Origin of the sequence: Blastococcus aurantiacus, from assembly GCF_900102425.1 — a bacterium.
Taxonomy (GTDB): Bacteria; Actinomycetota; Actinomycetes; order Mycobacteriales; family Geodermatophilaceae; genus Blastococcus; species Blastococcus aurantiacus.
The window spans coordinates 57,215-279,254 of record NZ_FNBT01000006.1; the positions used below are offsets into that span (position 1 = coordinate 57,215).

Sequence of the window (222,040 nt, forward strand, 5' to 3'; positions counted from 1 at the left end):
GGGGCGACCTGGCCGCTGAACGTCGGACAGGTCTACACGACGCTCGACCGCCTCGAGCGCGACGGCCTCGTCGCCCAGGACGGCGAGCCGGACGCCGACGGGCGCATCGCCTACCGGCTCACCGACGCCGGCCACGCCGAGGTCAGCGGCTGGTTCGCCTCACCGGTCAGCGCGAAGTCGGCGCCGCGCGACGAGCTGGCCATCAAGCTCGCGCTGGCCGTGACGACGCCGGGGGTCGACGTCCTCTCGGTCGTCCAGACCCAGCGCACCGGCACCATGGCCACCCTCCAGGAGTTCACCCGGCTGAAGATGCGCGCCGGCGACGGCGACGACCTCGCCTGGTCGCTCGTCCTGGACTCCCTGGTCTTCCGGGCCGAGGCGGAGATCCGCTGGCTGGACCACTGCGAGGCGCGCGTGGCGCGCGCGTCGGCAGGCCGGCCGCAGAACACCGTGGCCCACGCCCCCGCGAGCGACCGGGCGGCCCGGCGATGAGCGACCCGATGCTGCTGCTGTCCGGTGTCACCCGCGAGCACCGTCAGGGCGACTCCGTGGTGCACGCGCTGCGCGGCGTGGACCTCGCCGTCCACGCCGGCGAACTGGTCGCGGTCATGGGCCCCTCGGGCTCGGGCAAGTCGACGCTGCTGCACGTGGCCGGTGGGCTGGACACGCCCACCGCGGGCGCGGTGCTCGTCGAGGGACGGGACCTCGCCCAGCTCTCGGCCGCCCAGGTCGCCGCCGTGCGCCGGCGAAGCATCGGCTACGTCTTCCAGGACCTCAACCTGCTGCCCTCCCTGACCGCGCTGGAGAACGTCTCCCTCCCGCTGGAGCTCGACGGCAGCCGGGGCGGGCTGGCCCGCCGTGCCGCACGGGACGCCCTCGAGGAGGTCGGTGTCGGGCACCTGGCCGGTCGCTTCCCCGACGACATGTCCGGGGGGCAGCAGCAGCGGGTGGCGATCGCCCGAGCGCTGGTCGGCCCGCGGCGCCTGCTCCTGGCCGACGAGCCGACCGGCGCGCTGGACTCCGCCACGGGCGAGGAGGTGCTCCGCGTCCTGCGTGCCCGGTGCGAGGCCGGCGCCGCCGGCGTCCTGGTCACGCACGAGGCGCGGCACGCCGCCTGGGCCGACCGGGTGGTCTTCCTGCGCGACGGCGTCGTCGTGGACCAGAGCGGTCCGGTCGCCGGGGCGGACTCGCTGCTCGCCACGGGCGGTGGGGTGTGAGCGGCTGGCTCGCGCGCTGGCGCCTGGCGCTGCGCATCGCCCGGCGCGACGCGCGCCGGCACAAGGGCCGCACGGCGCTGGTCGTGCTCATGGTCGGGCTGCCGGTGCTGGTCATCACCGCCGGGGACACGCTGTTCCGGACCGAGGACGTGGACGCGACCGAGGAGCTCTCCGTGCGTCTCGGCGAGGCCGACGTGGCGGTCAGCGGCGAGTCGCGCGAGGAGATCTCCGTCGATCCGGCCACCGGCATCGTCTGGGCCAAGGCCGCGGCCGCCGACCCGGCGTGGTCCCGGGACGAGGTGGCCGGGGTCCTCCCGGAGGGGTCGCGGGTGGTCGAGAGCCGGAACGCGTGGCTCTACGTCGGCACCGACGGCGGCTACGCCCGGGTCGACGCCTACGCCGAGGACACCGCGGACCCGATGATCGAGGGCCGGTACGAGCTGCTCGAGGGGCGGCTGCCCGAGCGGACCGGCGAGGTCGCCGTCAGCCCGCAGGTGGCCGAGGGGGCAGCGGGGCCGGGCGAGGAGATCGCGCTGACCCGGGACGACGTGCCGGCCGAGGTCGTCGGCGTGGTCCGGCGGCCGTTCCAGTCCGGGGACCTCGTCGTCGTCCCCCTGGCGGACGCCGCCCTGCTGTCGGACCCGCTGAGCCGGTTCTACGCGGACGTGCCCGGCGGGCTCGACTGGCCCGCCGTGCGGGCGCTGAACGAGCAGGGGCTGGCCGTGCTCTCCCGCGAGGTGGCCCAGGACCCGCCACCGGAGTCGGCGTGGATGACGACCGACCCGGGCTTCTCCCAGGACAGCGGCGACGCGGCCGAGACGGCGGTGATGGCGCTGGTCGTCGCCTCGCTCGTGCTGGAGGTCGTCCTGCTGGCGGGCCCGGCGTTCGCCGTCGGCGTCCGGAGGCAGCGGCGGGACCTCGCGCTGATCGGCGCGACCGGCGGCTCGGCCGGGGACCTGCGCCGGATCGTGCTCGCCAACGGCGTCGTGCTGGGTGCCGGTGCCGCGCTGGGCGGAGCGGCCGCGGGCATCGGTTTGGCGGCGGCGGCCATCCCGGTGATCGAGGCCCGCACCGACCAGGTCTTCGGCCCGTTCGACGTCCCCGTGCTCGACGTGGCGCTCGTCGTGGCGGTCGGTCTGGTCGCCGGCCTGGCCGCGGCCTGGTTCCCCGCGCGGCAGGCGGCGCGCACCGACGTCGTGGACGCCCTCGCCGGACGGCGGGGACAGATGCGCACGTCGTGGCGCTCCCCGGTGGCCGGGCTGGTCCTGAGCGGGGCCGGGCTCGCGCTCGTCGTCCTCGGGGCGCGCGGCACGGAGCTCGCGGTCGCCGGGGGCGCCGCGCTGCTGGTCATCGGCATCGTGACCGCGACGCCGTGGCTGATCGGCCTCCTCGCGCCGCTGGCCTCCCGCCTGCCGGTCGCCGGTCGCCTGGCCGTGCGCGACGCCACCCGCAACCGGAGCCGCACCGCGCCGGCGGTCGCCGCGGTCATGGCGACCGTGGCCGGGGTGACGGCCCTGGCCATCGGCAGCGCCAGCGACAGCGCCCAGGGGCAGCGCGACTACGTGGCGTCGGCACCCCTGGGCGCCGCCCGGGTGAACGGCATGACGGACATGACCGAGGCGGACTGGGATGCCGTGGCCGCGGTGTTCGAGCGCGAGAGGCCCGGCCGGCCGGTGCACCGGCTGCAGGGCAACAGCTGGACCAACACGGACGTCCAGGACGAGATCGCCGTCGTCGCCGACCGGTGCGCGGGCGACCTCATGACCTGCCGGTGGGTCCCCGGGACGCCGGGGGTCGTGATGACCTCCTACGGCGAGCTGGTGGTCACCGACGCGGCGGGACTCCGGGCCATCAGCACGCGAGGGGCGCCGGACCAGGCGTACGCGGCCCTGGACGCCGGCCGGGCCGTCGTCTTCGGCGGCGGGGCCGTGGACGCCGCCGGGAACATCGCGGTCGCCGGCGTCGAGTACGACGGCACGGGCGGCAGCACGCTGCTCGGCACGGCGGAGCTCCCCGCCGTCGAGGTGCCCCTCCCCCCGGCCGGCCGGCAGGAGGTCGACGACCTGCCGGGGTACGTCGTGGTCCCACCGGTCCTCACCGAGCGCCTGCCGCTGCCGGTGAGGACGACGACGCTGGTCACCGGCGGTCCGGACGACCCGGTCACCGAGGCGCAGGAGGAGCGGATCTCCGAGGCGCTGGCGGCGCTGCCCGCCGAGGCGGCGATCACCGTCGAGCGCGGCTGGCAGGACGACCTCGCGCTCGCCCGGCTGATCCTCATCGGCGTCGGGGGTGCCCTCGTGCTCATCGCCACGCTCACCGCCACGGGTCTGGCCCTGACCGACGCGCGGCCGGACTTCGCCACGCTCGCCGCGGTGGGAGCCGCCCCGCGCACCCGCCGGTCGATGGCGATGGCCTCGGCCGCGGTGGTCGGCGGTGGGGGAGCGCTGCTCGGCGTGCTCGTCGGGCTGGCACCGGGCATCGCCGTCGCCTATCCGCTCACCAGCACGAACTACGGCACCGGCGTGGACCCGGTCCTCGACATCCCGTGGGTGGTGCTGGGCGCCGTGGGCATCGCGGTCCCGCTGGTCGCCGTCGCCGTCACCGGGGTGTTCGTGCGGTCCCGGCTGCCGATGGCTCGCCGGATGACCTGACCAGGGCATGATCTGCCACCGGACCCCGCGGCCGGACCGCTGGGCCGGGAGAGCGGGGGATCGTCCTGCGAGCCGTGCGTACCGCCCGCGGAAACCGCGTCCCGCGGCTGCTGACGGCACTGGTCGTGGTGCTTCTGCTGGCCGCCGGGGCCGTGGCCGCGAGCGAGCTGCTGCACCCGCGGAGCTTCGCGGGCGTGCTCGAGGAGTCCGGGACCGGTGCGCCGGCGGTCGTGTCGTCGGCTCCCCCGGCGCTCGTTCCTCCCGCCCCGGCGGCGCCCGTGCCGAGCCCGCCGCCGGCCTTCGACCGCGGCCTGCGCTCGCTCGAGGACCCGGACAGCACCTGGGTGGTGGTGAACAAGCTGCGGCCGCTGCAGCCCCTCGGGTACGCACCGGCCGACCTGGTCGACATCGGCGGCGGGCTGCAACTGCGGGCGGAGGCGGCCCGGGCGGTCGGGGCGCTGCGGGCGGAGGCGGCGGCGGCCGGCCTGGACGTCGGGGTGCAGAGCGCCTATCGCTCCTTCGAGCGCCAGCAGGGCCTGTTCGGCAACGCGACGGCGCGGTTCGGCGTCGCCGGCGCGGAGCTGCGCAGCGCGCGGCCGGGGTTCAGCGAGCACCAGACCGGTCTGGCCGTCGACGTGGGCGGCGGAGGCTGCGACATCGAGCGCTGTTTCGGCGACACCCCGGAAGGGCGCTGGGTGGTGGCCAACGCCCACCGGACTGGCTTCCTCGTCCGCTACCCGGCGGGCTCCGAGCTGATCACCGGGTACCAGTACGAGCCCTGGCACCTCCGCTACGTCGGGCCGGAGCTGGCGACCGAGATGCACGAGACCGGGGTGGCCACCCTGGAGGAGTTCTTCGGCCTCCCGCCCGCCCCGGAGTACGCCACCGGCTGAAGCGCTACCCGACCTTGCTGTCCAGGACGACGCCGGCGGCGTCGTAGGCGGTCACGGTGAACGGCGCGCCACTGGTCGGCGGCGGGAACAGGGGGATGTAGGTGCCCCACACCCGTTCGCCGGGGCGCGGCCCGTCGTCGGCGAGCACCGCGTCCCGCGTGACCCCGCCGGCGTCGGTGACGGTGACCCGCGCCGTCCCCGGCGGGGCGACGCCGCCCACGACGCCCGAGCCGAACCCGCTGAGCGCCAGCTCGCCCAGCGGCGGAGGGAGGACGCTGCCGCCGCCTCCGCTGTTCGGGATGTCGAAGTAGCAGGCGCTCCACTCGCCCGTGCTGGAGACGGTGTTCGGCTGCAGGCTGAACACCCAGCGTGAGGCTCCCTCCACGCCGCTCACGAATCCACCGTCCGCGGGGCAGGGCGACTCGATGGCGGTCGGCGGGCGCTCACGCACCTGCCGGTCCAGCTCCTCCGCCTCCGCCGGCGTCCCCGCGCGCAGGTTCGCGACCACCTGGTCGAGCACCTCGTCGGCGTCCTCGGGCCCGTCCATCACGACCGAGAAGACGGTGCCGTCCTCGGCCCAGACCCGTCCCCGGGCCTCCGAGCCGCCCACGTTCGCGTCCTGGAGGTTTCCCGCGGAGCCGACCGAGCCGCGCAGCTCGGTGCCCGTGGCGTCCTCCACCCAGAATCCCCACAGCGCAGCGAGGCGCGGGTCGGCGCGCACCGCGGAGACGGAGATCCAGGTCTGGTCACCCTGGAGGGACATGGACAGGCCGACCCCGGACGAGTACGGCCCGTCCTGCGGTGAGCCGGCGACCAGGGGCTCCAGCCCGGCTGGGACGGCGTCCTCGGCGAGGGTCGCGGTGGGCGACGCGAAGTCGGCGCCGCGCGCCGCCGTGATCAGCTCGTCCTCGCCGATCCCCCGCCCGACGACGAACTCGCGGTAGTCGTTGCCGTCGATCAGGACCCACGTGCGGTCGCTGTCCCGGACCACCCGCCCGGTGCGTCCGCCCAGGTCGACCTCTCGCTCGCCGGCGCTGCCCTCCTGCGGACCGGCGAGGCTGGCCGAGCCCGAGGTCGTGCCGACGAGCAGGACCGGCCCGTCCAGCGTGTCGGCCAGTTCCGGGTCGCCGTAGAGAGTTGCGCGCGCCGGCTCGAAGCCGTCTCCTCCGGGCGGCGGCCCGGACGAGAGGCCGGTGAGCAGCAACCCCTCGGGGACCGGGTCGAGGACGACAGGCGCCTCGAGGGGGAGGGCGTCGACGACGAGGTCCTCGCCCCCGGCGGCCGGACGGGTGGGGCCTTCCCCTGCCACGGATCCGGGTGCACCGGCTTCGGCCTCCGCGTCCGCGCAGCCGGCCGCACTCATCGCCACCACGGCGGCCAGCAGCGCTGCCGGCAGCCTGTTCACCGAGGTCATGGGCGCAGAGTGCCCGTGTCCGGTCTCGTTCGGGTCTCGATCGTCGCGACGACGGAGATCAGCGACCGGCGGGCTACACGGCCGTGCTGTCCAGGACCACGCCGGCCGCGTCGTAGGCGGTCGCGGTGAGGAGCGGCGGGCTGCCCGGGGGCGGCTCCACGGGCGGGACGAACGCACCCCAGACCCGTTCCCCGGGCCGCGGGCCGTCGGCGGAGAGCTGCGCCTCCAACGTGCGCCCGTCGAACGTGGTGACCGTGACCCGGGTCGTCCCCGGCGGGGCGACGCCGCCCACGACGCCGTCGCCGCTGCCGTCGGGCCGGCTGCTCGCCCCACCGGTCGAGCTGACCAGCTCACCGAGCGGCGCAGCGAGGAAGTTCCCGCCGCTGCTGCCGGAGGCGAGTTCCGTGGCGCAGAAGAACCATCCATCCCCGCCTGACGACCCGGGCTGCACGCTGAAGGCCCACCGGACGTCGCCTTCCACGCCGCTAACGAACGAGCGGTCCTCCCCACAGCCCACCTCCTCAGGGGTCGGCGGGCGCGTCCGGATCTCCCCGTCCAGCGCCTCGAACTCCTCCCAGGTGCCCACGCGCAGGTTGTCGACCACCTCGTCGAGCAGTTCGTCCCGGCTTCGGCTCGGCCGCACGTCCGCGTCTTCGTACTGCGTCACGACGACCGACAGGACCATGCCGTCCTCGGCCCAGATCCGCCCCCGGGCGTCCCGGTCACCGACGTTCGCGTCCTGCAGGGCGCCGGCGGAGCCCGGGTGGCCGCGCACCGACGTGCCTGACGCGTCCTCGGCCCAGAAGCCCCACAGCGCCGCGAGGCGGGGGTCGGCGCGCACGACGTCCACGGCGACCCAGCTCGAGTCCCCCTCGAGGAACATGTGCTCGCCCGAGCTCCCGCCGGGTCTGTCCTGCGGGCTGCCGGCGATCAACGGCTCCAGCCGGGCTGGGACGGCGTCCGGCGCAACCGTGGCCGTGGCCGACTCGAAGTCGGCGCCGCGCGCCGCCGCGACGAGCTCGTCCTCGTCGACCCCCCGCCCGACGACGAACTCGGTGTAGTCGCTGCTCTCGAACACGACCCAGGTGCGGTCGCTGTCGGGAACGACCCGGGCGGTCCGCCCGCCCAGCTCGACCTCCCGCTCCCCCGGCACGTCGTACGGCGGGCCCGCGATGCTCGCCGAGCCCGAACTCGTCCCGACGAGCAGGACGGGACCGTCGAGGGTGTCGGCCAGGTCCGGGTCGCCGTACAGCGTGGCGCGGGACGGCTCGTAGTCCCCGGAGGCCTGGTTGTGGACGAGGTCGCTTCCCGGCGGGTCGTACGACAGGCCCATGAGCCGCATCCCCTCGGGGAGCGGGTCGAGCAGGACGGGCGCCTCGAGGGGGAGGGCCTCCACGACGAGTTCGTCCCCTCCTGCCGGCGGACGTCCGGGGCCCCGCTCGGCGTCCGAGCAGCCGGTCAGGCCCACCGCCACCAGGGTCGCCACCAGCACCGGCCGTGCCCTGCTCCGCGAGGTCATGGGCGCAGAGTGCCGGTGGCCGGTCTCGAACGGGTCTCAGTCGGTCGTGACGAAGTCGATCAGTTCCTCGACCCGGCCGATGAGCTGCGGCTCCAGGTCGGTCCAGGTGCGGACGCGGGCGAGGATGCGCTGCGCCCAGACGTAGCCGGTGTCGTCCTCCCAGCCCAGCCGTCGGCAGACGCCGGTCTTCCAGTCCTCGCCCTTGGGCACGGTCGGCCACGCCTTGATGCCGACGACCGACGGCTTGACCGCCTGCCAGATGTCGATGAACGGGTGCCCGACGACGAGCGCGTGGTCGCCGGTGATCTGACCGGCGATGCGGGACTCCTTGGAGCCGGTCACCAGGTGGTCGACGAGCACGCCCAGCCGCCGTCCGGACGAGGGCCGGAACTCCTTGACGATGCCCGGCAGGTCGTCGACGCCGTGCAGGGGCTCGACGACGACGCCCTCGATGCGCAGGTCGTGGCCCCAGACCTTCTCGACGAGCTCGGCGTCGTGCTTGCCCTCGACGTAGATCCGGCCCTCGCGAGCCACCCGGGCGCGGGCGCCGGCCACGTACGTGGAGCCCGAGGCGCTGCGCGTCGGAACCACCGGTGCCGCGGCCTTCGGCCTGACCAGGACGACGGGGCGGCCCTCGACCCAGAAGCCCGGGCCGAGCGGGTAGCCGCGCACGCGACCGTGCCGGTCCTCCAGGTGGACGACGTCCTTCTCGCACCGCACGACGGCGCCCACGAAGCCCGAGCTCGGGTCCTCGACGACGAGGTCCTTCTCCGCCTCGACGGTCGGGACCGGCTTCTTCTGCGTGCGCGGGTGGACGAGGTTGTCGTACGGCGAACGGGGAGGCACCCGACGACGCTAGGCAGACCCGGGCCGGTCGCCGCGGACGACGCGCCGGGGAAGGAAGCACCGGACACGCCCACGAATCATGGAACTACGCAACGTGAACCGCCACGCAGGACGGTTGCGCTCTGCATGCCGCACAACCCGACGGTCCTCGACACTTCGCTGACCAGCACCGACGAAGCGTTCGTGGCGGTTGCAGTGTCGAATCGTCACGGCTAGCCGTCAGGACGCTCCCACGCACCCGGGCGTGGCACCGATGGCGCGATCGTTTCACCCCGCCGCTCACGGTCACCCATCCCAGTGATCCGCAACACCCTGAGCAGAGACGGGAGCGCATCCACGATGATCGGAACCGAGACCCTCGACCGCGTGATCGGCAAGGACGTCTACGACGAGGCAGGCCAGAAGATCGGATCGGCCGGCGAGGTGTACCTCGACGACGAGACGGGCCAGCCCGAGTGGGTCACCGTCCGCACCGGCATGTTCGGCACGAAGGAGTCCTTCGTCCCGATCCGGGATGCGGACCTGACCGACGACGGCCTCCGGGTACCCGTGAGCAAGGACCGGGTGAAGGACGCGCCGAAGATCGACACCGACGGTCACCTCTCCCCGCAGGAGGAGCAGGAGCTCTACCGCTACTACGGCATGGGCTCCGGCGGTACCGGCACGCAGACCACCGGCCAGCAGACCACCGGCCGCGAGCACCTCGCCGGTACGGAGTCCACCACCGGTATGGCGCTCGAGGACACGTCGGGCCAGCACATGGCAGGCGCCGGGAACGTCAGCACCGGGACGGCCGGCATGACCGACACGGACACCAACCGGCACGGGACGGTCGGCCACGACACCTCCGGCCCGACCACCGACGACGCCATGACCCGCTCCGAGGAGCGCATGACGGTCGGCACGACCACGCAGGAGGCCGGCCGGGCCCGGCTGCGCAAGTACGTCGTCAGCGAGAACGTGACGCAGACGGTGCCGGTGACGCACGAGGAGGTCAGCGTCGAGCGCGAGCCCATCACCGACGCCAACGTCGGCAACGCGATGGACGGCCCCGCGATCTCCGAGGAGGAGCACGAGGTCACCCTGCACGCCGAGCGTGCGGTCGTGGACAAGGAGGCCGTGCCGGTGGAGCGCGTGCGCCTGGACAAGACGACGGTCACCGAGCAGGAGCAGGTCTCGGCGGACCTCCGCAAGGAGGAGATCGAGGTCGACGGCGCCACGGACGACCGGCGCATGTGATCACCGCTCCGGCTGACGCCGGGGAACGAGACGGCGGCGGCCGGCCGGGCGACCTACGATGCCCCGGCCGGTCGTCGTTCGTCCGCGTCAGTCGGAGAAGCAGGCGGCCAGCGCGTCGACCATCAGCGGGACGTCGAGCGCCGAGGCCAGCTCGCGGCAGGAGTGCATCGCCAGCTGCGCGATGCCGACGTCGACGGTGGCGATGCCCAGCCGGGTCGCCGTGAGCGGGCCGATCGTGCTGCCGCAGGGCAGGTCGGCCCGCATGACGAAGGACTGCACCGGCACCCCGGCCTCGGCGCACCGCTCGCGGAACCAGCCGCCGGTCGTCGCATCGGTCGCGTAGGCCTGGTTGGCGTTCAGCTTCACCACGGGGCCGCCGCCGAGCCGGGGCTGGTGCGCGGGCTCGTGCCGCTCGCCCCGGGTCGGGTGGACGCCGTGCGCCATGTCGGCGGAGACGAGCCGGGAGCGCGCGATGGCCCGGTGCACCGCCTCGCCGTCTCCCGGATCGGTGGCCGTGGCCAGCCGGCGGACGACGTCCTCGAGGAAGCTGCCCCGCGCGCCGGCCATCGAGCCGCTGCCCACCTCCTCGTGGTCGTTGCAGACCAGGACCTGCGTGCGCTCCCCGGCCGGCGCCGCCAGGAGCGCCAGCAGTCCGGCGTGGCAGGAGGTCAGGTTGTCCAGCCGCGGCGCGGCGATCCAGCTGCCGTCCGCGCCCGCCCGCGCGGCGGGCTGGGTGTCGGCGAGCACCAGGTCGTGCGCGATGACGTCGTCGGCTCCGGCCCCGACGGCGGCCGCGACGGCTTCGACGAGCCCCGGCTCCTCGCCCAGGTCGCCGTCCCAGACCGGGACGAGGTGCCGCTGCGGGTCCAGGGTCAGGCCCTCGCGGACCGAGCGGTCGAGGTGGATGGCCAGCGAGGGGAAGCGCAGCGGAGCGCCGGGCAGCCGGACCAGCGCCGTGTCCGGGCGGTCGGGGGAGGAACGGAGCACGACCCGCCCGGCCACCGTCAGTTCCCGGTCCAGCCAGGTGTGCCACAACCCGCCGCCGTAGGGCTCGACGCCGACGAGCCGGTAGCCGGCCGACCGGACGTCGGCGTGCGGGCGGACCTTGAAGGTCGGGGAGTCGGTGTGCGCGCCGACCAGCCGCATGCCGGTGTCGCCGAGCGGCCCGCTGCCCAGCCGGAAGGCGATGAGGCTGCCGTGGCGGACGACGAAGTGGCGCCCGCCCGCCGACAGCGGCCACCGGTCGGTCTCGGCCAGCTCGGTGAAGCCGGCCGCGGTCAGCCGCCGTGCCAGCTCCGCCACCGCGTGCCCGGGGGACGGCGAGGCGTCCACGAAGGCCCGCAGGTCGTCCCCGAGGGCGAGGTCGTCGGCAGGGGCGGCGTCCGGCGTCGGCATGCCGCCATCGTGCCCGACACTGCGGACATGGCCGTCTCCGACCTCCCGCACTCCTCCGACGTCGAGATCGTGGGGCTGGTGGCCTCGCCCGGGCACCGGTACGACGGCCGGCCGGGGGGCGTCCTCCCGGAGCAGGACGGGGACCGCCGCGCGGAGATCGAGGTGCGCGCCGGGTACGGCGTCGTCGGCGACCGCTACGCCGGCCGCCCCGCGCACCGTGACGCCCAGCTCACCGTGCTCGCCGTCGAGGCGGTCGAGGCCCTGGCCGCCGAGCTGGGCGCCGGGCCGATGGACCCGCTGCTGGCGCGCCGGACCGTCGTCCTGCGCGGGGCGGAGGTCGAGGCACTGCGCGGCGCGGAGTTCTCGCTGGACAGCGGAGCGGGGGAGGTGCGGCTGCGCGGCGGACGCCCGGCGAACCCGTGCGCCTGGCTGGACTCCGCGCTCGCGCCGGGGGCGCACCGCGGGCTGCGCGGCCGGGCGGGCATCCGCTGCGCGGCCCTCTCGGGCGGGGTGCTGCGCCTCGGTCCCGCCGTCCTGCGCTCCGCCGTGCCCCTGGACCCGGCCGCCGCCGGGCTCGCGGTCCGTCCCGTCGCTCGCCGTCGCTGAGCGGACCGCGGCGGCTCCCCTTCTGCCACACTCCCGCCCGTGCAGCTGGTCGGCGCGGGACGCGACGCCGATGTCTTCGCTCTCGACGGGAACCGCGTCCTGCGCCGCTACCGCGACGCCGGGCGCTCGGCCGAGCGCGAGGCGGCGGTCATGGCCCACGCCCGCTCCGCCGGCCTCCCTGTGCCGGAGGTGTTCGACGTCGACGGCGCGGACCTCGTCCTGGAGCGAGTCGTGGGACCGACCATGACGTCCGCCCTGGCACGCCGGCCGTGGAGCCTCGCCGCGGCGGCGCGGGTGCTCGCCGGGCTGCACCGGGCGGTGCACGAGGTGCCGGCGCCGGACTGGCTCCCGGGTCAGGGCGACGGGGGCGGGGCGGCGCTGCTGCACCTGGACCTCCACCCGGAGAACGTGCTCCTCGGTCCGGAGGGCCCGGTCGTCATCGACTGGACCAACGCCGCGCGCGGGCGGGCCGAGCTGGACGTCGCCGATGCCTGGCTGGTGATGTCGACGGGCAGCGTTCCGGGGGGTCGTCTGCAGACGGTGGTCGTGGGAGCCGCCCAGGGAACCTTCGCCCGGCTGTTCCGCCGGGCGGCGGGTCTGGACCTGACCGAGGCCCTGCCGGCGGCCGCGACCCGTCGGCTGGCCGACCGGAACCTGAGCGCCCGGGAACGGCAGCGTGTCCGCCGTCTGGCCGGAGTGCCCGACGGGTGAGCGTCGTCACCCGATGGGTGTCGTGACCGAGCGGGTCTCCGCGCCGACCTGGCAGGATCAGCGGCGCTCCCGGGCAGACCGGGCCGTCCGTCCGAGGAGTCCCATGCGCATCCGTACGTTCACCGCTCCCACCGCCCTGGTCGCCGGCGCCCTCCTGCTGTCTGCCTGCGGCGGCAGCCCGCTCGAGGGCAAGAACGGCACCGAGGTCGCCGAGCTCGCCGCCGATGCGCTGGAGGAGGCCGGGTCGGTCCGCCTGGCCGGCAGCATGACGCAGGACGGTGAGGAGGCCGAGATCGACATGCAGCTGCAGGGCGACGACGCCGCCGGCACCATCACCGTCCAGGGCACCGAGATCGAGCTCATCAGCGTCGACGGCGACGTCTACCTGAAGGCCACCGAGGAGCTGCTCGCCTCGTTCGGCGCCCCGGCCGAGGAGACCGCGGAGTTCGAGGGCCGCTGGATCATGATGCCCGCCGAGGACGCCGCCGACTTCGAGGACTTCACCCTCGACAGCTTCATCGAGCAGCTGCGCGACCCCGACGACAAGATCAAGGACGAGACCAGCAGCGACGAGCTGGACGGCGACTCGGTCATCGTCGTCGAGCAGGAGGACGGCAGCACCCTCACCGTCGCCGACGACGACCCGCCCTACCCGCTGCAGCTGTCCGGCGGCGAGGACGAGGAGGGCACCGTCACGTTCAGCGACCACGGCGAGGAGTTCGACATCTCCGCGCCGGACGACGTGATCAGCGAGGAAGAGCTCCAGGGCAGCTGACCCTGCTTCTCCGGCGCGACCGGCCGGGGCCCCGCTCGGGGTCCCGGCCGGTCGTCCGTCCGGGCGCTCCCGTCCGGTGCCGTCGGACCGCTGGGTACGGTGCGGGCGCCGCCGACATCCCAGGAAGGCCCCCATGCCTGTCGCTCCCCCGGTGACCCCGGATCCCGCGGTGCCCGGCCCGGTCGTGGGGCTGGAACGCGAGCGCGAGGTCCTCACCGTCGCCCTCGCGACGCACCGGCACCTGGTCCTGGAAGGCCCCCCGGGCACCGGCAAGTCCACGCTGCTGCGCTCGGTGGCGGCCGAGACGGGCCAGGACGTCGTCTTCGTGGAGGGCAACGCCGAGCTGACACCGGCCCGGCTGATCGGGCAGTACGACCCGTCGGCGGTGCTGGCCGGGGGCTACCTGCCGGAGAACTTCACCGACGGCCCGCTGCTCACCGCGATGCGCGGCTCGGGCCTGCTGTACCTCGAGGAGCTCAACCGCATCCCGGAGGAGACGCTCAACGTCCTCATCACGGTGCTCACCGAGGGCGAGATCGCCGTCCCGCGGCTGGGCACCGTGCACGCGACGTCGGGCTTCCGGCTGATCGCGGCGATGAACCCCTTCGACGCCATCGGCACCGCGCGCGTGGGCCAGGCGATCGCCGACCGGATGTGCCGCGTCGTCCTGGGCTACCAGCCGGAGGACGCCGAGCGGGCCATCGTCGCGGGCGTCACCGGGGCCGACGCGGCGCAGATCGTGCTGGCCGTCCGACTCGTGCGGGCCACCCGTGAGCACCGCGACCTGCGCACGGGGTCCTCGGTGCGCGGCGCCATCGACCTGGTGCTGCTGCTCGACGGCCTCCTGCGCATGCGCGGCCAGGCGCTCGCCGGTGGCCGGGAGACCGCCCGCGACGCCGCCCACGCCGCGCTGTCGGGGCGGATCCGCGTCACCGAGGGCGTCGAGCGCACGCCCGAGTCCGTCCTGGACGAGATACTGGACGAGGTCTGGCCGGAGTCCGCGGCGCCACCGGACGCGGAGCGCAACGACGCGGACGACGCCGGACAGCTCGGTGGTGGTTCGGGAAAAGCGCCGGGCCCGTCGGCTGAGGCGGGCAAGGAGCAGGGGGCGGCCCCGCGCAGCGACCGGGCCGCCCGGCGCGGCCCCCGCACGACCGGGCGGCGCGAGATGCAGCTGCGGCACGAGGCGTTCGCCGAGGTCAGCCCCGAGGTCGGGGAGCTCGACGAGTACGCGTTCGCGGGCCTGATGGGCGCCGACCCCGACGCGGCGGCGGCCCTGCTGGCCGACCTGGCCACCGCGACCGACCGGGAGCTGCGGTCGGCGGCGCGCCGGCTGGCCGCTCGGGTGTTCGTGCAGGTCGGCCGGGTCGGGGCCACCCGCGCCCGCGGCACCCGGCGGCTGGTGGCGACCCGCCGTCCCGAGGGGGATCTGGACCTGGACCGGACGCTGGACCGCTGGTCGGGCGCCTGGCCGCCGGCGGCCGAGGACCTGGTCACGCGCAACTGGACCGGCTCGCGCCGCGCCGTCTGCCTGCTGGTCGACCGGTCGGGGTCCATGCAGGGGCTCGGGGTGGCGATCGCGGCGGTCGCTGCGGCCGGCGTCGTCCTGGCGGCCGACGAGCGGCTGCAGACCAGCGTGCTGACCTTCGCCGACGAGGTGGCCGTCCTGCAGCCGCTGGGTCGGCACCGGGCGGCCGAGGACGTCGTCCTGGACCTGGTGGGCCTGCGCGGCCACGGGAAGACCGACATCGCCGCCGCCCTCCGCGGTGCGCGGCGCGAGCTGGTGCCGGCGACGGCCGACGAGCGGGTCGTGGTGCTGCTGTCCGACGGACTGTCGACGGCGGGGGAACCGGCCGAGTCGGCGCTGGCGGGCATCGACCGGCTGCACGTGCTCTGCCCGCTGCCGAGCGACGAGGCCCTGGACGCCGCGCGGCTGCTCGCCGCGCGCGGGGGCGGGCGGATGGAGCCGGTGCGGTCCCTGAACGACCTCGGGCCCGCCCTCACCCGCCTGCTGGGATGAGGACGGGCCCGGATCGGCCCCGTCCCGGGCCCCGCCCCGAGCTTGCGAGGGGTGGGGAGGACGGGGTCCTTCAGCGGTCGGCGTCGGTGTAGACGATCATGCCGCGGATGTTCTTGCCGTCCTTCATGTCCTGGTAGCCCTGGTTCACGTCCTCGAGCTTGTACTTGGTCGTGACGAGCTCCTCGAGCTTGAGCTGGCCCTCCTGGTAGAGCGAGAGCAGCTCGGGGATGGCGTTGCGCGGGGCCAGGCCGCCGAAGATGGCGCCCTGCAGGTCCTTCTGCATGAGCGTGAGGTCGAACAGGCTCAGCTTCACGTCCACGTTGGCGAAGTTGCCCATGCCCGTGACGACCGCGCGCCCGCCCTTGCCGGTGACGCTCATGGCGGCGGCGACGTCCTCGCCCTGGATGTCGCCGACGGTGATGATCGTCTTCTCCGCCATCCGGCCCCAGGTCAGCTCGTTGATGGCCGGGGTGGCCTCCTCCATGCTGGCGAAGGTGTGGGTGGCGCCCATGTTCATCGCCCACTCGCGCTTCTGCGCCACGGGATCGATGACGATGACGCGCTTCGCGCCTGCCGCGGCCGCGCCCTGGACGGCGTTCATGCCCACACCGCCGGCGCCCATGATCACGACGTTCTCGCCGGGGCGGACGTCGGCCACCTTGGTCGCCGAGCCCCAGCCGGTGGTGACGCCGCAGCCCACCAGGGCGGCGATCTCGAGCGGGATGTCGGGCTCGATGCGCACGACCGAGGCCTGGTTCACGGTGATGTAGGGGGAGAAGGTGCCGAGCAGGCACATGGGCGAGACGCCCTGGCCCTTGGCGGTGACCCGGTGGGTGCCGTCGGAGATCGCCTTGCCGCCGAGCAGGTGCGCGCCCAGGTCGCAGAGGTTCTGCTGACCGCGCGAACACGGCGGGCACACGCCGCAGGCGGGGATGAAGGCAGTGACGACGTGGTCGCCCTCCTTGAGGCCGGTCACGCCCGGGCCGACCTTGGTGACGACGCCGGCGCCCTCGTGCCCGCCCAGGGACGGGAAGCCGACCGGGGTGGCGCCGGTGACGAGGTGCTCGTCGGAGTGGCACAGGCCCGAGGCGGCGAGCTCGACGGTGACCTCACCGGCGACCGGATCCCCGACCTCGATCTCCTCGACCGACCACTGCTCGCCCACGCCCCACAGAATTGCGCCCTTGGTCTTCACGTATTTCCTTTCAGACGTCCCGCCCTCGTCGGCGGGGGAACGGCCACGCGGCCGTGCTCCGGGTCACAGCCTGTGCAGGACTGACCTGCCCGTCAAGGTGGGGGCACCTCCGTGTGGTCCGGATGCGTGGCCGCGTGGCCCCGGACGACACTGTGCGGCGTGTCCGGCGAGCCCGTGGTCGTGGTCGGCGCCGGGCCGGTGGGGCTGACGGCGGCGCTGCTGCTCGCCCGCCGCGGTCTGTCCGTTCTGGTACTGGAGCGCCACCGCACGCCCTACGACCTCCCGCGGGCGGTGCACCTGGACGACGAGGTGTTCCGCGTCCTGCAGCACGCCGGCGTCGCCGACGACCTGGCCCCGCTGACCCGCCCGCTGGCGGGGCTGCGCCTCGTCGACGCCGGGCGGTCGGTGCTGGCGGAGTTCCGCCGGGACCCGGCCGCCGGTCTCAACGGCTGGCCGCAGGGGTCGCTGGTGCACCAGCCCGACCTCGAGGCGGTGTTGGCGGCCGCCGTCGACCGCGCGCCGGGGATCGAGCTGCGCCGGGGCGCGGAGGTGACCGGCCTCGCTGCGGACGGCGACGGCGACGGCGTGACGCTCACCGTGCGCGGCCGCGACGACGGTGCGGACCGGTCCGTCCGGGCGGCCGCGGTGCTCGGGTGCGACGGCGCCAACAGCACCGTGCGCGACCTGATCGGGGCGCGGATGCGCGACCTGGGGCCGGCCGACCGCTGGCTGGTGCTCGACGTCCGGTCGCCCGTCCCGCTGCCGATCTGGCCCGGCGTCTCCCAGGTCTGCGACCCGGCCCGCGCCGCGACCTTCATGCCGGTCACCGGCGACCGCTACCGCTGGGAGTTCCGGCTCGCGCCGAGGGAGACCGTCGCGGACCTGACGACACCGGCCGCGCTGCGGTCCCTGCTCGCGCCGGTCGACCCGTCGGCGGTGGAGGTGGTGCGGGCCGTCGAGTACACGTTCCGCGCCCAGGCGGCCGACCGCTGGCGGGCCGGGCGGGTGCTGCTCGCCGGGGACGCCGCCCACCTGACCCCGCCCTTCGTCGGCCAGGGGCTGGGGCTCGGGCTGCGGGACGTGCACCAGCTGACCTGGAAGCTTGCAGCCGTCCTGGCCGGGCAGGGCGACGACGCGCTGCTGGACAGCCACCAGGCGGAGCGGGAGCCGCACGCCCGCGCGTTGATCCGGCTCGCGCTGCTGCTGGGCCGGCTGATGACCGGCGGCGGGCGGGGGGCGGCGGGGATGCGCCGGGTCGTGCTGGCCATCGTCCGCAGGATCCCCGCGGTGGCGCGGCTGGCCACCGACAGCCGGACGCCGCCGTTGAGGGGTCCGCTGGTCGACCGCCGCGGCCGGGCCGGGCGGCGGCTGGCGGGGTCGCTCGTGCCCCAGCCGTGGGTGACGGTGGAGGGACGCCGGTGCCGGCTGGACGACGTCCTGGGCGACGGTGCGTCCGTGCTGGCCGCCGGCCTGGAGGTGCGCCGGGCCGACGGGACGCACGCGCGCGTCGAGGACCCGACGGGGACGCTGCGCCGCTGGCTGGGAGCTGCCGGCGCGGTGCGGATCCGGCCCGACCGGATCGTCGCGTCCGCCCGCTGAACCCGACCAGGCACCATCAGGGCATGCGCGAAGGGCTGATGGGTTCCCGTGTGGTGCGGGCGGGCGCGCTCTACGCCGCCTCGTTCTTCGCGGTGACCGTCCTGTGGGGCGTGTTCGTGCGCGACGAGAGCTGGGCCGAGCTGTTCGTGCGAGCCGCCGTGTGCGGGGCCGCCCTCGGGGCGGTCATGGCGCTGTGGGAGGTCCGTCGACGGCGCGTCGACGATCCGGACGACCAGTCCCCCCGCGCGGTCGGCCGGCGCGTGCGCAGGGCGTCGTCGCGGGGGCCGGTGCCCGAGGACCCCGACGAGCGCCACGCGGCACACGAGATGGCCCTCGACCACTTGCGCGAGCTCGACCGGCAGCGCTACTGGGCGCCGGTCCTCTTCGTGGCCATGGCCGCGCTGTGGGCGGGGGTGGCGCTCACCGGGCCCTCGTGGGTGTGGGTGCTGGTCCCCGTGCTGCTGGCCGCCGCGGTCGGGCACCCTTGGCTGCGCGGCCGGATGCGCGACCGCGCGGAGCTGCTCGCTCCCGAGGAACCGCTGCGGGACTGACGACCGGGCTGCGCTCCCAGGGGGATCACGACGAGGCCCAGCAGGCCGACTCCGAGCTGCCCGATCAGGTGGACACGGACAAGGACGCCGGGCTGCTCTCGAAGTTCGGCATCGACCCGATGGAGCTGATCTAGCAGTTCGGGGGCGGCGGCGGCATCGGCGGCAAGCTCGGCGGCCCGCTGGGCTGGGCGCCGGCGCCGCGGATCTGCTCCGGCGGCGTCTGCATCAGCTGCCGGGACGACGCGAACCCGAGCCGTTCGTAGACAGGCACCGCCCTCGTGCTGGAGTGGACCGTCACGCGCGCCGCCCCCAGGCGGACGGCGTGATCCGTCGCAGCTCGGACGAGAGCCGTGCCGATCCCCGCCCCGCGCTGCCTCGGCAGCACGAAGACGCTCTGGATGTCCGCCGAGAGGCGAGCCGTGGCGCCCGGCCTGGGCACCCTCGGGAGGAGTGCCAGCCACGCCATCCCGACGGCGTCGGACCGGGCGGGCCGCGCGAGGAAGGCGACGTGCGAGCCGACGTGGTCGGCCCACCACGCTGCGAGATCGGTCGTGAACGATGCGGCGTCCTGCTGGGCCTGCTGATCCGGTGTCCCGTTCAGCCAGAGCAGATGGGCCAGGTGTGCCACGTCCTGCGGTCCGGCGCGGCCGACGTCCATCCGTCCAGTGTGTCGGTCATGGCCTGACCGGGACCAGCCGGACAACTGCGGGGAACCCGGCCCTCCGGAACGGTGTCCGGGGGCCACGTTCCCCGCAGTCGGTGTGCGGCGGAGGGGTCAGCCCTTGCCGGACGAGTGCGGCGCGAAGGGGGCGTCCACGCCGTCGACGCCCAGGTGCCGCTCGAAGGACGGCGGGATCACCAGGTCGCTCGGGCTGAACTGGTCGATCGAGGTGTGGCCGAGTCCGATCATGGCCGAGCCGAGACCGTCGCGGAGCAGGTCGAGAACGTTGCCGACGCCGGCCTCGCCGTTGGCACCGAGGCCCCAGAGGTAGGCGCGGCCGATCATGACGGCCTTCGCGCCCAGGGCCAGGGACTTCGCGACGTCGCCGCCGCGGCGGATGCCGCCGTCGAGCAGCACCTCGACCTGATCACCGACGGCCTCGGCGACGGCGGGCAGCGCGCGGATCGCAGCAGGCGTGCCGTCGAGGTTGTTGCCGCCGTGGTTGGAGACCGAGATCGCGCTGACGCCGGCGTCGACGGCGCGCTTGGCGTCGTCCACCCGCATGACGCCCTTGAGCATGAAGGGCTTGTCCCCCCACAGCTCGCGCAGCCAGGCGACGTCCTCCCACGTGGGCATGGGGGACTGCATCCACTGGCCGTAGGCCTCGAAGAAGGTGGGGGCCTTGTCCCCGGGGGTGGCGACCATGTTGGGCACGGTCAGGTCCGGGATCTTCATGGTCTTCGCGAAGCCCCACAGCCAGCGCGGCCGGGTCAGCACCTGGGGGGCGTACCGGCGGGCGGCCTCGAAGTTGATCCGCTCCGGGATGAAGGGGCTGCCCCAGTCGCGGCCGTAGGAGAACGACCAGTCGAGGGTGGCGATGAGCCCGGCGGCGCCGGCCCGGCGGGCGCGCTCGACCTTGGCGGCCATCACGTCGCGGTCGCCGACCCAGTACAACTGGAAGAACGTCTTGGGGTTGGCCGCGATGACCTCCTCCATGGGCTTGCTGGCCATCGAGGACAGCCCCATGGCGGTGCCGCGGGAGGCGGCGGCCCGGGCGACGTCGACCTCGCCGTCGGGGGTGACGGCCTGGACGCCGGTCGGGCTGATGATCACGGGCAGGGAGATCTCCTGGCCCATGACGGTGGTCGCCATGTTCTTCTCGTTGGCCAGCCCGGCGGTGTGCGGGGCGAACCCGAGCTCGGCGAAGGCGGCGATGTTGTCCTCGGCGGTGAGCCCGCGCTCGGACCCGGCCACCAGCGCGCCGTAGACGCCCTTGGGCAGCCGCTTCTTCGCCCGCCGCTGGGCCTCGGCCACCGACTCGAACCAGGGGTTCGCCATGCGCTGCTCTCCTGTCGCTGATCTGCTGCCCCCGCCCGGAACGGTCGGTGGCACTGAGTGCCACCCTACCGGCACGGCGGGAGACCTGCGCCACACCTGGGGGTGAGGTGCTCAGCGGAGCAGTGCGGGGAACCCTGCGGTGAGCTCGGCGAACGCCTGGCGCAGATGGGTCCCGAGTGCGGAGCGCTCGTCGGCCAGCCACGCCTGGAACGCCGTCGTCGCCGCCGCGCGGGTCGTCGCGGCCACCAGCCGCGGGACAAGGTCCGTGGCGTCGGCCGCGGAGCGGGCGGCGACGTACCGGGCGACCACCCGGTCCACCTCCGCGTACCGCAGCTGCGAGTGGGCGAGGAGGGCCGGCTCGGTCAGGATCAGCAGCATCCGCTCGCGGAGGAGCGGCAGCTCGGCCGCCGCGTAGTCGTTGACCTCGACGTAGGCCGCGCACACCGACGCCAGCACCGGCTGCGCCGGGTCGGCGCCGGCGAGCAGCTCCTCGAGCCGCGCGACGTGGGCGGCGAAGTCGCCCCAGACGGCATCGGCCTTGGTGGCGAAGTAGCGGAAGAACGTGCGCCGGCTGATGCCCGCCGCGTCGGCGACCTCGTCGGTCGTGACCTGCTCGAAGCCGCGCAGCGTGAAGAGGTCCAGCGCCGCCCGCTCCACCCGGGCCCGGGTGCCCTCGGCCGGGACGCCGGTCGCGGCGGTCTCGATGGCGGTCACGCAGGCATCATGCCCGTTCCCGGCCCGTGATCCAGTGGACCGGCCACCCCCGGTTGCCCCCTGGCACCGGGTGTCATTAGCCTCCCTGCATCCGTCCGTGACCGCGATCACCAGGAGTCCGCCATGCCCGAGACCCACACCGACGTCGACGTCGCCCCGGCCCCCGTCGCCGAGGAGGCCCTGGTCGAGGAGTCGCTCGTGGAAGAGGTCTCGATCGACGGCATGTGCGGCGTCTACTGAGCGCCCCGGCCATCGATCCGCACGGCACCCCTGTGACCACGGCGGTGTTCCCTGCCGAGGTCGCGTTCGACCCGGCCGGGCCCTGGCAGCGCGCCCGCTCGGTCGCGCTGCGGCCCGAGCCCTTCGGCGCGCTGGTCTACCACTTCGGCAACCGGAAGCTCTCCTTCCTGAAGTCGAAGACCCTGGTCGCCGTCGTCGAGGCGCTGGCCGACCACCCGAGCGCGAGCGCCACGCTCGTCGCCTGCGGTGTGTCCGAGGCCCAGCGCCCGGCGTACGAGAAGGCCCTGGCCGACCTGGCCCGCTCGCAGATGATCGAACCGAGGGAGACCCCGTGACCGCCCTCCTGCCGCCCCGTCCCGCCGCGGCTGCGCCGGCCGCCCGCCCCACCACCCCGGACCGTCCCGTCGGCGGGCGCCTGATCGACCAGTTCGAGTACGGCCTGGACGCCCCCATCTGCCTGACGTGGGAGCTGACCTACGCCTGCAACCTGGCGTGCGCGCACTGCCTGTCCTCCTCGGGACGGCGCGACCCCAACGAGCTGTCCACCGCCGAGGCCGAGGCGGTCATCGACGAGCTGCAGCGCATGCAGGTCTTCTACGTCAACGTCGGCGGCGGCGAGCCCACCGTCCGGCCGGACTTCTGGCACCTGCTCGACTACGCGATCGGCCACGACGTCGGCGTCAAGTTCTCGACCAACGGCATCAAGCTGGACAAGACCCGCGCCGCCCAGCTGGCCCGCACCGACTACGTCGACGTGCAGATCTCCCTGGACGGCGCCACGGCCGAGGTCAACGACCGGGTGCGCGGCACCGGCTCCTACGCCACCGCCATCCGGGCGCTGGAGAACCTGGCCGAGGCCGGGATGAAGGACTTCAAGGTCTCCGTCGTCGTGACGCGGGAGAACGCCGGGCAGCTCGACCAGTTCAAGGCGCTGACCGACTCCTTCGGCGCCCAGCTGCGCATCACCCGGCTGCGGCCCTCGGGCCGGGGCGCTGACGTGTGGGACGAGCTGCACCCGACGCAGGCCCAGCAGCGCGAGCTGTACAACTGGCTGCTGGCCAACGGCGACGGCGTCCTCACCGGCGACTCGTTCTTCCACCTGTCCGCGTTCGGGGAGGCCTTGCCCGGGCTGAACCTCTGTGGCGCGGGACGCGTGGTCTGCCTGATCGACCCGGTCGGCGACGTCTACGCCTGCCCGTTCGCCATCCACGAGAACTTCCTCGCCGGCAACGTGCGCGACGAGGGCGGCTTCCAGCGGGTCTGGCAGTCCTCCGAGCTCTTCGCCGACCTGCGCAACCCGCAGACCGGCGGCGCCTGCACCAAGTGCGCACACTTCGACGCCTGCCGGGGCGGGTGCATGGCCGCCAAGTTCTTCACCGGCCTGCCGCTGGACGGCCCGGACCCCGAGTGCGTGCAGGGGTACGGCGAGACCGCCCTCGCCGCGCGCGACCTCGAGCTGGTCACCCCGCGCAGCCACATCGACCACTCGCACAGCGGCCCGGTGCGCGGTCAGCCGACCCTGCTGGGCATCCCGTCCATCCCGGCCAAGATCTGCGACGAGTCGCCGCTCGCCGGGGTCGACCTGCGCTGAACGCGCCGCGCGGCTGACCTCACCCCTCCGGGGGAGAGGTGGGCCGTGGGCTGCGGAGGGGTGGCGTTCGCGCCGATCACGTCTGCGTGATCGCCGAACTCCGCCTGCGAACGGCGCAGCTGCTGCCCTCGGGTCGCCGGCTGCCGGAGGACGTGTGGCAGCGCCGCCATCGGGCCATCGTGCGCCTGTCGGCTGTTTGCGCCGTCGGGCTGGTCCTGCTCGCCTGGGTGTGGGGGTACGGGCAGCCGGCCGCCGTGGCGGTGCTCGCCGCCGTCGGCGGGCCGCTCGTCGTCGCGGTCGTCCCCGGGCTGAGCCGCGCGGTGCACGCCGCCGCCACCACCTGCAGCCTCATGGCCGCCTCGGTCGCCCTCGTGCACCTGTGGGGCGGGGTCACCGAGGCGCACTTCGTCTTCTTCGTGATGATCGGCGTCGTCTCGCTGTACCAGGACTGGGTGCCCTTCGGCATCGCCGTCGTCGTCGTCGCCCTGCACCACGGGGTGTTCGGCACGCTGCAGCCGCACGCCGTCTTCGGGCACGAGGGGCAGGGCAACCCCTGGGCGTGGGCCGGCATCCACGCCGCCTTCGTGCTAGCCGCGAGCCTGGCCCACCTGTCCTCGTGGCGGCTCAACGAGGCCCAGGTCCTCAGCGATCCACTCACCGGGCTGGCCAATCGGACCCTCCTCGAGGAGGTCACCCACCGCCTGCTGTCCCGCGGCGACGAGGTGAGCCTGCTGTTCATCGACCTCGACGACTTCAAGGCCGTCAACGACAGCCGCGGCCACGCCTCCGGCGACGAGCTGCTGCTCGTGCTCGCCGAGCGCCTGCGGGGGTGTGTCCGGCCGGGCGACGTCGTGGCGCGGATCGGCGGTGACGAGTTCGCCGTCGTGGTGAACGGCGGGGCCGACGTGGCCCGCGTCGTCGGGGAGCGGGCGCTCGTCGCGCTGTCGGTCCCCGTGCCGCTGGCCGACGGGACGCTGACCGTGCACGGCAGCGTCGGCGTCGCCGCCTCCACCGACATGACCGACGCATCGGCCGACGCACTGCTGCGCAACGCCGACCTGGCGATGTACCTGGCCAAGGCGCAGGGCAAGAACCGGCTCGTCGTGTACGCCGACGGGATGGCCGAGGCTGCCCGCCGACGGGCGGCGCTCGCCCAGGACCTGGCCGGCGCCGCCGCTTCCGACCAGCTCGAGGTGTACTACCAGCCCACGGTGCGCCTGGCCGACGGCCGCACGACCGGCTTCGAGGCCCTGGTCCGCTGGAACCACCCCGAGCGGGGTCTCATCCCGCCGGTGGAGTTCATCCCGCTCGCGGAGGAGACCGGCGACATCGTCGGCATCGGGACGTGGGTGCTGCGCGAGGCGCTGCGCCAGGGCGCGGTGTGGACGGCGGAGACCGGGATGCCGCTGCGCATGGCCGTGAACCTCTCCCCGCGGCAGTTCCACGACGGCAGCGACGTCACCGCGCTCGTCGTGGAGGCGCTGGCGGAGTCGGGCTTCCCGGCCGAGCAGCTCACGCTGGAGGTCACCGAGGGCGTGCTGGTCCGGGACGGCGACGCTGTCGTGGCCCAGCTGGAGTCGCTGCGCGAGCTCGGCGTCCGCATCGCCATCGACGACTTCGGCACCGGCTTCTCGGGGCTGTCCTACCTGCGGCACCTGCCGGCGGACATCATCAAGATCGACCGCAGCTTCGTCATGGACCTGCCGCTGGGGCGCTCGGCGGTCACGCTCATCACCTCGATCGTGGAGCTGGCCCGCACATTGGGGCTGGACATCGTCGCCGAGGGCGTGGAGACCGAGGGTCAGCGGCGCGCGCTCGCGGAGCTGGACTGCGGATCGGCCCAGGGCTATCTGTTCGCCCGTCCGGAGCCTGCCGACCGCGCGGGGGCTGCCCTCGCGGCCGGCGTGCCGGTCCGGGCCTAGCTCAGAGGTCAGAGCTCAGAGGTCAGAGGTCAGAGGTCGACCTTCTCGTTCTCGCCGGCGTCGATGCGCCGGCCGGTGGTCTTGGCCTTGACGAAGCTGAAGGCCGTCGCCAGCCGGCCACCGGGGCTGTCCCAGTACTCGGCCGAATCGCCCTCGACCCGGAGCAGCACCACCGACGGGTCCTCGGGGCCCTGCGGGAACCAGGCTTCGACGCCGCCGTTCCACAGCTCCTTCTTCTTCGCGACGTCCTCGACGACGGAGGCATGGCCGGTCAGCGAGACCCAGGTGCCGCCGGAGCCGACGCCCACGTTGACCTGCGGTGCGGCCTGGATGTGCTGCACCGGGTGCGAGCCCCGCTCGGCGAAGAACCACAGGTCCCCGTCGAACTCGACCTCCTGAAGGGTCATCGGGCGGCTGGTCAGCTTCCCCTCGGGCGTGGTCGTGGTGAGGAAACCGAACCGCTGCCCCTTGATGAGCTCGGCGACCTTGCGGGTGTCCTCTGCGCTCATGACTGCGTCCTCTCGTCGTGCACGGCCCGTTACCCGGATCCGGTGCCCCGGTCCTGCGGGGACCACACGCGCCGCACCCCGCGTCAGCCCAGGCCGGCGGTGAGCGCGACGAGCAGGCGCTCGTAGGAGGTGTCCGGATCGGCCGTCTTCGTGATGCCGGCCAGCTCCAGGGCAACGGCGCCGTGCACCGCCGCCCAGAAGACCGAGGCGATCTCCCTGGGGTCGTCCCGACGCAGGACGCCGGCGTCCATGGCCCGGGACACCTCGGTCACCAGTACGTCGAAGGCCGCGCTCGCGTGCGCCGTCAGGTCGTCGGTGGAGGCGGCCGCACGGTCCGCGGGGCTCACACCGCTCCCGAACATGGCCTCGTAGTGCTGCGGGTGCGCGAGGGCGAAGCGGCGGTAGCTGCGGCCTGACGAGCGCAGCCGCTCGGTGGCGTCGGTGCCGTCGTCGGCGCGGGTGCTCGCGGCCAGGCCGTCGAACCCGCGGACGAGGACCGCCGCGACCAGCCCGTGCTTGCTGCCGAAGCGGTTGTAGACGCCCTGCGGAGCCACGCCCGCCTCGGTGGCGACCGCCCGGACGGTCAGCCCGCGCAGGCCCTCGCGCACGAGGACGCGCTCCGCGGCGTCGATCAGGGCCCCCTCGAGGTCCCGGCTGGGGGTGCGCTGGGTCGGTTCTGCCATGCGGTCATCCTCCCTCTTGCCCAACTGTAGAACGTCGTCCTACAGTTGTGGCACAACGTTCTACTACGGAGGCTCCCATGGATCAGCCGCTCCCCGACCGTCCCCGCCCGTGGCGGGTGCTCGCCGTCCTCTGCCTGTCGGTGCTGCTGGTCAGCGTGGACAACACGATCGTCAACGTCGCGCTCCCGACGCTGGCCGCGGAGCTCTCCGCCGACACCAGCGGGCTCCAGTGGGTGGTCGACGGTTACACGCTGGTCTTCGCCGCGCTGCTGCTGGTGGGCGGCTACCTGGGGGACCGCTACGGCCGGCTGCGCATGCTGCAGCTCGGGCTGGTGCTGTACGGACTCACGTCACTGCTGGCCGCGACGGCCGACACCACGGCCGAGCTCGTGACGGCGCGGGCCCTCATGGGCGCCGGAGCCGCGCTGATCTTCCCGGCGACGCTCGCCCTGCTGATCACGGCCTTCCCCGGGAGCCGCGAGCGGGCCACGGCGATCGGCATCTGGTCGGCGGTCACCGGGCTCTCCGTGGCGATCGGGCCGGTGACCGGTGGCCTGCTGCTCGAGCACTACGCCTGGGGCTCGGTGTTCCTGGTCAAGCTGCCGCTCGTGGTGCTCGCGCTGGTCGCAGGCCGGGCGGTCCTCCGCGAGTCGCGCGAGCGGGTGCCGTCCCGGTTCGACCCGGTCGGCGTGCTGGCCTCCGTGGCCGGGATCGGGCTGCTCGTCTGGACGACCATCGAGGCGCCCAACCACGGCTGGACGTCGGCGACCACCGTGGCCGGCTACGCGGGAGCGGTGCTCGCCCTGGCCGGGTTCGTCGTCTGGGAGCTCCGCCGCCCCGACCCGCTACTGGACGTCCGGCTGTTCACCGACGCACGGGTCTCGGCCGGGAGCGGCGCGATCGCGCTGGCGTTCTTCGCGCTCTTCGGCTTCATCTTCCTGATCACGCAGTACTTCCAGGCGGTGCTGGGTTACGGCCCGCTCGCCGCCGGCCTGAGGACCCTGCCCTTCGCGCTGGTCATCGGCGCCACCGCGCCGCTGGCGATCATGGCGATGCGCGTGTTCGGCACCAAGCTCGTCGTTGCCACCGGACTGCTGGTGATGGCCCTCGGCTTCGTCACGGCGGCCGGCTCGGCCGTGGACTCGGCGTACTGGGGCCGCATCGTCCTCTCCATGGTCCTCATGGCCGCCGGCCTGGGCCTGGTGACGAGCCCGGCCACCGAGGCCGTGATGGGTGCGCTGCGTTCCGACCAGGCGGGAGCCGGATCGGCGGTCAACGACACCGTGCGCGAGGTCGGGGGCACCCTGGGCGTCGCCGTGGTGGGCTCGGTGATGAGCACGGTCTACGCCGGCGCCGTCCAGGACGCACTGGCCGGTGCGCCCGCCGGAGCCCGCGACCTCGCGGCGGACTCGGTCGTCGCCGGACTGGCGGTCGCCACGCAGTCTCCCGATCCGGCCGCGGCGGACGCCGTGCGTCAGGCGTTCGTCGACGGGCTGTCGGCCGGCTCCTGGGTGTGCGCCGGCGCCTGCGTCGTCGGGGCTCTCGCGGTGGCCGCCTGGCTGCCGGCCCGGGCGCGGGCCGAGACCCCCGCGCCGGCCGCCGTCGTCGCCGTCGGGTGAGGCGGGGTCAGCCGGCGTCCAGGTAGCGCCAGGCGCCGTCCTCGCGGACGAACCGGCTGACCTCGTGCTGCTCGCCCCGCTGCCCGCCCGCGATCCGGTGCGCGGTGAACTCGACCGTCCCCTCGGCGGCGAGCAGGCCGCCGCCCTCGGTCCGCAGCACATCGAGCCCCAGCCAGCGGACGTCCGGATCGAGCTCCAGGTCCGGTGGCCGGGTGGTCGGGTGCCACGTGGCCAGGAGGTAGCCGGGGTCGCCGACGACGAAGGCGCTGTACCGCGAGCGCATCAGCTGCTCGGCGGTGGCGGCCGGGGCGTCACCGGCGTGCAGGGGACCGCAGCACCCGTCGTAGGGCAGTCCCGTTCCGCAGGGGCAGCGCCGGGGAGCCATGTCCCGAGTCTGCCCGCCCGGACATGCGCTGTAGTCGGGCGGCCGACCTGCCGATGACATCAGGAGTACGTCGGGTCCGCCGGAGCAGGGAGTTGCAGCGTGGTGAAGGTGCTCGTGGTCGAGGACGAGGACGCGACCCGCCTCATGCTGGAGCGGCGGCTGTCCTGGGCGGGCTACCGGATCCGCGCGGTGTCCTCGGCGGACGAGGCGACGACTCTGCTGGACGGCGCCTTCGAGCCCGATGTCGTCGTCACGGACATGTTCATGCCCGGCGGCAGCGGTCTGGGCCTGGTGAACGCGCTGCGCGAGCTCCCGAGTTCCGCGGAACTACCGGTGATCTTCCTGAGCGGACGGGCACTGCCCGGTGACGTCCTGGCCGGGCGCTCGCTCGGCGCCACCTACCTCGCCAAGCCCTGCACCCTGGCCGATCTCGCCCGGGCGATCGACCAGGCCGCGGGAACGACCACCGACGAGCTGGCGGACGTCGTCCGCCGTCGGCTCGCCGACGTCGCCGGAGTGGAGGAGGAGGCGGAGCGGGCGCTCACCGCCCGTCTCCTGCGCACCTTCGTCGCGAGCGCCCCGATCGGGATGGCCGCCGTCGAACGGGCGCTCGCGGCGGCGGACGCCGTCGCGCTGGAGATGGCCGCGCACCGACTCGCCGGAGGCGCGGCGACGCTCGGCGCGGACGCCCTGGCCGGGGCCTTCCGGTCGCTCGAGGAACGTGCGCGCGACGGGGAGCCCACCGACGTGGACGCCGTCCGGCGGGCCGCCGAGCAGGTGGAGCGGACCTGCCAGGTCTTCACCGAGCTGGCCGAGGAGCTGGAGGAGGACGTCCTCGTCCTCGACGAGCCGCTTCCGGCGGTCTGAGGCCGGTCCACCTCGCATCGGTGCCCGGAGCGCTGCGCCCGGACGCCTAGGCTGCGCGGGTGGCCGAGCTCGCCGGCGCGGTGTGGCCGCGCATCCCCGAGGCTGCGCAGCTGGTCGTCCCGCTCGGTTCCGTGGAGCAGCACGGGCACCACCTGCCGCTGGCCACCGACACCGCCGTCGCGTCCGCGGTGGCGCGGGCCGCCCTGCCGGATCTGGACGGCGCGCTGCTCGCGCCCGCCCTGCCCTACGGGGCCAGCGGGGAGCACGAGGGCTTCCCCGGCACGGTGTCGATCGGCACGGAGGCGCTGACCGCCGTGCTGGTCGAGCTGGGACGCTCGGCGTGCCGGTGGGCGCCGCGCCTGCTGGTGGTCAACGGCCACGGAGGCAACCTGGAGGCGCTGCGGGCGGCGGTGCCGCTGCTGCGCACCGAGGGGCGCGACGTGGCCTGGTTCGCCTGCGGTGTGCCGGGCGGCGACGCGCACGCCGGCCGCACGGAGACGTCACTGATGTTGCACGTGGAACCGGATGAGGTGCGCGAGGCGGACGCGGTGGCGGGGGAGACCGCGCCGGTGCGGGCGCTCCTGCCCCGGCTGCGCGCCGAGGGGGTGCGGGCGGTCAGCCCCACCGGCGTGCTCGGCGATCCCGCGGGCGCCTCAGGGGCCGAGGGGGCGGAGCTGCTGGCTGCGCTGGCGAGGCGGCTGGTCGCGGCGGCGGCGGAGTGGCGGGTGGACCCCACCGGGCGGCTCGGCTGACGAGCCGCCCGGCGGCGTCCTGCTGGTAGGTCAGGTCAGGGCGTCGGCGAACAGCGGGACGGCGTTCTCCAGCGCGTACCGGATGCTCGGCGCCGTGCCGATCGAGAAGGCGTTGGCCAGCGCCTCGTCCTCCAGGACCACCACGCGTCCGTCCTGCACCGACGGCAGGGCCTGCCACAGCGGGTCGGACGTGTACTCGGCGGCGTCGACGTAGATCGGGAAGGCGACGGTGAGCTCGGAGTCCAGCAGCGAGACCTGCTCCTCGCTCACCGGGATGTAGAAGCTGTCGGTCGCCTGGTCCTGGATGGCCGGCTTGTTGACGAAGCCGAGCTCCTCCATGAAGTCGACCCGGGTGTCGCCCTGCACGTAGGCGGTGTAGCCCTCGGCCGTGAAGGCCGCCACGGCCACCTCGGTGCCCTCGAACTCGGGGTGCTCCGCAGCGGCGGCCTCGAAGGCCTCGGTCACCTCGGCGGCGAGCTCGTCGGCCTCGTCGGTCCGGCCTAGCGCCTGGCCGACCAGTTCCAGCTGCTGCTCGTAGGTGGTCTGGAAGGCCCCGACCCCCTCGGGGGCCCCGACCGTCGGGGCGATCTGGCTGAGCAGGTCGTAGCGCTCCTGGGTGCCGTCGGACTTCGTGTCGAGGATGAGGTCCGGCTCCAGCGCGGCGATCGCCTCGAAGCTGGGCTCGCTCGTGTCGATGAGCTCGGGAGCCTCGTCGTAGAGCCCCTCGGACCACGGGCCCACGCCCTCGCCGCCGAAGGCCAGCCAGTCGCTCGCGCCGACGGGCTGCACGCCCAGGGCCAGCGCCGTCTCCGCGTCTCCCCAGCCGAGGGCCACCACGCGGGTGGGCTCCTCCTCGATTACCACGTCGCCGAAGGCGGTGGACACGGTGACGGGGAAGGCGCCCGAGGAGCTGCCGCCGCCGTCGCCACCCGCGTTCGAGGTGGTGTCGTCGTCGGAACCGCAGCCGGTGACGACCAGGGCGGCGGCGGCCAGCAGGGCGGCGCCACGGAGAAGGGGACGGGGGGACATGCGGAGCTCCTTCGGGCGGTCAGGTAAGGCTGACCTAACCACAACGGGCGTCCGCCGAGGCCACCGCCCCGTCCCGGCGGCACCGCCGTCGCGCTCCAGGGGAGACTCCTCCGGTGCACGCATCGGCCCCCGCGGCGCTCCCCACCGCGCCGGCGGACCGGCTCCCCGACGGGTTCGCGGTCCGGCTGGACCCGCGCGTCCGGCGCCGGGACGGCGGGGCGACGCTGCTCGGCGGCTCGCCGTTGCGGCTGCTGCGCCTGGTCCCGCGTGCCCGGGCGCTCCTGACCGGCGACCGGCTCGTCGTCCGGGACGCGACGACGGCCTCGCTCGCCGCGAGCCTGCTCGACGCGGGGCTGGCGCACCCGGATCGCCCGCCCGCCGCCGGTGCGGCCGACGTCACCGTGGTGGTTCCCGTCAAGGACCGGCCGGCCGAGCTCGCCCGGCTGCTCGCGGCCCTGCGCGCCGATCCGGGCACCGAGGGCCTGCCGGTCGTGGTGGTGGACGACGGCTCGTCGTCCCCGGTACGCGCGGCCGACGCCGTCGTCGTCCGCCAGGGGACGTCCCTCGGCCCGGCGGCGGCGCGCAACGCGGGCCTCCGGGAGGCGCGCACCCCGTTCGTCGCCTTCCTGGACTCCGACTGCGTGCCGCGGCCGGGGTGGCTGGCCGTCCTCCGCCCGCACCTGGACGACCCGCGGCTGGCGGTCGTCGCCCCCCGGATCGTCGGCCTGCCCGGCGCGGGCTGGCTGCACGACCACGAGGCGGTCGCGGGCGCACTCGACATGGGCGTGCACCCCGCGCCGGTCCGGCCGCTGTCGGCCGTCTCCTACGTGCCCAGCGCCGCGCTGCTGTGCCGCCGGTCCGCGCTGGGGACGGACGGCTTCGACGAGGCGCTGCGCGTGGCCGAGGACGTCGACCTCGTGTGGCGGCTGTCGGCGGCGGGCTGGCGGGTGCGCCTCGACCCGGCCGCCGAGGTGGCCCACGAGAACCCGACGCGGACGGCGGAGTGGGTCCGCCGGCGCGCCTTCTACGGCACCGGCGCGGCGCTGCTGGCGGAACGGCACGGCTCGCTGGTCTCGCCGCTGGTCGTCGCCCCGGAGCTGGCGGCCGCCGCGGCGCTGGCGGTGGCCGGGGGACGGGCCGGCCGGGCCGTGGCCCTGGGGGTGCTCGCCACCAAGGCCGCCCGGCTGGCCCGTCGGCTGGCCCGGCCGGGGGAGCGGCCGCCGGTGGCGCTGGCCGTCGTCCTGACCGCCCGCAGCAGCGGTGCGGCGGCGCGGGCGCTGGCCCGCGCGACCACGCGCCACCACTGGCCGCTGGCCCTGGCCGCGACCCTGGTCTCCGACCGGGCCCGGCGCTGGCTGCCGGCGCTCGCCCTCGCCGAGGGGCTGCTCGCCTGGCTGCCGCACCGGCACCGGGTCGGACCGGTCCGTCACGTCGCGACGCGACGCCTGGACGACCTCGCCTACGGGGCCGGCCTGTGGGCCGGGGCCGTCCGGGCGCGCTCCGCCCGGGCGCTGCTGCCCACCCGGCCACCCCGCGCGTGACACCGGTGTGAACTCCCGGCGATCTTCCGCCGATCCGGAATGACCGGCGCCCGACCGCGCTTGTCGCCGTTCGTACTGCGGTCCGGCCAGCGTGGGTCCCCGCTCCATCGCGCTTCCCGAAGGACCCCTCCGTGACCACCCTGCACGAACGACCCGCAGCCGTTCCCGCGCCCACGGTGCAGCCGCCCGGCCCGGCCCGCACCGCGCTGGTCCTGGGCGCCTTCGTCGCCATCGGCCCGCTGACCATCGACATGTACCTGCCGGCCCTGCCGACCATCGAGCGGGAGCTCGAGACGACGTCGGCCGCGGTGCAGCTCACGCTCACCGGCACCCTGATCGGCCTGGCGCTGGGGCAGCTCGTCCTGGGCCCGCTGTCGGACGCGCTCGGCCGCAAGCGGCCCCTGCTGGCGGGCACCGCGCTGCACGTGCTGGCGTCCCTGCTGGTGATCGTCGCCCCGAACCTCGCCGTCCTCGGTGCGCTGCGCGTGCTGCAGGGCGTCGGGACCGCGGCCGGCGCGGTCATCGCCATCGCCATCGTGCGGGACCTCTACGACGGGCGGGCCGCCGCGACCATGCTGTCGCGGCTGTTCCTCGTGCTCGGCGCGGCGCCGGTGCTGGCGCCCACGATCGGCGGCGAGATGCTGCGCTACACCTCGTGGCGGGGCATCTTCGCCGTGCTGGCGGTGTACGGCGTCGTGATGATCGCGGTGGGCGCGCGCCTGCTCCCCGAGACCCTGCCCCCGGAGCGCCGCCGGTCGAGCGGGATCGCGGGCACGCTGCGCGGCTACCGGGGGCTGCTGCACGACCGCGCCTACGTGGGGCTGGTGCTCGTCGCCGGGCTGACCATGGCGGGCCTGTTCAGCTACGTGTCGGGGTCGGCCTTCGTCTACCAGGGCGAGTTCGGCCTCGACGAGCAGCAGTTCGGCCTGCTCTTCGGTGCCGGCGCCTTCTGGCTCATCGCCGCGACGCAGCTCAACCCGGTCCTGCTCCGCCGCTGGTCGCCGGCGCAGGTCCTCGTGACCGGCACGGTGGCCGGTGCGGCGGCGGGCGCCGCGCTCGTGGCGCTGGCGCTGACCACCACCGGCGGCCTGTGGGGCGTCGCGCTCAGCCTGTGGGCGGTGCTCTTCGCCTGCGGGCTGGCGCTGCCCAACGCCCCCGCCCTGGCGCTGTCCCGGCACGGCGACGCCGCGGGCACTGCCGCCGCGCTGCTCGGCGCCGTCCAGTTCGGCGTCGGCGCCCTGGTCTCCCCGGTGGTCGGCCTGCTCGGCAACGACGCCGCCGCGATCGGCACGGTCGTGGTGACCGCACTGGGGCTCGCCATCGCCATCCTCGTCCTCGTCGTCCGCCCCTGGCAGCTGGTCGTCGACGACGAGGCCGTGGTGCCGGCCGCATGAGCGCACACCCGGAGCTCTCCCGGAGGCGCACGGCCGCCGCGGTCGTCGCCCTCGCGCTGGGCGGCTTCGCGATCGGCACGACGGAGTTCGTGACCATGGGGCTGCTGCCCGACGTGGCCGAGGGCGTCGACATCGACATCCCCACCGCGGGGCACGTCATCTCCCTCTACGCGCTGGGCGTCGTCGTCGGCGCGCCGGTGATCGCCGCCCTCGGGACGAAGCTCCCGCGGCGCGGCCTGCTGATGGGGCTCATGGTCGCGTTCATCGTCGGCAACGCCCTGACCGCGCTCGCGCCGGGCTACGGGTCGCTGCTGGCCGCCCGATTCGTCGCCGGGCTGCCGCACGGGGCCTACTTCGGCGTCGCGTCGCTGGTGGCCGCCTCCCTCGTGGCGCCGCACCTGCGCGGGCGGGCGGTCAGCTCGGTGATGCTCGGCCTGGCGGTGGCGAACGTGGCCGGTGTGCCGGCGGCGACCTGGCTGGGCCAGCAGCTCGGCTGGCGCAGCGCCTACTGGGCCGTGGTGGTGATCGGCGCCCTGACGATCGCCGCCGTCGCCGCGGTCGTGCCGGCGTCCCCGGGCAACCGCGAGGCGACCGTGCGCACCGAGCTCGGTGCCCTGCGGCGTCCGCAGGTCCTGCTCACCCTCCTGGTGGGCGTCGTCGGGTTCGGCGGCATGTTCGCCGTCTACAGCTACGTCGCGCCGCTGGTCACCGACGTGACCGGCATGTCGCGCGCGTCCATCCCGCTCGTGCTGCTCGCCTTCGGCGCCGGTGGAGTGGCGGGGACGGCGCTCGGCGGGCGGCTGGCCGACCTGGCGCTGTTCCGGTCGCTGGTGGGCGCCAACGTCGCCACCGGCCTGCTGCTCGCCCTGATCCCGCTGGCCGCCCGCACCCCGGTCACGATCGTGGCGGCGATGTTCCTGCTCGGCGCGGGCGCCTCCACGCTGGTGATCTGCCTCCAGATGCGGCTCATGGAGGTCGCCGGCGAGGCGCAGATGCTGGGGGCGGCACTCAACCACTCGGCGCTCAACGCCGCCAACGCCCTGGGCGCGTGGTCCGGGGGCCTGGTCATCGCGGCGGGGCTCGGGTACACCGCGCCGGGCTTGCTGGGGGCGGCGTTCGCCGCGGCCGGGCTGCTCGCCCTGGCCGCCTCGGCCGTCCTGCGCCGGCGCGAGCTGCGCCTTCCGGAGACGCGCCCGGAACACCCGTCCCACCCGGCTCAGGACGCCCGCGGCGCACAGGTGAGGGAGCACGCCGGGCGGTAGCGTCGTGACGCCGCCGGTCCGTACTCGTCCGTCCCACCCGGGGCTCGTGCGGGGCCGGCGGGACGCAGCCCAGGAGGGTCCAGCCGTGCAACTGGAGAACTCGTTCCACGTGCCCCTGCCCGTCGACGAGGCGTGGCGGGTGCTGCTCGACATCGAGCGCACGGCGCCGTGCATGCCGGGAGCGCAGCTCGACTCCGCCGGCGACGACGAGTGCACCGGCTCGATCAAGGTCAAGCTGGGGCCGATCAACCTGACCTACCAGGGCAAGGCCTCGATCAAGCAGAAGGACGACGCCACGCACCGCGCGGTCATCGACGCCCGCGGCAAGGACCAGCGCGGCAACGGGACGGCGGCGGCGGTCATCACCGCGACCCTCGCGGCCGACGGTGACACGACGCGCGTCGACGTGGTCACCGACCTGACCATCACCGGCCGGCCGGCGCAGTTCGGCCGCGGCGTGATGACCGACGTCGGCGACAAGATGCTGGCCCAGTTCGCCGAGAAGCTCGCCGCCCAGCTCGGCGCGCCCGCTGCGTCTCCCGCCCCGACTCCCGCCCCGTCTCCCGCTCCCGTCGCGGCGCCGGGCCCGGCCGCCAAGGCGGCGGCCACGGCCACCGGCGCGGTCGAGGAGATCGCGGCCTCGGTCGAGCAGGTGCCCGGTGACGGCCCCGCCGCGAAGGTCGTGAAGAAGGCGGCCGCCGCCACGAAGAAGGCTGCCGCGAGCGCCACCGAGAAGGTGAGCGAACCCGCCGCCTCGCCCACGAAGAAGTCCGCGCCCGCGAAGAAGACGGCCGCGGCCAAGGCGCCGGAGAAGGCTGCCCCCGCGAAGAAGGCGGCAGCCCCGAAGAGTGCGCCGGCCAAGGCAGCCGGGAAGCCTGCGGCCGCCGAGAAGCCCGCAGCGACCGATAAGCCCGCAGCGACCGAGAAGCCCGCAGCGACCGCAAAGCCTGCGGCGGCGAAGGCTGCTCCCGCGACGATGGCCGCGCCGCCCGGGGCTCCCCTGCCCGCCGAGACCGCCGTCCCCGCGGATGTCGCTCCCGCGTCCGGCGGTGCCCGGCGGCCCAGCGGCCCGCCGAAGGGACCCTCGGCGCCCCCGGCCCGGCCCGCGACGGGAGCCCCGGTCCGCAGCGTCCCGTCGTCCGGCCCCCGCGCCGCGCCCTCCACGCCGTCCGGGGCGCCCACCCCGGTGGGCACGCCTGCGCGCCCGGAGCCGATCGACCTGCTCGAGGTGTCCGCCGGTGGGCCCGGCCGGTACGCGCCCGCCGTCGGCGCCGCGGCCGCGGTCGTCGCGGTGGTCCTGTTCGTCCGCCGCCGCCGGCGTCGCCGCTGAACCCAGCCGACAAGGTGCGCGGACGACCCGCTCCGGAGCCCGGGACGGCGCATCTGCGCACCCTGTCGGGGGCGCAGCGGCTCAGGCGGGCAGGACCTCGGTGAGCCAGGACAGCGCTGCCGCCGCGGCCAGCCCGGGGTTCTTCCTGAGCGAGTGGTCGCCCGGCACGGCGTAGACCGAGGCAAGGCCGTGCCCGGACAGCACCGCGGCGACGTCCTCGGGGCGCCCGAACGCGTCGGTCTCGCCCTGCACGACGACGATCGGCACGCCCACGCCGATCAGCTCCGGTGCGCGGGTCTTCTCGGGCCGCCCCGGCGGGTGCAGCGGGAAGGCCAGGGCCAGGACCCCGGCGGCGCCCTCGACCGCCGACGTCCGGCAGGCCACGCGTGCCCCTGCGCTCCGGCCCCCGAGCACCAGCCGGCCGGGCAGCCGGTCGGTCAGCCGGAGCCGGTCGAGCACCGCGCCCCACGCCTCGTCCAGCCGCGGCGGCGCAGGGGCGATCCGCTTGCCCGCCACGCGCCACGGCTGGTCCACCCGGTGCACCAGCCAGCCGGCGCCGGCCGCCTCCGCGGTCAGCGCCGCCAGGTCCGGCGCCTCGGCGCCGCCACCGGCGCCGTGCCCCAGCACGAGCGTGCCCGCGCTCCCGTCGCCGGTGCTGAGCACGCGGGCGGGCCCGTGCGGGGTCTCGATCAGCTCGCTCATGCGGGCAGCGCCAGCAGCCCCTCGACGGCGCCGGCGAGGTCGCCGGCCTGCACGTGCGGCGCCTCGTAGACCGACGGGTACACCCGCTCGCTGCGCGGGAACCAGGCGCCGGTGAGCCCGGCCCGCTGGGCGCCGAGGACGTCCCATCCGTGCGCGGCCACGAGCGCAAGGCGATCCGGGGCCACGCCGCAGCGGCCCGCCGCCCACAGGTAGACCTCGCGCGCGGGCTTCCAGGCGCGGATCGCCTCGCTGGTCATCGTCGCCTCGACCAGTGGCGTGATCCCGCCGCGCTGGAGGCCGGCCTCGGCCACGCCCGGCGAGCCGTGCGACAGCGTCACCACCCGCACGCCGGCTTCGGTCAGCCGCCGCAGCGCCGGCGCGACGTCCGGGTGCGGCGCGAGCTCCGCGAAGCCGTCGAGCACGTCGGCGCGCTCCTCCGCCGACAGCGGGCTCTCCTGGGCGAGCGCTGCCTCGAAGGCGTCCCGGAAGGAGCACCAGCTGCCCACGACGGTGGCGGCGAAGCCGGTGAGCAGGGTCCGGGCGAAGACGGTGCGGAGCAGCGACTCCGGCTGCCCGTTCGCCACCAGCGCGGCGCGCACCGGCGCCAGGTCCAGCAGCGTCTCGTTGACGTCGAACGCGACGACCGCGGGGCGCCGGCGGGTCATGCCTCGTCGCGCTCGTCGGCCGGCAGGTAGGCACCCGCCGACGGCGGGCGCCTCAGCTGCCCGGTCACCTTCTTGTAGACGAACCAGGCCACCGCGGCCACGACCGCGACGACCAGCGCGTAGTCCAGGTAGTGCAGGTTGTCCCGCACGAAGTCGCCGGCAGCCACCCCGAGCCCGATCAGCACGCTGTTCCAGATGAGGCTGCCCGCGGTCGTGAACAGGAGGAACTGCCCGATCGGCATCCGGACGACGCCGGCGGGCACGGAGATGAAGCTGCGCACGATCGGCACCATGCGGCCGAAGAACACCGCCGACCGCCCGTGCCGCTCGAACCAGGCGAAGGTCTTGTCGACGTCCTCGGTCTCCACGAGGGGGAGCCGGTCGAGGAAGGCGTGCGAGCGGCGCGGGCCCAGCGCGCGGCCCACGTAGTAGAAGAAGATCGCGCCCAGGACCGAGCCCAGGGTGGCGAACAGGACGACCGGGACGACGTTCATCTCGCCGTCGTTGATGAGCACGCCGGCCAGCCCGAGCACCGCCTCGCTCGGGATCGGCGGGATCACCGTCTCGGCCAGGATGGCCAGCCCCACACCCACCGGCCCCAGCGAGTTCACCAGGTCCAGCAGGAATCCGGTGATCCCGCCCTCGTCGGAGGCGGCGGCGGCGAGGAGGTCCATGACTCCACGGTATCGGCCGCTCCCGGTGCGCTGCCGCGACGCGGACGGTCGGCGCGGCTAGCGTCGCCAGGTATGCGCCAGCGCTTCACCGCCCGGGCGGCCGTGGTCGGGGACCGCGCCGGCACCGTCGTCCCCGATGCCGTCGTCGACGTCCTGGACGGGTCGATCGAGTGGATCGGCCCGGCCGCCGACGCTCCGGCGCAGCCCGGTGCCGAGGTGGTCGCGCTGCCCGGCGTCCTCACCCCCGGGCTGGTCAACGCCCACTCGCACGCGCCGATGGTGCTGTTCCGCGGGCAGGGGGAGGGGCTGCCGCTGGACCGCTGGCTGCAGGAGGTCATGTGGCCGCGCGAGGCCCGCCTCACCGCCGAGGACGTCGAGGTCGCGATGACCGCTGCGTCGGCGGAGATGCTGGGCAACGGCATCACCACCAGCGTCGAGATGTACTTCCAGCCGGAGCGGATCGCCGCAGCCGTGGGCGTCACCGGTGCCCGCGCGGTCATCGCCACCCCGCTGCTCCCGCTGCCGGGCATGCCGCCCATGGAGGAGCAGCTGCGCGCCGCCGTGGCGCTGGCCGCCGGAACTCCGGACGACGGCACGGTCGAGTACGGCCTCGGCCCGCACGCCGCCTACACCGTGCCGCTCCCAGTACTGCGCGACGCGTCCGCCGCGGCGCGTGAGCACGGCCTGCTGCTGCACCTGCACGTCGCCGAGACCGCGACCGAGGGAGACGACCTGCTCGCCACCCACGGCCTCTCCGTGCCCTCGCTGCTCGCCGCCCACGACGTCCTGGGCGGGCGCGTGCTGGCCGCGCACTGCGTGCACATGGACGACGGCGACCTCGACCTGTGGCGCGAGTACGACGTCGCCGTGGCGCACTGCCCGGCGAGCAACGCCAAGCTGGCCAGCGGCGTCGCGCGCGTGCGCGACATGCTCGACCGCGGCATCCGGGTGGGCCTGGGCACCGACGGCCCCGCGTCCAACGACTCCCTCGACCTGCTCGCGGACCTGCGCCTGGCCGCCGGCATGGCCCGGCTGCGCGAGCGCTCGGCCACCGCGCTGACCGCGGCCGAGGCCTTCTGGCTGGCCACCGGCGCGGCCGCGGATGCCATCGGCCGCCCCGACCTGGGCGTCCTGGAGGCCGGCCGCCGCGCGGACCTGGTGCACGTGGACACCCGCGACCTCGTGTTCGAGCCCGTCGGGGACGCCGCCGATCTGCTGGCGCACCTGGTCTGGTCGGCCGACGGCCGGCACGTGCGCGACGTCTGGGTGGGCGGCAGCCAGGTGGTGGCGGAGGGCCGGTCCACGCGGGTCGACGCCGACGCCCTGCGTCGGGACGTGGCGCGGCGGGCGGCCCGGCTGGCCGGGCGGTGACCTCGGACCGCGCCCCGCGCGCGGTCGTGGTCGGCGGGGGGATCGGCGGCCTGGCCGCGGCCCGCGGTCTGCAGCTGGCCGGTTGGTCGGTGCTCGTGCTCGAGCGGGCAGCCGCCCTGGAGCCGCTGGGCGCCGGGATCAGCCTGTGGCCCAACGCGGTGCGCGCCCTCCAGGACCTCGGCGTGCACCTCCCGGTCCGAACGGACGACACCGCCACGGGCGGTGGCATGCGCACCCGGCACGGCCGGTGGATGGCGCGGACGCATGCGGAGCGCTTCCCCGACCGCTACGGCGCACCCCTGCTGGCGGTGCACCGGGCCGACCTCCAGGAGGCCCTGCTGGGCGCCCTGGCGCCGGGGACGGTCGTGACCGGCACCCCGGTGCTCGGGATCGACGGCGGCCCGGACTCCGCGCGCGTGCGGCACGGGGCCGGGGAGGAGCGCGCCGAACTGGTCGTGATCGCCGACGGCGTCCGCAGCGCCGCCCGCGCGCTGGTTGCCGGCCCGGGCCCGCGCCCCCGCTACGCCGGCTACACCGCATGGCGTGCCGTCGTGCCCGCCGGCGCGGTGCGCGCCCGGCTCGACGGCGCGACGGAGAGCTGGGGGCGCGGGGAACGGTTCGGGATCGTGCCCCTCGCCGACGGGCGGGTCTACTGGTTCGCGACGGCGAACGCTCCGGAGGGCGAGCATGCCGTGGGCGGTGAGCACGCCGAGGTGCGGCGCCGCTTCTCCGACTGGCATGCGCCCATCCCGGAGGTCGTCCGCGCCACCTGCGCCGGCGACGTGCTGCGCCACGACGTGTACGAGCTGCGTCCGCACCCGCGTTCCTACGTCGGGGGGCGGCTGGTCCTGCTGGGCGACGCGGCCCATGCCATGTCGCCCGACCTGGGGCAGGGCGCCTGCCAGGCGATCGAGGACGCCGCCGCGCTGCGGGTGCTGGTGCCGGTCGGAGGGGATGTCGACGCCGGCCTGGCTGCGTATGACCGCCTCCGCCGTCCCCGCGCCCGGGGGATCGCGCGCCGCTCGGCCCAGGTGGGGCGGCTCGGCCAGCTCGAGGGTCGGGTGACCAGCGGTGCACGGGATCTGGCGGTGCGATGGCTGCCCGACGTCGTCGGTGAGAGGCAGCTCGACGGCGTTCTGCGGTGGCGCCCGCCGCCGGCCGTCGTCCCCGGCGGCGCGGGCTCGCGGGGCTGAGCCCCGCCCGGGCCTCGCCCAGGGAACGAGGCGGAGCAGCGGCACGCTTGTTCAACCGTCGGGTTGACAACATCCGACGACGGTCCTACGGTCTTCCTCAACCGAGAGGTTGAATAGGAGGAACGTGGTGGCGGATCCGCTCTCCCGGGTGTTCTCGGCGCTGGCCGATCCCACCCGGCGGGACATCGTGGCGCGGCTCGCGGTCGGCGACGCCACGGTCAACGAGCTCGCCGCGCCCTACGACGTGACCGTCCAGGCCGTCTCCAAGCACCTCCGGGTGCTGGAGGACGCCGGCCTGGTGAGCCGCAGCCGGGAGGCACAGCGCCGCCCGGTGCACCTCGAGGCCGAGGTGTTCGACCTGATGACGAAATGGATCGAGCGCTACCGGCGCCAGGCCGAGGAGCGCTACCGCCGTCTCGACGACGTCCTGCGTGCGATGCCGGACGCCGACCCCCCGTCCCCGGAAGGACCCACGCCATGACCAGCACCACGCACCACGAGACCCGGATCGTCTCCGACCCCGACGTCCCGCTCGTCCGGATCACCCGCGAGTTCGACGCACCCGCCGAGAAGGTGTTCCGGGCGCACGTCGACCCCGAGCTGTTCGCGCAGTGGACCGGCCCGAAGGGCATGGAGATCCGGATCGACCGGCACGACTGCCGCACCGGCGGCTCCTACCGCTACGTGATGGCGCAGGACGGGGAGGAGTACGCCTTCAACGGTGCCTTCCACGAGGTCCGCGAGAACGAGCTCATCGTGCAGACCTTCGCCTTCGAGGGCATGCCGGACGACGTCGCGCTGGAGCGTCTCGTCCTCGAGGACCTCGGCGACGGGCGCTGCCGGCTCACCTCGACCTCGCTGGTCGACTCGTTCGAGGGCCGCGACGGCTTCGTGGCCAGTGGCATGGAGGTCGGCGTGAACGAGGGCTACGAGAAGCTCGACGAGCTCCTGGCCCGCGCCTGAGCCCCCGCCCACGGCCGAGATCTGCGCACTCGGGGTTCTCGCGGCCCTGCATGCCCCGAGTGGGCAGATCTCGAGGATCAGGCGCGCAGGCTGACCGTCTCGCCGCGCTGCACCGTGCGGAGGCTGCCGGGCAGCCCCCGGCGGCCGACCTCGGCGACGAAGTCCCCGAGCGGGGACTTGAAGCGGTCGTAGTCGTCGAAGTGCACCGGCACGGTGACCGGCGGCTTCAGCAGCTCGACGAGGTCGGCGCCCTGGCGGGCGTCCATCGTCACGGTCAGCCCGAGCGCCTTGGTCCCGCCCAGGTGCGGGATGAGCACGTCGAGCGGGCCGCAGCGCTCCAGCACGTCGCCGAGGAACGGCCGGTAGAGCGTGTCGCCGGAGATGTAGCCGCGCCACGCCACCTCACCGCCCCGGACGAGCTCCAGCACGCTGCCCATCACCGGTGGGAGCACCTTGGCCAGCGGTCCCGGGCCGTGGACACCGGGTACCGACGTGATCCGCAGCTCGTCGTCCCCGGCGGACAGCAGGTGCTGCTGCCAGGGGCGCAGGTCCGACGTCGCCGTGAAGCCCTTGCGCCCGAGCGCCCGCGCGGCAGCCTGGGTGGTCACCACCGGCGTGGCCTTGTCCAGGCTGCGGGTGGCGATGTCGTCCCAGTGGTCGCCGTGCATGTGCGAGAGGAGGACGGCGTCCAGCGACGGCAGCTCGTGGGGCTCGAGTGCGGGGTCGGTCAGCCGCTTCGTCCACAGGCCCTTGCCCAGGTACGCCCGCTGCCCGCGGTGCAGGAAGCTCGGATCGGTGAGGAGGGTGAACCCGCCGATCCGCAGCAGCATCGTCGCGTTGCCGACGAAGGTCATCGTCACGTCGTCCACGGGCTGGGTCATGGAGCGGCCCCTACCCGACCGGCACCCCGCTGACGCAGACTGCTCGCGGACACCCGAACCAGGAGGAGCGCCCGTGGACCAGGTCGACCCGACTGCCCCGCCGAGCGGCACCGGCTGCGCCGACTGCGAGGCCACCGGCGCGTGGTGGCTGCACCTGCGCCGGTGCGCGGCCTGCGGCCACGTGGGCTGCTGCGACTCCTCGCCGAACCAGCACGCCACGGCCCACGCCCGGGGTTCGGGCCACCGGATCGTGCAGAGCTTCGAGCCGGGGGAGGACTGGTTCTGGGACTACGGCGCGGAGGAGTTCGCCGAGGGCCCCGAGCTGGCGGCGCCGCATGCGCACCCGGCGGGGCAGCCCGTGCCCGGACCGGCCGGACGGGTGCCGGCCGACTGGATGAGGCACCTGCACTGAGAGAATCGTCGTCCATGGGGGCGTCGACGTGGAGGTAGTCGCCGAGCTCGTCGCCCTGGTGGTCGTGGTGGGCCTGGTCGCCGCGCTCTGTGACCGGTTCGGGTATCCGACGCCGCTGGTCCTGCTGGTCGTCGGCGCGGCGGCGTCGTTCCTGCCGCACGCGCCGGAGATCCGCCTGGACCCCGACCTCGTCCTGCACGCGCTGCTGCCGCCGCTGCTCTACGCGACCGCGGTGCGTACGTCGTTGTTCGACTTCCGGCACAACAAGACCAGCATCGTGTCGCTGTCGGTCGTCCTCATCGTGTTCACCACCGGCGTCGTCGGCTGGGTCACCTGGCTGGTGCTGCCGGGAGTGGCCGTCGCCGCGGCGCTGGCGCTGGGCGCCGTCGTCGCGCCGCCGGACGCGGTGGCCGCGGCCGCCCTCGGGCGCCGGCTCGGCCTGCCGCGCAAGGTGGCGACGCTGCTGGAGCAGGAGAGCCTCGTCAACGACGCCGCGGCGCTCATCGCGCTGACGGTCGCCGTCTCGGCGCTCACGTCCTCCCCCTCGGCGCCGGAGGTGGCCGGGGACTTCCTCTGGGCCGTCGTGGGCGCGGTGCTGATCGGCGGGGCCGTCGCGGCGCTGCTGGCGATGGTGCGGGCCCGGCTGCGCGACCCGGTGCTCGACACCCTGATCTCCTTCGTCGCCCCCTACCTGGCCTTCCTCCCGGCCGAGGAGGTGCACGCCTCCGGCGTCCTGGCCACCGTCGTCACCGGCCTGGCGCTGGCCCACCTCTCGCCGCGGGTGCAGACGGCGTCGGCGCGGGTCACCGAGGCGATCACCTGGCGCACGGTCGCCTTCGTGCTGGAGAACGCCGTCTTCCTGGTGATCGGCCTGCAGCTGCCCGGCCTGCTCTCCGACGCCGGCGACAGCGACCTGGGCGCCGGCCGCATCGTCGCCGTCTGCGCGGCCGTGTTCGCGGCCACCGTCGTGGCCCGCTTCGTGTTCATCTTCGGGCTAGCCGGGATCCTGTCGGCGGGGACGCCCCGGATGCGGCGCCAGGCGTGGAGCCCCGGGATCGCCGGCCTCGTCTCCTGGGCGGGCATGCGCGGGGTGGTGACCCTGGCGGCGGCCCAGCTGCTGCCCGAGGACCTGCCCGACCGGGAGGTGCTGCTCCTCGCCGCCTTCACCGTGGTGGTCGGCAGCCTGCTGGTGCAGGGCTCGACGCTGCCCTGGCTGGTGCGGCGCGTGGGCCTGCCCGGGCCCGACCCGGCCGAGGACGCGCTGCGCGCCGCCGAGCTGGGGGACGCCGCCAGCGCCGCCGGGCTGCGCCGCCTGGACGAGCTGACCACCGGACACGAACCCGTGGACGTGATCAAGCGGCTGCGGGACCGGTCCGTGGCCCGCTCGCACGCAGCGTGGGAGCGCCTCGGCCGGCCGCTCGAGGACAAGGAGACGCCGTCGAACACCTACGCCCGGCTGCGGATGGACATGCTCGCCGCCGAGCGCGAGGTCGTCATCCGGGCCCGGGACGACGGCACGGCGCCGGGGGAGGTCCTGACGGCGGCCCTCGCGGCGATCGACGTCGAGGAGTCCCTGCTGGACCGGCAGGAGGAGCTGGAGTCCCTGGCCCGGGACCGTGCGCTCGCGCCGGCACCGCGCGGATCCCGCTGCGAGCACCTGGAGACCGCGCCGGTGAGCGAGCCGCACCCCGCGTCGGCGTGCGAGGACTGCCTGGTCGAGGGGACGACGTGGGTGCACCTGCGCACCTGCCTCAGCTGCGGGCACGTCGGGTGCTGCGACTCCTCGCCGCGGCGGCACTCCCGCGCCCACTTCGGCGCCGAGGGCCACCCGGTGGTGGTCAGCGCGGAGCCCGGCGAGGCGTGGCGCTGGTGCTGGGTGGACGAGGAACTCGGCTGAGCGGCTTGCCGCCGGCTGGTAGACACGGCACCGTGCCTCAGACCCGATCGGTCGACGAGTCCTTCCTCGCGCTCCCCCTGTCGGCGCTCACCGACGCCGCCCTCACCCGGGCACTGGACCTCGGCTGCTCGCACGCCGACATCCGCGTCGAGCGCATCCGCACGCAGACGATCAGCCTGCGCGACGCCCGGCCGGAGGCGGTGACCGACGGCGAGGACCTCGGGCTGGCCGTCCGGGTCGTGCACGAGGGCACCTGGGGGTTCGCCGCCGGCGTCGTCCTCACCGCCGCGGAGGCCGTCCGGCTGGCCGAGGAGGCCGTCGCCGTGGCAACCGTGTCCGCGGCCATCAACAGCGACCGCGTGGAGCTGGCCCCCGAGCCGGTGTACCGCGACGCCACGTGGGTCTCCGAGTACGAGATCGACCCGTTCGCGCTGCCCGACGCCGAGAAGACGGCGCTGCTCACCGAGTTCTCCGAGCGTCTCCTGGCCGCCGACGGCGTCGAGCACGTGCAGAGCAGCTGCATGCACGTGAAGGAGCAGAAGTACTACGCCGACACGGCCGGCACCCGCACCCGCCAGCAGCGCGTGCGCATCCACCCCGAGTTCACCGCGCTCACGGTCGACCGCGCCACCGGGTCGTTCGAGAGCATGCGCACGCTGGGCCCGCCGGCCGGACGCGGCTGGGAGTACCTCACCGGGAGCAGCTGGAACTGGGGCCAGGAGCTGGCCGAGATCCCGGAGCTGCTGCGCGAGAAGACCAAGGCGCCGTCGGTCGAGGCGGGCCGCTACGACCTGGTCATCGACCCCTCGAACCTCTGGCTGACCATCCACGAGTCCATCGGGCACGCCACCGAGCTGGACCGGGCGCTGGGCTACGAGGCCGCCTACGCCGGGACGTCGTTCGCCACCGTCGACAAGCTCGGCACGCTGCAGTACGGCTCGCCGCTGCTCCAGGTCACCGGTGACCGCACCACGCCCCACGGCCTGTCCACGGTCGGCTGGGACGACGAGGGCGTGGCCGGGCAGGAGTGGGACATCGTGAAGGACGGCGTGCTCGTCGGCTACCAGGTCGACCGGAACATGGCCCGGCTGCGCGATTTGCCCCGCTCCAACGGCTGCGCCTTCGCCGACTCCCCGGGCCACGTGCCGGTGCAGCGGATGGCCAACGTGTCGCTGCGCCCCGCACCCGACGGGCCGTCGACCGACGAGATCATCGGCGGGGTCGAACGCGGCATCTACGTCGTCGGCGACAAGAGCTGGTCGATCGACATGCAGCGCTACAACTTCCAGTTCACCGGGCAGCGGTTCTACCGGATCGAGGACGGCCGGCTGGCGGGCCAGCTCCGCGACGTCGCCTACCAGGCCACGACCACCGACTTCTGGGGCTCGATGTCGGTCGTCGGGGGTCCGCAGACCTACGTCCTGGGCGGCGCCTTCAACTGCGGCAAGGCCCAACCCGGGCAGGCGGCGCCGGTGAGCCACGGCTGCCCGACCGCCCGCTTCGACCAGGTGTCGGTGCTCAACACGGTGCAGGAGGCCGGCCGATGACGAGAACGACGGTCGAGCGAGCATCGCAGGGAGCGCCAGCGACCGAGGAGCGGAACGAGACCGGAGTCGAGCAGTGAAGCAGACCCACCTCCCCGCCCAGCAGCTCGTCGAGCAGGCCCTCGCGGCCTCGACCGCCGACGCGCAGATCACCTACGTCACCGAGCACTCGGAGGCCAACCTGCGGTGGGCGGGCAACAGCCTGACCACCAACGGCGCCATGCGCTCGCGCTCCGTCGTCGTCATCTCCTTCGTCGACGGCGGGGCCGGCATGGCCTCGGGCACGGTCTCCCGCACCGGGACGCCGGACGTCGCCGAACTGGTCGCCGCGAGCGAGCGGGCCGCCCGCGACGCCGGTCCGGCCGAGGACGCCGTCCCGCTGGTGTCCGAGGCGCCGCCGGGCGCCGGCGACTGGTCGGCCGACCCCGCGGAGACCTCGATCGGGGTGTTCGGGGAGTTCGCCCCGGCCCTCGGTCAGGCGTTCGGCGAGGCCCGTGACCGCGGTGAGCTGCTGTTCGGCTTCGCCGAGCACTCGATGAGCACCACCTACCTGGGCACGTCCACCGGCCTGCGGCTCCGCACCGACCAGCCCACCGGCCGGGTCGAGCTCAACGGCAAGAGCCCCGACTTCGCCCGCTCGGTGTGGTCGGGCACCAGCACGCGCGACTTCCGTGACGTGTCGGTGGCCGCGCTGGCCGCCGAGGTGGAGCAGAAGATGCGCTGGTCGCAGCGCCGCGTCGACCTCCCGGCCGGACGCTACGAGACGCTGCTGCCGCCCTCGGCGGTCAGCGACCTGATGATCTACCTCTACTGGACGATGGAGGCCCGGGACGCCGACGAGGGCCGCAACGTCTTCGCCCGGAAGGGCGGGGGCAACCGCATCGGCGACCGGCTGGCCGAGCTCCCGCTCACGCTCCGCAGCGACCCCGCGGCCCCCGGGCTGGAGACCGCGCCCTTCCAGGTGGTGCCGGCCTCGTCCGGCGCGGCCTCGGTGTTCGACAACGGCCTTGCGGCCCCGGCGATCGACTGGATCACCGACGGCGTGCTGACCAACCTGGTGCGGCCCCGGGCCTGGGCGCTGAAGCAGACCGCGCCGGCGACCGTCGCCGTCGACAACCTGATCCTCGAGGACCGGTCCGCGACGGTGCAGCCGGCCGACATGATGGCTGCCACCGAGCGCGGGCTGCTGCTCACCACGCTCTGGTACATCCGCGAGGTGGACCCGCAGACGCTGCTGCTGACGGGGCTCACCCGGGACGGCGTCTTCCTCGTGGAGGACGGCGAGGTCACCGGCGCGGTGAACAACTTCCGGTTCAACGAGTCGCCGGTCGACCTGCTCGGGCGGGCGGTGCAGGCCAGCCGCACCGAGCGGACGCTGCCGCGGGAGTGGAACGACTGGTTCACCCGCGCCGCCATGCCGATGCTGCGGGTGCCGGACTTCAACATGAGCTCGGTCTCGCCCGCGAGCTGACCCCTCGGCGCACACCGGCGGACCCGTCCGTCACACCCGTCACGGCATCGGCGTCGAGCGGTGCATTTCCGCCAATCGAGCGGCGTGACCCCTGGGGACTAATGACGGCGACGCTTCGTGGTGGCCGGCTTACCGTGGGTGCTGAAAGTCGGAGCAACTCAGGGCTTTACCGCAGCGACGAAGCTGCCGAAACCTCCAGTAGCTCATTTTCTTCAACCGAGCACGGGCCCCGGTCTCCGGAACGGGCTGTCGAGGGGAGGACTCCCATGAGCAGGAGTCACAAGCCGTCCGTCTTCCAGGTCGGCAAGGTCCGGGACGACGGGCACACCGTCGTCATCTCCGGCTGGGGGCTGGGCCTCTGCGCGGCGGCGTGCTCGTGCCACCGGCACCCGTCCGCCGGCAACCTCGCCATCGAGGAGGACCAGGCCGGTGGCCGCCTCGGCCTCGTCAGCTTCGCCGACGGTGGCTGCGACTGCTGCGAGGCGTGGACCGCCGACGAGCTGTCCGCGATCCTCCGCGACTTCCAGACCGTCGCCGGGCTCCAGGTCCAGGAGCCGCTCGCCGGCTGATCGAAGGACCCCCTCGCCCCCCAGCCCTCGCTCCGCTCGGGCCGGGACCCTGCGAGAGGGCCGTTCCAGTACCTCACCGTCGGGGTAGTGGCCGTCCCATGCTGGGACGAGCCGCGCTGCGCGGAGCCTGCGCCGGTCTGGCCGGCGTCGCCGTGATGACCCTGTTCGAGAAGGTCGAGCAGTCGGTCACGTCGCGGCCGGACTCCTACGTGCCCGCCCGCACGCTGACCGCGCTCACGACCGGGCGGCGGCTGCCGGGCTCCGCCCGGCCCCCGCTGCGCAACCACCTCATGCACTGGGGAACCGGCGCGGCGGTCGGCGCCCTGCGCGGGATCTGGTCCGCCGCCGGCCTGCGCGGCTGGCGCGCGTCGGCCTGGCACACCTCCGTACGGCTGGCCACCGACCAGACCCTCGAGAACGCGACCGGCGTCGGGGCGCCGCCGTGGACCTGGTCCCGCCGGGACCAGGTCGTCGACGTCGGGCACAAGGCCGTCTACTCGTTCGTCACCGGCGCGGTCTCCGACCTCCTGGTGCCGCTCGCCCCCGACCGGGGCCCCGACGGGACCGCCCGGGGAGCCCGCCGGGGCAGGTGAGGCTCGTGTGACGAACGGGGTGGGTCGACGGCTTCCCATCCCGCGCGCCGTCAGCTACGTGTCGACACCGCGTCCCTACGGTGCGTATCGACGCGCAACGAACAGTGCCCTTCCCCGGCACCGGCGCAGCTGATCGGAGGCCGACGGTGCAGTCCGCGCGCACGACCCAGCGTCGCCGTTCCCGTGCCGTACTCGCCCTCGGAGCCGCGCTGGTCGCGGTCACCGCGAGCGTGCTGGCGCCGACGCCGGCCGGAGCCGCACCCGGCACCGCGGCCGAGGCGGGCGAGCTCATGCGCAAGGCGGCCCAGGAGCTGACCGTCGTCGACGAGCACCTGCACGAGGCCGAGCTGGTCGTGGCCGAGCAGCGGAAGGCCGCCGCGGCCGCCGCGGAGAAGGCCGCCGCCGCGCACGAGGCCATGGCCGTCTACGAGCCGCAGCTGCGCGCCATCGCCCAGACCGCCCACACGGGCCGGAGCCAGTCGCGGATGGCCGCCTTCCTCACCAGCGAGTCCGCCGACGAGCTGGTCCAGCAGATCACCACGCTGGACCTCATCGCCGCCCGGACCAACGCCGTCGTGTCCGAGGCCGCCACTGCCCAGCGGGCGGCCCGGCAGGCGCAGGCGGCCGCCGACGAGGCCACCGCCCTCGCGGAGGCCGGCGCCCAGCAGCTGCGGGAGCAGAAGGCCGAGGTCGAGAAGCGCGCGGCCGAGTACCAGAGCGACTTCGCCCGGCTGTCGGCCGCCGAGCAGGAGCGCGTCACCACGGCCGTCGCCGGGCGCTCGCTGCGGGCGCCCGACGTGGACGAGCTTCCCGTGGCGCCGGGCTCGGCGGCTGCCGTGGCCATCGCGGCCGCGCTGCAGCAGGTGGGCGACAGCTACGCGGCCGGTGGCACCGGCCCCAACGCCTTCGACTGCTCCGGTCTCACCCAGTACGCGTACTCGACCGCCGGTGTGGCGTTGCCGCACTCCAGCCGCGCGCAGTCGACGCTCGGCCGGCAGGTGTCCCGGAACGAGCTCCAGCCCGGCGACCTGGTCTTCTACTACTCGCCGATCAGCCACGTGGCGCTCTACATCGGCAACGGGATGGTCGTGCACGCCCGCACCTACGGGAAGCCGGTCGCCGTGACCAGCGTCGACCAGAGCGGCTACCGGTTCGGCGTCCGCCTCACCGGCTGATCCGGAGGGGACCCGGTACGGGACGCCGCGCCGCCGACGGCACAATCGACCGGTGACCGCTCTGATCTCCCACTGCGGGTGACCACCACCGCGACCGACCCGCAGGCGCCCACGCTGCGCCCCGACGCCGTCGGCTTCCTCGACACCCTCGTCATCGGCCTCGCGGCCACCTCGCCGGCCTACTCGCTGGCCGCCGTCCTCGGTCCGATCGTCGCCCTCGTCGGGGTGCACGCCCCGGGCGTGCTGCTGGCCTCGTTCCTGCCGATGCTGCTCATCGCCGGCGCGTTCGCCGCGCTCAACCGCGTCGACCCCGACTGCGGCACCACCTTCTCCTGGGTCACCCGCGCGCTCGGCCCGTGGACGGGATGGATGGGCGGGTGGGCCATCGCGATGACCGGCGTCCTGGTGCTGGGCTCCCTCGCCGAGGTCGGCGTGCGGTTCACCCTGCTGGCCGCCGGTCTGGACGGCTGGGCGGGGTCGACGCCGGTGGTCATGGGCCTGTCGGTGCTGCTGGTGGTCGTCATGGCGGCGATCTGCGTGCGCGGCACCGAGCTCTCCGCGCGGCTGCAGAACGGGCTCATCGTGGCCCAGACCGTGGCGCTGGCGGTCTTCGCCGTCGTGGCCCTGGTGCGCGGCCTCCGGGGGACGAGCCCCCTGGGCGGCCTGACCCCGGAGTGGAGCTGGTTGGACCCGTTCGGCTCCGGTGGCGCGGCCCTGACCAGCGGCCTGCTGCTCGGCGTCTTCGCCTACTGGGGCTGGGAGTCCGCGGTCAACCTCACCGAGGAGACCCGCGACCCGCTGCGGGCACCGGGCCGGGCCGGCATCTGGTCGACGGTGGCCCTCCTGGTCACCTACCTGGGCGTGGCGACGGCGGTCCTCGCCTTCGCGGGCACCGGCTGGCTGGCCGGCAACGCCGACGAGGAGGAGGCGGTCTTCGCCCTGCTGTCCACCCGGGTGCTCGGTGGCTGGGACTGGGTGGTGCTGGTGGCCGTGGCCACCTCCGCCATCGCGTCGACGCAGACGACGATCATCCCGGCGTCGCGGACCGGCCTGTCGATGGCCCGCCGCGCCGCGCTGCCGCGCCGCTTCGCCTCCATCTCGCCGAGCCACCGCACGCCCGACGTCTCCACCTGGTGGGTCGCCGGCATCGGGGTGGTCTGGTACGTCGGCGTGGGGCTGATCAGCGAGAACGCCTTGTACGACTCGATCACCGGGCTCTCGCTGCTGATCGCGCTCTACTACGCGCTCACCGGCCTGGCCTGCGCCGTCTACTTCCGGCGGCAGCTGTTCTCGAGCGTGCGCAACCTGCTCCTGCTCGGGGTGGGCCCGCTGGCCGGCGCGGCCATGCTCGCCTGGCTGCTGGTGCTCTCGGTGCGGGACCTGGCCGACGCGGAGAACAGCTACACCGGCCAGGCATGGCTGGGCGTCGGCCCGCCGCTGGTCATCGGCATCGGCGTCATGGCCGCCGGAGCGGTGCTCGTGCTGTGGTGGCGTCGACGGGACGCGCGCTTCTGGCAGGAGCGGCCGAGCACCTACGCGGGCTGACCCGCGCGGTCAGTGCGGGGTGCCGCCGGTGGCCAGCAGCTCCACGAGTGCGGCGATCCGCTTGGCGCGGGTCTTCTCCGTGGTCGCGGTGTGCACCCGGTGGAGGACGGCGTAGCGGTTCTGCCCGTTCAGGGCGTCGAACGCCGCCCGGGCGGCCGGGACGGCGTCGAGGGCGGCGGTGAGGTCGTCGGGCACGGTGATGGTGGCCGGGCCGGCGTAGGCCCGCTCCCACCGGCCGTCGGCCTTCGCCGCCTCGACGGCGGCCAGCCCGGCGGGGCGCATCCGGCCCTCGGCGATCAGCCGCTCCACCGTCGCGACGTTCTTCAGCGACCAGACGCTCCTCGGCCGCCGTGGAGTGATCCGCTGCAGGTAGAACGAGTCGTCGAGCCGGTTGGCGCGGCCGTCGATCCAGCCGAAGCAGAGCAGCACCTCGACCATCTGCTCCCAGTTCACCGACGGGACGCCGGAGCCCTTCTTCGCGATCTTCACGTAGAGGCCGGGTGCGGACTCGTGCTCGGCCTCCAGCCAGGCCTCGAGGGCGGCCTGGTCGGCGAAGGCGAGCACCGGCAGGTCCGTCGGCAGCGTCACGGCGCCATCCTGCCCGGCGGGGGTGACGGTTTCGGGATCGTCGCGCGCGGCTACCGGCGAGCGGACGGCCGCAGGGTGCGGCCCGGGCGGGGGTACGGGTGGCGAGCAGGGAACCGGGGCCGTCGGTGCTCTGGCTGGTGCGGCACGGCGAGAGCCTGGGGAACGTCGCCGATGCGCACGCCCAGCGGGCCGGGGCCGGCCGGCTGGACCTCGACGTCCGCGATCCCGACGTCGCGCTGTCCGACACCGGGCGCTCCCAGGCCGAGGCGCTGGGCACGTGGCTGGCCGGGCTGCCGGAGGACGAGCGCCCGACGGCGGTGCTCAGCTCGCCGTTCGAGCGCGCACTCACCACCGCGCAGCTGGCCACCGCCGGGCTGGGCCTCGGGGTGCGCACGGACGAGCGGCTGCGGGAGCGGGACTTCGGCGCCTTCGACAGGATGACCGGTGCGGGGATCCGCGAGCAGTTCCCGGACGAGGCCGCCCGCCGGGACCTGCTGGGCAAGTTCTACTACCGGCCGCCGGGCGGCGAGAGCTGGGCCGACGTCGCCCTGCGCATCCGCAGCCTGCTGGCCACCGAGGCGCTCCGGCACGACGGCGAGCGGCTGGTGCTGGTGGCGCACCAGGCGGTGATCATGGTCTTCCGCTACGTGCTGGAGGAGCTGACGGAGCACGAGCTGCTCGCCGTCGACCGCGAGGAGCAGGTCGCCAACGCGTCGCTCACCCGCTACGAGCGCGACGGGTCCGGCACCTTCCGGCTCGTCACGTTCAACGAGGTGGCCCACCTGACCGCCGAGGACGAGCAGATCACGAAGGAGCCCGATGTCGCCCAGCAGGCCTGACCCCGTTCTCGTCACCCCCGAGGTGCTCCGGAACTGGCCGCTGCCGGAGCCGTCGGGGGGCAAGAACGCCCGCGGGTCGATCCTGGTGATCGGCGGCAGCACCGAGACCCTCGGCGCGGTGCTGCTGGCCGCCGTCGCCGCGATGCGGGCGGGTGCGGGCAAGCTGCAGGTGGCCACGGTCGCCTCGATGGCCCCGCACGTCGCCACCGCGCTGCCCGAGGCGCTGGTCCGGGCGCTGCCGCAGACCGACGGCGGCGCGATCGCGCCCGAGGCGGCCGACACCGTCCGCGACCTGGCGGAGGCGGCCGACGCCGTCCTCATCGGGCCCGGCATGGCGGACAAGGAGGCCACGCAGGCCTTCGGCGAGCGGCTGCTGCCGCACCTGCACGGCCCGCTCACCCTCGATGCCCTCGGCCTGGCCACGGTGACCGCGGAGGAGAGCTGCGTGCACCACCTGGAGGGCCGCGTGGTGCTCACCCCCAACCCCACCGAGGCCGCCTACGCGCTGCACGTGGACGAGGACCGGATCGACGAGGACCCGGCCGGTTCCGCCGCGGACCTCGCCGCCCGCACCCGCGCCGTCGTCGGCCTGGGCGGGGCGACCTCCTGGATCGCCGCGCCGGACGGCCGGCTGTGGCGGGACGACAGCGGCAACGCCGGGCTCGGCGTCTCCGGCTCCGGCGACGTGCGCGCCGGGATCACCGGGGGACTGCTGGCCCGCGGCGCCGAGCCGGCCCAGGCCGCGCTGTGGGCCGCCTGGCTGCACGGCCGCGCCGGCGAGCGGCTGGCCTCGTCGGTGGGCCGGCTGGGCTTCCTCGCGCGGGAGCTGCCCGGCGAGGTGCCGGCCGCGCTGGCCGAGGTGGCGCCCTGACCCGCGCGCGCCGCGCGTAGGTTGGACGCCCAGGGTCGGCCCGGCAGTACGGAGGATCGCGTGCACGTGGACGTGCCTGCGAAGGTGCAGGAGATCTACGCCGAGGTGTTGCGGCGCAACCCGGGTGAGGCCGAGTTCCACCAGGCCGTCCACGAGGTGCTCGAGTCGCTCGCCGTCGTCCTCGGCCGGCACAGCGAGTACGCCGAGATGAAGACGATCGAGCGCATCTGCGAGCCGGAGCGCCAGATCATCTTCCGCGTGCCGTGGCAGGACGACGCGGGCGAGGTGCAGATCAACCGCGGCTTCCGGGTGGAGTTCAACTCCGCGCTGGGCCCGTACAAGGGCGGGCTGCGCTTCCACCCGTCGGTGAACTTGGGCATCGTCAAGTTCCTCGGCTTCGAGCAGGTCTTCAAGAACGCGCTCACGGGCATGCCGATCGGCGGCGGCAAGGGCGGCTCCGACTTCGACCCCAAGGGCCGCTCGGACGCCGAGGTGATGCGGTTCTGCCAGTCGTTCATGACCGAGCTCTACCGGCACCTCGGGGAGTACACCGACGTCCCGGCCGGTGACATCGGCGTCGGCGCGCGCGAGATCGGCTACCTGTTCGGCCAGTACAAGCGGATCACCAACCGCTACGAGTCCGGCGTCATCACCGGCAAGGGACTGGGCTGGGGCGGCGCCCTGGTCCGCACCGAGGCGACCGGCTACGGCGCCGCCTTCTTCGCCGACGCGATGATGCGCGCCCGCGGAGAGTCCTTCGACGGCCGGCGGGTGGTCATCAGCGGGTCGGGAAACGTCGCGGTCTACGGCATCGAGAAGGTGCACCAGCTCGGGGGCACCGTCGTGGCGTGTTCGGACTCCAGCGGCTATGTCGTCGACGAGTCCGGCATCGACCTCGAGGTGCTCAAGCAGGTCAAGGAGGTCGAGCGCGCCCGCATCGCCGAGTACGCCGACCGGGTCGACGGCGCCCACTTCGTCTCGCGCGGCAGCATCTGGGACGTCCCGTGCGAGGTCGCGATGCCCAGTGCCACGCAGAACGAGCTCGACGGCGGCGCGGCGCGCACGCTGGCGCAGAACGGCTGCCAGTACGTCGTCGAGGGGGCCAACATGCCGGCCACCCCGGACGCCGTCGCGCTCTTCCGCGCCGCGGGGATCGGCTTCGCCCCCGGCAAGGCGGCCAACGCCGGCGGCGTGGCCACCTCCGCGCTGGAGATGCAGCAGAACGCCTCCCGCGACCGCTGGACCTTCGAGCACAGCGAGGCCCGGCTCGAGGAGATCATGCGCGGCATCCACGCCCGCTGCCACGAGACGGCCGAGGAGTACGGCGCCCCCGGCGACCTGGTGCTCGGCGCCAACGTGGCGGGCTTCCTGGAGGTCGCCGAGGCCGTCCACGCCCACGGACTGATCTGATGGCCCATCCACAGCCCCGGGCGGCCGACGTGTTCGTCGCCGACTTCGAGCGCCGGCGCGGCGGACGGGTGCTGTACGGCGTCCGCGTCCTCGGCGCGTTCGTGGGATCGCTGTTCCAGGGTCTGGTGCCCCTGCCGGCGGTGCACGACGTCGTCGTCCGCCGTCGTGACGACGGCACCGAGGTGGCCCGGATCCCGGTGGAGAACCCCGACCTGCCCGGCGACAGCCTGCGGTTCGTGCAGGCCGACCTCGCCTCCCACAGCCCCGACGAGTTCGTCGCGGAGTGGAGCACGCGCTCCTGACCGCTGACCCGGACGCGCCGACGTGGGCCGGCTGTGCTGGGGTGCAGGGGTGACGGACAACTTCATCGGCGCCCTGGACTTCGGCACCCCCGCGATCGACGACGAGGCGTTCGTCGCGCCCACGGCGGTCGTGGTGGGGGCGGTGACGATGGGCCCGCGGTCCAGCATCTGGTACGGCGCGGTGGCCCGGGCCGACGCCGAGGTCATCGAGATCGGCGCCGACTCCAACATCCAGGACGGCTGCACGCTGCACTCGGACCCCGGCTTCCCGCTGGTCGTGGGGGAGCGCGTGTCGGTGGGGCACCGGGTCGTGCTGCACGGCGCCCGCATCGACGACGACGTGCTCGTCGGCATGGGCAGCGTGGTCATGAACGGCGCGCACATCGGCTCGGGCTCGATCGTGGCGGCCGGCGCCGTCGTCACCCAGGGCAAGGTCTTCCCGCCCCGCTCGCTCATCGCCGGCGTCCCGGCGAAGGTGATGCGCGAGGCGACCGAGGACGACCAGCTGCACATCCGCTACAACGCGAAGGCCTACAGCGACCGCCTCGACGGCGCCCGGCGCGTGCGCCGCATCGACGGCTGATCGGCGGGCGGCTCGCTAGCGTGACGGCGTGGCCGGGACCGGGGCATCGCCGTTCGAGCTCCACCCGATGCACCACGTGCAGCTGGCCATCCCGGCCGGCGGCGAGGACGGGTGCCGGGCCTTCTGGCGCGATGTGCTCGGCATGCGGGAGCTGGAGAAGCCGCCGGTCCTCGCTGCGCGGGGCGGCTGCTGGTTCCGTGGCGGCGGGCTCGAGGTCCACCTCGGCGTCGAGGAGCCGTTCACGCCGGCGCGCAAGGCGCATCCCGGCCTGCTCGTCACCGGTCTGCGCGCCGTCGCCGCGGCGCTGGAGCGCGCCGGCCACCCCGTCACCTGGGACGACGACTTCCCCGGGCACGAGCGGTTCTACAGCGCCGACCCGTTCGGGAACCGGTTGGAGTTCTTGGAGCCGGTCAGCCCGCCAGCAGCTCGCTGACCAGGGCGCCGACCTCGTCGACCTCCACGAGGAAGCCGTCGTGCCCGTACGGGGACGAGATGAGTCGCAGCGGCACCCCGAGCGCGTCGGCGACGCGCTGCTGCAGCGCCGGCGGGTAGAGCCGGTCGCTGTCGATGCCGGCGACGACGGCGCGCGCGGTCACCCGGGCCAGCGCGGCCTCGACCCCGCCCCGCCCCCGACCGACGTCCCAGGAGTTCATCGCCTCGGTGAGCACGACGTAGCTGCCGGCGTCGAACCGCCCGGCCAGCTTGTCGGCGTGGTGGTCCAGGTAGCTGGCGACGGCGTAGCGCCCGTCCTCCTGCACGCGGGTGCCGAACCGGGCGTCCAGCTCCAGCGCGCTGCGGTACGTCAGGTGGGCGATCCGGCGGGCGATGCCCAGGCCGTCGACGGGCGGGTCGGGCGGGTCGTAGTCGCCGCCGCGCCAGCGGGGGTCCACGCGGATGGCGGCCTGCTGCGTGGTCTGGGTGCCGATCTGGTCACCGGTGGCAGCCGCGCCCGAGGCCAGGAAGAACAGCGAGCCGACCCGCGCCGGCAGCTCCACCGCCCACTCGAGCGCCCGCATGCCGCCCATCGAGCCGCCCACCACGCACGCCCAGCGGCCGATGCCCAGGGCGTCGGCAACCGCCACCTCGGCCCGTACCTGGTCGCCGACCGTCACCTCGGGGAAGCGGGAGCCCCACCGGGCGCCGTCAGGGGCGAGCGAGGCAGGCCCCGTCGTCCCCTGGCAGCCGCCCAGCACGTTGGCGCACACGACGAACCAGCGGTCGGTGTCCAGCGGGCGGCCGGGGCCGACCAGGCCCTCCCACCAGCCCGCCGTCGGGTGGCCGGGCCCAGCCGGGCCGACGACGTGGCTGTCGCCGGTCAGCGCGTGCTCGACGAGTACTGCGTTGCCGCCGTCAGCGGCGAGCGTCCCCCACGTCTCGTAGGCGATCCGGACGTCCGGCAGCTCGCCGCCGCGGTCGAGCGGGAGGGCGGGCAGGTCGAGGAAGAGCCGGTCACCGACCGGGTCTCCCTCGACCCACCCACCCATGCCCGTTCGTCCCGGCTCAGGCGGACTTGGCGGCCCGGAACCCGGCCTCGAGGTCGGCGAGGATGTCCTCGATGCCCTCCAGGCCCACGGCCAGGCGCACCAGGCCCGGGGTGACGCCCGTGGTGAGCTGCTCCTCGGGGGTCAGCTGCGAGTGCGTGGTCGACGCCGGGTGGATGACCAGCGAGCGCACGTCACCGATGTTGGCCACGTGGCTGTGCAGCTCGAGCGCCTCGACGAAGCGCTGACCGGCCTCCTTGCCGCCGTGCAGCTCGAAGGTGAGAACGGCGCCCGCCCCCTTGGGGGCGTACTTCTGCTGCGCGGCGTGCCACTGGTTGGTGGGCAGGCCCGCGTAGTTGACGCGGTCGACGGAGTCGTGCGCCTCGAGGAACTCCGCGACCCGCTGGGCGTTCGCGACGTGCCGGTCCATGCGCAGCGACAGCGTCTCGATGCCCTGCACGATGAGGAAGGCGTTGAAGGGGGAGACGGCCGGGCCGAGGTCGCGCAGCAGCTGCACGCGGGCCTTGAGCGCGAAGGCCGGCGCACCGAGGTCGGCGTAGACGACGCCGTGGTACGTCGGGTCGGCGGTGGTGAACATGGGGTGCCGGCCGCCGCGCCAGTCGAACGAGCCGCCGTCGACGATGACGCCGGCGATCGCGGTGCCGTGCCCGCCCAGGTACTTGGTCGCCGAGTGCACGACGATGTCGGCACCGAACTCGAAGGGCCGGATCAGGTACGGGGTGGCGACGGTGTTGTCCACGATCAGCGGCACGCCGTTGCGGTGCGCGACGCCGGCGACGGTCTCGATGTCGAGGACGTCGCCCTTCGGGTTGCCGATGCTCTCGGCGTAGAAGGCCCGGGTGTTCTCCTGCACGAGGGACTGCCAGTTCTCCGGGTCGTCGGGGTTCTCGACGAAGGAGACGGTGATGCCCATCTTGGGCAGCGAGTGGTGCAGCAGGTTGTACGTGCCGCCGTACAGGGACGCGGACGCGACGATGTGGTCGCCGGCCTCGGCGAGGTTCAGGATGGCCAGCGTCTCCGCGGCCTGCCCGGACGACACCGCGAGCGCGGCGACACCGCCCTCCAGCGAAGCGACGCGCTGCTCGAGCGCGTCCTGCGTCGGGTTCATGATCCGGGTGTAGATGTTGCCCATCTCGGCCAGCGCGAACAGGTCCGCGGCGTGCTGGCTGTCGCGGAACTGGTAGCTGGTGGTCGCGTAGATGGGCAGGGCGCGGGCCCCGGTGGTCGGGTCGGGGCTGGTGCCGGCGTGGATCTGCCGGGTCTCGAAGCTCCAGCTCTGCGGGTCGCTCATGCGCCGTCTCCTCTCGCTCAGGAGATCCCGCGGCGCACGGGAGCCCCGTCCTTGCCCCCGCAGCGGGCGCCGCGACGGCCGGCTCTTCCCCTGGAGCACCTCAGACGGAGTAGGAGGTTGCCGGGCAGTCAGCCAGGTGCTTCGCACTGCCTCTCGTGAGCCGCCCCGATCCTATGCAGGCGCGTGTCCCACGTGAAACACAGGCCCCAGCTCAGAGCACCTTGGAGAGGAAGGCGCGGGTGCGCTCGTGCTGCGGGTCGGTGAGCACCTGCCGGGGATCGCCGGCCTCGACGACCGCGCCGTCGTCCATGAACACCAGGGTGTCGCCGACCTCGCGGGCGAACCCCATCTCGTGGGTGACGACGACCATCGTCATGCCGTCGGCGGCCAGGCCGCGCATGACGTCGAGCACCTCGCCGACCAGCTCGGGGTCGAGAGCGGAGGTGGGCTCGTCGAAGAGCATGAGCATGGGCTCCATGGCCAGCGCCCGGGCGATCGCCACCCGCTGCTGCTGCCCGCCGGAGAGCTGGTTCGGGTAGTTGTGCATCCGGTCGGCCAGGCCGACCCGCTCCAGGAGCGCGGCGCCGCGCTCGCGCGCCTCGGCCTTGCCCACGCCCTTGACCTGGATGGGCGCCTCGACGACGTTCTCCAGCGCGGTCATGTGCGGGAAGAGGTTGAAGCGCTGGAAGACCATGCCGATCTCGCGGCGCTGCGCGGCGACCTCGGAGTCGCGCAGCTCGTGCAGCCGGCCGCCCTTCTCGCGGTAGCCGACCAGGTGGCCGTTCACCGAGAGCCGGCCGGCGTCGACCCGCTCCAGGTGGTTGATGCAGCGCAGGAACGTGGACTTGCCCGAGCCCGACGGCCCGACGATGCACATGACCTCGCGCGGGGCGACGGTCAGGTCGATGCCCTTGAGCACCTCGACGTGCCCGAAGGACTTGCGCACACCCCGCGCCTCCACCATCGGTGGGGTGGCGGATCCCTGCGGGCCCGTGCCGACGGCGGTGCTCAATGCGTGCTCCCCACGTCGCGGGCCCGGCGGGCGGCACGCTGTTGGCGCGTCTCCCGGTTGCCGAAGCCGCGGCTGAACCGCCGCTCCAGGAAGTACTGCCCGACCATGAGCAGGCTGGCCAGCGCCAGGTACCAGAGGATTGAGGCGACGGCCATCGGGATGACCTGGAAGGTGCGGCTGCCGATGGCGCGCAGCTGGAAGTTGAGCTCGGTGGTCACCGGCACCGCGATGAGCAGGGCGGTGTCCTTGAGCATCGCGATGGTCTCGTTGCCGGTCGGCGGGATGATCACGCGCATCGCCTGGGGCAGCACGATCCGCCGCATGGTCTTGCCCCGGCTCATGCCCAGCGCGTGCGCCGCCTCGGCCTGCCCGGGGTCGACCGACTGGATGCCGGCCCGCACGATCTCGGCCATGTAGGCGCCCTCGGACAGCGCCAGGCCGATGAGGCCGGCGGTGAAGCCGACGAAGATCTCGTTGCCGTCGAAGCCGAACAGCCGCCAGTCGGCCTCGAAGCCGAACAGGTCCATCAGCTGCTGGTCGAACGGGAAGCCGAACTCGTAGCGGGCGTAGAGCGCGCCGAGGTTCGCGACGAAGAACAGCAGCACGATGCGCGGGATGGCGCGGAAGAACCAGATGTACACCCAGGCCGCGCCGGAGACGATTGGGTTGGCCGACAGCCGCATGACCGCCAGCAGGATGCCGAGCAGGACACCGATGACCATCGCCAGCACGGTCATGATCAGGGTCGTCCGCGCGCCCCGGAGGACGGCGTCGCTGAACATGTTGTCGACCATGAAGTCCCACTGGAACACCGGGTTGGTGACCAGCATGTGGACGAACATGGCCGCCAGCACCGCGATGACGGCGGCGGCGATCCAGCGGCCGGGATGACGGACCGGCACCGCCCGGATCTGCTCGGGCGGTGCCGGTGTCGTGCTGCTGTCGGGGGACATCGGGAGGGGTGGAGGCGTCAGCCGGCCGGGTTGACTTCGGGGCTGTCGATGGCGCCGGCCTCGACGCCCCACTTCTCGAGGATCTCCGCGTAGGTGCCGTCCTCGATGAGCGCGGTCAGCGCGTCGGCGAGGACCTGCCCGAACTCGGTCTCCTCCAGCGGGACGACCCAGCCGTAGGGCGCGGAGTCGTAGATGTCGCCCAGCAGCTCGAGCTGCTCGTTGGTCTGCTGCACGGCGTAGGCCATGACCGGCGAGTCGGCCAGCCCGGCGTCCACGCGGCCCGAGACGATCGCGGCGGTGGCCTCGTCCTGGCCCTCGAACTGCTGGATGTCGATCGGCTCCTCACCGGCGGCCTCGCACGCGGCCGACCGGGCGGTGATGTCGTCTACCTGGACTGTGTCCGCCTGCACGGCGACCGACAACCCGCAGGCGTCTCCTGGGTCGACGTTCTCGGGGTTGCCCGCTTTGGTGGCCCACTGGGTGCCGGCAGAGAAGTAGCTGATCATTGTGGCCTCGGCCAGGCGGTCGGGGTTGATCGTGAACGAGGAGACACCGACCTCGTACCGGCCCGAGCCGACGCCGGTAATGATCGTCCCGAAGTCCGCTGACTCGAACTCCGCCTCGAAGCCGATCTTCTCGGCGACGGCGGAGAAGAGGTCGATGTCGAAGCCGACGATCGTCTCGCCGTCCTCGTCGAGGAACTCGCTGGGCGCGTAGCTGGAGTCGGTACCGACGGTGATCTTCCCGTCCTCGCCGATCTCGTCGGGCACCCGGGCGGCCAGCTCGTCGTCGACCTCGACGGTGGGGCGGCTCTCGTCGGCGGCGTTGCCGGAGCCCGAGTCGTCGGGGTCGTCACCGCAGCCGGTGAGGATCAGCGCGGCGCTGGTGGCGGCGACGGCGACGGCCGAGGCGCGGCGGGTCAGGGAACGTGGGCGCACGGGTGGGCTCTCCTTCGGGCGGGACAGAGGCTTGATCTTGCCCTGCCGGGTGTTGCCCCGTCGTGTGAGGTCGGTACCGCTTCGGTCACGGTCACTCGGACGTGGAGGGTGCCGACGTGCTCGGCTCGCTCGTGTCGCCCGTCGTCTCCGAGGGTTCCGAGGTCTCCGTGGGGTCGGTCGGCTCGGTCGTGGGATCCGTCGTCCCGGGGGCAGACGTGCTCGGCGTGCTGCTCGTCGTAGGGGTGTCGGTCTCCTCGGACGGGGTCTCCGTCTCCTCGGGCTCCGTCGTCGGCGTCGGCTCCTCGGTGGGCTCCGGCGTCGTCGTCGGCTCCGTGGGCACCACCGGGTTCAGCGGGGCCTCGACGCCGCTGCCTCCCCCGGCCGGCGAGGTGCGCCCGGGGTCGGCGGGAGCGTCGGGGCGGACGTTGAGGTACAGCGTGAAGATCGCCAGGAACAGCACCGACAGGATCACCGTCGAGGTCCGGGCGCGACCGAGGTGGTGGGGCAGCGCGTCCCAGTGCCACCACGACGTGCGCGGGGGCTCCGCGGTGCCGCTGGTGGGTGCGGTGCTGACCGTCGGTGTGGCGACCTGCTCGGGCGCCTTGTCCTCGGAAGGCGTCGTCATGCGTCCTCTCCCTCCCGCACGAGCCGGGCCGTCCGTGCGTCTCCCGCGGCCGGAGGTGGGGTGACCTGCATGCCCTGGTCGCGGAACGCCAGCACGATCCGGACGCGCAGGTCGCGGCCGACCTCGAACTGCTTGCCCGGCAGCGTGCGGGCGACCACCCGGACGTTCACCTCGTCCAGGCCCAGGCTCTCCACGCCCATGACCGTGGGCGGGTCGAGCAGCAGCGGGCGCATGGCCGGGTCGCGGAAGGCGTCCCGCCCGACCTCGCGCAGGATCTCGTTGACCCGGTTGACGTCGGCGTCGGAGGGCACCGGCACGTCGATCACGGCCCGGGCCCAGTCGCGGCTGAGGTTGACCACCTTGACGATCTGCCCGTTGGGCACCGTCACCACCTCCCCGTTGGCCGAGCGGACGCGGGTCACCCGCAGGGTCACGTCCTCCACGGTGCCGGTGGCCGGGTCGCCGCCGCCCACCACCTGGATGGAGACGACGTCGCCGAAGCCGTACTGCCGCTCGGTGATGATGAAGAAGCCGGCCAGGACGTCGCCGACGATCCGCTGGGCGCCGAAGCCGAGGCCCACGCCCAGCACGGTGGCCGGCGCGACGAGCCCGGTGACGGGCACGCCCAGCCGGTCGAGCACGAAGAACACCGCGACGGCGTAGATGAGGACGACCGCGGTCCAGGTGATCACCTGGGTGAGCGAGTGCCGGTGCTTGGCGGCCTCGGAGCGCACGAGTGCGTCGTCGCCGGTGGAGCGCTCGTCGATCCGGTCGGTCACGCGGTTGCCGGCCCAGCCCACGAACCGGGCCAGGAGCACCGACCCGATGATGATCAGCACCACCTCGAGCCCGCGTCCGGACAGCCAGTCCAGGACGTCCCTCAGCGCGTCACCCACGAACGGTCCTCCTCGTCGATGTCGTCGTCGTCCACCCTGCGGTGCCGGTCGGACGGTGGCCAGCGCGGCTCGCCGGGACCCTCACCGGGGCTCCACGAACAGCGACTGCGTCGAGCGGCCGATCGCCCCTTCGGTGTCGAAGAGGACGGCGGAGCACTGCGCCGCGCCGGAGTCGCCCAGCACGGTGGCCGCGTCCATGCCCAGCCACTCCCCGCGGGGCGGGCGGTGCAGGGCCACGCTCAGGTCGACGTTGGCGAACGTGGCGGTCGTCCAGTCCAGCACCGCGGAGATGCCGCTGGCCGCGTCGGTCATGACCAGCAGGTGCTGCAGCGGGGTCATCGGCTCGCCCTCGACCAGTGTGCACTCCGGCCGCGTCCAGGCGGCCGCGGGCCCCGGGGAGTTGAAGCTGCCGGAGGCGAACCGCCACTGCAGCGCCTTGTGGTAGGCCACCTCGCTGCTGAAGAAGGCCGCCTCGCCGGGGGTGCTCCCGTGCACGTCCGCCGGCGCGGGGTGGGGTGTGGCCGACGTCGAACCCTCGACGGCGGACGGGAGCCCCTCGGTGCGGGTCCGCATCCGCCAGGCCGACAGCCGCATGAGCGGGCGGCCGTCGCCGGCGTCCAGGACCGCCTCGACGAGCTCCACCCGGCGCCCGGGGCGCACGACGGTGGTGCTGATCCGCACCGGTCCGACCGGCACCGGGCCGAGGATGTCGAAGTTCAGCCGCACCGTCTGGCCGCCGGGGATGCCGCTGGCCCGCTCCACCTCCCGGGCGAGCAGCGCGGCCGGCGGGCCGGCGTGCTGCAGGCCGGGATCCCACGGGCCGATGGTCAGGGCGGTGGCCGTGAACCCCTCGGCGGTGGGCAGGTACAGGGCGCTGGGCAGCTCCATGCCGTCAGTCTTCCGTGCGCGTCCGACGCCGAGGGGACCACCCGGTCGGGGGAGAAGGGTCTCGGAGCGGTCACGACCCGTTTGCTTCGGAGCAGGTAAATGCGGAGCGTGGGGGTCGACGCGCTGGTCAATGCAGATCGGTGCGCCGTCGAACCGAAGAGGAGGGGCGCCGCCCGCGGCGCCGGACACGCCTGTGACCCAGAACCCCACCACCTCCCGCCCCGCGGAGGAACCGACGCACGACGCGCCGCCCTCGGCCGGCGCCTCGCTCCACCCCGCCCTCGCCGAGCCACCCACCGGCGCCGCCGAGCGGGGAGGGCGCCTGGACACCACCGTCTTCGGCGTCGCCGCCGTGGTCGCCCTGGCCTTCGTCGCGTGGGGATTTCTGACCCCGTCCGGCCTGGGCAGCGCCAGCGGCAGCGCGCTCACCTGGATCGAGCAGAACCTCGGCTGGCTGTTCGTGCTGCTGGCCTCGGGCTTCGTCGTCTTCGTGCTCTGGCTGGCGGCCAGCCGGTACGGGCGCATCCCGCTGGGCCGGGACGGCGAGGCGCCGGAGTTCCGCACGGTCTCCTGGATCGCCATGATGTTCAGCGCCGGCATGGGGATCGGGCTCATGTTCTTCGGCGTCAGCGAGCCGCTCACGCACTACGTCTCGCCCCCACCGCGCACCGTCGACGCCGAGACACCCGAGGCGATCTCGACGGCGATGGCCACCACGCTGTTCCACTGGAGCCTGCACCCGTGGGCCATCTACGCCGTCGTCGGTCTGGCGATCGCCTACGGCACGTTCCGCCGCGGCCGCCCGCAGCTGATCAGCTCCGCGTTCGCGCCGCTGTTCGGCCGGCGCCGCACCGAGGGGCCGATCGGCAAGTTCATCGACGTCCTGGCGATCTTCGCCACGCTGTTCGGCTCCGCCGCGTCCCTCGGCCTCGGCACGCTGCAGATCGGCAGCGGCCTGGAGATCCTCGGCTGGGCCGGCGACGTCGGCAACGGGCTTCTGGTCCTCATCATCGCGGTCCTGACCTGCGCCTTCGTCGCATCGGCGGTCTCGGGCGTGGCCCGGGGCATCCAGTGGCTGTCCAACATCAACATGGTGCTGGCCGGCGTCCTGGCGCTGTTCGTGTTCGTCGTCGGCCCGACGGTGCTGATCCTCAACCTGCTGCCAGGGACGATCGGGGCCTACTTCGCCGATCTCGCCGAGATGGCCGGACGCACGGAGGCCAGCGGCGGCGACGCCATGGCCGAGTGGCTGCGCGGCTGGACGGTCTTCTACTGGGCGTGGTGGATCAGCTGGACGCCGTTCGTGGGCCTCTTCATCGCCCGGATCAGCCGGGGCCGCACGATCCGCCAGTTCGTCAGCGGCGTGCTGCTGGTGCCCAGCGTGGTCAGCCTGGTCTGGTTCGCGGTCTTCGGCGGAGCGGGCATCGCGGCCCAGCGGGACGGTGTCGACGTCGCCGGGCAGTCGACGTCCGAGGGGCAGCTGTTCGGCGTCCTCGACACCTATCCGCTGGCCACGTTGATGACGGTGCTGGTGATGGTGCTGGTCGCCATCTTCTTCGTCTCCGGTGCGGATGCCGCCTCGATCGTCATGGGCTCGCTGTCGGAGCGCGGGACGCTGGAGCCCAGCCGGCGCACCGTCGTCTTCTGGGGCGTGGTGATGGGCGCCGTCGCGGCGATCATGCTGCTCGTCGGCGGGGACGAGGCGCTGAGCGGCCTGCAGAACCTCACGATCATCGCGGCGCTGCCGTTCGCGCTGGTCATGGTGGGGCTGGCCGTGTCGCTGGCCAAGGACGTGCGCTCGGACCCGATGGTGCTCCGTCGGACCGCCGCCGCGGACGCCATGGAGCAGGCGGTCGTGCACGGGATCCGGCACCACGGGGACGACTTCGTCCTCTCGGTGAAGCCCGCTCCCGACGACCGGCAGCGGCCCTCCTGACGCACGGAACCGCCGAGATCGCGCGATCTCGGCGGTTCCGGGGGCCCGCTGTGCCGGGATCAGCCGATCCCGGCGCGAGGGGTCAGGGCGTGACGTCCCGGGACCCGGCCAGCCAGCCGGCGAGCTCCGCCATGTAGGCGGCCTGGGCGGCGTAGTCCATCCCGATGTACTTCCACGGGTGCACCTGGTCGGCCTGGGCGGCGGGCAGCAGCTCGTACGTGGGCTGCTCGGCCATCTGCTCCGGCGTCAGCGCCCCGCGCAGCGAGTACAGGATGATGTCGCTCGGGTACTGCGGCACGTCCTCCCAGCCGGCGGTCTGCCAGTAGTACTCCTCACCGCCCGGGTCGACGAACTGCACGCCGAGCTCGCCGTACATGCGCAGCGAGGGCTCGTCCTCCGACTTGGCCATGTAGAAGCCCTCGTCGGCGTACGCGGCGACGGGCAGCACGGTCAGCCCGCCGGCGGCGGCCTCGGTCAGCGCCGTGGAGGCGGCCTCGAAGTCCGCACGGGCCGCGCGGACCTCCTCGCTCTCCATGTCCGCGCCCAGGGCCTCGGCCAGCTCCGCGGTGCGCTCGATGACGTCGGCGGCCGAGCCGCGCCAGGCGATGGCGATGATCGGTGCGATCCGAGCGATCTGCTCCTGCTGCTCGAGCGACTCGAAGCCGTACAGCGGTGCGGACTCTTCCAGCGTCCCCTCGGAGTCCGTCGGGTAGACCGTCGTGACGATGACGTCGGGGGCGGCGGCGGCGAGCTGCTCGAGGTCGATGTCGCCGTAGCTCTCGCCGAGGATCTCCACGTCGGAGAGGTCCCGGCCCTCGAACGCGACGTCGTCGGCGGTGGAGGTCTGGCCGAAGGTGGCGACGGGCTCGACGCCGTAGTTCCACAGCGAGGACATGACGTCGTTGATCCCGGCGACGCGCTCGGGGGCGGCGTCGAGCTCGACGGTGTTGCCCAGGTCGTCGGTGAAGGACCAGCCCTCGTCAGCTGCCGCGGCGTCGTCGCCGCCGTCGTCACTGGAGCAGGCGCTCACGCCGACCACGGCGAGCGCGAGCAGGCCGCCGAGCAGGCGGCGGGATGTGCGGTGCAACGGAACTCCCTCGGGTCAGGGGACGATGATCATCCCCAGGCGCCGCGAAGGTTAGCCTTTCCTAAGTTGCGTTCGCCAGGGGTCCGGTGCGGGGCGGGCGCGACCACCGCCCCGCACCGGACGTCTCAGGCGTCGGCAGACGCCGGCTGCCGCTCGTCCACCGGGATGAGCAGCGCGATGAGTGCGGCCAGCAGGGCCGCTCCGCCGCAGATGGCGAACAGCGTCCGGTAGGCGCTCAGGGACGGCAGCTCGGCCGACCCCAGCGCGATCGTCTGCGCCGCGAGGAGGGTGCCGCCGATCGCGCTGGCCAGCGAGCTGCCCACGCTGCGGGCCAGTGTGTTCAGGCCGTTGGCCGCGGCCAGCTCGTCGCTGGGTGCCGCCCGCAGGATGAGGCTGGGCATGGCGGCGTAGGCGATGCCGGTGCCCGCCCCGACGATCGTCGTCCCGATCACGATCTGGGTGAACGAGTCGACGAACACGATCCGCGACAGGAAGCCGAGCGCGACGACCGAGCCGCCGATCGCCAGGGTGATCTTCGGGCCGAAGCGGGCGGAGAGGATCGCCGAGACCGGCGAGAGCGCCAGCATGGCCAGGCCGCTGGGCAGCATCGCCATGCCGCTGGCCAGCACCGACGAGCCGAAGCCGTAGCCACTGGCCGCGGGGGCCTGCACGTAGGTCGCGGTACCGATCAGCATGGCGAACAGCGCGAAGCCGACGCACAGCGAGGCGATGTTGGTGAGCAGCAGCGACGGGCGGGCGTTGACCACCAGGTCGACCAGCGGCGAGGCGACGCGGCGCTCGACCAGCACGAACGCCGCCAACAGGGCGGCGGCCAGCACCAGGAGGCCGATGGTCCGCGGGTCGCCCCAGCCCCACGTCGTGGCCTCGGCCAGCGGCAGCAGCAGGGAGACCAGGGCGGCGGCGAGCAGGACGGCGCCGGGAAGGTCCATCCGGCCGTGGCCGGTCAGCGGTGCCTCGGTCAGGGCGACCCAGATGCCGAGGAAGGTGGCGGCACCGCCGGCCACGCAGATCCAGAAGAGAACGTGGTAGTCGGAGTGCTCGGCCACGAGGGCGGCCAGCGGCAGGCCCAGGGCGCCGCCGATGCCCAGCGTGGCGCTGACCAGCGCGATCCCCGATCCGGCCCGCTTCGCCGGCAGCACCTGGCCGATCAGGCTGATGCCGAGCGGGATGGCGGCGGCCGAGGCCCCGGTGATGGCCCGGCCGACGATCATGACGCCGATCGAGTCGGCCAGCGCGCAGACCATGGAGCCGACGACGAGGGCCAGCGTGGCCACGAGGAGCATCCGACGCTTGCCGTAGAGGTCGCCCAGGCGCCCGAACACCGGAACGGCCACCGCGGCGACCAGCAGGGTGGAGGTGAGCAGCCACTCGGTGCCGGTCGTGCTGCTGCCGAGGTCGGCCTGGATGGCCCCGAGGACCGGGATCAGGATCGACTGGGTCAGCGCGACGAGCACGCCGCACACGGCGACGACGGCCAGCGCCGTCACCTGCTGGGGGTGCCAGTGGTCGTCGTCGGTGCCTGCGTCCGCGCCGGGCGCGGAGGTGGTGGAGGCGGAGGTCATGCGTGCTCCCAGCGGAAACGGTCTACAGTAATGGCACAAACTGCCCCGCGGCACTCTATGCCACTTGGCGTGGGATGCCGCCGTCGGAACCTGTGCCGTGCGCCACGCGTGGAGTTCTCGGAAGCGGGACGAGCGGAGGTGCGGCCGGTGGAGGGCCTGCGGGAACGCAAGCGCGCGGCCAGCCGCGCGCAGGCCGTCGACGCGGCGATGCGGCTGTTCGCCGAGCGCGGCTTCGACGGCGTCACCGTCGCCGACATCTGCGCGGCCGCCGACATCGCGCCGCGCACCTTCTTCCGCTACTTCCCCACGAAGGACGACCTCCTGCTCGAGCCGAGCCGGGTCATGGCCGACCGGGTCGCCGGTGACATCGCCGCGGCCCCCGACGGCATGGACGACGACGCCGTCCTGCGCTGGGCGCTGCGCAGGCTCGGCGAGTACGTCGTCGACGAGGGTGACCGCCTCGCCGGCGTCCTCCGGGTGCTCGCCGAGCTCTCGCGCGAGCGGGGGGCCTCGCCCGTCGCGCGGCTGTCCGACCAGGAGCGGCGGCTCAGCGAGCAGCTGGCGGCCCGCCGGGGCGGAGAGGTGGACTGGCGGACGCGTCTGCTGGTCGGGCGCGCGGTGGCGGCGTTCCGCGTGTGGCTGGACGACGTCCGCGCCGGGCTCGGCGGGGATCCGCTGGAGCACCTCGACGAGGTGCTCGCCGCGCGGTGAGCCCTGCGGTGCGCCGGGCGGTGGGCCGGGCGGTCAGCGCAGCCGGCGCACCGGCACGACCATCGGCGTCCCCGTGACAGGGTCGGGCACGATCCGCGCCTCGAGGTCGAAGACGTCGGCCAGCAGCTCCTCGGTGAGCACCTGGGCCGGCGTGCCCGAGGCCACCAGCACGCCGTCCTTCATCGCGACGAGCCGCTGCGCGTAGCGGGCGGCCAGGTTCAGGTCGTGGAGGACGACGGCGACGGTGCGCCCCCGCTCGGCGTGCAGCCGTCCCACGAGCTCGAGCACGTCGATCTGGTGGGCGAGGTCGAGGTAGGTGGTGGGCTCGTCCAGGAGCAGCAGGTCGGTGCCCTGGGCCAGCGCCATCGAGATCCAGGCGCGCTGGCGCTGCCCGCCGGAGAGCTCGTCGACCGGGCGTTCGGCGAGCTCGGCCATGTCGGTCCACTCCAGCGCCTCGGCGACCACGGACTCGTCGTCGCGGGACCACTGCCGCACCCAGCTCTGGTGCGGGTGTCGGCCGCGGGCGACGAGATCGGCCACCGTCAGGCCCTCCGGGGCGATCGGCGACTGGGGGAGCAGCCCCAGCACCTTGGCGACCTCGCGGGTCGGTGTCCGTGCGATCGCCCGGCCGTCCAGCAGCACCTGGCCGCCGGCCGGCCGCAGGAGCCGGCCCAGCGCGCGCAGGAGGGTGGACTTGCCGCAGCCGTTGGGCCCGACGATGGCGGTGAAGGAGCCGTCGGTCAGCTCGAGGTCCACGTCCTGGACGACGACGTGCTCGTCGTAGGCCAGGCGCAGCTGCTCCGCGGCCAGGCGGACCGTGCCGGCTGCCGGAGCGCTGGTGGCCGCGGGGTCGGGCAGCACGTCGGTGGTCATAGCTGCGTCGTCCTCACGTGAACTGCCGCCTTCCGCGGACCAGGAGCCAGAGCAGGTAGGGCGCGCCGATGACGGCGGTGATGATGCCGACCGGCAGCGCCTCGGGGAGCGCGGTGCGGGTGACCAGGTCGGCGCTGACCACCAGCACGGCGCCGAGCAGGCCCGAGGCCAGCAACGGCGGCCGGGAGCCGCCGGTGAGGCGCACGGCGACCTGCGGGACGACGAGCGCCACGAAGGTGATCGGCCCGGCTGCGGAGACGGCGGCGGCGGTGAGGGCGACGGCGAGCAGCACGACCGCCGTCTGGGCCCCCGCCAGTCGCAGCCCCAGGCCGCGTGCGGTGTCGTCGCCGAACTGGAGGACGTTCAGCGCGCGGCCGGCCGCCAGGGACAGCGGGACCAGCACCGCCAGCGCGATGGCCAGCGGCACGGCCTGGTCCCAGGTGCGGGCGTTGAGCGAGCCGGTGATCCAGACGTAGGCCGCGGCGGCGTCGTAGACCTGCGCGTTGGTCAGCAGCCAGTCGACCAGGGCGCTGCCGACCGACCACAAGGCGATGCCGACGAGCACCAGCCGGTAGCCGTCGACCCCGGCCCGCCACGCCAGCAGGAACAGGAGCAGACCGGTGACCAGGGCGCCGGACAACGCGGCGAGGGGGACGCCGAAGCCGCCCAGCAGCGCGCCCACCGAACTGCCGCCGGTGAGCACGAGCGCTGCGACGGCCCCGACGGAGGCCCCGACGGTGATGCCGAGGGTGTCGGGGGAGGCCAGCGGATTGCGGGCGAAGGTCTGGAACAGCGCGCCGGCCACACCCAGGGCCAGCCCGACGAGCAGGCCGACGATGACCCGCGGTGCCCGCAGCTGCAGCACGATGAAGTTCTGCGGCCCCTCGCCCAGACCGGCCAGGGTGCGCAGGACGTCGGGGATGGCGACGGGGTAGTCGCCGCGGCCGATGCTCACCGCGGAGACCAGAACCAGGACGACGAGGGCGATCAGCGGGACGAGCAGCTGCCGCCAGCGGAGCAGCACCGACACCGGGCCGACGCGAACTGTCGTCCGGCCACGCGGGCCGCTGACCGGCCGCTCCAGGGTCGCCGTCACAGGGCCATCGTCTTCCGGCGGCGGACCAGTGCGATGAAGAACGGGGCGCCGATGACGGCGAGCACGATGCCGACCTGCAGCTCGCCGGGTCGGGCCAGCACCCGGCCCAGCACGTCGGCGGAGAGCAGGAGGGCCGCGCCGAGCAGCGCCGAGCAGGGGACCAGCCAGCGGTGGTCGGGGCCGGTGAGGCCGCGCACCACGTGCGGCACGACCAGCCCGACGAAGGCGATCGGCCCGCAGGCGGCGGTGGCCGCGCCGCACAGCAGCGTGATGGCGGCCAGCCCGACGGCGCGGGCGAGCCAGATGCGCTGCCCCAGCCCGCGGGCGACGTCCTCCCCGAGGCCGAGGAGGTTCAGCGCCGGCGCGTTGACCAGGGCGAGCACGACGCCGACGGCGACGAACGGCGCGACCTGCCAGGCGACGTCGGCACCCCGCCCGGCCAGCGCGCCCACCTGCCAGAAGCGGAAGGAGTCGAGGGTCTGGGTGTCGCTGACCACGATGGCGCGGACCATCGCGTAGAGCAGCGCCGAGAGCGCCGCCCCGGCCAGCGCGAGGGTGATCGGGGTCGCCCCGCCGCGGCCGGCCGAGCCGATCGCGTAGACGAGGACGGTGCCGGCCAGCGCGCCGGCGAAGGCGAACCAGACGTAGCCCGAGACCGAGCCGACGTCGAAGAAGGCGATCGCGCAGACGACGGCCAGCGAGGCGCCGGCGGTGACACCGAGCAGGCCGGGGTCGCCGAGCGGGTTGCGGGTGTGGCCCTGCATGAGGGCGCCGGACATGCCCAGCGCCGTGCCGACGATCAGCCCCAGCACCGTCCGCGGCACGCGCAGCTGCTGCACGATGACGGCGGCCTCGTTCGTCGGGTCGTCGTCGAAGAGAGCGCGCCACACCTCGCCGGGCGCCAGGGAACGGGTGCCGACGGCGATGCTCGCCAGGGCGGCCGCGGCCACGAGCCCGAGCAGGACCAGCAGGACCACCAGCCGCCGGGTGCGCATCGAGCCACCGCGGGAGCGTGGTGGGGCGCCGCTCCGCACGGGAGCGTCGGCCGTGGTGGTCACACGTGCTCCCGGGGACGGACGGCGGTGGGTGTTGTAAGGCTTACCTTACTGCCCGCCGTGCCGGGCAGGAACCGGTGCTGGCTGCCCGGGGCGCTACCGCTTCTGCCGGCGGCTGCCGCCGTGCCAGTCCTCCGTGCGCCCGGCCTCGTCGGTGCGCACGCCGAACGAGGGGAGCTGGGGGCGCTCCCGCAGGCTGCGCTTGAGCTCCGCGAAGCCCGGGAACGAGGCCAGCTCCACGACGTGGTCCCACAGCGCGACGGCGTCCTCGTCGGCGGGCAGCCGGCTGATCACCGGGCCGAAGAAGGCGACCCCCTCCGGTGGCCGGAAGTGCAGGATCGGCGTCCCGACGTCCTTGCCGGTCAGGGCCAGGGCCTCGTCGGTCTCGCCCTGGATCTGCGCGTCCCAGGACGCGTCGTCCAGGGCGGCCGCGAGCTCCGCCGGGAGCCCCGCCTCGGCCAGCACCGGCTCGACGAACCCGGGGGTGCCCCGGCGCGCGGCGTCACCGGGGGCGGCCGGCACCTCGAAGACGTGCGCGCCGAGCGCGGCGTACAGCCGGTCGACCGCCTCGGGGCCGTGCTCCGCGCGGGCAAGGGCGGCCACGCGCAGCAGGCGCAGGCCGGAGGTGTGCCCGGCCTCGTACTCGGGCGGGAAGTGCGTCGCGTAGTCGATGTGCGCGTTGAGCAGCCGCAGCGAGATGAACCGCCACTCGACGTCGTACTGCCGCTGCGCGCTCACCTGGCGGACCCACTTGCTCGTCATCCAGGCGAACGGGCACACGGGGTCGAACCAGAAGCGGAGGTCGGCCATGGCCACGAATCTATTCGCGGCCAGCTGTCACCGCCGGTTCGCTCAGCCGGGGAGGACGGACTCGATCGCCGCGCGGACCTCGGGGGCGTCGGGGGTGGTCATCGGACGGAACCGCGCGACGACGTCACCCTGGCCGCTCACGACCCACTTCTCGAAGTTCCAGGACACGTCGCCGCTCTTCCCGTCCATGTCGGGCGCGGCGGTCAGCTGCTGGAAGAGCGGGTGCGCGCCCTCGCCGTTGACGTCGACCTTCTCCGTCATGGGGAAGGTGACGCCGTAGGTGGCCGAGCAGAACTCCTCGATCTCCTCGGCGGTGCCCGGCTCCTGGCCCATGAACTGGTTGCAGGGCACGCCGACGACGGTGAAGCCGCGGGGCCCGAACTCCTCGTGCAGCGCCTCCAGCGCGGCGTACTGCGGGGTGAGACCGCACTTGCTGGCCACGTTGACCACGAGCGCCGGCTTGCCACCGGTCAGCTCGCGCAGCGTCGTCGTGGCGCCCTGGAGGGTGGTCACCGGCACATCGAGGAGATCGCTCATCCCCGCACCAGCAGCGTGGGGGCGCCGTGCATTCCGGCCGGGGCCCTACCGTGGCGATCGACCCGGGAGGTCCTGTGGAGTGGTTCCCCATCGTGCTCGCCGTGGCGGTGGTCGTCGCGACCGCGCTGTACCTGCGCCGGCGACGGCCGTCCCAGAGCTGGCCGGACGAGCTGCCCGACGGTCGGCTCGACCGGGGGCGCATCGACGGGCCCGACGCCCGGGGCGCGATCAGCAAGCACAGCTGGATGCTCGGTGGCGGGGGCAGCGGAGGCTGATCGGCCGGCGGTCATTCCAGCGCGCTGAGGTCGTCGGGGACGTCGACCGCGTGCTGACGCAGCGCCTCGATCGGCACGATCTCCAGCGCACGCTCGTTCGTGGCGGCCAGGACGACGCCCGCCGCGGCCCCCGCCTGGTAGGCCTGCAGCCAGCGGACGGCGACGACGCACCAGCGGTCACCGGGGCGCAGGCCGGGGAAGCCGTACTCGGGCCGGGGCGTGGACAGGTCGTTGCCGAGCTCGCGCTGCATGGCGAGGAACTCGGTCGAGACCACGGCGCAGACGGTGTGCGAGCCCAGGTCCTCCGGACCGGTGGCGCAGTGACCGTCCCGGTAGAAGCCGGTGACCGGGTCGACGCCGCACGGTTCCAGCGGTCCGCCCAGCACGTTCCGCTCGCTCGGGGGCATGCGCGCTCCTGTGTCCGCCGGGGCACGCCGTGGCCGGCGCCCTCACAGGATGGCAGGGTGCTGCCGTGAGTGACGTCCTCTGGCAGCCCTCCCCCGAGAGGGTGCGCAGCACGCGGATCGCCGCGTTCGCGGAGTGGGTGGCGCAGCGGCGGGAGCTCTCCTTCGGGGACCCGGTCGACTACGACGCCCTCTGGCGCTGGTCGGTGGAACACCTGGACCAGTTCTGGGGCGACCTGGCGCGCTGGACCGGGGTGCTCGACGTCCCCGACGACCGCGTGCTGACCCGGCGGGAGATGCCCGGCGCCGAGTGGTTCCCCGGGACGACGGTCAACTACGTCGAGCAGGTCTTCCGGCAGAGCACCCCCGACCACCCGGCGATCATCGCCACGGCGGAGGACACCGAGCCGGTCGAGATCTCCTGGGACGGGCTGCGCGGGCAGGTGGGGGCCTTCGCCGCCACGCTCCGCCGGCTGGGTGTGGGCCCCGGCGACCGGGTGGGCGGCTACCTGCCGAACGTGCCCGAGGCGGTGGTCGCCTTCCTGGGCGCGGCCTCGGTGGGGGCGGTGTGGTCGGCCTGCGCGCCGGACTTCGGCACCCGCGCCGTCCTCGACCGCTTCGCCCAGATCGAGCCCACCGTGCTGGTCGCCGTCGACGGGTACCGGTTCAACGGCCGCGAGTTCGACCGGCGCGACGTCGTCGCCTCCCTGCGGGAGGCCCTGCCCAGCGTGCGGACGACGATTTCGGTGCCGCGGCTCTTCCCCGGCGAACTCCCCGACGGGGCGCTGGCCTGGGCCGACGCCGTCGCCGACGTGCAGGAGCCCGAGTTCGAGCCGACGGCCTTCGACCACCCGCTGTGGATCGTCTACTCCTCGGGCACCACCGGGCTGCCCAAGGGCATCGAGCACGGCCACGGCGGCGTGGTGCTCGAGCAGCGCAAGTCCGCCGAGCTGCACATGGACGTCGGCGCCGGTGACCGGTTCTTCTGGTACGCCTCCACCGCCTGGATCATGTGGAACATCGCGACGTCGACGCTGCTCTCGGGCTGCACGCTCGTGGTGCACGACGGCGCACCGGCGTACCCCGCGCCCGACGCGCAGTTCGCGCTGGCGGCCCGCACCGCCATGACCTACCTGGGCACGAGCGCGGGCTACCTGTCCGCCTGCGAGAAGGCGGGGCTGCGGCCGGGGGAGCAGCACGACCTCTCCGCGCTGCGCGGCATCGGCTCCACGGGCTCACCGCTGCCCGCCGCGGCGTTCCGCTGGGTGTACGACGCGGTGGCCGACGACGTGCTGCTCGGCTCGCTGTCCGGCGGCACCGACGTCGCCACCGGGTTCATCGGCAGCTCGCCGCTGCTGCCGGTGACGGCGGGGGAGCTGCAGCGCCCGATGCTCGGCGTCGCCGCCGCCGCGTGGTCCCCCGACGGCGAGCCGGTGACCGGTGAGCTGGGCGAGCTGGTGATCACCGAGCCGATGCCCTCGATGCCGCTGCGGTTCTGGAACGACCCCGACGGTGAGCGGTACCGCGCCGCCTACTTCGAGCCGTGGCCCGGGGTGTGGCGGCACGGCGACTGGATGGAGATCACCGAGCGCGGCACCTGCGTGATCACCGGTCGCTCCGACTCGACGTTGAACCGCGGCGGCGTGCGCATGGGGACGGCGGACATCTACGCCGCGGTCGAGTCGGTGCCCGAGGTGCTCGACTGCGTCGTCCTCGGGGTGGAACAGCCCGACGGCGGCTACTGGATGCCGTTGTTCGTCCAGCTGGCGCCCGGCGTGGAGCTGACCGACGAGCTGGTCACGCGGCTACGGGCGGTGATCCGCGAGCAGGCCTCGCCCCGGCACGTGCCCGACGAGATCCTCGCCGTCCCGGCGGTGCCGCACACCCGCACCGGCAAGCGCCTGGAGGTGCCGCTCAAGCGGCTGTTCCAGGGCGTGGACCCGGCGAAGGCCGTGAACGTGGGCACCGTCGACGACCCCGCCGCGGTCCAGCACTACGTCGCGCTGGCGCGCGAGCGCGCTAGCTCCTGAACGGGCCGCGCAGGGCCGCCCACTGCAGCAGCATGATCGTCTTCGCATCGGTGATGCGGCTGTCGTCGATCATCGCGAGCGCCTCGTCGAAGGGCAGCTCGACGACCTCGATGTCCTCGCCCTCGTCCTCCAGCCCGCCCCCGGCGGATGTGCGGTCGGCGGGGGAGTAGGGCGCCGCGTAGAAGTGCAGCCGCTCGGTGACCGAGCCCGGGCTCATGAACACGTCGAACACGTGCTGCACCTCCCCGAGCGTGATGCCGAGCTCTTCCTCCGCCTCGCGCCGGATCGCGACCTCGGGGGCGTCGTCGTCGAGCAGCCCGGCGGCCGCTTCGAGGAGCAGGCCGTCGGGATGGCCGTTGACGTAGACGGGATAGCGGAACTGCCGGCTGAGCAGCACCGTCCGCCGCTCGACGTCGTAGGGCAGCAGCGTCGCGCCGTTGCCGCGGTCGTAGGTCTCCCGCTGCTCGGTCACCCATTCGCCGTTGCTGCGCCGGCGTTCCAGGGTCGTCCGGCGCAGCACGTGCCAGGCAGCGGCCAGCAGCTCGACGTCCTTCACGACGACGTCGGGGTTGCCGGTCAGGTCGCGGCCCATCTGGTCCAGCCCGGTGCGGCCGCGGAAGTCGGGGACGTCGATGCCGGGAGTGCTCACGCGGTCGATCATGCCGGGTGAGGCTGGTCACCTGCGCGGATGACCGCGCCCTGCGGGGGCACGGTGCAGCCACCAAGGTGAACGGAACATCCGCCGTCCAGGAGGGCCGACCGACGATGACGTCGAGCGCCAGCACCGAAGAGACCGAGACCCTGCTGCCCCCGCCCCCGGTGCTGCTGCCCCCGTGGCACACGCCCGAGCGCGAGGAGCTCCAGCTGCAGGCGCGCCGGTTCGCGATGGACGAGGTGCTGCCGGTCGCCAACGAGATCGACCCGCAGAAGGGCACGATCCCGGCGTCGCTGCTGGGCCGGCTGGCAGACCTCGGCTATTTCGGCATCACCGTGCCCGCCGAGCAGGGCGGCATGGGGCTCGGCGTCTTCGAGTACTGCATGGTCAGCGAGGAGCTGGCGCGCGCCTGGATGTCGACGGCCAGCATCCTGGCCCGTTCCCAGGGGCTGGGGACGGCGGTGCCCGACGCCGACCGGCGCGAGGAGCTCAACCGTCGCAGCGCCCGCGGCGAGTGGATCGGGGCGATCGCGCTGTCCGAACCCGACGCCGGGTCCGACCTGGCCGGCGTCTCCACCCGCGCCGTCCTGGAGGGCGACGAGTGGGTCGTCACCGGCCACAAGCGCTGGTGCGGCAACGCCGAGGCGGCCGACTTCATCCAGGTGCTCGTGCGCGAGCGCGATCCGGAGGAGGGGGAGTCCCGCTCCGCGGGGCTGATCAACCTGCTGCTGGAGAAGGAGCGGGGCGAGTTCCCGGAGGGTCTGTCCGGGCACCCGATCGACAAGATCGGCTACCACGGCTTCCTGACCTGGGACCTCACGTTCGACGGCGTCCGCATCCCGAAGGACAACATCATCGACGAGGCCAAGGCGGCCCGCGAGGACAGCGGCGAGGAGGGCGAGGCGGCCAAGCAGGCCGGGTTCGCCGAGGCGCAGAAGTTCCTGAACACCGCCCGGGTGCACACCGCCGCCCGGGCCGTCGGCCTGGCCCGCGCCGCGCTGGAGGACTCGATCCTCTACCTGCAGGAGCGCGAGCAGTTCGGCCACCCGATCGGCGACTTCCAGGCGCTGCGGTTCGCCGTCGCGGAGATGGCCGCGCAGATCGAGCAGGCCCGGGCGTTCTATCGCCAGGTCGCCCACCTCATCGACCTGGGCATGCCGGTGGCCAAGGAGGCCTCGATGGTGAAGCTGGAGGCGACCGAGATGTCGGTGCGGGTGACCAACCAGGCCATGCAGCTGCACGGCGGCAACGGTTACACCACCGAGCGGCAGGTGGAGCGGCACTGGCGCGACGCGCGGCTGACCACGATCTTCGAGGGCACGAGCGAGATCCAGAAGCGGATCATCAGCGACCGCCTCCTGCCCCGTTCGCCTCTGAGCTGACGTCGCCTGCGCCGCCCTTCGTGCACGAACCGTCGTCTCCGGACGTCGGGGACGACGGTTCGTGCACAAAACGTCGCTCAGGTCAGGCGGATGGGCATCAGCAGGGTGACGTCGCCGGGGCGGGCAGGGTCGCGCAGCGCCAGCGGGGCGAGCGGGCCGTCGAGGTCGAGGACCAGCTGCCCGGCGCCCTCGGCGTCCAGGGCCTGCAGCAGGAACTCCCGGTTCACGCCCAGCTCGACGTCGCCCAGGGTGAGCACGGTGGCGGTCTCCTCGGCGCCGTCCGGTCCGGTGGGCACCGTGCGCGTGGGCGCGGCGTCCAGCTCCTGGCGGAACCGGGCGACGTCGACGTCCACCTGGTGGCTGCCGCTCTCGCGCACGAGCGGCCGGTAGTCGGGAAAGTCGGCGTCCACCCGCCGCCCGCCCAGCACTCGGCCGCCGGCCTCGACAGTGAGATCCGGACCCTCCACGCGCACGGTGGCCGGGCCGGACGCGGTCAGCGCGAGCAGGTCGTCGACGAGCGCGACCGGGAGGATCGCGCTCACCGCCGGGCCGTCCAGTTCGGCGGTCAGCGTGCGCACCGCCAGCCGGTAGCGGTCGCTGGCCACGACGCGGACGCCGTCCTCGCCGGCGTCCAGCAGCACACCGGAGAGCATGGGCAGTTCCGGATCAGTGCCGACGGCGGAGCGCACGGCGCGCAGGCCGTCGATCAGGGCGGTGGACGTGGTGCGGACGACGGTCATGGCGCTCTCCTGGGCCAGTAGGGATCGGGCGTGGAGGAGCTCACGGCGGGCGTCTGCCAGGCCGTCCTCCAGGCGCCTGAGGTGCGCCTCGAGGACCGCGTCGACGACGGCCGGGTCGTCCCGGTGCTCGATCACCCGGCGGATGTCGGCGAGGGGCATGCCCACCCTCCGCAGCCGGGCCACGAGCCGGGCGACGAGCACCTGGTCGTCGCTGTACCAGCGGTAGGAGCTGTGCGGGTCCACGTGCGCGGGCACCAGCACGCCCGCGCCGTCGTAGAACCGCAGCGCGCTCACCGTCAGGCCCGACTCCCGGGCCAGCCGGCCGATCCCCCGCATGCGTTCCTCCACGTCCGTCACCGTCGGGCCTCGACCGGGTCGAGGGTCAAGGGTCCACGAACGGGTGAGGAACCCGGGGCGTGAGGGGTGAATCCTCCGGCCCACCGCCGAACCGACGTGTCGTCGTCCGCGGCCGTGCACCGCCCGGACACCTGGGTTCCCCACCCTGCCGCATGTCCGGGCCCGTCCAGGGCCCTCCGGCACGCGAGGTGTCGTCGTGACCACTGCCCTGTCACTCTCCCCGCTCCTCCCCCGCTACCGCACCGCCCTCGCCACCACCGGCGCCGAGGTCGAGGCCGCGCAGCGGCTGCGCTACGACGTCTTCGTCCGGGAGTGCGGCGCCCGGCTGCTGGACCCGCGCGCCGCCGCCGGGCTGGATGCCGACGAGTGGGACGAGCACTGCGACCACGTGCTCGTCCACGACGACACCACCGGGGCCGTCGTCGGCACCTACCGCCTGCTCCCGCCGGAACGCGCCGCAGGTCTGGGGCGCGGCTACTCCGACGGCGAGTTCGACCTGTCCGCGCATGCCGCACTGCGGCCCGACCTCGTGGAGGCCGGCCGCAGCTGCGTGCACCCCGACCACCGCACCGGCGCCGTCGTCTCGCTGTTGTGGGCGGGCGTGACCCGTTACGTGCTGGGAGGCGGCTACCGCTACCTGGGGGGCTGCGCCTCCATCCCCCTGGCCGACGGCGGCGCGACCGCGGCGGGCGTCTGGGACGAGGTCCGCGAACGCCACCTCGTGCCCGAGGCGCTGCGGGTGGTGCCGCACGTGCCCTTCGACACGGCGACGCCGGCGCGCCCCGCCCGGCTCGAGATGCCCCCACTGCTGCGTGCCTACCTCCGCATCGGGGCGCACGTGTGCGGCCCGCCGGCGCTCGATGCGGACTTCGGCACCGCGGACCTCTACGTGCTGCTACGGATGGCCGACGTCGCCCCGCGGCTGCTGCGCCGCCTGGCGGCACAGTCGTGAACGCCCCGGTGCACGCCTGGTTCCCCACGTCGGACTGCACCTCCGGGTGCGTGGACGCGCCGCCTCAGCAGGCCGGGCGGGCAGCCCGCGCGCGGCGGTGGACCGGGCTGGCGACGGCGCTGACCGGTGCCGCCGCAGGTTCCCCCGACGCCGCCGCCCGAGCGCTGGCCGCGCTGGGTGTCCAGGTGAGGGTGCTGCCGCCGTCGGTGCCGTGGCGGGCGGCGGGCGAGGGGCCGGCGCCGCTGGTCGTGGCCAACCACGTCTCCTGGCTCGACGACGTGGCGCTGATGGCGGTCTTCCCGGCCCTGCGTCCGGTCGCGAAGGCGGAGGTGGGCACCTGGCCCGTGATCGGCGGGGCGGCCCGGCGGTCGGAGGCGGTGTTCCTCGACCGCGGCAGCCTGCGCCGGCTGCCGGGCACGGTGGCCCAGGTCGCCGACCTGCTCCGCAGCGGCATCCCCGTGCTGGTGCACCCCGAGGGGACGACGAGCTGCGGAACGGCCCTGCGCCGCTTCCGCCCGGCGATGTTCCAGGCCGCGATCGACGCCGGCGCCCCGGTCTGCCCGGTCGCCCTGCGCTACCGGACGCCCGAGGGGCCCACCGCCGCCGCCGGCTACCTGGGCGGCGACTCGCTGGGCCGCAGCCTCCGGCGCGTCGTCGGGACCCGGGAGCTGGTGCTCGAGCTGCACCAGCTCGCTCCGCTGCACCCGGGCGGGGACCGGCGCAGCCTGGCCGCCCTCGCCGAGTACGCGGTCGCCACGGCGGTGGGCGTGCAGGCGCGCCCCGGGACGGCGCACCGTCCGGTCGCGCCCCGGCCGGCCGAGCGCGCGGACCTGGTGACCCGGTGACCGACCGCGGGGCGATGGTCGCGGGGCTGAAGGTCGCCGTGGTGGCGGAGACCTTCAGCCCGGCGGTCAACGGGGTCGTCAACTCGGTGCTCCGCGCCGTGGACCATCTCGCGGTGCGTGGCCACCAGGCGGTCGTGGTGGCGCCGAGCGGCGAGTCCTACCAGTCCCGCTGCGGCGCCCAGGTGGAGGTGGTGACCGTCCCGTCCATGCGGTTGCCGCGGTACCGCAGGCTGGCACTGGCCAGGCCGGGGACGGAGATGGCCTCCGTGCTCGCCCGCCTGGCGCCCGACGTGGTGCACCTCGCCTCTCCGGCGGTGCTCGGTGCGGCAGCCGGGCGCGCCGCGCGGGAGCTGAGCATTCCCTCGGTCGCGGTCTTCCAGACCGATCTGGCTGCCTTCGCGCGGCTCTACCGGGTTCCCGGGGGTCCCGCCACCGCCTGGCGGGTGCTCCGCTCGGTGCACGGAGCGGCGGACCTCACGCTCGCGCCGTCAACGGTGAGTGCCGCAATGCTGCGGCGGCACGGCATCGGGCCCGTGGCGCTGTGGGCCCGCGGCGTGGACCTCACCCAGTTCACCCCGGGACGGCGCGACGAGGACCTGCGCCGGGAGTGGGCGCCGGGCGGGGAGCTCGTCGTCGGGGTGGTCGCCCGGCTCGCGGTGGAGAAGCGGCTGCACCTGCTGGCTGCCGTCGCGCGGCTGCCCGGCGTGCGGCTGGTCGTGGTCGGCGACGGGCCGCGGGCCGCGCAGCTGGCCCGCGCGATGCCGGAGTCGGTGTTCCTCGGGCAGCGCACCGGCGCGGAGCTGGGCCGCATCGTCGCCTCCTTCGACCTGTTCGTGCACCCGGGCGCCGACGAGACCTTCGGCCAGGCCGTCCAGGAGGCCCTGGCCGCCGGGGTGCCGGTCGTCGTCGCGGCGTCCGGGGGACCGCTGGACCTCGTGCGGCACGGGGAGAACGGGTGGCTGTGGGCCGGGGACGATCCGGCGGTCCTCGCCGCCATGGTCGCCGGGCTGCGGGACGACCGGCCGTCCCTGACCGCCGCAGCGGACCGCGCGCGGACCTCGGTGGCGCACCGCACGTGGGCGCGGATGGGCGACGAGCTCATCGAGCACTACCGCGCGGTCCTCCCGGGTGCACCGGAGCCGGACTCGTCGATGAGCGCGTCGTGGTGCGCTGCTCAGAGCCGCAGCACGCGGGCCTCCCAGGGGCGCAGCTCGTCGCCGGCGTCGGGCAGATTGCCGAGCACCAGGTCCGCGCCGATGGCCTCGGGCAGCAGTGTCGCCAGCCCGTAGGGCGTGCGGGAGAGGTTGCAGACGACGAGAAGCGTGACGCCGTCCAGCGAGCGGGTGAACGCGTACACGTGCTCGTGCTCGGCCAGCAGCATGCCGAAGTCGCCCATCGCCACGACGGGGAGCTCGTGCCGCAGCGCGTGCAGCCGCCGGTAGTGCGCGAGCACCGACGACGGGTCGGTGCGCTGGGCGTCGGCGTTCCACTCCACGTGGTCGGGGTTGACGGCCAGCCACGGCGTGCCGGTGGTGAAGCCGGCGTGCGGAGAGGCGTCCCACTGGACCGGCGTGCGCGCGTTGTCCCGGCTCATCGTCCGGAGCGCGGCCAGCACCTCGTCCGCGTGGGCGCCGGCGGACACGGCCTGCACGGAGTGGTTGAGCGATTCGACGTCGGCGAACTCCTCCAGCGAGCGGAACGGGTAGTTCGCCATCCCGAGCTCCTGGCCCTGGTAGACGTACGGCGTCCCGCGGTGCAGGTGCAGCAGGGTGGCCAGGCAGGTCGCCGAGTCACGCCGGAACTCCGGGGAGTCGTCCCCGAAGCGGGAGACCGCCCGCGGCTGGTCGTGGTTGTCCCAGTAGAGCGAGTTCCACCCCACGTCGGCCAGCCCCGCCTGCCAGCGGCCGAAGGAGGCTTTCAGGTCGCGCATCCGCAGCGGGTGGACGTCCCACTTCGACGTCCCGTGGTCCAGGCCCACGTGCTCGAACTGGAACACCATGTCCACCTCGGCCCGGGCCGGATCGGTGAACAGCCGCGCCTGCTCCACGGTCACGCCGGGCATCTCGCCGACGGTGAGGAACGCTCCGTTCCGTCCGGCGAACACCTCGCGGTGCATCTCCTGCAGGAACTCGTGGATCCGCGGCCCGCACAGGAACGATCCGAAGCCGCTGCCCAGCGACGAACCGGGCAGCGGCGGGCCGTCGCGCAGCGAGCCGTCCGGGGCGACGTCCTTGCTGATCATGTTGATGACGTCCATGCGGAACCCGTCGACCCCGCGGTCGAGCCACCACCGCATCATCTCGTACACCGCGTGCCTGACCTGCGGGTTCTCCCAGTTCAGGTCGGGCTGCCGGCGGTCGAACAGGTGCAGGTAGTACTCGCCGCTGGCCTCGTCGAGCTGCCAGACGGGCCCGGAGAAGAACGACTGCCAGTTCGTCGGCTCCGCGCCCGGATCGCCCGCCGCCATGCCGGGCCGCGGCGGCCGCCACCAGTACCAGTCGCGCTTGGGGGAGTCCTTCGACGAGCGGGACTCCACGAACCAGGGATGCGCGTCGCTGGTGTGGTTGACGACCAGGTCCATCAGCAGCTTCATCCCGCGCGCGTGCAGCGCCGCGATCAGCTCGTCGAGCTGGGCCAGGGAGCCGAAGAGCGGGTCGATGTCCTGGTAGTCGCTGATGTCGTAGCCGTTGTCGGCCTGCGGCGACGGGTAGACCGGCGAGAGCCAGAGGACGTCGACGCCGAGGTCGGCCAGATGGTCCAGGCGCTGCAGGATGCCGCCGAGATCACCGATCCCGTCGCCGTTCGAGTCCATGAACGAGCGCGGGTAGACCTGGTAGACGACCGCTCGCGTCCACCAGGCCTCCCCGCTGTGCTGAGGCGGGACGGTCACCCGCCCAGCCCAGCACGTCCCGGGGGTCAGTGCCAGTCGCTGATCAGCACATCGCGCGGGTCCGGCGCGCCCGTCCCCGTCTCCAGCAGCTGCTTGAGGCTGACCAGGTACGTGGCCCACTTGGTGCTGCAGTGGGACATGAACTCGACCGGCTCGCGCCAGCCCTCGTGCCGGAACAGCACGATGGTCCAGTCGCCGTCCTGGCGGACGTCGAAGCGGACCTCGGTGCCGATCCACTCCTCGGGCCCGCCGACGACCTCCCAGCGGACCAGCCGGCCCGGATCGAGCTCGACGACCTCCATGTCGATCCCGCCGGGCCCGAACCGGAACTCGATGACGCCGCCGGGATCGGTGTCCCCGGTGGTCTTCTCGGCCCACCAGCCGGACAGTCCGTCCAGCGTGGTGAGCGCGTCGTACACCCGCTGCGGCGACGAGTGCTCGACGCCGACGCGGTGGAGGATGTCTGCCATCTCCGTGGTCCCCTCTACTGCTTCTTCTCCGTGGATTGCTGTCCGTTCTCGTCCGCGCGGCGCTGGATCGTCTCGGCGATGCGCTTGATGCGGTGCAGGCGGGCGTCCCAGGCCGCGCCGACGTCGGCGAGCTGGGCGACCGCCCGCTCGAGCTGCTCGGGATCGACGCGGAACTGCTTCTCCCGGCCGATGGCGGTGGCATGCACGAGCCCGACCCGGTCGAGGACGACGAGGTGCTTGGCCACTGCCTGGCGCGTCACGGGAAGGTGCTCGCTCAGGCTGGTCGCCGTTCCGCCGCCCTCGCTCAGCAGCAGGTCGAGCATCCGCCGACGGGTCGGGTCGCCGATCGCCGACCAGAGGTCGTCGTCCACCATCGCGGTCAGGCGCTCGCCCCGAGGCGGGCGGCGTACGCGGTGAGCCGGGGCAGGTAGTGGTCCCACCCGGTGACGTGGTCGGCGTGCTCGGCGGCGGCCTTGGCCTCGTCCCAGCCGCGCTCCCGGAAGCCGCTCTCGGTCATCCGCAGCCGCGTCCCGCTCCCGGCCGGCTCGAGCTCGAAGACGACGAGCATCGAGTTGTCGGGAGCGGCGACCTCACCCTCGGCGTGCGTCCAGCGGAAGGAGAAGAGCCGGTGGGGGACGGCGTCGACCACGGTGAACTGCACCCAGGTGCCGCCGTCCACCGGGTCGCCGAAGCAGATCCGCCCGGCGCCACCGGGCACGACCGGGTACTCCGCCTCGTCGGGCCACCACTCGCGCACGTGCTCGGGGTTGCTCACCACGTCGAAGACCATCTCCGGTGAGGCGTCGATGTGGAGCTCGCGCTCGATCGTTCCATGTTCCATGTCCCTGCCACCCTTCTGCAACGTTTGGTTGCAGGTGACGGTAGACCGGCTCACCCATCAGCGCAACCATCAGTTGCGCGAAGTGGCGAAGGGCGGGATCAGCCCTGCGGGAAGCCGTGGTGCACGGCCTCGACGTTGTTGCCGTCGAGGTCGCGGAAGAAGACGCCGTAGTAGCCGGGGTGGTACTCCGGCCACACGCGGGGCTCGTGCAGGATCTCCGCGCCCGCCTCCCGCGCCGCGGCGAACACGGCGTCGACGGCGTCGCGGGACGGCGCCGCCAGCGCCAGGTGCACCGGGCGGCTGCCCGGTCCCTCGAGCGGCGAGGTCCACAGCTGCGGCTGACCGGCCGGCCCCGCCAGGCCGATCACCGGACCGTGCGGGGTGTCGTACCGCATCATCTCGCGGACGCCGCACGGCGCGAAGACCCGCTCGTAGAAAGCCGCCGCCGCCGCGGCGTCGGCGCACTGCAGTCCCAGGTGGTCGATCATGGCCGGACCGTAGCGACGGGGACCGACATCCGGCAGCCTGCGCGACGCCCTCCGATGAGAACCGGGGCGGCTGCCCGTCGTACTGCTGACGGCGCGCGACGACGCGCCACCCAGCCGGCCGAACCGGCCGCAGACCGAGGAGACCTCCCGTGCGCATGATCTTCATCAACCTCCCCGTCGCCGACCTGGCCCGGGCCAAGGCCTTCTACGGCGGCCTCGGGTTCGGCTTCGACGAGCAGTTCAGCGACGAGCGGACGGCGTCGGTCGTCATCAGCGAGCAGATCGTCGCGATGCTCCTGACCCGCGACCGCTTCGCCGACTTCGTGCCCGGCGGTGCCGTGGGCGACCCGGCCCAGGCGACGACGGTGATCAACGCCGTGTCCGTCGATTCGCGCGACGAGGCCGACGACATGCTCGCCCGCGCCCTGGCCTCCGGCGGCAAGCCGTGGCAGCCGGCCCAGGATCACGGCTTCATGTACGGCACCAGCTTCACCGACCCGGACGGGCACGTCTGGGAGACCATGTGGATGGACCCGTCTGCGGTGCAGTGACCGCCCGGGCGACCTGCTCCGCGCGCTGATTGGATGGGTCGCGGCGCCGGGAGAGCCTCGGCGCAGGAGGGAGCACCGTGGCCGAGCTGCAGCGACCGGACGTCGAGCCGCCGACCGGACCCGCCCCCGACGACCTGGTGATCGAGGACCTCGTCGTCGGCGACGGTCCGGAGGCCAAGGCCGGCGACCTGATCAGCGCCCACTACGTCGGTGTCACCCACGACGGCGGCGAGCAGTTCGACGCCTCCTGGGACCGCGGCGACCCGCTGGAGTTCCGCCTCGGCGTCGGCATGGTCATCCAGGGCTGGGACGAGGGCATGACCGGCATGAAGGTCGGCGGACGGCGCCGGCTGACCATTCCGCCGCACAAGGCCTACGGCGAGCGCGGTGCCGGCGGCGTCATCAAGCCCGGCGCGACGCTGGTCTTCGTCGTCGACCTGGTGGGCGTCCGCTGAGCCGAGGCGGGGGGACCTGCGTCGTCCCCCCGCCGCTCGGGTGTCAGGCGGTAGCTCCAGTCGGCGACCAGCACCTCCCACGCGCCGGCCTGGACGCCGTCGAGCGCAGCCCGGGCCGCGACCACGCGTCGCCACCGCCTCTTGCCCTGTCCGGGTACGCGCCGAGTGCGATATGTGCACGAACCGTCGTCCGCGGGCGCCCGGGACGACGGTTCGTGCACGAACGGCGAGGAAGGGCCCCCGGAATGCTCGCAAGTTCGTCGAAGTTGCGACGGGCATGCGCGTAGAGGTCTGGTCCGACGTCGTCTGTCCGTGGTGCTACGTCGGCAAGCGCCGGCTGGAGACCGCTCTGGAGCGGTTCCCTCACCGCGACCAGGTCGAGGTCGTCTGGCGTTCCTTCCAGCTCGACCCCACTGTCCCCGAGGGCGAGACGCACCCGACGCTGCCGGCGCTGGCCGCCAAGTACGGCGTCCCGGTCGAGCAGATGCGCGAGAACATGCGCGGGCTCGAGGAGACGGCGGCCGCCGAGGGGCTGGAATACCACCTGGCCGACGGCGTCAGCGGCAACACCCTCCTGGCCCACGAGCTGCTGCACCTGGCCGCCGAGCACGGCAAGCGCAACGAGCTCAAGGAGCGCCTGCTGCACGCCTACTTCGAGGAGCAGCGCTCGGTCTTCGACGTCGAGTCGCTCGTGCCGCTCGCCGTCGAGGTGGGCCTGGACGAGGCCGAGGTTCGCGAGGCCCTGACCGACCGACGCTTCCGCGGGGCGGTCAGCGAGGACAGCGCGACGGCGATCGAGCTCGGTGCGCGGGGCGTCCCCTTCTTCGTCGTCGACCGGAAGTACGGCGCCGCCGGTGCTCAGCCCGCCGAGCAGCTGCTGCAGATCCTCGAGCGCGCGTGGGCGGACGCGAACCCGCTCATCACGGTTCCGGCCGCCGACGGCTGCACCGACGACACCTGCGCCGTCTAGCGAGGTGTGCGTTTCGTGCACATTCCGTCGCCGGGGCCCGCCCGGGACGACGGAATGTGCACATGCGTGAGCGGCGAACGTCAGCCCATCAAGCGGGTCGCCGCGCGGAGGGCCTTCTCGGCGTCGGCGGTGAGCTCGCGGACGACGTCGGTCGCCGAGCGCTCCGCCGTCACCAACCCCACCGCCTCGCCGGCGTAGAGCGGGGCGTGCGCCGGGTCCCCGGTGCGCCGCCCCTCCACCACGAGCCGGCGCGCGGCGTCGTCGTCCACCAACTCGTCCTCCCGCCCGTGCCACGCCTGCGAGAAGTCGTTGACCAGCGCACGGCCGGGCCACCGCTCGGGCCACGGGATGCCCTCCGCCACGTCGAAGGCCCGGGTCAGCACCGTCTCGTCCCCGCTTGTCTCCCGAATCCGCTGCCGGGCCGCAGCGCCGTTGAGCCCCTCGGTGCACGACAGCAGCGCCGTGCCGATCCAGACGCCGGCCGCTCCTGCGACGAGCATCCCGGCCATGGCGCCGCCCGTGGCAATCCCCCCGCCGGCGACGACAGGCCGGTCGGTGAGGGTCAGGACCTCCTGCAGGAGCGGCAGCAGCGCCCGCTGACCGGTGTGCCCACCGGCCTCGGTGCCCTGGGCGACCAGGACGTCGACACCCGCCTCGAGCGCCCGGTGCGCGTCGGCGACGGTGTTCACCTGCGCCACGACCGCGATCCCCGCATCGTGCAGCGGGCCGACGTAGGGCTCCGGGTCGCCGAAGGACATCGACACCAGGCTCGGCTTCGCGGCGACCGTCGCCTCGAACAAGTCCGGCCGGTCGGCCAGCGTCCAGATCATCAGCCCGACGCCGAACGGCAGCTCGGCCTCGGCTGGGATCGCACTCTCCGACGTCACGAAGTCGGCGCTGTGGCGCCCGCTCACGCCGATCATCCCCAGCCCGCCGGCCCGCGAGACGGCCGCGGCCAGCTCGCCGCCCGAGACCCCGGCCATCGGTGCGCCGATGACCGGTGTCGTGAGGTCGAACCAGCGGGTCAGCGGCGTGCGGATCACGGACCCATCGTGCCCTCGCGAGCGAGCCGGCGGTGTCAGGCCTGCTGGGGTGCAGGCCTCCTCGTGACGGCGGACCGCAGCATCGCCGGGACGATCCGGCGGTGGAAGGGGCGGACGAGTGCGAAGTAGAGCCGTCCGGGAGCGCCGTGGAAGGTCACCGTCGTCGTGAGCTGGAGGGACTCCGCCGCACCGCCGGACTGCAGCAGACGCAGGCTGACGCGGAAGTCCAGGTGCCGGTCGTCCAGACCCATGAGCACCTCGTGCTCACGACGGCCCAGCACCGGGAAACCCTCGAGCGTCTCGGCCCCCCAGGCTCCGCGCAGGCCCAGCGGGCGCACGAGGAGGTCGCGCAGTCGCAGCAGTCGTCGGACGATCACCGGTGGGGAGCCGAAGAGGAGCCGTCGCCAGACGTCGATGTCGGTGGACGCGCCAGGGGGCAGCGCGACGGTGAACGAGTCGGCGACGTCCGGTACGGCCCCGGCGAGCAGGCCGTCGGTGGGCGGTGCCGCGGCCTGGACGCGGCCGGCCCGGCGGTTCAGCCCGGCCATCCGGCGGAGCAGACGGACGTAGGGCGACCAGGGTGTGCGCTGCCGGCCGGGCTCGAACCGCTCGTGCACGCGGTCGAAGGCGTCCTCGACGACGGCGTCGTGGATGGAGCGGATCACCAGGGGCCACAGCAGGCGGGTGGCGCCGAGTGCACGGGCGGTCAGGTCGTGGCGCAGCAGCACGCCACCGCGCCGGGGCTGCACGTCGAAGGTGTGGGTGCCCTCGAGGCCGCAGGCGGGGTCGAACCGGAAGACGACGCGGCGACCGGGCTCGTACGTCTGGACGTCGTAGCGGATGTCGCTGTGCCCGCCGACGGCGCCCTCGCCCAGCGGGCGGTCGAGTTCCATCGGCCACCAGAGGCCGCGCGGCCAGACGGCGTCGTCGACGCCACCGAGGGTGTCGAGGAGAGCGCCTACGGCGTGCGGCGATGCCGGGACGAAGCGTTCGTGGACGTTGTGGACCTGCACGGGAACCACCTTCCATACGGGACCGTATGGCCCGTCCGTACGGTACCGTACGGAAGGTGGTGCGGGAACGGCTGGACCGGGACGTCTGGGTGCGCGCAGCGCTGGACGTCATGGGGGAGCGTGGCGTGGCCGGCCTGGCCATCGAGCCGCTGGCGAGGTCGCTCGGCACCACGAAGGGCAGCTTCTACTGGCACTTCCGCGACCGCGAGGACCTCATCGAGGCGGCCCTCGAGCGGTGGGAGAACCAGGAGACCGACGCGGTCATCGCCATGCTCGGGCCCCTGGCCGACGGGGCCGCCCGCCTGCGGGAGCTGCTCACCGCGATCTTCCTGACCCATGCGGATGCGTCCGACCACAGCGTCGGACTGGCGGCCGACGTCGGTCATCCGGCGGTGCAGGACGTGCTCGGCAGGGTGACGCGCCGCCGCATCGACTACGTCGCCGACCAGTTGGTGGCCGCGGGCATCGACGCGGAGGAGGCCGGGCATCGTGCGGTTTTGGCCTACACCTCGTACCTCGGCTGGTCGACGATGATGCGGAGCGCCCCTGGGGCGCTCCCCCCGCGGGAGCGGACCGCATCGTTCGTCGACTCCGTGATGCGTCTGCTCATCAGCTGAGCCGCGCACATCCGCCCGGCAGCCCGGGCGTGCGTGGAGCGCCCGCCCTACTGGGTGGCGGGGCCGCCCTGGTCCGTGCCCTGCAGGCGCCCCAGGAACTCGTGGCAGCGCTTCGCCCGCGCGGAGTCCTGCTCCATCACCTCGCGGAAGAAGCTGGCGACGTCGTCCAGGCCGGCGTTCTCGGCGTCCCGGACGTACTGGCCGTAGTCGTGCCCGGCCTTGAGCGAGTGGTACTGGACGGAGACGAGGTCGTAGAAGACGTCCTCGAAGCCGGTCTCTCCGGTGGCCATGGGTCCTCCTCGGGGGATCGACGGTGGGCCCGCGGGATACCCGTGCGGGACCGATCCGTCACATCTCCGCGCGGGTCACTACGGGACGGTGTAGCCGGTGTCGTCGTCGGCAGCGGACAGCTCGTCCTCGCCGGAGGTGACGGGGTCGTCGGCGGTGGAGGCGAGGTCCTCACCCTGGCCCATGGCTCCCGGATCGGCCTGCAGGGTGCGGGGGTCGTTGAGCGGGTCGGGGGTGTCGGGATCGGTGACGGTCATGCGCACCCGCATGCCCCGACGGGCGGTGCGGGAACCGCTGGTCCTCGCGTAACCGATGTGTTACGCATATCCCGTGGACGCGCTCGCAGCTCTCGCCGACCCGGTCCGCCGGGAACTGGTGGGGCTGCTGGCGCAGGGGGAGGTGCCCGCCGGCGAGCTGGCCGACCGCTTCCCCGTGAGCCGGCCCGCGATCAGCCGGCACCTCCGGGTGCTGCGGGAGGCAGGCCTGGTCACCGTGCGCGCCGAGGGGAAGCGGCGCCTCTACGCGCTCGACCCCACGCCGCTGCGCGAGCTCGACGACTGGCTGGAGCCCTATCGCGACCTGTGGGCCTCCCGGCTGGACGCGCTGGACACCGAGATCGCCCGCGGTCGGCGGGCGCGGAGGAACGGAGAACCCGCATGAGCGAGGACCTGGAGACGCGGCGAGGCATCGTCACACGGCTGGACGACGGGCGGCAGCGGCTGGAGTTCCGCCGCTCGTGGCCCGACCCGGTGGACGACGTCTGGGCGGCGCTCACCGAGCCCGACCGCATGGCCCGCTGGATCGGCACCTACGACGGGGAGCGCGCCGTGGGCGGCACCGGCACCTTCACCATGACGCACGAGGAGCAGCCGACGGGCGAGCCGATGCGCATCGTGGCGTGCGACCCGCCGCGACGGCTGGTCGTCGAGTGGGTGCAGGAGGACACCGACGCCTGGCGGGTCGACCTCGACCTCACGACCGAGGGCGACCGCACCGTGCTGCGGTTCGTGCAGGTGTTCGGCGCCGAGGCCGACGTCACCGACTTCGCCATGGGCTGGCACTGGTACCTCGAGAAGTTCGGCGCGGAGGTGGCCGGCACACCCGTCCCGGGGGAATGGGAGGCCTTCCTCGCCCAGGTCGGGCCCGCGTACGGCCGCGACTGAGCCGGGCGGCCCCCGGATCCCCCCGGAGGGGGCGCGATAGCGTGCCCGGGATCCGGCCGCCGACAACGGCGTCGGCGGTTGGATCGGCCTCCGCCTCGCGGGCCGGCTCGACCGGTGTCCGCGCCCCGGGTCGGTTAGCGTTGGAGAGCCGCAACCCGTTCGACGGAGGCTCTTCCCCACGTGGCGAATCCCTACCTGCAGGTCCTGCGCACGCCGCACGCCCTGCCCATGGTGCTGGCCGCCTTCATCGGCCGGCTGCCGCTCTCCATGGTCGGTCTGGGATGCGTCCTCCTCGTAGCGGCCGAGACGGGCTCCTACGGCCTGGGTGGCGCCGTGGCCGCGGTGGGGGCCGTGACGACGGCGGTGGCCGGCCCCTTCGTCGGCCGGCTGTCCGACGCGCACGGGCAGCGCCGGGTACTGCTGCCGGTGCTGGCGGTCTTCGTCGCCTCGGGCAGCACGTTCCTGGTCGCCGTCCGCCAGGACTGGCCGCTCCTCGTCGTCTTCGTCACCGCGGGGCTGGCCGGGGCCTGCCTGCCGCCGGTCTCCTCGATGATCCGCGTGCGATGGACCCATCTGCTGCGCGGCAGCCACCGGCTGCCCACCGCGATGGCCATGGAGTCCGTCGTCGACGAGATGGTCTTCGTGCTCGGGCCGGTGCTCGTCACGATCCTGTCGACCACCGGGCACGCGACGGCCGGCCTGGTCACCGCCTTCGTCCTCGCCACGGTGGGCAGCCTGCTGTTCGCCGCGCAGCGCCGCACCGAGCCGGTGCCCACCGCGCACGAGCACCGCGTCCTCACCTCGGCCATGCGGTGTGACGGGCTCAAGGTCCTGTTCGTCGTGGCCGCCGGCGTGGGCACCGTCCTCGGCACCCTGCAGATCTGCCTGGTCGCGTTCGCCGACGAGCTGGGACAGAAGCCGATGACCGGCGTCCTCATCGCGGGGCTCGCGGTCGGTTCGATGATCAGCGGCATGGGGTGGGGAGCCGTCCACTGGCGGTTGCCCCTGCGCCACCGGCTGGCCGGCGTGCTGGTGCTGCTGACCGTGCTCAGCGCCCCGCTGATGCTCGTCCGGGACGTCTGGCTGATGGTGCCCTTCGTGGTGCTCGCCGGCATCGCCGTGTCGCCGGTCCTGATCAGCGCCTTCACCCTCGCCGAGCAGCTCGTGCCGCGGGCCGCCGTCACCGAGGCGTTCACCTGGATCGGGACGGCGCTGGCCCTCGGCGTCGCCGTCGGCGCGTCCGTCTCGGGCAAGGTCGTCGACATCTCCGGGGCCAACGCTGCCCTGTCGGTCGCCACCGTGGCCGCCGCGATCGCCGCGGGCGTCGTCGCGCTGACGCAGCGGGCGCTGCACGTGCCCGCCGAGCACGCCTCCGCCCCGGCGCTCGCGCGCTGACCGGAGGACACCGGGTGGACGAGCGGTACGAGATCCCCGGGGCGCTCGTCCACGACCGGACGGTGACCGTCCCGCTGCACTGGAGCGCGGGCGAGGGTGCCGGCATCGAGGTGTTCGTCCGCGAGCTGGTGCACCCCGGGAAGAGGGACCGCGACCTGCCGCTGCTGCTGTTCCTCCAGGGCGGCCCCGGTGGCAAGTCGCCCCGGCCGACCCGGGGTGGCTGGATCGCCCGTGCGCTGCAGGACTACCGCGTGGTGCTCCTCGACCAGCGCGGCACCGGCCGCAGCTCCCGCGTCACCGGGGCCGTCGTGCAGCGCTTTCCCGACGCCCGGGCCGCGGCCGACCACCTGCTCGCCTTCCGCGCCGACTCGATCGTGGCCGACGCCGAGCACGTCCGCGCCACCCTCTACGGCGGACGGCGCTGGACGACGCTGGGGCAGAGCTACGGCGGCTTCCTCACGCTGACCTACCTGTCCCGGGCACCGCACGGGCTGGAGCGCTGCCTCATCACCGGCGGGCTGCCCGCCCTGCACCCCGACGCGCGGGAGCTCTACCGGCGCACCTACCCCCGCGTGGCCGCCAAGGTCCGGCGCTTCTACGAGCGCTACCCCGGCGACGTGGCGCGCAGCGGCGCGGTCGCCGACCGGCTCGCGGCCGCACCCGTGCCTCTCCCGGACGGCGACGTGCTGTCGGTGCGCCGCCTGCAGACCGTCGGGCAGGTCCTGGGCAGCCAGGCCGGGGCCGAGGAGCTGCACTGGCTGCTCGAGGAGGCCCTCGACGACGGCGCCACGAGCGGCCTGTCGGACACGTTCCTCGACCAGGTCGCCCACCGGACCTCGTTCTGGGACAACCCCCTCTACGCGGCTCTGCACGAGAGCATCTACGCCTCCGGCCCCGGCGCGACGGCGTGGGCGGCCGAGGCGGAGCGCGGCCCGGAGTTCGACGGAGACGTCCGTCCGCTGCCGTTCACCGGCGAGATGACCTACCCGTGGATGTTCGACGAGATCGCCCCGCTGCGGCCCTTCGCCCCGGCCGCGCACGCGCTCGCAGCCCGGGAGAACCTGCCGGAGCTGTACGACCCGGCGCGGCTGGCGGCCAACGAGGTGCCGGTCGACGCGGCGGTGTACTTCGACGACATGTACGTCGACACGGACCTGTCGCTGGAGACCGCCGCGGCCGTCGGCAACGTGCGCACCTGGGTGACCAACGAGTTCGAGCACGACGGCCTGCGCACCGGGGACGTGCTCGACCGGCTGCTCGGCCTCCGGTACCGATGACCCGGCCCCGGCCGGCTCCTGGGGGCGGGCGGCGGCTGGGCGTCGCGCCCGAGCGGCTGGGCAGGTGGCTCGACGGCGTCGCGGAGCGGCACGGCCCCTTCACCGACGTCCGCACGGACGACGACGGCACGGTCCGGCTCACCTGCGCGGACACGACGACGGTCGTGCTGCGCGCTCCGTTCGGCTGGACGCCGGAGCAGCCCGTGCTCGCAGGATTCACCGCGGCCGCCCGTGCCGACCGGACGGCGGCGGTCCTGCTCGTCCGACGCGGCCGATGGGCGGTCGGCGTCTTCGCCGGGGAGCGGCTGGTGGTGTCCAAGGTCGACGCGCGCCAGGTGCAGGGGCGGACGGCGGCCGGCGGGTGGTCGCAGCAGCGGTTCGCCCGCCGTCGCGGCCACCAGACCGACGCCGTCGTCGGCTCGGCCGCGGACACCGCGGCCCGCGTGCTGCTCCCGCATCTCGCCGATGTCGTCGCGCTGTTCACCGGTGGGGACCGGGGGCTGGTCGACGAGGTGCTGGCCGACCGGCGGCTGGCCGGGCTGGCCGCGCTGCGCCGGGAGCCGCACCTGGACGTCGGTGAGCCCACCAAGGCGGTGCTCCTGGAGACGCCGGCGCAGCTGCGTGCCGTCGAGGTGACGATCGTGGAGCCGGCCGACCGCTCCTGACGGGAACCGTGCCCCGATGGACGCATTGGTCCGGAATGGCGGAAAAGTGTCCGGCGCCACTCCGTGGCAGTGGCCCCCGACACTTTCCGGCATTCGAGTGAGCAGTGTCTCACGCATTTCCGGGAGTCATCCCCGCCATTCTGCGTTATCACTAAAGCAACACCCCAGCGTGGCCGATGAAGACCGCGACCACGGACAACTCGTCAGGAGACAGTCATGGGAACGCACACCGCTCACAGGCCCAGCACGCTCGGCAACATCCCGATGAGCTTCGCTCCGATGCTCTTCGCGGACCCGTCCTACCTCGAGGCCGACCGCGCCCCGATCGGCGCCGCGCAGGGCGACGGCGTGCGCTTCATCGCCCGCCTGGGACGCATCCTCCGCGCCCACAGCTGAGCCATTCCGCCCTCGCTGGACGAGGGCCGCGATAACGACGCGGGAACTGCCCCGAAAAGGCAGCTCTCGCGTCGCTGTCGTCTCCGGGGCCCGAGCACCGGACGGAAGCCCCTCGACCGCCCGCTCCGCCCGGCGTAAGGTCCTCCGACCGTGTCTCCCGTCGCACCGTCCGAGACCGACCTCCCTCCCGACCCCGTCCTCGCCGCCGAGCGCGCCCACCTGGCGCGGGCGCTGGACTGCCTCTCCGAGATGCGCGTCGCCGCCACCGCCGTGACCGACGCCGGTGTGGACGCCTGGGCGTCCGAGCGGCTGGGCGCGGCCCGTGCCGAGCGGCTGCGCGCCCTGGCCGCGGACCCGGGCGTGCCCCCGTTCTTCGGCCGCACCGACAGCGGCGGCCCGGTGCCCGAGACGTTCCACATCGGCCGCCGGCACGTCCGCGACGACGCCGGCGACCCGGTGGTCATCGACTGGCGCGCCCCGATGAGCCGGCCGTTCTACCAGGCCACCGCCGCCGATCCCCAGGGCGTGGCGAGGCGGCGCCGGTTCGGCTTCGCCGACGGCGAGCTCACCGGGTACGAGGACGAGCGCCTCGACACCGGCGACGACGGCCCGGGGGAGTTCCTGAGGGCCGAGATCGAGCGCCCGCGCAGCGGCCCGATGCGCGACATCGTCGCCACCATCCAGCCGGACCAGGACGACATCGTCCGCGCCCCGCTCAGCGAGTCGATCTGCGTGCAGGGTGCACCGGGCACCGGCAAGACCGCCGTCGGCCTGCACCGCGCCGCCTACCTGCTCTACACGCACGGCGGCCAGCTGGCGCGCACCGGCGTCCTCGTCGTCGGGCCCAACCGCGCCTTCCTGCGCTACATCGAGCAGGTGCTGCCCACGCTCGGCGAGGTGGACGTCGCCCAGTCCACGGTGGCCGACCTGACCGGGCGCGTGCCGGTGCGGGGGGTCGACGAGCCGGCCACCGCCGTCCTCAAGGGCGACGTCCGCATGGCGGACGTGCTGCGGCGGGCGCTCTGGGGCGAGATCCGCAAGCCGGCCGACGACGTGATGGTGCCGCTGGCCGGACGCCGCTACCGCGTCCCCGTCGAGCGGCTCAAGCGCTACGTCGACGACCTCCGCCGCCGTGCCCGCGGGGACGACGACCAGCAGCTGCTGCACTACGCCGCCGGGCGGGAGCGGCTGGCGATGCTGCTCGCCGGTGACGCGCGCAGGCAGAAGGAGGCGGCGGGCGGCAGCCCGACCGACGCCGAGACGCGCAGGGCCGCGCGCAGCCCGGAGGTGCGGGCCTTCTGCGACGAGGTGTGGCCGTCCCGCGACGCCGCCGGTCTGGTCGCCGCCCTCTTCGCCGACGCCGCCCTCCTCGCCCGGGCGGCGCGGGGCGTCCTCGACGACGGCGAGCAGGCGCTCCTCCACTGGGCGACGCCGCCCCGTTCCGTGCGCTCGGCGCGGTGGACGGAGGCGGATGCGGTCCTGGTCGACGAGGCGGCCGGTCTGCTCGAGCGCACGCAGGGCTTCGGGCACGTCGTCGTGGACGAGGCGCAGGACCTCTCCCCGATGCAGTGCCGGGCCGTCGCCCGGCGGCTCGCGGCCGGATCGCTGACCGTGCTCGGCGACCTCGCGCAGGCGACCAGCCCCTGGTCGGCGGCCGACTGGGGGCAGACCCTCGCCGGGCTGGGCCGGCCGGACACCGTCGTCCGGCCGCTCACCCGCGGGTACCGGGTGCCGGCCGAGGTGCTCGACTACGCCAACCGGCTGCTGCCCGTGATCGCGCCCGGGCTGCCCGCCGCGACCGCCGTCCGCGGTGAGCCGGGATCCCTGCGGATCCACCCCATCACCGACCTGGCCGGCCCGCTGACCGGCGTGGTCACGGAGCTGGCAGCGGAACCCGGATCGATCGGGGTGGTGTGCGCCGACGACGTCGTCGGCGAGGTCGTCGCGCTGCTCACCGCCGCGGGGCTCCCCGCCGCGGCACTCGTGGACGACGGGGAGCCGCCGGCGCGGATCGCCGTCGTCCCGGCGACCCTGGCCAAGGGCCTGGAGTTCGACGCCGTGGTGGTGGGCGACCCCGCGGCGATCGTGGCCGCCGAGCCGCGTGGGCTGCACCGCCTCTACGTCGTGCTCACCCGCGCGGTGAGCACGCTCGTCGTCCTCCACCGGGACGACCTGCCCGCGCAGCTGGCCGACGTCCCCGGCTGAGGCCGCATCAGGCCCCGGCGGCTGCCCGTCGGCGCTCCAGCAGGTCGTCCAGCGAGCCCGTGAGCAGCCAGCCGGCGAGCACCACGAGGTGCAGCAGGAACAACCAGAAGCCGATCGCCACGACGCCACCGACGACGTCCAGCCCCCCGAACGGGGCGCCGAGGTCCAGCGGCAGCGTCAGGAAGAGCACGAAACCCTGCAGGAAGCCCGAGACGCAGGCGGCGGTGAACAGTGCGCCGCAGACGAGTGCCGGCCACCGCACCTGGCCGCCGCCGACGACCCGGAAGCCCCAGGCCAGGGGCAGTGCCAGGGCCGCCAGGCAGGCGTAGAAGCCGACCGCCAGGCGGCCGGCCGCAGCCCAGGCGCCGCCGTCGTCGGCGAGGTCGGCCATCGCGCCCGCGGCCAGCAGGAGGGGGTAGAGCAGGAAGGGCGTGACGAGCAGCAGAGGCAAGGCGGTCAGCCGGCCCCGCCAGCCGGTCATCCCCTCCTCGCGGGAGCTGAAGCGGAGCAGCGCCCGCCTGAGCCCCTCTCCGTAGAGCGACATGGGCAGCAGTGCGAGCAGCATCTGCAGCGGGCTCAGGCTCACGCCGGCCTCGACCAGCCGGTCGAGGGCGTCGGGCGCGCCGAGCTCGGACGGCAGCAGGTCGGCCACCCGGTCCCCGAGCTCGCGCACGCGCTCGGCCGAGGTCAGGCGGGCGGTCAGCGAGAAGGCAAGCACCAGCAGGGGCACCACCGCGATGCCGGCGTAGAAGGTCAGCCCCGCGGCGATCAGCGCGAGATCGCGGCCCAGCAGTCGGCGGCGCACACCCTTCAGGAGGGCCCGCGCCCAGGAACGGACCGAGGGTGCGGAGTCCGACGTCAGCAGGTCCCCGTCACTGGCCGCTGTCGTTGGTGCCGGTCTCCTGGCAGCTGGCGTCGTTGGGGTTGCTGGCCTCCTCCGACGTCGAGTCGCAGTTCGTCTCACCGCGCTGCAGGTCGGTGTTGTCGCCGCAGGCGACCAGCGAGCCTGCCACGGCCAGGAGGAGGAGGGGGCGGCGAAGGTCCATGCCTTCGTAGTGGTCCTTCGGAGGCCCCACGAAACCGCCGTACCGGTGCGGCTGGTGTCGGGCTGCGTCGCGACCTGCCCGTGCAGTGCGCCACAAGCCGGACGGGTTCGTCACGGCTTCACTGGGCTGACCTGGGCGGTTACCCGACGACTCGCGTGTCAAACAACAAACTTGTGATTCACCCATTGTCACGGCTCGATAACGGGCTTACCGTCAGTGCGCCCGCCAAGGCGCTCTGTCACCAGGCGGGCGTCCGCCGCCGCAGCACCGAAGAAACGGAGAGCCGCCGCTCATGGCGTCCCCCCTGCAGCCCTTCCCCGGCCGCACCGTCCGTCGCGCCGCCTTCGCACTCGCCGGAGCCGTCGGGATCCTGCTGGCCGCCGTGCCCGCCTCCGCCGCCCCGGGGACCCCGGGAACGGCCGCCGAGGCCGCCGAGCTCGTCGCCGCCCGCGGCCACGACCTCGAGGCGCTCGCCGAGACGTTCAACGAGGCCCGCGAGACGCTCCGGGCGCAGCAGGCCGCCGCGCAGGCCGCGCAGGTCGAGCTGGACCGCGCCACGGCGGTGCTGGCGCAGGCGCAGGAGGGCGTGCGGGGCGTCGCCCGCACCGCCTACACCGGCGAGGGGCTCAACTCCTTCCAGGCCCTGATGATCAGCGGCTCGGCCGACGAGTTCGTCAACCGCATGTCCACGCTGCAGATGGTCGCCGGGCACCAGAACGAGCTGCTCGGCGTGGCCGCCGACGCCAACGCCGCGGCCACGGCCGCGGCTCAGCAGGTGCAGGCGTCGGTGGCCGAGGCCCAGGCCCAGTACGACGCCGTCGCAGCCCAGCAGGCCGACCTCGAGAAGGAGATCGCCGAGTACAGGGCGGTCCACGACCGGCTCAGCGCACAGGAGCGCCAGGCCGTCGCCGCCGCGGGTCACTCCACGCGGGCCAGCCGCAGTGAACGCACCGAGCAGCTGGCCGCCTCGTCGGCGCCCGTCGTCGCGAACAGCGGTGCCGCCCAGGTCGCCATCGACACGGCCATGGCGCAGCGCGGCAAGCCCTACGTGTGGGCCGCCGGCGGTCCCCGCGCGTTCGACTGCTCGGGACTCACCCAGTACGCCTTCGCGGCGGCCGGCATCAGCCTGCCGCACTCCAGTCGCATGCAGTCGCAGATGGGCCGCTCGGTGTCGCGGAGCGAGCTGCAGCCCGGCGACCTGGTGTTCTTCTACAGCCCGGTCAGCCACGTGGGCATCTACATCGGTGGCAACCAGATGGTCCACGCCCCGACGTCCGGCGACGTCGTCAAGGTCGCGTCGATCGACGTCATGGGTGGCTACGCCGGCGCCCGGCGCATCGCCGCCTGAGTCCCTCCACCGGCAGACTGCACGGATGGGTCGACGCTGGAACGGCCTCTGGCTGAGCCTGGCGTTCCTCTCCGAGCTCGCCGCGCTCGGCGTGCTGGCGGCCTGGGGCTGGCGGGCCGGATCGGGTGCCGGTCGGTGGCTGCTGGCCGCCGGACTGCCGGTGGCGGCTGCGGTTCTCTGGGGCGCCTTCGCCGCACCGCGGGCCCGGTTCGACGTGCCGGCGGCGAGGATCGCGGTGAAGTCCGCGGTCCTGGGCGGAGCGGTCGTCGCCCTCGTGGCGCTCGGGCATCCGGCGTCGGCGGCAGCGCTCGCCGTCGCGTCCCTCCTCGGTGCCGTGGTGGCGAGTCCGCCGGCGCTCAGCCCGGCGCGCCGACCCGCTGGAGCAGCCCCCACACGAACAGCGCCCGGTCCCCACCGGGAAGGTCCACTTCCCAGCGCGTGACCACACCCGGGTCGACGCTCGCCGCACCGGGCACGGCGATGACGTCGTCCAGCACGTGCTCCCACACGCGCAGGTCACTGGCGGTGGCCGGAGGGACCGGGGAACCCGGCGCACGGGCGAGGTGCTCGTGCAGCACCGAGCCGCCGGGGCCGCTCACCACCTCCCACCACTGATGCGGCCACAGGGGCAGCGGCCAGCGCCGCACCTGGACGTCGAGGTCGCCGAACCGGCGGTCCTCCAGCTCCTCCGGGGGCCCGAGCACCGCCGTCCGCAGCGCCAGACCCCGCGGCGCCCGGCGGGCGTGGTGCAGCGCCTGCCAGCGGGTGTGCGCCGCATGCGCCTCGGCACGGGTGGCGCCGAGGCGGGGCAGGGCCTCGGCCACCAGGTCCGGGCGGACGTCGGCCATCCGGCGCAGCAGGACCAGGCAGAACTCACGCCGCGCCAGACCCCGCACGGCCGCGACCCTGCCACCATGGCCGCGTGCTGATCAGCCAGGCCACCGCCGCTGGCATCGCGGACGGCTCCGTGACGCTGGCGTTCCGCCGCTGGCACCGGCCGCGGATGCGCCCCGGCAGCACCCAGCGCACGAGCGCCGGCGTCGTGATGGTGGAGACCGTCGACGAGTAGAAGGACCCCGTCCCCCTCACGCCTCACGAGTTCGGCGCGAGCCTCTGGACGGGGCCGTAGAGCGGCGGGAGATCGACCAGCGACTGGACCGCTGGGACGCCGCCCGCGGCGAGCCCTGGACGAGGGAGGTGCTGCGGCTGATCGCCGGGCGGCCGGGCGTCCGCGCACCCGACCTCGCCGCCTCGCTGGGGCGCGAGACGCTGCCCTTCAAACGCGACGTGCGGAAGCTCAAGGAGCTCGGTCTCACGGCGAGCCTCGCGGTGGGGTACGAGATCTCACAGCGCGGGCGTGCCTACCTCGGCTGAGGGCTCGGGCAGGATCGGGGGCGTGACTCCCCGCACCGTCGCCAGCGCGTTCCGGATCGCCGCCATCGCCGAGGCCTGCTCCTGGGTCGGGCTGCTCATCGGGATGTTCGTGAAGTACGTGCCCGAGACCAGCGAGATCGGCGTCAAGATCTTCGGACCGATCCACGGCGGGATCTTCGTGGCGTACGTGCTGATCACGCTCGTGGCCGCGCGGGTGCTGCGCTGGTCGGCCGGCACCACGCTGCTCGCCCTGGCCGCCTCCATCCCCCCGCTGGTGACGATCTGGTTCGAGCGCTGGGCCTCCCGCAGCGGCCGGCTCCCGGCCCGGGACGCCGTCCCCACCACCTGAGCCCCGGGGACGGCGCGGCGCTACGGTCGCCGGCATGCCCGAACCCGTGCTGCCCGCCACCGCCCGCACGCTGCTCGCCCGCGTGGCCCGCGTCCAGCGGGACGGCCGGGCCCCCAGCCTGGTCGCGGGCGTCGTGCGCGACGGTGGGCTGGCGTGGTCGGCCGGCCGCGGCGAGGTCGCCGAGCCGCACACCGACGTGCAGTACCGGCTCGGGTCGATCAGCAAGACGGTCACCGCCGTCCTGGTGATGCGGCTGCGGGACGAGGGCCGCCTGTCCCTCGACGACCCGCTGGAGCGGCACCTGCCCGGCACGCCGCTGGGCGACCGCACGGTGGGGCAGCTGCTCTCGCACCTGGCCGGCGTCTCGGCGGAGAGCCCCGGTGGCTGGTGGGAGCGGGTGCCCGGCGGCTCGCTCGAGGACCTCGGGCTGGGCGACGCCGACGTCGTCCTCGGTGCCGCCCGGCGCTTCCACTACTCCAACCTGGGCTTCGGCGTGCTCGGCGAGCTCGTGGCGCGCCTGCGGGGCACCTCGTGGGACGACGCCGTGCGCGACGAGGTGCTGGCGCCCCTGGGGATGACCCGGACGACGCCGCGCCCCGTCGCCCCCGCCGCCGAGGGGCGCGCCGTCCACCCGTGGGCCGACGTCGTCCTGGCCGAGCCCGAGCACCACGCGGGCGTGATGGCGGCCGCCGGGCAGCTGTGGGCGACGCTGACCGACCTCGGCCGCTTCGCCGCCTTCCTGCTGGGCGACACCGCCGACGTCCTCGACCCGGCCACGCTCGAGGAGATGACCGAGCCCGCCGGCGTGGACTCCTCCGCCCCGGGCTGGTCGGCGTACGGCCTGGGACTCCAGGTCATGCGGGTCGACGGGCGGACGCTGGTCGGGCACGGCGGCTCGATGCCCGGCTTCCTGGCGGGGGTGTTCGTCGACCGCGAGGAGCAGGCCGGCGCCGTCTCGCTGGCCAACGCCACGGCGGGCGTGGAGCCGGTGGTCTTCGGGCTGCTGGCCGACCTGCGCGCCGCCGAGCCGCGGGTGGTGGAGGCCTGGAGCCCCTCGCCGTCCCCGGTGCCGCTGGACGTGCTCGGCGTCTGGTTCTGGGGGGTGTCGCCGAGCATCCTCCGCGCGGTGGCCGGCGGGCGGCTGCACCTCGGTCCGCTGCCCGGCCGCGGCGGGCGGGCGAGCCGGTTCGAGCAGCGGGACGGCCGCTGGGTCGGGCTGGACGGCTACTACGCCGGCGAGACGCTGCGGATCGCCGCGGACCACCTCGACCTGGGCACCTTCATCTTCACCCGCACGCCCTACGACCCCGCCGCTCCCGTGCCCGGCGGCGTGGACGAGACCGGCTGGCAGTGAGTCAGGTCGACGGGTAGAGGCCGGCCGAGTAGGTGGCGTCGGAGTAGTAGCGCTCCAGCTCCTCGAGCGGCTCGTGCTTGCGCTCCAGCGCGTGCGCGATGCGCGCCCGCGAGGGGACGGCGTCGGGCGCCCAGCTCTCCGGGGCCCACAGTTGCGAGCGCAGGAACGCCTTGCCGCAGTGGTGGAACACCTGCTCGATCTCGACCACCACGGCGAGCACCGGGCGGTGCCCCTTGACCACCATCCGGTCCAGCAGCCCGGCGTCGGTGACCAGCCGCGCCCGCCCGTTGATCCGCAGCGTGTCCGTGCGGCCGGGCAGCAGGTGGATCAGCCCGACGTGCGGGTTGGCCAGGATGTTGCGGTACCCGTCGGCGCGGCGGTTGCCGGCCCGCTCGGGCACCGCGACCGTCCGGTCGTCGAGGACGAGGGTGAAGCCGGGCGGATCTCCCTTGGGGGAGACGTCGCAGCTGCCGTCGGCGCCGCTGGTCGCGATCAGGCAGAACGGGCTGGCGGCGAGCCACTCGCGGTCGAGGTCGGTGAGCGCCGTCCGCTCCTTGGCCAGCGCCGCGGGAACCGGGTCACCGAGCAGGGCGCGGAGCTGCTCCTCGGTGGTGATCTCCTCCACGGCGCGACTGTGTCACGGGCGGTCGAAGGCGTCGATCGTGTTCTTCACGACCACGCCGTACGCCAGGTGCGGGACGATGTCGCTGATCCAGTCCTTCGCCGACCACGTGCGCGGATCGGTCACGCCCAGCACCGTCATCGGGCCGTTGGCCGCGACCATCACCCCGACCGTGGTCAGGGCGATGCCGACAGGCTTGGCCGAGAGGTAGCCCCGGGCGCGGGCGAGCCCGCCGATCGTCCCTACCCCGATGCCCGCCACCAGCCCCATCAGCGGACCGAGGCCCTGCACCCGGTTCTGCCGCGTCTCGTCGTCGCCGGGGATCGGCACGTGCGCCTTCCCGGCGAGCTCCTCCACCGTGTCCTCCGGCGTAGAGCTGGTGCCGCGCCCGCGGACGGCCATGTCCAGGTACGTGACGGCGTTGAGCGCCGTGCTGCCTGCTGCGCCGGCCGCCGCGCCGCGCAGGGCCCAGCCGAGGGTGCTGATGCCGCGCCTGCCCTTGCCGCTCACCCCGAGGGGCGTCCGCTTCGCCATGCCGCACAGGTACCCCGCCGTCGCCCGGCGACTCCCGGATCAGCCGGCCACCCGGCGATCACGCCTCGGCGTACTCGTAGGACGCCGAGCCGGATGGGACGACGGTGAACCGCACCGGCGCGTCGGCGGGTCCGGCGACGGTGACGACGACGGGCCGCAGCCGGGGCACGGCGACGTCGTCGAGCAGGTGGTCGGTCACCCGGTCGAGCAGTGCCTGCAGCCCCCGGCCGGTGAACCGCCGGTCCCCGCCCTCCACCGTCAGCACCGCGGAGCGGCGGTCGGAGAGCGTCAGCGTCGCGGGCAGCGCCGGCCCCCATTCGGCACGCACGACCGCCAGCTCCGCGGCCACACGAGCGCGTGCCGTGCGGTGCAGGCGGCGGAACTGGAGGTCCAGGACGGAGGCGGCCTGCTCGTCGGTGAGGTCGAAGGCGTCCCGCACCCGCCGCAGGGCGTCCTCGTCGTCCTCGGCGTCGACGAGGGCGGCGACCAGTCGGACGGGGTCGGCGAGCACGGCGTCCATCGCGGCCAGCTGGGGCAGGTGCTCGCGCCGACGGTCCTCGGTGTCCACGGGCGCAGCCTGCTCCGCCCGGCTCCCGCGCGCCAGCACCCGCTCGGGTGGTGTGCCGGGCTCCCGCGCGGGCACTCCCGGGGTGTGGACGACGTCGGCGCGCGGCTGGAGCAGGCGATCGGCGACCTGCTCGACCTCCGGCGGGCGGGCACCACGATCTGCCCCTCCGAGGCGGCCCGGCACGTCGACGCCGAGGAGTGGCGCAACCTCATGCCCGCTGCCCGCGCCGCGGCCGGACGGCTGGCCGCGGCGGGTGAGGTGGAGGTGACGCAGGGCGGGACGGTCGTGGACGTCGCCACCGCCCGAGGCCCCGTCCGGATCAGGCGCCGGGAGAGCTGACGCCGATCACCGGGCCCGGCGGCGGCGCAGCAGCAGCGCTCCACCGGCCAGGAGGACGGCACCGGCACCGGGGACCAGCAGCGTCGCGGCCGGCCCGTCGCGATCCGGCGCCGTGGTCGCCGCTGCTCGCGGCTCGACGGGCGCGGCCGGCATCGGTGCGGCCACGGGATCCGGGGGCCGCAGGTCGCCCAGCTCGGCCTCGAGCTGCGGGATGAGCGGTGCCGACCCTCCGCAGAGGTAGGCGAAGTACTGGTCGTCCTCGAGCGGCGGCCACGTGGCGCTGATGTGGGGGTCGGCCGTGTGGGTGGCGAAGACGACGACCGGCCCGTCGCCGGCGAGCTCCAGCCCGCACGAGGCGCCGGACACGGGGGACAGGACCTCCTGCCGCTCGGACGCGCTGCCCTTGGCGACGGCGTCCACGGCGAACACGTGCCGGGCGGGATCGGCGCTGCTCCTGACGAGCCCGCCCGGTTCCGTGCGCGAGATCAGGCGTCCGGTGAAGACGACGTCCGCCCGCTCGGTGAACTCGGCCGTGGTGCCGCCCACGCAGCTGCACGCCTGAGCCGGCGAGGCTCCCAGCACGACGAGGGCACCCAGCAGCGCGCTGAGGAGCAGGAGGATCCCGGCGCGGCGCATGCGGGGATGATGCTCTCTCCGCAGCCCGAGGGCCAGCACCTGGCGGCCTCCTGACGAGCGACTGCGGGGCCGTCAACGGCGTGGTGATCTTGTCCGATCCCCGGGGGGCCGTGTCAGGATGTGTGAGCGGTGCCACACCCCGGCGCCGGCCACAACGTCCATCTCCGCACGGCGCCGGTGACCCCGGCCAGGGCGGCTGAGGCGAGGAGCGAGCGGTGACTGCCTTGCGCGACGAGACCGACGACGCCGACATCGGCGACCTGCACGAGGTCGTCGACCCCGTACCCGGGGCCGGTGCGCCGCACCTGCCGCAGCAGCCGGACCTGGTGCAGCTGCTGACGCCCGAGGGCGAGCGCATGGAGCACCCCGACTACCCGCTGGACGTCTCCGACGAGGAGCTGCGCGGCTTCTACCGCGACATGACCCTGGTCCGCCGCTGGGACGCCGAGGCGACGGCGCTGCAGCGCCAGGGCGAGCTGGGCATCTGGGCCTCGCTGCTGGGTCAGGAGGCCGCCCAGCTCGGTGCCGGGCGGGCGCTGCGGGACAGCGACACCGCCTTCCCGACCTACCGCGAGCACGGCGTCGCCTGGGCCCGCGGGGTCGACCCGCTGCACGTCATGAGCCTGTTCCGCGGCGTCGACAACGGCGGCTGGGACCCCGTCGAGCGCGGCTTCAACCTGTACACGATCGTGATCGGCGCCCAGTGCCTCCACGCCACCGGCTACGCGATGGGCGTGCAGCGCGACGGTGACGGGTCCGCCGTCCTGGCCTTCCTCGGCGACGGCGCGACGAGCCAGGGCGAGGTCAACGAGGCGATGGTGTTCGCGGCGAGCTTCGACGCTCCGGTGGTGTTCTTCTGCCAGAACAACCAGTACGCGATCAGCGTGCCGCTCGAGCGGCAGTCGAAGGTGCCGCTGTACCGCCGCGCGGCCGGATTCGGCTTCCCCGGCGTCCGGGTCGACGGCAACGACGTCCTCGCCGTGCTGGCCGTGACCCGCGCCGCGCTGCAGGCCGCCCGCGAGGGGCAGGGCCCCACCTTCATCGAGGCGTTCACCTACCGGATGGGCGCCCACACCACCTCCGACGACCCGACCCGGTACCGGCTCGCCGGCGAGGTCGAGGAGTGGAAGCTGCGCGACCCGATCGCCCGGCTCAAGGCGTACCTCTCCCGCAGCGGGCTGGCCGACGCCGCCTTCTTCGAGGACGTCGAGGCCGAGGCCGACCGGCTGGCGGCGCGCATCCGCAGCGGCACGGTCGAGATGCCCGATCCCCGGCCCACCGCGATGTTCGACACCGTCTACGCCGAGCAGACCCCGCCCCTGGCCGCGCAGCGCGCGCAGTTCGAGGCCTACCAGGCGTCGTTCGAGGGAGGCGAGCACGCGTGAGCGCCGAGCTGCTGGAGGCCCCGGCCACCACCGAGACGCTGACCATCGGCAAGGCGCTGAACCTCGGGCTGCGCCGGGCCATGGAGGACGACCCGAAGGTCGTGCTCCTGGGGGAGGACATCGGCCGGCTCGGCGGGGTCTTCCGGATCACCGACGGTCTGCAGAAGGACTTCGGCGAGGCCCGCGTCGTCGACACCCCGCTGGCCGAGGCGGGCATCCTCGGCACCGCCGTGGGCCTGGCGATGCGCGGCTACCGGCCGGTCGTCGAGATCCAGTTCGACGGCTTCGTCTTCCCCGCCTTCAACCAGATCGTCACCCAGGTGGCCAAGATGCACGCCCGCTCCCGGGGCCTGGTGCCGATGCCGATGGTCATCCGCATCCCGTTCGGCGGGGGCATCGGCGCGGTGGAGCACCACAGCGAGAGCCCCGAGGCCTACTTCGCCCACACGCCCGGCCTCAAGGTCGTCGCCGTCAGCAACCCCGTCGACGCCTACTGGGGCATCCAGCAGGCGATCGCCTGCCCCGACCCGGTGGTCTTCCTCGAGCCCAAGCGCCGGTACTGGGACAAGGCACCGGTCGACACCTCCGCCACCCCGGGGCCGCTGTTCGGCTCGCGGGTGGTGCGCGGGGGTGACGACGTCACCGTGCTCGCCTACGGCCCGATGGTGAAGACGGCGCTGCAGGCGGCGGAGGCCGCGGAGACCGAGGGCCGCTCGCTGGAGGTCGTCGACCTGCGCACGATCTCGCCGCTGGACCTCGAGCCGGTGTACGACTCGGTCCGGCGCACCGGCCGCTGCGTGGTCGTGCACGAGGCGCCGGTGACGCTCGGCCTCGGCGCGGAGATCGCCGCTCGCGTGACCGAGACCTGCTTCCACTCCCTGGAGGCGCCGGTGCTGCGGGTGGGCGGGTACGACGTGCCCTACCCGCCGTCGAAGCTCGAGGAGGACTACCTTCCCGACCTCGACCGGGTCCTGGACGCCGTCGACCGCGCGATGGGGTTCTGAGATGACGCAGACCGCGGGCGCGCTGCGCCGCTTCAACCTGCCCGACGTCGGCGAGGGCCTGACGGAGGCGGAGGTCCTCCAGTGGCTGGTGGCCGTCGGTGACACCGTCACCGTCAACCAGCCGCTGTGCGAGGTGGAGACGGCGAAGGCAGCCGTCGAGCTGCCCTCGCCGCACGCAGGGCGAGTGGTCGAGCTGCTCGTCGAGGCGGGCGCGACCGTCGACGTCGGAACGCCGATCATCACCATCGACACCGGCGAGGGCGCCGAGGCGCCGCCGGAGACCGGTGGGACGGGGCTGATCGGGGAGACCACCGCCAACGGCCGGACAGCGGTCCTGGTCGGTTACGGCCCCCGGACCACGGACGCCAGACGCCGGCCGCGTCGCACCGACACCACCGAGAGCACCCCCCTGCTGGCCACCGCGCCGGACGCCCGCAGCAAGCCGGTGCGCCACGGAGGCCTGGAGGTCGGCCGGCAGGCCGAGGCCGCCGCCGTACGCGCGGACGCCGCCTCGTCGACAGCCGTCGCGCCCGGCCGGCGCGGTCCCCGGCCGCTGGCCAAGCCCCCGGTGCGCCGGTACGCCAAGGACTGCGGGGTCGACCTCGCGACGGTGCGCGGCACGGGCGCCGGCGGCGTCATCACCCGCGCCGACGTGGACGCCGCCCGCGCCCTCGCTCCGGCCGCCGTGGTGGCGGTCCCGAGGACGCCGTCCGCGGGCGAGCAGCGCATCCCGATCAGAGGCGTGCGCAAGCACACGGCCGCGGCGATGGTGGCCAGCGCCTTCACCGCCCCGCACGTCACCGAGTTCCTCACCGTCGACGTCACGCGGACGATGAAACTGCGCGATCGGCTGGCCACGCGCCCGGAGCTGGCGGAGCTGAAGCTGAGCCCGCTGCTGTTCGTGGCCAAGGCGGTGCTGCTCGCGATCGGCCGGCACCCCATGATCAACAGCTCGTGGGACGAGGCAGCGCAGGAGATCGTGGTCCACGGGCAGGTGAACCTGGGCATCGCCGCGGCCACCCCGCGCGGCCTCGTCGTCCCGAACATCCGGGACGCCGGGCGGATGTCCCTCGCCGAGCTGGCCGGGGAGCTGGCCGAGCTGACGGCGACCGCGCGGGCCGGGCGCACGCCGCCGGCGGCCATGACCGGCGGCACCCTGACGATCACCAACGTCGGCGTGTTCGGCGTGGACACCGGAACGCCGATCCTCAACCCCGGCGAGGCGGCGATCCTGGCGTTCGGTGCGGTCCGTGATCGGCCGTGGGTGCACAAGGGGAAGATCCGGGTCCGGCAGGTCACCCAGCTGGCGCTCTCCTTCGACCACCGGATCGTCGACGGCGAGCTCGGTTCGCGCTTCCTGGCCGACGTCGGCGCGGTGCTGCAGGATCCGGGGAGCGCGCTGCTCGGCTGACCGGCGGCCCGACCCCGAGGAGAACGCATGGACCGCCGTGGGCCCGCACTCGCATGCCTGATGCTCTTCGTGGTCCTCACCGGGGTCGCGATCGCGGTCGGCGGCGCGCGCCCCGCCTCGGCGCAGGGCGCGGCGCCCTGGCTGATCCAGATGCTCGCCTACCTGTGCGCGGTCGCCGGCGGAGCCGTGCTGGTCAGCGCCTCCGACCAGCGGGAACTGCGGCTCGGCGGGCTCGTGCTCGCGGCGGCGGTGGTGATGCTGCTCGTCGACGGGCTGACGATGCTGTCGGAGGAGGAGGGGGCGAACATCGGCGCCGGTCTGGCCCGGGTGGTCTGCCTGCTGCTCATCGGCGGGGCGACGGTTCGGGTGGCCCTCGACGTGGCGGCGGCTCGCCGCGCCGCACCTTCCGCCGGCTCCTGACCCGGCCTCGCGCCGCCGCGTCGCGCACCGACGACTTCCGCCGTCGGCTGCAGGTGGGCAGGGTGGCCCCATGGCGGTCATCCAGGACCTCGTCGTCGACTGCCGTCACCCGGCGTCCCTGGCCCGGTTCTGGGCCTCGGTCCTCGACGGCTACGCCGTCGCGCCCTACGACGAGGCGGAGCTCGCACGTCTGCGGGCCGCGGGCATCGAGTCCCCGGAGGACGACCCCACGGTGCTCGTCGAGCCAGAGCGCGAGGGTGGGCCCCGGCTGTTCTTCCAACTCGTGCCCGAGGTGAAGGAGGTCAAGAACCGGCTGCACCTGGATCTGCGCTGCGCCGACGTGGACGGCGAGATCGCCCGCATCGGTGACCTCGGGGGGCGGGTCCAGGCGACCTTCGACGACCACGTCGTGCTCGTCGATCCGGAGGGAAACGAGTTCTGCCTACAACGCTGACCTGGGCGATCGACGTGTCGCGCGGCTTCCGAGGGGTAGGCCGCACACCACCGATCAACGACACGAGGAGCTGAGAACGTGGCCAGCGTGCAGGAATCCGTCGACGTCGACGTCCCGATCCGGGTCGCCTACGACCAGTGGACGCAGTTCGAGTCCTTCCCCCAGTTCATGGGCGGGGTCGAGAAGATCACACAGATCGACGACACGCACACCCACTGGGTCACCAACATCGACGGCGTCAAGCGCGAGTTCGACGCCGAGATCACCGAGCAGCACGTCGAGGAGCGGGTCGCCTGGACCAGCACCAGCGGAGAGGCCAAGCACGCCGGGGTGGTCACCTTCCACCGCCTGGACGACGCCAAGACGCGGGTGATGATCCAGATCGACTGGGAGCCCGAGGGCCTGGTCGAGAAGGCCGGCGCCGCCCTGGGCTTCGACGACCGCCAGATCAAGGCGGACGCGAAGCGGTTCAAGGAGTTCATCGAGAGCCGCGGCTCCGAGACCGGCGCCTGGCGTGGGGACGTCCCGCGTCCCAGCTGAGCACCGACGCTCTCGACGGCGCCCGTCCTCCCGTGCGGAGGGCGGGCGCCGTCGTGTTCCGGTGAGCAGAGTCACCCGCAAGTATGAGGAAACATCGGCGTTGCTCAAGATCGGCCTACGTTTCGTCGGAATATAGTGGTGTTCGCCCTGCTTATCCCAGATGGCAGGCTCATCACGACACGGAAGAGGCACGACCATGAACAGCATCACGTCCAGCTGGCGGCAGCGGCGCCAGGTCGCCCGGACCCGCCGCGCCATCGACGAGGCGCTGGCCCGCAGCAGCAGCCCGGCGATGCGGGACGAGCTCCTCACCCTCGCGAGCACCAGCTCCTACCTGCGCCGCTGACGCGGCGGCGCCGCCCGAGGGCGGCACCCCTCCACTGCGCGACCCCGGTCCTCCTCCGAGACCGGGGTCGTCTGCTGTCCCGCACCGGCCGCCGTCCAACCACTCGGAAGGGTGGTTGAACTCACGTCGGCACTCATAGGTGCCGAAACACCGGACGTGACGCGCGTACGCACGGCCGGTGACCTGCCCCGGCCGCCCTGCACGGTGCCGCACGCATGCCCGGGGAGCCCCACACCCGCGTGGAGCGCGCGGTGACCGGCGGCGGTGAGCAGAGCGGTCCGGTGGAGGCCCGCGAGACCTCCGGCGTCACCACCGCCGGGCTGCTGACGTACGTGAAGGCCCACGGTGGTCCCGACGCCGTCGTCCGGCTGCTGGAGTGCGCCGGCGTGTCCGCGACCGCGGAGGCGCTCGCCGACCAGTCGCGCTGGTTCAGCTACCGCACCCGCGTGCGCCTGTTCTCCGCGGCCACCGAGGTGCTCGGCGACCCGGACGTGATGTTCCGCGTGGGCGCCGCGGCGATGCGCAGCGGGCTGGCCCATTCCCTGCTGCTCGTCCTGCGCGCCCTGGGCTCGCCCCGCCAGGTCTTCCGACGACTGCCCCGCGCCGCAGCGAAGTTCACGACCGTCTCCACCATGGAGATCCTCGAGACCACCGCCACCTCGGCGAAGGCCGCGCTCCACCTGCACGAAGGCTACGAGCACTCCGCGCTGGACTGCGACTACGCCCGCGGGCTCGCCACCACGGTGCCGGAGATCTTCGGGTTGCCCACCGGGGTGATCACCTCCGCCGAGTGCCGGGTGGGCGGCGGTCGCACCTGCATCTACGAGGTCACCTGGGAGCGCCGGTCCCGGCTACCGCGGCGTCGGCGCACCGACGGCGCCGCCGACCGCGAGCTCGCCGCGCTGCGGGGGCAGCTGCGCACGCTGCAGTCCGCGGCCACCGAGCTGGTCGGCAGCGACGACCTCGACAGCGTTCTGCGCCAGATCGTCGCGCGGGCCGGTGAAGCGGTGCTGGCTCCCGCTCACCTGCTCGCGGTCGCGGCGCCCGGCGGCGGCCCGCCGCTGGTCCACAGCGCCGGGATCCCCGACGACCAGGCCGAGGTCCTCGCCCGCCGGCTGCTGGGCGGCGAGGACCTCGGCCCGGCCGCCGTCGTGGTCGACGTCGCCTCCGCACGCCGCCTCCACGGCCGGCTGGCTGCTGTCTACCCCTCGCCCGAAGCCTCCATGGACGACGAGCAGGCCATGCTCGCGGCCTATGCGGGGCACGCGGCCGCGGCCCTGGACCTCCTGTTCGCCCTCGACGGCGCCCGTGTCGAGGCCAGCCGGGCCGGCGCGCTGCTGGCGCTGGCGCACGAACTGGCAGCCGCCGCGGACGTCGACGCCATCTGCTCGGTCGTCGCCGACGCCCTGCCGCGCGTGGTGGGGTGCAGCAGCGCCTCGGTCATGCTCTGGGACCCGTCGACGGGCCAGCTGCAGGCCCGGTCAGCCGCCAACCTCCTGCGCGAGCCCCAGGGGGTCTTCTACGAGACGCCGCTGCGCCCGGAGGACACCCCGGAGCTCGTGGAGCTGCTCACCACGCGCGAACCGCGGATCATCCGGGACGCCGACAGCAGTCCCGCGGTGCGCGGGCTGCTGGCGCAGCTCGGGGTCACCGACGTCGTGGCGCTCCCGCTGGTCGCCGACGGCACGTTCCTCGGCGTCGCCACCGCCAGCTGGGAGGCCGGTGAAGCTCCCGAGGAGCTCGCCGGCGACGTGCTCGTCCGCCTCCGCGGTGTCGGGGACCAGGCCACGTCGGCACTGCAGCGGGCCCGCCTGCTGGAGACCGTGCGCCACCAGGCGACGCACGACGCCCTGACCGGACTGCCCAACCGGGTGCTCTTCCGCGAGCGGCTGCTCGCGGAGCTGTCGTCGGCGGCCCCTGGCGCTCACGTGTCGGTGCTCTTCTGCGATCTCGACGGCTTCAAGCAGATCAACGACGTCCTGGGGCACGCAGCCGGTGACGAGCTGCTCCGCCAGGTCGCCGCGCGGCTGCGGGCCGCGATCCGCCCGTGCGACACCGTCGCCCGGCTCAGCGGCGACGAGTTCGCCGTCATCCTTCCGGGATTGGACGACCCGAGCGACGCACAGGGGCTCGCCGACCGAGTGAGCGGCTGCTTCGCCGAACCCTTCCGGCTCGACGGCCGGGACGCCGCCGTGGGCACCAGCGTGGGCGTCGCCGTGCACGAGGCCGGCAGCAGTGCGGAGGACCTGCTGCGGCAGGCCGACGCCGCGATGTACCGGCACAAGCAGCAGAAGGGCTCCCGGGCCCCGCACCACGCTCAGGCCCCCGCTGGTTCCCAGGGCGGGAGGCAGGAGGACGGGGTCTCCGCCTAGTCGCGCAGTCGGGCGCGCAGGGCGGCCTGCTCGTCGGCGCCGAAGCCGTGCGTCTCCAGCCAGCCGATCGGCCCGCCGTACCGCTCGTCCAGCAGCTCGAGCACCCGGTCCATGGTCTCCCGCCGGGGGGCGTGGTCGGCAGTGTTCCGCTGCGCCGTGTCCCCGCCGTAGGTCGGGGTGGCGCGCAGCCGCGCGATGATGGCGTCGATGACGTTGCCGCTGAGCCCGTAGTCGATCGCGATCTCCTCGTGCGGCACGCCGGCGACGGCGAGCGTGAGGGCCACGACCACACCGGTGCGGTCCTTGCCGGCGGCGCAGTGCACCACCGACGCGCCCTCGGTCTGGGCGGCCAGCGCGCGCAGCGCCTCGACGACGGCGTCCCCGCGCTGGGACAGGTAGCCGAGGTAGCTGCGCACCGGTGCGGGCTCGCCCTCGTCGTGCTCGGCGACGTGGCGCGGCAGGAGGGAGTCCAGCCACCCCGAGGGGAGATCTGGGACCTCGTCCTCCTCCGCGGCGAACACGTCGGTGTACTGGCCGCGCTCCGGCAGCAGCGTGAAGTGCCGGTGGACCACCTCCGGCAGCGCGCGCAGCGGTCCGCGGCCCTCGAGCAGCACCTCGGCGCTCGTCCGCAGGTCGATGACCTCGCGCAGGCCGATCTTCTCCACCAGGAGCTGCACGTCGGCGTCGCTGAGGGTCTGCAGGTTGTCGCTGCGCAGGATCCGGTTCGGCAGCGTGCGGCCGCCGTCGGTGGTGGGCAGCCCGCCCAGGTCGCGGGTGTTCGCGGTGCCCTCGAGGTGGATCCAGCGGCCGTCGGATGCGGAAGTCACCTCCTGACCGTACGGCGAGGAGGTGAACGTCTCATGCCAGGGTCAGCGTCTCGCAGACGACCAGGAGGCGTCGGCGCAGGTCGGCCGCGTGCCGGGCGAACCCCCGCTGCGCCGCGGCGTACTCCGCCTTGCCCTCCGGCGTCTCGATCGCGACCGCGGTGTAGCCGTGCTCCCGCAGGTCGTACGGCGAGGCGCGCATGTCCAGCTCGCGGACGTCGGCGGCGAGCGCGAAGCAGTCGGCGAGGAGCTCGCCGGGGACGGCGGGACCGAGCTTGTAGGCCCACTTGTAGAGATCTATCGACCGTTGGGTTCACTCGGCCCGGCGCGGATCGATTCTGCCAGTCTTCGGACCGGCAGGACTTGTCCCAAAGCGGCCCACCAAGGGACACCTCGATCGGATGGCATCTGCCGCGCACCACGACGTCGACGGTTCTGGTTACTAGCGTGTCGCCCATGACGCGATCGACGTGGGCCCTGGGGTTGGCGCTGCTGTCGCTGGTCGCGTTTGCCGTCGCCGCCGTGGTGAATGCAGTCAAGGGCGGCCCCCTCGATGCCCGCGTGGCTCTGATCGTGGCGGCCACGGCGATGGGGATTTCAGCTCTGTTCCAGCTTGTGGACCGCCATCGGACCAGGCGAGCCTCGCCCGGCGAAGAGCGTCCCTGAAGCCGCCTTCAGGGCGAGTGCTGGCTGATGCGGTGCTGGATCGGTCCAACTTCGATGCGTAGGAGGACTGAGCAGGCCTCGATCAGCTTGCTGCGCAGCCCGACGGCGCGGGCTGTCAGGGCACGCTGACGTTCCACGTAGGCGGCTTTGCCGTCCGGCGTCTCGATCGCAACGGGTGTCAAGCCGTAAGAGGAGACGTCGTAGGGCGACGCCTGCATGTCCAGCGTCCGCATCTCTTGGGCGAGCTCGAAGCAGTCCAATGCCAGATCTCCTAGGACGGCCGGCCCGAGCTTGATGGCCCACTTGTGGCAGTCCATCGAAGCGTGCAGGCAGCCGGGTTGCTCCATGTCGGGCTGGGACTCGCGGGTCGGCTGCATGCGGTTGAGGGGCGCGGCGGATGGGGTGAAGAACCGGAACGCGTCGAAGTGCGTGCAGCGGATCTGATGCCCCTCGACAACGGCGTCCGTCCCGGCCTGCCCAAGGCGCAGGGGAAGGGGGTGGCGGTGTGCGTCCTGGCGGTACGCCATCGCCCACTCATGCAGGCCGAAGCACCCGGTGAACGCGGGTCGCGCCGCCGTGGCGGTGAGGAGTCGGTGGATGAACCGGACCGCGTCTCCCCGGTCTACCAGGAAGGCGGCTACGTCCAGCGACACATTTCCGTCAGGGTCGGTCCGGTACCACCGCCACCCCGCATGCGGCGCTGGGCCGTCGTTCGTCGTTGCCAGAGCAACGCCAGGGCCGGGATGCCATCGACGCAGCAGTGACGGTCGGGTGTTGTAGTACGTGAAGAGGAAGTCCTCGACGGCGTGCTTCTCGCCTCGCGCAGAGCGGGAGCGGTGCCCTGCCGTAAGTGCGTCAGCCCGATCCGCATGCCGGGTGGACAGTTCCGTCCATGTCGACGGAGGCAACCGCACCTCGCCTAGATGCATGCTGAGCCGATGTAGAGGTCCATCGTCGCGTGCAGGCAGCCCGGCTGCTCCGTCGCGACCTGGGACTCCCGGGTCGGCTGCAGCCGGTTGCGCCCGACGGCCTCGGGTGTGAAGAAGCGGAACGCGTCGTAGTGGCTGCAGCGGATCTGGTGGCCGTCGACCACGGCGTCGGTGGCCGCCGCGCCCAGACGCAGCGGCAGCGCGTGCCGGTGCTCGTCGGCGCGGTAGACCATCGCCCACTCGTGCAGCCCGAAGCACCCGGCGAAGACCGGCCGGCTCGCGGTGGCTGCGAGCAGCTCGCGCACGAAGTCCACCGTCGGCCCGCGGTCGGCCAGGTACCCCGCCCGGTCGAGGACGACCACGCCGTCGTCGCCGGTGCGGTACCAGCGCCACCCGGCGTGCGGCGCGGGGCCGTCGGCCGACGGTGCCAGCGCGGTGCCGATGCCGGGGTGCCAGCGCCGCAATCGCCCGGGCGTCTCGGAGTAGTACGTGAAGAGGAAGTCGTGCACCGGGTGGCTCTCGCCCCGCGTGCGCCGCTCGCGGTGCGGCGCCGCCCAGCGGTCGATCCGCGCCTCGTGCGCCGAGGCCCGCCGCTGCCACTCCGCCGCGGTCAGGGTGGTCATCGGCGGCACCCGGTCAGCCTATTCGGCCCCCTCCAGGGCACCGCCCCGAGCGTGCGAGGGGTGGGGAGGAGCGGTCCTCTCTCAGTCCGGGGCGTTGCCGGGGCGGACGACGCCGTCGTCGGCCTGGGCGTCCTCGTCGGTGGTCAGGGTCGCCGAGCCCTCGGGGGCGTCGTCGGTCTGGTCGGTGGCGACCGGGCCGTCGGTGGTGTCGGGGGACTCGCGGTAGCCGGTGCCCTCTGGTTCGCTCATACGTCTCGTCCTCCGGATCGTGGGGTGGGGCCGGAGACCTCGCCGGACGCGCCGGCGCGCGTGCCACGCGCCACGTCGCCGTCCGCGCGCGCGGGGAGGTCATCGCCCTGGGCGTTATCGCGCTCGATGGCCTCGTCGGCGGTGAGGGGCACGTCGTCGAAGCTCGACCCGGTGGCGCCGTTGTCGCTGTTGTCACCGGTGCCCGAGGCGGTCGGGATGTCCTGCTGGATCCGGTCGCTGCCCTGCGGGTCGCTCACGGTGCCTCCTCGGTCGACGTCGTCGTCGAACGGGCCATGCCCGGGCACCCCGGCCCGGAAACGACGACGGCCGCCGTCCCGGGAAGGGGCGTGGCCGTCGGACGCGGAGCGCTGCCTCAGAAGCAGGCCTCGTCGACCTCCATGAGGGCGTTGTCGGTGTTCTCGACGATGATCCGCTCGGAGGCCAGCCGCGGCAGCACCTGGCTGGTGAAGAAGCGGGTGGCGGCCAGCTTGCCCTCGTAGAAGAAGCGGTCCCTCTCGCTGACGTCCCCGGCCAGGGCGGCCAGGGCGACCTCCGACTGGCGCACCAGGAGCCAGGCGGTGACCAGGTCGCCGACCGACAGCAGCAGGCGGCTGCTGTTCTGGCCCACCTTGTAGAGGGCCTTCATGTCCTGCTGGGCCTCGGTGAGGTGGCCGAACATCGCCGTGAGCATGCCCTGGACGTCGTTGAGGGCCGCGGCGAGCGCCGCCCGCTCCTCCTTGAGGCGGCCGTTGCCCACCTCGTTGTCGATCGTCGCCTGGATCTGCCCGGCCAGCCAGGTCAGCGCGACCCCGCCGTCCTTGACGATCTTCCGGAAGAAGAAGTCCTGGCCCTGGATCGCGGTGGTGCCCTCGTAGAGGGTGTCGATCTTGGAGTCCCGGATGTACTGCTCGATCGGGTAGTCCTGCAGGAAGCCCGAGCCACCCAGGGTCTGCAGGGACTCCGCGGTCAGCAGCTGCGTGGCGCGCTCGGAACCGAAACCCTTCACGATCGGCAGCAGCAGGTCGTTGAGCCGGGCGGCGAGCGTCGCCTGCTCGCTGTCCGCGCTGCCCTCGGCCTCGGCGGCGGTGACCTGGTCGCGGAAGCTGGCGGTGTACAGGTACAGCGCCCGCATGCCCTCCGCGTAGGACTTCTGCAGCATCAGCGAGCGGCGCACGTCGGGGTGGTGGGTGATGGTGACCCGCGGGGCGTCCTTGGACGTCGCGGTCAGGTCGGCGCCCTGGACGCGGGTCTTCGCGTAGTCGAGCGCGACCTGGTAGCCGGCCGACAGGGTGGCGATGGCCTTGGTGCCGACGAACATCCGGGCGTACTCGATGATCTTGAACATCTGGGCGATGCCGTCGTGCACCTCGCCCACGAGCCAGCCCTTGGCCGGGACGGGGCCGTCGCCGAAGGTGACCTCGCAGGTCGTGGAGACCTTGAGGCCCATCTTCTTCTCGACGTTGGTGACGTAGGCGCCGTTGCGCTCGCCCAGCTCACCGGTCTCGAGATCGACGTGGAACTTGGGGACGACGAACAGCGACAGGCCCTTGGTGCCCGCCTTCGCGCCCTCGGGACGGGCCAGCACCAGGTGGACGATGTTGTCGCTCAGGTCGTGCTCGGCGGACGTGATGAACCGCTTCACGCCCTCGATGTGCCAGGAGCCGTCGGGCTGCTGCACGGCCTTGGTGCGGCCGGCGCCGACGTCGGACCCGGCGTCGGGCTCGGTGAGCACCATCGTGGCGCCCCAGCCCTTGTCGATCATGATGCGCGCGAGCTTCTTCTGGTCCTCGGTGCCCAGGTCGTACAGCGTCTGTGCGAAGGACGGCCCCGACCCGTACATGAACACGGCCGGGTTGGCGCCGAGCACCATCTCGAACGCGCCCCACGTCAGCACCGCGGGAGCTCCGAAGCCGCCGAGCTCCTCCGAGAGGTCCAGGCGGAACCACTCACCGGCGTCCAGCGCGCGGACCGACTTCTTGAACGACTCGGGCAGCGTCACCGAGTTCGTGGCCGGGTCGAACACCGGCGGGTTGCGGTCGGCGTCGGTGAAGGACGCCGCGATCGGGCCCTCGGCCAGCTTCCGGATCTCGGCCAGCACGCCGCGCGCCGTGTCGGCGTCCATCTGCGCGAAAGGCCCGGTGCCGAACCGGTCCTTGGTGTCGAGGAACTCGAAGAGGTTGAACTCCAGGTCCCGCAGATTGGCGGTGTAGTGCGTCATCGCTGTCGTTGCTCCCGTGCTCCGTGCCGGTGGACGGCGTTGCTACTCGCCGGTAACAAGAGATATTACCGGCTGGTAGCACGGAGACGGCGGCCCTCCACGCGGACACGCCCCGCAGGGGTGCCCGCGTGCAGCGTGGGTCAGGAGCGGTGCCGGCGGCGGGTGCGGAGCACGAGGCTGAGGAGCCAGCCGACCAGGGCACCGAGCACGGCCGCGATGAGCAGCGCGACGACGAGCGGGGCGTCGACGTCGATGAAGACGAGGCTGATCGGCACGGTCTCGCCGTTGAACACCACGAACAGGACCAGGACGACCGTCACGAAGATCAGCAGCCCGAGCGCGAGGCCGCGGCCGATCGTCCGTCCGGCCTGCCGGGTGCGGCCCGGGCCGGAGGGCTGGGTCGTCGGCACCGGGTCGTGGGCGGGCGCGGCCGACGGGCGGTCGAGCCCGACGCTCAGCGGGTCCGACGGTGTCCCGGACGTGCGGGGGTCGGGCGCGGTCACTGCGCGTCCGGCTCGGTGTCGGCGGGCGGCCAGGCGGGACCGGCGATCCCGTCGGCCGGGCCCTCGGTCGCACCCAGGGAGTCGCGGTCCTCGCCCGGCGCCTTCTCGGCGCCCAGGGGCTTCGCCTCGCGGTCGGAGCCAGCGTTGTTCTCGTCGGGCATGGTCACCGCCCGATCCTTCCCGCGCGGGAGGCGCGGGAAACGGGATCAGGGCTGGTCGGCGAGGGAGGGGCCGGCCTCGTGGCGAGGGTGGCCCTGGGTGCGCTCGCGCTGCTTCATGCGCGCCTCGAACACGTGCCGGTCCCCGCCGGCGAGCTCGTCGCGGGCACGCGCGTCGTAGTCGCGGAAGGCGCCCCAGTAGCCGGCGTCGAAGTCCTCGACGATCTGGAAGGTCCACCGGTCGGCGATGACGTTGCGGCCGACGAGGTCGCGGTCGAGGTCGGCGGCGAGGTCCGTCGCGCCCGCCTTCTCGAACAGGTCGACCGACTCCTGCAGCAGGCGGTCGGCCTTCCCGGTGAGCTGGTGGAAGGCGTAGAGGAAGCCGCGGGCCTGGTCGACCGTCTCGAGGGCCTCGGAGAGCTTGCCCAGCGCCTCGACCGTCGCGTCGTCGAGGTCGGGGCGGGTGCGGTCGGGGGAGGAGTGGTCGTTCGTCACCGGTCCATCGTGCGGGGGCGGGCCCCGCACCGCCGCTCAGGCGCGGGCGACCGCCGCGTCGATCAGCTTCTCCGCCAGCTGGCGGCCGTGCGCTGCCGGCCCGTCGGGCCCCAGGAGCCCGCCGGAGAGGTACATGCCGTCGATGATCAGGTGGATCTGCGCGGCGAGGTCCTCCCCGCCCCCGGGCACGATCTGGTCGGTCAGCCGCTCCAGCCGGGTGTGCAGCTCGAACTTGTAGTCCGCTGCCGCGCTGCGGGCGGGGTGCTGCGGGTCGTCGTACTCGCTGCTCACGTTGGTGAAGGGGCAGCCGCGGAAGCCGACGCGGGTGACGTCGCGCTCGACGGCGTCGACGACCGAGAGCAGGGCGGCGCGCGGGTCGCCTTCGAGCCGGACGAGCTCGGCGTCGATGAAGCCCAGCACCGTCGCGGACTTGCGGGTGAGGTAGGCCCCGACCAGGTCGTCCTTGCTCTTGAAGAGCCGGTACACGGTCATCTTGCCCAGGCCGGTCTCGCGGACCAGCTCGTCCATGCCGACGCTGCGCGAGCTGCGGCTGGAGAACAGCCGCTCCGCGGTGTCGAGCACGATCGCCTGACGTTCGGCCCGGCTCCGGCGAACCGGGGTCGAGATGTCGTCGACGGAGGCGAGGGGCATGGCGGCGGTCACGGCAGGCATGCTGCCCCAGCGTGGATCGGAGATGATCGCGGCACGCCGACCGTGGTTGCTCTGAGTGACGAGGGGTTTACGGGTTCTGCGAGGCGAGACGTGCCCGTGGGGCCGCTGTGATCACCCAGCGTGACCGGAGCGCCGAGCGGGCGGGGCGCACGGCCCCGCGGTGCTCAGGAGCGGCGCACCCGGCGGGGGTTGGCCAGCATCCGGGCCACGGTGGCGGCGGTCGACCCCGCGTCCTGCGTGTCGTCGGCGGAGGTCCGCGGCGAGGTGTCGGCTGCCCGGTTGTCGCGCTGGTCGTCGTCCATGCCTCCAGCCTGCCCTCCGGCCTGGCCGAGAAACCAGGTCATCCGCCCGATCCCCCGCTCAGGGTGAGAGATCTGCGTCACCTCCGCCGCGCGCCTCAGCCCCCGTCGGCCAGCGCCTCGGAGAGCGCGGCGAGCTGGGTGAGCTGCCACTCGACGAACGAGCCGTCCTCCGGTGGGAACTCGGTGAACTCGACGACGGGCACGCCGGCGTCCTCCGCGACGTCGCGCAGCCGGTCCGCGGTGCCGCCACCGGCCGCGCCGTCCCGGACCAGGACGTCGACCGCTCCCTCGCGCAGCGCCGTCTCGAACGCGTCGACGTCGTCCGCTGAGGGCTCGGACTCCGACCGGAGGCTCCGGAGGAAGCCCGACGGCGTCTCCTGGGTCAGGCCGAGCGCGCGGGCCATGGGGCCCCACGCGGTCAGCGTCGCGGCGCAGGTGCGCCCGGCGGCCCCGTCCCGGAGAGCGGCGACCGCGGCGACGTAGGGCTGCAGCTCCGCGGTCCACGCGGTGTGCTGGGCGTCGAAGTACGGTTCGGCGTCGGGGGAGAGGGTGGCGAGCTCCCGGGTCACGGCTGCGGCCACCTCCGGGACGACCTCCGGCTCGTACCAGAGCTGGGGATCGGGACGGCCCGCGCCGGAGCCGGCGACCTCCGCCGCGGTCACCACGACAGGGTCACCGTCGGACTCCGCCGCAGCCCCGACCGCCCACTCGTCGTAGCGGGCCCCGTTGACGACGACCAGGTCGGCCACGTCGAACGCGGCCCGGTCGGCGGGTACGACGTCCTCCGGGGCGTCGGCCGGGGAGGCCGCGATCGTCGTGACGGTGGCGCAGTCCCCGCCGAGGCGCCGGACGACGTCGCTCCACGCCGCCACCGACACCACCACGTCGAGGACCTCGCCGGGGCAGGCGGCCGGGTCGCCAGAGGTGACGGTGGCCGCGCTGTCCGGTGCACCGTCGTCCGAGCAGGCGGACAGGGCGAGGAGGGCGAGCGCCGTCAGCCCGGCGCGGAGAGGGGCGTGCCTCACACGTCCTCCCTCGCCGACGACCGATCGGTGCCGAGTATGGCGGACCGGATCGTCCGGAAGGCCGGGGCCCTCGTGGCGCTCAGACGTCGGGGGTGTCGGCGCCCCCGTCGAGCTCCTTGCCCTCGGCCGGCTCCTCGGGGTGCGGCGTCCGGCCGGTGCCCTCGGCGTCGCGGGACGGGGCGCCGCCCTCGGGCTGGTCGACGTCGGATGCGCGCTCGGGCTCGGTCATCGCGGGTCCTCCTGGGGCTCGGTGGGTCTCCCCGGCCCCTGTGCCCGTCGCCCTGCAGCGGAAACCGTCAGCCCACCTCGGTGGCCGTCGGCACGCGGTCCAGGACCGCCCGGACGTCGTCGTCGCCGGGGAGCGCCCCCCGGGCGCCCGGCCCGGTGGTCGACAGCGCGGCGGCCGCGACGGCGTAGCGGACGGCGCCCGCGAGGTCGGCGCCGCCGGCCAGCCCCTGCGCGAGGGCACCGGTGAAGCAGTCGCCCGCACCGGTGGTGTCGACGGCGTCCACCGCGAGCGCCTCCTGCAGCAGTGCCGGGCCGTCGCCGGAGGGGACGACGAGCGCTCCGCGCGCGCCGAGCGTCACGACCACCGCCCGCACACCGAGGCCGCGCGCCAGGGCGGCCAGCTCGGCGGGTGTCCGGTCGCCCGGAGCGGCCCCGGCCAGCTGCACCAGCTCGTGCTCGTTGGGCACGAGCACGTCGACCCGCGAGAGCAGCCCGTCCGGCAGCGCCCGGGGCGGTGCAGGGGTGAGGACCACGGTGCCGCCCGCGGCGGTGGCGGCGGCCTGGACCGTCTCCAGCGGCACCTCGAGCTGGAGCAGCAGCACGTCCGCGCGGTGCACCGGCTCGACGTCGACGTCGGCCGGCGACAGTGCTTCGTTGGCCCCCGGCGCGACGACGATCAGGTTCTCGCCGCTGCCCTCCTCGACCGGGATGGTGGCCGTCCCCGTGGGCAGACCGGGCGTGCGGTGCACCCGGCTGACGTTGACCCGGGAGCCTGCGAGCGCGGCCAGCTGCCGGTCGCCGGCGGCGTCCTCGCCGACCCGGCCCACCATGTGCACGCCGGGCCCGAGCAGGCCCGCGGCCGCCGCCTGGTTGGCGCCCTTGCCGCCGGGCGCGCGGGTGACCGACCGGCCGACGACGGTCTCGCCACGGCCGGGGAGCCGGTCGACGGCGACGAGCACGTCCTCGTTGACGCTGCCGACGACGGTCACGGACACGGGACCTCCACGGGGGGCTGGCGGGGTGGCGGGGAATCACCCAACCAGACGGCCGTTTCCCCGCTCCGGGCGAGCGGTACCGGAGGACCAGCACCGGAGCGGGACCCGAGCGGAGGACCGATGGCAGACGAGGACACCGGGACGATCCGGCGCGAGTTCGGCGAGGCGGTGAACATGACCGCGTCCGAGCTCGAGAAGTGGCTGGACAGCGACGAGTCGCAGGCGGTCGGGCAGAAGGACGGGGACGGCGAGTCCACCGGGCACGCATCGGGCCGCCGGATCGTGGAGCTGCTGCGCAGGAAGAACGACGACCTCACCGACGACGACTACGCGCACATGCGGAAGGTGCACGGCTACGTGCAGCGCCACCTGGCCCAGGAGCCGGCCAAGGAGGACGTCGAGACCTCGAAGTGGCGGTACTCCCTGATGAACTGGGGCCACGACCCGCTGAAGAAGGGCTAGACCCCGTGCCGCAGCCCCGCCCGGCCAACGACCCGGGGCAGTACGACGACCTGGTCGACCAGTGGTGGGAGACCACCGGCGGCTTTGCCGCGCTGCACTGGATCGCGGCCTCCCGCGCCGAGCACATCCCCCCGGCTGCCCCGGGGGAAGTGCTGGTCGACCTGGCCTGCGGTGGCGGGCTGATGGCGCCGCACGTGGCCCGCCTCGGCTACCGGCACGTGGGCGTCGACGTGGGGGAGGCGAGCCTGCGCGTGGCGGCGACGCACGGCGTGCTGCCGGTGGTGGGCTCGGTGCTGGCCGTGCCGTTGCCCGACGGCTGCGCCGACGTCGTCGTGGCGGGGGAGATCCTCGAGCACGTCGAGGACGACGTCGCGGTCCTCGCCGAGTGCGCCCGCCTGCTGCGCCCCGGCGGCACGCTGGTCATCGACGCGCTGGCCGCCACCCGCATCGGCCGCCTGCTCACCGTGACCCTCGCCGAGCGGCTGCCCGGGGGACCGCCGCGGGGCATCCACGACCCGGCGCTGTTCGTCGACCGCGCGCGACTCCTGGCGGCAGCCGACCGGCTGGACCTCGACCTGGAGCTCGTGGGGCTGCGGCCGTCGCTGCGCGACGCGGTCCGCTGGCGTGCCGGCCGGCGCCCCGGGGTGCGCATGAAGCCGGTCCGGTCCACCGCCGCCCTCTTCGCCGGTTACGGGCGGAAACGGTGACCGGGCACCGGCCCGATTGCGCACGTACCGTCGGGAGCATGACTTCGAGCGTGCGTGCCGTGGAGCGGCGCCCGTGACCGCGGCGGTCGTCACCGGGGCCGGTTCCGCCCTGCCGGCCGCCCTGGACCAGGAAGCGGCCTGGGACGGGTTCTTCGCCGCCCACTACGCCGACGTCCGCGCCGCCAAGCGGATCTTCCTCGGCGCCGGGGTCCGCCGACGGCACGCCGTGGCCAACCCCCTGGACGAGGACCTCAGCAACTGGGGCACCGGCGCCCGCATGGCGCGCTACGTCCAGGAGGCCCTGCCGCTGGGCAAGCAGGCCGTGGCCGGCGCGCTGGATTCCGCGGGTTTGGCGCCCGGCGACGTCGGTCTGTTCGCCGTCGCCACCTGCACCGGGTACGCCACCCCGGGCCTGGACATCCGGCTGGCCAGCGACCTGGGCATGCCGCCGGGCCTGCAGCGGCTGCTGATCGGCCACATGGGCTGCTACGCCGCCATCCCGGGCCTGGCCGCCGTGGGCGACTTCGTCGCCGCCCGCTCCCGGCCCGCGGTGCTGCTGTGCTGCGAGCTGACCAGCCTGCACGTGCAGCCGGCCCAGCGGGACCTCGAGCAGGTCGTGGCCCACGCGTTGTTCTCCGACGCCGCGGCCGCCGTCGTCCTGGAGCCCGGGGCGGGCCGTGGCCGCCGGCTGGCCGGCGTGGTCGCCCGCACCGACGCCTCCACCGCTGACCTCATGACGTGGGACGTCACCGACCTCGGGTTCCGCATGGGCCTGTCACCGCGGGTGCCGGGCGTGCTGTCCAAGCACGTGGGCGAGGTCGTCGACGAGCTGCTGGCCGGTGCCGGGCTGCGCGTCGAGGACGTGGCCGGCTGGGCCGTGCACCCCGGCGGGCCGAAGATCATCGACGTCGTCCGGGACGAGCTCGGGCTGGCCGAGGAGCAGGTGGCGGCCTCCCGCCGGGTGCTCTCCGAGCACGGCAACTGCTCGTCGGCCACGGTGCTGCTGGTCCTGCAGGAGATGGCCGACGTCGACGGCCCGGTGGTCGCGATGGCGTTCGGTCCCGGTCTGACGCTCTACGCGGCGCTGCTGCTCCCCGCTTGACGAAGTAGCCCTCCTCACGACCTCTCGCGCGCTCGGAGGCGGTGCCCTGGAGGGGGTCACGGGATAGCGTGTGTGTCGTGGATCACGTCGGGCCGGCGGTGCGGGTGTTCCTCGTGGACGACCACGAGGTGGTCCGCCGCGGCGTGGCGGAGGTGCTCGAGGACGATCCCGGTCTGATGGTGGCCGGCGAGGCGGGCTCGGTGGCCGAGGCGCTGGCCCGGGTGCCGGCGGTGCGGCCCGACGTCGTCGTCCTCGACATGCGGCTGCCCGACGGGAGCGGGGCGGACCTCTGCCGGTCGCTGCGCCGGCGCCTCCCCGGCCTGCCCTGCCTGGTGCTGACCAGCTACTCCGAGCCGGAGGCGCGCGAGGCGGCGATCCGTGCCGGGGCGACGGGCTTCCTGCTCAAGCAGGTACGCGGCCCCGCCCTGGTGTCCGCCGTCCACACCGTCGCCTCCGGGGGCACGCTGCTGGAGGAACTGCCCAGTCCGCCGCCCCGTCCCCGTCCGCCCGCTCCCGCCGGCGGCGACCGACTGGAGCTGTTGACCGACCAGGAGCGGATCGTGCTGCGCCTGATCGGCGAGGGGCTGACGAACCGGCAGATCGGCGAGCGCATGGGGCTGGCCGAGAAGACGGTGAAGAACTACACGAGCCACCTGCTGGCCAAGCTGGGGCTGGAGCGGCGGACGCAGGCGGCCATCCTCGCCACGCAGCTCCGCGAGACCGCCGGCGGGTGACGCTCAGCGGACGAGCGGCACCCACCACTCGACCTCGGTGCCCGACGGGCCACCGGAGGCGCTGAGCCGCCCACCGCGCCGTTCGGCCCGGTCGGCCAGGTTGGCCAGCCCGCTGCGCACGGTGATCGACGGCAGCCCGCAGCCGTCGTCGGCCACCTGCACGCGGACCACGTCGGTGACGGTGACGATGGCGGTGACCCGCTCGGCGCGGGCGTGCCGGACCACGTTGGTCACCAGCTCGCGCACCGTGGCGACGACGTCGGGCACGAGCTCGGCGGGCAGTTCCTCGACCTCCCCGTGCACCCGGAGGTCCGGGCGCAGGCCGTGCCCGTCCACCACCGAGCGCACCACCTCGGCCAGCCGGTGGCGCACGCCCTCGGGCGAGGCGTCCTGGTGCTGCAGCTCGAAGATCGACGTCCGGATGCGGGAGATCGTGCCGTCGAGCTCGTCCACCCGCTCGGCCAGGCGCTCGGCCAGCTCCGGGGACTCGGCCTCCACGGAGCGGCCGATCCGGTCCAGCGCCAGGGCGGTGGCGAAGATCCGCTGGACGACGTGGTCGTGCAGGTCGCGGGCGATGCGGTCGCGGTCGGCCTGGACCTGCAGCCGGCGTTCCCGCTGCTGACTGCGCACGAGCTCCAGCGCCACCGTCGCCTGGGCGGCGAACGCCGCGGCCAGGTGGAGCAGCTCCGGCTCGAAGGGCTGCAGGTCGCGCCGCCGCATCACCACCAGCGTGCCCAGAGCCGGGGGCCCGCCCAGCGGGATCAGCACGGCCGGGCCGTACTCGTGGGAGAACAGCGCAGCGAGCGCGGGGGCGCAGGTGGCCAGCCGCTGGAACTCGACGTCGGTCACCAGTCTCGGTCTTCCCGACCGCTGCGCCTCGCGCAGGACCTCGTCGTCCATCGGCACGAGGACGCCCTCTGCGTCGGCGCCGTTCGGCCCGACGGCCGCCATGACGCGCAGCGCCGCCTCGTCTCCCGGGACCGGCATCAGGACCCCGCCCGCCTGCGCCTCGGAGAGCTGGGCCACCCGACCCGCGGCCGCGCGGAGCACCTCGTCGGGGTCGGCGCCGGCGAGCAGCGTGGTCGAGATGTCCATGCCGGCCTGCGCCCAGGCCCGCCGCCGCTCGGCCCGCTCGAGCAGCCGGGCGTTCTCGATGGCCAGCCCGGCCACGGCGGCCAGCGCCTGCGTCGCCTCGACGTCGGCGTCGGTGAACGGGCCGCCGCCCTGCTTCTCGGTCAGGTAGAGGTTGCCGAACACGGCGTCACCCACGCACACCGGGACGCCGAGGAAGGACCGCATGACCGGATGCCCCTCCGGGAAGCCGCCGAAGGCGGGGTGGTCGGCGAGGTCCGCCAGCCGGAGGGTGACCGGCTGGGCCACCAGCAGCCCGAGCAGGCCCTCCCCCGTGGGCGGCGTGCCGATCCGCCGTCGGGTGTCCTCGTCCATGCCATGGATGACGAACCGGTCCAGCCGGCGGCCGTCGGAGCTGAGCACGCCCAGCGCGCCGTAGCTCGCCTCCACGTGCTGCACCGCCGCGCGGACCACCTCGTGCAGGGTCGCCTCGAGATGGCCGCCGTTCGCGGCGGCGAGGACGGCGGCAGCGAGCTCCGGTGTGCTGCGCGGGGTGTCGCCGGTCATCGGACCTCCACCCCGTCGGGCGGGGTCACGGCCCGACGGTAGGGGGGCCCGCCGACGGCGGGAAGGGGTTGCCGCGGCGTCCCGGACCGCCGCTCACGCGCCACGTGCGACGCGGCGGAGGGGCTGGCGGGGCAGAGCGGGGCGGAGCAGGCGCTTGCCCCCGGTGCCCACCATCACCAGGTCGGCGCCGTGCATCGCCGCGTCCAGGGCCTCGAAGACGGGGCGCTCGAGGATGGCGGTGCGGGTCCGCCCGGTGATGCCGGTCTCGGCGACGGCGCGGAGGACCAGCGCCTCGAGGTGGTCGCGGGACGCCTGCTGGGTGCGCCGCGGCATCCGGGCGGTGCCTTTCAGCGGGTCATCCTCCGGTGCGTGGAGGACGCTGACGGCCACCACCGTGGCCTCGCGCCGGGCGGCCTCGCGCAGGGCCCAGACGAGAGCGCGATGTGCCTCCGCGGACCCGTCCACCTCGACGAGCACCCAGGGCGCCCGGCGACGCGACGTCGGTGGCGCCCCCCGGGCGCCTTCGCCGTCGTCGGCCCGGAGATCCTCCTGCGGGCGCGCGTGGGGAGTCGGCTCCGCGTGGGCGTAGGGAGCTGGCCGGCTCATGCAGACGATCCTGGTCCGCTGGGCGGTCTTTCCACAGGGCCCAAGGGCCTCACCGGCGGCGTCCGACCGCTCTCGCGGCGCCCCGGCCCGGCCCGGCTGCCTCGCCCGGAGGGGGAGTGTGATCTGGGCAACTCAAGAAGGCGGCCGGATCCCCCGATGCGAAGGGTATGGAGCCACTCCGCCGGTTGCGCGCGACCAGCCTGCTCACCCGGTTCGCCGTGCTGAGCCTGCTGCTCACGATCGCGGTCGGTGTCGTGCTCTCCTCGACGCTGACCACCGTCATCGAGGACCGCGCACGTCAGCAGGCCGAGGACGCCGCCCTCATGGCGGTGCGCCTCGGGCTCCAGCCGCAGTTCAGCCGCGCCGACCTCGCTGCCGGTTTCGACGCCGCGCGACTGGCCGACGTCGAGCAGGCCGTCGACGACGCCTCCGCGCAGTTCGGGGAACGCGGCACGGCGCTGGCCGCCTTCGACCCTGTCGAGCTCAAGGTGTTCGGCGCGGACCGGACGATCCTCTACCACTCCGAGCACCCCGAGCTCGTCGGCGAGATCTCGACCTCGGGGGAGCTCCGCTCCGCGCTCGCCGGGTACGTCGTGTCCGGCTTCGCGCACTCCGCCGACGACGGCGCGGACAGCGAGGACGGCGCGCACCAGCTGCTGGAGGTCTACGTCCCGCTCCAGTACGACGGCGTCGCCGCGCCGGACGGCGCCATCGAGCTCTACCTGCCCTACGCGCCGGTGGCGGCCGCGGTCCGTGACGACGTCCGCACCATGACCGTCACGCTCGGCGTCAGCCTCGCCGTCTTCTACCTGGTCGTCTTCCGGCTGATCGCGTCGGCTTCGACGCGGATGCGCCGGCAGGCGGAGGCGCTGGGTGCCTCCGCCGACCGCGACCGTCACCGGTCCACGCACGACGCGCTCACCGGGCTGCCCAACTGGGTCCTCCTGCGGGACCGCCTCACGCAGGCGCTCGCCGCGGCCGCCCGCTCGGAGAGCGAGGTGGCCCTGCTGCTCATCGATCTCGACCGCTTCAAGGAGATCAACGACAGCCTCGGGCACTCCTACGGCGACAAGCTGCTGGGCCAGGTCGGTCCGCGGCTCCGCTCGGTGCTCCGGGACATGGACACCGTCGGGCGCCTGGGCGGTGACGAGTTCGCCGTCCTGCTCCCGTCGGTGGACGGCGTCACGGAGGCCGAGGCCGTGGCCGAGCGGCTGCGCCAGGCCCTCCACCAGCCCTTCGACGTCGACGGCGTCATCCTCGACGTGGAGGCCAGCATCGGCATCGTGCTGTCCCCCTGGCACGGCGCAGACAGCGAGGAGCTGCGCCGCAACGCCGACATCGCGATGTACGCCGCCAAGGAGCTGAAGGCCGGCGCGGTCGTCTTCCAGCCCGAGGTGCATGCCACCACCCCGGTGCGGCTGTCCGTCCTGGGTGACCTCCGGCGCGCCCTCGACAACGACGGCGAGCTGTTCCTGCACTACCAGCCCAAGGTCGCCCTGGACGGCGAGCGGATCGAGGGCATGGAGGCCCTGCTGCGCTGGCAGCACCCCACCCAGGGGCTCATCCCCCCGGGCGAGTTCATCCCGGTGGCCGAGGGGACCGGCATCATCCTGCGGCTGACCGAGCGGGTGCTGGACCTGGCCCTCGCCCAGCAGCGGTGCTGGGTGGACGCCGGCACCGCTGTCCCGGTAGCGGTCAACCTCTCCACGCGCTGCCTGCTCGACGCCGGCCTGCCCGACCGGGTGCAGCGGCTGCTCGCCGAGCACGGGGTGCCGGCCGCCCTGCTGCGGCTCGAGGTCACCGAGAGCGCGGTCATGGGCGACGCGGCCCGCTGCATGGACGTCCTGCAGCGGCTGCACGACCTGGGCGTGCACCTCTCCATCGACGACTTCGGCACCGGGTACAGCTCGATGGCCTACCTCCGCCGGCTGCCGGTCGACGAGCTGAAGATCGACCGCTCGTTCGTCCTGGGCATGACCACCACCTCGCAGGACCTGGTCCTGGTGCGCACCGCGATCGACCTGGGGCACAACCTGGGCCTGACGGTCGTGGCGGAGGGCGTCGAAGGGGGCGAGCACGTCGTCGCGCTGCGGGCGCTCGGGTGCGACGTGGCCCAGGGCTACCACTACGGCCGGCCGATGGCGGCCGGCCCGATGAGCGAGGTGCTGTCCCGGATGGGCACGATCCACCAGGGCCAGGTGCCCTCGGACCGCTGATCACCTGCGCCCGAGGGATCGATGCGTGGAGCGGGTGACGAGAATCGAACTCGCACTGTCAGCTTGGGAAGCTGATGTTCTACCATTGAACTACACCCGCGTACCGCTCTGACCTGCGCACTTCCCGAGCAGACCCACGGCCGGCGGCCGAGCGAGCGATCGCGGTGAGATTACACGAAGCGCCCGCTGCGTCGACCGGCGGGAGCGGCCCTCGAGGCGCCCACTCCGCCTGTCCGCCCCGGAGGAGGCCCGACGATGCAGGCGTACGACCTCAAGCGCGAGCGCAGGGACCTGTACGCGCCAGGACGCGAGTTCGCGGTCGTCGACGTGCCGGAGATGGCGTTCCTGATGGTCGACGGGCACGGCGATCCCAACACCGCGCCGGCCTACCGTGCCGCCGTCGAGGCGCTGTACACCGCCGCCTACGCGGCACGGGCCGTGGCGAAGGCGGCGCTGGGGCGGGTCCATGTCGTGGCCCCGCTGGAAGGGCTGTGGACCGCTGCCGACCTGGCCGTCTTCCGCACCCGGGACAAGAGCGCGTGGAACTGGACGATGATGATCGCCCAGCCCGACTGGCTGACCCCGGAGATGGTGGACGAGGCGCTGACAGCGGCCCGGAGGAAGAAGGGGGCGCCCGCGGCGCTCGACCTGCTGCGCTTCGAGCGCTACGCCGAGGACCGGAGCGTGCAGGTCCTGCACGTGGGTCCCTACGACGACGAGGGCCCGACGCTCGCCCGCCTGCACGACGAGTACCTCCCGGAGAACGGGCTCGTGCCGACCGGGCGGCACCACGAGATCTACCTCTCCGACCCGCGGCGGATCGAGCCCGCCAGTCGCCGGACCGTCCTCCGCCAGCCCGTGGCCCCGGCTGCCTGACCTCGGCCCCGCCCTGTTGCACCCGTTGGATGAGAGCTCTCTCATCCAGCTCTCACGCGCAGGTCACCGGTCCGGTGCAGGCTGGGCCCGTGCGCATCCGCCCGGCCCTGCTCGCGGCCTCGGCGGTCGTGCTGCTCGCCGTGCTGCTCGGGGGATGGTTGCTGATGCGGCCGGTCGACCCGGCCGGCGGCACGGTGCCGGCGCCGATCACCGTGCCCGGCCGGCCGTCGGGCACGGTCTCACCGACCCCGCCGCCGACCGGGACGCCGCCGGACCCCGTCCCGGTGCCGGGTGACGTGGTCCCCCCACCACCGGTGCCTGACGACGACGGCCCGGACGACGACGGCCCGGATGACGACGGCCCGGACGACGACGGCCCGGATGACGACGGCCCGGATGACGACGATGGCGGCTGACCGCCACACCCTGGGACGGTGGGCGCCGCGGGCGGCGCGCACCCGCATCATCGGCTGGGTCCTCCTCCTGGTGCTGCTCGCCCTGGCGCTGGTCACCTTCGTCACCTGGCGATTGCTGATCCGGACCATCGACGAGCGCATGGACACCGCGCTGCGGGCCGAGGTCGAGGAGTTCACCCAGATCGCATCGGCCGACGTCGACCCGGACACCGGTCGTCCCTTCGCCACCGTCGACGACGTCCTGCAGACCCTGATCACCTACAACCTGGCCCGACCCAACGAGAAGTTCCTCGGCTACGTCGACGGGCGGTACCGCTTCCAGAGCCGGATCGAGGCGCCGATCCTGCTCAGCGAGGACCCCGCCTTCACGGCGCTGGCCGGCTCGGTGACGGACACCGCGATGGGCAGCTACGACAGCGCGGCCGGCGAGGTCCGCTACCTGGCCGTCCCGGTGACACTGGCGAGCGATCCGTCGCGGGGGGTCGCCGTCGTGGCCTACTTCGCCGACCAGGAACGGGAGTCCGCCGACGAGTCCGCCCAGCTCATGCTGGCCGTGGGCGCGGGCACGATGCTCCTCGCCGCTGCCGGCGCCTGGGTGGTGGCGGGCCGGGTGCTGCAGCCGGTCCGGGACGTCGCGGCCACCGCCCACGGCATCACCGAGACCGACCTCTCCGGCCGCATCCCGGTGGACGGCCGGCCGGGAGACGAACTCACCGAGCTGGCCGTGACGGTCAACGCCATGCTGGACCGGGTGGAGCGCGGCGTCGCGGCGCAGCGGCGCTTCCTGGACGACGCGGGGCACGAGCTGCGCACGCCGATCACCATCGTGCGCGGGCACCTGGACGTGCTGGACCCCGCCGATCCGGCCGACGTCCGCGAGACCGTGGCGCTGGTCGACGACGAGCTGGACCGGATGAACCGGCTCGTGTCGGACCTCCTGCTGCTCGCGCGGGCCGAGCAGCCCGCCTTCGTGCGACCGCAGCCGGTGGACGTCGCCGCCCTGACCGCCGACGTGTTCGGCAAGGTGCGCCGTCTTGCCGAGCGCGAGTGGGTGCTGGAGACCGCCGCGGACGCCGACGTGCCGCTCGATCCGCAGCGGGTGACCCAGGCGCTGGTGGCGCTGGCGGACAACGCCGCCAGGTACACCGCGCCCGGTGACCGGATCGCGCTCGGCAGCCAGGTGTCCGGCGGCGAGCTGCGCTTCTGGGTGTCCGACTCCGGACCGGGGATCGCCGAGGAGGACCGCGCGCGGGTGTTCGAGCGGTTCGCCCGAGGCGCCGCCGGTGCCCGCCGGTCCGACGGTGCGGGGCTCGGGCTGTCGATCGTCCAGGCCATCGCAGCGGCCCACGGAGGGCGCGTCCTGCTCGACGGCCGGCCGGGGTCCGGCGCCACGTTCACCGTCGTCCTGCCGGCCGACGCCCACCGTCCGCAGGAGGACCCATGAGCCGCGTGCTGATCGCCGAGGACGAGCCCCGCATCGCCTCCTTCATCGAGAAGGGGCTGCGGGCCAACGGGTTCTCGACCTCCGTGGCGGCCGACGGGGGCGCCGCCCGCACGCAGGCGGCCAGCGGGGAGTTCGACCTGCTGGTCCTGGACATCGGACTGCCGGTCATGGACGGCTTCGAGGTGCTGCGCCGGCTGCGCGCCGAGCGGAACCCCATCCCGGTGATCATCCTGACCGCGCGGGACAGCGTGCAGGACACCGTGGCGGGGCTGGAGGGCGGCGCGGACGACTACATGCCCAAGCCCTTCCGGTTCGAGGAGCTGCTCGCCCGGGTGCGGCTGCGGCTGGCGACCGACCGCACGGTCGAGCTCACCGTGCTCACCTGCGGCGAGCTGTCCCTGGACCTCCGTACCCGCCGGGCGCGGGTCGGGGACGCGACGGTCGACCTGTCCGCGCGGGAGTTCGCGCTGGCCGAGACGTTCCTGCGGCACCCGGGCCAGGTGCTGGCGCGGGAGCAACTGCTCAGCCACGTGTGGGGCTATGACTTCGACCCGGGTTCCAACGTGGTCGACGTCTACGTGCGGTACCTGCGCCGGAAGATCGGCGCCGACCGGATCGAGACGGTGCGCGGGATGGGCTACCGCCTCGTCGAGGACTGACCGGTACGACGGGACCGCCGGCCCGCACGCTTCCCCGGGGCGGGGCGCGCGGACCGGCGGTCGCGGCGGTGCGGCCGGGATCAGTTGTCGGGGGAGGCCGCGGACTGGGCCGACTGGGCGGTCTGGGCGGTCTGGACGTCGTCCGGGGTGGCGTCGTCCGGGGTGGCGTCGTCCGGGGTGGCGTCGTCGGGGGTGGCCGTGTCGGGCGAGGCGTCGTCGGTGCTGTCGATGGCGCTCTCGTTCGGGGAGTCGGCGCTCTCGGGCGAGGCGTCCACCGGCGCGTCGACCGGCGCTTCGACCGGGGCGTCGGCCGGGGCGTCGACGGCGGCGACCGAGACGCCGGCGGGGAGTGGCCGGTCGCGGTCGTCGTCGGCAGCCGCGACGCCGATGCCGGTGGCGCCCAGGCCGGTCAGCGCTGCGCCGAAGGTGACGATCTTCCAGGTGGCGGGGCGGTGGGTCATGTCGTGCTCCTCGTGCTGGGGGGTCTCGCTCGGACGACTCCAGGTTCTCCACCGGAGGTGAGGGGTCGGGGAGAGACCGATGAGGGCTCTCTCATCCCCGTGCGGGGCCCGCCCAGCGCTCCGCCAGCGCGATCCGCGCCTCGGATCGCGCTGCCCAGTCGGCCTCCAGCACGCGGAACGGGCCGGTGGCCAGGCCGAGCAGCACGGCGGCCACCCGGGGGCGCAGCTGGGCAGCCGGCCATCGGCGCAGGGCCGCCTCCTCCAGCTCCGCCCGGTAGCGGACGGCGAGAGCGGGCGCGGGCAGGATCGTCTCCAGCAGCGCCAGGTGCCCGAGGAGCGTCGACCAGTCGTCGATCCGGCGCCCCCGGCCGACGGTGTCGACGTCGAGCAGCCCCACCACCGCGCCGTCCTCGACCAGCAGTTGCGACTCGTAGAAGTCCCCGTGCACCGGCACCTCGGGGTGCTCGCCCGGATCGGCGGCGCGGAGGGCGCCGACCAGGCGGTCCAGTCGAGCCCGCTGCGCGGGCAGCACCAGACCGAGCACCGTCGCGTGGTCACCGATCCGTGCCTGCGCGTCGCCCGGGCGGCTCCGGCCCACGGGAGTCACCCGCGCCGCGGTCGCGGGGAGCGCGTCCAGGAGGCCGTCGATGCCTTCGGCGTCGGGCAGGCCCGCGCCGTCCCTGGCGAGGAGCTCGCGCATCGGCGTCCCGGGAAGCCCCGGCAGCACGATCACGCCGTCGTCTGTGCAGCCGAGCACAGGGGGCACGGGCACCGCCCCGTCGAGGACTGCGTGCCGCTCGACCAGCCGGGGGGCGGCGACGGGGCGGACCACCTTGAGGAACAGCGACGCCGCGCCCGTCGACGCCTCCACCACCGCACGGCGCCCGGGCCGGTAGGCGCGCAGCCGCATCCGGAGCGGGCCTTCGGTGAGGCCCAGTTCCGCGAGCCGGGTGCCGGCGGCGGTCGCGCGGCTCGCCCAGGCCAGCCCGGGCAGCGCCGGGTCCAGCGGCCAGCGCCAGACGCCGACCGTGACGCACTCCCCGTCGATCACGCCCTCCAGCACGGTCGCGCCGGTGGGGATCCGGGCGCCGGTGGTGGCGGCAAGGGATTCGCGGGTGCGCCGTCCGTCGGCCCAGGCGACCTCGGCGGCGTACTGCACGGTCGCCGCACCGCTGGGCTGCACCGTGGTGCCCGTGGCGCGCAGCTGCGTCACCTGCCCGCGGACCGGGGCCAGTGCGGCGTCCCAGAGCTCGCCCGCCTCCTCGCCGAGCAGCAGGCGGAGGGCGGGCGGCCAGGTCCGGCGCAGTGCCGGGGACACCGGTGGTGCAGGGGCTGTCGGGGTCACCCGGCCACGTTGGGGGGCGCACATGGCAGCCGGATGAGACGGGGATGAGCACGACACCGCGCCCCGTCCGCATGGGGAAGTCGGACGGGGCGCGGTGGTCGGGCGGCGCCGGGGTCAGGGGCGCCGGTCGGGCGGCGACGCGCGGTCAGATCGCGACGCCGGTGCAGGAGGCGGAGCAGTCCACCGACCAGATGCCGCGCAGCGCCGAGAAGGTCGCCGAGCGGACCAGCCGTTCACCAGCGGGGCCGGTGCGCTCGACCGGCCCGGTCCCCGGGGAGCCCGGGGTGCTCGGCGTCCCGGTCGGGGGCGGGGTCGTGCCGGAACCGGGCGGCGTGCCGCCGGGCGTGGTGCCGCCACCGGGCGTGGTGCCCGGCGCCGGAGTGCCGCCGGCCGGGGGTGCGTCCGCGCGGTAGGTGAGCGCCGCGGGCAGCACCGTCGAGCGGCCGTCGGGAGCGAACACGGCGACGTCGTAGGTCCCCGCCACGCGGGCCGGCACCCGGAACTGCACCCGCGTCGCCGACTCGGAGACCACGGTCGCCCGGGCCGTCCCGCCGATGAGGACCTGCGGCCGCGCCGGCAGCGAGGTCCCGGTGACGGTCACCAGCGTGCCGCCGGCCACCGACACGGTGTTCGGGCTCAACGAGGTGATCCCGAACGCGCCGATCGAGGGGTAGGTGGTCGTGTCCGGCACCGGGGTGCCCGGCGACGTCCCACCGGAGGGAGGCTGCACCGGGGCGGGGGGAGTGGCCGGGGTCGGGCCACCAGGATTCGTCCCGGTGCCCGGGTTGGCCGGCGTGGTGCCCGGTGCCGGTGTGGCCGGAGCTGGCACGGCCGGGGCCGGTGTGCCCGGCGCAGGCGTCGTCGGGCCCGGAGCAGGGGCGCCCGGGGTGGAGCCACCGGGCGGCGTGCCGCCGGGGTTCGGAGTGCCCGGGGTGGGCGTCCCGGGGGTCGGGGCGCTGGGAACCGGGGCACCCGGCACCGGGGTCCCAGGAGCAGGAGCGGGCGCGGGCGTGCCGGGAACCGGCGTGCCCGGGACCGGCGTGCGCGGCGGAGTGGTCCCACCCGGCGCCCCCGGTGTGGTGCCCGGTGCGGTGCCGCCACCCGGCGTCGTGCCCGGGGTCGTCCCGGGGGTGCTCCCGCCACCAGATCCGGGGAGGGACGTCCGCACGAGCAGCGGAGCGGCCGACGCCCGGCCGACGGGGGTGCCGTCGCGGAGCAGCTGGACCGTCAGCACGTACCGGCCGTCGCCCAGGGGCATGGTCGGAGACAGGCCGAGGCCGGCCAGGTCCGGGACCCGGCCCAGGTCGAAGACGGCGCTGCCCGTGTCGTCCGTGGCGACGGTCGTGCCGCCGAGCGTGACGGGCTTGTCGGCGAGGGCCCAGATGTCGCCCTCGAACTCCATGCCCAGGCCCAGGGCGACCGAGTAGTCGCCGCCCGCGGCCGAACCGCTGACGCCGATGCGGGGGGAGACGGTGCCCGCGGGTGCCGTCATGGAGGTGAACGCGTACCGGACCGACTCGGCAGGGGTGCCCGTCAGCCGGGCGAGGGACAGCCGTCCCCCCGTCACGGACCGGCCGGCGAACGCGGGCTTCGGGTCGACGTCGTCGAGCAGCGTCTGCTTGATCTCGGCGGCGGAGGCCTGCGGCATCGCGGCGCGGTACAGGGCGACGGCGCCGGCGACGATCGGGGAGGAGAAGGACGTGCCGTTCGCCAGCGAGTAGCCACCGGTGTTGGTGGTGACGACGGTCTGCGAGCCCGGGGCGAACAGGTCGACCGCGGTGGCGCCGTAGCCGGAGAAGCTGCTCACGGTGTCGGCCGCGGTGGAGGCCCCGACGCTGATGAGGTTCCAGTCGGTCAGGCTCGCCGGGTAGACCGGGTTCGTGTCGCGGTCGCCGCTGTCGTTGGCGGCTGCGGCCACGACCAGCACATCGTGCGCGGCCGCGTAGGCGACGGCCGACCGCAGCGCGGTCAGGGCGCTGCCGCCCATGGATCCGCCCCACGACGCGTTGATGACGTCGGCCCCGTGGTCGACGGCGTAGCGGATCGCCTCGGCTCCCGCATAGACGTCGACGGTGCTGCCGCCGCCGATCACCAGCGGCATGATCGTGACCTCGGGTGCCACGCCGGCCAGGCCGATGCCGTTGTCCGCCCGGGCGCCGACGGTGCCGGACACCATCGCGCCGTGGCTGCCCATGCTGCCGTTGTCGATGTCCGCGCTGTTCGTGTACCAGTTCCAGCCGTGGCAGTCGCCGCGCTTGCCGTTGCCGTCGGTGTCGGCCGTGCCGCACGGCTCCGCGGGGTTCACCCACAGCGAGCCGGCGAGGTCCGGGTGGTCGGAGTCGAAGCCCGAGTCGACGACCGCGACCACGATGCCGCCGCCCCGGGTGACGTCCCAGGCGTCGGGGGCATCGGTGTCGGCGTCCGCGACGACAGGGCTCTGGGTGGGCGCGTTGGAGCCGGTGTTCTCGAGGTGCCATCCGTGGCTGCGGCCCAGGGGGTCGGTCACCGAGCCGAACAGGGGCACCGACGTGGACGGCTCGACGGTGCCGACGCCGGCCACGCCGGCGAGGTCCCGGGGCGTGAGTGCGTCGGTCGCGACGAGCGCGCGCCCGTCGCTGAGCGGCTGCGCACTCACCACGCCGTCGACGGCGGCGAGGCCGGCCAGCACGTCGTCGACCGGGCCGCCCTCGGCCGCGGCGACGACGTAGCGGGTCAGCCCGTCGCCCGGGCCGAAGTCGGTGACGACGGGCAGGGACGGCGCCGCGAGGGCCGTGTAGGCCGCCGCTCCGCCGTACCCGGCCGCCAGGGCGGTCGCCAGGATCACCGCCTGGACGCGCTTGCTCTTCATCCGTCGAGCCCTCCGCACGCCCGCCACCCGGCCCGTCCGGGAAGAGCCGGCGCCCCGTGGGGAGCCGGCAGGCGTCATCGCGCTCGCAACGGCCGGCGCACGGGTGGGCTTGAGCAGGTTCACCCGGGGGCTCACCCGGAAGGAGGAGCCCGGGACGTTCCCTAGACTCCGCGCCATGCTGCTGAGCGACCGCGACATCACGGCCGCGATCGCCGAGGGACGCCTCGGCATCGAGCCCTACGACCCGGGCCTCGTGCAGCCCTCGAGCATCGACGTCCGGCTCGACCGGTTCTTCCGCGTGTTCAACAACTCGCGGTACACCCACATCGACCCGGCCGAGCAGCAGGACGACCTCACGACGCTGGTGGAGCCGGACGGGGACGACCCGTTCGTGCTGCACCCCGGTGAGTTCGTGCTCGGCTCGACCCTCGAGGTGATCAGCCTGCCCGACGACCTGGCCGCGCGGCTGGAGGGCAAGTCGTCGCTGGGCCGCCTGGGGCTGCTCACCCACTCCACCGCGGGCTTCGTCGACCCGGGCTTCTCCGGGCACATCACGCTGGAGCTGTCCAACGTGGCCAACCTGCCGATCACCCTCTGGCCGGGCATGAAGATCGGCCAGCTGTGCATGTTCCGGCTGTCCAGCCCGGCCGAGCACCCGTACGGCTCGGCGGTCTACGGCTCCCGGTACCAGGACCAGCGGGGGCCGACGCCGTCCCGGTCCTTCCGCAACTTCACCCGCGCGGAGACCCGTCGGCCGGCCTGACCTGCGCGCTCACCGGCGCCTCGGCGCCGGCGGTCTCGAGCACCTCGGTGTCGACGGTGGTCCGCCCCGCCGTCGACCAGCCCGGGACGGCACGGTCCACCTCGTCGTCGACGAACCGCGGCCGGGTGACCAGCCAGCCCAGGGTCCACAGCCCGGCGACGCCGGCCAGCATCAGCACGAACATGCCGTCGTAGCCGCCGGTGGCCCCGCGCAGCACGCCGACCAGCAGGGGTCCCGCGCCGGCGATCAGGTAGCCCCAGCCCTGGGCGACGGTGGAGAGCGCCGCCGTCGTCTCCGGCGTGCGGGCCCTCAGCCCGAACAGGGTGAGCACCATCGAGAAGGTGCCCAGGCCGAGGCCGAGCAGCACCATCCAGAGCCACGGGGCGGCCAGCGGCGCAGCCCAGAGACCGATCCAGCCGGCCACGTAGCAGCACATGAAGAACGACAGCAGTGGCCACTGCGCCCGCGGCCGCACCGTCACGGCCGGCACGACGGCGTTCACGGGGATGGCCACGATCGAGTTCACGCCGAGGAGCAGGCCGGCCGTGGCGGCGCTCAGGCCGGTGTCGCGCAGGTACTGCGCCGACCAGCCGACGATGACGTAGGCCTGCATCGCCTGCAGGCCGAAGAACACGGTCAAGGCCACGGCGAGGCGGCTGTGCACCAGGTCGCGCATGCGGACGGCGACGTGCGAGGCCCGCGAGACCCCTGGGGTGGCCCGCACCAGAAGCCAGGCGAGGGCGGCGACCAGCGCCAGCGCCGACCACACGCCCAGGCCCCACCGCCAGCCGTCCTCGGTGCCCACGGCGTCGGCGATGGGCTGGGTGCTCACCGACACCAGGGCGGCGCCGGCGCTCAGCGCGGTGCCGTACGCGCCGACCATCAGGCCGGTGCGGTCGGGGAAGTAGCGCTTGACCAGGCTGGGCAGCAGCACGTTGCCCAGCGCGCCGCCGGCCATGGCCAGCACGGTGCCGACGAGGAACAGCCAGAAGGAGCCCGCCAGCGAGCGCAGCACCAGCCCGGCGGCCATGGCGGCCAGCGCCCCGCCCAGCACGTGCGCGTCGCGGAACCGCGCCGACAGCGGCGGGCCGGCGAACCCGATCGCGGCGAAGCAGAGCACGGGTAGCGAGGTGATGAGGCCGGCCACGCCGCTGGAGACGCCCAGCGCGGTCTCGATCTCCTCCAGCACGGGACCGACGCTGTTGACGGCGGTGCGGAGGTTGAGCCCCGTGAGGACGATCGCGGTGCCGATGAGCACGAGGCCGCGCCGGTCGGATCCGGTGCCGGGAACGGTGCTGGTGGGCGCGGTGCGGGTCACGCAGGAATGGTCCTCCCCCCGCCGCGGGCGTCCGGGCGGGGGCCCGCGAACGACGACGGCGCGTGCTCCCCGGGCGGGGAACACGCGCCGTCGTCGGCTACCGGCTTGCGTTACTTCGGGTCGTGCTCCGTCGCGGCGGAGTCCAGGCCGACGACGTCGTCGGCCTTGGTGCCGACGTCGGCGCCGGAGGCCGCGCCCTGCACGCCCGCCGCCACCGGCTGCATCGAGCGCAGCAGGATCTGGCTGACGTCGAGGACCTCGACGTGCTCGCCGGCCTCGCCGTTCTGCTTCTTCGACGTGAGGGCGTCGGAGAGCATCGTGATGCAGAACGGGCACGCGGTGGAGATGACGTCGGGATCCAGCTCGAGCGCCTCCTCGGTGCGCTCGACGTTGATCCGCTTGCCGATCTTCTCTTCCATCCACATGCGGGCACCACCGGCGCCGCAGCAGAAGCCGCGGTCCTTGCAGCGGTGCATCTCCTGCGTGGTGAGGCCCTGGACGGAGTCGAGGATCTCGCGCGGGGGCGTGTAGACCTTGTTGTGCCGGCCCAGGAAGCACGGGTCGTGGTAGGTCACCTTGCGGTCGATCGGAGTGACCGGGACGAGCCGGCCCTCCTCGATCAGCTGGCCGAGCAGCTGCGTGTGGTGGATGACCTCGTACTCGCCTCCGACCTGCGGGTACTCCTTGCCCAGCGAGTTGAAGCAGTGCGGGCAGGTGGCCACGATCTTGCGCGTGCCGGGGACGCGGCCCTCGAAGACGCCGTTGAGGGTCTCGACGTTCTCCATGGCCAGCTGCTGGAACACGAACTCGTTGCCGAGGCGGCGGGCCGGGTCACCGGAGCAGGTCTCCCCGTTGCCCAGGACGGCGAACTCGACGCCCGCGGTGTGCAGCAGCTCCGCGACGGCCTTGGTGACCTTCTTGGCCCGGTCGTCGACGGCGCCGGCGCAGCCGACCCAGAACAGGTACTCGACGTCGTGGGGCAGCGGGCCGTCGGCCATGCGGACCTCGAAGTCGAGCTCCTTGATCCAGTCCTCGCGGACGTTGCCGCCCATGCCCCACGGGTTGCCCCGCTTCTCCAGGTTGGTCAGCATCACGCCGGCCTCGGAGGGGAAGTTGCTCTCGATGAGGACCTGGTACCGACGCATGTCGTTGATGTGGTCGACGTGCTCGATGTCCACCGGGCACTGCTCGACGCAGGCGCCACAGTTGGTGCAGCTCCACAGGACGTCGGGGTCGATGACCCCGCCCTCCTCGAGGGTGCCGACCAGCGGGCGGTGGGCCTGCGCGTCGTTGGTCCCCTCGATGCGCGCGTAGCCCGACGCCCAGACCTGCTCGTCGCTGGGCTTGAGGACGTCGTAGTCCGGGGCCGTGTCCGACGCGGTCTGGGCACCCAGCAGGTAGGGGGCTTTCGCGTAGAGGTGGTCGCGGAGGTCCATGATCACCATCTTGGGGCTGAGCGGCTTGCCCGTGTTCCACGCCGGGCACTGGCTCTGGCACCGCCCGCACTCGGTGCAGGTGCTGAAGTCCAGCATCCCCTTCCAGGTGAAGTCCTCGATCTTGCCGCGGCCGAAGATCGCGTCCTCGTCGGGGTCCTCGAAGTCGATCGGCTTGCCACCCGAGGTCATCGGGAGCAGCGGGCCCAGCGCGGGGGCGCCGTCGGCGTTGCGCTTGAAGTAGATGTTGAAGAAGGCGCTGAACCGGTGCCAGGCGACACCCATGTTCAGGATCCGGCTGATGACGACCAGCCAGGTCAGGCTGACGACGATCTTGACGAACGCGACGATCGATACGACGTCCGGGTTGTCCGGGAAGATGTTCGACACGAGGCTCGCGACCGGGTGGGACCAGGTCGGGGCGTCGTCCAGGCCGCTGGCGATCTTGGCGGCGCGGATGCCGAGGATGCACAGGCCCACGGTGAGGACGACGAACTCGACGAAGTAGCCGCGGCCCTGGTTGGTGCCGGCGAAGCGGCTCTTGCGGCCCTGGCGACGCGGGTGGTCGCGCTGGCGCCGGATGATCAGGTAGATGATCCCGAGGATCGTGCCGGTGCCGATGAAGTCGACGAACAGGTTCCACAGCGGCCACGTGCCGATCAGCGGGAGGTGGAACTCGGGGTTGAACACCTCACCGAAGGCCTCGACCAGCGTCAGGAACAGGCCGTAGAACCCGACGAAGACGAACCAGTGCGCGATCCCGATGGACGACCACTTGAGCATCCGGGTGTGGCCCAGGGACTCGATCGCCAGGGTCTTCAGTCGGGTCTTCACCGGGCCGAACCGGGTGCCGTCGGGCTGGCCGGTGCGGATGATCCGCACCATGGCCCGCACGGCCCGGTAGATGAGCACGGACGACACGATCAGGAACAGGACGCTGATCGTCCCCAGGACGATCTGCAGCGGGCCCGTCATCTTTTCCTCCCCCGCACGCCTGCCGGCGTCGGTTGACTCCCGTCCGCCGATCGGCGACGGCGAAGCTGTGGTCGGTGCAAGCGCCGTCGTCAGCGCCGGTCAAGGGACCGGCGCGCGGAACGCATGCGGGCACGGCGTGCCCGCACGGATCGCACGATAGCTGGCGTGCCAGCAGGCTACTCGCGCGTAGTCGGAGGCCGGTGATCACGATCCGGCCACCACCCCTCCGGGCGTTCCGACCGCCGTGCGCCAGAGCCACCGTGCGGCTTTGCAGCCACCGGGCGCGGCGGCTCCCGCAGCAGCGCGGCGGCTCTCGCGGCTCACCCGCTGCGGCACAGCCCTCGGATGCGCGGGTGCACGGTGAACCTCCGCTCGGCGGGGCCGGGCGTCGACGTGAGGTGACGCAGGCGCTGCTCCGTCGCCGCCCAGCCGGGCCCCACGTCGGGGTCGACGATGCGGACGACGCGGATGTCCAGCGCCCGCAACGCGTCCTCGCGACGCTTCTCCTCCCACAGCACCTGCCCGGCGGAGCGGTCGCGCCACGGGTCCGTGTACTTCACGCGCCCGTCGAACTCCACCGCGACGGCGGCGTCGTCGAACCACCCGTCGACGACCGCGACGAGCCGGCCGCCCACCCGGATCTCCACCTGCAGCTCGGGCGTCGGCAGGCCGGCGCCGACGATCCGCAGCCGGCCCCGCGTCTCCAGCGGTGACTCCGCCCGCCCGTCCGCCAGCTCCACGGCCCGGACCGCTCGCCGCGCGCCGGCCCAGTGGGCGGCGGCCGTCGTCGCATGCCGCAACTGCTCCGGAGTCGTGTGCTCGGCGAGCAGCGCGGCGTCCATCGCCACGACGGCGTCCTCCAGCGGCCACTCGCGGGCGCAGTCGACGAGGGTGCGGGCGGTGCTCGTCACGCGCAGCGGTCCCCGACGGACGACGTCGCCAGGAGGGAGCGGTGCTCGGGACATGACGAAGCCCTGGCCACGCCGCCAGCGGTCGGGATCGGTCAGCCGGACGGTCCGGTCGGTGTCGCGGGGGAGCGGCCATCCCCGGAGGCGGGCCGCCGTCGTGTGGCTGACCGCGGTGTGCGGCCTGCCGAGGTGCAGCAGCACGGCCATGCACGCCACCTCGTCCCGGGCCTGCGCGTCGTCCGTGGCCGGCACGTCGTCGGCGGCGATGTAGACGCCGCGCCGGAGGCGCACCCACCGGCCGGACGCGCACAGCTGCCGGACCTCCGAGTGGTCGTACGCGGCACGGCGGACGTCGGCTGCGGTGAAGACCCCGAGCCGACGCTCGGCCGCCGCACGGAGCAGGGGATGCACCGCGCGAGTCTCGGTCACAGAGCTCCGATCGCGGTGCCGCGCTGTGGACAGCCGGTCGCGAGAGCCGCCGTGCGGCGGTCCAGCCGGGGTGTGCGGCGGCCCCACGACTGCGCGGCGGCTTCCGGGCGAAGGCCGCGCCGCCCCGGGAACACGTTCCCGGACCCTGCCGTTATGGTGGGCAGGAAAGTTGAGCGGACCTCGCGCAAGGCGGTCGGGCTCGACTCCCCACACGGACCAGAACCACCCCAGCACACGGAAGAGAGGCCATCCCCATGGCACGAGCTGTCGGTATCGACCTCGGCACCACGAACTCCGTCGTCACCGTCCTCGAGGGCGGTGAGCCCACGGTCATCGCCAACTCCGAGGGTTCGCGCACCACCCCGTCGGTCGTCGCCTTCGCCAAGAACGGCGAGGTCCTCGTCGGCCAGTCGGCCAAGAACCAGGCCGTCACCAACGTCGACCGCACCATCCGCTCGGTCAAGCGCCACATGGGCACCACGTGGACGACGGACGAGATCGACGGCAAGAAGTACACCGCGCAGGAGATCAGCGCCCGCACGCTGCAGAAGCTGAAGCGGGACGCCGAGACCTACCTGGGCGAGCCGGTCACCGACGCCGTCATCACCGTCCCCGCCTACTTCGAGGACGCGCAGCGCCAGGCCACCAAGGAGGCCGGTGAGATCGCGGGCCTCAACGTCCTGCGCATCGTCAACGAGCCGACCGCGGCCGCGCTGGCCTACGGCCTGGACAAGGGCGAGACCGAGCAGACGATCCTCGTCTTCGACCTCGGTGGCGGCACCTTCGACGTCTCCCTGCTCGAGATCGGGGACGGCGTCATCGAGGTGAAGGCCACCGCCGGTGACAACCACCTCGGTGGTGACGACTGGGACCAGAAGGTCATGGACCACCTGGTCAAGACCTTCAACGCCTCCAACGGCATCGACCTGTCCAAGGACAAGCTGGCCATGCAGCGCCTCCGCGAGGCCGCCGAGAAGGCCAAGATCGAGCTGTCGGGCGCACAGTCGACCAACATCAACCTGCCCTACATCACCGCCGGCGCCGAGGGCCCCCTGCACCTCGACGTCACGATCACCCGCGCCGAGTTCCAGCGGATGACCCAGGACCTGCTCGACCGGTGCCGCGCACCGTTCAACCAGGTCGTCCGGGACGCCGGCATCTCCGTGGGCCAGATCGACCACGTCGTCCTCGTGGGTGGTTCCACCCGCATGCCCGCCGTCAGCGACCTGGTCAAGGAGCTCACCGGCGGCAAGGAGCCCAACAAGGGCGTCAACCCCGACGAGGTCGTGGCCATCGGTGCCGCGCTCCAGGCCGGTGTCCTCCGTGGCGAGGTCAAGGACGTCCTGCTCCTCGACGTCACCCCGCTGTCCCTGGGCATCGAGACCAAGGGCGGGATCATGACCAAGCTCATCGAGCGCAACACCACGATCCCGACCAAGCGCTCCGAGATCTTCACGACGGCCGACGACAACCAGCCCTCCGTGCAGATCCAGGTGTTCCAGGGCGAGCGCGAGATGGCGATGTACAACAAGAAGCTCGGCATGTTCGAGCTCACCGGTCTGCCCCCGGCGCCCCGCGGCGTCCCGCAGATCGAGGTCGCCTTCGACATCGACGCCAACGGCATCGTGCACGTCACCGCGAAGGACCTGGGCACGGGCAAGGAGCAGTCGATGACGATCACCGGCGGCTCGGCGCTCCCCAAGGACGACATCGAGCGGATGATGAAGGACGCCGAGGCCCACGCCGAGGAGGACAAGAAGCGCCGGGACGAGGCCGAGACCCGCAACCTGGCCGAGTCGCTGCAGTACCAGACCGAGAAGTTCCTGGCCGAGAACGGCGACAAGATCCCGGCCGAGAAGAAGGACGAGCTCGGTGAGGCGCTGACCGACCTGCGCAGCGCGCTGGGCGGCTCGGACATCGAGGCGATCAAGACCGCCCAGGAGAAGGTCGCCCGGGTCTCCCAGGAGGTCGGCGGCGCGCTCTACGCCCAGGCGGGCGAGGCGGCCGGCGCTGAGGGCGCGCCGGGTGCCGAGGGCGCAGCGCCCGGTGGGTCCACGACGGCTGACGACGACGTCGTCGACGCCGAGATCGTCGACGAGGACAACGACCGCCGATGACAAGCGGGGAGGAGCAGCCGCGGGTCGTCATCCGCGACAAGCGGCGCATCGACCCGATCAGTGGTGAGGTGCGGGCACCGGCCGGCGAGCAGCCGGCCGGTGCCCCGCCCGGCCCGACCGTCGCAGGGGAGCAGATGAGCGAGCACGAGATGCCCGTGGACGACCAGCCGCAGCAGGCGCCGTCGGCCGATGGGGGCGGGGACGACCTGTCCGCGCAGCTGGCCGAGCGGACCGAGGACCTGCAGCGGGTCACCGCGGAGTACGCCAACTACCGGCGCCGGGTGGACCGGGACCGGACCCTCGTCGTCGACCAGGCGGCCGAGCGGTTCGCCACCGGCCTGTTCCCGATCGTCGACGACATCGAGCGGGCGCGGGACCACGGCGACCTGACCGGCGCGTTCAAGCTGGTGGCCGACCGCATCCTGGGCCTGCTCGACGGCCTGGGTGTGGAGGCGTTCGGCGCGGCCGGTGACGCCTTCGACCCGTCGCTGCACGAGGCGGTCATGCACGACACGTCCGCCGACGTGACCGTGCCGACCGCGACGACGGTGCTGCGGCAGGGCTTCCGCCGCGGCGACCGGGTGCTGCGGACGGCGATGGTCGCGGTGACCGAGCCGGAGAACCCGGCACCCGCCGGCGACGGCGCCGTGCCGGCCGACCCGGGCGCCGCGGCGTCCGACTGACCCGCAGGGAGGGGGACACCCGATGAGCACCCGTGACTTCATCGAAAAGGACTACTACGGCGCGCTGGGCGTCCCCCAGGGCGCCGACGCCGCCGAGATCAAGAAGGCGTACCGCAAGCTCGCCCAGGAGCTGCACCCGGACAAGAACCCCGGCAACGCCGAGGCGGAGTCCCGGTTCAAGGAGGTCTCCGAGGCCTACGACGTGCTGTCCGACCCCAAGCGGCGCGGTGAGTACGACGAGGCCCGGCGGCTGTTCGGGGCCGGCGGGGCCGGCGCTCGCGCCGGCTTCCCCGGCGGGGGCGGCTTCCCCGGCGGCGGTCAGACCTTCGACTTCGGCGACCTGTTCAACGCCGGCGCCGCGGGCGGCGCCGGCGCCGGTGCCCGGGGCGCCAGTGGCCCCGGTGGGCTCGGTGACCTGCTCGGCGGCCTCTTCGGCGGCGCAGGGGGAGGCGCGCGGGCCCGCAGCCAGGCGGCCTCGGGCCCGGCCCGCGGTCAGGACGTCGAGACCGAGGCGACCCTCTCCTTCGAGGAGGCCGTCCTCGGGGTGACCGTGCCGCTGCGCATGCAGAGCCCGGGCAGCTGCCCGACGTGCGCGGGCAGCGGCGCGAAGCCGGGCACCAGCCCGCACACCTGCCCGGTGTGCTCGGGCGCCGGAGTCACCAGCCGCAGCCAGGGGGCGTTCGCGTTCTCCGAGCCCTGCCGCAACTGCCGCGGCACCGGCTCGGTCGTCGACGACCCCTGCCCGACCTGCTCGGGCAGCGGCATCACCAGCCAGACCCGCACGATCACCGTCCGCATCCCGGCCGGCGTCCGGGACGGTCAGCGCATCCGGCTGGCCGGCAAGGGCGCCCCGGGACGGCGCGGTGGCCCGGCCGGCGACCTCTTCGTCGTCGTCCACGTCTCCGAGCACGCGCTGTTCGGGCGCAAGGACGACGACCTGACGCTCACCGTGCCCATCAGCTTCGCCGAGGCGGCCCTGGGGACGACGCTGACCGTGCCCACCCTCGACGGCACGGTGTCGCTCAAGGTCCCCGCCGGCACCGCGAGCGGCCGCACCCTGCGCGTGCGCGGGCGCGGCGTCCCGGCGAAGGGGCGCACCGGCGACCTGCTGGTGACCCTCGACGTCGCGGTGCCGGTCCGCCTGACGCCGGCCGAGCGCAAGCTCATCGAGCAGCTGGCCGAGGAGATGGACGAGGACCCGCGTCCGCAGATCACCGCGGCCCTCCAGGCGGGAGGCGAGCGATGAGCGGCCCGGTCGACCCGACCGGGGGCGCCGCGCGGTCGGTCGCCGAGGACGCGCCGGTCTTCGTGATCTCCGTGGCGGCCGAGCTGGCCGGCATGCATGCGCAGACGCTGCGCCAGTACGACCGGCTCGGCCTGGTCAGCCCCGGGCGCACGCCCGGCGGCGGCCGCCGCTACAGCCCACGCGACGTGGCGCTGCTCCGCGAGGTCCAGCGGCTGTCCCAGGAGGACGGCGTCAACCTCGCCGGGATCAAGCGGATCATCGAGCTCGAGTCGCAGGTGGAGGCGCTGCAGGCGCGGGTGCACGAGCTGCTGGCCGAGCTCGAGCACAGCGAGCACCGCCGGATGGCCGCCGAGGCGGCGGTCCCGGTGGGCTACCGGGCCGACCTCGTGCCCCAGCGCCGGCCGGGGAACGCCCTGGTCGTGTGGCGCCCCCGGAGCGGTCGGTGAGCGAGCTCGACCCGCACGCCGCCTTCGTCGAGCTCGAACGCGAGATCGGCCTGCTGCTGCGGCGCGCCAGGGCGATCTCCTCCCGGCTGGCCACTCAGCTGCACCCGGACCTCGATGGCGCCGCCTTCGGCCTGCTCGCCCTGCTGCAGGACGCCGGCCCGCTGCGCGCCAGCGACCTCGTCGCACGCCTCGGCCTGGACAAGAGCACGGTGAGCCGCCAGGTGGCCAGCCTGGTGGGCCTCGGCCTGGTCGACCGCAGCGCGGACCCCGATGACCGGCGGGCCCAGGTGCTGACGCCGTCGGCCGAGGGAGCCGCCCGGCTCGCACAGATCCGCGACGCCCGCCGCGAGCGCTGGGAGGCCGATCTCGGGGACTGGCCCGCCCAGGACGTCGCCACGCTGGCCGAGCTGCTGCACCGGCTCAACCGGATCGGCGAAGCGCGGGCCCGCGAGGCCGGCGAGGAGTAGACGACAGGGCGGGAAGAACGCCGACGCGTCGTTCGTTGCAGACAACAACCAAGAGGCTTATGGTTGCACTCTGCACGCTTTCCGACCGTCAGGATCTCGTCCCATGTCCATCAGTCCCGGCACGCGGGACCGGCTGACCGCCAGCATCGCCCAGCTCATCCGGACCGGCCGCCACGTCAGCACGCGCGCGGCCACCCAGCTCTACGGTGAGCTGCCGTCCTTCGGCTGGACGCTGCTCCTGCCCCTCGAGCAGGACGGCGACCAGCGGTGCAGCACGCTCGCCGCACGCGCCGGCGTCGACGTCTCCGTGGCCAGCCGGCAGCTCGCCGTCCTCGAGCGCTCGGGCTACGTGGAGCGCCGCCCCGACCCCCGCGACGGCCGGGCCACCCTGTTCCGGCTCACACGGCAGGGCACCGAGGCCCTCGCCGCGACGCGCGCCATGCGCGCCGACTGGGCGCTCGCCGCCCTCTCCGGCTGGAGCGAGCACGACGCCCGCCGGCTGACCGACCTGCTCGACCGCCTCCGGGCCGACATCGAGGTGGCCGTCCCGGCGCCCCGCTCGGCCCGCCCGGAACCGCAGGAGGCCCGCCGATGAGCCGGGTCCGCGCCGTTCCGGCCACCACGCACGAACGCCCCCCGCAGCAGTCCAGGAGAAGCATGACCAGCACCGTCGATCGGCCGGCCGTCGAGGCCCCCGTCGAGCAGCAGGGGCGCATGACGCACCGGCAGATCCTCTCGGCGCTGTCCGGGATGATGCTGGCGATGTTCGTGGCGTTCCTGTCGGGGACGATCGTCTCCAACGCCCTGCCCACGATCATCACCGACCTGCGGGGCTCGCAGAGCCAGTACACCTGGATCGTCACCGCCACCCTGCTGGCGTCGACCGCGTCCACCCCGATCTGGGGCAAGCTCTCGGACCTGTTCAGCAAGAAGCTGCTGCTCCAGCTCGCCATCGTGATCTTCATCGTCGGCTCGATGCTGGCCGGGCTGTCCCAGTCGGTGGAGACGCTCATCGCCTGGCGTGTCCTGCAGGGACTGGGTCTCGGCGGGCTGCAGGCCCTCGTGCAGATCGCGATGGCGGCGATGATCAGCCCGCGCGAGCGCGGCCGGTACTCCGGCCTGCTCGGCAGCGTCATGGCGGTGTCCACCGTCGGCGGCCCGCTGATCGGCGGGCTGCTGGTCGACACCAGCTGGCTCGGCTGGCGCTGGTGCTTCTACGTCGTCGTCCCCTTCGCCGCGGCCGCCCTGGTGCTGCTGCAGCGCACCCTGCACCTGCCGGTGACCAAGCGCGAGGTGCACATCGACTACATGGGGGCGGCGTTCCTCACCGCCGGAGTTTCCACGCTGCTCATCTGGGTCACCCTGGCCGGCAACAGCTTCGACTGGGCCTCCACCGAGACGGCGTTCTACGTCACCGGCGGCGGGCTGGCGATCGCGGCGTTCATCGTCACGGAGCTGCGCGCCAAGGAGCCGATCGTCCCGCTGCGGCTCTTCCTCGACCGGACGACGACGCTGGCCATCGCCGCCAGCACCGCGATCGGTGTGGCGATGTTCGGGTCGACGGTCTTCCTCGGCCAGTACCTGCAGATCTCGCGCGGCTACTCGCCGACGGCGGCCGGTCTGCTCACCGTCCCCATGGTGGCCGGGCTGCTGCTCTCCTCGACCGGTTCGGGCCTGCTGATCACCCGGACCGGGCGGTGGAAGCGTTTCCTCGTCGGCGGCTCGCTGCTGGTGGTCGTCGGGTTCGCCCTGCTGTCCACCATCGACCACGAGACGAACATCGTGGCGCTGTGCGGCTTCCTGTTCGTGCTGGGCGTCGGCATCGGGGCCACCATGCAGAACCTCGTGCTCGCCGTGCAGAACACCGTGGCGGCCAAGGACCTGGGCGCGGCCAGTTCCGCGGTGGCCTTCTTCCGCAGCCTGGGCGGCACGGTCGGTGTGTCGGTGCTGGGTGCGGTGCTGTCTGGTCGGGTCGGCGGGATCATCGCCGAGCGGCTCGAGGGCATCCCCGGCGCGGCCGAGGCCGCCGGCTCGGGGGACGTCGGACTGGCCGACCTGGCGGATGCGCCGGGTCCCGTCCAGGAGCTCATCCGGCTGGCCTACGGCGACGCCACCGGGCGGATCTTCCTCGTCTCGGCCGTGGTCGCGGTGATCGCGGTGGTGACCATCCTGCTGATCCGCGAGATCGCGCTCGGCACGGAGAGCGGCGAGGAGCGCCTGCAGCGCGAGGCCGGCGAGCAGTAGAAGGACCCCGTTGCCCCCCACCGCTCGCAGGCTCGCGCCGGGGCCTGCAACGGGGCCGCATGCCGACAGCACGAAGGCCCGGTCCCCTCGCGGGACCGGGCCTTCGTCGTCGTGCCGGGTCTAGCTCTCCAGCGAGGCGTCCAGGGTGATCTCGGTGCCGGCGAGCGCCTTGCTGACCGGGCAGCCGACCTTCGCCGCCTGGGCCGCGGTCTGGAAGGCGTCGGCGTCCAGGCCCTCGACCTCACCGCGGACGGTCAGCTTGATGCCGGTGATCGCCGAGGCGCCGTCCTTCTGGCCGAGCGTGACGTCCGCGGTGACCTCCAGCGCGGTCGGCGTCCCGCCGGCCTTGCCGATCTCGTTGGACAGCGCCATGGCGAAGCAGGAGGAGTGGGCGGCCGCGATGAGCTCCTCGGGGCTGGTGGTGCCCCCGGCCTCGTCGGCGGCCCGCTTCGGGAACGAGACCTCGTAGGTGCCGACCTTGGAGCTGGAGAGCTCGACCTGACCGGACCCCTCCTGCAGGGAGCCGTTCCAGGCGGTGCGTGCGGTGCGAGTGGGCATGTCACTTCTTCCGTGCCGGGCGCCGCCCGCTCCTGGACGGCGCGTCGACGCAGCCCCTACCCGCTGACGTGCGAGGTCAACGCACTCAGCAGACGGCTTCTCCGCTGTTCACCCGCTCGATCAGCTGCTGCAGTCGGCCCTTGAGCTCGGCGAACTCCTGGGTGTCGAACCCGATGGCCCCGATCATCTCCTGCGAGATGCCGACGGCCTTGTCCTGCAGCGCGCGACCCTCGTCGGTCAGCGCGATCGCCACGGAGCGCTCGTCCTCGACGCGGCGGTGCCGGGTGACCAGACCGGCGGCGGTGAGTCGCTTGAGCAGCGGGGACAGCGTGCCGCTGTCCAGCGCCAGGCGGGAACCCAGCTGCCCCACGGTCTGGTGGTCCTCTTCCCAGAGCAGCATCATGACCAGGTACTGCGGATAGGTGAGACCGATGGCCTCGAGCATGGGCCGGTAGCGCGCGGTCACGGCCCGTGAGGCCGCGTACAGCGCGAAGCAGAGCTGGTCGTCGAGCGCCACGCTCGGCGCCGGCAGGGCGGTCATGACCCGAGTCTAGGGCGCGTGAGCGTAGAAGCCAGCGGCCGAGCACCCGGACGTGGCGTGAGCCGGCTCCCGGTGCGGCGGGTGGACTCGCCAGGGTTGAGTGGAACAGACTCAACTCCTCGGTCGTTCTTCACAGCGATCATGCAGCCGCCCACGAGGCGGCACCAGGCACGACAGACGGAAGGACCCGGTCCGCGCCCATGGAGAGCAAGCTGACCACCCGTTCGCAGGAGGCCATCGCCGCCGCCCAGCGGCTCGCGGTCGCCCGTGGCCAGGCCGCCCTGGAGCCGCTGCACCTGCTGGCGGCACTGCTGGAGCAGGACGACGGCATCGCCGCCCCGCTGCTGAAGGCCGTCGGCGCCGATGCGGCCGACGTCCGCGCGAAGGCCGAGGCCGCCGTGCGCCGGCTGCCCAGCGTCAGCGGGGCGACCGTGCCCGCGCCCTCGCCGACGCGCGAGTTCCTCCGCGTGATGAACGACGCCGGGGCGCAGGCCAGCGCCCTGGGCGACGAGTACATCTCCACCGAGCACCTGCTGGTGGGGCTGGCCGGCGCCGGCGGCGAGGCAGGCTCGGTGCTGAGCGGGGCCGGGGCCACGCGCGACGCCCTGCTGGCGGCCTTCCGCACGGTCCGCGGCACCCGCAAGGTCACCACGCCCGATCCCGAGGGCACCTTCCAGGCCCTGGAGAAGTACGCCGTCGACCTCACCGAGCGCGCCCGCGAGGGCAAGATCGACCCGGTCATCGGCCGGGACACCGAGATCCGCCGCGTGGTGCAGGTGCTCTCGCGGCGCACCAAGAACAACCCGGTCCTCATCGGCGAGCCCGGCGTCGGCAAGACGGCGATCGTCGAGGGCCTGGCCCAGCGCATGGTCGCCGGCGACGTGCCCGAGAGCCTCAAGGGCAAGCGGCTCATGTCGCTGGACCTGGGCGCGATGGTGGCCGGCGCCAAGTACCGCGGCGAGTTCGAGGAGCGGCTCAAGGCCGTCCTCCAGGAGATCTCCGACGCCGAGGGCCAGGTGGTCACCTTCATCGACGAGCTGCACACCATCGTGGGTGCCGGCGCGACCGGTGAGTCCGCCATGGACGCCGGCAACATGATCAAGCCGATGCTCGCCCGCGGGGAGCTCCGCATGGTCGGTGCCACGACCCTGGACGAGTACCGGGAGCACATCGAGAAGGACCCCGCCCTCGAGCGCCGCTTCCAGCAGGTGCTCGTGGGCGAGCCCAGCGTCGAGGACACCATCGGCATCCTCCGCGGGCTCAAGGAGCGCTACGAGGTGCACCACGGCGTCCGCATCACCGACACCGCGATCGTCGCCGCCGCCACCTTGTCGGACCGGTACGTCACGGCCCGCTTCCTGCCGGACAAGGCGATCGACCTGGTCGACGAGGCGGCCAGCCGGCTGCGCATGGAGATCGACAGCCGGCCCGTCGAGGTCGACGAGGTCGAGCGGGCGGTGCGCCGGCTCGAGATCGAGGAGATGGCGCTGTCCAAGGAGGACGACCCGTCCTCGCTCGAGCGGCTGGCGGCGCTGCGGGCCGACCTGGCCGACCGGCGCCAGGAGCTGGCCGAGCTGACCGCCCGCTGGCAGCAGGACAAGAGCGCGATCGGCCGCATCCAGGCCATCAAGGAGGAGCTGGAGCGCCTGCGCCTGGAGGCCGAGCGCGCCGAGCGGGACGGCGACCTCGCCCACGTCGCGGAGCTGCGCTACGGCCGGCTCCCGCAGCTGGAGAAGTCCCTCGCCGAGGCCGAGACGTCGGTCGAGACCGGCGACTCCATGCTCAAGGAGGAGGTCGGCCCCGACGACATCGCGGAGGTCGTCCAGGCCTGGACCGGCATCCCCGCCGGCCGGCTGCTCGAGGGCGAGACCCAGAAGCTCCTGCGCATGGAGGACGAGCTGGCCAAGCGGGTCGTCGGCCAGCCCGACGCCGTCCGCGCCGTCGCCGACGCCGTCCGCCGGGCGCGCTCCGGCGTCGCCGACCCCGACCGTCCCACCGGCTCCTGGCTGTTCCTCGGGCCCACCGGCGTCGGCAAGACCGAGCTGGCCAAGGCGCTGGCGGAGTTCCTGTTCGACGACGAGCGGGCGATGGTCCGCGTCGACATGAGCGAGTACTCCGAGAAGCACTCGGTGGCCCGGCTGGTCGGGGCGCCCCCCGGCTACGTCGGCTACGAGGCCGGCGGCCAGCTCACCGAGGCGGTGCGGCGCCGCCCGTACACGGTGGTGCTGCTCGACGAGGTCGAGAAGGCGCACCCCGACGTCTTCGACGTGCTCCTGCAGGTGCTCGACGACGGCCGGCTCACCGACGGGCAGGGCCGCACGGTCGACTTCCGGAACACGCTGCTGATCCTGACGTCGAACCTGGGCTCGCAGATCATCGCCGACCAGTCGGTGCCCGAGGACAGCCGCCGCACGGCGGTGCAGGAGGTCGTCCGCGCGCACTTCAAGCCGGAGTTCCTCAACCGGCTCGACGACGTCGTGATCTTCCGGGCGCTGGGCACCGAGGAGCTCGCCGGCATCGTCGACATCCAGGTCGGCGTGCTGGCCCGGCGGCTGGCGGGACGGCGGCTCACCCTGCGGGTCACCGACGCGGCGAAGGAGTGGCTGGCGCTCAACGGGTTCGACCCCGTCTACGGCGCCCGCCCGCTGCGCCGGCTGGTGCAGTCGGCCATCGGCGACCAGCTCGCCCGGGCCCTCCTGTCCGGCGAGATCCGGGACGGCGACGAGGTCGTCGTCGACTGGCCGGCCGACGTCACCGAGGGCGACGCCGGCCTGAGCGTCACGCGGGGCTGATCGTCGCGGGGCTGGGGCGGGCCCGGCTGGACGCGTCGGCCATGATCGGGAGGCACACCGAGGCGGGGAGGCAGCAGACATGACGTCGGACCAGGGCGGCGCGCACGGGGAGCCCACGGGGCGCCCCGAGGGCGGTTCCGAGCCGGCTGCTCCGCAGGGCTGGAACGCCCCGCCGCCTCCTCCGCAGCAGGGGTGGGGTGCCCCGCCCCCGCAGGGCTGGGGCGCCCCACCGCCTCCGCAGCAGGGCTGGGGTGCTCCGCCCCAGCAGGGGTGGGAGGCGCCGCCGCCCCCGCAGGGCTGGCAGCAGCCGGGGCAGCAGTGGTCCGGGTACGGCGCGCCCTACGTGCCGCCGCCCCCGCCCGGCTCGGCCGAGCAGCCGCTGACCGTGCGGGCCGGCATCGGCGCCTTCGTCGTCAACTTCGTGCTGGGCCTGGTGGGCGCGCTCGTGGCCTTCGCCGACATCGACGACCTCGTCCGGCAGGCGTCGCTGGAGACGAACGACCCCGAGATCACCGACGAGGTCCTGCGCACCGCCATCCTGGTGTTCGCCGTCATCGGGCTGGTGCTGGTCGTGCTGCACGCGCTGTTCATCTGGTGGGCCTGGCGGGGCCGGAACTGGGCGCGGATCACGCTGTGGGTGCTGGGTGGCCTGGCCCTCCTGAGCGGCTTCGGCACGCTCGGTGGCGGCACCGGCGCGACCGACTTCCTCTCCGCGCTCAGCATGTTCCAGCTGCTGGCGCTGGTCGCGGGCATCGTGCTGCTGGCGCTCAAGCCCAGCAACGACTGGTACCGCTACATGGGCTGGGCGCGGACATACGGCCAGCAGCACTGATCAAGCGGGCCGCTCCGCGCCGGGCAGCCAGGCGCGGGTCGTGCCCGCCATCAGGCTGGTCAGGCCGGCGATCGAGAGCACGAGCAGCAGCAGCGAGGCCACCGTGATCCCGCCGGACGAGAGCACGCTGACCACGGTCAGCAGGGCGAGTGCCGCGGTGGCGGCGACGCCGGTCACCCTCGCCCAGCCCTTCCGCCGCACCAGGAAGACGGCGGCAACGGCCAGGACGACACCGAGCAGCAGGTAGGGCACCAGGGACAGCAGGACGAACTGCTCGGCCTCCGCGCGGGTGATGTCGTCGGTCTCGTCGACGACGCGGTCCACGGCGACGTCGAAACCGGCCCAGAGCAGCAGGGCGTTGGACAGCAGCAGGAGCGCGAGGACGGCCAGGACGCCGACGGCGACCCGCACCGAGGGCGGCATGGCCGGGCGGGCGGACGGGGCGGGGGACGGGTCGGTCGGCACCCGCCCAGCCTGGCAGTTCCGGCGGCGACCGATCATCGGGGGATGAATCCCGATCGGCCCGGGCCCCGAAGAGAGGGCGTGACGACGACTCTGCGCGCCCCCGATCCGGTCGCCCCGGCAGGCCCCGGCCGGGCCCGGCGGGGCCTCGCCGCCCTGGCAGGGCTGCTCGCCGCGGCGGTCGCCCTCGGTGTCGGCGAGCTCGTCGCCGGGTTCGTCGGCCCGGCGGCATCACCGGTCATCGCCGTCGGGGACGCCGTCATCGCGCTGGTGCCCGAGCCGGTCACCGCCTTCGCCATCCGCACCTTCGGCGAGGACGACAAGACCGCCCTGGTCGCCGGCACGCTGGTCGTCGTCGCCCTGTACGCGCTGCTCGTCGGCGTCCTCGGGCTGCGGGACCGTCGCCTCGCCGTCCTCGGGGTCGTGCTGTTCGGGACCGTCGGCGCCCTGGCCGCCCTCACCCGGCCCGCGGGCGCTCCGGCCGACGTGCTGCCCTCGCTGGCCGGCACGGCCGCCGGGGTCCTCGCGCTGCTGGCGCTCCTCGCCCCGCTCGCGACGGCGCCGGCCTCCGCGCCCGGGACGGCGCCCGCAGCGGACCGGCCGCTCGTCGGGCGGCTGCGCGCGGTCCTCGCCGCCGGCGACCGCAACGGAGCCGGACTGGACCGCCGCCGGTTCTTCCTCACCGGTGCGGCCGCCGTCGGCGTCGCCGCGGTCACCGGGGGCGGCGGTCGGCTGCTGCAGCGCAGCACCGAGGTCACCTCGCTGCGCGCCGGCATCCGCCTGCCGACGCCGTCGTCCCCGGCCGCCGCGCTGCCCGCGGGCGCGGACCTCTCCCGGGGGATCGAGGGCCTCACCCCCCTGACCACGCGCAACGGCGAGTTCTACCGGATCGACACCGCGCTGATCGCTCCGCGCATCCGGCCGGCGGACTACCGGCTCGAGCTGACCGGGATGTTCGACTCCCCGCGCACCTACACCCTCGACGACCTGTTCGAGCGCGACGACGTGATCGAGCGGGACATCACGCTCACCTGCGTCTCCAACGAGGTCGGGGGCGCCCTCGTGGGCAGCGCGCGCTGGATCGGCGTCCCCCTGGCGGCCCTGCTGCGGGAGAACGGCCTCCGCCCCGGCAGCGACCAGCTGCTGTGCCGGTCGGAGGACGGGATGACGATCGGGGCGCCGACCCGGAGCGCGCTCGAGGTCGAGGACGCGATGCTCGCCTTCGGCATGAACGGCGAGCCGCTCCCGGTCATCCACGGCTTCCCGGTGCGGATGATCATCCCCGGCCTCTACGGCTACGTCTCGGCCTGCAAGTGGCTGGTCTCCATCGAGGCGACGACGTTCGACGCGTTCGACGCCTACTGGATCGAGCGGGACTGGGCGGTGGACGGGCCCATCCGCATCGCCTCGCGCATCGACACCCCCGACATGCGGCGGGAGTTCCCGGCCGGGCGCCGCGCGATCGCCGGCGTCGCCTGGGCCCAGACCCGCGGCATCGCGAAGGTCGAGGTGCGCGTGGACGACGGGGACTGGGCGGAGGCCCGGCTGTCACCCGAGGTGGACGCCGACCTGTGGCGCCAGTGGGTGCTGCCCCACGACTTCACGCCCGGCCGGCACGTCCTCACGGTGCGCGCCACCGGTGCCGACGGCGAGGTGCAGACCGACGAGCGCGCCGATCCCTTCCCCGCCGGCTCCACGGGCCTGCACTCGGTCGAGGTCCTGGTCGGCTGAGCCCCTAGGCTCGGGCACATGGAGAAGGACCCCGCTCCCCCCCACACGTCGTCCCTCGGCGCGGGCCCCTGGAACGGGGCCACGCATCCCGACCGCGACCGCCTGCTCGACCTGATCGTCGACCTCGCGGTCGTGCACGGAAAGGTGACGCTCTCTTCCGGGCAGGAGGCGGACTGGTACATCGACATGCGCCGGCTCACGCTGCACCACGAGGGCGCCCCGCTGGTCGGCCGCGTGATGCGCCAGCTCACCGGCGACCTGCGCTACGACGTCGTCGGCGGGCTCACCCTGGGCGCCGACCCGGTGGCCACGGCGATGCTGCACGCGGCGTCGGCGGGCGAGGGGTTCCTCGACGCCTGCGTCGTCCGCAAGGAGGGCAAGGCGCACGGCCTGCAGCGCCGCATCGAAGGGCCGGACGTCGCCGGGCGCGCGGTGCTCGTCGTCGAGGACGTCTCCACGACCGGGGGCAGCCCCCTCACCGCTGCGGAAGCGCTGCAGGAGGCCGGGGCTGAGGTCATCGCGGTGGCCGTGATCGTCGACCGCGGGGCGCGCGCGGCGGTCGAGGCGGCCGGCTTCGAGTACCGGGCCGCCTACGAGCTCTCCGACCTCGGCCTGGCCTAGGTCATCTCCGGCCGGTGCTGTCCAGCAGGACCAGCGCCGCCCCGTGGACACCCGCCTCGGCCCCGAGCGTGGAGATCGTGATCGGCGGCGGTCGACGCCAGGCCAGACCGCCGGCCACTGCGGTCCGGACGGGGGCCGCGAGGCGCTCGCCGGCACCGGTGAGCCCTCCGGCCAGGACCACGAGCCCCGGATCCAGCAGGAGGATCGCGCTCCGCAGCCCCAGGCCGAGGGCTTCCATGCCCTCCGTCCAGATGCGACCGGCGAGCGGGTCGCGGTCGACGGCGTGGGCCATGTCCGCGGCGCTCAGTGCGGGGTCGCCCCCCGCGGATCGGTAGCGGCGGACCATCCCTCCGGCCGAGGCGTAGACCTCCAGGCATCCGCGTTGGCCGCACGGGCAGCCCTCTCCGTCCGGGTGCACGGGGGCATGCCCGATCTCCCCGCCTAAGCCCAGCGAACCCGGCACGAGCCGGCCACCGGTGAGCACGCCCGCGGACAAGCCGGCGCCCAGGGCGACGAGCAGCAGGTCCCCCACGCCACGGCCGGCGCCCAGCCGGTGCTCGGCGAGGCAGGCCGCCCTGGCGTCGTGCTCCAGCGTCACGGGCAGGCCCACGGCCTCCCGCACGATCCGCGCGAGCGGGACGTCGCGCAGGCCGAGATTGCCCGCGCGGCGGACCACCCCGGCGCCCGTGTCGACGAGGCCGGCCGAGCACACGCCCACCCCGATCGTGTCGGGACACGTGAGCGATCGTGCCGCCTCGACCACGGCCCGCACCACGGCGGTCGGCCCCTCGGCCACCGGTGTGGGGATGGTGACCCGCTCCAGGACCTCACCGTGCAGGCTCAGGCGTGCGCCGTTGATGCCCGTGCCGCCGAGGTCCAGACCGACGACGGAACCGCTCGCTGCGCTGGATCCGATCACGGTCAGAATCCCTGCCCCGGCAGCTTCTTCGCCGCCACGTGCCGGTAGTAGTCCGCCAGCTGCAGGCGCCGTGCGGCGAGCTCGTCCACGACGACGGTGGCGTGGGGGTGCAGCTGGAGGACCGAGGCCGGGCAGAATGCGCTGACCGGCCCCTCGACCGCTGCCGCGACCGCCGCGGCCTTGGTGCGTCCGGTGGCGACGAGCACGAGGTGGCGGGCCTCGAGGATCGTGCCGAGGCCCTGGGTGATGACGTGCTGGGGAACCTGCTCGCCCTCGGGGAAGAAGCGGGCGTTGTCGCGGCGGGTCTGCTGGGTGAGGGTCTTGACCCGCGTCCGGGACGCCAGGGAGGAGCCGGGCTCGTTGAAGCCCAGGTGACCGTTGGCCCCCGTGCCGAGGATCTGCACGTCCAGCGGACCGGCGGCCCGTAGGTGGGCGTCGTAGCGTCGCGCCTTTTCCAGGACGTCGTCCGTGGCGCCGTCGGGGCCGTGGACGTCGTCCGACGCCAGGTCGACGTGGTCGACGAAGTCGGCGCGGATGACGCGGGCGTAGGACTGCGGGTGGCTCGCGGCCAGGCCGACGTACTCGTCCAGCAGGAACGCGCGGATGCCCGCGAAGCTCAGGCCCTCCTCCCGGTGCCGCCGCGCCAGCTCGCGGTAGGCGCCCACGGGGGAGGAGCCGGTCGCGAGACCCAGCGTCCGGGCGCCGGTCGCGAGGGCTCCCGCCACGATGTCGGCGACCACCCGCCCCGCCTCGTCCGCGGACGGGACGATCACGACCTCCACGAGTCCTCCTCGGGTCCCGGGTCGGAGCCGGCGACCCGGCGACCGCCCCGCACGACCGCGACCGCGTGCAGCTGCCCGTCGACGACCAGCACGTCCGCGCGGCGGCCGGCTTCCAGGGCGCCGACCTCGCCGTCCAGGCCGAGGAGGGTGGCGGGGGTCCGGCTCGCGGACGTGACGGCGGAGAGCAGTTCGACGCCGGCGGAGAGCACCGTCCGTCTCAGCACGTCCAGCAGGCGGAAGGTGCCCCCGGCGATCGGACCCGGCTTCCCGGTGCCGTCGGGTGCCAGCCGCGCGACGCCCGCGGCGACCGACACGTCCCGCGAACCCAGGCGGTAGGAGCCATCGGGCATACCGGCGGCGGCCGTGGAATCCGTCACCAGGGCGATCTGCCGGGGCCCGACCAGGTCGAAGACCGCGGCGACCGTCTCGTCGTCCACGTGGACGCCGTCGGCGATCAGCTCGACGACCGCTGTTCCGCGGGCGGCCGCGGCCAGGCAGGCGGCGACCGGTCCGGCCGCACGGTGGTGCCAGGAGGGCATGCCGTTGAACAGGTGGGTCACGCCGACCGGCGTCCCCGCGGACTGCATCCACCGGGTGGCCTGCCCGGCGTCCGCGCCGGTGTGCCCGAGGCAGGGGAGGACGCCGTACCGCCGGAGCACGGCGACCAGCTCGTCGCTGCGGGGAACCTCCGGCGCCAGCGTCATGGAGCGGACGACCCCGTCGGCGCGCAGGAGCACCGCCTCGAGCACGTCCGGGTCGCCCGGGAGGAGCGCCGCGGGGTCGTGCGCCCCGCGGAACGCCGGCGACAGGAAGGGTCCTTCGAGGTGGATGCCGGCCAGTTCGCCGGCGGCGACCAGGCCGGCCAGTGCCTCGACCTGACGCAGCAGCACCTCCACCGGAGCCGAGACGAGGCTGGCGAGCACCGTGGTGCTCCCGGAGTTGCGGTGGTACCGGACGGCGGTCAGCGGACCGTCGCCCTCCACCTCACCGAAGCCGTGCCCGGCCCCGCCGTGGCAGTGGACGTCGACCAGCCCCGGGAGCAGCGTCCTGCCGGAGGGCGGCGGGGCCGCGTGCGGCCAGTCCTCGACGGGTCCCACCCAGCTGATCCGGTCGCCGTGCAGGACGACCAGCCCGTCGTGCAGCACGCCCTCAGGGGTCACGACCCGCCCGCGCAGCCGCTCCTCCGACCTGCCGGCGTCGAGTGGGGCGGTCACGGATGGCTCCTCAGCGCTGGGACCGACGGCGGACCGCCTCGGCGTACCAGTGTGCGCTCGGCTTGACCGTGCGGGCGAAGGTCTCGCGATCCACCGAGACCAGGCCGAACGTGGGCGCCCAGGAGCCCCACTCGTAGTTGTCGAGCAACGACCAGTGCACGTACCCGCGGACGTCGATGCCGTCGGCGAGCGCCCGTTCCAGTCCGGCGAGCGCTCCGGCCAGGTACTCCGCGCGCTCGTCGTCGTCACCGGTCGCGATCCCGTTCTCGGTCACGACGATGGGGGTGTCGATGCGCCCGGCGGTGTACCGGATGGCTCCCTCGATCGCGTCCGGGTAGAGCTCCCAGCCCATCTGCGTGCGGCGGGTCCCCTCCGGCGCCTCGACCGGACCGGTCCGACCGATCATGAGCCGGGTGTAGGCCTGCACGCCGATGAAGTCGTCGCCCTTGGCCGCGTCGATGAACTGATCCTCCCGCAGCGCGGCCCAGGCACGTGCAGCTGCTTCCTCACCGGGCAGGGCCTGGAAGTTCTGGTTGGCGACGGTCCACCCCGACCGCAGTCCCGGCACCGCCGACAGCTCCTCGCGCGCCGCACGGTGGGCCGCGACCAGGGCGTCCACCAGCGGCTGCTCCGGTGCGGGCAGGGCACCGGCCACCGTCTCGGTACCGCCCGTGTCCCGCGCGGCGCTGACCATGGCGACCATGTTCGGCTCGTTGATCGTGCAGACCCAGTCGACTCCGTCGAGGATGGGCAGCACCGCGCGCACGTAGGCGCGGAACAGCTCCGTCGAGCCGGGGGCCGTCCAGCCACCGGCCCGCTGGAACCACAGCGGGCTGGTGAAGTGGTGCAGGGTCACCACCGGGGTCAGGCCGCGCGCGAGGCACCCCTCGATCATCCGCCGGTAGTGGGCGAGGGCGGCACGCGAGATGTGGCCGTGGACCGGTTCGATCCGCGACCACTCGATGCTGAACCGGTAGCTGTTCAACCCGAGGTCCCGGACGATGTCCAGGTCCTCGGGCCAGCGGTGGTAGCTGTCGCACGCGTCGCCGCTGCGCTCGGCCATCGGCGAGCCCTCGACGTTCTCCAGCGCCCAGAGATCGCTGGCGACGTTGTTGCCCTCCACCTGGTGGGCCGCGGTCGCCGCCCCCCAGAGGAAGCCGTCCGGGAAGGGGGATGTCGTCACGGGGATGTCCTCTGCGGAGTCGGGGTCGGAGTGGGTCGGGTCATCACGAGGACCGGTAACGGCCGGAGTCGACGAGCCGCCGGTGCTCGGCGGCGACCTGCTCGACGAGGCCGTCGATGACCTCCTCGGTCAGCCCGAGCCGGAAGGTGCGCAGTTTGACGAGCGGGAAGTCGTCGAGCATCCGGAGCAGCTCCGGAGCCACGGTCCCGCGCCCGGCGGCCGCGGCGAAGCGGCCGAGCAGCGCGCTCAGCACCTCGCTGCCCGCGGGGTCGGCACGCCACTCGCCGATGGTCGACATCCTGGTCAGCGGCGGCAGGAACCGGTCGCCCCCGGTCTCGACGGTCGCCACCAGCCGCACGTCCCGCGACGACGCACCCATGCGCACGTCGTAGGTGCCGGCGGCCAGCGACCAGCGCCGGTGCGCCGCGTCCCAGGTCGACAGGTCCCGTGCGCGCAGCGGCAGCGCCACGCGCTGGGACGCGCCTGGTTCGAGGGCGACCGAGGCGAAGCCGGCGAGCTGCACGCGCGGCCGGGTGGGCCGGTCCTCCTGCCGGCCGACGTAGAGCTGCGCGACCTCCCGTCCGGCACGCGGCCCGGTGTTCGTGACGGTCCAGGAGATCTCCCAGGCGTTCTCGCCGCAAGCGGTCACCCGCGGGTCGCTGTAGGCGAACGTCGTGTACGTCAGTCCGTGGCCGAAGGGATAGGCCACCGGGACGTCGAGGGTGTCCAGCTGTCGGTAGCCGACGTAGGTGCCCTCCCCGTACGTGACGGTCCCGTCCCGCCCCGGGAAGTGCAGGTGGCTCGGGTGGTCGGCCAGACGCAGCGGGATGGCTTCGGCCAGACGGCCCGAGGGAGCGGCGTCGCCGAGCAGCAGGTCGGCCACGGCCTCGCCGCCCGCCTGGCCGAGCAGCCAGCCCTCCAGCACCGCCCCGGCCCGGTCCTGCCACGGGGAGACGGAGACGACCCCGCCGTTGGAGAGCACCACGACGACCTCCGGTGCCACCTCCGCCACGGCCGACAGCAGGGCGAGCTGGTCGTCGGGCAGGTCGATGGTCGTGCGGTCGAACCCCTCGGACTCGGCGGCCTCGGGCAGACCCAGGAAGACGACCGCGACGTCGGCGTCCCGCGCCGTGGCGACGGCCTCGTCGACCAGTTCGCGGGAGGGTGTGCCGTCGAGGGTGTAGCCGGCGGCGAACCGCAGCCGGTCCCCGAGACGCCCGCTCAAGGCGTCGAGCGCCGAGGACAGACGCGTGGGCACCACCCGGGAGGAGCCGCCGCCCTGGAAACGGGGCGTGCGGGCCAGTTCGCCGACGACGGCCACCGACTGTCCGGCCGCGCGGTCGAGGGGCAGCAGCCGTCCGTCGTTCTTGAGCAGGACCACCGAGGCGGTCGCGGCCTCGCGGGCCAGCGCGTGGTGCGCGGCGCGCATGTCGGCGAGGTCGTCGTCGGACGCCGATCCCTCGACCCATCCCTCGGGTCGTGCCGGCGCGGTGGCGCGCACCCGCTCCGCCAGCCGGGCCATCCGGTCGGCCACCCGGTCGAGCACGGCCTCGTCGAGCTCGCCGGCGGTCACCGCGGCGACGATCCGCTCGTCGGTGCCGGACGGGGGCATCTCCAGGTCCAGGCCCGCGCGTACGGCCGCGACCCGGTCCTCGACCGCGCCCCAGTCGGACACGACGACGCCGTCGTAGCCCCACTCGTCCCGCAGCACCTCGGTCAGCAGCCACGGGTGTTCGCTCGCCGGCACGCCGTTGACCCGGTTGTACGCGCTCATGACCATCCAGGGACGCGCCGTCCGGACGACGTGCTCGAACGCGGCGAGGTACACCTCGCGCAGGGCGCGGTCGTCGACGTCCGCGCTCACGCGCATCCGGTCGGTCTCCTGGTTGTTCACCGCGAAGTGCTTGATGCAGGCCGCGACGCCGGCCGACTGGATCCCCTCGACCATGGCGGCGGCGAGCCGGCCGGTCAGGAACGGGTCCTCGGAGAGGTACTCGAAGTTCCGGCCGTTCAGCGGCGACCGCTTGATGTTCATGCCGGGGGCAAGGAGCACGTCGACGTCCAGCGCCCGGGCCTCGGCGCCCAGCGCCGCGCCGACCCGCCGGAGCAGGTCGACGTCCCACGTAGCGCCCAGGCCCACCGCCGGCGGGAAGCAGGTGGCCGGAACGCTCGTACCGATGCCGAGCGCGTCACCTCCGCCGCGCTGACGACGGACGCCGTGCGGACCGTCGGCGAGCACGAGCAGGGGGACGCCGACGGCGGCCGTCGTGTGCCAGGTGCTCGAGCCGGAGGTGAGGGCGGCCCTCTCGGCCAGCTCCGTCGTCACGTCCGCCGCTCCCGGCTCAGGAGAGCCGGAGCGGGGGTGGAGGTCTGCGCTCATCAGTTCGTCCTCGCCTCTTCGGTCGGGGGTCGTCGCCGCACCGAAGTGAATCTACCACTTGGTAGATTCCTTGTGTAACGTGCGTCACGGCGTCCCGGACGGGCGCCCTCCGACGACCACGACGAGGTGTGAGGACCGATGAGAAGGACGCGCAGGATCGCGAGGACCACGGCGGCGGCGGTGGGCGCGGCACTGGCCCTGACCTCCTGCTCGGGGGGCGGCACGGAGGCGGACGAGGGGTCGTCGGACAGCGGCACCCTGGCGATCGCCACGATGACGGCCGCGACCAGCATGGACCCGGCCAACTCCGGCGGAGGCACGATCCCCTACTTCCAGGCGGTGTACGACACCCTGATCAAGCGCGAGCCGGACGGCACCTACAGCCCGATGCTCGCCTCCGCCTGGGAGTACGACGAGGCCCGCACCGCCCTGACCCTTACCCTGCGCGACGACGTGACCTTCGACGACGGCACGCCGCTGGACGCCGAGGCGGTCAAGGCCAACCTGGAGCGGTTCAAGGAGGCCGGCGGCCCCGAGACGGCCCAGTCGCAGGCGGTCGCGTCGGTCGAGGCGCCCGATCCCACCACGGTGGTCATCCGGCTGTCGGCTCCCGACCCGGCCCTGGTCAACAGCCTCACCGACGCGTTCGGCTTCATCGCCAACCCGGCCGGATTCGGCGCCGAGGAACCGTTCGCCACGGAACCCGACGGCACCGGCCCCTACGAGCTCGACAGCGACGAGACGGTCATCGGCTCCACCTGGACCTTCGTGCGGAACGAGGACTACTGGGGCGAGGCCGCGCCGTTCGAGACGATGACGATCAGCGTTTTCGACAACGAGAACGCCATCGTCAACGGCCTGCGGACCGGCCAGCTCAACGCCGCCGTCCTCCAGGTCGTCGACCAGCAGGTCGCGGCCGAGAGCGACCCGAACCTCACGCTGACCCCGCAGGAGATCGATCTCAAGCTGCTCAACCTCTTCGACCGCAGCGGCGAGATGGTGCCCGCCCTCGGTGACGCGAGGGTCCGCCAGGCCATCAACCACGCAATCGACCGCGAGACCCTCGTCGAGCAGATCCAGCAGGGCCGCGGCACGGCGACCGCGCAGCTCTGGGGCGTCAACACGCCCGGCTACGTCGAGGAGCTCGACGACGCCTACGAGTACGACCCCGAGCAGGCTCGCGAGCTGCTGGCCGAGGCCGGGCACGCCGACGGCTTCGCCTTCTCCCTCGCCCGGCTGCCCGCGCTGGTGCCCGATGCGCTCGCCGCAGCCCTGCAGGCGAACCTCGCCGACGTCGGCATCACGCTGACGTGGGAGGACACGGACCAGTCGTCGTTCGTCCAGCGCACGTTCCTCCAGCGCGAGTTCCCCGGCGTGGTGATGAACGGCGGCCAGCCGGCGCTGGACTGGGCGACGGTCGCGGGGTCGATCCTGCCCGGACTGGTGTCCAACCCCCAGGGGACCACCGATCCGACGATCGAGGAGCTGTCGGCCGTCGTGCGGTCCGGCGACGAGGCGGCCGCCGAGGACGCGGCCGAGGAGCTCAACCGGTACATCGTCGAGCAGGCGTGGTTCGTTCCGCTCTACCGCATGCAGTACATGCACACCACCGACCGCACGGTCACGGTGACGCCGCAGGTCGGGCTCGCCGTCCCGTCGATCTACAACTACCAGCCGGCTTCCTGACGGACAGTCGTGGCCCCCTCCTCCGGCGGAGGGCCACGGCCGGTGGAGAGGATCCAGGGACGTGCTCTTCTACGTCGTCCGCCGAGCGGCAGCGGGCGTGCTCCTGCTGCTGGTCATCTCGTTCCTGACCTTCGTCCTGCTGTCCCTGCCGGGACAGGACGTCGGTCGCACCCTGCTCGGGCTCAACGCCAGCGAGCAGGCGGTGGCCGCCAAGAACTCCCAGCTCGGCATCGACCGGTCCGTGCTGGCGCAGTACGGCGACTGGCTGTCCGGCGCCGTCCGCGGGGATCTCGGCACCTCCTGGTTCACCAGCGAGGACGTCTGGACCGCGATCGGCAACCGGTTGCCGGTCACGCTCAGCATCATGGTCGGCGTCACGCTGGTCACCGGCGTCCTGTCCTTCGGGCTCGGCGTCTGGGCCGGGGTGCGGCGCGGTGCCGTCGACCGCTTCGTCCAGGTGTTCGGCGTCGCGGGCTACGCCCTGCCGGGGTTCCTCGTGACGCTGGTGCTCGTGCTGGTCTTCGCGGTGGAGCTCGGTTGGTTCCCCGCGATCGGGTACGTCCCGCTCACCGACTCGGTCGGCGGCTGGCTGTCCACGATCACCCTGCCCATCATCGCGCTGTCCATCGGGTCCGTCGCCGGGATGGCCCAGCAGGTGCGGTCCTCGGTCATCGAGGTGATGCGCCAGGACTACGTGCGCACCCTGGTCTCGCGCGGGCTCCCGATGCGCTCGGTCCTGTTCCGCCACGTGCTGCGCAACGCCTCCGCGCCGGCACTCACGGTGCTCGGCCTGCAGTTCGTCGGGTTGCTCGGCGGAGCGGTGCTGGTCGAGCAGATCTTCGGGCTGCCCGGCATCGGCGCCATGACCGTCTCCTACACGACGCGTGGCGACGTCCCGATCATCATGGGTCTGCTCATGGTGAGCGTCGTCGGGGTGGTCGTCATCAACCTCTTCGTCGACATCGCGATCGGCCTGCTGAACCCGAAGGCGAGGGTCGCGTGACCGAGAGCCTGCCGGCGCTGACCGAGCCGGCCGGCGCAGCTGCCCCGCACGTACCGGCCGTCCGGCGAGGCGCGTTCCGCCGGCTGGTGCGCAATCCGCTCGGACTGGTCGCGGCCGTCGTCCTGCTCGTCGTCGTCGTGGGCGCGGCCGCCGCGCCCTGGCTGACCACCCACGCACCTGACGCGGCCGACCTGCGCAGCGCCTTCGGGCCGTCCGCGCCCGGACATCCTCTCGGCCTCGACTCGGCCGGCCGGGACATCTGGAGCCGCCTGCTCTTCGGCGCGCGCAACACCCTCGGCGGGGCGTTGCTCGCGCTCGCGGTCGCGATGGTTCTCGGGATCCCCGCCGGACTGGTCGCCGGCTACGCCGGCCGATGGTTCGACGCCGTGTCGGGCTGGGTCGTGAACCTGCTCATGGCGCTGCCCGCGATGATCGTGCTCCTGGCCGCCCGGGCCATCATCGGTCCCACGGTGTGGGCGCTGATGATCATCCTCGGCGTGCTCGCCGCGCCCAGCTTCTTCCGGCTGGTCCGCGGCATCGTGGTCAACGTCCGGCACGAGCTCTACGTCGACTCCGCCAGGGTCTCGGGGCTGCCGCCCTGGCGCATCATCGGTCGGCACGTGCTCGTGGTGGTCCGAGCGCCGATCATCATCCAGATCTCCCTCGTCGCCGGCGTGGCCCTCGGCCTGCAGGCCGGGCTCGAGTTCATCGGCGTCGGCTCCAGCAGCGACCTGCCCACCTGGGGCGGGATGCTCAACGAGGGGTTCCAGTTCGTCCAGCGGGACCGGACGCTGCTGCTCTGGCCGGGTCTGGCCCTGGGGCTGACCAGCGCCGCACTGGTACTGCTCGGAGCCGCGCTGCGCGACGTCCTGGAGGACCGGGGGACCGATCCGGTGGTACGCCGCCGGGACCGGGCCGCGCAGCGCGCGGTCGCCCCGGCAGTCCTCGACGGCAAGGCGGAGCGCTCCCCGCTGCTGTCCATCCGGTCGCTGGCGGTCAGCTACGCGCTGCCGGACGGATCGCAGCGCGAGGTCGTGCACGAGGTGGATCTCGACGTGCGCCCGGGCGAGGTCGTCGGGCTGGTCGGCGAGTCCGGCTCGGGCAAGACCCAGACCGCGTTCTCGGCGCTGGGGATCCTTCCCTCCGGCGGCCGGGTGTCCCGCGGGTCGATCCAGGTCGACGGGCAGGAAGTGGTGGGCCTGTCCGCCGCCTCGTGGCGGCAGCTGCGCTCGCACGTCGTGTCGTACGTCCCGCAGGAACCCATGAGCAACCTCGACCCGTCGTTCACGGTCGGTTCCCAGCTCGTGGAGCCGATCCGCGCCGCCACCGGCGCGTCACGGGCGCAGGCGCGGGAGCGCGCCCTGGGGCTGCTGCGGTCGGTGGAGATCGAGGATCCGGAGCGCACCTTCCGGGCGTATCCGCACGAGATCTCCGGCGGCATGGCCCAGCGGGTGCTCCTGGCGGGCGCGATGGCCTGCAACCCGCGGCTGCTCATCGCCGACGAGCCGACGACCGCCCTCGACGTCACCGTCCAGGCCGAGGTGCTGGAGGTGCTGCGCCGCCTCCAGCAGGAGCGGGGTCTCGGTGTCCTGCTGGTCACCCACAGCCTCGGCGTCGTCGCCGACCTCTGCGACACCGTCGCGGTCATGCAGGACGGACGGATCGTCGAGAGCGGCCCGGTGGACCAGGTGCTCACCGCGCCGCGCGAGGAGTACACCCGCCGGCTGCTGGCCGCGGTGCTCGACGAGGGGCAGCCACCGACCGTGGCGGCCGGTCGGGCCGACGAGGGGGAACGATGAGCGAGCCGCTGCTGTCGGTCGAGGGCCTGCGGGTGTCGTTCCCCGGCAAGGGATGGCGCGCGCCGGAGCACGAGGTCCTGCACGGCGTCGACCTGCACATCGAGGCCGGCCGGACCCACGGCCTGGTGGGTGGATCCGGCTCGGGCAAGACCACCATCGGCCGGGCGATCCTCGGGCTGGTGCCCGTGGCCGGTGGGTCGATCACCTTCGACGGGCGCCCGATCCACGCGGCCGGGGCCCGGCAGCGTCGCCGGCTCAGCCGCGACATCCAGGTGATCTTCCAGGACCCCTTCACCTCCCTGAACCCGTCGATGACCATCGGCGACACCCTCGCCGAACCACTGCTGGCCCAGCGTCTCTCCTCCAGGGAGGCCCGCTCCCGCGTGGCCGGGCTGCTCGACGACGTGGCGCTGCCGGCCGACGCGATGGACCGGCTCCCGCGCGAGTTCTCCGGCGGCCAGCGCCAGCGGATCGCGATCGCCCGGGCGCTGGCCATCGGGCCGCGGCTGATCGTGTGCGACGAACCCGTCTCGGCGCTCGACCTGACCACCCAGCGCACGGTCCTGGACCTGCTGCAGGAGGTCCAGCGCACGACCGGCGTGGCCTACCTGTTCGTCTCCCACGACCTGGCCGTCGTCCGCCACGTCAGCGACGTCGTGTCGGTGATCCGGCGCGGGGAGATCGTCGAGTCGGGGACGGCGGTCCAGGTCACCGAGCGGCCGCAGCACCCCTACACGCGCCGGCTCCTGCTCTCCGCCCCGGTTGCCGACCCCGCCGCCCAGCGGGTGCGGCGCGAGGCCTACCGGCGCGAGTTCGCCGGGACGGAGGCGTGACCGTGCCGCCGATCGTGCCCGCACCGCAGCGGCTGACGGCGTCCGGCGACACGCGCGCGATCGGGGAGGCCCTGCTGGTCACCGGCGACGAGGAGGTCCGCGAGGTCGTCGAGGTGCTCGGCCGGCTGGCGCCGGGCTGGGCTGGGCTGGAGCTGCGGTGGGTGGACGACGACGCGTCGGCCGACGTGCTCGTGCGGCTGGGCCCGCCCGACCTCGCGCCCGACCTGCCCGAGCCCTCCGGTCCGGACCCCAGCGGCGGCACGTCCGGGGACGAGCGGTACTCGGTCGCGCCCGTCGACGGGCGCCTGGTGCTGCGGGGCGCGTCGCCGCACGGCGCCTTCCGAGGGCTGACCACCGTGCTGCAGGCGGCCGCCGGCACCGAGCTACCGCTGTTCGCGGCCGCCGACGCGCCCCGCACGCGGTGGCGGGGGCTGTCCCTCGACGTCGCCCGGTTCTTCCTGCCCCCGGCGCAGATCGAGAAGGTCATCGACCTGATGGCGCTCTACCGGCTCGACGTCCTGCACCTCCACCTGACCGACTCGCAGGCCTGGCGGCTCGAGCTCGCGGACCGGCCGGCGCTCACCGGCCCCGACGTCGGGTCCCCGGGGCACTACACCGCCGACGACCTCGCCGGGCTGGTCGCGTACGCAGCGCGGCGGTTCGTCACCGTCGTCCCGGAGATCGACCTGCCGGGTCACGTGCTCGCGGCCTTGCGCGCCCATCCGGAGCTGCGCGGGGGCGTCCCGCCGCTGCACCCGCTCCTCGGGCACCTGAGCCCGTCCGTGCCGGCGGCCATGGCCTTTGCGCGGGAGGCGGTGGAGGCGCTGGTCGGGGTCTCGCCGTCGCCGTACGTGCACGTGGGCGGCGACGAGGCCTTCGGCATGCCCGACGAGGAGTACGTCGCGTTCGTGCGCGTGGTGCACGGCTGGGTCCGGGAGGCGGGCAAGCGCCCGGTGGCCTGGCAGGAGGCCTCCCGGGCACGGGCCTTCGGTCCCGGGGACGTGCTGCAGCTGTGGATCGCGCCGTCCGACGCGCCGCGGGAGGACCGGGTGCGGGCGGCCGCGCCGGCCGACCTGGCGCACCTCGTCGACGCCTTCCTGGCCACGTTCCGCGAGGCGCCCGGCGACCTCGGCCGGGCCCTCGAGGACGGCGCCGCGGTCCTGCTGTCGCCGAGCCTGCCGTTCTACCTCGACCGCCGGTACGCCGAACCCAGCACGGATCCGGCGCAGACCGCGGACCTGACCCGGCTCGGGCACGCCGGCTACCCCCGGGCGCGCACGAGCGACCTGTCGGCCTGGAGCCCCGACGACGTCGGTGGCCTCGACCCGGCGGCCGTCGCCGGCATGGAGGCCGCGATCTGGGCCGAGTCGATCGAGTCCTTCGACGACCTGGCGATGCTCCTCCTGCCCCGGCTCCCGGTCCTCGCCGAGCTCATGTGGACCGGCCCCCGGCGCCCGTGGCCGGACCTGGCCACCCGGTTGCGCCCGCACGCGGCGGCGTGGACCCGTTCGGGCTTCGGCGCCTACTACCGCTCCGCGGACCTCTTCCCCGCCTGAGCGCCCTGACTGCGGACGCCCGGCAGCGAGCCGGGGCTCACCGCCGCACGCAGGGCCGCGGGGAAACGGTCCGCGATCAGATCCGTCCCCGCCTGGTCCGGGTGCAGGTCGTCGCCGAGCAGCCCGACCGGCCCGTCCACGACCGTCACCTGCGGCGGCACGACCAGGTCTCCGAGGCGGACGGTGAGCGCGTGCAGCCGGATCGTCACCCGCCCCGCCCCGTGCCCGAGCGCGGCCGGATGCGCACGCCGGCGGGGGTCTGCGCAGCCCACCGCAGGTCCGGCCGGTCGTGCTGGCGCGCGGCCCAGGCCGGCAGCCGGAGCGGGACGATCCCACCGTGCGGACCGGCCTCGTGTGCCAGGTGCCCGACCAGGTAGGCCTCGAGCCCGGACGCGTTATCTACCATGCGGTAGATTCTACGGTGGTCCGCCCTGCCGGGTCGCCCGTCCGAGCCGCCCCGGAGGTCGCCGTGCCCACGTTCGTTCCCGTCGGGCTCGCCGCCGGAGGCGTCCTGGCCGCCTGGCTGGCCGGGCCCCGCCCGATCGTGGCCGTGCTGCGCCTGCTCACCCGCCGCTCGGGGCGCGACGAGGCCGAGGACATCGCGCGGCGCAACGGCCCTCTGGTCCCGGCAGGGATCGAGGAACGGCTGGACCTTCCTTACGGCTCCGGGCGGCGGTGCCGGCTGGACGTGTTCCGTCCCGGAGGAGCGACCGGTCCGCTGCCCACCGTCGTCTGGGTGCACGGCGGCGGGTGGATAGGCGGCACCAAGGACGCGCTGCGCGACTACCTGCGAGTCCTCGCATCGCACGGTCTCGTCACCGTGGGCGTCGACTACTCGTGGGCCCCCGAGGCCACCTTCCCCCGCCAGCCGCGCGAGGTGGCGACCGCCGTCCGGTTCGTCGTGGAGCACGCCGACGAGCTCGGCACCGATCCCGATCGGCTCGTCCTGGCCGGCGACTCCGCCGGAGCGCAGATCGCGGCCTGCGTGGCCGCCGCGTTCGTCGATCCGGCGTACGCGCGGCTGGTCGGCGTCGACCCGGCGGTCGAGCCGCGGCAGCTCCGGGGCGCGGTGCTGTTCTGCGGCGCGTACTTCCTGCGGGTGCCACCGCCCTCGGACCGGCGCGCGGCGACCTTCGTCCGGTTGCTGCTGTGGTCCTACCTCGGCCTCCGGCGGCCGGCCCTGCTGCCGGACGGTCATCCCGCGTCGGTCGGGGACCTGCTGACCGCCGCCTTCCCGCCCAGCCTCGTCAGCGCGGGGAACGGCGATCCGCTGCTCGCCCAGTCCCACCGCCTGGTCGAGCGGCTGCGCGGGGTGGGGGTCCCGGTGACCGAGCTGTTCTTCCCCGACGCCGACCCGCCCGTCCCGCACGAGTACCAGGTGCACCTCGACACCGGCACGGGGCGCCGCGCGCTCGACGCGGTCGTCGCCTTCGCGCAGCGGTACGCCGGGGCCGGGCCTGGGAGCTGCGCGAATAGCATGCGCGTGACCCAGGAGGTGGCGAGTGACCACGACGATGGACGGCGACCGCAGCGGCGTGCCACCTCTGACCAAGGGTGAGCGGACGCGCCGGCGCATCATGGACAGCGCGCTGGAGCTGTTCGGCGAACGCGGCTACACCAGCGTGTCCCTCCGGGACGTCGCGGCGCGTGCGGCCATCACCCACGCCGGTCTGCTGCACTACTTCTCGGGCAAGGACGACCTGCTCATCACGGTGATGATCGACCGCGACAAGCAGGAGATCATCGCGCTGCAGGAACACATCGAACAGCTGAGCCGGCGCGACGGACGCCCGTGGACCGTCGACGACGTGGGCCTGTCCTGGCTGGTCGGGCAGATCGCCGCCAACCAGCGGCGTCCCGATCTGGCGCCGCTCTACGTCAAGCTCTCCGCCGAGGCCACCGAGCCGTCCCATCCGGCGCACAACTACTTCCGCAAGCGCTACGCCCGGCTGCGGAGGACGCTGACCGGCTCGATGGCCCGGGCCTTCGCCACCGCCGACCCCCCGGTGACGGGGCACGATCCCGTGGCGGCTGCGGCGCAGGTCATCGCGCTGGCCGACGGCCTGCAGATCCAGTGGGTCCTCGACCCCGATTCCGTGGACATGGTCGCCTCGTTGCTGGGCTACCTGCGGATGCTCGGGATCGATCCCGATGGGTGGGCGCTGGCCGACGAAGCCGCCGGCTGAGCTCCGCCCGGGGGACAGGAGCACCTACGGTGTGACGGTGACCACTTCCTGGGTGACCGAGCTGCAGGACGCGCTGGGGGCCGACAGCGTCCTGACCGATCCCGACGTCACCGCCGGGTACGCCCGGGACCAGGCGATGATGGCGCCCGCGGGCACTCCGGCGGCCGTCGTCCTCCCGCGCAGCACCGCCGATGTCGTCGCCGTCATGCAGGTCGCCACCCGGCACGGTGTCCCGGTCGTGCCTCGCGGCGCCGGGTCCGGGCTCGCCGGGTCCAGCAACGCCGTGGACGGCGCGATCACGCTGGTCATGACCCGGATGGACGCGGTCCTGGAGGTCTCGCCCGCCGACCGGCTCGCCGTCGTCCAGCCGGGCGTGGTGAACAAGGACCTGCGCGACGCCGTCGCCGGGTACGGCCTGTTCTACCCACCTGACCCCTCCAGCTACGACTGGTGCACGATCGGCGGCAACCTCTCCACCAACTCCGGTGGGCTCTGCTGCGTGAAGTACGGCGTCACCACCGACTACGTGATGGCGCTGGAGGTCGTGCTCGCCGACGGCCGCGTGCTGCGCACCGGGCGGCGCACGGTCAAGGGCGTCGCCGGCTACGACCTGCCGCGGCTGTTCGTCGGGTCGGAAGGGACGCTCGGCGTCATCACCGAGGCGACGCTGGCCCTGCGCCCGGCACCGGAGCGGCCCGTCACCCTCGCCGCCTCGTTCGGGACGACGGCGCAGACCGGCCAGGTGGTCGAGCGCGTGGTCACCAGCGGGCTGGTGCCCAGCCTGCTCGAGGTCATGGACAACACCTGCATCCGCGCCGTCGACGACCTGCTCAAGGCCGACCTGGACCGCTCCGCCCACGCGCTGCTGGTGGCGCAGTCCGACGCCGGCGGCGAGACCGCCGTCCGGGAGATGGAGGCCCTCGCGCAGCTCTGCCGGGAGGCCGGCGCCGATTTCGTGCACACCACCGATGACCCGGCGGAGGGCGACCTGCTGCTGCAGGCTCGCCGCATGGCCCTGCCGGCGCTGGCCACGCTGGGCAGCACGCTCATCGACGACGTCGCCGTGCCGCGCTCCCGCATCGCAGCGTTCCTCGACGGCTGCGACGCGGTCGCCGCGGCCCGCCGGCTCACCATCGGCGTCGTCGGCCACGCCGGCGACGGCAACATGCACCCGACCATCTGCTTCGACCCCGCCGACGCCGACCAGCGGGAGCGCGCCTTCGCCGCCTTCGACGACATCTGCGAGCTGGGGCTCTCCCTCGGCGGCACGATCACCGGCGAGCACGGGGTGGGTGCCATCAAGGTCGACTGGCTCGAGCGCGAGATCGGCCCGGTGGCGCTGGACGTGCACCGGGCGATCAAGGACGCGCTCGACCCGGACGGCCTGCTCAACCCGGGCAAGGTCTTCCGCCGCGCGTCCGTGCGCGACCTCCCGGCGGTGGCTGAGCTGACCGGCCGCTGAGCCCGCGTCAGGTGGGGTGGCGGAGCGAGACCCGGACGGGATCGATCCACATCGCCGAGGAGGGCCAGAGCACCCGCTCGGCCTCGTCGAGCGTCATCCACCGCAGCGCGAAGCGGTGCCCGGTGACGTCGCTGTCGGTCTCCTCCCACTCCCACTGCTCGTGCGGCCCGGGCGTCGTGCGGCTGAGATGGAAAGCGTGCTGGATCTGCTCCTCGAGGCCCGCCGGCACGTTGCCGGGCTCCGACCGGTTCCAGGCCTCACCGAGCTTCCGGACGACGACGGCGGAGTCGAGACCGGACTCCTCGGCGAGCTCACGGAGCACGGCGTCCTCGGCGGACTCGCCCACGTGGATGCCGCCGCCCGGGACCTGCGTCCCCGCGTCCACGTCCAGGTGCTCGAAGACGAGGAGCCGACCGGACGGGTCGGTGAGGTAGGCGATCGCCCGCTGGTAGCAGTCGGGATGCCAGCCGGCCATCGCCGTCAGCCGCTTCGTCGGTCGCCCGGCTCCGTGCACCGCCGGAGTCACGAACTGGTCGAGGCGGTGAGCTGCCAGAAGCGGGCGGTGCGCCAGTAGGGCTCCCGTTCGCACAGCCGGAGTTCCAGATCGAGCAGCTGCTCGTAGAAGGCGGGCTCGGACTTGCGCTCGTCGTCGGCGATCAGGTCCATGACGCACCGGATGCCGAACCGGTGCTGGACGGTGCACCCGGCGTCGGTGAGCGCCTCCTCCGCCTCCGCCGCCCCGAGCCGCCGCATGGGGTGGTCGAAGGTCTCGCCGTGCACCGTGGGGGAGTCCAGGACGGCGAGGGCGCCGGCCGGGTCCTGCCGGCGGACCGCGGCGGACAGCACGTCCATCGCAGGGTTGGGCGCCATCACCGACACCACCCCGTCCGCCCGGGCCAGCCTGGCGAGCCAGCGCACGGTCGCCGGGACGTCGGCGCGGTAGTGCAGCACGTTGTGGCAGAGCACGACGTCGAACGTGCCCAGGGGCTCGTCGCCGGCACCGGTCATCAGGTCGTCGAGGTCGGCGCGCACCACCCGGACGCGGTCGGCGACGCCCCGGCGACCCGCCGCCTCCTGCGCCTGCATCAGGAGCTCGGGCGCGAAGTCGAGCACCGTCACGTCGTGCCCGTCCTCGGCCAGCGGCAGGCTGTCGGCGCCGTCGCCACCACCGACGTCGAGCACCCGGAGCCGCCCGGGGAGCGCCGCGATCGCCCGCGCCGTCGTCTCCCGGGCGACGGCGTAGCGCAGCCGGCCCCAGGGCGAGGACTGCCAGGACGCCCACTGGCCGGCGCGATCGCCGAAGACGCCTGCCGCCGCTCCACCGTCGCTCATCCGGCGACCCTAGAGGCGTCCGCGTGCTCGTGGGGAAGCCGCGGTGTGGTCACGCAGCCGCCGTACACCGCGGCTCCGTGACCGCACGGCGGCTCTCGTGGCGCAGGCAGCCGGGCGATGGGCTGTCCGCTGTCGGTGCCGGATGACACGCTGTGCCGGTGAGCACCGATCGGCTGGTCGTCATCGGCGGGGACGCCGCCGGAATGTCGGCCGCCGCGCAGGCGCGCCGGCTCCGGCCGGCGGGCGACCTCGACATCGTCGTGCTGGAGCAGGGCCCGGAGATCTCCTACTCGGCCTGCGGCATCCCTTACTGGATCGGCGGCCAGGTCCCCGACCGCGACGCGCTGCTGGCCCGCACGCCGGCCGAGTTCGAGGCCGACGGCATCACCGTGCACACGCACGTCCGTGCCGAGGCGATCGATCTGGACGCGGGGGAGGTGCGGGCCTCCGACGGCCGGCGGTACGGCTACGACAACCTGGTGGTGGCCACCGGCGGGCGGCCGACCCGCCCGCCGGTACCGGGCCTGGACGCCGACGGCGTCTTCGGCGTGCACCGGCTGGCCGACGGCGCCGACATCCGGGCCGCGATCGCCGCGGGCGCGGAGAAGGCCGTCGTCCTGGGCGGCGGCTACATCGGCCTGGAGATGGCCGAGGTGCTGCTCGCCCGGGGACTGTCGGTCACCGTCGTCCTGGCCGACCCGCTGCCGATGGCCCAGCTCGACGACGACATGGGCGAGCGGATCTGCAAGGCCATGGGCGACATGGGCATCGACGTCCAGCCCGACCAACCCGTGCGCGAGATCGAGGTCGACGCCGACGGCGCGGTCCGGGCGGTGCGCACCGATGCGGGCAGCTACGACGCCGACCTCGTCGTCCTGGGGCTGGGCATGGGCCCGGAGACGACGCTGGCGCGCGAGGCCGGCCTCCAGATCGGCGTCACCGGGGGCATCGACGTCGCCCACACCCAGCGCAGCCGCTCGCATCCCGAGGTGTTCGCCGCCGGGGACTGCGTGCAGACCTTCCACCGGATCACCGGCGAGGGCATCCACGTCGCCCTCGGCACGCACGCGAACAAGCAGGGCCGGGTCGCGGGCTCGGTGATCGGCGGACGGCCGGCCCGGTTCGCCGGCGTCCTGGGCACGGCGGCGACGAAGGTGGGCGATCTGGAGGTGGCGCGCACCGGGCTGTGCACGACCCAGGCCGAGCAGGCCGGCTTCGACCACCGCACCGAGACGATCGAGGCGACGACGCGGGCCGGCTACTACCCGGGCGCCGAGGCAATCGCCGTCAAGATCATCACCGAGCGCGGCTCCGGGTTGCTGCTGGGCGCGCAGATCGTGGGCGGGCCGGGCAGCGGCAAGCGGATCGACGTCCTGGCCACGGCCATCTGGGCGGGGATGACCGCTGAGGAACTGGCCGGCTCCGACCTCTCCTACGCGCCGCCGCTCTCGCCGACCTACGACCCGGTCGTCGTCGCCGCGCGGGTGGCCAGCCGGATCGAGACGGGCTGAGCAGCGGTGGGCGAGCCGACGGACGCCGCACCGACCGAGGTCCGGGACGCGGACTGGTACGGCGAGGACCTCTCCGGCCAGGAGCACACGGCGGTCCGGTTCTCCGGCGTGGACCTCACCGAGGCCACGGGTGAGGGCGCGGTCTTCACCGACTGCACCTTCGTCGACTGCAAGTTCAACGCCACCTCCTTCACCGACGCCGCCTTCCTGAACTGCTCGTTCACCGGCTGCGCGTTCTTCCAGGCCGAGTTCACCGCGTGCAAGTTCGTGGGCAGCCGGTTCCAGCGGTGCACCTTCGACCTGATGAGCGTCGACGGCGGGGACTGGTCCTTCGTCCTCCTGCCCGGGGCCGACCTCGCCCGCGCCACGCTCGCCGGCACCCGCATGCGCGAGGCCGACCTCACCGGGGTGCGGGCGGCGGGTGCCACGCTGCGCGGACTGGACCTCTCCGCGGCCGAGCTGTCGGGCGTGGACCTCAGTGGCGCCGACCTCCGCGGCAGCGACCTGAGCGCCCTCGACCCGCGCGACGCCGAGCTCGCGGGGGCGCAGATCGACGTCACCCAGGCGGTCGTACTGGTCACCACCCTGGGGTTACGGGTCGGCCCCGACGCCCCGGGATGACGGGCCCGGCGCAATACTGAGCGCGACGTACAGCGCCGTACACCAGCTTCACCGGAGGAGTGCCCCGCATGCCCATCGCGACCCCCGAGGTCTACGCCGACATGATCAGTCGGGCCAAGGAGGGCGGCTTCGCCTACCCGGCGATCAACTGCACCTCGTCGGAGACGATCAACGCGGCCCTCAGGGGCTTCGCCGACGCCGGCAGCGACGGCATCATCCAGTTCTCCACCGGCGGTGCCGAGTTCGGCTCGGGCACCAAGGTCAAGGACATGGTCACCGGCGCGGTGGCGCTGGCCGAGTTCGCGCACGTCGTCGCCGAGAAGTACCCGGTCAACGTCGCGCTGCACACCGACCACTGCCCCAAGGACAAGCTCGACGGCTACGTCCGCCCGCTGATCGCGCTGTCGAAGGACCGCGTCGACGCCGGCCAGGAGCCGCTGTTCCAGTCGCACATGTGGGACGGCTCGGCCATCGAGCTCGGCGAGAACCTCGACATCGCCGAGGAGCTCATGGAGAAGTCGGCGGCAGCCAAGCTCGTGCTCGAGCTGGAGATCGGCATCGTCGGCGGTGAGGAGGACGGCGTCGTCGCCGAGATCAACGAGAAGCTCTACACCGCCGACGGCGACTTCCGGCGCACCGCCCAGAAGCTGGGCCTCGGCGAGCGCGGCGTCTACCTTCTGGCCGCCACCTTCGGCAACGTGCACGGCGTCTACAAGCCCGGCAACGTCAAGCTCCGGCCCGAGATCCTCAAGCAGGGTCAGGACGTCGTCGCCAAGGAGTTCGGTCTGGGCGAGGGCGCCAAGCCGTTCAACCTGGTCTTCCACGGCGGTTCGGGGTCCGCGGAGTCGGAGATCCGCGAGGCGATCTCCTACGGCGTCGTGAAGATGAACGTCGACACCGACACCCAGTACGCCTTCACCCGCCCGATCGCGGCGCACATGTTCAGCAAGTACGACGGCGTGCTGAAGATCGACGGCGAGGTCGGCGACAAGAAGGCCTACGACCCGCGCAGCTACCTCAAGGCCGCGGAGGCGGGCATGGCCGCCCGCGTCGTCGAGGCGTGCGAGCACCTGCTGTCCGCCGGCCAGTCCCAGGGAGCCTGACCATGACGCACTCCCACAACCTGCTGGGCGAGCCCGAGCCGACGCTGCTCCCGGCGAACCCGGAGGCCGACGGCGAGCTCGCCTCCGGCACCCCGGCCGCCGAGGTCGCCGCCCGCCACCCCACGGTCAGCGCCGCCTGGGCGGCCCTGGCCGAGGAGGCGCTGGGCCGCACCGAGCGCCTGCTGCCCGACACCATCGAGGCCTACGCCTACGCCCGCACCGGCTACCACCGCGGGCTGGACGCGCTGCGCCGCAACGGTTGGAAGGGCTTCGGCCCCGTCCCGTGGTCGCACGAGCCCAACCGCGGGTTCCTGCGCTGCGTCACGGTGCTGGCGGCGGCCGCGGAGGCCATCGGCGAGCACGACGAGCAGGAGCGCTGCACCCAGTTGCTGCGCGACTGCGACCCCACCCTCGCGCCCTAGACCTGCTTTTCCGCGGAAAAGCAGGACGCTTCTCCGCGGAGAAGCGGGGTCAGCGCTCGCCGAGCTCCGGGTGGAGCTCGGTGAGCGCGTCGGTGAGCACGCCGAGCTGGTCGCCGCCGGCCATCAGCGCGGTGAGGCCGTCGGCGTCGACGTCCTCCCGCGTGAGGTTGCCGGCCACCTGGCCACCGGCCAGCAGCAGGAACCGGTCGCCGATGAGGTGGGCGTACCGGGGGTTGTTGGTGACGACGACGACGGTCAGCCCCTGGGCCCGCGCGGCGAGGATGGCCTGCCCGAACAGCGTCTGACGGGCGACCGTCACCGCCGCCGTGGGCTCGTCGACGACCAGCGCGCTGGCGCCGAAGTGCAGCGCCCGGGCCACGGCGAGGCTCTGCCGCTCACCGGCCTGCAACCGGCTCGCCGGCTGGTCGGGGTCCAGGCCCGGGACGCCGACCCGGGCCATCGCCCGCGCCGTCGTCGCCCGCGCGGAGTCCAGGTCGAGCCGGCGCAGCGGCCACACGCCCCGGGTCGGCTCCGCGCCCAGGAAGAAGTTGCGCCACACCGACAGCAGCGGCGCGACGGCGAGGTCCTCCCAGACGGTCGCGATCCCGGCAGCCCGTGCCGCACGCGGCGAGCGGAAGCGCACCGCCGTCCCGTCGACCAGGAGCTCGCCCTCGTCGTGCCGGCGCAGCCCGGACAGCAGCGCAACCAGCGTGGACTTGCCCGACCCGTTCTCGCCGAGCACGCAGCTGATCTCGCCGGCGGGGAACGTCGCGCTCACCCGGGACAGCGCCGGGACGCTGCCGTGTCGCACCGTCACCCCGCGCAGCTCCAGTCCGCGCGTGCCGCCCTCGCTCACGAGCGGGGCACCCCCTTGAGGCGGTGCCCCACCACGCCGTTGGCGACCAGCGCCACCACGAGCAGGACACCGAGCAGGGCCTGGAACCACGGCGGGTCCCAGCCGGCCAGGGTGATCCCCTGCCGGGCGACGGCGTACAGCAGCGCACCGATGGAGGCGCCCAGCGCGGAGCCGTAGCCGCCGGCGAGCAGGCAGCCGCCCAGCACCGCCACCACGATGAAGTCGATCCCGGTGGCCAGGCCGGCGCTGCTCACCTGCACCCCGCCCAGGCGCACCAGGGCCAGCGCCCCGATCAGCCAGCCCGCCGTGGCGCTCAGGCAGAACAGCGCGACGGTCGTGCGGCGCACCGGCACGCCCAGCTCCCGGGCCGCGGTGCGGGCCCCTCCGCTGGCGAACACCGCGTTGCCGAACTTCGTGCGCCACAGCACCCAGGTCGCCACCGCCGTGACGCCCAGCCACCACAGCAGCGAGACGCGGAACCGGCCGTCGCCCAGGTGCGCGGTGGAGCCGAACAGGGTGGCGGCCGACGACCAGCCCGGTGCGTCGTCCAGCCCGTCCACCCGTCCGGAGCCGGCGACGGCGCGCACGCCGGCCAGCGTCGTGCCCTGCAGGACGAGGAGCGTCGCCAGCGTGACCAGGAAGCTCGGTAGCCCGGTGTTGACGACGAGCACGCCATTGACCACGCCGACGAGCAGGGCGCAGACGAGCGAGGCCAGCAGCGCCGGCCAGGTGCCCCAGCCGGCGTGCCCGATGAGCAGCGCGGTCATCGCGGCGCTGGACATGGCGAGCACGCCGACGGACAGGTCGAACTGGCCGGCGACGAGCAGCAGCGCCACGGCGACGCCGCCGATGCCGAGGGTCGCCGCGACGTCGAGCACACCGGCCAGCCCACCGGAGGTCAGCATCTCGGGTGCCTGGATCGCGAAGAACGCGAGCACGAGGACCAGCCCGACCAGCGCCGGGAGGCTGGGCCTGGTCAGCGCCCGCCGCAGCACCCGCCGGCCGTCCACGCCGCGCGGTCCGGCGCGGTGCGGCGCGACGGACGAGGACAGGCGGTCGACACTCACCGGCGATGTCCGGCGGGACGCGGGGACGACGGCAGCGGGGCCTCCTCGACGAGCGTGCGGCTCAGTGTCCACGACATCAGGGGTGCAGCAGCCAGCGGACCCGGTCGTCGGCGAACCACGTCCAGCGCTGCACGGGTCGCGGGTACCTGACGCCGTCCCGGACGATCCGCGCCGGGTCGCAGGCCACCTGCAGGGCCCGGCCACTCGTCCGGCGGGTGGGGCGCAGCGGCAGCGTCATGACCGTGACGCCGATGGTGTCGACGGCGGTCCAGTCGGGGCGGACGTCGATGCGGGTGATCTCGCCGTCGGCCACCCGGATGTCGTCGTGGTGCGCCTGCAGGCCCAGCCGGCGGCTCAGCGATCGGCGCCCGTCGCCGTCGGCCTCGATCCGGCCGTGGTGCAGCAGCACCCCGCCGTGGTCGTCGCGCACGAGCGTGAGCTCACGCGGGCCGCCGGTGCCGATGCCCAGCTCGCGGGCCAGGCCCCGGGAGTCCTTGTCGGCGGCCGGCTCCCACGACACCGGGACCTCCGCCGTCCGGCCCGCCTTCAGCAGCACGGCCAGCACCGCGGACAGGCCCGCCACGGGGCCGCGGACCAGCACCGACCCGGCCTCGGCGGCCCCCGCCACGGAGGCCGCGCGCGGGGCCTCACCGGCTCCCAGGCGCCGCAGATCCAGCTCCACCGAACCCATGCGGATACCCTGCCATCCGACCGGCCGCGAGCCGGGTGCGGCCGACGGTCGACCCGCCGTACCGAGCGACCGGCCCGCCGTCCCGACCGAAGGAGAGCCAGCTCCGATGCCCGCAGTCGTGCTGATCGGCGCCCAGTGGGGCGACGAGGGCAAGGGCAAGGCCACCGATCTGCTCGGTGGGCGCGTCCCCTACGTCGTCCGCTACCAGGGCGGCAACAACGCCGGCCACACGGTGATCACCCCGGACGGCGAGAAGTACGCGCTGCACCTGATCCCGTCGGGGATCCTGACGCCGGGCTGCACGCCGGTCATCGGCAACGGCGTGGTCATCGACCCGCAGGTGCTCATCCACGAGCTCGCGGGCCTGGAGGAGCGGGGCGTGGACACCTCGCGGCTGACCATCTCCTCGGACGCGCACCTGATCATGCCGCACCACCGCGCCCTGGACAAAGTCACCGAGCGCTTCCTCGGCAAGCGCAAGATCGGCACCACCGGGCGCGGCATCGGCCCCGCCTACGGCGACAAGGTGGCCCGCACCGGCATCCGCGTGCAGGACCTGCTCGACCTCTCGATCCTGCGGCAGAAGCTCGAGGGCACGCTGCAGGAGAAGAACCAGATCCTGGTCAAGGTCTACAACCGCAAGGCGATCGACGTCGACGAGGTCGTAGAGGAGTACGCCGGATACGCCCAGCAGCTCAAGCACCGGATCGCCGACACCCGGCTGCTGCTGGGCAAGGCGCTCGACGCCGGCGAGTGGGTGCTGCTGGAGGGCTCGCAGGGCACCCTGCTCGACGTCGACCACGGCACGTATCCGTTCGTCACGTCGTCCAACCCGACCGCAGGAGGGGCCGCCGTCGGCGCCGGGGTGGGGCCCACCCGCATCGAGCGCGTCGTCGGCATCCTCAAGGCCTACACGACCCGCGTGGGCTCGGGCCCCTTCCCGACCGAGCTGTTCGACCAGTGGGGCGAGTACCTGCGCAAGCAGGGCGGCGAGGTCGGCGTGACCACCGGCCGCGACCGCCGCTGCGGCTGGTTCGACGCCGTCGTGGCCCGGTACGCCAGCCGCGTCAACGGCATCACCGACTACTTCCTGACCAAGCTCGACGTCCTGTCGGGTCTGGAGACGGTCCCGATCTGCGTCGCCTACGAGATCGACGGCGTCCGGCACGACGAGATGCCGATGACGCAGACCGACTTCCACCACGCCAAGCCGGTCTACGAGGAGATGCCGGGCTGGTTCGAGGACATCCGGCACTGCCGCACGTTCGACGAGCTGCCCGCGAACGCGCAGGCCTACGTGCGCCGGCTCGAGGAGCTGTCCGGCGCGCGGATCAGCGTGATCGGCGTCGGCCCCGGCCGCGACGAGAACGTGGTGATCCACGACCTCATCGGCTGAACCCCGGAGCGGGGCCCATCGGGCCCCGCTCCGGGGTCAGGCGGCCGCGGTCTGGCGGGGGTGGCTGCGCAGGGCGGTGACGGCCAGGTCGGGAGAGTCGGTGATCAGCCCGTCCAGGCCCAGGTCCAGCAGGTGCCGGGCATCGGCGACGGCGTCACCGTGAGCGCCGGGCTGGTCGCCGCGGCGCCGCTGCTCCGGCAGGAAGGCGTTCTCCGCCCGGAGGGTCCAGCAGAAGACCGACAGCGCGGCGCGGTGGGCCTCCTCGACCAGGCGGCACACCCGGGCGCCGGCACCGCAGGCCTGCAGGATCCGCCGGCGGCTGGGCGCGATGCCCTGCGCGTAGGTGGAGATCTCGCGCAGCCCGGCCAGGCCGACCATCCGATCGCCCTCGGCGCCGTCGTCGACGAGCTGGATCAGGCGCGGGCCGTTCTCGCCGAGCCGGGCGCGCAGCTCGCGCAGCAGCGCCGCGTCGAACGACTGGACCAGCACAGGGCTCGCGCCGTGGGCGACACCGAGCCGGCGCAGCTCCTCGGCCGCCAGCGCCGCCAACGAGGGGCCGGAGCCGTCCGGCCAGGTCACGGTCTTGAGCTCGACCAGCACCTCGATGCGGCGGGTGGGCGTGGAGCGCCGCCGGGCCAGCTCGATGACCTCGGCGAGGGTCAGGATGCCGAACCTGCCGTCGTAGGCGGTGTTCAGCGGTCGCAGCGTGGGCATGCGCTCGACGGCGCGGAGGGTGCGCAGCTCGGTGAGCGTGAAGTCCTCCGTGAACCAGCCGGTGACCTCCTTGCCCTTCACGGTGCGGGTGGTGCGCCGGTCGGCGAACGCGGCGCGCTCGGCCACGTCGGTCGACAGCGAGAGCTCGCTCTCGTGACGGACGACGAGCACCCCGTCGCGGCTGACCACGACGTCGGGCTCGATGAGGTCGGCGCCCATGTCGATCGCCAGCTCGAAGCTGGCGGCCGTGTGCTCGGGGCGGTAGGCGGGGGCACCGCGGTGCCCGATGACGACGGGCCGGGGAAGGCGGGTCACAGGCGGCATGGCCAGCGACTCGGTCGCGTGCATGGATCCCACAACACCTTAATCGGATGGCTGATGGGCGAACTGAAGGGAACGTGTTGCGCACGATCGGACGCATAACGCGTTGACCAGCAGCGGTGCATGCAGCCAGTGACGCATCTCTCATGTTTGCGATCGCGTTGCGGCACGAGCCCGCGCGAGGCCGGTCGTCACGCCCGTCCCGTCAGTCCCGTGGGTCGCGTCGCCCCACCTCGGCAAATCGGGTGACAGCGGACCGGGCGGGCGCCCACCATCGGCTGCGTGATCCCCCTGCCGTCCCTGGGCTGGCGCCCCGAGCTCGCGGAGCACCTGCCCGCCGGCACGGTGCCCGCCCGGGTGGTGCGCGTGGACCGCGGCCGGCTCGGCGTCCTCGCCGGGGGCGGTGCACGGCGGGTGCACACCAGCGCCGGCCTCTTCGCCGACCCCACCGCCGGCGGGCCGGCGGTGGGCGACTGGGTGGCGCTGCGGGACGAACTGGCGGTCGCCGTCCTCCCCCGGACCAGCGCGTTCGTGCGCACCGCGGCGGGCCGCACGTCGACCGCGCAGGTGGTGGCGGCCAACCTCGACGTAGTCCTGGTGGTGGACGCGCTGACCGCCGATCCCCGGTTGCGCCGCGTGGAGCGCTACCTCGCCGTCGCCTGGAGCAGCGGGGCGACGCCGGTCGTCGTCCTGACCAAGGCCGACCTCTGCGACGACGTCGATGCCGGGGTCGAGGCCGTGCGGGAGGACGCGCTCGGGGTGGACGTCCTCGCCGTCAGCTCCTGGACAGGAGAGGGCATGGACGCGGTCCGCGCACTGCTCCGGCCGGGCCGGACGGCGGCGATGGTCGGCCCGTCGGGGGTCGGGAAGTCCAGCCTGCTCAACGCGCTGGCCGGGGAGACGGTCGCCGGCACCCGGGAGATCCGCGAGGACGGGCGGGGCCGCCACACCACGACCGCCCGGGAGCTGCACCTGCTCCCCGGCGGGGCGCTGCTGGTCGACACCCCCGGCATGCGCGAGCTGGCGCTGCACGACGACGCCGCCGGTGTCGAGGCCACCTACGCCGATGTCGCCCGGCTGGCCGCCGACTGCCGGTTCCGGGACTGCCACCACGCGGGCGAACCCGGGTGCGCGGTCGCCGCGGCCATCGACGAGGGCCGGCTCGACCCGGCCCGCTTCCGCGGCTGGCGCAAGCTGCAGGCCGAGGCGCACCGCCAGCTGCTGCGCGTGGACGCCCGCGCACGGGCGGAGGAGCGGGCCCGGCTGCGCTCCCTGCACCGCTCGATGCGCGACCAGCCCAGCCGTGAAAGGACCACCCGTCCCCCCACGCCTCGCTAGCTCGGCGCGGGCCCCTGACGGCTGGCCGTTCCAGCACGCTCCGGGCCATGGGTAGCGTTCGACGGGTGCGCGTGCTCGTGATCGGTTCCGGTGCCCGGGAGCACGCTCTGTGCGTGGCTCTGACGTCCGACCCCGCCGTCGAGGCGCTGGCCTGCGCGCCCGGCAACGCCGGCACCCGTGCGCTGGCCGAGTCGCAACCCGTCGACGTCCGCGACCCCGACGCGATCGCCGCCCTGGCGCGGACGTGGCAGGCCGACCTCGTCGTCATCGGCCCCGAGGTCCCGCTGGTGGCCGGCGCGGCCGACGCCGTCCGCGACGCGGGCATCGCCTGCTTCGGCCCGTCCGAGCAGGCGGCCCAGCTGGAGGGCAGCAAGTCCCTCGCCAAGCACGTGATGACCGCGGCCGGCGTGCCCACCGCGCAGGCCTGGCCCGTCGGCGGGCCGGCCGAGCTGGAGACGGCGCTCGACGAGGTGGCCGCGCTGACCGGCGGCGCGCCCTGGGTGGTGAAGGACGACGGCCTGGCCGCGGGCAAGGGCGTGCTGGTGACGCCGGACCGCGACGCTGCCGCCGCGCACGGGCGCGCCGTCCTGGACGCCGGGGGAGCGGTGCTGGTCGAGGAGTACCTCGACGGCCCGGAGGTGTCGCTGTTCGCCGTCACCGACGGGACGACGGTGCTGCCGCTGGTGCCCGCGCAGGACTTCAAGCGCCGGGACGAAGGCGACGGCGGACCCAACACCGGCGGCATGGGCGCCTACGCGCCGCTGCCCTGGGCGCCCGCCGGGCTGGTCGAGGACGTGCTCGCCACCGTGCTGCAGCCCACCGTCGACGAGATGGCCCGCCGCGGTGAGCCGTTCAGCGGGCTGCTCTACGCGGGGCTGGCGCTGACCTCGCGCGGCGTGCGGGTGGTCGAGTTCAACGCGCGGTTCGGGGATCCCGAGACCCAGGTCGTGCTGCCGCTGCTGGCGACGCCGTTGGCCGGCCTGCTGCACGCGGCGGCGACCGGCACCCTCGCCGGCCACCCGCCGCTGGAGTGGCGCGCCGGCTCCGCCGTCACGGTGGTGGTCGCCGCGCCCGGATACCCGGAGGCGCCGCGCACCGGCGACCCGGTGACCGGTGCCGACGGCGAGGGCGTGCTGCACGCCGGCACCGCCCTGGCCGACGACGGCAGCGTGGTGTCCGCCGGCGGTCGCGTCCTGGCCGTGACGGCAGTGGGAGACGACCTCGCCGCCGCGCGGCAGACCGCCTACGAGCGGGTGGCCGGCGTGCGACTGGCCGGGGCGCACTGGCGCACCGACATCGCCCTGGCCGCCGTCGAGGGGCGGATCGCCGTCCGCTAGCTGTACCGGTTCGCGTAGTAGGTCAGGTCGACGTCCCCGTCCGCGTCGACGACCTGCTCGCCGGCCTCCAGCTCTTCGGCCCAGCGGGTGAGCCAGCCCTCGAAGCGCCGCGTCTCGACCTCGCCGCCCTCCACGTGGTCGCGGAAGAGCACCTCGCCGGTGACGGCGTCGAGGCAGTAACCGTTGCCCGAACCGTCGGCGGTGAAGCTCACCCAGGAAGGCCGCCACCAGTCGTCGAGCGCGCCACGTTCGTCGCTGATCTCCTTCATCATCGTCCACTCCCCAACGATGGAGGCCGCGTCGAGCAGCTCGTGGCCTTCCGTGATCGCGGTGACGGCCTCGCCCTGCCCGTCGTGGCGGGCCAGCGACCGGCGCAGCGGTGCCGGGATCGGCCGGCCGATCACCTCCTCGAGCGCGCGGAGCGCCTCCTCGCTCGCGCCGGGGGACAAGGCGCCGTTGCCCAGCGGGTGGTGCTCGGCGAACCAGCGCTCGATCCGCTCCCACGCGGCGTCGACCGCCGCCTCGCCCTCGACGTCGGGTTCGGGCCGCCGCTCCAGCGGCTGGTACCGCAGCAGGTACGTGGTGCCGGGCACCAGGCCTTCCGCGAGCACGTGCGGGGCGATCCCGCCTTCGACGAGCTCGACCTGGCGGCCGCCCCCGTCGACGTCGAGACGGACGTGGAACAGGAACCGCGTGAGCCGCTCGAGCGTCGCGCCGAGCCGGGGGCGCGCCGCCTCGTCGAGCACCCCGACGCCGCCGTCGGTCCGGGCCAGCTGCAGCAGCTGGTCCGGGCGTCGGCGCCAGCGGCTGACCCGAACGGGCCACTCGCCGGCGCGTTCGACGTCGTCGGCGATTCCCTCGGCCTTGATCCGGTGCAGGCCCTCCCCGCGCAGGACGAGCTTCGTCATGCCCCGGACCGTAGGGGCCCGGCGGACCGCCCGGGCCGTTCCGGAAGGGCTTCATCCGTTCGGCCGACAGGGACGTCGGCATCCACCGGGGCGGCCCGGCACGCGGGTGCGAGAGGATGGGCCCGTGGCGCGACGAGCAGACCAGGCCGAAGCGGTGTTCGCATGATCGACCGGTACACGCTCCCCGAGATGGGGCGCGTCTGGAGCGATCAGCACAAGTACGAGCTGTGGTGCCGCGTGGAGACGCTGGTGCTCGAGGCGCACGCCGCCGCGGGCCGGGTGCCCGCTGACGTCGTCGAGCCGGTGCGCAACGCGCCCCCGCCTACGCCGGAGCGGGTCGCGGAGATCGAGGAGACGACGCAGCACGACGTCATCGCCTTCCTCACCGCCTGGGCGGACAACACCGAGCCGCGCTCGGCCGCCGCCTACGTGCACCACGGCATGACGTCGTCCGACCTGCTGGACACCGCGCTCGCCGTCCAGCTCACCGACGCGACCGACGTCCTGCTCGCCAAGGCCGACCGGTTGGTGGCCGCGCTGCGCGACCACGGGCTGGCGCACCGCTCCACGATCCGGGTGGGCCGCACCCACGGGGTGCACGCCGAGCCCGTCGTCTGGGGGCACCGGGTCGCCGACCTCGCCTTCGCCATGGCGCGCTCGCGCGACCGGCTGCGGGCGGCGCGCGAGCGCGTCGGCGTCGTCGCCATCTCCGGCGCCGTCGGCACGTACTCGCTGATCGACCCCTCCGTCGAGGTGGCCGTGGCCGAGGCGCTGCAGCTGAAGCCGGCGGACGCCTCGACCCAGGTGGTGCTGCGCGACTCGATCTCCGAGTGGGTCTCGGCCCTCGCGGTGATCGCCACCGTCTGCGAGGCGATCGCCCTGGAGGTCCGGCACGGGCAGCGCACCGAGGTGCGCGAGCTGTCGGAGGCGTTCGGGTCGGGCCAGAAGGGCTCGAGCGCGATGCCGCACAAGAAGAACCCGATCCGCTCCGAGCGCATCGCCGGGCTGGCCCGGGTCGTGCGCGCGGCGATCGTGCCGGTCATGGAGGGCATCCCGCTCTGGCACGAGCGCGACATCTCGCACTCCTCCACCGAGCGGGTGTTCCTGCCCGACGCCGCGATCACCACCGACTACCTGCTGCACCTGACCACGGGCCTGGTCGAGAACCTCGTCGTGGACGCCGACCGGATGCGGGCCAACCTGGAGTCGACCGGCGGGCTGATCTACACGTCGTCGGTGCTGCTGGAGCTGGTCGAGGGCGGGCTCTCCCGCGAGGACGCCTACTCGCTGGTGCAGACGGCGGCCATGGAGACGTGGAACAGCGGGACGCCCTTCCGGGAGACGCTGCGCGCGCGGGCGTCGGCATCCGGGGTGGCGCTGGACGAGGCGCGGCTGGACGAGATCTGCCGGCCCGAGCGCTACGTGGCCAACCTGGGCCCGCTGTTCGACCGGCTCGCGGCGCTGTCGTGAGCGTGGACCTGCCCCTCATCGCCCGCGGCAAGGTGCGGGAGGTCTACGACGCCGGTGCCGACCGCCTGCTGCTGGTCGCCTCGGACCGGATCTCGGCCTACGACTGGGTGCTGCCCACGCCGATCCCGGACAAGGGGCGCGTGCTCACCCAGCTGTCGGTGTGGTGGTTCGACCAGCTGACGCCGGTGCTGGCGCAGTTCGGCGCGACGCACCACCTGGTGTCGGCGGAGGACGTGCCTCCCGACGTCGCCGGGCGGTCGATGCTGGTGCGGCGGCTGGAGATGCTGCCCGTCGAGTGCGTGGCGCGCGGCTACCTCTCCGGCGGCGGCACCGCGGAGTACGAGCGCACCGGCTCGATCCGCGACGTCGTCCTGCCGGCGGGGCTGGTCGAAGGCTCGCAGCTGCCGGCTCCGGTTTTCACGCCGTCGACCAAGGCCGAGATCGGCGAGCACGACGAACCGATCGACTTCCCTCGGGTGGTCTCGCTCATCGGTGCCGAGCGCGCGGAGGAGCTGCGGGAGCTGACGCTGGCGCTGTACCGGCGCGGTGCGGAGATCGCCCGGGACGCCGGCATCGTGCTGGCGGACACCAAGTTCGAGTTCGGGCTCGGTTCCGACGGCGGGCTCGTGCTCGGCGACGAGGTGCTCACCCCCGATTCGTCCCGCTTCTGGCCGGCGTCCTCCTGGTCCCCGGGGTCGGTGCAGCCCTCCTACGACAAGCAGTTCGTCCGCGACTGGCTGACGTCGTCGGGCTGGGACCGCGCCTCCGAGCCGCCCGAGCTGCCCGACGACGTCGTCGCAGCCACGCGTGAGCGCTACGTCACCGCCTACGAGCGACTCACCGGTACGACGTTCGCCTAGGTGATCGGCCGGGTCAGCGGTAGGTGATCCGGGTGCCGGCGGCGCTGATCATGATCGTGCCGCCCTGGAACGTCTGCACGTAGGAGCCCACCCACAGGATCTCGGCGCTGGTCGGGTAGCCGAGTCGGCCGGTCTCCCACCGCTGGCGGGCCCAGGCGTCCCGGATGCCGCCGACGACGGGGTGCGCTCCGGAGGCCGGCGACCAGTAGATGGCGCCGCCCTGGAACTCCTGGAAGCAGCCGCCGCCGCGCAGCCCGCAGCGCTCGCTGCCGACGGGGTACCCGAGCCGCCCGGTCTCCGAGCCCCGGTCGGCCCATCCGTCGCGGATGGCACCGAGGACGACGTGGGCGCCGCTCGCGGGCGACCAGTAGATGGAGCCGCCCTGGAACTGCTGGAAGCAGCCGCCGCTCCGGAGCACGCAGGCCTCACCGGCGGTGGGGTAGCCCAGGCGCCCGGTCTCCCAGCCCTGCTTGGCGTAGGCGGTGCGGATGGCTCCGAGGACCGGCTGGGCGCCGGTGGTGCGGGACCAGTAGACGAGCCCGCCCTGGAAGGTCTGGACGCACCCGCCGTCGCGCAGGCGGCAGTTCTCGGCGGCCGTCGGGTACCCGAGCCGCCCCTTCCGACCTCCAGCGGCCTCCCAGCCGAGGGTCATGACGGAGCGGACGACACGGGCCGGCGTGGACCGGGACGTCCAGATGGTGCCGCCCTGGAAACCCTGGGCGCAGCCGCCGTCCTGCGGATCGCAGTGGAAGCCGTTGCGCGGGAAGCCGAGGGCGCCGCGGGCACCACCCGCGCCGGTGTAGACCGGAACCACGTCGCCCTCGACGGTCCAGGGGGCGCGACCGTTCTGCTGGAGGATCAGCCCGTTCCGGTGGTCCTGCTGCCGGCCACCCGGGATCACCCGTTCCGCGACCGTGACCGGGCCGAGGTAGCTGCGGGCGCCGCCGATGTCCTGGTAGAGCCGGATGATGTCGGTGAGCACGCCGGGCGTGCCCCGGCCCGCGCCGGAGAGAGGGCTCGGCGGGACGACGGAGGTCGCCGTGGACGGCTCGACGGACTGTACCTGGTAGCTGTACTGCCGGCCGGTGACCAGCCCCGGGTCGACGATCTCGGCCCGCGGGGTGGTGGCCACGAGCACGCCGTCGCGGTAGACGTTCCACGGACCGGGGCCGACGCGTTCCCACCAGCTCACCGAGAGGGAGGTCGGGCTGTCCGTCAGGTGGACGACCGGCGTCGAGGGGGTGGACAGCTGCGCCTGCCGGAACACCATGCGCGACGACGGCGGACCTCCCAGGCCCTCCGCGCTCACGCTGGCGACCCGGTACCCGTACTGGGTGTCGGGGGAGAGCCCCGCGTCGGTCCAGCCCAGCTCCGACGTCGTGTGGACGAGGACGCTGCGGCGGAACACCTGGTAGGCCACCGCACCCGGAGCCGCGGACCAGGCCAGCGTGGCCCGGTTCGCGTCCGCGGGCCCGATGGTGAGGCCGGTCGGCGCGAGCACATCGGCCCACAGCGTGACCGCGACCGTGCCGGCGGCGATGTTCCCCTGGCCGTCGGTGACCCTGTACGTGAAGGAGTCCGCGCCCCCGTTGACGGCGGTCGGCCGGTAGACGATCTGGCCATCTCGGAGCGAGGTGGTGCCCTTGGTGGCCGCGGTGACCGCGGTGTAGCTGAGCGGATCACCGTCGGGATCGGTGTCGTTGGCGAGGGCGGGGACGACGACGTCGGTCCCTGCGGCGGCGCTGCTGATCCGCACGACGTCGTGCACGGCTACCGGCGCCCGGTTGGCCGCCGACGCCGGTGCGGCGGGCAGGAGGACCAGGGCGGCGGCCACGGCCGCGATCCACGAACGCACATCGACTCCTCGGCGGGGCGCTCCTGCCCGGCTTTCCACCAGCTCAGGGCCCCCGTCGGGGAGGAGGCGGCTCAGTGTGCACAGCTCGGCGGCCGCTGGGAAGGAAAATCGTCCGGGTACTCTCGGCGGCGTGTCCCGGGTGGTCGTCGACGTGGTCCTCAAGCCGGAGATCTCCGACCCCCAGGGGCAGGCGGTCCTCGGCGCGCTCGGCCGGCTCGGCCACGACAGCGTGCGCAGCGTCCGCCAGGGCAAGCACTTCGTGCTCGAGGTCGACGGCACCCCCGACGAGGCCGAGCTGAAGCAGATCGCCGAGACGCTGCTGGCCAACCCGGTCATCGAGGACGTCGAACTGCACCTCCCCACCGACTGAGAGAGACCCTCGCCGTGCGCATCGGTGTCATCACCTTCCCGGGCTCCCTGGACGACGTCGACGCCGCCCGCGCGGTGCGCCTCGCCAGCGGTGAGCCGGTCGCGCTCTGGCACGGCGACCACGACCTCAAGGACGTCGACGCCGTCGTCCTGCCCGGTGGCTTCTCCTACGGCGACTACCTGCGCGCCGGGGCCATCGCCGCGCGCTCGCCGCTGATGCAGGACGTCGTGACCGCCGCGCACGGCGGGCTCCCCGTGCTCGGCATCTGCAACGGCTTCCAGGTGCTGTGCGAGGCCGGTCTGCTGCCCGGGGCGCTGACCCGCAACAGCCACCTGCACTTCCGCAACCGCGACCAGCTGCTCCGCGTCGAGCGTGCCGACACCGCCTGGACCAGCGACTACAGCGAGGGTCAGCAGATCCTCATCCCGGTGAAGAACGGCGAGGGTCGCTACGTGGGCTCTGACGCCGACCTCGACCGCCTCGAGGGCGAGGGTCGCGTTGTCTTCCGCTACGTCGGCGGCAACCCCAACGGCTCGAGCAGGGACATCGCCGGCGTCACCAGCGAGAACGGCCGGGTCGTCGGCCTCATGCCACACCCGGAGCACGCGGTCGAGGACCTCACCGGCCCGAGCACCGACGGGCTCGGCTTCTTCACCAGCATCCTGAAGGCGGTTGTCAGCGCGTGACGATGGGCGACACGGCGGGGCAGGCGAGCGCGGCCGCTGGGCTCTCCGACCTGGACACCGGCCCCGGCCGGCTGCAGCACCGGCTGGACACCGTCGACCTCGCGGCGAGCACCCCGGACGACGAGCAGCCCTACGCGGAGCTGGGCCTCAAGGCCGACGAGTACGCCCGCATCAAGGAGATCCTCGGCCGCCGCCCCACCACGGCCGAGCTCGCGATGTACAGCGTCATGTGGAGCGAGCACTGCTCCTACAAGAGCTCCAAGGTGCACCTGCGCCGGTTCGGCGACCTCCCGAAGAGCGACGCGCTGCTCGTCGGCATCGGCGAGAACGCCGGGGTGGTCGACGTGGGCGAGGGCTACGCGGTCACCTTCAAGGTGGAGAGCCACAACCACCCGAGCTACGTCGAGCCCTACCAGGGCGCGGCCACCGGCGTCGGCGGCATCGTCCGCGACATCCTGACCATGGGCGCCCGGCCGATCGCGGTCATGGACAGCCTCCGCTTCGGCCGCGCGGACGCCCCGGACACCGCCCGGGTGCTGCCCGGCGTCGTCGCCGGCGTCGGCGGCTACGGCAACTGCCTCGGCCTGCCCAACATCGGCGGCGAGCTGCTCTTCGACGAGTGCTACACCGGCAACCCGCTGGTCAACGCTCTGTGCGTCGGCGTGATGAAGCACGAGGACGTCCACCTGGCCAAGGCCGAGGGTGCCGGCAACAAGGTCATCCTCTTCGGTGCCCGCACCGGCGGCGACGGCATCGGCGGCGTCTCCGTGCTGGCCAGCGAGACGTTCGACGCCGAGGGCCCGGCCAAGCGCCCCGCCGTCCAGGTGGGCGACCCGTTCACGGAGAAGCTGCTCATCGAGGCCTGCCTGGAGCTGTTCGCGCAGGACCTGGTCACCGGCATCCAGGACCTCGGCGGCGCGGGCCTGTCCTGCGCCACGAGCGAGCTGGCCAGCGCGGGCACCGGCGGCATGCACGTCGACCTCGACACCGTCCCGCTGCGCGACAGCAGCCTGACGCCCGCCGAGATCCTGATGAGCGAGTCGCAGGAGCGCATGTGCGCGATCGTCGAGCCGGGCAAGGTCGAGCAGTTCCTCGCCGTCTGCCGCAAGTGGGACGTCCGGGCCGCCGTCATCGGTGAGGTCACCGACGGCGACCGGCTCACCGTCGACTGGCACGGCGAGCGCATCGTCGACGTCCCGCCGCGGACCGTCGCCCACGAGGGCCCGGTCTACGAGCGCCCCATGGCCCGGCCGGCCGACCTGGACGCGCTGCAGGCCGACGACCCGGCCCGCCTGCCCCGGCCCACCACGCCGGCCGAGCTGCAGGCGCACTGGCTGGCCGTGGTCAGCAGCCCGGACGGGGCCGACAAGAGCTGGGTCACCGAGCAGTACGACCGCTACGTGCGCGGCAACACGGTGCTCGCCCAGCCCGAGGACGCCGGCGTCGTCCGCATCGACGAGCAGTCGAACCGCGGCATCGCCCTCTCCCTGGACGGCAACGCCCGCTTCGCCCGCCTCGACCCCTACGCCGGGACGCAGCTCAACCTCGCCGAGGCCTACCGCAACGTCGCGGCCACCGGCGCGAAGCCGCTGGCGGTCACGAACTGCCTCAATTTCGGCTCCCCGGAGAACCCCGAGGTCATGTGGCAGTTCGCCGAGGCCGTCCGCGGCCTGGCGGACGGCTGCCGCGCGCTCGGCCTGCCGGTCACCGGGGGCAACGTGAGCCTCTACAACCAGACCGGCGACGTCGCAATCAACCCGACGCCGGTCATCGGTGTGCTCGGCGTGCACGAGGACGTCCGCACCCGCGTCCCGGCCGGCTGGCGGACGGCGGGTGAGACGGTCCTGCTGCTCGGCGAGACCCGACCCGAGTTCGGCGGCTCCGCCTGGGCGAGCGTCGTGCACGGCCACCTGGGCGGGCGCCCGCCGGCGCTGGACCTCGCGGCCGAGCGCGCCCTCGCCGACCTGCTCGCCGCGCTCGCGGCGCAGGGGCTGGTCGGCTCCGCCCACGACCTGGCCGACGGCGGCCTGGCCCAGGCGCTCACCGAGTCCGCGCTGCGCTACGGCACCGGCGCCCGCCTCGCCCTGGCCGGTGACGCGTTCACCGCCCTGTTCAGCGAGTCGACGGCGCGCGTCGTCGTCACGACCTCCGACCCCGGCGGCGTGAAGCGGGCCGCGGAATGGGCCGGCGTCCCGGTCACCGAGCTGGGGACGACGGGTGGCGACGCCCTGGTGCTCGACGGGGTGCTCGACGGGGTGCTCGACCTGCCGCTGGCCGAGCTGCGGGCGGCGTGGAGCGCCACCCTCCCGGCCCTGTTCGGCGGCCCGGAGCACAGCACGCCGTTCACCGTCCCGGCGGGAACCGTCCCGACCAGCTGATGGCCGGCACCGCCCCCATCCCCGCCGACGAGCTGCGCGCCGCCCTGGAGCCGGTGCGCGCGTGGCTCGACGGCGAGGGCGACCGGCCGCCACGGGCCGTCGTCGGCGCGGCCGTGAAGACGAGCGCCCGCTGGCTGGCCCAGCAGGTGCCCGGCCGGTCGGTGGAGCTGCGGGTGCCCCCGCACGTCGCCGTCCAGTGCATCGAGGGGCCGCGGCACACGCGGGGCACGCCGCCCAACGTCGTCGAGACCGACGCCGCCACCTGGCTGCGCCTGGCCAGCGGCCGGCTGACCTGGGCCGAGGCCGTCGCCGAGGGGAAGGTCAGCGCGAGCGGCAACCGCGCGGACCTCACCGGCCTGCTGCCCCTCCGGCCGCTGAGCCGCCCCTGACGGCCGTCGGGCATGCTCGACGCGGGGCGGACCGGCCGCCACCGCGCGGAGGTGTCATGCAGGCGTCGTTCACGCCCGACGGGGGCCTGCTGGTGCCGACGGCGACAGCAGCGAGCCCCTGGTCGGACGAGATGGTCAACGGCCACCACATCGGCGGCCTGGTGGCGTGGGGCGTCCAGCGCGACGAGCCGGATCCCGAGCTCCAGCTGTCCCGCATGACCGTCGACATGGTCCGCGCGGTGCCGATGCGGCCGCTGCGCGTCGAGACGCGCCCGGGCCGGGAAGGGCGCCGGCTGCGGGTCCTGGACGTCAGCGTCCTCGACGGGGACGTCGAGGTCATCCGGGGATCGGCGCTGCTGCTCCGCCGCTCCGAGCACCCGGATGCGGAGCCGTGGGCGCCCGAGCCCTGGGACGTGCCGCCGCCCGAGCAGATCGAGGGCCCGTCCGGCGGCCCGATGCCGTGGGAGATCCGCCGGATCACCGGCTGGGGCGAGGCCGGTCCGGGAAAGGTGTGGATGCGGGAGACGGCGGAGTTCGTCGCCGGGGAGCCGCTCACGCCGATGCTGCGCGCCGCGCTGATGGCCGACTTCACCAATCCGCTGGCCAACTCCGGTACGGGCGGGCTGGCCTTCATCAACGTCGACGTGACGATGTACCTGACGCGGGACCCGCGCGGGGAGTGGATCGGGCTGGAGAGCGCCGGCCACCTCGGAGCCGACGGCATCGGCTTCGGGACCACGTGGATGTACGACGTGGAGGGGCGCATCGGGCACTGCGTGGCCGCCGCCCTGCCCGACCCGAGGATCCAGGCCCGGCACGCCGCGCGCTGAGCCCCCGGACGCGCCGAACCCCGCCCGCCGGAGGGCGGACGGGGCTCGGCGACGGCGTCGGACGGGCGGCGGATCAGCCGCCGAACAGCGAGCTCGCCGTCTTCACCGTCTGGTAGAGGCCGTAGGCCAGCGGAACGCCCACGAGGGTCCACGCGAACGCGATGAGCCCGATTGGGGTGTGGGTGGGCTGCTGGTTCCCGGTCGAGGCGGAGTTCCCGGTCGAGGCGGCGGAGCTCATCGGACGGCGCTCGCTTCCTGGGTGGAGGGGGACGGGGCGGACTTCGGCTCGTGCCACTTGTCGGCGACGGGCTTGACCAGCAGGTTGGCGATGAAGCCGACGACCAGCAGGCCGACCATGATGAACAGCGCGGGCCGGTAGTCACCGGCCACCAGTTCGCCCGGCTCGCCCTCGGCCATGTCCAGCACGCCGTTGATGATCAGCGGACCGGCGATGCCGGCGGCCGACCACGCGGTCAGCAGCCGGCCGTGGATGGCGCCGACCTGGAACGTGCCGAACAGGTCGCGCAGGTACGCCGGAATCGTGGCGAAGCCACCGCCGTAGAAGCTGATGATCACGGCCGCCGTGAGCACGAAGATCCAGGTCGCCGTGCTGCCGAGCGTCGCCAGGATCACGTACAGGACGATGCCGACGCCGAGGTAGATCATGTAGATCGGCTTGCGGCCGATGTAGTCCGACGTGGACGACCACACGAACCGGCCGCCCATGTTGAACAGCGAGAGCAGCCCGACGAAGCCGGCGGCGGTCGCCGCCGCGACCGCGGAGGTCTCCCCGTCGCGGAAGAAGTCCTGGATCATCGGCGCCGCCTGCTCGAGGATGCCGATGCCCGCGGTCACGTTGCAGAACAGGACGATCCACAGCAGCCAGAACTGCGGCGTCCTGATCGCGTTGTCGGCCGAGACGTTGTCGGTGGTGACCAGGGCCTTCGACTTGACCGTCGACGGGTCGAACCCGTCGGGCTTCCAGCCGTCGGCGGGCACCCGGACGATGAGGGCGCCGAAGGACATGAAGAGGGCGTAGAGGACGGCGAGGGTGAGGAAGAGCAGCGCCACGGCCTCGCCGCTGGGGACGGTGCCGGCGGTGCCGTCGTAGTCGGGGTCGTAGAGGTTCATCAGCTGGCGGGACAGCGGCGAGGCGATGAGCGCGCCCCCGCCGAATCCCATGATCGCCATGCCGGTGGCCAGGCCCGGGCGGTCGGGGAACCACTTGATCAGCGTCGAGACCGGCGAGATGTAGCCGATGCCCAGGCCGATGCCGCCGATGACGCCGTAGCCCAGGTACAGCAGCCACAACTGTTCCGTGGCGATGCCGAGGGAGCCCACGAGGAAGCCGGTCACCCAGAAGACGGCGGAGGTGGCCATGGCCGCGCGGGGGCCGTTGCGGTCCACCCACTTGCCGAAGACGGCGGCGGAGAGCCCGAGCATGACGATCGCGATCGAGAAGATGATGCCGATCGCGGTGAGGCTGGTGTCGAAGTGCTCGACCAGCGCCGTCTTGTAGACGCTGGTGGCGTACGCCTGGCCGATGCACAGGTGGACGGCGAGCGCGGCCGGCGGGATCAGCCACCGGTTGAAGCCGGGCCGGGCGACGATGCGCTCGCGGGCCAGGAAGGCGGGAACGGCCACGGACAGGACCTCCGGGGACGGGGCGGCGGTGCGACCGGTCGGACGCGACCCGGCCGCGCACTGTCATGTGTGTCACAGCCGCAGAAAACGTACGACGACGTCCGGGTGCTCGCGCGTTCAAGCGGGCAGCCGTGATCCGCGCGTGACCGCCGGCGGGACGCAGGGCCGCCGGGTCGGACCGGGCCGCCCCGCATAGGCTCGCGCCATGGCCTACGAGGTGAAGGGCGTCGTCGCCCGCAGCAAGGGTGCGCCGGTCACGATCGAGACGATCCTGGTGCCCGACCCCGGTCCGGGCGAGGCGGTCGTCGACATCGCGGCGTGCGGGGTCTGCCACACCGATCTGCACTACCGCGAGGGCGGGATCAACGACGACTACCCGTTCCTGCTGGGCCACGAGGCCGCCGGCACCGTCGCCGCCGTGGGCGAGGGCGTCACCAACGTGGCGGTCGGCGACTACGTCGTCCTCAACTGGCGGGCCGTGTGCGGACAGTGCCGGGCCTGCCTCAAGGGCGAGCTCAAGTACTGCTTCGACACGCACAACGCCGCGCAGAAGATGACGCTGGCCGACGGCACGGAGCTGTCCCCGGCGCTCGGCATCGGCGCGTTCGCCGAGAAGACCCTGGTGCACTCGGGGCAGTGCACGAAGGTCGACCCGGCCGCCCCGCCGGCGTCCGCGGGCCTGCTCGGCTGCGGTGTCATGGCCGGTGTCGGTGCGGCGATCAACACCGGTGCCGTGCAGCGCGGCGAGAGCGTCGCGGTGTTCGGCTGCGGCGGGGTGGGGGACGCCGCGATCGCCGGCGCCAAGCTCGCCGGCGCGACGACGATCATCGCCGTCGACATCTCCGACACCAAGCTCGAGTGGGCGAAGAAGTTCGGCGCCACCCACACGGTGAACTCGAAGGACACCGACGCGGTCGAGGCGATCAAGGGCTTCACCGGCGGGTTCGGCGTGGACGTCGCCATCGACGCCGTCGGCCACCCCAAGGTCTTCGAGCAGGCGTTCTACGCCCGCGACCTCGCCGGCCGGGTCGTCATGGTGGGCGTCCCGACGCCGGACATGGAGATCACCCTGCCCGCGATCGAGATCTTCGGCCGCGGCGGGTCGATCAAGTCATCCTGGTACGGCGACTGCCTGCCCAGCCGCGACTTCCCGATGCTGGTCGACCTGTACCTGCAGGGCCGGTTCGACCTCGACGCGTTCGTCTCCGAGACGATCGGGCTGGACGACGTCGAGGCCGCGTTCGAGAAGATGCACAAGGGCGAGGTCCTGCGCAGCGTGGTCGTCCTGTGAGCGCCCGCATCGACAAGGTCGTCGTCAGCGGGGTCTTCTCCCTCGACGGGCAGGACTTCGACGTCGACAACAACGTCTGGCTCGTCGGCGACGACGACGAGGTGCTGGTGATCGACGCCCCGCACGACGCGGCCCCGATCGTCGAGGCCATCGGCGGCCGGCGAGTGACCGCGATCGTGCTCACCCACGGGCACAACGACCACATCACCGCCGCACCGGCGCTGCGCGAGGCCACCGGCGCACCCATCTGGTTCCACCCCGCCGACCGGATGCTCTGGGACATGACCCATGCCGGGACCGCGCCCGACCGGGAACTGGCCGCCGGGCTGCAGTTCCGGGTGGCTGGGACGACCCTCACCGCGCTGCACACCCCGGGGCACTCGCCGGGCAGCACCTGCCTGCACGCGGCAGACCTGACCACGGTGTTCACCGGCGACACGCTGTTCTGCGGCGGCCCCGGGGCGACCGGCCGCTCGTTCAGCGACCACCCGGCGATCCTGAACTCGATCCGCGGCCAGCTGTTCAGCCTGCACGGCGACACCGTGGTGCGGACCGGCCACGGCGACGACACCACGATCGCCGCGGAGCTCCGCACCGTCGGGTAGTCCCCTCACCCCAGGGCCACGATGGCCATTCCGGCCCTAGAGGAGACGGCGGGTGGCGGCGGAGGCGAAGCCCAGCCAGGTGTGCCGGTTGCCGGCCCAGCACCAGCCGACCTTCGGGGCCCCGCGGCGGGCCTTCCCGTCCCGTCCGGTGCCGTTGCTGATCCAGAGGGCGGGCGTCCGCGCGTCCAGCTGCCCGTCCGGACGGCGCAGCCGCGAGCCGATCGTCATGAAGCACCTGTTGCGGGCCAGGACGTCGGGGCACTGCAGCAGCCAGGCGATGCCCTCGGGCAGGGTCAGCGGCGTCCGGACGGCACGGACGATCGCGGGGAGCGCCTCGTCGGGGCTCCAGTTGGCCATGGAGTCCCCGCGGTCCAGCCCGGCGACGGCGTAGACCGGGCCGTCCGGCACCTCCACCCCCGCGATCGGGGCGAAGGCGTCGACGTCGGTCATGTCCTCGACGACGAAGCCCTCCTTCCCGTCCAGGCGGAGCAGCGGGGCCAGGGCCGAGGGCGGTGCCAGTGCGGGGGAGACGACGAGCAGCGCGCCGTCGACCGCCGCTCCGGCGGCGTCCCGCAGTTCAGCGGCGGAGAGGCCCGCCCGCTCGTGCACGCCGAGGGCGACGAGGCGTTCGGCCTGGTGGGCGGGGGAGGGCAGCGACCGGGTGGCGGGGGCGGGCGGGGTGGTGACGGGCACGAAGACCTCCGGGGCGACGGCGGACACCGCTCAACGCGCGACCCGCTGGGCTGGTTCCCAGGCGCGACACGGCGGATGAGCAGCGCGAACACGCCGGAAGGGTGACCGGATCCACCCCTCCGGGGCCCGGCAACGGCCGCGGCGCCGGTACGGTGGGCGGGTGCCTCGCGGTGATGGACGGCTGACGCACGACCTCGACCCCCAGTCTCCCGGCCCCCAGGACGCCTGCGGCGTCTTCGGTGTCTGGGCGCCGGGGGAGGAGGTCGCGAAGCTGACCTATTTCGGTCTGTACGCCCTCCAGCACCGTGGTCAGGAGGCGGCCGGCATCGCGGTGTCCGACGGCACGTCCGTCGTCGTCTACAAGGACCTCGGGCTGGTCAGCCAGGTCTTCGACGAGGCGACGCTGGGCAGCCTGCGGGGACACCAGGCCGTCGGCCACACCCGCTACTCCACGACGGGCGCCTCCACCTGGGAGAACGCGCAGCCCACGTTCCGCACGACCGAGGCCGGCACCGGCCTGGCGCTCTGCCACAACGGGAACCTGGTCAACACCGCCGAGCTGGCCGTCAAGGCCGCCGACGCCGGTGTGCCGGGCGCCTTCGTGGCGACCAACGACTCCGACCTGATCACCGCGCTCATCGCCGCCCGCCCCGACCTCTCGGTCGAGGCCGCCGCGATGGAGGTGCTGCCGCAGCTGCGCGGCGCCTTCAGCCTCACCTTCATGGACGAGGACACCCTCTACGCCGCCCGCGACCCGCAGGGCGTCCGCCCGCTGGTGCTGGGCCGGCTGGAGCGCGGCTGGGTCGTCGCCAGCGAGACCGCGGCGCTGGACATCGTGGGCGCCTCCGTCGTGCGCGAGGTCGAGCCCGGCGAGCTGATCGCGATCGACGAGAACGGGCTGCGCAGCCAGCACTTCGCGCCGGCCCAGCCCAAGGGCTGCGTCTTCGAGTACGTCTACCTGGCCCGGCCGGACACCACGATCTCCGGTCGTGGCGTGCATGCGGCCCGCGTGGAGATCGGCCGGCGGCTGGCCAAGGAGCACCCGGTCGAGGCCGACCTGGTGATCCCGGTGCCGGAGTCGGGCACCCCTGCCGCGGTCGGGTACGCGCAGGCCTCCGGCATCCCCTACGGCCTGGGGCTGGTCAAGAACTCCTACGTCGGGCGCACGTTCATCCAGCCGAGCCAGACCATCCGGCAGCTGGGCATCCGCCTGAAGCTCAACCCGCTGCGCGACGTCATCCGGGGCAAGCGCCTGGTCGTCGTCGACGACTCGATCGTCCGCGGCAACACCCAGCGCGCCCTCGTCCGGATGCTGCGCGAGGCCGGTGCCGTGGAGGTGCACGTCCGCATCGCCTCGCCGCCGGTCAAGTGGCCGTGCTTCTACGGCATCGACTTCGCCAGCCCGGCCGAGCTGGTGGCCAACGGCCTGGACATCGACGGCGTGCGCGCGTCCATCAACGCCGACTCCCTCGGCTACGTCTCCGAGCAGGGCCTGATCGCCGCGACCGAGCAGCCGGCCAACCGGCTCTGCACCGCCTGCTTCACCGGGAAGTACCCCATCCCGCTGGAGCAGCCGGAGGTGCTCGGCAAGCACGTGCTGGAGGGCATCGGCAACCGTGCCCTCACCGGGTGGACCGGTCAGCAGGCCGGCAGCGCGACGGTCCCCGGCGGCGCCGAGGACGCCCTGCTCCGCCCGTGAGCGCCGAGCAGTTCACCTACGCGGCCTCCGGCGTCGACATCGACGCCGGGGAGCGCGCCGTGACGCTGATGAAGGCCGCGGTCGAGAAGACCAACCGGCCCGAGGTGGTCGGCGGCCTCGGCGGGTTTGCCGGCCTGTTCGCCCTGGACACCGCGAAGTACCGGAAGCCCCTGCTGGCCTCGTCCACCGACGGCGTCGGCACGAAGATCGCGCTGGCCCGCCAGCTCGACCGGCACGACACCGTCGGCATCGACCTGGTCGCCATGGTCGTCGACGACCTGGTCGCCTGCGGCGCCGAGCCGCTGTTCCTCCAGGACTACGTGGCCTGCGGCAAGGTCGTCCCCGAGCGGATCGCCTCGATCGTCACGGGCATCGCCGCCGGCTGCACCCTCGCCGGCGCGGCCCTGGTCGGCGGGGAGACCGCCGAGCACGGCGACCTCATGGACGCCGAGGAGTACGACCTCGCCGCGACCGCCGTGGGCGTGGTCGAGGCCGACGCCGTCCTGGGGCCCGAGCGGGTGCGCGCGGGCGACGCCGTGGTCGCGATGGCCTCCAGCGGCTTCCACTCCAACGGCTACTCGCTGGTGCGCCGCGTCGTCGCCGCGGCGGGCCTGGACCTGCACGCCACCCCGGCCGGGCTCGCGCGCCCGCTGGGGGAGGAGCTGCTGGAGCCGACCCGCATCTACGCCCTCGACTGCCTCGCGCTCGTCGCGCGGCACGGCGTCGAGAACGTGCACGCCTTCGCGCACATCACCGGCGGCGGGCTCGCCGGCAACACCGCCCGCGTGGTGCCCGACGGGCTCGAGGCGGTGCTGGACCGGGCGACGTGGGCCCTGCCGCCCGCGGTGCGCCTGATGGAGGAGCACGGCGTCCCGCGCGAGGAGTCCGAGCGCGCGTTCAACTGCGGGGTCGGGATGGTCTCCGCCGTCGCCCCGGAGGTGGCCGACGACGTGGTCGCGCAGCTCACCGCCGCGGGCGTGCCCGCCTGGGTCGCCGGATCGCTTCAGGAGCGCACCGACGGCGGGGCCGCGGGAGCGCGCCTCGTCGGCACCTACCGCTGACGACGGGACTTCCTGTACCGAAAGTCCCGACGACCTCTGGGACTTGCTGTACCGAAAGTCCCTGGGCAACCCGGTGAGGGACGTCCCGACGGCACACGAGAGCACCGCCTCCCCGGGGGAAGGCGGTGCCTCGCGTCAGATGAGTGGGCTCAGCGTCGCCGCGTCAGCGGGTGGCGGCCCAGTCGTCTCCGGAGTCGTCGTCCGCCCAGCGGTCGGCGTACTCGTCGTCCTCATCCTCGTCGTCGTCATCCGTGGCCGCGCTGGGCGCGGTGTAGGTCGACGACGACCCGGCCAACTCCCGCTGCAGCGCGGTGAGGTCGGTGTTGGGTGAGCTGTACTTGAGCTCACGGGCCACGCGTGTCTGCTTGGCCTTCGCTCGGCCGCGCCCCATTGGCTCGACCCCCTCGTTACCGGAGTACGGCGGCCCAGCCCGCGGCTGGACGGCCCGCGTGGCGACCCCGACTGAGTGACTGTGTCTCGGCCAACCTTACGACACGGGTCGGCGGTGAGCACACGTCCCCTCCCCCGGACGGGGACGGCGGCCTCCGACTAGCCGGGCAGGCGGATGGTGGAGAGCCGGCCGACCGAGCGGATCCGCTCCTCGGCGAGCCGGTCGGCAGCGACGACCGGGGGGACCCCTTCGGCGTCAGCTGCGCCGAACACCCGCCGGGCCACGTCGAAGATCCCCGCGGCCCGGGCCTGAGCACGGGCGAAGGAGAAGCCGTGCCGCTCGTCCTCGACCTGGATGACGCCGCCGGCGTTCACCAGGTAGTCGGGGGCGTACAGGATGCCGCGGGCGACCAGCTGGTCAGCGACGTCCGGGGTGGCGAGCTGGTTGTTGGCGCCCCCGCAGACGATGCGGGCGGGGAGCGCGGCCACGGTGTCCGCGTCCAGGGCGCCCCCCAGGGCGCAGGGCGCATAGACGTCGTGCGGCGTCCGCACCAGCTCCGCGGTGTCGGCGACCGCCCGCACCGTGGAGTGCCGGGTGCGCACGCGGTCGACCGCCGCCGCGTCGACGTCGGTGACGACGAGCTCGGCGCCGTCGGCCACCAGCAGGTCGACCAGCTCGGAGCCGACCTTGCCGACGCCGGCCACCGCCACGGTGCGGCCGGCGAGCGACGGCTGCCCCCAGCAGTGCTCCGCGGCGGCGCGCATGCCCTGGAAGACGCCGTAGGCCGTGAGCACCGAGGAGTCGCCGCAGCCGCCGTAGGCCAGCGAGCGCCCGTGCGCGAACCGCGTCTCCCGGGCGACGACGTCGAGGTCGGCGTTGTAGGTGCCGACGTCGCAGGCGGTCAGGTAACGGCCGCCGAGCGCCTCGACGAACCGGCCGTAGGCACGCAGCAGCGCCTCGGTCTTGTCGGTGCGCGGATCGCCGATGATCACCGCCTTGCCGCCGCCGAGGTCCAGGCCGGCGAGGCTGTTCTTGTACGTCATCGCCCGGGACAGGCGCAGCGCGTCGGCGACGGCGGCGTCCTCGGTGGCGTAGGGGTGGAAGCGGGTGCCGCCCAGCGCCGGTCCCAGCGCGGTCGAGTGGATGGCGACGACCGCCCGCAGACCGGACTCCTCGTCGCTGCAGAAGACGACCTGCTCGTGGCCCGAGCCGAGAATGTCCACGGCGCCGAGGGTAGAACCACGGCACGGGCGTGCGGAGCGTCGCACCGGCCGGGCAGGACCAGCGCCGTCCCGCCAGGCATCATGTCCCGTTGGACACCCGGCGGAGGGCAGCGCTGCACCTCCGCGGCACACAGGAGGACTGCCATGCCCGCACCCAGGCGACTGCTCGCGTTCGCCCTGGCCGCGCCGTTGCTGCTGGCGTCGTGCACCACCGACGGCAACGAGTCCGGCGGCGGCGACCGGGAGAGCGCCGGGGGCGGTGGCGGTGACCTGAGCTTCTCGGTCATCACGCACGGCTCGGCCGGTGACGCCTTCTGGGACGTCGTGCAGAACGGCGCCGAGGCCGCGGGCGAGGACCTCGGCATCGACGTCGACTACCAGAGCGACGGCGATCCGCAGCGCCAGGCGCAGCTCATCGACGCCGCCGTGAACCAGGGCGTGGACGGGATCGTGGTCTCGATGGCCAACCCGGACGCCATCCAGGAGTCGGTCGAGGCGGCCGTGGCCGCCGGCATCCCCGTGGTCACCATCAACTCCGGGGGCGACCGCTCGGCGGAGTTCGGCGCCATCGGGCACGTCGGCCAGGACGAGACGATCGCCGGGGAGGGCGCCGGCCGCGAGCTCGCCACCGACGGCGCGCGCACCGTCCTGTGCGTCATCCACGAGGCGGGCAACATCGGCCACGAGCAGCGCTGCGCCGGCGCCAGCACGGGTCTTGGCGCCCAGGTCCAGCCGGTGCAGGTGGACATCAACGACCTGACCGGCGCGCAGTCGACCATCACCTCGCAGCTGCAGAGCGACCCGTCGATCGACGCCGTGCTGACCCTGAACTCCGCCGTCGCCGCGGTGGCCGTCGAGTCGGTCGCGGACGCGGGCTCGGAGGCCGACGTCGCCACCTTCGACCTGAACCAGGACGTGATCAGCGGCATTCAGGACGGCTCGATCCTCTTCGCCGTCGACCAGCAGCAGTACGAGCAGGGCTACCTGCCGATCGTGATGCTGAAGCTCTACGCGGAGAACCTCAACACCGTCGGCGGTGGGCAGCCGGTGCTCACCGGCCCCGGCATCGTCGACGCCACGAACGTCGACGAGATCGCCGACCTGGCCTCGGCCGGCACGCGCTGAGCACCGCGGGGGCGCCGCACCCGGTGGCCACGGGGGCGGCGGGCGAGCCGTCGACGCGGCGGGCCGACGAGCGGCTGACCGCCGTCGGCCCGCTGCGCCGGCTGCTGGTCAAGCCCGAGCTCGGTGCGCTGGTCGGCGCCGTCGCGGTCTTCGCGTTCTTCGCCGTGCAGTCGGAGGTGTTCCGCTCCGCCCGCGGCGTCGCCAACTGGCTCGACCCGGCCTCGACGCTCGGGATCATGGCGGTCGCGGTCGCCCTGCTGATGATCGGCGGGCACTTCGATCTGTCGGCCGGCGTCATGACGGGGACGACGGCGCTGACCGTGGCCATCGTCGCCGTCGAGTTCGAGCAGAACATCTGGGTCGCCATCGGCGTCTCGCTCGTCGTGGCCCTGCTGATCGGCTTCTTCAACGGCTGGCTGGTCACCCGCACCGGCCTGCCCAGTTTCATCATCACGCTGGGCACCTTCCTGATGCTCCAAGGCCTGAACCTGGGGCTGACGAAGTTCCTCACCGGCACGGTGACCGCGGGCGGACTGGCCTCGGTCCCGGGGTACTCGAGCGCCGAGTGGCTCTTCGCCTCGCGCATGACGATCCTCGGGGCGGAGGTGCGCGTCGCCGTCCTCTGGTGGGTGCTGTTCACCGCCCTGGCCACCTGGGTGCTGCTCCGCACCCGCTTCGGCAACTGGGTCTTCGCCACCGGCGGCGACGAGGTCGCCGCCCGCAACGTGGGCGTCCCTGCCCGGCGGACGACGATCGCGCTGTTCATGACCACGGCGACGGCGGCCTGGTTCGTCGGCACCACGCTGGCGGTCCGGCTGACCTCCGTGCAGGCGAACACCGGCACCGGCCAGGAGCTGATCTACATCGTCGCGGCGGTCATCGGCGGCTGCCTGCTCACCGGCGGTTTCGGCTCGGCCATCGGCGCCTCGCTGGGTGCACTGATCTTCGGCATGACCCAGCTGGGCATCCCGTACCTGCGCTGGGACGCCGACTGGTTCTACTTCTTCCTGGGGGCCATGTTGCTGCTCGCGGTGCTGGCCAACCGGCTCGTCCGGCGGTACGCCGAGGCGGCCCGGCGATGACCGCGGAGACAGCGCCCCTGCTCGAGCTGCGCGACGTCGGCAAGGACTACGGGTCGGTCATCGCGCTCGACGGCATCAGCACCACCGTGCGCGCCGGCGAGGTGACCTGCGTGCTCGGGGACAACGGGGCGGGCAAGTCCACGCTGATCAAGATCCTCGCGGGCGTGCACCGCGCGGACCGCGGGCAGCTGCTGCTCGACGGGCGGCCGGCCGACTTCGGCTCGCCCCGCGAGGCGCTCGACGCCGGGATCGCCACCGTCTACCAGGACCTCGCGATGATCCCGCTGATGGCGATCTGGCGGAACTTCTTCCTCGGTGCGGAGCCCACCCGGGGTCGCGGTCCGTTCCGGCGGTTCGACGCGGCGCGGGCGAAGGACGTCACCCGCCGGGAACTGGCTGCCATGGGCATCGACATCCGCGATCCCGACCAGCCCGTGGGCACGCTCTCGGGTGGTGAGCGGCAGTCGGTGGCGATCGCGCGGGCGGTGCACTTCGGCGCCCGGGTGCTGATCCTGGACGAGCCGACCTCGGCGCTGGGGGTCAAGCAGGCCGGCGTCGTCCTGCGGTACGTGGCGCAGGCGCGCGACCGCGGGGTGGGCGTCGTCCTCATCACCCACAACCCGCACCACGCGCACCCGGTGGGCGACCGGTTCCTCGTGCTGAACCGCGGACGCAGCCTGGGGTCCTTCCCGAAGGCCGACGTGAGCCGGGACGAGCTGACCCGGCTCATGGCCGGTGGGGCGGAACTGGACCAGCTGGCGCACGAGCTGGAGCGCCCGGCCACCTGATCCCGTCGGGCGTCGGCCAACCGCCGGAGCCGCTCCACGGTCTCGAGAGCCACCGTGCACCGCGGCTGCACGGCCGCACGGCGGCTCCGGCGCACCACCGCGCTGTCGACATACCGACAGTGCTGAGACGGTCACTTAGCGAATTTGTCGCGGCGCGTCAACTGTTGTGCGTGTTGCCTTTGTGACTGCCGGTGACACTGCGACTCTCGTCGGGCATCACGCCCCATTCCCCTTCCCCGGGAGCGAGACATGTTCCAGCGCCGTCCGTCGCGAGCGGCGACCGTGCGCCCCGGTGCCGGTCGACCCCGACGTCCCCGGCCGGGCCGCTCCCTGCGGACCGGGCTGGTGGCGGTCCTGGCCGGAGCGGCTCTCGTGGCCACCGCCGCCCCGGCGCTCGCCGTGCCGCCTCCGCCGCCGAACCCGACCGACAGCGAGATCGGCGCCGCCCGGTCGCAGCAGGACGTTGCCGCGGCAGAGGTGGGGCGCATCGCCGGCCTGGTGACCGCCGCGGAGGCCGAGCTCGGCCGTCTGGGCATCCAGGCAGAGGCGGCCGGAACCGCGTACGAGATCGCCAAGGAGGCGCTCCAGGCGGCGCAGGCACGAGTCGACAAGGCGGCCGTACTGCTGCGGCGGGCTGCCCACGCGGTCGCCGCCGCCCAGGTGCGGATCGCGGACTTCTCCCGGGACAGCTACATGACCGGATCAGCACTGAGCGGGGCGGCGGCCCTGCTCGACGCACAGGGGCCGTCCCAGCTGATCGAGCGCGCCGCGATGCTGGAGTACGTGGCCGCCGACAAGGTCGACGTGCTGGCCGAGATGGAGACCGCCCGCATCGCCCAGGCCGCGGCGGAGGCCGAGGCGCGCGCCGCACGGGACGAGACGGCCGCTGCCGCCGACGCCGCGGAGGCGGCCAAGGCGCAGGCCGATGCGCAGGTCGCCGTCCAGCAGGGGGCGAAGGCCGAGATCGAGGCGCAGAAGGCCGTGTACGAGCAGCAGTTCGACGCCGCCAACATCGAACTGCTGCGCCTGCAGGGCGCCCGCGACGCGCACCAGGCGTGGGAGCAGCAGAAGGCGGCGGAGGAGTCCGCCCAGCGGGCGGCCGCTGAACGCGCCGCCGCCCAGGTCGCCGCGGCGGCGGAGGCGGCCCGCAACGGCTCCGGCGGGGCTCCCTCGCGGGGATCGGGCGGCGGGGCGTCGTCGGGGTCCTACGTGCAGCCGACGTCGGGTCGGGTGTCGAGCTGCTTCGGCCGGCGGTGGGGGACCTTCCACGGGGGCGTGGACATCGCCGCCCCGATCGGGACGCCGGTCTACGCCGCCCACTCCGGCGTGGTGCAGCGGGCCGGCACGGCCACCGGCTTCGGCTACGCCGTCTACATCCGGGGCGACGACGGCTACGTCACCGTCTACGGGCACGTGAACCGGTACTTCGTGCAGGCGGGGGAGCGGGTGCGGGCCGGCGAGCAGATCGCCGAGGTCGGCAACCGTGGGCAGTCGACCGGCCCGCACCTGCACTTCGAGGCGCACCCGAACGGGGTCATGTACGGCGGGCAGGTGGACCCGGTGGACTGGCTCGCCGCGCGTGGCATCCGCCTCGGCGCCTGCTGATGGAAGGACCTCCCTGCCCCCACCGCTCGCCAGCTCGCGGCGGGTCCCTGCAGGGAGGCCGGGAGAGGCGCGGGTGGTCGCCGGCCGGACGCCGGGGCTAGCGTGCCTCGCGTGACCGCACCCGCCGATCCGCGTGGCACCTGGCAGCTCCCGGCGTTCGGCGCGATGCCGCGGACGGCGGACCTCGAGCCGCTGGTCACGAGGGTGCTGGCCCCCAACCCGTCCGGCATGACCCTCGACGGCACCAACACCTACCTGGTCGGTGCGCCGGGCAGCGGTGCCGCGGTGCTGGTCGACCCCGGTCCCGACGATCCCGCCCACCTGGAGGCGGTGGAGGCGGCCCTGGCCGCGCGCGGCGCCCGCTGCGCGGCCGTGCTGGTCACCCACCACCACGGCGACCACGCCGAGGCCGCGCTGCCCTGGGGCGCCCGGTTCGGTGCCCAGGTGATGGCCGGGAGCGGGGACGTCGCAGGTCCCGGCGGTCGCGTGCTGACCGGTGGGGACCGGTTGCAGCTGGCCGGCACCACCGTCGAGGTCGTCCCGACGCCGGGGCACTGCTCCGACCACCTGGCCTTCCGCATCGAGTCCGGCGCCGTCCTCGTCGGGGACCACGTGCTGGGCCGCGGCACCTCGGTCGTGACGCATCCCGAGGGCGACGTGGTGGCCTACCTCGAGTCGCTGCGGAGGGTGCGCGACCTGGGGCCGGCCGCCCTCTACTGCGGCCACGGCCCGGAGCTGACCGAGGACCCGGGTGCGGTGCTCGACTACTACCTCGCCCACCGGGCCTACCGCGAGGGCCAGGTGCTGGCCGCCCTGCAGGGCGGTGCGACGACGGTCGACGAGCTCGTGGCGAGCATCTACGCCGAGGTGCCCAAGGCGGTCTGGTTCGCCGCGGCGCAGTCCACCCGCGCCACGCTGGACAAGCTCCGGGCCGAGGGCAGGGTCGAGGAGGCCGCGGACGGAACGGTGCGCCCGGCGTGACCGGACCCGTGCCCGTGGTGGGGAGCGCGGAGAGCGAACGGGACCAGCGCCGGGCGGCCGCGGCCCTCGCGAGCGCCGGGGTCCGCCGCGGCGACCGGGTGCTCGTCTCGGCGGCGGCGTCACCGGCGCTGCTGGCCGTCGTCCTCGGCGCCCTGCGCACCGGCGTCGTCCCCGTCGTGCTCGATCCCGGCCTGCCGGTCGCGGAACGCGCGGCCCTCGCCGAGGACGCAGATCCGGCGCTGGACGTGGCCGACGACCCTGCCCGCCTGCTCTCCGGTACCGAGGAGGCGGAGCTCGCCGACGTGCCGCTGGCCCGTCCGATGCACTACACGTCGGGGACGACGGGACGCCGCAAGGGCGTGTGGTCCGGCGTCCTGGCCGACGAGGACGCCCGTGCGCTGGCCGCCGAGGAGATCGACCTGTGGGGGTTCGACCGCGACGACCGGCACCTGGTGCTCTCGCCGCTGCACCACAGCGCCCCGCTCCGCTTCGCGATCCACACCCTGCTCGCCGGAGGCGAGGTGGTGCTGCCCGGCCCGTTCGACGTGACCCGCGCGGTCGGGGCGATCACCGAGCTGCGCCCGACGACGACGTTCTGCGTGCCCACGCACCTGCAGCGGCTGCTCGCGCACGGCGACGTGGACTGGTCGTCGTTCCGCCGGCTCGTGCACGCCGGGGCACCCTGCCCGGAGTCGCTCAAGCGCGCGGTGCTCGCCGCGCTCCCCGAAGGCACCGTGTGGGAGTTCTACGGCTCGACCGAGGCGCAGTTCACCGTCTGCTCGCCCGAGGACTGGCTGGCGCACCCGGGCAGTGTCGGCCGGGCACGACCGGGACGGCGCCTGGAGACCGACGAGCGCGGTCAGCTCTGGTGCGAGGTGCCCCGCTGGGCACGGTTCGAGTACTGGCGGGCACCGGAGAAGACCGTGGCGGCCTGGCGCGGCGACCGCGTCACGGTCGGCGATCTCGGGCGGGTGGACGACGACGGCGTGGTCTGGCTCGACGGGCGCCGCGAGGACCTGGTGATCTCCGGTGGCGTGAACGTCTACCCGGCCGAGGTGGAGGCCGTCCTCGACGCGCATCCCGGCGTGGTGGAGAGCGCGGTCTTCGGCGTGCCCGACGCCGAGTGGGGGCAGCGGGTGGTCGCGGCCTACGTGGGTGGGGTCGATGCCGGCGAGCTCGCGACCTGGGCCCGCGAACGGCTCGCGGCGGCCAAGCGACCCAAGGCGCTGCACCCGCTGACCGAGCTGCCCCGCACCTCCACCGGCAAGGTGCGCCGGCTGGACCTGCCCGGGGTGCTCGGGCTCGACGGTGCCTGACCGCCTCCAGGGCCAAGATGGCCATCATGGCCCCTGAGCCGGACGTCGTGGTGGTGGGCGCCGGCACGTCCGGCTGCGCGCTGGCCGCCCGGCTGGCGGATGCGGGGCGCCGGGTGCTGCTCCTGGAGGCCGGATCCGCCGATGGGCAGTGGCCGGCCGACATCCGGGATGCGGCCAGCCTGGCGGCGGCCGCACCCGGTCACCCGGCGAACTGGGACCTGGCCGCCGAGGTCCTCCCCGGCCGGTCGGTGCGGGTGCCCCGCGGCCGGATCGCCGGCGGCTCCAGCGCCCTGAACGCCGCCGTCTGGATGCGCGCCACGCGACGCGACCTCGACGGCTGGGCGGCCGCCGGCAACCCGCTGTGGGCCCCCGACGCGGTGTTGCCGGCCTTCCGCCGGTCGGAGGCCGACGCCGACTACGGCCGGCTCCCGGGGCACGGCGCGGACGGGCCGGTGCCCGTGCGGCGCCTGCCGAGTCCGTCGGTCCTGGCCGACGCCTTCGCCGCCGGGAGCGCCGAGCTCGGGTTCCCGGCGGAGCCGGACAAGAACGGCGACGCCGCTCCCGGCCACGGGCCGATCCCGTTCAACGTCGAGGGCGGCGTCCGGATCAACGCCGCCATGGCCTACCTGGCTCCGCGGCAGGGCCTGCAGACGCTGGCGGTGCGCGGCGGCGTGGCGGTGCGCCGGATCCTGGTCGAGAGGGGTCGCGCGGTGGGCGTGCTCACCGACGACGGGCCGGTGCGGGCCGGCGAGGTGGTGCTCAGCGCCGGCGCGGTCGGCTCGGCGCACCTCCTGCTGGCCTCCGGGCTCGGGCCGGCCGCGGACCTGGCCGTCGCGGGCATCGACGTCGTGGCCGACCTGCCCGGGGTGGGTGCGGCCTCGAGCGACCACCCGATCGTCTACGTGCCCTACCGGCCGGTGCCAGGGCTGCCCGTGTCCGCCCGGCCGCTGCACGGCGTCCTGCACGCCCTGGTCGACGGCGCGGAGATCGAGGTGCTGCCGTGGCTGCGACCGTTCGGTTCCGACCCCGAGCTGCTCGTCGGCGTCGGCCTGCAGAACCCGGTCGCCCGCGGCCGGCTGGGCCTGGACCTCCGCAATCCCTCGAGGCCGCCGAGGCTGGAGTACCGGTACCTGGCCGAGGAGGCCGACCGGCGGGGGCTGCGCGCCGGGGTGCGGCTGGTGGCGTCCCTGCTCGTGACGGACGCCGTCGCCGGCACGGCCACCCCGTCGGCGGAGCTGCCCGGTGCGCTGCTGGCCGACGACGCGGCGCTCGACCGCTGGATCGCGGACCGCGTGGGCACCGCGGTGCACCTCTCGGGCACCGCCCCGATGGGGCCGGACACCGATGACCGTGCGGTCGTGGACCAGCAGCTCCGCGTCCGGGGCGTGGCGGGGCTACGCGTCGTGGACACCTCCGTGCTGCCGTGGGTGCCGAGCCGTGGGACGGCGGCGACGGCCGTGATGGTCGGCGAGCGCGCCGCCGAGCTCTTCGACGCCTGAGCGGAGGCGGTGGAGGGGCGGGACGACGGTCGCGGCATCATCTGTCCCGATGTGAGGGCGGTCACCGGCCGCGCCCGTCCCGTCAGGAGGAACCGTGCCGCAGGTCCAGACCGTGAGAGGTCCCGTCGACACCGCCGAGCTCGGCCAGACGCTGATGCACGAGCACGTCTTCGTGCTCACCGCCGACATGCAGCAGAACTATCCCGAGGAGTGGGGGAGCGAGGACGAGCGTGTCGCCGACGCGGTCGGGAAGCTCCGGGCGCTGGAGGCCGTGGGCGTACGGACGATCGTCGACCCGACCGTCGTCGGGCTGGGCCGCTACATCCCCCGGATCCAGCGCATCGCCGAGCAGATCGACCTCAACATCGTGGTCGCCACGGGCTGCTACACCTACGACGACGTGCCCTTCTTCTTCCACCACCGCGGCCCGGCGCTCAACGCAGCGGTCGGCGCGGAGGTCCCCGACCCGATGGTCGACCTGTTCGTGCGCGACGTGGAGGAAGGCATCGCCGGTACCGGCGTCCGCGCCGCGTTCCTCAAGTGCGCGATCGACGCTCCTGGCCTGACGCCCGGCGTCGAGCGGGTCATGCGCGCCGTGGCCAAGGCCCACCAGCGCACCGGCGTCCCGATCACCGTGCACACCCACCCGGGCACGCAGTCCGGGCTGGAGGTGCAGCGGGTGTTCGGCGAGGAGGGGGTCGACCCGGGCCGCGTCGTCCTCGGGCACAGCGGCGACACCTCCGACGCCGACCACCTCAGCGCGCTGGCCGATGCCGGGTTCGTGCTGGGCATGGACCGGTTCGGGATCTACCTCGACACCTCGTTCGAGGCGCGCTGCGACGTCGTCGTGGAGATGTGCCGCCGGGGCTACGCCGAGCGGATGGTGCTCTCGCAGGACACCTCCTGCTACATCGACTGGATCGATCCGCAGGTCATGGCGCTGCTGCCGCAGTGGACCTACACGCACATCCACGAGGAGGTGCTGCCGTACCTGCGCGAGCACGGCGTCACCGATGACCAGATCGAGACGATGCTGGTGACCAACCCGCGGCGCTACTTCGACGGCTCCGCCGCCTGACCCTCCCCGGAAGCGGATCGTCCCGGCGGCGCGTGAGTCGCAGCCGCCGGGACGCCGGGGTCGAGGGTGGAGCGCCGGGTCAGCGGACGGCGGGCAGCTCGCTCGTCGTGGTCGTGGTCAGCGGCGCCCACGCGTCGGGGTGCGGCCGACCGGCCTGGGCGACCCACGTCTCGGTCCGTCCGGTGGCCGACGACCGGGCCACCGTGGCCGGCCGGGCGCTGAGGCTGACGATGAGGGCCAGCAGCACGAGCAGCCCCACGAGGACGGCGCAGAGAACGAGGAGCGTCGAGAGCATGCACAGAAAGTAGTGGGCCGGATCAGTCCGTGTCACCGTGGCGCGACGGTCAGAAAGCGCTGAACCTGGCTCGCCCGATGTGCAGAATTCGCTGCCTGGCCTCGGCGTTCGTCCCGCCTGTCACACCGGAGTGCTCAACTCCCGCCAAGCCGGTCCGGGCCACCGTAGCGGGCCGGTGCGCATCCGCGGACCCATCGGCCGGAGTCCCGCCCGATGGGTCCGCGTGGTCCCGGCGTCCCCGGGTAGGGAGCCCGTGGCGAGGGGAGCGACGACGTGGCAGACCTGTCCCGAGGAGCCGGCCGGGTGGTGGCCGCGCCGCTGGCTGCGCTGGCCCGGTGGCGCAACGGCAAGCCGATGCACCCGCGGGGCGCGGTGTTCGACGCCGTCCTCGAGCGGCACGGGAGCGCCCGTCCGTGGGGCGTGCCCTTCCTCGACGCGACGGCGCGGGACGACGTCGTCGTCCGGCTCTCCCGTGGTGCGGGTCTGCCGGCGCCCGTGCCGGACCTGCTGGGACTGGCCGTCCGCCTGGACGAGGGCTCGGAGCAGCCGGTCGACTTGCTGCTCTCCACGACCGGCCGGGGTGCGCTCACGCGGGTGGTCCCCGTGTTCCGCCGCGACACCGCCTCGGTCTACTGCTCGATCATGGCGTACAGCTCGGCGGCCGGACCCATCCGGCTGGCGGCGCTGCCGACGGGCGACGGGGTCCCCTCCGACCCCGAGCCCCTGGCCGCGTCGGTGCGACGGCGTCCGCTGGTGTTCGTGCTCGCCGCGGCGCGCGGGTTCGGGGCGTGGGCGCCGTTCGCCCGGCTGAGCATCGGCGAGGCGGTGCGCCCCCTGGACCCGGACCTGCGGTTCGACGCCGTGCGCCACCCGCCGCCGGGTCTGGTGCCCGACGGTCCGCTCGCCCGGTTCCGCGCGCCCGCCTACGCGGCCGCGCAGGAGGCCAGGGGCGGCTCCGGGGCCGCGACGGCCGGGACCAGCCACTGACGGCTCGGATCGGGCCGGTCACCCGATGGAGTCGGTCACAGGTTGGCCACGGTCAGGCAGGGTAGGGGAGGAGGCCGTCCTGCCCGAACCACGTGGCAGGGCTGCCGCGCGTCGAGCACACCGATCGACGCGGTGCTCGACCGCACGAGGAGCGAAGCCGCGCCAGTGATGTCCGCCGACCCCCACCCGGGTGAGCCGTCTCCCGGGGAGCAGAGCCCGCTCCGCGTGGGCAGCGTGCCGTTCAGCGACCGGTACGTCGACGCCGTGCTGCCGCCGGGCGCCGTGCGCGTGGGGCCGGAGGACGAGCCGAGCCGCTGGCTGGACGAGGACCACCTGGTCGAGCACGCCGGTGAGCTCGACGTGCTGCACCTGCACTCCGGCTACGGTCACCTGCGCGTCCGGGACCTGGAGCGCTGGGCGGAGACCGTGCGGCGGCTGGGGGTCCCGCTGGTCGTCACCGTGCACCAGCTGCGCGACGCCACGCAGGGCTCGCGGAGCCGGCACGACGCCCACCTGGAGGCGGTGCTGGGGACGGCGGAGGTCGTGCTGACGCTCACGCCGTCGGCCGCGGACGAGATCGCGGACCGCTACGGGCGGACGGCGATCGTGCTCGCCCACCCCTCGCTCGCCGTGCCGGACCCGGAGCTGGGCGCCGAGCGGGGCCTCGTCGGTGTCCAGCTGGCCACGGCGTCCCCGGCGGTACCGGACCCGGCGGCCGTGGCCCGCGCCGCGGCGTCCGGAGCGGTCTCCGGCGGCGGGCGGCTGCGGGTCCTCGCCCCAGCCGGCTCGGACGTCGACCCCGGCGTGCGCGTGATGGCCGAGCGCGGGGAACTCGAACTGGTCGTGCACCGGCCCGAGGACCTGGCGGCCCAGCTGCAGCAGCTGCACGTGGCCGTCCTGCCGGAGCGGTGCGGCACGCACTCCCGCGACCTGGAGGTGTGCCGCGACGTCGGTACCCGCGTCGTCGCGCCCAGCTGCGGCTTCTTCGCCGACCAGTGGTCGGAGGTGGTGACCTACGCCAACGACGAGGTCGACGGCCTGGACCCGGTGTCCCTGACCGCCGCAGTGTCGGTGGCGCTCACCAGCCCCATGCCCCGCCCGGCCGACCGCGCGTGGCGCGGGGAGCAGGCGGAGGCGGTCCGGCGGGTGCACGCGGAGGTCTACGCCCAGGTGGCGGCCGACCGCAGCTGGGTGTGAGCCCGCGGCCGGACGACGGCGGCGGGGGAAGAGAAGAGGGTGGGCAGGGGCGGGGTCGAACCGCCGACCTCTCACTTTTCAGGCGAGCGCTCGTACCGACTGAGCTACCTGCCCCTCCCGGTGCTCGCGCACCGGGTAGCGACCCTGACGGGACTCGAACCCGCGACCTCCGCCGTGACAGGGCGGCGCGCTAACCAACTGCGCTACAGGGCCTTGCTGTGGTGTTGCTGTGCCCCCAACGGGGTTCGAACCCGTGCTACCGCCTTGAAAGGGCGGCGTCCTGGACCACTAGACGATGAGGGCTCGTTCTGCCGGGGGCAGAGGAAACAATACATGCCGCCGGAGGGCCTCCTGCACAGGGGCGCCGGCCGTGCCGCGCCCCCGCGCCGTCCTCAGCCGAGGGAGGCGGTGAGCTCGACGCGGTCCTCGGCGACCGACGTGCACTCGAGGTCCAGCGGGCCGGCGGCGACGCTCTCGCCCTCGGCGCAGGAGACGTTCGCCCCGGCGACGCCGAGCGAGGCCCTGCCGTCCTGGGTGCCGGAGAACGTCAGCGTGGTGCCGAGCACCTCGACCTGCGCGTCGGTGCCCTCGAGGATCACCGTGCACGAGCTCGGTGAGCACTGCACGTTCTCCGAGCCGAAGGTGCAGCCGGCCAGGACCGGGAGGCTCAGCCCGAAGGCAAGCAGACCGGCGGCCAGGCGGGAGCGGGGCGTCGTCGTCGCGGGCATGAGCCGAGGGTAGAGCCGTGCGGTCAGTCGGTCGTGGACGCCGGGCTGCTGTCGGCGTCGTCGTCCCCGTCGTCGTCCCCGTCGTCGTCCCCGTCCTGGGGGACGACGGTGCGCTCGATGGTCACCTCGGACTCCCCGAGACCGCCGAGAATGATGTCGTCGTAGGCCTGCAGCCGGCCGGTGGACGCCGAGAAGTAGAGCACCGTGCAGGTCAGCGGTTCGGGGTACTCGCCCTCCAGCGCGCGCAGACCCGCCCCGCCGGTCGAGCCCTGCACCATGAGCAGGGTTCCGTCGTCCAGCTCGGAGACGTCGCGGTCGTGCGTGTGCCCGGCCAGGACCACCGGGGTGA

General features: G+C 74.0%; 232 protein-coding genes, 4 tRNA genes and 1 riboswitch (2 of these 237 cut by a window edge). Of the genes, 132 read left to right on the forward strand and 104 right to left on the reverse strand.

Annotation, left to right across the window (positions count from 1 at the left end; genetic code table 11):
- The 4 genes from BLS70_RS13275 to BLS70_RS13290 form a co-directional block, all read left to right on the forward strand.
- Positions 1 to 492, forward strand: the 3' portion of a protein-coding gene (locus BLS70_RS13275; RefSeq protein WP_091768668.1) for a PadR family transcriptional regulator. 87 nt of this gene lie to the left of the window's left edge; the window shows 492 of its 579 coding nt (coding positions 88-579); its start codon lies off the left edge, out of view; the stop codon is at positions 490 to 492.
- The gene (locus BLS70_RS13280; RefSeq protein ID WP_091768671.1) at positions 489 to 1,217 is read left to right on the forward strand and encodes an ABC transporter ATP-binding protein; all 729 of its coding nucleotides are present in this window, start codon (positions 489 to 491) and stop codon (positions 1,215 to 1,217) included. The genes BLS70_RS13275 and BLS70_RS13280 overlap by 4 nt, the downstream gene beginning before the upstream one ends.
- Positions 1,214 to 3,868, forward strand: coding sequence for an FtsX-like permease family protein (locus BLS70_RS13285; protein WP_091768675.1), 2,655 nt, complete (start codon positions 1,214 to 1,216; stop codon positions 3,866 to 3,868). The genes BLS70_RS13280 and BLS70_RS13285 overlap by 4 nt, the downstream gene beginning before the upstream one ends.
- A 74-nt stretch (positions 3,869 to 3,942) precedes the next feature.
- Positions 3,943 to 4,761, forward strand: a complete 819-nt coding sequence (locus BLS70_RS13290; RefSeq protein ID WP_176946408.1) for a M15 family metallopeptidase — start codon at positions 3,943 to 3,945, stop codon at positions 4,759 to 4,761.
- A 4-nt stretch (positions 4,762 to 4,765) separates the two neighbouring features.
- Here BLS70_RS13290 and BLS70_RS13295 read toward each other — a convergent pair whose 3' ends face one another.
- From BLS70_RS13295 to BLS70_RS13305, 3 genes are all read right to left on the reverse strand, one after another.
- Positions 4,766 to 6,175, reverse strand: coding sequence for a hypothetical protein (locus BLS70_RS13295; RefSeq protein ID WP_091768682.1), 1,410 nt, complete (start codon positions 6,173 to 6,175; stop codon positions 4,766 to 4,768).
- 73 nt (positions 6,176 to 6,248) lie between these two features.
- Positions 6,249 to 7,694, reverse strand: a complete 1,446-nt coding sequence (locus BLS70_RS13300; protein ID WP_143030414.1) for a hypothetical protein — start codon at positions 7,692 to 7,694, stop codon at positions 6,249 to 6,251.
- A gap of 36 nt (positions 7,695 to 7,730) precedes the next feature.
- Complete coding sequence (locus tag BLS70_RS13305) at positions 7,731 to 8,540, reverse strand: DUF3097 domain-containing protein (protein ID WP_091768688.1); 810 nt, start codon at positions 8,538 to 8,540, stop codon at positions 7,731 to 7,733.
- 339 nt (positions 8,541 to 8,879) lie between these two features.
- Here BLS70_RS13305 and BLS70_RS13310 point away from each other — a divergent pair, with 339 nt between their 5' ends.
- On the forward strand, positions 8,880 to 9,779 hold the full coding sequence (locus BLS70_RS13310) for a DUF2382 domain-containing protein (protein WP_091768691.1): 900 nt from the start codon (positions 8,880 to 8,882) through the stop codon (positions 9,777 to 9,779).
- Positions 9,780 to 9,866: 87 nt separating this feature from the next.
- Here BLS70_RS13310 and BLS70_RS13315 read toward each other — a convergent pair whose 3' ends face one another.
- Complete coding sequence (locus tag BLS70_RS13315; RefSeq protein WP_091768694.1) at positions 9,867 to 11,174, reverse strand: M18 family aminopeptidase; 1,308 nt, start codon at positions 11,172 to 11,174, stop codon at positions 9,867 to 9,869.
- Between the two features lie 27 nt (positions 11,175 to 11,201).
- Here BLS70_RS13315 and BLS70_RS13320 point away from each other — a divergent pair, with 27 nt between their 5' ends.
- The 4 genes from BLS70_RS13320 to BLS70_RS13335 all read left to right on the forward strand — a co-directional run bounded on the left by BLS70_RS13320 (position 11,202) and on the right by BLS70_RS13335 (position 15,286).
- Positions 11,202 to 11,780: an MOSC domain-containing protein gene (locus BLS70_RS13320; protein WP_091768697.1), complete on the forward strand. Its 579-nt coding sequence runs from the start codon at positions 11,202 to 11,204 to the stop codon at positions 11,778 to 11,780.
- Positions 11,781 to 11,819: 39 nt separating this feature from the next.
- Positions 11,820 to 12,491: a phosphotransferase gene (locus BLS70_RS13325; protein ID WP_091768700.1), complete on the forward strand. Its 672-nt coding sequence runs from the start codon at positions 11,820 to 11,822 to the stop codon at positions 12,489 to 12,491.
- Between the two features lie 103 nt (positions 12,492 to 12,594).
- Entirely contained in the window at positions 12,595 to 13,266 is a 672-nt protein-coding gene (locus tag BLS70_RS13330; protein ID WP_091768704.1) for a hypothetical protein, read from the forward strand.
- Between the two features lie 133 nt (positions 13,267 to 13,399).
- Positions 13,400 to 15,286 carry an AAA family ATPase gene (locus tag BLS70_RS13335; protein WP_091768706.1) on the forward strand — a complete coding sequence of 629 codons (1,887 nt, stop codon included), beginning with the start codon at positions 13,400 to 13,402 and terminating at the stop codon, positions 15,284 to 15,286.
- Positions 15,287 to 15,356: 70 nt separating this feature from the next.
- Here the strand turns inward: BLS70_RS13335 and BLS70_RS13340 are convergent, their stop codons facing one another.
- Positions 15,357 to 16,481 (reverse strand): NDMA-dependent alcohol dehydrogenase, encoded by a 1,125-nt coding sequence (locus tag BLS70_RS13340; RefSeq protein WP_091768709.1) that lies wholly within the window; start codon positions 16,479 to 16,481, stop codon positions 15,357 to 15,359.
- A gap of 159 nt (positions 16,482 to 16,640) precedes the next feature.
- On the opposite strand from BLS70_RS13340, the gene BLS70_RS13345 reads away from it, so the two are divergent.
- Positions 16,641 to 18,080: a bifunctional 3-(3-hydroxy-phenyl)propionate/3-hydroxycinnamic acid hydroxylase gene (locus BLS70_RS13345; RefSeq protein WP_091768712.1), complete on the forward strand. Its 1,440-nt coding sequence runs from the start codon at positions 16,641 to 16,643 to the stop codon at positions 18,078 to 18,080.
- A 23-nt stretch (positions 18,081 to 18,103) separates the two neighbouring features.
- The gene (locus tag BLS70_RS13350) at positions 18,104 to 18,631 is read left to right on the forward strand and encodes a hypothetical protein (protein ID WP_143030415.1); all 528 of its coding nucleotides are present in this window, start codon (positions 18,104 to 18,106) and stop codon (positions 18,629 to 18,631) included.
- Between the two features lie 130 nt (positions 18,632 to 18,761).
- Here BLS70_RS13350 and BLS70_RS13360 read toward each other — a convergent pair whose 3' ends face one another.
- The 3 genes from BLS70_RS13360 to mftR all read right to left on the reverse strand — a co-directional run bounded on the left by BLS70_RS13360 (position 18,762) and on the right by mftR (position 21,344).
- A complete protein-coding gene (locus tag BLS70_RS13360) occupies positions 18,762 to 19,289 on the reverse strand; it encodes a GNAT family N-acetyltransferase (protein WP_091768721.1) in 528 nt (175 codons plus the stop codon).
- 117 nt (positions 19,290 to 19,406) lie between these two features.
- The gene (mftD, locus tag BLS70_RS13365; RefSeq protein ID WP_091768724.1) at positions 19,407 to 20,630 is read right to left on the reverse strand and encodes a pre-mycofactocin synthase MftD; all 1,224 of its coding nucleotides are present in this window, start codon (positions 20,628 to 20,630) and stop codon (positions 19,407 to 19,409) included.
- Positions 20,631 to 20,741: 111 nt separating this feature from the next.
- Positions 20,742 to 21,344: a mycofactocin system transcriptional regulator MftR gene (mftR, locus tag BLS70_RS13370; protein ID WP_255362457.1), complete on the reverse strand. Its 603-nt coding sequence runs from the start codon at positions 21,342 to 21,344 to the stop codon at positions 20,742 to 20,744.
- Positions 21,345 to 21,467: 123 nt separating this feature from the next.
- On the opposite strand from mftR, the gene mftA reads away from it, so the two are divergent.
- The 4 genes from mftA to BLS70_RS13390 all read left to right on the forward strand — a co-directional run bounded on the left by mftA (position 21,468) and on the right by BLS70_RS13390 (position 25,097).
- On the forward strand, positions 21,468 to 21,584 hold the full coding sequence (gene mftA / locus BLS70_RS13375; RefSeq protein WP_091768727.1) for a mycofactocin precursor MftA: 117 nt from the start codon (positions 21,468 to 21,470) through the stop codon (positions 21,582 to 21,584).
- Positions 21,585 to 21,616: 32 nt separating this feature from the next.
- Positions 21,617 to 21,919, forward strand: coding sequence for a mycofactocin biosynthesis chaperone MftB (gene mftB, locus BLS70_RS13380; RefSeq protein WP_255362458.1), 303 nt, complete (start codon positions 21,617 to 21,619; stop codon positions 21,917 to 21,919).
- Positions 21,916 to 23,175 carry a mycofactocin radical SAM maturase gene (mftC, locus tag BLS70_RS13385; protein WP_255362459.1) on the forward strand — a complete coding sequence of 420 codons (1,260 nt, stop codon included), beginning with the start codon at positions 21,916 to 21,918 and terminating at the stop codon, positions 23,173 to 23,175. The genes mftB and mftC overlap by 4 nt, the downstream gene beginning before the upstream one ends.
- Positions 23,176 to 23,261: 86 nt before the next feature.
- Positions 23,262 to 25,097, forward strand: coding sequence for a putative bifunctional diguanylate cyclase/phosphodiesterase (locus tag BLS70_RS13390; RefSeq protein WP_091768729.1), 1,836 nt, complete (start codon positions 23,262 to 23,264; stop codon positions 25,095 to 25,097).
- 29 nt (positions 25,098 to 25,126) lie between these two features.
- Here the strand turns inward: BLS70_RS13390 and BLS70_RS13395 are convergent, their stop codons facing one another.
- Positions 25,127 to 25,606, reverse strand: coding sequence for a pyridoxamine 5'-phosphate oxidase family protein (locus tag BLS70_RS13395; protein WP_091768731.1), 480 nt, complete (start codon positions 25,604 to 25,606; stop codon positions 25,127 to 25,129).
- A gap of 83 nt (positions 25,607 to 25,689) precedes the next feature.
- Positions 25,690 to 26,289, reverse strand: coding sequence for a TetR/AcrR family transcriptional regulator (locus BLS70_RS13400; RefSeq protein WP_091768733.1), 600 nt, complete (start codon positions 26,287 to 26,289; stop codon positions 25,690 to 25,692).
- Between the two features lie 77 nt (positions 26,290 to 26,366).
- On the opposite strand from BLS70_RS13400, the gene BLS70_RS13405 reads away from it, so the two are divergent.
- Positions 26,367 to 27,908: a DHA2 family efflux MFS transporter permease subunit gene (locus tag BLS70_RS13405; protein WP_091768735.1), complete on the forward strand. Its 1,542-nt coding sequence runs from the start codon at positions 26,367 to 26,369 to the stop codon at positions 27,906 to 27,908.
- Positions 27,909 to 27,915: 7 nt separating this feature from the next.
- On the opposite strand, the gene BLS70_RS13410 is transcribed toward BLS70_RS13405, so the two are convergent.
- Positions 27,916 to 28,293 (reverse strand): YchJ family protein, encoded by a 378-nt coding sequence (locus BLS70_RS13410; RefSeq protein ID WP_091768737.1) that lies wholly within the window; start codon positions 28,291 to 28,293, stop codon positions 27,916 to 27,918.
- 99 nt (positions 28,294 to 28,392) lie between these two features.
- On the opposite strand from BLS70_RS13410, the gene BLS70_RS13415 reads away from it, so the two are divergent.
- Positions 28,393 to 29,160 carry a response regulator gene (locus BLS70_RS13415; RefSeq protein ID WP_091768739.1) on the forward strand — a complete coding sequence of 256 codons (768 nt, stop codon included), beginning with the start codon at positions 28,393 to 28,395 and terminating at the stop codon, positions 29,158 to 29,160.
- Between the two features lie 59 nt (positions 29,161 to 29,219).
- The gene (gene mftE / locus BLS70_RS13420) at positions 29,220 to 29,912 is read left to right on the forward strand and encodes a mycofactocin biosynthesis peptidyl-dipeptidase MftE (RefSeq protein ID WP_091768741.1); all 693 of its coding nucleotides are present in this window, start codon (positions 29,220 to 29,222) and stop codon (positions 29,910 to 29,912) included.
- 30 nt (positions 29,913 to 29,942) lie between these two features.
- Here mftE and BLS70_RS13425 read toward each other — a convergent pair whose 3' ends face one another.
- Positions 29,943 to 30,941: an iron-siderophore ABC transporter substrate-binding protein gene (locus BLS70_RS13425; RefSeq protein WP_091768743.1), complete on the reverse strand. Its 999-nt coding sequence runs from the start codon at positions 30,939 to 30,941 to the stop codon at positions 29,943 to 29,945.
- Between the two features lie 113 nt (positions 30,942 to 31,054).
- On the opposite strand from BLS70_RS13425, the gene mftF reads away from it, so the two are divergent.
- The 4 genes from mftF (at position 31,055) to BLS70_RS13445 (ending at position 36,468) form a co-directional block, all read left to right on the forward strand.
- Positions 31,055 to 32,482, forward strand: coding sequence for a mycofactocin biosynthesis glycosyltransferase MftF (gene mftF / locus BLS70_RS13430; protein ID WP_091768745.1), 1,428 nt, complete (start codon positions 31,055 to 31,057; stop codon positions 32,480 to 32,482).
- 131 nt (positions 32,483 to 32,613) lie between these two features.
- A complete protein-coding gene (locus BLS70_RS13435; RefSeq protein WP_091768748.1) occupies positions 32,614 to 33,876 on the forward strand; it encodes a multidrug effflux MFS transporter in 1,263 nt (420 codons plus the stop codon).
- Positions 33,873 to 35,138 carry an MFS transporter gene (locus tag BLS70_RS13440; RefSeq protein ID WP_091768751.1) on the forward strand — a complete coding sequence of 422 codons (1,266 nt, stop codon included), beginning with the start codon at positions 33,873 to 33,875 and terminating at the stop codon, positions 35,136 to 35,138. The genes BLS70_RS13435 and BLS70_RS13440 overlap by 4 nt, the downstream gene beginning before the upstream one ends.
- An 85-nt stretch (positions 35,139 to 35,223) precedes the next feature.
- Positions 35,224 to 36,468 carry an SRPBCC family protein gene (locus BLS70_RS13445; RefSeq protein ID WP_091768754.1) on the forward strand — a complete coding sequence of 415 codons (1,245 nt, stop codon included), beginning with the start codon at positions 35,224 to 35,226 and terminating at the stop codon, positions 36,466 to 36,468.
- An 81-nt stretch (positions 36,469 to 36,549) separates the two neighbouring features.
- Here the strand turns inward: BLS70_RS13445 and BLS70_RS13450 are convergent, their stop codons facing one another.
- Genes BLS70_RS13450 through BLS70_RS13460 form a run of 3 tightly spaced genes read right to left on the reverse strand, consistent with a single transcriptional unit; the run spans position 36,550 to position 38,509 of the window.
- Positions 36,550 to 37,170 carry an alpha/beta hydrolase family protein gene (locus tag BLS70_RS13450; RefSeq protein ID WP_091768757.1) on the reverse strand — a complete coding sequence of 207 codons (621 nt, stop codon included), beginning with the start codon at positions 37,168 to 37,170 and terminating at the stop codon, positions 36,550 to 36,552.
- Positions 37,167 to 37,835, reverse strand: coding sequence for an HAD-IA family hydrolase (locus BLS70_RS13455; protein ID WP_091768760.1), 669 nt, complete (start codon positions 37,833 to 37,835; stop codon positions 37,167 to 37,169). Before BLS70_RS13455 ends, BLS70_RS13450 begins: the two co-directional genes overlap by 4 nt.
- Positions 37,832 to 38,509 carry a DedA family protein gene (locus BLS70_RS13460; RefSeq protein WP_091768763.1) on the reverse strand — a complete coding sequence of 226 codons (678 nt, stop codon included), beginning with the start codon at positions 38,507 to 38,509 and terminating at the stop codon, positions 37,832 to 37,834. The genes BLS70_RS13455 and BLS70_RS13460 overlap by 4 nt, the downstream gene beginning before the upstream one ends.
- Before the next feature lie 72 nt (positions 38,510 to 38,581).
- Here BLS70_RS13460 and BLS70_RS13465 point away from each other — a divergent pair, with 72 nt between their 5' ends.
- The 4 genes from BLS70_RS13465 to BLS70_RS13480 all read left to right on the forward strand — a co-directional run bounded on the left by BLS70_RS13465 (position 38,582) and on the right by BLS70_RS13480 (position 42,036).
- Entirely contained in the window at positions 38,582 to 39,880 is a 1,299-nt protein-coding gene (locus BLS70_RS13465; protein ID WP_091768766.1) for an amidohydrolase family protein, read from the forward strand.
- Complete coding sequence (locus BLS70_RS13470; RefSeq protein WP_091768769.1) at positions 39,877 to 41,073, forward strand: FAD-dependent monooxygenase; 1,197 nt, start codon at positions 39,877 to 39,879, stop codon at positions 41,071 to 41,073. Before BLS70_RS13465 ends, BLS70_RS13470 begins: the two co-directional genes overlap by 4 nt.
- A 127-nt stretch (positions 41,074 to 41,200) precedes the next feature.
- Positions 41,201 to 41,554, forward strand: coding sequence for an ArsR/SmtB family transcription factor (locus BLS70_RS13475; protein ID WP_091768772.1), 354 nt, complete (start codon positions 41,201 to 41,203; stop codon positions 41,552 to 41,554).
- Entirely contained in the window at positions 41,551 to 42,036 is a 486-nt protein-coding gene (locus BLS70_RS13480; protein ID WP_091768775.1) for an SRPBCC family protein, read from the forward strand. Before BLS70_RS13475 ends, BLS70_RS13480 begins: the two co-directional genes overlap by 4 nt.
- Before the next feature lie 77 nt (positions 42,037 to 42,113).
- Here BLS70_RS13480 and BLS70_RS13485 read toward each other — a convergent pair whose 3' ends face one another.
- Positions 42,114 to 42,917 carry an MBL fold metallo-hydrolase gene (locus BLS70_RS13485; protein WP_091768777.1) on the reverse strand — a complete coding sequence of 268 codons (804 nt, stop codon included), beginning with the start codon at positions 42,915 to 42,917 and terminating at the stop codon, positions 42,114 to 42,116.
- A gap of 73 nt (positions 42,918 to 42,990) precedes the next feature.
- Between BLS70_RS13485 and BLS70_RS13490 the strand changes: the two genes are divergently transcribed.
- The 8 genes from BLS70_RS13490 to BLS70_RS13525 all read left to right on the forward strand — a co-directional run bounded on the left by BLS70_RS13490 (position 42,991) and on the right by BLS70_RS13525 (position 52,123).
- Complete coding sequence (locus BLS70_RS13490) at positions 42,991 to 43,329, forward strand: UBP-type zinc finger domain-containing protein (protein WP_218122413.1); 339 nt, start codon at positions 42,991 to 42,993, stop codon at positions 43,327 to 43,329.
- A gap of 28 nt (positions 43,330 to 43,357) precedes the next feature.
- Positions 43,358 to 45,226, forward strand: a complete 1,869-nt coding sequence (locus BLS70_RS13495; protein WP_091768783.1) for a cation:proton antiporter domain-containing protein — start codon at positions 43,358 to 43,360, stop codon at positions 45,224 to 45,226.
- Positions 45,227 to 45,258: 32 nt separating this feature from the next.
- On the forward strand, positions 45,259 to 46,773 hold the full coding sequence (locus BLS70_RS13500; protein WP_091768786.1) for a TldD/PmbA family protein: 1,515 nt from the start codon (positions 45,259 to 45,261) through the stop codon (positions 46,771 to 46,773).
- A 73-nt stretch (positions 46,774 to 46,846) separates the two neighbouring features.
- Positions 46,847 to 48,241, forward strand: coding sequence for a metallopeptidase TldD-related protein (locus BLS70_RS13505; RefSeq protein WP_091768789.1), 1,395 nt, complete (start codon positions 46,847 to 46,849; stop codon positions 48,239 to 48,241).
- A 266-nt stretch (positions 48,242 to 48,507) separates the two neighbouring features.
- Entirely contained in the window at positions 48,508 to 48,810 is a 303-nt protein-coding gene (locus BLS70_RS13510; RefSeq protein ID WP_091768792.1) for a hypothetical protein, read from the forward strand.
- A 98-nt stretch (positions 48,811 to 48,908) separates the two neighbouring features.
- On the forward strand, positions 48,909 to 49,403 hold the full coding sequence (locus BLS70_RS13515) for a hypothetical protein (RefSeq protein WP_091768795.1): 495 nt from the start codon (positions 48,909 to 48,911) through the stop codon (positions 49,401 to 49,403).
- Positions 49,404 to 49,549: 146 nt separating this feature from the next.
- Positions 49,550 to 50,578, forward strand: coding sequence for a C40 family peptidase (locus BLS70_RS13520; protein WP_091768798.1), 1,029 nt, complete (start codon positions 49,550 to 49,552; stop codon positions 50,576 to 50,578).
- A gap of 78 nt (positions 50,579 to 50,656) precedes the next feature.
- A complete protein-coding gene (locus BLS70_RS13525; RefSeq protein ID WP_091768801.1) occupies positions 50,657 to 52,123 on the forward strand; it encodes an APC family permease in 1,467 nt (488 codons plus the stop codon).
- 9 nt (positions 52,124 to 52,132) lie between these two features.
- Here BLS70_RS13525 and BLS70_RS13530 read toward each other — a convergent pair whose 3' ends face one another.
- Complete coding sequence (locus tag BLS70_RS13530) at positions 52,133 to 52,711, reverse strand: YdeI/OmpD-associated family protein (protein WP_091768804.1); 579 nt, start codon at positions 52,709 to 52,711, stop codon at positions 52,133 to 52,135.
- A 98-nt stretch (positions 52,712 to 52,809) separates the two neighbouring features.
- Between BLS70_RS13530 and BLS70_RS13535 the strand changes: the two genes are divergently transcribed.
- The 6 genes from BLS70_RS13535 to BLS70_RS13560 all read left to right on the forward strand — a co-directional run bounded on the left by BLS70_RS13535 (position 52,810) and on the right by BLS70_RS13560 (position 57,149).
- Positions 52,810 to 53,550 (forward strand): histidine phosphatase family protein, encoded by a 741-nt coding sequence (locus BLS70_RS13535; protein ID WP_091768807.1) that lies wholly within the window; start codon positions 52,810 to 52,812, stop codon positions 53,548 to 53,550.
- Positions 53,531 to 54,421 (forward strand): NAD(P)H-hydrate dehydratase, encoded by an 891-nt coding sequence (locus tag BLS70_RS13540; RefSeq protein ID WP_091768810.1) that lies wholly within the window; start codon positions 53,531 to 53,533, stop codon positions 54,419 to 54,421. Before BLS70_RS13535 ends, BLS70_RS13540 begins: the two co-directional genes overlap by 20 nt.
- 66 nt (positions 54,422 to 54,487) lie before the next feature.
- Positions 54,488 to 55,831, forward strand: a complete 1,344-nt coding sequence (gdhA, locus tag BLS70_RS13545; RefSeq protein WP_091769313.1) for an NADP-specific glutamate dehydrogenase — start codon at positions 54,488 to 54,490, stop codon at positions 55,829 to 55,831.
- Positions 55,831 to 56,133 (forward strand): hypothetical protein, encoded by a 303-nt coding sequence (locus tag BLS70_RS13550; protein WP_091768814.1) that lies wholly within the window; start codon positions 55,831 to 55,833, stop codon positions 56,131 to 56,133. The genes gdhA and BLS70_RS13550 overlap by 1 nt, the downstream gene beginning before the upstream one ends.
- Before the next feature lie 49 nt (positions 56,134 to 56,182).
- On the forward strand, positions 56,183 to 56,716 hold the full coding sequence (locus BLS70_RS13555) for a gamma carbonic anhydrase family protein (RefSeq protein WP_176946410.1): 534 nt from the start codon (positions 56,183 to 56,185) through the stop codon (positions 56,714 to 56,716).
- 28 nt (positions 56,717 to 56,744) lie between these two features.
- Positions 56,745 to 57,149 carry a VOC family protein gene (locus BLS70_RS13560; RefSeq protein WP_218122414.1) on the forward strand — a complete coding sequence of 135 codons (405 nt, stop codon included), beginning with the start codon at positions 56,745 to 56,747 and terminating at the stop codon, positions 57,147 to 57,149.
- On the opposite strand, the gene metX is transcribed toward BLS70_RS13560, so the two are convergent.
- From metX to BLS70_RS13600, 8 genes are all read right to left on the reverse strand, one after another.
- Complete coding sequence (metX, locus tag BLS70_RS13565) at positions 57,127 to 58,200, reverse strand: homoserine O-acetyltransferase MetX (protein WP_091768820.1); 1,074 nt, start codon at positions 58,198 to 58,200, stop codon at positions 57,127 to 57,129. The two genes, BLS70_RS13560 and metX, sit on opposite strands and share 23 nt — an antisense overlap.
- 16 nt (positions 58,201 to 58,216) lie before the next feature.
- The gene (locus BLS70_RS13570; RefSeq protein ID WP_091768823.1) at positions 58,217 to 59,509 is read right to left on the reverse strand and encodes a bifunctional o-acetylhomoserine/o-acetylserine sulfhydrylase; all 1,293 of its coding nucleotides are present in this window, start codon (positions 59,507 to 59,509) and stop codon (positions 58,217 to 58,219) included.
- 42 nt (positions 59,510 to 59,551) lie between these two features.
- A riboswitch (SAM riboswitch) is annotated at positions 59,552 to 59,670 on the reverse strand.
- A gap of 50 nt (positions 59,671 to 59,720) precedes the next feature.
- Positions 59,721 to 60,521, reverse strand: a complete 801-nt coding sequence (locus BLS70_RS13575) for an amino acid ABC transporter ATP-binding protein (RefSeq protein ID WP_439645388.1) — start codon at positions 60,519 to 60,521, stop codon at positions 59,721 to 59,723.
- A complete protein-coding gene (locus tag BLS70_RS13580) occupies positions 60,518 to 61,474 on the reverse strand; it encodes an amino acid ABC transporter permease (protein WP_091768826.1) in 957 nt (318 codons plus the stop codon). Before BLS70_RS13580 ends, BLS70_RS13575 begins: the two co-directional genes overlap by 4 nt.
- A gap of 17 nt (positions 61,475 to 61,491) precedes the next feature.
- Positions 61,492 to 62,412 carry an ABC transporter substrate-binding protein gene (locus BLS70_RS13585; RefSeq protein WP_091768829.1) on the reverse strand — a complete coding sequence of 307 codons (921 nt, stop codon included), beginning with the start codon at positions 62,410 to 62,412 and terminating at the stop codon, positions 61,492 to 61,494.
- Between the two features lie 91 nt (positions 62,413 to 62,503).
- Positions 62,504 to 63,037, reverse strand: a complete 534-nt coding sequence (locus BLS70_RS13590) for an Rv3103c transmembrane domain-containing protein (RefSeq protein WP_091768832.1) — start codon at positions 63,035 to 63,037, stop codon at positions 62,504 to 62,506.
- Positions 63,034 to 63,933, reverse strand: a complete 900-nt coding sequence (locus BLS70_RS13595) for a mechanosensitive ion channel family protein (RefSeq protein ID WP_255362460.1) — start codon at positions 63,931 to 63,933, stop codon at positions 63,034 to 63,036. The genes BLS70_RS13590 and BLS70_RS13595 overlap by 4 nt, the downstream gene beginning before the upstream one ends.
- Before the next feature lie 81 nt (positions 63,934 to 64,014).
- A complete protein-coding gene (locus BLS70_RS13600) occupies positions 64,015 to 64,821 on the reverse strand; it encodes a thioesterase family protein (protein WP_091768836.1) in 807 nt (268 codons plus the stop codon).
- Between the two features lie 193 nt (positions 64,822 to 65,014).
- On the opposite strand from BLS70_RS13600, the gene BLS70_RS13605 reads away from it, so the two are divergent.
- Positions 65,015 to 66,757: a BCCT family transporter gene (locus BLS70_RS13605; RefSeq protein WP_255362461.1), complete on the forward strand. Its 1,743-nt coding sequence runs from the start codon at positions 65,015 to 65,017 to the stop codon at positions 66,755 to 66,757.
- An 82-nt stretch (positions 66,758 to 66,839) separates the two neighbouring features.
- Here the strand turns inward: BLS70_RS13605 and BLS70_RS13610 are convergent, their stop codons facing one another.
- Together BLS70_RS13610 and BLS70_RS13615 are read right to left on the reverse strand one after the other, a co-directional pair.
- Positions 66,840 to 67,844 (reverse strand): ABC transporter substrate-binding protein, encoded by a 1,005-nt coding sequence (locus BLS70_RS13610; protein WP_091768842.1) that lies wholly within the window; start codon positions 67,842 to 67,844, stop codon positions 66,840 to 66,842.
- Positions 67,845 to 67,969: 125 nt separating this feature from the next.
- Positions 67,970 to 69,427, reverse strand: a complete 1,458-nt coding sequence (locus BLS70_RS13615) for an MFS transporter (RefSeq protein WP_091768845.1) — start codon at positions 69,425 to 69,427, stop codon at positions 67,970 to 67,972.
- Positions 69,428 to 69,535: 108 nt separating this feature from the next.
- Here BLS70_RS13615 and BLS70_RS13620 point away from each other — a divergent pair, with 108 nt between their 5' ends.
- A complete protein-coding gene (locus BLS70_RS13620; RefSeq protein WP_176946411.1) occupies positions 69,536 to 70,138 on the forward strand; it encodes a TetR family transcriptional regulator in 603 nt (200 codons plus the stop codon).
- A 33-nt stretch (positions 70,139 to 70,171) separates the two neighbouring features.
- Here BLS70_RS13620 and BLS70_RS13625 read toward each other — a convergent pair whose 3' ends face one another.
- From BLS70_RS13625 to BLS70_RS13645, 5 genes are all read right to left on the reverse strand, one after another.
- Positions 70,172 to 71,011 (reverse strand): ABC transporter ATP-binding protein, encoded by an 840-nt coding sequence (locus tag BLS70_RS13625; protein WP_091768850.1) that lies wholly within the window; start codon positions 71,009 to 71,011, stop codon positions 70,172 to 70,174.
- A gap of 13 nt (positions 71,012 to 71,024) precedes the next feature.
- Positions 71,025 to 72,107: a FecCD family ABC transporter permease gene (locus BLS70_RS13630; RefSeq protein WP_091768853.1), complete on the reverse strand. Its 1,083-nt coding sequence runs from the start codon at positions 72,105 to 72,107 to the stop codon at positions 71,025 to 71,027.
- Entirely contained in the window at positions 72,104 to 73,165 is a 1,062-nt protein-coding gene (locus BLS70_RS13635) for a FecCD family ABC transporter permease (RefSeq protein ID WP_255362462.1), read from the reverse strand. Before BLS70_RS13635 ends, BLS70_RS13630 begins: the two co-directional genes overlap by 4 nt.
- 93 nt (positions 73,166 to 73,258) lie before the next feature.
- The gene (locus tag BLS70_RS13640; RefSeq protein WP_091769331.1) at positions 73,259 to 73,972 is read right to left on the reverse strand and encodes a DsbA family protein; all 714 of its coding nucleotides are present in this window, start codon (positions 73,970 to 73,972) and stop codon (positions 73,259 to 73,261) included.
- A gap of 42 nt (positions 73,973 to 74,014) precedes the next feature.
- The gene (locus tag BLS70_RS13645) at positions 74,015 to 74,509 is read right to left on the reverse strand and encodes a glutathione peroxidase (protein ID WP_091768858.1); all 495 of its coding nucleotides are present in this window, start codon (positions 74,507 to 74,509) and stop codon (positions 74,015 to 74,017) included.
- 74 nt (positions 74,510 to 74,583) lie between these two features.
- On the opposite strand from BLS70_RS13645, the gene BLS70_RS13650 reads away from it, so the two are divergent.
- Positions 74,584 to 74,784, forward strand: a complete 201-nt coding sequence (locus tag BLS70_RS13650) for a hypothetical protein (RefSeq protein ID WP_091768861.1) — start codon at positions 74,584 to 74,586, stop codon at positions 74,782 to 74,784.
- Between the two features lie 11 nt (positions 74,785 to 74,795).
- Here the strand turns inward: BLS70_RS13650 and BLS70_RS13655 are convergent, their stop codons facing one another.
- Positions 74,796 to 75,191, reverse strand: coding sequence for a DUF2237 family protein (locus tag BLS70_RS13655; protein ID WP_091768864.1), 396 nt, complete (start codon positions 75,189 to 75,191; stop codon positions 74,796 to 74,798).
- Between the two features lie 65 nt (positions 75,192 to 75,256).
- Here BLS70_RS13655 and BLS70_RS13660 point away from each other — a divergent pair, with 65 nt between their 5' ends.
- Positions 75,257 to 77,218, forward strand: coding sequence for an acetoacetate--CoA ligase (locus BLS70_RS13660; protein ID WP_091768867.1), 1,962 nt, complete (start codon positions 75,257 to 75,259; stop codon positions 77,216 to 77,218).
- Here the strand turns inward: BLS70_RS13660 and BLS70_RS13665 are convergent.
- Positions 77,208 to 77,867, reverse strand: coding sequence for an NUDIX domain-containing protein (locus BLS70_RS13665; RefSeq protein WP_255362463.1), 660 nt, complete (start codon positions 77,865 to 77,867; stop codon positions 77,208 to 77,210). The genes BLS70_RS13660 and BLS70_RS13665 overlap by 11 nt on opposite strands.
- 116 nt (positions 77,868 to 77,983) lie before the next feature.
- Here BLS70_RS13665 and BLS70_RS13670 point away from each other — a divergent pair, with 116 nt between their 5' ends.
- Positions 77,984 to 79,255 carry an acyl-CoA dehydrogenase family protein gene (locus BLS70_RS13670; RefSeq protein ID WP_091768873.1) on the forward strand — a complete coding sequence of 424 codons (1,272 nt, stop codon included), beginning with the start codon at positions 77,984 to 77,986 and terminating at the stop codon, positions 79,253 to 79,255.
- A 77-nt stretch (positions 79,256 to 79,332) separates the two neighbouring features.
- On the opposite strand, the gene BLS70_RS13675 is transcribed toward BLS70_RS13670, so the two are convergent.
- Complete coding sequence (locus tag BLS70_RS13675; RefSeq protein ID WP_218122415.1) at positions 79,333 to 80,343, reverse strand: DNA polymerase III subunit beta family protein; 1,011 nt, start codon at positions 80,341 to 80,343, stop codon at positions 79,333 to 79,335.
- A 205-nt stretch (positions 80,344 to 80,548) separates the two neighbouring features.
- On the opposite strand from BLS70_RS13675, the gene BLS70_RS13680 reads away from it, so the two are divergent.
- Genes BLS70_RS13680 through BLS70_RS13690 form a run of 3 tightly spaced genes read left to right on the forward strand, consistent with a single transcriptional unit; the run spans position 80,549 to position 83,438 of the window.
- Positions 80,549 to 81,304, forward strand: a complete 756-nt coding sequence (locus tag BLS70_RS13680; protein WP_091768875.1) for a GNAT family N-acetyltransferase — start codon at positions 80,549 to 80,551, stop codon at positions 81,302 to 81,304.
- 50 nt (positions 81,305 to 81,354) lie between these two features.
- On the forward strand, positions 81,355 to 82,149 hold the full coding sequence (locus BLS70_RS13685; protein ID WP_143030416.1) for a lysophospholipid acyltransferase family protein: 795 nt from the start codon (positions 81,355 to 81,357) through the stop codon (positions 82,147 to 82,149).
- Positions 82,146 to 83,438 carry a glycosyltransferase family 4 protein gene (locus BLS70_RS13690; RefSeq protein ID WP_218122416.1) on the forward strand — a complete coding sequence of 431 codons (1,293 nt, stop codon included), beginning with the start codon at positions 82,146 to 82,148 and terminating at the stop codon, positions 83,436 to 83,438. Before BLS70_RS13685 ends, BLS70_RS13690 begins: the two co-directional genes overlap by 4 nt.
- Here BLS70_RS13690 and BLS70_RS13695 read toward each other — a convergent pair.
- From BLS70_RS13695 to BLS70_RS13715, 5 genes are all read right to left on the reverse strand, one after another.
- Positions 83,324 to 85,039: a glycoside hydrolase family 13 protein gene (locus BLS70_RS13695; protein ID WP_091768882.1), complete on the reverse strand. Its 1,716-nt coding sequence runs from the start codon at positions 85,037 to 85,039 to the stop codon at positions 83,324 to 83,326. The genes BLS70_RS13690 and BLS70_RS13695 overlap by 115 nt on opposite strands.
- A gap of 26 nt (positions 85,040 to 85,065) precedes the next feature.
- Positions 85,066 to 85,509 carry an SRPBCC family protein gene (locus BLS70_RS13700; RefSeq protein WP_091768885.1) on the reverse strand — a complete coding sequence of 148 codons (444 nt, stop codon included), beginning with the start codon at positions 85,507 to 85,509 and terminating at the stop codon, positions 85,066 to 85,068.
- Positions 85,510 to 85,523: 14 nt separating this feature from the next.
- A complete protein-coding gene (locus tag BLS70_RS13705) occupies positions 85,524 to 85,883 on the reverse strand; it encodes an ArsR/SmtB family transcription factor (protein WP_218122417.1) in 360 nt (119 codons plus the stop codon).
- A 5-nt stretch (positions 85,884 to 85,888) separates the two neighbouring features.
- Positions 85,889 to 86,350, reverse strand: coding sequence for an SRPBCC domain-containing protein (locus BLS70_RS13710; protein WP_091768888.1), 462 nt, complete (start codon positions 86,348 to 86,350; stop codon positions 85,889 to 85,891).
- A gap of 98 nt (positions 86,351 to 86,448) precedes the next feature.
- Entirely contained in the window at positions 86,449 to 86,838 is a 390-nt protein-coding gene (locus BLS70_RS13715) for a VOC family protein (protein ID WP_091768891.1), read from the reverse strand.
- Positions 86,839 to 86,993: 155 nt separating this feature from the next.
- Between BLS70_RS13715 and BLS70_RS13720 the strand changes: the two genes are divergently transcribed.
- The 3 genes from BLS70_RS13720 to BLS70_RS13730 all read left to right on the forward strand — a co-directional run bounded on the left by BLS70_RS13720 (position 86,994) and on the right by BLS70_RS13730 (position 88,814).
- A complete protein-coding gene (locus BLS70_RS13720; RefSeq protein ID WP_255362482.1) occupies positions 86,994 to 87,389 on the forward strand; it encodes a VOC family protein in 396 nt (131 codons plus the stop codon).
- 77 nt (positions 87,390 to 87,466) lie between these two features.
- The gene (locus BLS70_RS13725) at positions 87,467 to 87,844 is read left to right on the forward strand and encodes an FKBP-type peptidyl-prolyl cis-trans isomerase (RefSeq protein WP_091768897.1); all 378 of its coding nucleotides are present in this window, start codon (positions 87,467 to 87,469) and stop codon (positions 87,842 to 87,844) included.
- Between the two features lie 277 nt (positions 87,845 to 88,121).
- Entirely contained in the window at positions 88,122 to 88,814 is a 693-nt protein-coding gene (locus BLS70_RS13730) for a DsbA family oxidoreductase (RefSeq protein WP_091768900.1), read from the forward strand.
- Positions 88,815 to 88,894: 80 nt separating this feature from the next.
- Here the strand turns inward: BLS70_RS13730 and BLS70_RS13735 are convergent, their stop codons facing one another.
- Both BLS70_RS13735 and BLS70_RS13740 read right to left on the reverse strand, forming a co-directional pair.
- Positions 88,895 to 89,857 carry an NAD(P)H-dependent flavin oxidoreductase gene (locus BLS70_RS13735; protein WP_091768903.1) on the reverse strand — a complete coding sequence of 321 codons (963 nt, stop codon included), beginning with the start codon at positions 89,855 to 89,857 and terminating at the stop codon, positions 88,895 to 88,897.
- 35 nt (positions 89,858 to 89,892) lie between these two features.
- Positions 89,893 to 90,870, reverse strand: a complete 978-nt coding sequence (locus BLS70_RS13740) for a DUF2867 domain-containing protein (RefSeq protein ID WP_091768906.1) — start codon at positions 90,868 to 90,870, stop codon at positions 89,893 to 89,895.
- 56 nt (positions 90,871 to 90,926) lie between these two features.
- On the opposite strand from BLS70_RS13740, the gene BLS70_RS13745 reads away from it, so the two are divergent.
- Complete coding sequence (locus BLS70_RS13745; protein WP_176946412.1) at positions 90,927 to 91,487, forward strand: TetR/AcrR family transcriptional regulator; 561 nt, start codon at positions 90,927 to 90,929, stop codon at positions 91,485 to 91,487.
- A gap of 47 nt (positions 91,488 to 91,534) precedes the next feature.
- Here BLS70_RS13745 and BLS70_RS13750 read toward each other — a convergent pair whose 3' ends face one another.
- The gene (locus BLS70_RS13750) at positions 91,535 to 91,777 is read right to left on the reverse strand and encodes an acyl carrier protein (RefSeq protein ID WP_091768913.1); all 243 of its coding nucleotides are present in this window, start codon (positions 91,775 to 91,777) and stop codon (positions 91,535 to 91,537) included.
- Positions 91,778 to 91,855: 78 nt separating this feature from the next.
- Positions 91,856 to 92,032, reverse strand: a complete 177-nt coding sequence (locus BLS70_RS20820; protein ID WP_176946413.1) for a hypothetical protein — start codon at positions 92,030 to 92,032, stop codon at positions 91,856 to 91,858.
- Between the two features lie 73 nt (positions 92,033 to 92,105).
- On the opposite strand from BLS70_RS20820, the gene BLS70_RS13760 reads away from it, so the two are divergent.
- From BLS70_RS13760 to BLS70_RS13790, 7 genes are all read left to right on the forward strand, one after another.
- Positions 92,106 to 92,435 carry an ArsR/SmtB family transcription factor gene (locus BLS70_RS13760; RefSeq protein WP_091768919.1) on the forward strand — a complete coding sequence of 110 codons (330 nt, stop codon included), beginning with the start codon at positions 92,106 to 92,108 and terminating at the stop codon, positions 92,433 to 92,435.
- Positions 92,432 to 92,938, forward strand: a complete 507-nt coding sequence (locus BLS70_RS13765; protein WP_091768922.1) for an SRPBCC family protein — start codon at positions 92,432 to 92,434, stop codon at positions 92,936 to 92,938. Before BLS70_RS13760 ends, BLS70_RS13765 begins: the two co-directional genes overlap by 4 nt.
- A gap of 180 nt (positions 92,939 to 93,118) precedes the next feature.
- Complete coding sequence (locus BLS70_RS13770; protein WP_091768925.1) at positions 93,119 to 94,333, forward strand: MFS transporter; 1,215 nt, start codon at positions 93,119 to 93,121, stop codon at positions 94,331 to 94,333.
- Between the two features lie 14 nt (positions 94,334 to 94,347).
- A complete protein-coding gene (locus BLS70_RS13775; RefSeq protein WP_091768928.1) occupies positions 94,348 to 95,610 on the forward strand; it encodes an alpha/beta fold hydrolase in 1,263 nt (420 codons plus the stop codon).
- The gene (locus tag BLS70_RS13780) at positions 95,607 to 96,275 is read left to right on the forward strand and encodes an acVLRF1 family peptidyl-tRNA hydrolase (RefSeq protein ID WP_091768932.1); all 669 of its coding nucleotides are present in this window, start codon (positions 95,607 to 95,609) and stop codon (positions 96,273 to 96,275) included. Before BLS70_RS13775 ends, BLS70_RS13780 begins: the two co-directional genes overlap by 4 nt.
- A 216-nt stretch (positions 96,276 to 96,491) precedes the next feature.
- Positions 96,492 to 96,671: a hypothetical protein gene (locus BLS70_RS13785; protein WP_091768935.1), complete on the forward strand. Its 180-nt coding sequence runs from the start codon at positions 96,492 to 96,494 to the stop codon at positions 96,669 to 96,671.
- Positions 96,672 to 96,821: 150 nt separating this feature from the next.
- Positions 96,822 to 98,876, forward strand: a complete 2,055-nt coding sequence (locus tag BLS70_RS13790; RefSeq protein WP_255362464.1) for a HelD family protein — start codon at positions 96,822 to 96,824, stop codon at positions 98,874 to 98,876.
- A gap of 7 nt (positions 98,877 to 98,883) precedes the next feature.
- Here the strand turns inward: BLS70_RS13790 and BLS70_RS13795 are convergent, their stop codons facing one another.
- Positions 98,884 to 99,681 (reverse strand): YhjD/YihY/BrkB family envelope integrity protein, encoded by a 798-nt coding sequence (locus BLS70_RS13795; protein WP_255362465.1) that lies wholly within the window; start codon positions 99,679 to 99,681, stop codon positions 98,884 to 98,886.
- A gap of 67 nt (positions 99,682 to 99,748) precedes the next feature.
- A complete protein-coding gene (locus tag BLS70_RS20825; RefSeq protein WP_176946414.1) occupies positions 99,749 to 99,952 on the reverse strand; it encodes a hypothetical protein in 204 nt (67 codons plus the stop codon).
- 262 nt (positions 99,953 to 100,214) lie between these two features.
- Between BLS70_RS20825 and BLS70_RS13800 the strand changes: the two genes are divergently transcribed.
- Together BLS70_RS13800 and BLS70_RS21655 are read left to right on the forward strand one after the other, a co-directional pair.
- Positions 100,215 to 101,270, forward strand: coding sequence for a C40 family peptidase (locus BLS70_RS13800; protein ID WP_091768938.1), 1,056 nt, complete (start codon positions 100,215 to 100,217; stop codon positions 101,268 to 101,270).
- A gap of 25 nt (positions 101,271 to 101,295) precedes the next feature.
- Positions 101,296 to 101,712, forward strand: coding sequence for a YrdB family protein (locus BLS70_RS21655; protein ID WP_091768941.1), 417 nt, complete (start codon positions 101,296 to 101,298; stop codon positions 101,710 to 101,712).
- Here the strand turns inward: BLS70_RS21655 and BLS70_RS13810 are convergent.
- Positions 101,627 to 102,166 (reverse strand): hypothetical protein, encoded by a 540-nt coding sequence (locus BLS70_RS13810; protein ID WP_218122418.1) that lies wholly within the window; start codon positions 102,164 to 102,166, stop codon positions 101,627 to 101,629. The genes BLS70_RS21655 and BLS70_RS13810 overlap by 86 nt on opposite strands.
- Positions 102,167 to 102,192: 26 nt before the next feature.
- Between BLS70_RS13810 and BLS70_RS21080 the strand changes: the two genes are divergently transcribed.
- From BLS70_RS21080 to BLS70_RS13825, 4 genes are all read left to right on the forward strand, one after another.
- A complete protein-coding gene (locus BLS70_RS21080; RefSeq protein WP_218122419.1) occupies positions 102,193 to 102,339 on the forward strand; it encodes a hypothetical protein in 147 nt (48 codons plus the stop codon).
- A gap of 128 nt (positions 102,340 to 102,467) precedes the next feature.
- Entirely contained in the window at positions 102,468 to 102,644 is a 177-nt protein-coding gene (locus tag BLS70_RS21085) for a hypothetical protein (protein WP_218122420.1), read from the forward strand.
- 22 nt (positions 102,645 to 102,666) lie between these two features.
- Positions 102,667 to 102,993 (forward strand): DUF3817 domain-containing protein, encoded by a 327-nt coding sequence (locus tag BLS70_RS13820; protein WP_091768944.1) that lies wholly within the window; start codon positions 102,667 to 102,669, stop codon positions 102,991 to 102,993.
- 34 nt (positions 102,994 to 103,027) lie between these two features.
- Positions 103,028 to 104,347: a serine hydrolase domain-containing protein gene (locus BLS70_RS13825; protein ID WP_091768947.1), complete on the forward strand. Its 1,320-nt coding sequence runs from the start codon at positions 103,028 to 103,030 to the stop codon at positions 104,345 to 104,347.
- Position 104,348: 1 nt separating this feature from the next.
- On the opposite strand, the gene BLS70_RS13830 is transcribed toward BLS70_RS13825, so the two are convergent.
- From BLS70_RS13830 to BLS70_RS13840, 3 genes are read right to left on the reverse strand one after another with little or no spacing between them, the layout of a single operon-like run.
- Positions 104,349 to 104,972 (reverse strand): pyridoxamine 5'-phosphate oxidase family protein, encoded by a 624-nt coding sequence (locus tag BLS70_RS13830; protein WP_091768950.1) that lies wholly within the window; start codon positions 104,970 to 104,972, stop codon positions 104,349 to 104,351.
- 12 nt (positions 104,973 to 104,984) lie between these two features.
- Entirely contained in the window at positions 104,985 to 105,503 is a 519-nt protein-coding gene (locus BLS70_RS13835) for a hypothetical protein (RefSeq protein ID WP_091768953.1), read from the reverse strand.
- A gap of 58 nt (positions 105,504 to 105,561) precedes the next feature.
- A complete protein-coding gene (locus tag BLS70_RS13840) occupies positions 105,562 to 106,071 on the reverse strand; it encodes a hypothetical protein (protein ID WP_091768957.1) in 510 nt (169 codons plus the stop codon).
- 84 nt (positions 106,072 to 106,155) lie between these two features.
- Here BLS70_RS13840 and BLS70_RS13845 point away from each other — a divergent pair, with 84 nt between their 5' ends.
- On the forward strand, positions 106,156 to 106,410 hold the full coding sequence (locus BLS70_RS13845) for a DUF3253 domain-containing protein (RefSeq protein WP_091768960.1): 255 nt from the start codon (positions 106,156 to 106,158) through the stop codon (positions 106,408 to 106,410).
- Positions 106,411 to 106,416: 6 nt separating this feature from the next.
- Here BLS70_RS13845 and BLS70_RS13850 read toward each other — a convergent pair whose 3' ends face one another.
- A complete protein-coding gene (locus BLS70_RS13850; protein WP_091768963.1) occupies positions 106,417 to 107,046 on the reverse strand; it encodes a hypothetical protein in 630 nt (209 codons plus the stop codon).
- Positions 107,047 to 107,261: 215 nt separating this feature from the next.
- Between BLS70_RS13850 and pdhA the strand changes: the two genes are divergently transcribed.
- The 8 genes from pdhA to BLS70_RS13885 all read left to right on the forward strand — a co-directional run bounded on the left by pdhA (position 107,262) and on the right by BLS70_RS13885 (position 114,978).
- Positions 107,262 to 108,431: a pyruvate dehydrogenase (acetyl-transferring) E1 component subunit alpha gene (pdhA, locus tag BLS70_RS13855; RefSeq protein WP_255362466.1), complete on the forward strand. Its 1,170-nt coding sequence runs from the start codon at positions 107,262 to 107,264 to the stop codon at positions 108,429 to 108,431.
- Entirely contained in the window at positions 108,428 to 109,435 is a 1,008-nt protein-coding gene (locus BLS70_RS13860) for an alpha-ketoacid dehydrogenase subunit beta (protein ID WP_255362467.1), read from the forward strand. The genes pdhA and BLS70_RS13860 overlap by 4 nt, the downstream gene beginning before the upstream one ends.
- Before the next feature lies 1 nt (position 109,436).
- Positions 109,437 to 110,846, forward strand: coding sequence for a dihydrolipoamide acetyltransferase family protein (locus tag BLS70_RS13865; RefSeq protein ID WP_091768967.1), 1,410 nt, complete (start codon positions 109,437 to 109,439; stop codon positions 110,844 to 110,846).
- 27 nt (positions 110,847 to 110,873) lie between these two features.
- The gene (locus BLS70_RS13870; protein ID WP_091768970.1) at positions 110,874 to 111,266 is read left to right on the forward strand and encodes a hypothetical protein; all 393 of its coding nucleotides are present in this window, start codon (positions 110,874 to 110,876) and stop codon (positions 111,264 to 111,266) included.
- A gap of 70 nt (positions 111,267 to 111,336) precedes the next feature.
- Entirely contained in the window at positions 111,337 to 111,720 is a 384-nt protein-coding gene (locus BLS70_RS13875; protein ID WP_091768973.1) for a VOC family protein, read from the forward strand.
- 78 nt (positions 111,721 to 111,798) lie between these two features.
- A complete protein-coding gene (locus BLS70_RS13880; protein ID WP_091768976.1) occupies positions 111,799 to 112,260 on the forward strand; it encodes an SRPBCC family protein in 462 nt (153 codons plus the stop codon).
- Between the two features lie 196 nt (positions 112,261 to 112,456).
- Positions 112,457 to 112,606 (forward strand): hypothetical protein, encoded by a 150-nt coding sequence (locus BLS70_RS20830; protein WP_176946415.1) that lies wholly within the window; start codon positions 112,457 to 112,459, stop codon positions 112,604 to 112,606.
- Between the two features lie 215 nt (positions 112,607 to 112,821).
- Complete coding sequence (locus BLS70_RS13885) at positions 112,822 to 114,978, forward strand: sensor domain-containing diguanylate cyclase (RefSeq protein WP_091768979.1); 2,157 nt, start codon at positions 112,822 to 112,824, stop codon at positions 114,976 to 114,978.
- Here BLS70_RS13885 and BLS70_RS13890 read toward each other — a convergent pair.
- Together BLS70_RS13890 and BLS70_RS21360 are read right to left on the reverse strand one after the other, a co-directional pair.
- The gene (locus BLS70_RS13890) at positions 114,975 to 115,805 is read right to left on the reverse strand and encodes a tyrosine-protein phosphatase (RefSeq protein WP_091768982.1); all 831 of its coding nucleotides are present in this window, start codon (positions 115,803 to 115,805) and stop codon (positions 114,975 to 114,977) included. The genes BLS70_RS13885 and BLS70_RS13890 overlap by 4 nt on opposite strands.
- 31 nt (positions 115,806 to 115,836) lie before the next feature.
- Positions 115,837 to 116,004: a hypothetical protein gene (locus BLS70_RS21360; RefSeq protein WP_255362468.1), complete on the reverse strand. Its 168-nt coding sequence runs from the start codon at positions 116,002 to 116,004 to the stop codon at positions 115,837 to 115,839.
- 254 nt (positions 116,005 to 116,258) lie between these two features.
- Between BLS70_RS21360 and BLS70_RS13900 the strand changes: the two genes are divergently transcribed.
- Complete coding sequence (locus BLS70_RS13900) at positions 116,259 to 116,468, forward strand: hypothetical protein (protein ID WP_091768986.1); 210 nt, start codon at positions 116,259 to 116,261, stop codon at positions 116,466 to 116,468.
- 8 nt (positions 116,469 to 116,476) lie between these two features.
- On the opposite strand, the gene BLS70_RS13905 is transcribed toward BLS70_RS13900, so the two are convergent.
- The 13 genes from BLS70_RS13905 to BLS70_RS13945 form a co-directional block, all read right to left on the reverse strand.
- The gene (locus BLS70_RS13905) at positions 116,477 to 117,121 is read right to left on the reverse strand and encodes a hypothetical protein (protein ID WP_255362469.1); all 645 of its coding nucleotides are present in this window, start codon (positions 117,119 to 117,121) and stop codon (positions 116,477 to 116,479) included.
- A 266-nt stretch (positions 117,122 to 117,387) separates the two neighbouring features.
- Positions 117,388 to 118,020 carry a hypothetical protein gene (locus BLS70_RS21090; protein WP_091768992.1) on the reverse strand — a complete coding sequence of 211 codons (633 nt, stop codon included), beginning with the start codon at positions 118,018 to 118,020 and terminating at the stop codon, positions 117,388 to 117,390.
- Positions 118,021 to 118,101: 81 nt separating this feature from the next.
- Positions 118,102 to 118,269, reverse strand: a complete 168-nt coding sequence (locus tag BLS70_RS20835; RefSeq protein ID WP_176946416.1) for a hypothetical protein — start codon at positions 118,267 to 118,269, stop codon at positions 118,102 to 118,104.
- Entirely contained in the window at positions 118,266 to 118,526 is a 261-nt protein-coding gene (locus BLS70_RS13915) for a hypothetical protein (RefSeq protein ID WP_091769356.1), read from the reverse strand. Before BLS70_RS13915 ends, BLS70_RS20835 begins: the two co-directional genes overlap by 4 nt.
- Before the next feature lie 116 nt (positions 118,527 to 118,642).
- Complete coding sequence (locus BLS70_RS13920; protein ID WP_091768995.1) at positions 118,643 to 120,487, reverse strand: acyl-CoA dehydrogenase; 1,845 nt, start codon at positions 120,485 to 120,487, stop codon at positions 118,643 to 118,645.
- Positions 120,488 to 120,627: 140 nt separating this feature from the next.
- Positions 120,628 to 120,990 carry a LapA family protein gene (locus BLS70_RS13925; protein ID WP_255362470.1) on the reverse strand — a complete coding sequence of 121 codons (363 nt, stop codon included), beginning with the start codon at positions 120,988 to 120,990 and terminating at the stop codon, positions 120,628 to 120,630.
- Positions 120,987 to 121,157, reverse strand: a complete 171-nt coding sequence (locus BLS70_RS20840) for a hypothetical protein (RefSeq protein WP_176946417.1) — start codon at positions 121,155 to 121,157, stop codon at positions 120,987 to 120,989. Before BLS70_RS20840 ends, BLS70_RS13925 begins: the two co-directional genes overlap by 4 nt.
- Positions 121,158 to 121,196: 39 nt before the next feature.
- On the reverse strand, positions 121,197 to 121,643 hold the full coding sequence (locus tag BLS70_RS13930) for a hypothetical protein (protein WP_091768998.1): 447 nt from the start codon (positions 121,641 to 121,643) through the stop codon (positions 121,197 to 121,199).
- 36 nt (positions 121,644 to 121,679) lie between these two features.
- Positions 121,680 to 122,315, reverse strand: coding sequence for a TetR/AcrR family transcriptional regulator (locus tag BLS70_RS13935; RefSeq protein ID WP_091769001.1), 636 nt, complete (start codon positions 122,313 to 122,315; stop codon positions 121,680 to 121,682).
- A gap of 164 nt (positions 122,316 to 122,479) precedes the next feature.
- A complete protein-coding gene (locus BLS70_RS20845) occupies positions 122,480 to 122,617 on the reverse strand; it encodes a hypothetical protein (protein WP_176946418.1) in 138 nt (45 codons plus the stop codon).
- A 95-nt stretch (positions 122,618 to 122,712) separates the two neighbouring features.
- Positions 122,713 to 123,642, reverse strand: a complete 930-nt coding sequence (locus tag BLS70_RS13940; protein WP_091769005.1) for a metal ABC transporter solute-binding protein, Zn/Mn family — start codon at positions 123,640 to 123,642, stop codon at positions 122,713 to 122,715.
- Positions 123,643 to 123,721: 79 nt separating this feature from the next.
- Positions 123,722 to 123,871: a hypothetical protein gene (locus BLS70_RS20850; protein ID WP_176946419.1), complete on the reverse strand. Its 150-nt coding sequence runs from the start codon at positions 123,869 to 123,871 to the stop codon at positions 123,722 to 123,724.
- Between the two features lie 67 nt (positions 123,872 to 123,938).
- Entirely contained in the window at positions 123,939 to 124,865 is a 927-nt protein-coding gene (locus tag BLS70_RS13945; protein WP_091769008.1) for a ribokinase, read from the reverse strand.
- A gap of 120 nt (positions 124,866 to 124,985) precedes the next feature.
- Between BLS70_RS13945 and BLS70_RS13950 the strand changes: the two genes are divergently transcribed.
- The 4 genes from BLS70_RS13950 to BLS70_RS13965 all read left to right on the forward strand — a co-directional run bounded on the left by BLS70_RS13950 (position 124,986) and on the right by BLS70_RS13965 (position 127,870).
- Entirely contained in the window at positions 124,986 to 125,327 is a 342-nt protein-coding gene (locus BLS70_RS13950) for a DUF3140 domain-containing protein (protein ID WP_091769011.1), read from the forward strand.
- Between the two features lie 5 nt (positions 125,328 to 125,332).
- Positions 125,333 to 126,034 (forward strand): methyltransferase domain-containing protein, encoded by a 702-nt coding sequence (locus tag BLS70_RS13955; RefSeq protein ID WP_091769014.1) that lies wholly within the window; start codon positions 125,333 to 125,335, stop codon positions 126,032 to 126,034.
- A 73-nt stretch (positions 126,035 to 126,107) separates the two neighbouring features.
- Positions 126,108 to 127,136, forward strand: coding sequence for a type III polyketide synthase (locus BLS70_RS13960; protein ID WP_091769017.1), 1,029 nt, complete (start codon positions 126,108 to 126,110; stop codon positions 127,134 to 127,136).
- 77 nt (positions 127,137 to 127,213) lie between these two features.
- Entirely contained in the window at positions 127,214 to 127,870 is a 657-nt protein-coding gene (locus BLS70_RS13965; RefSeq protein WP_091769020.1) for a response regulator transcription factor, read from the forward strand.
- Between the two features lie 3 nt (positions 127,871 to 127,873).
- On the opposite strand, the gene BLS70_RS13970 is transcribed toward BLS70_RS13965, so the two are convergent.
- A complete protein-coding gene (locus tag BLS70_RS13970; protein ID WP_091769023.1) occupies positions 127,874 to 129,508 on the reverse strand; it encodes a GAF domain-containing sensor histidine kinase in 1,635 nt (544 codons plus the stop codon).
- Between the two features lie 93 nt (positions 129,509 to 129,601).
- Complete coding sequence (locus BLS70_RS13975; RefSeq protein WP_091769026.1) at positions 129,602 to 130,114, reverse strand: universal stress protein; 513 nt, start codon at positions 130,112 to 130,114, stop codon at positions 129,602 to 129,604.
- 185 nt (positions 130,115 to 130,299) lie between these two features.
- On the opposite strand from BLS70_RS13975, the gene BLS70_RS13980 reads away from it, so the two are divergent.
- A complete protein-coding gene (locus tag BLS70_RS13980) occupies positions 130,300 to 132,330 on the forward strand; it encodes a putative bifunctional diguanylate cyclase/phosphodiesterase (RefSeq protein WP_091769029.1) in 2,031 nt (676 codons plus the stop codon).
- Between the two features lie 26 nt (positions 132,331 to 132,356).
- On the opposite strand, the gene BLS70_RS13985 is transcribed toward BLS70_RS13980, so the two are convergent.
- Positions 132,357 to 132,430 (reverse strand) — tRNA-Gly (locus tag BLS70_RS13985).
- Between the two features lie 155 nt (positions 132,431 to 132,585).
- On the opposite strand from BLS70_RS13985, the gene BLS70_RS13990 reads away from it, so the two are divergent.
- From BLS70_RS13990 to BLS70_RS14005, 4 genes are all read left to right on the forward strand, one after another.
- Complete coding sequence (locus BLS70_RS13990) at positions 132,586 to 133,206, forward strand: GyrI-like domain-containing protein (protein ID WP_091769032.1); 621 nt, start codon at positions 132,586 to 132,588, stop codon at positions 133,204 to 133,206.
- Between the two features lie 89 nt (positions 133,207 to 133,295).
- Entirely contained in the window at positions 133,296 to 133,622 is a 327-nt protein-coding gene (locus tag BLS70_RS13995) for a hypothetical protein (RefSeq protein ID WP_091769035.1), read from the forward strand.
- The gene (locus BLS70_RS14000) at positions 133,558 to 135,066 is read left to right on the forward strand and encodes a sensor histidine kinase (RefSeq protein ID WP_255362471.1); all 1,509 of its coding nucleotides are present in this window, start codon (positions 133,558 to 133,560) and stop codon (positions 135,064 to 135,066) included. Before BLS70_RS13995 ends, BLS70_RS14000 begins: the two co-directional genes overlap by 65 nt.
- Positions 135,063 to 135,725 (forward strand): response regulator transcription factor, encoded by a 663-nt coding sequence (locus BLS70_RS14005; protein WP_091769038.1) that lies wholly within the window; start codon positions 135,063 to 135,065, stop codon positions 135,723 to 135,725. The genes BLS70_RS14000 and BLS70_RS14005 overlap by 4 nt, the downstream gene beginning before the upstream one ends.
- An 80-nt stretch (positions 135,726 to 135,805) precedes the next feature.
- Here the strand turns inward: BLS70_RS14005 and BLS70_RS14010 are convergent, their stop codons facing one another.
- From BLS70_RS14010 to BLS70_RS14020, 3 genes are all read right to left on the reverse strand, one after another.
- Positions 135,806 to 136,186 (reverse strand): hypothetical protein, encoded by a 381-nt coding sequence (locus BLS70_RS14010; RefSeq protein WP_091769042.1) that lies wholly within the window; start codon positions 136,184 to 136,186, stop codon positions 135,806 to 135,808.
- A 91-nt stretch (positions 136,187 to 136,277) separates the two neighbouring features.
- The gene (locus BLS70_RS14015; RefSeq protein ID WP_143030417.1) at positions 136,278 to 137,531 is read right to left on the reverse strand and encodes an aminoglycoside phosphotransferase family protein; all 1,254 of its coding nucleotides are present in this window, start codon (positions 137,529 to 137,531) and stop codon (positions 136,278 to 136,280) included.
- Between the two features lie 145 nt (positions 137,532 to 137,676).
- Complete coding sequence (locus tag BLS70_RS14020; RefSeq protein WP_176946420.1) at positions 137,677 to 140,379, reverse strand: S8 family serine peptidase; 2,703 nt, start codon at positions 140,377 to 140,379, stop codon at positions 137,677 to 137,679.
- A 175-nt stretch (positions 140,380 to 140,554) separates the two neighbouring features.
- Between BLS70_RS14020 and dcd the strand changes: the two genes are divergently transcribed.
- Complete coding sequence (gene dcd / locus BLS70_RS14025) at positions 140,555 to 141,142, forward strand: dCTP deaminase (RefSeq protein WP_091769051.1); 588 nt, start codon at positions 140,555 to 140,557, stop codon at positions 141,140 to 141,142.
- Here the strand turns inward: dcd and BLS70_RS14030 are convergent.
- The 3 genes from BLS70_RS14030 to BLS70_RS14040 form a co-directional block, all read right to left on the reverse strand.
- The gene (locus tag BLS70_RS14030; protein WP_091769054.1) at positions 141,111 to 142,460 is read right to left on the reverse strand and encodes an MFS transporter; all 1,350 of its coding nucleotides are present in this window, start codon (positions 142,458 to 142,460) and stop codon (positions 141,111 to 141,113) included. The genes dcd and BLS70_RS14030 overlap by 32 nt on opposite strands.
- A 110-nt stretch (positions 142,461 to 142,570) precedes the next feature.
- Positions 142,571 to 144,868, reverse strand: a complete 2,298-nt coding sequence (locus BLS70_RS14035) for a (Fe-S)-binding protein (RefSeq protein ID WP_091769057.1) — start codon at positions 144,866 to 144,868, stop codon at positions 142,571 to 142,573.
- A gap of 320 nt (positions 144,869 to 145,188) precedes the next feature.
- Positions 145,189 to 146,187, reverse strand: a complete 999-nt coding sequence (locus BLS70_RS14040) for a type IV toxin-antitoxin system AbiEi family antitoxin domain-containing protein (RefSeq protein WP_091769060.1) — start codon at positions 146,185 to 146,187, stop codon at positions 145,189 to 145,191.
- Positions 146,188 to 146,459: 272 nt separating this feature from the next.
- Here BLS70_RS14040 and dnaK point away from each other — a divergent pair, with 272 nt between their 5' ends.
- The 7 genes from dnaK to BLS70_RS14075 all read left to right on the forward strand — a co-directional run bounded on the left by dnaK (position 146,460) and on the right by BLS70_RS14075 (position 153,408).
- Positions 146,460 to 148,322 (forward strand): molecular chaperone DnaK, encoded by a 1,863-nt coding sequence (gene dnaK, locus BLS70_RS14045; protein ID WP_091769063.1) that lies wholly within the window; start codon positions 146,460 to 146,462, stop codon positions 148,320 to 148,322.
- Positions 148,319 to 149,005, forward strand: coding sequence for a nucleotide exchange factor GrpE (grpE, locus tag BLS70_RS14050; protein ID WP_091769066.1), 687 nt, complete (start codon positions 148,319 to 148,321; stop codon positions 149,003 to 149,005). Before dnaK ends, grpE begins: the two co-directional genes overlap by 4 nt.
- Before the next feature lie 22 nt (positions 149,006 to 149,027).
- Positions 149,028 to 150,251 (forward strand): molecular chaperone DnaJ, encoded by a 1,224-nt coding sequence (gene dnaJ / locus BLS70_RS14055; protein ID WP_091769069.1) that lies wholly within the window; start codon positions 149,028 to 149,030, stop codon positions 150,249 to 150,251.
- Complete coding sequence (locus tag BLS70_RS14060) at positions 150,248 to 150,697, forward strand: heat shock protein transcriptional repressor HspR (protein WP_091769071.1); 450 nt, start codon at positions 150,248 to 150,250, stop codon at positions 150,695 to 150,697. Before dnaJ ends, BLS70_RS14060 begins: the two co-directional genes overlap by 4 nt.
- Positions 150,694 to 151,164: a MarR family winged helix-turn-helix transcriptional regulator gene (locus BLS70_RS14065; protein WP_091769365.1), complete on the forward strand. Its 471-nt coding sequence runs from the start codon at positions 150,694 to 150,696 to the stop codon at positions 151,162 to 151,164. The genes BLS70_RS14060 and BLS70_RS14065 overlap by 4 nt, the downstream gene beginning before the upstream one ends.
- 103 nt (positions 151,165 to 151,267) lie before the next feature.
- Positions 151,268 to 151,759, forward strand: a complete 492-nt coding sequence (locus BLS70_RS14070; protein ID WP_091769074.1) for a MarR family winged helix-turn-helix transcriptional regulator — start codon at positions 151,268 to 151,270, stop codon at positions 151,757 to 151,759.
- Positions 151,760 to 151,821: 62 nt separating this feature from the next.
- Positions 151,822 to 153,408: an MDR family MFS transporter gene (locus tag BLS70_RS14075; protein ID WP_255362472.1), complete on the forward strand. Its 1,587-nt coding sequence runs from the start codon at positions 151,822 to 151,824 to the stop codon at positions 153,406 to 153,408.
- 120 nt (positions 153,409 to 153,528) lie between these two features.
- Here the strand turns inward: BLS70_RS14075 and BLS70_RS14080 are convergent, their stop codons facing one another.
- The gene (locus BLS70_RS14080) at positions 153,529 to 153,966 is read right to left on the reverse strand and encodes an OsmC family protein (RefSeq protein WP_091769078.1); all 438 of its coding nucleotides are present in this window, start codon (positions 153,964 to 153,966) and stop codon (positions 153,529 to 153,531) included.
- An 85-nt stretch (positions 153,967 to 154,051) separates the two neighbouring features.
- Positions 154,052 to 154,507, reverse strand: coding sequence for a MarR family winged helix-turn-helix transcriptional regulator (locus BLS70_RS14085; RefSeq protein WP_091769081.1), 456 nt, complete (start codon positions 154,505 to 154,507; stop codon positions 154,052 to 154,054).
- A 200-nt stretch (positions 154,508 to 154,707) separates the two neighbouring features.
- Between BLS70_RS14085 and clpB the strand changes: the two genes are divergently transcribed.
- Positions 154,708 to 157,299 carry an ATP-dependent chaperone ClpB gene (gene clpB / locus BLS70_RS14090; RefSeq protein ID WP_091769084.1) on the forward strand — a complete coding sequence of 864 codons (2,592 nt, stop codon included), beginning with the start codon at positions 154,708 to 154,710 and terminating at the stop codon, positions 157,297 to 157,299.
- A gap of 79 nt (positions 157,300 to 157,378) precedes the next feature.
- Positions 157,379 to 158,131, forward strand: a complete 753-nt coding sequence (locus BLS70_RS14095) for a proline-rich domain-containing protein (protein ID WP_091769087.1) — start codon at positions 157,379 to 157,381, stop codon at positions 158,129 to 158,131.
- Here BLS70_RS14095 and BLS70_RS14100 read toward each other — a convergent pair whose 3' ends face one another.
- Positions 158,132 to 158,596 carry a hypothetical protein gene (locus tag BLS70_RS14100; protein WP_091769090.1) on the reverse strand — a complete coding sequence of 155 codons (465 nt, stop codon included), beginning with the start codon at positions 158,594 to 158,596 and terminating at the stop codon, positions 158,132 to 158,134.
- A gap of 78 nt (positions 158,597 to 158,674) precedes the next feature.
- On the opposite strand from BLS70_RS14100, the gene BLS70_RS14105 reads away from it, so the two are divergent.
- Together BLS70_RS14105 and pyrE are read left to right on the forward strand one after the other, a co-directional pair.
- Entirely contained in the window at positions 158,675 to 160,324 is a 1,650-nt protein-coding gene (locus tag BLS70_RS14105) for a molybdopterin-dependent oxidoreductase (protein ID WP_218122421.1), read from the forward strand.
- Between the two features lie 18 nt (positions 160,325 to 160,342).
- Positions 160,343 to 160,945 carry an orotate phosphoribosyltransferase gene (gene pyrE, locus BLS70_RS14110; protein WP_091769095.1) on the forward strand — a complete coding sequence of 201 codons (603 nt, stop codon included), beginning with the start codon at positions 160,343 to 160,345 and terminating at the stop codon, positions 160,943 to 160,945.
- 1 nt (position 160,946) lies between these two features.
- Here pyrE and BLS70_RS14115 read toward each other — a convergent pair whose 3' ends face one another.
- From BLS70_RS14115 to BLS70_RS14135, 5 genes are read right to left on the reverse strand one after another with little or no spacing between them, the layout of a single operon-like run.
- On the reverse strand, positions 160,947 to 161,864 hold the full coding sequence (locus BLS70_RS14115; RefSeq protein ID WP_176946421.1) for an ROK family protein: 918 nt from the start codon (positions 161,862 to 161,864) through the stop codon (positions 160,947 to 160,949).
- A 2-nt stretch (positions 161,865 to 161,866) separates the two neighbouring features.
- Positions 161,867 to 162,646, reverse strand: coding sequence for a glucosamine-6-phosphate deaminase (gene nagB / locus BLS70_RS14120; RefSeq protein WP_091769102.1), 780 nt, complete (start codon positions 162,644 to 162,646; stop codon positions 161,867 to 161,869).
- Complete coding sequence (locus BLS70_RS14125; RefSeq protein WP_218122422.1) at positions 162,634 to 163,860, reverse strand: N-acetylglucosamine-6-phosphate deacetylase; 1,227 nt, start codon at positions 163,858 to 163,860, stop codon at positions 162,634 to 162,636. The genes nagB and BLS70_RS14125 overlap by 13 nt, the downstream gene beginning before the upstream one ends.
- 10 nt (positions 163,861 to 163,870) lie before the next feature.
- Positions 163,871 to 165,043, reverse strand: a complete 1,173-nt coding sequence (locus BLS70_RS14130) for a glycoside hydrolase family 1 protein (RefSeq protein ID WP_091769105.1) — start codon at positions 165,041 to 165,043, stop codon at positions 163,871 to 163,873.
- A gap of 43 nt (positions 165,044 to 165,086) precedes the next feature.
- Positions 165,087 to 167,423, reverse strand: coding sequence for a beta-glucosidase family protein (locus BLS70_RS14135; RefSeq protein WP_091769108.1), 2,337 nt, complete (start codon positions 167,421 to 167,423; stop codon positions 165,087 to 165,089).
- Positions 167,424 to 167,561: 138 nt separating this feature from the next.
- On the opposite strand from BLS70_RS14135, the gene BLS70_RS14140 reads away from it, so the two are divergent.
- From BLS70_RS14140 to BLS70_RS14160, 5 genes are all read left to right on the forward strand, one after another.
- A complete protein-coding gene (locus BLS70_RS14140; RefSeq protein WP_091769111.1) occupies positions 167,562 to 169,109 on the forward strand; it encodes an ABC transporter substrate-binding protein in 1,548 nt (515 codons plus the stop codon).
- Between the two features lie 61 nt (positions 169,110 to 169,170).
- Positions 169,171 to 170,112, forward strand: coding sequence for an ABC transporter permease (locus tag BLS70_RS14145; protein WP_091769114.1), 942 nt, complete (start codon positions 169,171 to 169,173; stop codon positions 170,110 to 170,112).
- Entirely contained in the window at positions 170,109 to 171,911 is a 1,803-nt protein-coding gene (locus tag BLS70_RS14150) for a dipeptide/oligopeptide/nickel ABC transporter permease/ATP-binding protein (protein ID WP_218122423.1), read from the forward strand. Before BLS70_RS14145 ends, BLS70_RS14150 begins: the two co-directional genes overlap by 4 nt.
- Positions 171,908 to 172,744, forward strand: a complete 837-nt coding sequence (locus tag BLS70_RS14155; protein WP_091769117.1) for an ATP-binding cassette domain-containing protein — start codon at positions 171,908 to 171,910, stop codon at positions 172,742 to 172,744. Before BLS70_RS14150 ends, BLS70_RS14155 begins: the two co-directional genes overlap by 4 nt.
- A complete protein-coding gene (locus BLS70_RS14160; RefSeq protein WP_091769120.1) occupies positions 172,741 to 174,300 on the forward strand; it encodes a family 20 glycosylhydrolase in 1,560 nt (519 codons plus the stop codon). Before BLS70_RS14155 ends, BLS70_RS14160 begins: the two co-directional genes overlap by 4 nt.
- On the opposite strand, the gene BLS70_RS14165 is transcribed toward BLS70_RS14160, so the two are convergent.
- Entirely contained in the window at positions 174,270 to 174,509 is a 240-nt protein-coding gene (locus BLS70_RS14165) for a hypothetical protein (protein WP_143030418.1), read from the reverse strand. The two genes, BLS70_RS14160 and BLS70_RS14165, sit on opposite strands and share 31 nt — an antisense overlap.
- On the reverse strand, positions 174,506 to 174,706 hold the full coding sequence (locus BLS70_RS20855; protein ID WP_176946422.1) for a hypothetical protein: 201 nt from the start codon (positions 174,704 to 174,706) through the stop codon (positions 174,506 to 174,508). Before BLS70_RS20855 ends, BLS70_RS14165 begins: the two co-directional genes overlap by 4 nt.
- A gap of 63 nt (positions 174,707 to 174,769) precedes the next feature.
- On the opposite strand from BLS70_RS20855, the gene BLS70_RS14170 reads away from it, so the two are divergent.
- From BLS70_RS14170 to BLS70_RS14180, 3 genes are read left to right on the forward strand one after another with little or no spacing between them, the layout of a single operon-like run.
- Entirely contained in the window at positions 174,770 to 175,858 is a 1,089-nt protein-coding gene (locus tag BLS70_RS14170) for an alpha/beta hydrolase (protein ID WP_176946423.1), read from the forward strand.
- Positions 175,803 to 176,486: a TetR/AcrR family transcriptional regulator gene (locus tag BLS70_RS14175; RefSeq protein WP_218122424.1), complete on the forward strand. Its 684-nt coding sequence runs from the start codon at positions 175,803 to 175,805 to the stop codon at positions 176,484 to 176,486. Before BLS70_RS14170 ends, BLS70_RS14175 begins: the two co-directional genes overlap by 56 nt.
- Positions 176,487 to 176,523: 37 nt before the next feature.
- Positions 176,524 to 177,948: an FAD-binding oxidoreductase gene (locus BLS70_RS14180; RefSeq protein ID WP_255362473.1), complete on the forward strand. Its 1,425-nt coding sequence runs from the start codon at positions 176,524 to 176,526 to the stop codon at positions 177,946 to 177,948.
- 7 nt (positions 177,949 to 177,955) lie between these two features.
- On the opposite strand, the gene BLS70_RS14185 is transcribed toward BLS70_RS14180, so the two are convergent.
- Entirely contained in the window at positions 177,956 to 178,462 is a 507-nt protein-coding gene (locus BLS70_RS14185; protein ID WP_143030420.1) for an NUDIX domain-containing protein, read from the reverse strand.
- An 8-nt stretch (positions 178,463 to 178,470) separates the two neighbouring features.
- Complete coding sequence (locus BLS70_RS14190) at positions 178,471 to 179,280, reverse strand: methyltransferase domain-containing protein (RefSeq protein ID WP_091769136.1); 810 nt, start codon at positions 179,278 to 179,280, stop codon at positions 178,471 to 178,473.
- Positions 179,281 to 179,438: 158 nt separating this feature from the next.
- Here BLS70_RS14190 and BLS70_RS14195 point away from each other — a divergent pair, with 158 nt between their 5' ends.
- From BLS70_RS14195 to BLS70_RS14210, 4 genes are all read left to right on the forward strand, one after another.
- Positions 179,439 to 180,791: an FAD-dependent oxidoreductase gene (locus BLS70_RS14195; protein WP_091769378.1), complete on the forward strand. Its 1,353-nt coding sequence runs from the start codon at positions 179,439 to 179,441 to the stop codon at positions 180,789 to 180,791.
- A gap of 6 nt (positions 180,792 to 180,797) precedes the next feature.
- Positions 180,798 to 181,412: a pentapeptide repeat-containing protein gene (locus BLS70_RS14200; protein WP_091769139.1), complete on the forward strand. Its 615-nt coding sequence runs from the start codon at positions 180,798 to 180,800 to the stop codon at positions 181,410 to 181,412.
- 68 nt (positions 181,413 to 181,480) lie between these two features.
- Positions 181,481 to 182,515, forward strand: coding sequence for a class II fructose-bisphosphate aldolase (gene fbaA, locus BLS70_RS14205; RefSeq protein ID WP_091769142.1), 1,035 nt, complete (start codon positions 181,481 to 181,483; stop codon positions 182,513 to 182,515).
- Between the two features lie 2 nt (positions 182,516 to 182,517).
- The gene (locus BLS70_RS14210) at positions 182,518 to 182,937 is read left to right on the forward strand and encodes a DUF3151 domain-containing protein (RefSeq protein WP_091769145.1); all 420 of its coding nucleotides are present in this window, start codon (positions 182,518 to 182,520) and stop codon (positions 182,935 to 182,937) included.
- Between the two features lie 49 nt (positions 182,938 to 182,986).
- Here BLS70_RS14210 and BLS70_RS14215 read toward each other — a convergent pair whose 3' ends face one another.
- From BLS70_RS14215 to BLS70_RS14225, 3 genes are all read right to left on the reverse strand, one after another.
- Positions 182,987 to 183,793 (reverse strand): ATP-binding cassette domain-containing protein, encoded by an 807-nt coding sequence (locus tag BLS70_RS14215; protein WP_091769147.1) that lies wholly within the window; start codon positions 183,791 to 183,793, stop codon positions 182,987 to 182,989.
- A complete protein-coding gene (locus tag BLS70_RS14220) occupies positions 183,790 to 184,860 on the reverse strand; it encodes an ABC transporter permease (protein WP_255362474.1) in 1,071 nt (356 codons plus the stop codon). The genes BLS70_RS14215 and BLS70_RS14220 overlap by 4 nt, the downstream gene beginning before the upstream one ends.
- A gap of 76 nt (positions 184,861 to 184,936) precedes the next feature.
- Positions 184,937 to 185,551 carry a hypothetical protein gene (locus BLS70_RS14225; RefSeq protein WP_091769150.1) on the reverse strand — a complete coding sequence of 205 codons (615 nt, stop codon included), beginning with the start codon at positions 185,549 to 185,551 and terminating at the stop codon, positions 184,937 to 184,939.
- 106 nt (positions 185,552 to 185,657) lie between these two features.
- On the opposite strand from BLS70_RS14225, the gene BLS70_RS14230 reads away from it, so the two are divergent.
- On the forward strand, positions 185,658 to 186,947 hold the full coding sequence (locus BLS70_RS14230) for an adenylosuccinate synthase (RefSeq protein ID WP_091769153.1): 1,290 nt from the start codon (positions 185,658 to 185,660) through the stop codon (positions 186,945 to 186,947).
- Positions 186,948 to 186,983: 36 nt separating this feature from the next.
- On the opposite strand, the gene BLS70_RS14235 is transcribed toward BLS70_RS14230, so the two are convergent.
- On the reverse strand, positions 186,984 to 188,009 hold the full coding sequence (locus BLS70_RS14235; protein WP_091769156.1) for a glycerophosphodiester phosphodiesterase family protein: 1,026 nt from the start codon (positions 188,007 to 188,009) through the stop codon (positions 186,984 to 186,986).
- A gap of 255 nt (positions 188,010 to 188,264) precedes the next feature.
- On the opposite strand from BLS70_RS14235, the gene rsgA reads away from it, so the two are divergent.
- Both rsgA and purD read left to right on the forward strand, forming a co-directional pair.
- The gene (rsgA, locus tag BLS70_RS14240) at positions 188,265 to 189,320 is read left to right on the forward strand and encodes a ribosome small subunit-dependent GTPase A (protein WP_091769159.1); all 1,056 of its coding nucleotides are present in this window, start codon (positions 188,265 to 188,267) and stop codon (positions 189,318 to 189,320) included.
- A 47-nt stretch (positions 189,321 to 189,367) separates the two neighbouring features.
- Positions 189,368 to 190,657: a phosphoribosylamine--glycine ligase gene (purD, locus tag BLS70_RS14245; protein WP_255362475.1), complete on the forward strand. Its 1,290-nt coding sequence runs from the start codon at positions 189,368 to 189,370 to the stop codon at positions 190,655 to 190,657.
- Here purD and BLS70_RS14250 read toward each other — a convergent pair.
- A complete protein-coding gene (locus BLS70_RS14250; RefSeq protein WP_091769165.1) occupies positions 190,654 to 191,565 on the reverse strand; it encodes an SMI1/KNR4 family protein in 912 nt (303 codons plus the stop codon). The two genes, purD and BLS70_RS14250, sit on opposite strands and share 4 nt — an antisense overlap.
- A gap of 162 nt (positions 191,566 to 191,727) precedes the next feature.
- On the opposite strand from BLS70_RS14250, the gene purB reads away from it, so the two are divergent.
- Positions 191,728 to 193,035 (forward strand): adenylosuccinate lyase, encoded by a 1,308-nt coding sequence (gene purB / locus BLS70_RS14255; protein ID WP_091769168.1) that lies wholly within the window; start codon positions 191,728 to 191,730, stop codon positions 193,033 to 193,035.
- Positions 193,032 to 193,895 carry a phosphoribosylaminoimidazolesuccinocarboxamide synthase gene (locus tag BLS70_RS14260; RefSeq protein WP_091769171.1) on the forward strand — a complete coding sequence of 288 codons (864 nt, stop codon included), beginning with the start codon at positions 193,032 to 193,034 and terminating at the stop codon, positions 193,893 to 193,895. The genes purB and BLS70_RS14260 overlap by 4 nt, the downstream gene beginning before the upstream one ends.
- Before the next feature lie 13 nt (positions 193,896 to 193,908).
- Here BLS70_RS14260 and BLS70_RS14265 read toward each other — a convergent pair whose 3' ends face one another.
- The gene (locus BLS70_RS14265) at positions 193,909 to 195,750 is read right to left on the reverse strand and encodes an Ig-like domain-containing protein (protein ID WP_091769174.1); all 1,842 of its coding nucleotides are present in this window, start codon (positions 195,748 to 195,750) and stop codon (positions 193,909 to 193,911) included.
- Positions 195,751 to 195,880: 130 nt separating this feature from the next.
- On the opposite strand from BLS70_RS14265, the gene purS reads away from it, so the two are divergent.
- The 5 genes from purS to BLS70_RS14290 are packed head-to-tail and all read left to right on the forward strand — an operon-like array spanning position 195,881 to position 200,403.
- Complete coding sequence (purS, locus tag BLS70_RS14270) at positions 195,881 to 196,120, forward strand: phosphoribosylformylglycinamidine synthase subunit PurS (protein WP_041776830.1); 240 nt, start codon at positions 195,881 to 195,883, stop codon at positions 196,118 to 196,120.
- A gap of 14 nt (positions 196,121 to 196,134) precedes the next feature.
- Complete coding sequence (gene purQ / locus BLS70_RS14275) at positions 196,135 to 196,806, forward strand: phosphoribosylformylglycinamidine synthase subunit PurQ (RefSeq protein ID WP_176946424.1); 672 nt, start codon at positions 196,135 to 196,137, stop codon at positions 196,804 to 196,806.
- A gap of 2 nt (positions 196,807 to 196,808) precedes the next feature.
- Positions 196,809 to 199,184 carry a phosphoribosylformylglycinamidine synthase subunit PurL gene (gene purL, locus BLS70_RS14280; RefSeq protein ID WP_091769388.1) on the forward strand — a complete coding sequence of 792 codons (2,376 nt, stop codon included), beginning with the start codon at positions 196,809 to 196,811 and terminating at the stop codon, positions 199,182 to 199,184.
- Positions 199,184 to 199,573 carry a sterol carrier family protein gene (locus BLS70_RS14285; protein ID WP_091769177.1) on the forward strand — a complete coding sequence of 130 codons (390 nt, stop codon included), beginning with the start codon at positions 199,184 to 199,186 and terminating at the stop codon, positions 199,571 to 199,573. Before purL ends, BLS70_RS14285 begins: the two co-directional genes overlap by 1 nt.
- Before the next feature lie 56 nt (positions 199,574 to 199,629).
- The gene (locus BLS70_RS14290) at positions 199,630 to 200,403 is read left to right on the forward strand and encodes a thioesterase family protein (RefSeq protein WP_091769180.1); all 774 of its coding nucleotides are present in this window, start codon (positions 199,630 to 199,632) and stop codon (positions 200,401 to 200,403) included.
- Positions 200,404 to 200,476: 73 nt separating this feature from the next.
- Here the strand turns inward: BLS70_RS14290 and BLS70_RS20860 are convergent, their stop codons facing one another.
- Positions 200,477 to 200,641, reverse strand: coding sequence for an MFS transporter small subunit (locus BLS70_RS20860; protein ID WP_176946400.1), 165 nt, complete (start codon positions 200,639 to 200,641; stop codon positions 200,477 to 200,479).
- A complete protein-coding gene (locus BLS70_RS14295) occupies positions 200,638 to 202,047 on the reverse strand; it encodes an OFA family MFS transporter (RefSeq protein WP_091769183.1) in 1,410 nt (469 codons plus the stop codon). The genes BLS70_RS20860 and BLS70_RS14295 overlap by 4 nt, the downstream gene beginning before the upstream one ends.
- Before the next feature lie 205 nt (positions 202,048 to 202,252).
- Here BLS70_RS14295 and BLS70_RS14300 point away from each other — a divergent pair, with 205 nt between their 5' ends.
- The gene (locus BLS70_RS14300; protein WP_091769186.1) at positions 202,253 to 203,338 is read left to right on the forward strand and encodes an S-(hydroxymethyl)mycothiol dehydrogenase; all 1,086 of its coding nucleotides are present in this window, start codon (positions 202,253 to 202,255) and stop codon (positions 203,336 to 203,338) included.
- The gene (locus BLS70_RS14305) at positions 203,335 to 203,943 is read left to right on the forward strand and encodes an MBL fold metallo-hydrolase (protein WP_091769189.1); all 609 of its coding nucleotides are present in this window, start codon (positions 203,335 to 203,337) and stop codon (positions 203,941 to 203,943) included. The genes BLS70_RS14300 and BLS70_RS14305 overlap by 4 nt, the downstream gene beginning before the upstream one ends.
- 36 nt (positions 203,944 to 203,979) lie before the next feature.
- Here the strand turns inward: BLS70_RS14305 and BLS70_RS14310 are convergent, their stop codons facing one another.
- Complete coding sequence (locus tag BLS70_RS14310; RefSeq protein WP_255362476.1) at positions 203,980 to 204,663, reverse strand: DUF5701 family protein; 684 nt, start codon at positions 204,661 to 204,663, stop codon at positions 203,980 to 203,982.
- Between the two features lie 133 nt (positions 204,664 to 204,796).
- Between BLS70_RS14310 and purF the strand changes: the two genes are divergently transcribed.
- Positions 204,797 to 206,335, forward strand: a complete 1,539-nt coding sequence (gene purF, locus BLS70_RS14315; protein WP_091769192.1) for an amidophosphoribosyltransferase — start codon at positions 204,797 to 204,799, stop codon at positions 206,333 to 206,335.
- Positions 206,332 to 207,396: a phosphoribosylformylglycinamidine cyclo-ligase gene (gene purM / locus BLS70_RS14320; protein ID WP_091769195.1), complete on the forward strand. Its 1,065-nt coding sequence runs from the start codon at positions 206,332 to 206,334 to the stop codon at positions 207,394 to 207,396. Before purF ends, purM begins: the two co-directional genes overlap by 4 nt.
- A gap of 163 nt (positions 207,397 to 207,559) precedes the next feature.
- Here purM and BLS70_RS14325 read toward each other — a convergent pair whose 3' ends face one another.
- Positions 207,560 to 207,787, reverse strand: coding sequence for a DUF3073 domain-containing protein (locus BLS70_RS14325; protein WP_091769198.1), 228 nt, complete (start codon positions 207,785 to 207,787; stop codon positions 207,560 to 207,562).
- 158 nt (positions 207,788 to 207,945) lie between these two features.
- Complete coding sequence (locus BLS70_RS14330; protein WP_091769201.1) at positions 207,946 to 209,010, reverse strand: Glu/Leu/Phe/Val family dehydrogenase; 1,065 nt, start codon at positions 209,008 to 209,010, stop codon at positions 207,946 to 207,948.
- 144 nt (positions 209,011 to 209,154) lie between these two features.
- On the opposite strand from BLS70_RS14330, the gene BLS70_RS14335 reads away from it, so the two are divergent.
- The 8 genes from BLS70_RS14335 to BLS70_RS14370 all read left to right on the forward strand — a co-directional run bounded on the left by BLS70_RS14335 (position 209,155) and on the right by BLS70_RS14370 (position 218,484).
- Positions 209,155 to 210,135 carry a sugar ABC transporter substrate-binding protein gene (locus BLS70_RS14335; protein WP_091769205.1) on the forward strand — a complete coding sequence of 327 codons (981 nt, stop codon included), beginning with the start codon at positions 209,155 to 209,157 and terminating at the stop codon, positions 210,133 to 210,135.
- A 23-nt stretch (positions 210,136 to 210,158) separates the two neighbouring features.
- Complete coding sequence (locus BLS70_RS14340) at positions 210,159 to 211,217, forward strand: ABC transporter permease (RefSeq protein ID WP_091769208.1); 1,059 nt, start codon at positions 210,159 to 210,161, stop codon at positions 211,215 to 211,217.
- Entirely contained in the window at positions 211,214 to 212,005 is a 792-nt protein-coding gene (locus tag BLS70_RS14345) for an ATP-binding cassette domain-containing protein (protein ID WP_091769212.1), read from the forward strand. The genes BLS70_RS14340 and BLS70_RS14345 overlap by 4 nt, the downstream gene beginning before the upstream one ends.
- 345 nt (positions 212,006 to 212,350) lie before the next feature.
- Entirely contained in the window at positions 212,351 to 213,610 is a 1,260-nt protein-coding gene (locus BLS70_RS14350) for a peptidoglycan DD-metalloendopeptidase family protein (protein WP_255362477.1), read from the forward strand.
- A gap of 111 nt (positions 213,611 to 213,721) precedes the next feature.
- Positions 213,722 to 214,591, forward strand: coding sequence for an MBL fold metallo-hydrolase (locus BLS70_RS14355; protein ID WP_091769217.1), 870 nt, complete (start codon positions 213,722 to 213,724; stop codon positions 214,589 to 214,591).
- A complete protein-coding gene (locus BLS70_RS14360; protein WP_255362478.1) occupies positions 214,588 to 215,907 on the forward strand; it encodes a class I adenylate-forming enzyme family protein in 1,320 nt (439 codons plus the stop codon). Before BLS70_RS14355 ends, BLS70_RS14360 begins: the two co-directional genes overlap by 4 nt.
- 26 nt (positions 215,908 to 215,933) lie before the next feature.
- Positions 215,934 to 217,406, forward strand: a complete 1,473-nt coding sequence (gene mftG / locus BLS70_RS14365) for a mycofactocin dehydrogenase MftG (protein ID WP_091769397.1) — start codon at positions 215,934 to 215,936, stop codon at positions 217,404 to 217,406.
- A gap of 112 nt (positions 217,407 to 217,518) precedes the next feature.
- Positions 217,519 to 218,484, forward strand: a complete 966-nt coding sequence (locus BLS70_RS14370) for a phosphotriesterase family protein (RefSeq protein WP_255362479.1) — start codon at positions 217,519 to 217,521, stop codon at positions 218,482 to 218,484.
- Between the two features lie 79 nt (positions 218,485 to 218,563).
- On the opposite strand, the gene BLS70_RS14375 is transcribed toward BLS70_RS14370, so the two are convergent.
- Positions 218,564 to 218,779, reverse strand: a complete 216-nt coding sequence (locus tag BLS70_RS14375; RefSeq protein ID WP_091769223.1) for a hypothetical protein — start codon at positions 218,777 to 218,779, stop codon at positions 218,564 to 218,566.
- A 273-nt stretch (positions 218,780 to 219,052) separates the two neighbouring features.
- On the opposite strand from BLS70_RS14375, the gene BLS70_RS14380 reads away from it, so the two are divergent.
- Both BLS70_RS14380 and BLS70_RS14385 read left to right on the forward strand, forming a co-directional pair.
- Positions 219,053 to 219,766, forward strand: coding sequence for a phosphodiesterase (locus BLS70_RS14380; protein WP_091769226.1), 714 nt, complete (start codon positions 219,053 to 219,055; stop codon positions 219,764 to 219,766).
- Between the two features lie 168 nt (positions 219,767 to 219,934).
- On the forward strand, positions 219,935 to 220,963 hold the full coding sequence (locus tag BLS70_RS14385; protein ID WP_091769229.1) for a glycosyltransferase: 1,029 nt from the start codon (positions 219,935 to 219,937) through the stop codon (positions 220,961 to 220,963).
- 40 nt (positions 220,964 to 221,003) lie between these two features.
- On the opposite strand, the gene BLS70_RS14390 is transcribed toward BLS70_RS14385, so the two are convergent.
- The 5 genes from BLS70_RS14390 to BLS70_RS14410 form a co-directional block, all read right to left on the reverse strand.
- Positions 221,004 to 221,077, reverse strand: a tRNA-Phe gene (locus BLS70_RS14390).
- A 25-nt stretch (positions 221,078 to 221,102) separates the two neighbouring features.
- A tRNA-Asp gene (locus tag BLS70_RS14395) sits at positions 221,103 to 221,176 on the reverse strand.
- Between the two features lie 17 nt (positions 221,177 to 221,193).
- Positions 221,194 to 221,266, reverse strand: a tRNA-Glu gene (locus tag BLS70_RS14400).
- A gap of 89 nt (positions 221,267 to 221,355) precedes the next feature.
- A complete protein-coding gene (locus BLS70_RS14405) occupies positions 221,356 to 221,691 on the reverse strand; it encodes a hypothetical protein (RefSeq protein ID WP_091769232.1) in 336 nt (111 codons plus the stop codon).
- Positions 221,692 to 221,714: 23 nt separating this feature from the next.
- Positions 221,715 to 222,040, reverse strand: partial view of a metallophosphoesterase gene (locus tag BLS70_RS14410; protein WP_091769235.1) — the 3' end only. It continues 1,168 nt past the right edge of the window; only the last 326 of its 1,494 coding nucleotides appear in the window; its start codon lies off the right edge, out of view — the gene reads right to left on this strand; its stop codon occupies positions 221,715 to 221,717.

Coding starts and splice junctions, on each gene's coding strand:
- BLS70_RS13280 (WP_091768671.1), top strand. CDS start 489: ATGAGCGACCCGATGCTGCTGCTGTCCGGTGTCACCCGCGAGCACCGT.
- BLS70_RS13295 (WP_091768682.1), bottom strand. CDS start 6,175: ATGACCTCGGTGAACAGGCTGCCGGCAGCGCTGCTGGCCGCCGTGGTG.
- BLS70_RS13300 (WP_143030414.1), bottom strand. CDS start 7,694: ATGACCTCGCGGAGCAGGGCACGGCCGGTGCTGGTGGCGACCCTGGTG.
- BLS70_RS13310 (WP_091768691.1), top strand. CDS start 8,880: ATGATCGGAACCGAGACCCTCGACCGCGTGATCGGCAAGGACGTCTAC.
- BLS70_RS13315 (WP_091768694.1), bottom strand. CDS start 11,174: ATGCCGACGCCGGACGCCGCCCCTGCCGACGACCTCGCCCTCGGGGAC.
- BLS70_RS13320 (WP_091768697.1), top strand. CDS start 11,202: ATGGCCGTCTCCGACCTCCCGCACTCCTCCGACGTCGAGATCGTGGGG.
- BLS70_RS13330 (WP_091768704.1), top strand. CDS start 12,595: ATGCGCATCCGTACGTTCACCGCTCCCACCGCCCTGGTCGCCGGCGCC.
- BLS70_RS13335 (WP_091768706.1), top strand. CDS start 13,400: ATGCCTGTCGCTCCCCCGGTGACCCCGGATCCCGCGGTGCCCGGCCCG.
- BLS70_RS13350 (WP_143030415.1), top strand. CDS start 18,104: ATGCGCGAAGGGCTGATGGGTTCCCGTGTGGTGCGGGCGGGCGCGCTC.
- BLS70_RS13360 (WP_091768721.1), bottom strand. CDS start 19,289: ATGGACGTCGGCCGCGCCGGACCGCAGGACGTGGCACACCTGGCCCAT.
- mftD (WP_091768724.1), bottom strand. CDS start 20,630: ATGGCGAACCCCTGGTTCGAGTCGGTGGCCGAGGCCCAGCGGCGGGCG.
- mftA (WP_091768727.1), top strand. CDS start 21,468: ATGCCCGAGACCCACACCGACGTCGACGTCGCCCCGGCCCCCGTCGCC.
- BLS70_RS13395 (WP_091768731.1), bottom strand. CDS start 25,606: ATGAGCGCAGAGGACACCCGCAAGGTCGCCGAGCTCATCAAGGGGCAG.
- BLS70_RS13400 (WP_091768733.1), bottom strand. CDS start 26,289: ATGGCAGAACCGACCCAGCGCACCCCCAGCCGGGACCTCGAGGGGGCC.
- BLS70_RS13405 (WP_091768735.1), top strand. CDS start 26,367: ATGGATCAGCCGCTCCCCGACCGTCCCCGCCCGTGGCGGGTGCTCGCC.
- BLS70_RS13410 (WP_091768737.1), bottom strand. CDS start 28,293: ATGGCTCCCCGGCGCTGCCCCTGCGGAACGGGACTGCCCTACGACGGG.
- BLS70_RS13425 (WP_091768743.1), bottom strand. CDS start 30,941: ATGTCCCCCCGTCCCCTTCTCCGTGGCGCCGCCCTGCTGGCCGCCGCC.
- BLS70_RS13440 (WP_091768751.1), top strand. CDS start 33,873: ATGAGCGCACACCCGGAGCTCTCCCGGAGGCGCACGGCCGCCGCGGTC.
- BLS70_RS13450 (WP_091768757.1), bottom strand. CDS start 37,170: ATGAGCGAGCTGATCGAGACCCCGCACGGGCCCGCCCGCGTGCTCAGC.
- BLS70_RS13455 (WP_091768760.1), bottom strand. CDS start 37,835: ATGACCCGCCGGCGCCCCGCGGTCGTCGCGTTCGACGTCAACGAGACG.
- BLS70_RS13460 (WP_091768763.1), bottom strand. CDS start 38,509: ATGGACCTCCTCGCCGCCGCCGCCTCCGACGAGGGCGGGATCACCGGA.
- BLS70_RS13465 (WP_091768766.1), top strand. CDS start 38,582: ATGCGCCAGCGCTTCACCGCCCGGGCGGCCGTGGTCGGGGACCGCGCC.
- BLS70_RS13480 (WP_091768775.1), top strand. CDS start 41,551: ATGACCAGCACCACGCACCACGAGACCCGGATCGTCTCCGACCCCGAC.
- BLS70_RS13485 (WP_091768777.1), bottom strand. CDS start 42,917: ATGACCCAGCCCGTGGACGACGTGACGATGACCTTCGTCGGCAACGCG.
- BLS70_RS13510 (WP_091768792.1), top strand. CDS start 48,508: ATGAGCAGGAGTCACAAGCCGTCCGTCTTCCAGGTCGGCAAGGTCCGG.
- BLS70_RS13515 (WP_091768795.1), top strand. CDS start 48,909: ATGCTGGGACGAGCCGCGCTGCGCGGAGCCTGCGCCGGTCTGGCCGGC.
- BLS70_RS13540 (WP_091768810.1), top strand. CDS start 53,531: ATGTCGCCCAGCAGGCCTGACCCCGTTCTCGTCACCCCCGAGGTGCTC.
- BLS70_RS13550 (WP_091768814.1), top strand. CDS start 55,831: ATGGCCCATCCACAGCCCCGGGCGGCCGACGTGTTCGTCGCCGACTTC.
- metX (WP_091768820.1), bottom strand. CDS start 58,200: ATGGGTGGGTGGGTCGAGGGAGACCCGGTCGGTGACCGGCTCTTCCTC.
- BLS70_RS13570 (WP_091768823.1), bottom strand. CDS start 59,509: ATGAGCGACCCGCAGAGCTGGAGCTTCGAGACCCGGCAGATCCACGCC.
- BLS70_RS13580 (WP_091768826.1), bottom strand. CDS start 61,474: ATGTCCCCCGACAGCAGCACGACACCGGCACCGCCCGAGCAGATCCGG.
- BLS70_RS13590 (WP_091768832.1), bottom strand. CDS start 63,037: ATGACGACGCCTTCCGAGGACAAGGCGCCCGAGCAGGTCGCCACACCG.
- BLS70_RS13600 (WP_091768836.1), bottom strand. CDS start 64,821: ATGGAGCTGCCCAGCGCCCTGTACCTGCCCACCGCCGAGGGGTTCACG.
- BLS70_RS13615 (WP_091768845.1), bottom strand. CDS start 69,427: ATGACCTCCGCCTCCACCACCTCCGCGCCCGGCGCGGACGCAGGCACC.
- BLS70_RS13625 (WP_091768850.1), bottom strand. CDS start 71,011: ATGACCACCGACGTGCTGCCCGACCCCGCGGCCACCAGCGCTCCGGCA.
- BLS70_RS13640 (WP_091769331.1), bottom strand. CDS start 73,972: ATGGCCGACCTCCGCTTCTGGTTCGACCCCGTGTGCCCGTTCGCCTGG.
- BLS70_RS13645 (WP_091768858.1), bottom strand. CDS start 74,509: ATGAGCGATCTCCTCGATGTGCCGGTGACCACCCTCCAGGGCGCCACG.
- BLS70_RS13655 (WP_091768864.1), bottom strand. CDS start 75,191: ATGCCCCCGAGCGAGCGGAACGTGCTGGGCGGACCGCTGGAACCGTGC.
- BLS70_RS13670 (WP_091768873.1), top strand. CDS start 77,984: ATGACGTCGAGCGCCAGCACCGAAGAGACCGAGACCCTGCTGCCCCCG.
- BLS70_RS13700 (WP_091768885.1), bottom strand. CDS start 85,509: ATGGCAGACATCCTCCACCGCGTCGGCGTCGAGCACTCGTCGCCGCAG.
- BLS70_RS13705 (WP_218122417.1), bottom strand. CDS start 85,883: ATGGTGGACGACGACCTCTGGTCGGCGATCGGCGACCCGACCCGTCGG.
- BLS70_RS13710 (WP_091768888.1), bottom strand. CDS start 86,350: ATGGAACATGGAACGATCGAGCGCGAGCTCCACATCGACGCCTCACCG.
- BLS70_RS13715 (WP_091768891.1), bottom strand. CDS start 86,838: ATGATCGACCACCTGGGACTGCAGTGCGCCGACGCCGCGGCGGCGGCG.
- BLS70_RS13720 (WP_255362482.1), top strand. CDS start 86,994: ATGATCTTCATCAACCTCCCCGTCGCCGACCTGGCCCGGGCCAAGGCC.
- BLS70_RS13730 (WP_091768900.1), top strand. CDS start 88,122: ATGCGCGTAGAGGTCTGGTCCGACGTCGTCTGTCCGTGGTGCTACGTC.
- BLS70_RS13750 (WP_091768913.1), bottom strand. CDS start 91,777: ATGGCCACCGGAGAGACCGGCTTCGAGGACGTCTTCTACGACCTCGTC.
- BLS70_RS20820 (WP_176946413.1), bottom strand. CDS start 92,032: ATGACCGTCACCGATCCCGACACCCCCGACCCGCTCAACGACCCCCGC.
- BLS70_RS13765 (WP_091768922.1), top strand. CDS start 92,432: ATGAGCGAGGACCTGGAGACGCGGCGAGGCATCGTCACACGGCTGGAC.
- BLS70_RS13780 (WP_091768932.1), top strand. CDS start 95,607: ATGACCCGGCCCCGGCCGGCTCCTGGGGGCGGGCGGCGGCTGGGCGTC.
- BLS70_RS13785 (WP_091768935.1), top strand. CDS start 96,492: ATGGGAACGCACACCGCTCACAGGCCCAGCACGCTCGGCAACATCCCG.
- BLS70_RS13800 (WP_091768938.1), top strand. CDS start 100,215: ATGGCGTCCCCCCTGCAGCCCTTCCCCGGCCGCACCGTCCGTCGCGCC.
- BLS70_RS21655 (WP_091768941.1), top strand. CDS start 101,296: ATGGGTCGACGCTGGAACGGCCTCTGGCTGAGCCTGGCGTTCCTCTCC.
- BLS70_RS13825 (WP_091768947.1), top strand. CDS start 103,028: ATGCCCGAACCCGTGCTGCCCGCCACCGCCCGCACGCTGCTCGCCCGC.
- BLS70_RS13835 (WP_091768953.1), bottom strand. CDS start 105,503: ATGGCGAAGCGGACGCCCCTCGGGGTGAGCGGCAAGGGCAGGCGCGGC.
- BLS70_RS13850 (WP_091768963.1), bottom strand. CDS start 107,046: ATGCGCCGCGCCGGGATCCTCCTGCTCCTCAGCGCGCTGCTGGGTGCC.
- BLS70_RS13865 (WP_091768967.1), top strand. CDS start 109,437: ATGACGCAGACCGCGGGCGCGCTGCGCCGCTTCAACCTGCCCGACGTC.
- BLS70_RS13870 (WP_091768970.1), top strand. CDS start 110,874: ATGGACCGCCGTGGGCCCGCACTCGCATGCCTGATGCTCTTCGTGGTC.
- BLS70_RS13875 (WP_091768973.1), top strand. CDS start 111,337: ATGGCGGTCATCCAGGACCTCGTCGTCGACTGCCGTCACCCGGCGTCC.
- BLS70_RS20830 (WP_176946415.1), top strand. CDS start 112,457: ATGAACAGCATCACGTCCAGCTGGCGGCAGCGGCGCCAGGTCGCCCGG.
- BLS70_RS13885 (WP_091768979.1), top strand. CDS start 112,822: ATGCCCGGGGAGCCCCACACCCGCGTGGAGCGCGCGGTGACCGGCGGC.
- BLS70_RS21360 (WP_255362468.1), bottom strand. CDS start 116,004: ATGCGCGCCTCGCCGTACGACCTGCGGGAGCACGGCTACACCGCGGTC.
- BLS70_RS13900 (WP_091768986.1), top strand. CDS start 116,259: ATGACGCGATCGACGTGGGCCCTGGGGTTGGCGCTGCTGTCGCTGGTC.
- BLS70_RS21090 (WP_091768992.1), bottom strand. CDS start 118,020: ATGACCACCCTGACCGCGGCGGAGTGGCAGCGGCGGGCCTCGGCGCAC.
- BLS70_RS20835 (WP_176946416.1), bottom strand. CDS start 118,269: ATGAGCGAACCAGAGGGCACCGGCTACCGCGAGTCCCCCGACACCACC.
- BLS70_RS13920 (WP_091768995.1), bottom strand. CDS start 120,487: ATGACGCACTACACCGCCAATCTGCGGGACCTGGAGTTCAACCTCTTC.
- BLS70_RS13935 (WP_091769001.1), bottom strand. CDS start 122,315: ATGCCTGCCGTGACCGCCGCCATGCCCCTCGCCTCCGTCGACGACATC.
- BLS70_RS20845 (WP_176946418.1), bottom strand. CDS start 122,617: ATGGACGACGACCAGCGCGACAACCGGGCAGCCGACACCTCGCCGCGG.
- BLS70_RS20850 (WP_176946419.1), bottom strand. CDS start 123,871: ATGACCGAGCCCGAGCGCGCATCCGACGTCGACCAGCCCGAGGGCGGC.
- BLS70_RS13950 (WP_091769011.1), top strand. CDS start 124,986: ATGGCAGACGAGGACACCGGGACGATCCGGCGCGAGTTCGGCGAGGCG.
- BLS70_RS13970 (WP_091769023.1), bottom strand. CDS start 129,508: ATGACCGGCGACACCCCGCGCAGCACACCGGAGCTCGCTGCCGCCGTC.
- BLS70_RS13975 (WP_091769026.1), bottom strand. CDS start 130,114: ATGAGCCGGCCAGCTCCCTACGCCCACGCGGAGCCGACTCCCCACGCG.
- BLS70_RS13990 (WP_091769032.1), top strand. CDS start 132,586: ATGCAGGCGTACGACCTCAAGCGCGAGCGCAGGGACCTGTACGCGCCA.
- BLS70_RS14000 (WP_255362471.1), top strand. CDS start 133,558: ATGACGACGGCCCGGACGACGACGGCCCGGATGACGACGGCCCGGATG.
- BLS70_RS14005 (WP_091769038.1), top strand. CDS start 135,063: ATGAGCCGCGTGCTGATCGCCGAGGACGAGCCCCGCATCGCCTCCTTC.
- BLS70_RS14010 (WP_091769042.1), bottom strand. CDS start 136,186: ATGACCCACCGCCCCGCCACCTGGAAGATCGTCACCTTCGGCGCAGCG.
- BLS70_RS14020 (WP_176946420.1), bottom strand. CDS start 140,379: ATGAAGAGCAAGCGCGTCCAGGCGGTGATCCTGGCGACCGCCCTGGCG.
- dcd (WP_091769051.1), top strand. CDS start 140,555: ATGCTGCTGAGCGACCGCGACATCACGGCCGCGATCGCCGAGGGACGC.
- BLS70_RS14035 (WP_091769057.1), bottom strand. CDS start 144,868: ATGACGGGCCCGCTGCAGATCGTCCTGGGGACGATCAGCGTCCTGTTC.
- dnaK (WP_091769063.1), top strand. CDS start 146,460: ATGGCACGAGCTGTCGGTATCGACCTCGGCACCACGAACTCCGTCGTC.
- grpE (WP_091769066.1), top strand. CDS start 148,319: ATGACAAGCGGGGAGGAGCAGCCGCGGGTCGTCATCCGCGACAAGCGG.
- dnaJ (WP_091769069.1), top strand. CDS start 149,028: ATGAGCACCCGTGACTTCATCGAAAAGGACTACTACGGCGCGCTGGGC.
- BLS70_RS14060 (WP_091769071.1), top strand. CDS start 150,248: ATGAGCGGCCCGGTCGACCCGACCGGGGGCGCCGCGCGGTCGGTCGCC.
- BLS70_RS14070 (WP_091769074.1), top strand. CDS start 151,268: ATGTCCATCAGTCCCGGCACGCGGGACCGGCTGACCGCCAGCATCGCC.
- BLS70_RS14075 (WP_255362472.1), top strand. CDS start 151,822: ATGACCAGCACCGTCGATCGGCCGGCCGTCGAGGCCCCCGTCGAGCAG.
- BLS70_RS14080 (WP_091769078.1), bottom strand. CDS start 153,966: ATGCCCACTCGCACCGCACGCACCGCCTGGAACGGCTCCCTGCAGGAG.
- BLS70_RS14085 (WP_091769081.1), bottom strand. CDS start 154,507: ATGACCGCCCTGCCGGCGCCGAGCGTGGCGCTCGACGACCAGCTCTGC.
- clpB (WP_091769084.1), top strand. CDS start 154,708: ATGGAGAGCAAGCTGACCACCCGTTCGCAGGAGGCCATCGCCGCCGCC.
- BLS70_RS14095 (WP_091769087.1), top strand. CDS start 157,379: ATGACGTCGGACCAGGGCGGCGCGCACGGGGAGCCCACGGGGCGCCCC.
- pyrE (WP_091769095.1), top strand. CDS start 160,343: ATGGAGAAGGACCCCGCTCCCCCCCACACGTCGTCCCTCGGCGCGGGC.
- BLS70_RS14135 (WP_091769108.1), bottom strand. CDS start 167,423: ATGAGCGCAGACCTCCACCCCCGCTCCGGCTCTCCTGAGCCGGGAGCG.
- BLS70_RS14140 (WP_091769111.1), top strand. CDS start 167,562: ATGAGAAGGACGCGCAGGATCGCGAGGACCACGGCGGCGGCGGTGGGC.
- BLS70_RS14155 (WP_091769117.1), top strand. CDS start 171,908: ATGAGCGAGCCGCTGCTGTCGGTCGAGGGCCTGCGGGTGTCGTTCCCC.
- BLS70_RS20855 (WP_176946422.1), bottom strand. CDS start 174,706: ATGGTAGATAACGCGTCCGGGCTCGAGGCCTACCTGGTCGGGCACCTG.
- BLS70_RS14190 (WP_091769136.1), bottom strand. CDS start 179,280: ATGAGCGACGGTGGAGCGGCGGCAGGCGTCTTCGGCGATCGCGCCGGC.
- fbaA (WP_091769142.1), top strand. CDS start 181,481: ATGCCCATCGCGACCCCCGAGGTCTACGCCGACATGATCAGTCGGGCC.
- BLS70_RS14210 (WP_091769145.1), top strand. CDS start 182,518: ATGACGCACTCCCACAACCTGCTGGGCGAGCCCGAGCCGACGCTGCTC.
- BLS70_RS14225 (WP_091769150.1), bottom strand. CDS start 185,551: ATGGGTTCGGTGGAGCTGGATCTGCGGCGCCTGGGAGCCGGTGAGGCC.
- BLS70_RS14230 (WP_091769153.1), top strand. CDS start 185,658: ATGCCCGCAGTCGTGCTGATCGGCGCCCAGTGGGGCGACGAGGGCAAG.
- BLS70_RS14235 (WP_091769156.1), bottom strand. CDS start 188,009: ATGCACGCGACCGAGTCGCTGGCCATGCCGCCTGTGACCCGCCTTCCC.
- purD (WP_255362475.1), top strand. CDS start 189,368: ATGGGTAGCGTTCGACGGGTGCGCGTGCTCGTGATCGGTTCCGGTGCC.
- BLS70_RS14250 (WP_091769165.1), bottom strand. CDS start 191,565: ATGACGAAGCTCGTCCTGCGCGGGGAGGGCCTGCACCGGATCAAGGCC.
- purB (WP_091769168.1), top strand. CDS start 191,728: ATGATCGACCGGTACACGCTCCCCGAGATGGGGCGCGTCTGGAGCGAT.
- purL (WP_091769388.1), top strand. CDS start 196,809: ATGGGCGACACGGCGGGGCAGGCGAGCGCGGCCGCTGGGCTCTCCGAC.
- BLS70_RS14285 (WP_091769177.1), top strand. CDS start 199,184: ATGGCCGGCACCGCCCCCATCCCCGCCGACGAGCTGCGCGCCGCCCTG.
- BLS70_RS14290 (WP_091769180.1), top strand. CDS start 199,630: ATGCAGGCGTCGTTCACGCCCGACGGGGGCCTGCTGGTGCCGACGGCG.
- BLS70_RS20860 (WP_176946400.1), bottom strand. CDS start 200,641: ATGAGCTCCGCCGCCTCGACCGGGAACTCCGCCTCGACCGGGAACCAG.
- BLS70_RS14300 (WP_091769186.1), top strand. CDS start 202,253: ATGGCCTACGAGGTGAAGGGCGTCGTCGCCCGCAGCAAGGGTGCGCCG.
- BLS70_RS14325 (WP_091769198.1), bottom strand. CDS start 207,787: ATGGGGCGCGGCCGAGCGAAGGCCAAGCAGACACGCGTGGCCCGTGAG.
- BLS70_RS14335 (WP_091769205.1), top strand. CDS start 209,155: ATGCCCGCACCCAGGCGACTGCTCGCGTTCGCCCTGGCCGCGCCGTTG.
- BLS70_RS14345 (WP_091769212.1), top strand. CDS start 211,214: ATGACCGCGGAGACAGCGCCCCTGCTCGAGCTGCGCGACGTCGGCAAG.
- mftG (WP_091769397.1), top strand. CDS start 215,934: ATGGCCCCTGAGCCGGACGTCGTGGTGGTGGGCGCCGGCACGTCCGGC.
- BLS70_RS14375 (WP_091769223.1), bottom strand. CDS start 218,779: ATGCTCTCGACGCTCCTCGTTCTCTGCGCCGTCCTCGTGGGGCTGCTC.
- BLS70_RS14385 (WP_091769229.1), top strand. CDS start 219,935: ATGTCCGCCGACCCCCACCCGGGTGAGCCGTCTCCCGGGGAGCAGAGC.
- BLS70_RS14405 (WP_091769232.1), bottom strand. CDS start 221,691: ATGCCCGCGACGACGACGCCCCGCTCCCGCCTGGCCGCCGGTCTGCTT.